Origin of the sequence: Alcanivorax sp. S6407 (assembly GCF_023016115.1) — a bacterium.
GTDB lineage: Bacteria > Pseudomonadota > Gammaproteobacteria > Pseudomonadales > Alcanivoracaceae > Alcanivorax.
This window is the reverse complement of sequence record NZ_JALKBH010000001.1, coordinates 575,461-740,470: the sequence shown is the minus strand read 5'-3', so window position 1 is coordinate 740,470 and position 165,010 is coordinate 575,461. Positions and strand designations below refer to the sequence as shown.

At 57.5% G+C, this 165,010-nt stretch carries 143 protein-coding genes, 5 tRNA genes and 2 rRNA genes (1 of these 150 cut by a window edge); 93 read left to right on the top strand and 57 right to left on the bottom strand.

Features of this window, described 5'->3' with window-relative positions; translation table 11 throughout:
* Nucleotides 1-118: ribosomal RNA gene (locus MWU49_RS03285) — 23S ribosomal RNA — on the top strand; the annotation flags it as partial.
* Nucleotides 119-310: 192 nt separating this feature from the next.
* Nucleotides 311-426 (top strand): 5S ribosomal RNA (gene rrf, locus MWU49_RS03280).
* 693 nt (nt 427-1,119) lie between these two features.
* Here the strand turns inward: rrf and MWU49_RS03275 are convergent.
* Nucleotides 1,120-3,165 (bottom strand): LTA synthase family protein, encoded by a 2,046-nt coding sequence (locus MWU49_RS03275; protein WP_246968040.1) that lies wholly within the window; start codon nt 3,163-3,165, stop codon nt 1,120-1,122.
* 184 nt (nt 3,166-3,349) lie between these two features.
* On the opposite strand from MWU49_RS03275, the gene MWU49_RS03270 reads away from it, so the two are divergent.
* The 3 genes from MWU49_RS03270 (at nt 3,350) to MWU49_RS03260 (ending at nt 5,162) form a co-directional block, all read left to right on the top strand.
* Nucleotides 3,350-4,135 carry a thioesterase family protein gene (locus MWU49_RS03270; protein WP_246968037.1) on the top strand — a complete coding sequence of 262 codons (786 nt, stop codon included), beginning with the start codon at nt 3,350-3,352 and terminating at the stop codon, nt 4,133-4,135.
* Nucleotides 4,132-4,761, top strand: a complete 630-nt coding sequence (locus MWU49_RS03265) for a 1-acyl-sn-glycerol-3-phosphate acyltransferase (protein WP_246968034.1) — start codon at nt 4,132-4,134, stop codon at nt 4,759-4,761. Before MWU49_RS03270 ends, MWU49_RS03265 begins: the two co-directional genes overlap by 4 nt.
* 134 nt (nt 4,762-4,895) lie before the next feature.
* Nucleotides 4,896-5,162: an acyl-CoA-binding protein gene (locus tag MWU49_RS03260; protein WP_246968031.1), complete on the top strand. Its 267-nt coding sequence runs from the start codon at nt 4,896-4,898 to the stop codon at nt 5,160-5,162.
* Here MWU49_RS03260 and MWU49_RS03255 read toward each other — a convergent pair.
* Both MWU49_RS03255 and MWU49_RS03250 read right to left on the bottom strand, forming a co-directional pair.
* Nucleotides 5,139-6,347: a tetratricopeptide repeat protein gene (locus tag MWU49_RS03255; RefSeq protein ID WP_246968028.1), complete on the bottom strand. Its 1,209-nt coding sequence runs from the start codon at nt 6,345-6,347 to the stop codon at nt 5,139-5,141. The two genes, MWU49_RS03260 and MWU49_RS03255, sit on opposite strands and share 24 nt — an antisense overlap.
* A 210-nt stretch (nt 6,348-6,557) precedes the next feature.
* Nucleotides 6,558-7,493: a DMT family transporter gene (locus MWU49_RS03250; RefSeq protein ID WP_246968025.1), complete on the bottom strand. Its 936-nt coding sequence runs from the start codon at nt 7,491-7,493 to the stop codon at nt 6,558-6,560.
* A gap of 169 nt (nt 7,494-7,662) precedes the next feature.
* On the opposite strand from MWU49_RS03250, the gene MWU49_RS03245 reads away from it, so the two are divergent.
* Both MWU49_RS03245 and MWU49_RS03240 read left to right on the top strand, forming a co-directional pair.
* Nucleotides 7,663-8,415 carry a M90 family metallopeptidase gene (locus MWU49_RS03245; protein ID WP_246968022.1) on the top strand — a complete coding sequence of 251 codons (753 nt, stop codon included), beginning with the start codon at nt 7,663-7,665 and terminating at the stop codon, nt 8,413-8,415.
* Entirely contained in the window at nt 8,412-8,732 is a 321-nt protein-coding gene (locus MWU49_RS03240) for an antibiotic biosynthesis monooxygenase (protein WP_246968019.1), read from the top strand. The genes MWU49_RS03245 and MWU49_RS03240 overlap by 4 nt, the downstream gene beginning before the upstream one ends.
* On the opposite strand, the gene MWU49_RS03235 is transcribed toward MWU49_RS03240, so the two are convergent.
* The 5 genes from MWU49_RS03235 to MWU49_RS03215 all read right to left on the bottom strand — a co-directional run bounded on the left by MWU49_RS03235 (nt 8,721) and on the right by MWU49_RS03215 (nt 16,134).
* Nucleotides 8,721-11,075 carry a hybrid sensor histidine kinase/response regulator gene (locus MWU49_RS03235; protein ID WP_246968016.1) on the bottom strand — a complete coding sequence of 785 codons (2,355 nt, stop codon included), beginning with the start codon at nt 11,073-11,075 and terminating at the stop codon, nt 8,721-8,723. The genes MWU49_RS03240 and MWU49_RS03235 overlap by 12 nt on opposite strands.
* 321 nt (nt 11,076-11,396) lie before the next feature.
* A complete protein-coding gene (gene minE, locus MWU49_RS03230) occupies nt 11,397-11,654 on the bottom strand; it encodes a cell division topological specificity factor MinE (protein ID WP_246968013.1) in 258 nt (85 codons plus the stop codon).
* Nucleotides 11,655-11,656: 2 nt separating this feature from the next.
* Nucleotides 11,657-12,472 carry a septum site-determining protein MinD gene (gene minD / locus MWU49_RS03225; RefSeq protein ID WP_246968010.1) on the bottom strand — a complete coding sequence of 272 codons (816 nt, stop codon included), beginning with the start codon at nt 12,470-12,472 and terminating at the stop codon, nt 11,657-11,659.
* Between the two features lie 32 nt (nt 12,473-12,504).
* Nucleotides 12,505-13,233, bottom strand: a complete 729-nt coding sequence (gene minC / locus MWU49_RS03220) for a septum site-determining protein MinC (RefSeq protein WP_246968007.1) — start codon at nt 13,231-13,233, stop codon at nt 12,505-12,507.
* A 444-nt stretch (nt 13,234-13,677) separates the two neighbouring features.
* On the bottom strand, nt 13,678-16,134 hold the full coding sequence (locus MWU49_RS03215) for an acyl-CoA dehydrogenase (RefSeq protein ID WP_246968004.1): 2,457 nt from the start codon (nt 16,132-16,134) through the stop codon (nt 13,678-13,680).
* A 244-nt stretch (nt 16,135-16,378) separates the two neighbouring features.
* On the opposite strand from MWU49_RS03215, the gene MWU49_RS17830 reads away from it, so the two are divergent.
* The 4 genes from MWU49_RS17830 (at nt 16,379) to MWU49_RS03195 (ending at nt 19,982) form a co-directional block, all read left to right on the top strand.
* Nucleotides 16,379-17,248 carry a tetratricopeptide repeat protein gene (locus MWU49_RS17830; RefSeq protein ID WP_246968001.1) on the top strand — a complete coding sequence of 290 codons (870 nt, stop codon included), beginning with the start codon at nt 16,379-16,381 and terminating at the stop codon, nt 17,246-17,248.
* Nucleotides 17,249-17,610: 362 nt separating this feature from the next.
* Nucleotides 17,611-17,949, top strand: coding sequence for a P-II family nitrogen regulator (locus tag MWU49_RS03205; protein ID WP_246967998.1), 339 nt, complete (start codon nt 17,611-17,613; stop codon nt 17,947-17,949).
* A gap of 10 nt (nt 17,950-17,959) precedes the next feature.
* Nucleotides 17,960-19,246 (top strand): ammonium transporter, encoded by a 1,287-nt coding sequence (locus MWU49_RS03200; RefSeq protein WP_246967995.1) that lies wholly within the window; start codon nt 17,960-17,962, stop codon nt 19,244-19,246.
* A gap of 349 nt (nt 19,247-19,595) precedes the next feature.
* On the top strand, nt 19,596-19,982 hold the full coding sequence (locus MWU49_RS03195; protein WP_246967993.1) for an SCP2 sterol-binding domain-containing protein: 387 nt from the start codon (nt 19,596-19,598) through the stop codon (nt 19,980-19,982).
* Between the two features lie 413 nt (nt 19,983-20,395).
* On the opposite strand, the gene MWU49_RS03190 is transcribed toward MWU49_RS03195, so the two are convergent.
* A complete protein-coding gene (locus MWU49_RS03190) occupies nt 20,396-20,953 on the bottom strand; it encodes a molybdenum cofactor guanylyltransferase (RefSeq protein WP_246967991.1) in 558 nt (185 codons plus the stop codon).
* Between the two features lie 89 nt (nt 20,954-21,042).
* Between MWU49_RS03190 and MWU49_RS03185 the strand changes: the two genes are divergently transcribed.
* From MWU49_RS03185 to MWU49_RS03155, 7 genes are all read left to right on the top strand, one after another.
* Entirely contained in the window at nt 21,043-23,004 is a 1,962-nt protein-coding gene (locus MWU49_RS03185; protein WP_246967989.1) for an ATP-dependent DNA helicase, read from the top strand.
* The gene (tsaB, locus tag MWU49_RS03180) at nt 23,001-23,687 is read left to right on the top strand and encodes a tRNA (adenosine(37)-N6)-threonylcarbamoyltransferase complex dimerization subunit type 1 TsaB (protein WP_246967987.1); all 687 of its coding nucleotides are present in this window, start codon (nt 23,001-23,003) and stop codon (nt 23,685-23,687) included. The genes MWU49_RS03185 and tsaB overlap by 4 nt, the downstream gene beginning before the upstream one ends.
* On the top strand, nt 23,684-24,121 hold the full coding sequence (locus tag MWU49_RS03175) for a thioesterase family protein (protein WP_246967985.1): 438 nt from the start codon (nt 23,684-23,686) through the stop codon (nt 24,119-24,121). The genes tsaB and MWU49_RS03175 overlap by 4 nt, the downstream gene beginning before the upstream one ends.
* A 32-nt stretch (nt 24,122-24,153) precedes the next feature.
* Nucleotides 24,154-24,951 carry an undecaprenyl-diphosphate phosphatase gene (locus tag MWU49_RS03170; protein ID WP_246967982.1) on the top strand — a complete coding sequence of 266 codons (798 nt, stop codon included), beginning with the start codon at nt 24,154-24,156 and terminating at the stop codon, nt 24,949-24,951.
* Between the two features lie 4 nt (nt 24,952-24,955).
* The gene (locus MWU49_RS03165; RefSeq protein ID WP_246967979.1) at nt 24,956-25,681 is read left to right on the top strand and encodes a class I SAM-dependent methyltransferase; all 726 of its coding nucleotides are present in this window, start codon (nt 24,956-24,958) and stop codon (nt 25,679-25,681) included.
* Nucleotides 25,682-25,798: 117 nt separating this feature from the next.
* Nucleotides 25,799-26,494 (top strand): outer membrane beta-barrel protein, encoded by a 696-nt coding sequence (locus tag MWU49_RS03160; protein ID WP_246967976.1) that lies wholly within the window; start codon nt 25,799-25,801, stop codon nt 26,492-26,494.
* A 148-nt stretch (nt 26,495-26,642) separates the two neighbouring features.
* On the top strand, nt 26,643-27,368 hold the full coding sequence (locus tag MWU49_RS03155) for an outer membrane beta-barrel protein (protein WP_246967973.1): 726 nt from the start codon (nt 26,643-26,645) through the stop codon (nt 27,366-27,368).
* Nucleotides 27,369-27,446: 78 nt separating this feature from the next.
* On the opposite strand, the gene plsB is transcribed toward MWU49_RS03155, so the two are convergent.
* Complete coding sequence (gene plsB, locus MWU49_RS03150; protein WP_246967971.1) at nt 27,447-29,927, bottom strand: glycerol-3-phosphate 1-O-acyltransferase PlsB; 2,481 nt, start codon at nt 29,925-29,927, stop codon at nt 27,447-27,449.
* A gap of 212 nt (nt 29,928-30,139) precedes the next feature.
* Between plsB and MWU49_RS03145 the strand changes: the two genes are divergently transcribed.
* Both MWU49_RS03145 and ccoM read left to right on the top strand, forming a co-directional pair.
* Complete coding sequence (locus tag MWU49_RS03145) at nt 30,140-31,009, top strand: Dyp-type peroxidase (RefSeq protein ID WP_246967968.1); 870 nt, start codon at nt 30,140-30,142, stop codon at nt 31,007-31,009.
* A gap of 206 nt (nt 31,010-31,215) precedes the next feature.
* Nucleotides 31,216-31,344: a cytochrome c oxidase subunit CcoM gene (gene ccoM, locus MWU49_RS17725; RefSeq protein ID WP_281502017.1), complete on the top strand. Its 129-nt coding sequence runs from the start codon at nt 31,216-31,218 to the stop codon at nt 31,342-31,344.
* 129 nt (nt 31,345-31,473) lie between these two features.
* Here the strand turns inward: ccoM and MWU49_RS03140 are convergent, their stop codons facing one another.
* The 10 genes from MWU49_RS03140 to map form a co-directional block, all read right to left on the bottom strand.
* Entirely contained in the window at nt 31,474-33,069 is a 1,596-nt protein-coding gene (locus tag MWU49_RS03140) for an aldehyde dehydrogenase family protein (RefSeq protein ID WP_246967965.1), read from the bottom strand.
* 216 nt (nt 33,070-33,285) lie between these two features.
* Nucleotides 33,286-35,382 (bottom strand): FUSC family protein, encoded by a 2,097-nt coding sequence (locus tag MWU49_RS03135; RefSeq protein ID WP_246967962.1) that lies wholly within the window; start codon nt 35,380-35,382, stop codon nt 33,286-33,288.
* Nucleotides 35,372-36,205 carry an HlyD family secretion protein gene (locus MWU49_RS03130; RefSeq protein ID WP_246967959.1) on the bottom strand — a complete coding sequence of 278 codons (834 nt, stop codon included), beginning with the start codon at nt 36,203-36,205 and terminating at the stop codon, nt 35,372-35,374. Before MWU49_RS03130 ends, MWU49_RS03135 begins: the two co-directional genes overlap by 11 nt.
* Nucleotides 36,206-36,212: 7 nt before the next feature.
* A complete protein-coding gene (locus tag MWU49_RS03125; protein ID WP_246967956.1) occupies nt 36,213-36,413 on the bottom strand; it encodes a DUF1656 domain-containing protein in 201 nt (66 codons plus the stop codon).
* Between the two features lie 512 nt (nt 36,414-36,925).
* Nucleotides 36,926-38,065: a succinyl-diaminopimelate desuccinylase gene (dapE, locus tag MWU49_RS03120; RefSeq protein ID WP_246967954.1), complete on the bottom strand. Its 1,140-nt coding sequence runs from the start codon at nt 38,063-38,065 to the stop codon at nt 36,926-36,928.
* 198 nt (nt 38,066-38,263) lie between these two features.
* Nucleotides 38,264-39,298, bottom strand: a complete 1,035-nt coding sequence (gene dapD, locus MWU49_RS03115; protein WP_246967952.1) for a 2,3,4,5-tetrahydropyridine-2,6-dicarboxylate N-succinyltransferase — start codon at nt 39,296-39,298, stop codon at nt 38,264-38,266.
* Nucleotides 39,299-39,333: 35 nt separating this feature from the next.
* Nucleotides 39,334-39,681, bottom strand: a complete 348-nt coding sequence (locus MWU49_RS03110; RefSeq protein WP_246967950.1) for an ArsC family reductase — start codon at nt 39,679-39,681, stop codon at nt 39,334-39,336.
* Nucleotides 39,682-39,884: 203 nt separating this feature from the next.
* On the bottom strand, nt 39,885-41,063 hold the full coding sequence (dapC, locus tag MWU49_RS03105) for a succinyldiaminopimelate transaminase (RefSeq protein WP_246967948.1): 1,179 nt from the start codon (nt 41,061-41,063) through the stop codon (nt 39,885-39,887).
* A 3-nt stretch (nt 41,064-41,066) separates the two neighbouring features.
* On the bottom strand, nt 41,067-43,739 hold the full coding sequence (locus MWU49_RS03100) for a [protein-PII] uridylyltransferase (protein WP_246967946.1): 2,673 nt from the start codon (nt 43,737-43,739) through the stop codon (nt 41,067-41,069).
* 81 nt (nt 43,740-43,820) lie between these two features.
* The gene (gene map, locus MWU49_RS03095; RefSeq protein WP_246967944.1) at nt 43,821-44,597 is read right to left on the bottom strand and encodes a type I methionyl aminopeptidase; all 777 of its coding nucleotides are present in this window, start codon (nt 44,595-44,597) and stop codon (nt 43,821-43,823) included.
* Nucleotides 44,598-44,893: 296 nt separating this feature from the next.
* Here map and rpsB point away from each other — a divergent pair, with 296 nt between their 5' ends.
* The 36 genes from rpsB (at nt 44,894) to MWU49_RS02915 (ending at nt 84,455) form a co-directional block, all read left to right on the top strand.
* Nucleotides 44,894-45,652 (top strand): 30S ribosomal protein S2, encoded by a 759-nt coding sequence (gene rpsB, locus MWU49_RS03090; RefSeq protein ID WP_246967942.1) that lies wholly within the window; start codon nt 44,894-44,896, stop codon nt 45,650-45,652.
* Nucleotides 45,653-45,714: 62 nt separating this feature from the next.
* Entirely contained in the window at nt 45,715-46,593 is an 879-nt protein-coding gene (gene tsf, locus MWU49_RS03085) for a translation elongation factor Ts (RefSeq protein ID WP_246967940.1), read from the top strand.
* A gap of 232 nt (nt 46,594-46,825) precedes the next feature.
* Nucleotides 46,826-47,563, top strand: coding sequence for a UMP kinase (pyrH, locus tag MWU49_RS03080; protein ID WP_202560329.1), 738 nt, complete (start codon nt 46,826-46,828; stop codon nt 47,561-47,563).
* A gap of 31 nt (nt 47,564-47,594) precedes the next feature.
* Nucleotides 47,595-48,152, top strand: a complete 558-nt coding sequence (frr, locus tag MWU49_RS03075; protein WP_246967937.1) for a ribosome recycling factor — start codon at nt 47,595-47,597, stop codon at nt 48,150-48,152.
* 73 nt (nt 48,153-48,225) lie between these two features.
* The gene (gene uppS, locus MWU49_RS03070) at nt 48,226-49,005 is read left to right on the top strand and encodes a polyprenyl diphosphate synthase (protein ID WP_246967934.1); all 780 of its coding nucleotides are present in this window, start codon (nt 48,226-48,228) and stop codon (nt 49,003-49,005) included.
* Between the two features lie 2 nt (nt 49,006-49,007).
* Entirely contained in the window at nt 49,008-49,832 is an 825-nt protein-coding gene (locus tag MWU49_RS03065; protein WP_246967931.1) for a phosphatidate cytidylyltransferase, read from the top strand.
* Nucleotides 49,829-51,001 carry a 1-deoxy-D-xylulose-5-phosphate reductoisomerase gene (gene ispC, locus MWU49_RS03060; protein WP_246967928.1) on the top strand — a complete coding sequence of 391 codons (1,173 nt, stop codon included), beginning with the start codon at nt 49,829-49,831 and terminating at the stop codon, nt 50,999-51,001. Before MWU49_RS03065 ends, ispC begins: the two co-directional genes overlap by 4 nt.
* Complete coding sequence (gene rseP / locus MWU49_RS03055) at nt 50,995-52,302, top strand: RIP metalloprotease RseP (RefSeq protein ID WP_246967924.1); 1,308 nt, start codon at nt 50,995-50,997, stop codon at nt 52,300-52,302. Before ispC ends, rseP begins: the two co-directional genes overlap by 7 nt.
* Entirely contained in the window at nt 52,299-54,662 is a 2,364-nt protein-coding gene (bamA, locus tag MWU49_RS03050) for an outer membrane protein assembly factor BamA (RefSeq protein WP_246967922.1), read from the top strand. The genes rseP and bamA overlap by 4 nt, the downstream gene beginning before the upstream one ends.
* Nucleotides 54,663-54,672: 10 nt before the next feature.
* Nucleotides 54,673-55,173 carry an OmpH family outer membrane protein gene (locus MWU49_RS03045; protein ID WP_246967919.1) on the top strand — a complete coding sequence of 167 codons (501 nt, stop codon included), beginning with the start codon at nt 54,673-54,675 and terminating at the stop codon, nt 55,171-55,173.
* On the top strand, nt 55,173-56,186 hold the full coding sequence (gene lpxD, locus MWU49_RS03040) for a UDP-3-O-(3-hydroxymyristoyl)glucosamine N-acyltransferase (RefSeq protein ID WP_246967916.1): 1,014 nt from the start codon (nt 55,173-55,175) through the stop codon (nt 56,184-56,186). The genes MWU49_RS03045 and lpxD overlap by 1 nt, the downstream gene beginning before the upstream one ends.
* Nucleotides 56,187-56,225: 39 nt before the next feature.
* Nucleotides 56,226-56,666, top strand: a complete 441-nt coding sequence (gene fabZ / locus MWU49_RS03035) for a 3-hydroxyacyl-ACP dehydratase FabZ (RefSeq protein WP_246967913.1) — start codon at nt 56,226-56,228, stop codon at nt 56,664-56,666.
* A gap of 91 nt (nt 56,667-56,757) precedes the next feature.
* Entirely contained in the window at nt 56,758-57,525 is a 768-nt protein-coding gene (gene lpxA / locus MWU49_RS03030) for an acyl-ACP--UDP-N-acetylglucosamine O-acyltransferase (protein WP_246967910.1), read from the top strand.
* A 1-nt stretch (nt 57,526) separates the two neighbouring features.
* The gene (lpxB, locus tag MWU49_RS03025) at nt 57,527-58,678 is read left to right on the top strand and encodes a lipid-A-disaccharide synthase (RefSeq protein ID WP_246967906.1); all 1,152 of its coding nucleotides are present in this window, start codon (nt 57,527-57,529) and stop codon (nt 58,676-58,678) included.
* Between the two features lies 1 nt (nt 58,679).
* The gene (gene rnhB / locus MWU49_RS03020; RefSeq protein WP_246967903.1) at nt 58,680-59,324 is read left to right on the top strand and encodes a ribonuclease HII; all 645 of its coding nucleotides are present in this window, start codon (nt 58,680-58,682) and stop codon (nt 59,322-59,324) included.
* Nucleotides 59,321-62,839, top strand: a complete 3,519-nt coding sequence (dnaE, locus tag MWU49_RS03015) for a DNA polymerase III subunit alpha (RefSeq protein WP_246967900.1) — start codon at nt 59,321-59,323, stop codon at nt 62,837-62,839. The genes rnhB and dnaE overlap by 4 nt, the downstream gene beginning before the upstream one ends.
* 399 nt (nt 62,840-63,238) lie before the next feature.
* Nucleotides 63,239-64,210, top strand: coding sequence for an acetyl-CoA carboxylase carboxyltransferase subunit alpha (locus tag MWU49_RS03010; RefSeq protein WP_246967897.1), 972 nt, complete (start codon nt 63,239-63,241; stop codon nt 64,208-64,210).
* 2 nt (nt 64,211-64,212) lie between these two features.
* A complete protein-coding gene (gene tilS, locus MWU49_RS03005) occupies nt 64,213-65,502 on the top strand; it encodes a tRNA lysidine(34) synthetase TilS (protein WP_246967894.1) in 1,290 nt (429 codons plus the stop codon).
* Nucleotides 65,503-65,633: 131 nt separating this feature from the next.
* Nucleotides 65,634-67,544: an ATP-dependent DNA helicase RecQ gene (locus MWU49_RS03000; protein ID WP_246967892.1), complete on the top strand. Its 1,911-nt coding sequence runs from the start codon at nt 65,634-65,636 to the stop codon at nt 67,542-67,544.
* Between the two features lie 432 nt (nt 67,545-67,976).
* Nucleotides 67,977-69,605: a CTP synthase gene (locus MWU49_RS02995; RefSeq protein WP_246967890.1), complete on the top strand. Its 1,629-nt coding sequence runs from the start codon at nt 67,977-67,979 to the stop codon at nt 69,603-69,605.
* Between the two features lie 20 nt (nt 69,606-69,625).
* Complete coding sequence (gene kdsA / locus MWU49_RS02990) at nt 69,626-70,474, top strand: 3-deoxy-8-phosphooctulonate synthase (RefSeq protein WP_246967888.1); 849 nt, start codon at nt 69,626-69,628, stop codon at nt 70,472-70,474.
* Between the two features lie 19 nt (nt 70,475-70,493).
* Nucleotides 70,494-71,786, top strand: a complete 1,293-nt coding sequence (gene eno, locus MWU49_RS02985; RefSeq protein WP_246967886.1) for a phosphopyruvate hydratase — start codon at nt 70,494-70,496, stop codon at nt 71,784-71,786.
* A gap of 60 nt (nt 71,787-71,846) precedes the next feature.
* Nucleotides 71,847-72,152 carry a septum formation initiator family protein gene (locus tag MWU49_RS02980; protein WP_246967884.1) on the top strand — a complete coding sequence of 102 codons (306 nt, stop codon included), beginning with the start codon at nt 71,847-71,849 and terminating at the stop codon, nt 72,150-72,152.
* On the top strand, nt 72,149-72,859 hold the full coding sequence (gene ispD / locus MWU49_RS02975; RefSeq protein WP_246967882.1) for a 2-C-methyl-D-erythritol 4-phosphate cytidylyltransferase: 711 nt from the start codon (nt 72,149-72,151) through the stop codon (nt 72,857-72,859). The genes MWU49_RS02980 and ispD overlap by 4 nt, the downstream gene beginning before the upstream one ends.
* Nucleotides 72,859-73,335: a 2-C-methyl-D-erythritol 2,4-cyclodiphosphate synthase gene (gene ispF, locus MWU49_RS02970; protein ID WP_246967880.1), complete on the top strand. Its 477-nt coding sequence runs from the start codon at nt 72,859-72,861 to the stop codon at nt 73,333-73,335. Before ispD ends, ispF begins: the two co-directional genes overlap by 1 nt.
* Entirely contained in the window at nt 73,335-74,363 is a 1,029-nt protein-coding gene (locus MWU49_RS02965; RefSeq protein WP_246967877.1) for a tRNA pseudouridine(13) synthase TruD, read from the top strand. The genes ispF and MWU49_RS02965 overlap by 1 nt, the downstream gene beginning before the upstream one ends.
* Before the next feature lie 15 nt (nt 74,364-74,378).
* The gene (locus tag MWU49_RS02960) at nt 74,379-75,041 is read left to right on the top strand and encodes a protein-L-isoaspartate(D-aspartate) O-methyltransferase (RefSeq protein ID WP_246967874.1); all 663 of its coding nucleotides are present in this window, start codon (nt 74,379-74,381) and stop codon (nt 75,039-75,041) included.
* Nucleotides 75,042-75,249: 208 nt separating this feature from the next.
* Nucleotides 75,250-76,164: a DUF368 domain-containing protein gene (locus MWU49_RS02955; protein ID WP_246967870.1), complete on the top strand. Its 915-nt coding sequence runs from the start codon at nt 75,250-75,252 to the stop codon at nt 76,162-76,164.
* Between the two features lie 51 nt (nt 76,165-76,215).
* Nucleotides 76,216-77,016: a peptidoglycan DD-metalloendopeptidase family protein gene (locus tag MWU49_RS02950; protein ID WP_246967867.1), complete on the top strand. Its 801-nt coding sequence runs from the start codon at nt 76,216-76,218 to the stop codon at nt 77,014-77,016.
* Nucleotides 77,017-77,037: 21 nt separating this feature from the next.
* Nucleotides 77,038-77,952, top strand: a complete 915-nt coding sequence (locus tag MWU49_RS02945; RefSeq protein WP_246967864.1) for a cation diffusion facilitator family transporter — start codon at nt 77,038-77,040, stop codon at nt 77,950-77,952.
* 129 nt (nt 77,953-78,081) lie between these two features.
* Nucleotides 78,082-78,717 carry a hypothetical protein gene (locus MWU49_RS02940; RefSeq protein WP_246967862.1) on the top strand — a complete coding sequence of 212 codons (636 nt, stop codon included), beginning with the start codon at nt 78,082-78,084 and terminating at the stop codon, nt 78,715-78,717.
* A complete protein-coding gene (locus MWU49_RS02935) occupies nt 78,714-80,252 on the top strand; it encodes a GMC family oxidoreductase (RefSeq protein ID WP_246967860.1) in 1,539 nt (512 codons plus the stop codon). Before MWU49_RS02940 ends, MWU49_RS02935 begins: the two co-directional genes overlap by 4 nt.
* Nucleotides 80,253-80,456: 204 nt before the next feature.
* Nucleotides 80,457-81,053, top strand: a complete 597-nt coding sequence (locus tag MWU49_RS02930; RefSeq protein WP_246967858.1) for a transcriptional initiation protein Tat — start codon at nt 80,457-80,459, stop codon at nt 81,051-81,053.
* An 11-nt stretch (nt 81,054-81,064) separates the two neighbouring features.
* Nucleotides 81,065-82,663, top strand: coding sequence for a GMC family oxidoreductase (locus MWU49_RS02925; RefSeq protein WP_246967856.1), 1,599 nt, complete (start codon nt 81,065-81,067; stop codon nt 82,661-82,663).
* 184 nt (nt 82,664-82,847) lie between these two features.
* Nucleotides 82,848-84,005: an iron-containing alcohol dehydrogenase gene (locus MWU49_RS02920; RefSeq protein ID WP_246967854.1), complete on the top strand. Its 1,158-nt coding sequence runs from the start codon at nt 82,848-82,850 to the stop codon at nt 84,003-84,005.
* 12 nt (nt 84,006-84,017) lie between these two features.
* Nucleotides 84,018-84,455, top strand: coding sequence for a thioesterase family protein (locus tag MWU49_RS02915; RefSeq protein WP_246967851.1), 438 nt, complete (start codon nt 84,018-84,020; stop codon nt 84,453-84,455).
* Between the two features lie 82 nt (nt 84,456-84,537).
* Here MWU49_RS02915 and MWU49_RS02910 read toward each other — a convergent pair whose 3' ends face one another.
* From MWU49_RS02910 to MWU49_RS02900, 3 genes are all read right to left on the bottom strand, one after another.
* Complete coding sequence (locus MWU49_RS02910) at nt 84,538-87,975, bottom strand: hypothetical protein (protein ID WP_246967849.1); 3,438 nt, start codon at nt 87,973-87,975, stop codon at nt 84,538-84,540.
* Nucleotides 87,976-88,144: 169 nt separating this feature from the next.
* Nucleotides 88,145-90,745, bottom strand: a complete 2,601-nt coding sequence (acnB, locus tag MWU49_RS02905; protein WP_246967847.1) for a bifunctional aconitate hydratase 2/2-methylisocitrate dehydratase — start codon at nt 90,743-90,745, stop codon at nt 88,145-88,147.
* A 195-nt stretch (nt 90,746-90,940) separates the two neighbouring features.
* Nucleotides 90,941-91,804, bottom strand: a complete 864-nt coding sequence (locus MWU49_RS02900) for a lysophospholipid acyltransferase family protein (protein ID WP_246967845.1) — start codon at nt 91,802-91,804, stop codon at nt 90,941-90,943.
* A gap of 164 nt (nt 91,805-91,968) precedes the next feature.
* Here MWU49_RS02900 and MWU49_RS02895 point away from each other — a divergent pair, with 164 nt between their 5' ends.
* Nucleotides 91,969-92,574: a tRNA-(ms[2]io[6]A)-hydroxylase gene (locus MWU49_RS02895; protein ID WP_246968080.1), complete on the top strand. Its 606-nt coding sequence runs from the start codon at nt 91,969-91,971 to the stop codon at nt 92,572-92,574.
* Nucleotides 92,575-92,729: 155 nt separating this feature from the next.
* Here the strand turns inward: MWU49_RS02895 and MWU49_RS02890 are convergent, their stop codons facing one another.
* From MWU49_RS02890 to MWU49_RS02880, 3 genes are read right to left on the bottom strand one after another with little or no spacing between them, the layout of a single operon-like run.
* The gene (locus MWU49_RS02890; RefSeq protein WP_246967843.1) at nt 92,730-93,461 is read right to left on the bottom strand and encodes a UDP-2,3-diacylglucosamine diphosphatase; all 732 of its coding nucleotides are present in this window, start codon (nt 93,459-93,461) and stop codon (nt 92,730-92,732) included.
* Nucleotides 93,462-93,466: 5 nt separating this feature from the next.
* Nucleotides 93,467-94,057, bottom strand: coding sequence for a peptidylprolyl isomerase (locus tag MWU49_RS02885; RefSeq protein WP_246967841.1), 591 nt, complete (start codon nt 94,055-94,057; stop codon nt 93,467-93,469).
* Nucleotides 94,058-94,061: 4 nt separating this feature from the next.
* The gene (locus MWU49_RS02880) at nt 94,062-94,559 is read right to left on the bottom strand and encodes a peptidylprolyl isomerase (RefSeq protein WP_246967838.1); all 498 of its coding nucleotides are present in this window, start codon (nt 94,557-94,559) and stop codon (nt 94,062-94,064) included.
* Nucleotides 94,560-94,691: 132 nt separating this feature from the next.
* On the opposite strand from MWU49_RS02880, the gene MWU49_RS02875 reads away from it, so the two are divergent.
* Entirely contained in the window at nt 94,692-96,374 is a 1,683-nt protein-coding gene (locus MWU49_RS02875; protein WP_246967835.1) for a glutamine--tRNA ligase/YqeY domain fusion protein, read from the top strand.
* A gap of 311 nt (nt 96,375-96,685) precedes the next feature.
* Here MWU49_RS02875 and folD read toward each other — a convergent pair whose 3' ends face one another.
* Entirely contained in the window at nt 96,686-97,531 is an 846-nt protein-coding gene (gene folD, locus MWU49_RS02870; protein ID WP_246967832.1) for a bifunctional methylenetetrahydrofolate dehydrogenase/methenyltetrahydrofolate cyclohydrolase FolD, read from the bottom strand.
* Nucleotides 97,532-97,884: 353 nt separating this feature from the next.
* Between folD and MWU49_RS02865 the strand changes: the two genes are divergently transcribed.
* The 10 genes from MWU49_RS02865 (at nt 97,885) to MWU49_RS02820 (ending at nt 107,463) form a co-directional block, all read left to right on the top strand.
* Nucleotides 97,885-97,961: transfer RNA gene (locus MWU49_RS02865), tRNA-Pro, on the top strand.
* Nucleotides 97,962-97,985: 24 nt separating this feature from the next.
* Nucleotides 97,986-98,062: transfer RNA gene (locus MWU49_RS02860), tRNA-Arg, on the top strand.
* A 23-nt stretch (nt 98,063-98,085) separates the two neighbouring features.
* Nucleotides 98,086-98,161 (top strand) — tRNA-His (locus MWU49_RS02855).
* A 191-nt stretch (nt 98,162-98,352) separates the two neighbouring features.
* Nucleotides 98,353-99,666, top strand: coding sequence for a trigger factor (gene tig, locus MWU49_RS02850; protein WP_246967830.1), 1,314 nt, complete (start codon nt 98,353-98,355; stop codon nt 99,664-99,666).
* Between the two features lie 696 nt (nt 99,667-100,362).
* Nucleotides 100,363-101,019, top strand: a complete 657-nt coding sequence (gene clpP / locus MWU49_RS02845) for an ATP-dependent Clp endopeptidase proteolytic subunit ClpP (protein WP_281502016.1) — start codon at nt 100,363-100,365, stop codon at nt 101,017-101,019.
* Nucleotides 101,020-101,159: 140 nt separating this feature from the next.
* Nucleotides 101,160-102,440 (top strand): ATP-dependent Clp protease ATP-binding subunit ClpX, encoded by a 1,281-nt coding sequence (gene clpX, locus MWU49_RS02840; RefSeq protein ID WP_246967826.1) that lies wholly within the window; start codon nt 101,160-101,162, stop codon nt 102,438-102,440.
* Between the two features lie 30 nt (nt 102,441-102,470).
* On the top strand, nt 102,471-104,867 hold the full coding sequence (gene lon, locus MWU49_RS02835; protein WP_348646686.1) for an endopeptidase La: 2,397 nt from the start codon (nt 102,471-102,473) through the stop codon (nt 104,865-104,867).
* Nucleotides 104,868-105,050: 183 nt separating this feature from the next.
* Nucleotides 105,051-105,323: an HU family DNA-binding protein gene (locus tag MWU49_RS02830; RefSeq protein WP_022986573.1), complete on the top strand. Its 273-nt coding sequence runs from the start codon at nt 105,051-105,053 to the stop codon at nt 105,321-105,323.
* Nucleotides 105,324-105,333: 10 nt separating this feature from the next.
* Nucleotides 105,334-105,410 (top strand) — tRNA-Asp (locus MWU49_RS02825).
* Nucleotides 105,411-105,528: 118 nt separating this feature from the next.
* Nucleotides 105,529-107,463, top strand: a complete 1,935-nt coding sequence (locus MWU49_RS02820; protein WP_246967823.1) for a SurA N-terminal domain-containing protein — start codon at nt 105,529-105,531, stop codon at nt 107,461-107,463.
* Between the two features lie 568 nt (nt 107,464-108,031).
* Here MWU49_RS02820 and MWU49_RS02815 read toward each other — a convergent pair.
* The 8 genes from MWU49_RS02815 to gloB form a co-directional block, all read right to left on the bottom strand.
* Entirely contained in the window at nt 108,032-108,832 is an 801-nt protein-coding gene (locus tag MWU49_RS02815) for an enoyl-ACP reductase (protein WP_246967820.1), read from the bottom strand.
* 145 nt (nt 108,833-108,977) lie between these two features.
* Nucleotides 108,978-110,552 carry an ABC transporter ATP-binding protein gene (locus MWU49_RS02810; RefSeq protein ID WP_246967816.1) on the bottom strand — a complete coding sequence of 525 codons (1,575 nt, stop codon included), beginning with the start codon at nt 110,550-110,552 and terminating at the stop codon, nt 108,978-108,980.
* On the bottom strand, nt 110,549-111,598 hold the full coding sequence (locus tag MWU49_RS02805) for an ABC transporter permease (protein WP_246967813.1): 1,050 nt from the start codon (nt 111,596-111,598) through the stop codon (nt 110,549-110,551). Before MWU49_RS02805 ends, MWU49_RS02810 begins: the two co-directional genes overlap by 4 nt.
* Complete coding sequence (locus MWU49_RS02800; protein ID WP_246967810.1) at nt 111,598-112,674, bottom strand: microcin C ABC transporter permease YejB; 1,077 nt, start codon at nt 112,672-112,674, stop codon at nt 111,598-111,600. Before MWU49_RS02800 ends, MWU49_RS02805 begins: the two co-directional genes overlap by 1 nt.
* Nucleotides 112,671-114,503, bottom strand: a complete 1,833-nt coding sequence (locus MWU49_RS02795; protein WP_246967806.1) for an extracellular solute-binding protein — start codon at nt 114,501-114,503, stop codon at nt 112,671-112,673. The genes MWU49_RS02800 and MWU49_RS02795 overlap by 4 nt, the downstream gene beginning before the upstream one ends.
* Before the next feature lie 12 nt (nt 114,504-114,515).
* Nucleotides 114,516-116,360: an extracellular solute-binding protein gene (locus tag MWU49_RS02790; RefSeq protein ID WP_246967804.1), complete on the bottom strand. Its 1,845-nt coding sequence runs from the start codon at nt 116,358-116,360 to the stop codon at nt 114,516-114,518.
* Nucleotides 116,338-117,939, bottom strand: coding sequence for a LysM peptidoglycan-binding domain-containing protein (locus tag MWU49_RS02785; RefSeq protein WP_246967801.1), 1,602 nt, complete (start codon nt 117,937-117,939; stop codon nt 116,338-116,340). The genes MWU49_RS02790 and MWU49_RS02785 overlap by 23 nt, the downstream gene beginning before the upstream one ends.
* A 69-nt stretch (nt 117,940-118,008) precedes the next feature.
* A complete protein-coding gene (gene gloB / locus MWU49_RS02780; RefSeq protein WP_246967798.1) occupies nt 118,009-118,782 on the bottom strand; it encodes a hydroxyacylglutathione hydrolase in 774 nt (257 codons plus the stop codon).
* A gap of 46 nt (nt 118,783-118,828) precedes the next feature.
* On the opposite strand from gloB, the gene MWU49_RS02775 reads away from it, so the two are divergent.
* The 3 genes from MWU49_RS02775 to dnaQ are packed head-to-tail and all read left to right on the top strand — an operon-like array spanning nt 118,829 to nt 120,805.
* Entirely contained in the window at nt 118,829-119,605 is a 777-nt protein-coding gene (locus tag MWU49_RS02775) for a methyltransferase domain-containing protein (RefSeq protein ID WP_246967795.1), read from the top strand.
* A 4-nt stretch (nt 119,606-119,609) separates the two neighbouring features.
* Entirely contained in the window at nt 119,610-120,071 is a 462-nt protein-coding gene (gene rnhA, locus MWU49_RS02770; protein WP_281502015.1) for a ribonuclease HI, read from the top strand.
* Nucleotides 120,071-120,805 (top strand): DNA polymerase III subunit epsilon, encoded by a 735-nt coding sequence (dnaQ, locus tag MWU49_RS02765; RefSeq protein WP_246967789.1) that lies wholly within the window; start codon nt 120,071-120,073, stop codon nt 120,803-120,805. The genes rnhA and dnaQ overlap by 1 nt, the downstream gene beginning before the upstream one ends.
* Before the next feature lie 236 nt (nt 120,806-121,041).
* Here dnaQ and nhaB read toward each other — a convergent pair whose 3' ends face one another.
* Entirely contained in the window at nt 121,042-122,631 is a 1,590-nt protein-coding gene (nhaB, locus tag MWU49_RS02760; RefSeq protein WP_246968074.1) for a sodium/proton antiporter NhaB, read from the bottom strand.
* Nucleotides 122,632-123,024: 393 nt separating this feature from the next.
* Here nhaB and MWU49_RS02755 point away from each other — a divergent pair, with 393 nt between their 5' ends.
* From MWU49_RS02755 to MWU49_RS02730, 6 genes are all read left to right on the top strand, one after another.
* The gene (locus MWU49_RS02755) at nt 123,025-124,704 is read left to right on the top strand and encodes a hypothetical protein (protein WP_246967786.1); all 1,680 of its coding nucleotides are present in this window, start codon (nt 123,025-123,027) and stop codon (nt 124,702-124,704) included.
* Entirely contained in the window at nt 124,704-125,516 is an 813-nt protein-coding gene (gene nudC / locus MWU49_RS02750; RefSeq protein WP_246967783.1) for an NAD(+) diphosphatase, read from the top strand. Before MWU49_RS02755 ends, nudC begins: the two co-directional genes overlap by 1 nt.
* Entirely contained in the window at nt 125,513-126,160 is a 648-nt protein-coding gene (locus tag MWU49_RS02745) for a hypothetical protein (protein WP_246967780.1), read from the top strand. Before nudC ends, MWU49_RS02745 begins: the two co-directional genes overlap by 4 nt.
* A 122-nt stretch (nt 126,161-126,282) precedes the next feature.
* Nucleotides 126,283-127,335 carry a protease SohB gene (gene sohB / locus MWU49_RS02740; RefSeq protein ID WP_246967777.1) on the top strand — a complete coding sequence of 351 codons (1,053 nt, stop codon included), beginning with the start codon at nt 126,283-126,285 and terminating at the stop codon, nt 127,333-127,335.
* Between the two features lie 29 nt (nt 127,336-127,364).
* A complete protein-coding gene (locus MWU49_RS02735; RefSeq protein ID WP_246967774.1) occupies nt 127,365-128,354 on the top strand; it encodes a YhdH/YhfP family quinone oxidoreductase in 990 nt (329 codons plus the stop codon).
* A gap of 175 nt (nt 128,355-128,529) precedes the next feature.
* The gene (locus MWU49_RS02730) at nt 128,530-129,486 is read left to right on the top strand and encodes a zinc transporter ZntB (RefSeq protein ID WP_246967772.1); all 957 of its coding nucleotides are present in this window, start codon (nt 128,530-128,532) and stop codon (nt 129,484-129,486) included.
* 42 nt (nt 129,487-129,528) lie between these two features.
* On the opposite strand, the gene MWU49_RS02725 is transcribed toward MWU49_RS02730, so the two are convergent.
* The 3 genes from MWU49_RS02725 to MWU49_RS02715 form a co-directional block, all read right to left on the bottom strand.
* Nucleotides 129,529-130,017 carry a DUF934 domain-containing protein gene (locus MWU49_RS02725; RefSeq protein ID WP_246967770.1) on the bottom strand — a complete coding sequence of 163 codons (489 nt, stop codon included), beginning with the start codon at nt 130,015-130,017 and terminating at the stop codon, nt 129,529-129,531.
* Nucleotides 130,010-131,659: a nitrite/sulfite reductase gene (locus tag MWU49_RS02720; protein ID WP_246967768.1), complete on the bottom strand. Its 1,650-nt coding sequence runs from the start codon at nt 131,657-131,659 to the stop codon at nt 130,010-130,012. The genes MWU49_RS02725 and MWU49_RS02720 overlap by 8 nt, the downstream gene beginning before the upstream one ends.
* Nucleotides 131,660-132,015: 356 nt before the next feature.
* Nucleotides 132,016-132,243, bottom strand: a complete 228-nt coding sequence (locus MWU49_RS02715; RefSeq protein ID WP_246967766.1) for a DUF2970 domain-containing protein — start codon at nt 132,241-132,243, stop codon at nt 132,016-132,018.
* Between the two features lie 221 nt (nt 132,244-132,464).
* On the opposite strand from MWU49_RS02715, the gene nfuA reads away from it, so the two are divergent.
* Complete coding sequence (gene nfuA, locus MWU49_RS02710; RefSeq protein ID WP_246967764.1) at nt 132,465-133,058, top strand: Fe-S biogenesis protein NfuA; 594 nt, start codon at nt 132,465-132,467, stop codon at nt 133,056-133,058.
* 174 nt (nt 133,059-133,232) lie between these two features.
* On the opposite strand, the gene MWU49_RS02705 is transcribed toward nfuA, so the two are convergent.
* On the bottom strand, nt 133,233-134,021 hold the full coding sequence (locus tag MWU49_RS02705; protein WP_246967762.1) for a M48 family metallopeptidase: 789 nt from the start codon (nt 134,019-134,021) through the stop codon (nt 133,233-133,235).
* A 3-nt stretch (nt 134,022-134,024) separates the two neighbouring features.
* Nucleotides 134,025-135,677, bottom strand: coding sequence for an AarF/UbiB family protein (locus MWU49_RS02700; RefSeq protein ID WP_246968072.1), 1,653 nt, complete (start codon nt 135,675-135,677; stop codon nt 134,025-134,027).
* 104 nt (nt 135,678-135,781) lie between these two features.
* Between MWU49_RS02700 and MWU49_RS02695 the strand changes: the two genes are divergently transcribed.
* Nucleotides 135,782-136,105 (top strand): SET domain-containing protein, encoded by a 324-nt coding sequence (locus tag MWU49_RS02695; protein ID WP_246967760.1) that lies wholly within the window; start codon nt 135,782-135,784, stop codon nt 136,103-136,105.
* A gap of 233 nt (nt 136,106-136,338) precedes the next feature.
* On the opposite strand, the gene MWU49_RS02690 is transcribed toward MWU49_RS02695, so the two are convergent.
* From MWU49_RS02690 to MWU49_RS02680, 3 genes are read right to left on the bottom strand one after another with little or no spacing between them, the layout of a single operon-like run.
* Nucleotides 136,339-137,043 (bottom strand): pseudouridine synthase, encoded by a 705-nt coding sequence (locus MWU49_RS02690; protein WP_246967757.1) that lies wholly within the window; start codon nt 137,041-137,043, stop codon nt 136,339-136,341.
* Complete coding sequence (gene lon / locus MWU49_RS02685) at nt 137,018-139,387, bottom strand: endopeptidase La (RefSeq protein ID WP_246967755.1); 2,370 nt, start codon at nt 139,385-139,387, stop codon at nt 137,018-137,020. The genes MWU49_RS02690 and lon (MWU49_RS02685) overlap by 26 nt, the downstream gene beginning before the upstream one ends.
* A gap of 51 nt (nt 139,388-139,438) precedes the next feature.
* A complete protein-coding gene (locus MWU49_RS02680; protein ID WP_246967753.1) occupies nt 139,439-140,080 on the bottom strand; it encodes a class I SAM-dependent methyltransferase in 642 nt (213 codons plus the stop codon).
* Nucleotides 140,081-140,205: 125 nt separating this feature from the next.
* On the opposite strand from MWU49_RS02680, the gene MWU49_RS02675 reads away from it, so the two are divergent.
* A complete protein-coding gene (locus tag MWU49_RS02675; RefSeq protein WP_246967751.1) occupies nt 140,206-141,462 on the top strand; it encodes an AarF/ABC1/UbiB kinase family protein in 1,257 nt (418 codons plus the stop codon).
* Between the two features lie 222 nt (nt 141,463-141,684).
* Here the strand turns inward: MWU49_RS02675 and MWU49_RS02670 are convergent, their stop codons facing one another.
* The 3 genes from MWU49_RS02670 to rimO all read right to left on the bottom strand — a co-directional run bounded on the left by MWU49_RS02670 (nt 141,685) and on the right by rimO (nt 144,943).
* Nucleotides 141,685-142,644: an alpha/beta fold hydrolase gene (locus MWU49_RS02670; protein WP_246967749.1), complete on the bottom strand. Its 960-nt coding sequence runs from the start codon at nt 142,642-142,644 to the stop codon at nt 141,685-141,687.
* Between the two features lie 106 nt (nt 142,645-142,750).
* Nucleotides 142,751-143,602 carry an EamA family transporter gene (locus MWU49_RS02665; RefSeq protein ID WP_246967747.1) on the bottom strand — a complete coding sequence of 284 codons (852 nt, stop codon included), beginning with the start codon at nt 143,600-143,602 and terminating at the stop codon, nt 142,751-142,753.
* A gap of 3 nt (nt 143,603-143,605) precedes the next feature.
* Nucleotides 143,606-144,943, bottom strand: a complete 1,338-nt coding sequence (gene rimO / locus MWU49_RS02660) for a 30S ribosomal protein S12 methylthiotransferase RimO (protein WP_246967744.1) — start codon at nt 144,941-144,943, stop codon at nt 143,606-143,608.
* Between the two features lie 165 nt (nt 144,944-145,108).
* Here rimO and thpR point away from each other — a divergent pair, with 165 nt between their 5' ends.
* Nucleotides 145,109-145,618, top strand: coding sequence for an RNA 2',3'-cyclic phosphodiesterase (thpR, locus tag MWU49_RS02655; protein WP_246967740.1), 510 nt, complete (start codon nt 145,109-145,111; stop codon nt 145,616-145,618).
* A 58-nt stretch (nt 145,619-145,676) separates the two neighbouring features.
* Entirely contained in the window at nt 145,677-146,303 is a 627-nt protein-coding gene (locus MWU49_RS02650; protein WP_246967735.1) for a YbhB/YbcL family Raf kinase inhibitor-like protein, read from the top strand.
* Nucleotides 146,304-146,403: 100 nt separating this feature from the next.
* Here the strand turns inward: MWU49_RS02650 and MWU49_RS02645 are convergent.
* Nucleotides 146,404-146,480: transfer RNA gene (locus MWU49_RS02645), tRNA-Pro, on the bottom strand.
* A 148-nt stretch (nt 146,481-146,628) separates the two neighbouring features.
* Here MWU49_RS02645 and MWU49_RS02640 point away from each other — a divergent pair.
* On the top strand, nt 146,629-147,750 hold the full coding sequence (locus MWU49_RS02640) for a methyltransferase (RefSeq protein ID WP_246967732.1): 1,122 nt from the start codon (nt 146,629-146,631) through the stop codon (nt 147,748-147,750).
* A gap of 297 nt (nt 147,751-148,047) precedes the next feature.
* Here the strand turns inward: MWU49_RS02640 and mtnC are convergent, their stop codons facing one another.
* The 5 genes from mtnC to MWU49_RS02615 form a co-directional block, all read right to left on the bottom strand.
* Nucleotides 148,048-148,731: an acireductone synthase gene (gene mtnC / locus MWU49_RS02635; protein WP_246967727.1), complete on the bottom strand. Its 684-nt coding sequence runs from the start codon at nt 148,729-148,731 to the stop codon at nt 148,048-148,050.
* Nucleotides 148,732-148,921: 190 nt separating this feature from the next.
* Nucleotides 148,922-149,464 carry a cupin domain-containing protein gene (locus tag MWU49_RS02630; RefSeq protein ID WP_246967724.1) on the bottom strand — a complete coding sequence of 181 codons (543 nt, stop codon included), beginning with the start codon at nt 149,462-149,464 and terminating at the stop codon, nt 148,922-148,924.
* A gap of 2 nt (nt 149,465-149,466) precedes the next feature.
* A complete protein-coding gene (locus tag MWU49_RS02625) occupies nt 149,467-150,102 on the bottom strand; it encodes a methylthioribulose 1-phosphate dehydratase (RefSeq protein ID WP_246967721.1) in 636 nt (211 codons plus the stop codon).
* A gap of 13 nt (nt 150,103-150,115) precedes the next feature.
* Nucleotides 150,116-151,147 (bottom strand): S-methyl-5-thioribose-1-phosphate isomerase, encoded by a 1,032-nt coding sequence (gene mtnA / locus MWU49_RS02620; protein ID WP_246967718.1) that lies wholly within the window; start codon nt 151,145-151,147, stop codon nt 150,116-150,118.
* Entirely contained in the window at nt 151,137-151,598 is a 462-nt protein-coding gene (locus tag MWU49_RS02615) for a PGPGW domain-containing protein (RefSeq protein ID WP_246967716.1), read from the bottom strand. Before MWU49_RS02615 ends, mtnA begins: the two co-directional genes overlap by 11 nt.
* A 107-nt stretch (nt 151,599-151,705) precedes the next feature.
* Here MWU49_RS02615 and MWU49_RS02610 point away from each other — a divergent pair, with 107 nt between their 5' ends.
* Complete coding sequence (locus tag MWU49_RS02610; RefSeq protein ID WP_246967713.1) at nt 151,706-152,179, top strand: DUF2489 domain-containing protein; 474 nt, start codon at nt 151,706-151,708, stop codon at nt 152,177-152,179.
* Here the strand turns inward: MWU49_RS02610 and MWU49_RS02605 are convergent.
* Nucleotides 152,113-152,907: a DUF3108 domain-containing protein gene (locus MWU49_RS02605; protein ID WP_246967710.1), complete on the bottom strand. Its 795-nt coding sequence runs from the start codon at nt 152,905-152,907 to the stop codon at nt 152,113-152,115. The genes MWU49_RS02610 and MWU49_RS02605 overlap by 67 nt on opposite strands.
* Nucleotides 152,908-153,128: 221 nt before the next feature.
* Here MWU49_RS02605 and MWU49_RS02600 point away from each other — a divergent pair, with 221 nt between their 5' ends.
* The gene (locus MWU49_RS02600) at nt 153,129-153,515 is read left to right on the top strand and encodes a PilZ domain-containing protein (protein ID WP_246967707.1); all 387 of its coding nucleotides are present in this window, start codon (nt 153,129-153,131) and stop codon (nt 153,513-153,515) included.
* 184 nt (nt 153,516-153,699) lie between these two features.
* Here MWU49_RS02600 and MWU49_RS02595 read toward each other — a convergent pair whose 3' ends face one another.
* Nucleotides 153,700-154,308 (bottom strand): hypothetical protein, encoded by a 609-nt coding sequence (locus MWU49_RS02595; RefSeq protein ID WP_246967704.1) that lies wholly within the window; start codon nt 154,306-154,308, stop codon nt 153,700-153,702.
* Here MWU49_RS02595 and MWU49_RS02590 point away from each other — a divergent pair.
* From MWU49_RS02590 to thrH, 4 genes are all read left to right on the top strand, one after another.
* Nucleotides 154,307-154,564, top strand: coding sequence for a hypothetical protein (locus tag MWU49_RS02590; protein ID WP_246967701.1), 258 nt, complete (start codon nt 154,307-154,309; stop codon nt 154,562-154,564). The genes MWU49_RS02595 and MWU49_RS02590 overlap by 2 nt on opposite strands.
* Before the next feature lie 276 nt (nt 154,565-154,840).
* The gene (locus MWU49_RS02585; RefSeq protein ID WP_246967698.1) at nt 154,841-155,758 is read left to right on the top strand and encodes a 5'-nucleotidase; all 918 of its coding nucleotides are present in this window, start codon (nt 154,841-154,843) and stop codon (nt 155,756-155,758) included.
* Nucleotides 155,759-155,848: 90 nt separating this feature from the next.
* Nucleotides 155,849-156,823 carry an HTH-type transcriptional regulator CysB gene (cysB, locus tag MWU49_RS02580; RefSeq protein ID WP_246967695.1) on the top strand — a complete coding sequence of 325 codons (975 nt, stop codon included), beginning with the start codon at nt 155,849-155,851 and terminating at the stop codon, nt 156,821-156,823.
* Nucleotides 156,824-157,291: 468 nt separating this feature from the next.
* Nucleotides 157,292-157,909 carry a bifunctional phosphoserine phosphatase/homoserine phosphotransferase ThrH gene (gene thrH, locus MWU49_RS02575; RefSeq protein ID WP_246967691.1) on the top strand — a complete coding sequence of 206 codons (618 nt, stop codon included), beginning with the start codon at nt 157,292-157,294 and terminating at the stop codon, nt 157,907-157,909.
* 402 nt (nt 157,910-158,311) lie between these two features.
* Here the strand turns inward: thrH and MWU49_RS02570 are convergent, their stop codons facing one another.
* Nucleotides 158,312-158,791 (bottom strand): transposase, encoded by a 480-nt coding sequence (locus MWU49_RS02570; RefSeq protein WP_246967689.1) that lies wholly within the window; start codon nt 158,789-158,791, stop codon nt 158,312-158,314.
* Nucleotides 158,792-159,189: 398 nt separating this feature from the next.
* On the bottom strand, nt 159,190-160,101 hold the full coding sequence (locus MWU49_RS02565; protein WP_246967687.1) for an anthranilate synthase component I family protein: 912 nt from the start codon (nt 160,099-160,101) through the stop codon (nt 159,190-159,192).
* A 513-nt stretch (nt 160,102-160,614) separates the two neighbouring features.
* Between MWU49_RS02565 and MWU49_RS02560 the strand changes: the two genes are divergently transcribed.
* From MWU49_RS02560 to MWU49_RS02545, 4 genes are all read left to right on the top strand, one after another.
* Nucleotides 160,615-161,604 carry a DUF6160 family protein gene (locus tag MWU49_RS02560; protein ID WP_246967685.1) on the top strand — a complete coding sequence of 330 codons (990 nt, stop codon included), beginning with the start codon at nt 160,615-160,617 and terminating at the stop codon, nt 161,602-161,604.
* A 73-nt stretch (nt 161,605-161,677) separates the two neighbouring features.
* Nucleotides 161,678-163,588: a sulfotransferase gene (locus tag MWU49_RS02555; RefSeq protein ID WP_348646685.1), complete on the top strand. Its 1,911-nt coding sequence runs from the start codon at nt 161,678-161,680 to the stop codon at nt 163,586-163,588.
* 174 nt (nt 163,589-163,762) lie between these two features.
* Nucleotides 163,763-164,575 carry a C39 family peptidase gene (locus MWU49_RS02550; RefSeq protein WP_246967681.1) on the top strand — a complete coding sequence of 271 codons (813 nt, stop codon included), beginning with the start codon at nt 163,763-163,765 and terminating at the stop codon, nt 164,573-164,575.
* A 48-nt stretch (nt 164,576-164,623) separates the two neighbouring features.
* Nucleotides 164,624-165,010, top strand: the beginning of a protein-coding gene (locus tag MWU49_RS02545) for a transporter (RefSeq protein ID WP_246967679.1). Its footprint extends 627 nt past the window's final position; 387 of the gene's 1,014 nt are visible here — the first part of the coding sequence; the start codon lies at nt 164,624-164,626; its stop codon lies off the right edge, out of view.

Sequence of the window (165,010 nt, the reverse complement as noted above, 5' to 3'; positions counted from 1 at the left end):
CCCTGGGAACTTGATTCCCCTGAAGGGCCGTTGAAGACCACAACGTTGATAGGCTGGGTGTGGAAGCGTTGTAAGGCGTGAAGCTAACCAGTACTAATTGCCCGTGAGGCTTGACTATATAACACCAAAGCAGTCCCGTGACTCCATCGAGTCAGGACAGCGTAAAGACAGTGTGTCAGAAGTCAGCTTGCTAACAATGAATAGCAAACTTCTTATTCCCAATTTGGCTTTGCCGGTCAGTCAAGTAGTCGACCGGTAAGGCAACTTATTTGGTCCTCCTGAGAGAGTTCAGGAAAACCAAACCAGTTTGCCTGACGACAATAGAGTGTTGGAACCACCTGATCCCATGCCGAACTCAGAAGTGAAACGACACATCGCCGATGGTAGTGTGGGGCTTCCCCATGTGAGAGTAGGTCATCGTCAGGCTCTTAAACCAAACAAAAGACCCCCGCCACGAAAGTGACGGGGGTTTTTTGTTTGGTTTAGGAACACGAGGAACTCCTCTCCCTACCTCGCGACGAAGTCGCCATGTGACACCCGATGTACCGAAGGTGCCAGGGTGAGGCGCCGCAGGCGTCCCGAAGGGATAGCGAGCTCGCTCGCTACCTAAGTAGGTCATGACACGCCAGACGCATCACGCATCACGCAACACGCCCAAAACCCAAAACCCAAAAACCTTCGCGTGCAGGCACGCTCCCACAGCGGCAAGGTGGCAAGGGCGTTTCAGCTATCCCAGGCCATCACCATCCAAGCATAAGCACCTGCGAAAACACGGCATGCGCCTTCCTGATGCGCCAGTGCTCACCGATCCTGCGAAAGACCAAGGATCGCCAGCAGGCTGGCTCCTACGGCGGGGATAAGCTGGCGCAGGTGTACTGATCACAGCCTCCCTTATTCTCAAGCTCATGCCTGTACCAGTAGGAGTTCATGCTCGCATGACGATGCCGCCGTTATGGTAACTCCGGATTACGGATCTCCTCTCCCAGCGATCGAATCAGCTTAAGCGGTGTCTTGAGCCAGGCAAAAAAAACGGAAATACCCAAGGGTATTTCCGTTTATGGTTGCTGCATCCGCCCCATGCCACAAGGCAGGGTATGTTTTGTCCGGAATGGTTAATGGTTACGGATTGTCGTCCACGTTGTCATACATCATGTAGCGTGCCGTTTCATACTCGCCACGAGCCAGATCGAAAAGTTTCTTGAAAACTTCTGGATGCTCCGCTGACACGTCCTGCTTGGGCGTATCACTATGCATGTCGTGCAGGGTAGCGTTGCTGCCGTCATCGTTCATGCGCACGAAGAAGTCCCTGGTGACCATGCCATAGACCGGGTGGGGGCCTTCCAGCAGGACGACAAAATTGGCTCTGTCGCCTTCAGGGGCTGGAATCTGGAAATCCCGGCCCAGTGTGGTGTTGCGGTAGTTGAGACCAACCAGGCCAGCCACCGTAGGCATCACATCCACAAGACCTACCGCTTCTTCAATGACCCGTGGTTTCAGGTAGCGAGGGGCATAGATGATGTGGGGGACGTGATTACTCTCCAGGCCGAGTTGCTCCATGGCGGGGGGCATATGGGGCAGGGTGGTAATACGGTTATTGTGGTCACCGAAGAACACGAAAATTGTGTTGTCGTAATAAGCACTTTGCTCTGCCATTTTCATGAATTCGCCCACGTTGTAATCCAGCAGGCGGACGGCATTGAACTGGGCGGCACTGCGGAAGCCGTGGCCGGCCAGTTCTTCGTCGCTCAAATCGGTACGGGCCTGGAAGTCACCATTGTTTTCGGGAATGGTGAACGGCCGATGGTTGCCTGCGGTCTGGATAAAGGCAAAGAAGGGCTGATCATCTGGCAGGGCATTCAGCTTGTCATTGCTCTCTCGGAACAGGTCGAGATCGGAAATACCCCAGACGTCCACATTTCGGGACTGCCAGTCGCCTTCCTCATGCAATTCGAGACCATCAATACTTTGCTGTACCAGTCCGTCCAGGTTAGCCCAGCCTGCGTTGCCGCCAATGAAATAGAACTTCCGGTAACCCTTGAATTCATTCACCAGCATGCGCTGATGACTGGTCAGTGGATTACGGCTGGCACTTTCCGTGGGGGCCACATCAGGGATCCCGGTGAAGGTGGCCCAGATGGTTTTGGCGGTACCGGTAACTGGTACATAGAAATTCTTGAATAACCAGCCTTCTCGACCCAATCGGTCCAGATGCGGGGTGCTTTCGAAGGGAAGGCCATAGCTGCTTACCCGGCTGGCGCCGAGGGATTCCAGCATCACGAAGATCACATTGGGTGGCCGTTCATAGTCGAGCTTATGCCTCTGCACATGCACCATGCGCTCGAAGTTCAGGTCCTGTTGCAAGTCTTCTGGTATGGCAAGATGGTTTGCCATGAGAGGGTAGTATTCGGCGACCTGCTCCTTGTCATAGGGCGACACAGGGATCAGCAGGGAGTCACGGAAATAAAGCACTGGATTGAGCCCCAGTGCGCCGATGGCGCGGTCGCCGGAAACGAAAGCTTCACTCCAGCGTAGGGGAATGGGATTGAGGATGTTGATGTTGGCGACGCGGCCCATGATGGCGAAGAAGAACAGGGCAAAGCAGACCAGAAACCCTGCGCTTGCCTGAAGCCCGGAAATACCGGCAGGTGCGCGTTGCAGCAGCTTGCGCTCAGCGACACGGGCAAGCCAGTAGCTGCTGGCTACACTGACCGTCAGGCCAATTACGATCCAGATTACCGGGTAGCTTTGCCATACCATCAAGGTAGAGTCGCGGGTGTCCTGCAAAAAGCGCAGGGCGGTTACATTCAGGCGCTCACCGAGATAGGCGTAGTGTCCGAAATCGAAAATATAGGTAAGCCCCATGAGTGTCAGGGAAACAATCAGGTAGGCATGCGCAAGAAAACGCATCAGTGCGCTATTGATCAGATTGAAAAAAGGCAGGTAGGCCAGCGCTGCCAGTGGCAGCATCATCAAGAGTGCAAGGCGCAGATCAAAGCGCAGGCCGACGCCGAGCGCATCGATAACTGCGCTCTGGTCGATGCCGGGAGTCGTCGGGACTTCAGAAAAGCCGAAATAAAACAGCGCGCGCAGTATGACCATTAACCCGAAAAACAGGGCGGTAACAGCCAAAAGGTACTGCAAGCGACGGGATTTCAACCAGGACATTGAGTTCTCCAACTGGTGAAACGGAAAAATAGGCGCCTATGCTACCGTTAAGCGGCCTGTTTCGCATGGCAAAATCGCCACCGCCGCAAGGCGGCACAGATTGCCACGGATTTGTCCTGATTGTGCCTTCAAGCCGCTGGCGGGGGATGGTTTACTGCGTTCACGCAGATTGTGGGACCGAGTTATGACGTTTGATGAAGTATTGGCCTCCATTGATGGCAAGGGGCATGGCATTTTGCCGGAGGGCTGGGGGCAGGGACGGGCTCTGTTTGGTGGCCTTGTCGGTGCCGTCTTGTTTGATCACCTGGAAAAGAGTGTGGCTTGTGGACGTCCGTTACGCAGCTTTTCACTGTCGTTCGTGGCCCCTGCGGTCGCCGGGCCGGTGGTGTTGTCCTCTGAAGTGTTCCGTGAAGGGAAATCGGTGATGCAGGCTATGGTCACTGCCCGTCAGGAAGATCAGGTCGTGGCTGCCATGCTGGTCAGTCTTGGTGCCGCCAGGGACTCGTCTGTATGTGTGGCGGCGCCCACATTGCCTAAGATGAAGACGCCTGAAGAGAGTCTGAGGTTCCCCAATATCAAGGGCGTAACCCCCGACTTTCTCAATCACTTTGATATGCGCTACGGCCAGGGACAGCCGCCATACAGTGGTAGTGATGACGCCAGTTTTTGTGGCTATATGGGGTTTTGCGAACCTCCACAGACTATGACCACAGCTGCGTTGATCGCTCTGGTGGATACCTGGCCACCATCCGTGTTGTCGATGTTGCGTACACCGGCACCGGCCAGTTCGTTGACCTGGACCATGGATCTACTGGATGACCCGGCAACCCGTCCTGCAGATACCCTGTGGCGCTATCAGGTTGAGACTGACCAGTGCAGTGAAGGTTATGGCCAGAGCCGTGCCTGCATCTGGGATGCGCAAGGCAAGCCGATGGCGCTGAGCCGGCAAACCTTTACGGTGTTTGCATGAAGCCGGCCTTACCTGCGATCACTCCATCTACCCCGGGGCCATTGGTGCCGCGACGCGGCCACTGGCTGTTAGCCGCGCTTGGGCGGTTGATACTGAAACTGATGGGCTGGCGCATCGTGGGTGAATTGCCCGATGTTCCCCGTGCCGTTCTGGCTGTGGCGCCACATACCTCCAACCTGGACGGCCTGGTGGGGGTCAGTGCGATTCAGGCGTTGCGTGTGAATGTGCGCTTTATGGCCAAGCACACCCTTTTTGAGGGACGCATGGGCAAACTGATGTACTGGCTTGGTGGTATCCCTGTGAACCGTGATGATGCCAGTGACCTGGTAGAGCAGACCGCCCACGCCATGCAGAAAGCGCCTTGCTGGCTGGGAATCGCGCCGGAAGGTACCAGAAAGGCTGCGCAGCGATGGAAGACAGGCTTCTACCGTATTGCCGAAGCCCAGAGCATTCCCATTGTGGTGCTGGGATTCTGCTATCAGCGTCGCCAGGTACGGGTAGTGGGAAGTCTGATACCCACAGGGGATATGGAAGCGGACCTGAACAGGATGGTCGTGATGCTGGCTGATATTGTTCCGCGTCATCCGGCACTGTTGTCCGGGCCGTTCAAGAATCTGTCACGCTGATACTTTCCGTCATGTGTGCCAAATGTACAGAGACCGTTTCTGTGAGTTGATTATGGGCCTTACTCCGAGCACTATTTCCTGCAGCAGGGCAGGGAGCTGCCTGGTCGATTTTTGAACCCATAACAGGAATAAACATGACTGATATCGCTCGCTTTGAACAAGCCCAGAAGGACGTTCAGACCCTGGACCGCAAGCCTTCTAACGATGATCTGCTGTTTCTCTATGCCCACTTCAAGCAGGGTAGTGAAGGGGATGTCAGCGGCAAGCGCCCGGGCATGCTGGATGTGGTCAAGCGCGCCAAGTACGACGCCTGGGCCAAGCTGAAGGGGCTGGATGCGGATGCTGCCAAGCAGAAATACATCGAGAAAGTGGATGCCCTACTTGTATCCCACAAGGGATGATGGCGAACGATTTCCACTGTTTTGCAGCAACTGGGCAATGCCCAGTTGCGCCTCCCCGGCCAGGTTGCGGTAGTACCTTTTAAGTTCTGGCACTTCCTCTTTCAGCGCTGCTCGGACCTGCTCTCTGGCTGCCGCTATGGCCTGCCCCAGTTTTGCCTTGTCGGCTTCCATTTGCTGTTTCTGTTGCACCAGTTCCGGCGGCAGTGCAGTAGAACCCAGAGAATCGAGGCGCTGCTCAAGTCGGGCAAGGCGATCGCGAGCGTCATCCAGCCGCTGCTGCAACTCGATCATCTTCGGCGCGTTGGCGAGAACCCTTTCCAGATCGGTGATTTCCTGCTCGGTGGCCTTTCTCTCCAGCTCCGCCGCCTTGCGGAAGGCTCCATTGGAGAGATCCCGAGCCGATGCATGCTCAATGGCACTATCGAGGGTGCTTTCACGGCTTTCAAGGCACCGCTGCTGGTGTCTGGCGGAGATCAGCTGGCGGGTTGCATTCAGTACCTGGCTTTCACTGTCGCGAACCAACGCGAGCACAACCTGGTCCATCACCGTGGTGCTGTTGCCTGCCACGCTGTTGGTCAGGGCACGGTACAAACGGTCTGGCTGATTTTCCAGTTCCTCCAGCGCTTTCATGTTCTCTGCGGCCTTGTTCAGGGCCAGCTTGTAGACCGGAAGCGCCTGCTCCACTGCACCCTGTCTGCGCCAGTCGTCTCCTGCCAGTACCAGCCCGGAGACTGCGCGGGGATTCCCGGGAAAGCGCGCGGCGATGCGCAGGAACCAGGCTCTGGCCCGTTCCCGGTCGCCATCCTGGCGATAACTTTCGGCCAGTAGCAGGGCGGCATCTACGGCTGCGGGGCTGTTCTGCTCGATGCGGGAGAGCTGTTCACGGGCAAAGGTGGTATCGCCATCGCGTAGTGCCAGAGCTGCCAGGCGAAGCCGCGCATAGTTGCCAAGGATGGGCTTGTTGATGCTCCCGGTAGCCGTGTTGTACTCCACCAGGGTGGGCGCCTGCTGTTCGGCGGCGGGTTCATCAAGCAGGCTGACCAGGGTACGGTCGGCATTTTCCAGAGAGGCGAGTGTGAGTGCCGGCTGGCTGCCTTCCTGGCATGTAGACCCGTGGCTGAATGCGGCTGTAGCGAGTAGCACAGCCGTGAGCAGGGCCTTGATGGGCTGTCTGTTTGCGTCCATGACTCACATTTATTGTTGTTGGTTTTGATGCATGGATGGTGCACTTGCCAATTCAGCATAACAGGAATTGGATCACACAAATTGCCCCAATTTGTACACTTGATGGAATATTGGTACCTGGGTGGGGGAGCGATTGTGATCAGACTGGCACCAATATCGGTAGCTGGCCTGAAGAGCTGGTGATATCGGCTTATCCGTCGCCTACTGCCGTTATCCGAGACGGACCAGTTTGCGGACCGCACGCCAGCGATTGACCAGCAGGGAAAGGAAGATCAGAGAGCAACCCAGGCCCTGTAGCAGAGACATACTCTCAGCAAACCAGAAGGCGGCCATCAGCGCGGTCCACATGGGTTCCAGCACCATAATCACTACTCCGTGACTTTGTAACGACAGGCTCTGGGCGTAGGTCTGCACCAGAAAGCGCATGGCCGTGCCCACGGTGGCACTGAGTACAATCCACATGGCCAGGGTGCCAGTCATGCCAGCAAGGGCGTCTTTCCAGGGCTCGAAGATCAGCGACAGGGAACCCGTTACCAGCCCGACCACTGCCAGTACTACGGTGGTCAGGGCCAGTGCGGGAATGCGTTGCTGCTCTACCGTCTCTCCGTTGGCCCGGCGAATGGCCACCGTGTTGGCGGCACGGGTATTGAGATTGAAATAAAGTGCGAAAATGGCGGCGGCGGTAATGAACAGTAACTGGCCTGCTTCCAGATGCAGACCGCGTTCCAGTGAGAGCAGGGCCAGGCCAATGACCGCCACCGGCAGCGCCAGCCAGGTACTGGCGGGAACCGACTCTTTGAAAAACACCCTTCCCATCACCGGCACCAGTACCACGCCAAGGCTCGTCAGAAAGGCCCCTTCCCCTACGTGGGTGGCAAATGCCAGACCCAATACCCAGAAACACATGGCTATACCGAACACCAGCCCGACGCGGGCGCAACGCCACAGTTGCGCTCTATCCAGGCGAGCCAGCTGAGGGAACGCCACCAGACTCAACAGCAGCGATGCCAGCAGAAAACGCAGGGACATGAAAAGGAGTGGTGGCATGGCCAGCACGGCTTCCCGGGAGAACATCCAGCTGATGGCAGCCAGCAGGGTGACCAGCAGCAGCAGGGCATCGGCTTTGTTGGCTTGGCTGAGGGGCACGTTGCGGGCTTCCATGAATGCGGGTGGCGGATGGTAGCATGGCCGACAGTAAAACCAGGATTCTGTCAGCGCCATAACCATGGCCAATCAGGCCAGATTGTTATGAGGATGCTGGCAGGCAAGCGTGCCTGTAATCCTGTAATGAGCGTCAACCATCAGGGAGAGCCCCATGCTGACTGCATGGCGAAACTGGCGTGATGCCAGACGGGTCAAGAAAATGGGCTATACCCGCGCCCAGTGGGAAGCCGCCGTAGCGGACTGGCCGGTGATGACGCGCTACCAGGGTCAGGAGCGTGAGGCCCTGATGGCACTGACTTTTCGATTTCTGGCCCGCAAGAGTATGGCGCCTGGGGGTAATTTTGCCATTACGGATGCCATGTGTCTGAAGGTAGCCACCATGGCCTGTGTGCCCATCCTCAAGCTGGGCCTGGACTGGTACAACGGTTGGTATACGGTAATTCTCTATGAGAGTGCCTTCATTCCCAATCGTCCGCATCGAACTGCGGATGGTGTGGTCCATGCGCGTGGCCCGGTGCTTTCCGGTGAAGCCTGGCAGCAAGGGCCTGTCATTCTTTCCTGGGAGGACGTGTGCAAGTCAGGCGATGCCAGTAATGTGGTGATTCACGAGATGTCCCACAAGCTGGATATGCGTCATCAGGGGGCCAATGGTGCGCCGCCACTGCATGAGGGAATGAGTCCGCAGCAATGGCATGACATTTTCAGCAAAGCCTTCAAGGAATTGGAGCAGGACTATCACCAGCACCGTCATATGCCGGTAGATGCCTATGCGCTAACCGGCCCGGGGGAATTCTTTGCCGTTTGCAGTGAAGCCTTCTTCGAAGCGCCGCAACAATTGAAGCATGACTGGCCAGCGTTGTATCAGCTGCTTGCACGTTTTTACCGGCAGGGAGAGATGGGATGAAATATATTTTTGAGGTTACCGTGACACCCGGTTTTTCGGTGCAGGAATATGCTGCAGGCTGGGTGGAAGCCAGCCAGATTATCCAGCAGTCAGAAGGCGCACAGGGTACCTTTCTGCATCGAAAAATTGGTGCCCCGGATACGGTGCTGGCGATTGCCCACTGGGAAAGCAAGGCGCATCGTGATGCCAAGGATGACTGCCGTAGTGAGAGGGTCAAAGCGATCCTGGCGAAGCACGCCAGGGTGGTTTCTGTGAAGGTTATCGGGGAGTACGAGGATCCCGAGTGGCAGGTGCTTCCGGATCAGTTAAACCGATGACCACTGCTGCAGCTTCTGACGCAGCTGGTCGAGGGTAACCGGTTTGGCGATATGGTCGTCCATGCCACTGGCAAAGCAGCGTTCCCGGTGTTCGGTGGAGGCATGGGCCGTGAGTGCCAGGATGGGAATCCGCGGATGGTTTTCCCTGTTTTCCAGTTGGCGTATCAAGGCTGTGGTCTGATAACCGTCCATGTCAGGCATTTCACAATCCATCAGGATAATGTCCGGGCTGACTGACTGGGCTTGAAGCTTTTCCAGGGCTTCTGCCCCGCTACTGGTGAGGGTGGCGCTGACTGATAGTTGCTTCAGCAGGGCACCAATAACCATCTGGTTGACGGCGTTGTCCTCGACGACCAGGACTTGCAGGTTTGCCAGTTTCTGCCCTGTCACTGGCGGGTGTTGGGTCGCATCCATGACGCTGCGTTTGAGGGGGAGGCTCAGGGTAAAGGTAGACCCTTTGCCTGGTTCGCTGTGAGCTTCCAGCCGTCCTTCCATGAGCTCTGCCAACTGGCGGGAGATCGCCAGTCCGAGTCCTGTCCCGCCGTATTTACGTGAAGTGGAACTGTCTGCTTGCTGAAAGGAGGTGAACAACATGCTGACTTCCCGGTCGTTCATGCCAATGCCCTGATCTGTGACCTGACAATGCAGCAGGATGACTTCGGGGTTACGGGTTCGACCGGCTTCTGCACGCAGTGTTACCGTGCCTTGCTCGGTAAACTTCACCGCATTGGAAAGCAGGTTCAGCAGTATCTGGCGTAATCGTGTTGGATCGCCTTTAACCCATGCAGGCAAGCTTGCGTTCCAGTCACTGACCAGGCGAATGCCTTTCTGTTCAGCATTGGCGTGGAAGATCATCAGGCAGTCTTCCAGCAGTTTATGCAGGTTGAACGTGCTGACTTCCAGCTCCAGCTTTCCAGAACTGATCTTGGAGAAATCAAGGATGTCATTGATGACGTTGAGCAAGCTGTTGCCAGCACTGTAGATGGTATCCATGTAATTACGCTGGGTGGCATCCAGTCGCGTACTTCTCATCAACTCAGCCAGTCCGAGGACGGCGTTCATGGGGGTACGAATTTCATGGCTCATCTTGGCCAGGAAGTCGCTTTTGGCATCGTTCTCTGCCTGCGCGCGGATGATTTCTTTCTGTCGCTGCAGGGTTTCCTTTTTCAGGCTTCGCAACCGATAGGCGAGGCCGAACGACAGCAACACCTGTTGCAGTACCAGTCCAAGCTGAACCCCAATGATATTGAGGATGCCGGGGAGGGTAATCACGCCGTAGGCGCCCAGGGACAGAAGGGCGACGGTGAGCAGGAACATGCTCCAGGCAAAAACAAAGATGCGTGCTTCAGGGTGCCCGCGATAAAGACTGTAGAGCCCGATAAATAGCAGCAGGGCAAGGGTGAGCAAAGCAACGACCCCTTGCAGTGGTGCAACGGTACCGGTTGGCGCTATCAGCAGGATTGCGATGATCATTGCCTGGATTGCCACAGCGGTAAGCAACAAGCGATCCAGCCAACGCCATTGAGCTGTGTTGAGAAAGTCGCGGGCAAACAGCAGCCCTGATAACAGTGTCAGGTAACCAAAAAGGTGATTGGCAGCTTGCGGAAGGATCGTGTCAGCGAACCATAATCGGTGAGCCACACCCTGAAGGCAGGCGATATAGAGGGTGGAGCAGGCAACATGAACTGTGTAGAAGCGGCTGCTTTTCTCTCTACCTCCCAGCCATAACACGAGGTGGTAGAAGAACAATCCGATCGCGATCCCATAGAAACCGCCCATCAACCATTCGTGAGCACTTTGTTGTTCAATGAAGTTGTCTCGACCACTGAGGCTCAATGGAACGGTCATGGCGCTGCTGATGCTGTAGACCCTCAGGTACAAAGTACGAGGCTCGTTGGCGGGCAGGGTAAAGGGTACGGTGAAGGTGCGCAGGCGTACCGGTCGGCTGGTGAAGGGGCGAGTGTCACCCATACGCCATGACTGGGTGGTAGTGCCGTCGGTGAGGAAAAAGTCCACATTGTCGAGAACGGCGTAGTCGACCTGCACCCAAAGTGGCAGTTCATCCATGCCGGTATTCTCGAGACTCACGCGAAACCAGCAGGCATCCTTGCGGTAGCCAAAGTTGATGCGACTCCGTTCCAGTGGTTGGTATTTCTGATGGCGTGCATCATTAAGCGTGGAGCGGCCCGTGCCATCGCACCAGCTCTGCATGTAGCGTCCCAGTTCGACAGTCTTAACAGGGTCATGGACTTCAAGGTGGCCAGCTCTGAGGGCGTGTATTGACAAGGCGTGTACAGGCAATGCCATCCCGATAAACAGGACTGCCAGCCAGAACCGTGTCATCGCCTTTCCCTTTGCCAAGACATCTCCTCGGGTTTTCTGGTTGCGCTGGATATTCGCAAAGGGTGCCAGAAAACCTGTTGTTATTATGTGACGGTTCGCGGTTAGGCAATTCGTCTGAGGGTTACAGGGACTGCATCATTGTGTCTTGGATTGAGGATAATCCTGTCCTGAGAACCGCGCAAAAGAATGGGAAGGATTTGCTGGTATCAGTTTGTAAGCTTCTCCCGCATGGTCGAACCAGCAGTATGAACGGGGTTCTTTATGCATAAAAAAAGCGAACCATGAGGTTCGCTTTTCATCTCTCGGCGTTAGCCATCCCATTCAGGGTGTGCCTTCCGGAAGGGTGATGTTCAGCTCGAGGATTTCACAACCGGAGTCGCGATCCAGCTGAATGTTGACCGCATCCTGATCGACAGGCACATATTTGCGTACAACCTGCAACAGCTCTTCCTGAAGCTGAGGAAGATAGTCCGGTCCGCCACGGGTGGAGCGTTCACGCGCTACAATAATTTGCAGTCGTTCCTTGGCCACCGACGCACTTGTCTGCTTCTTGGGAAGCAGATAACTGAAGATGCTCATCCTTAGCCCCCAAACAGTCGGCCCAGCAGACCTTTCTTGTTAACAGTGGTAAAGCGGTGTGGCAACTGGTCGCCCAGGAAGCGGGCCACTGCATCGCTATAGGCCTGACCGGCATCGGAATCAGTATCCAGAATCACCGGGCTGCCAGCATTACTGGCGTTCAATACGGCCTGGGATTCGGGGACCACGCCCAGCAGTTCGATGGCGAGAATTTCCTGCACATCTTCCACCGACAGCATCTCGCCTTTTTCTACCCGCTCCGGAGAGTAACGGGTCAGCAGCAGGCGGGCGGGGATATCACCGTTGCCTTGTTCGGCGTGGCGGGTCTTGCTGGCCAGGATACCGATCATACGATCGGAGTCGCGGACACTGGACACTTCCGGGTTGGTCACCACCACGGCCTCGTCGGCGAAATAGGCGGCCATCAGGGCACCTTTTTCAATACCCGCCGGGCTGTCGCAAATAATGTAGTCCATCTGCATGTCATCACGCAGGGCGTTGAATACGCCTTCCACGCCTTCCTGGGTGAGGGCGTCCTTGTCGCGGGTCTGCGAGGCCGGGAGGATGAACAGGTTGTCCACCTTCTTGTCCTTGATCAGCGCCTGCTTGATGTTGGCATCGCCATTGATCACGTTGACCAGGTCGTAGACCACACGGCGTTCGCAGCCCATGATCAGGTCCAGGTTACGCAGGCCCACATCGAAATCGATAACGGCAGTCTTAAAACCGCGCAGGGCAAGCCCGGTAGCCAGTGCTGCACTGGTGGTGGTTTTGCCGACGCCACCCTTGCCGGATGTCACGACCACGATCTTTGTCACGCTCTTCTCCTTACCTTCACAGTCCCTGAGCGCTATTTCAGCGCGGTAAAATGCATCGCCTCGCCCTGCAGGGACAGGTGCACAGGCTGGTTTCGGTGTGCATCGGGCAGGTCTTCGGCCACCCGATAGTGCCCGGCGATCGACACCAGCTCGGCATTGAGCTGCTGACAGAAAATACGGGCCGTAGTATCGCCCCTTACGCCGGCCATGGCCCGGCCGCGCAGGTTGCTGTAAACATGGATATTGCCTTCCGCCATGATTTCCGCGCCGGTGCTCACCGGCGCCAGTACGATCATGTCTCCCCGGCTGTAGACTTGCTGGCCAGATCGTACCGGCTGCTCCACCACCAGAGTCTCCACCCGCTCAGCAGCGCTGGCGTCGGGTTCGCTAGTGCCTTCCTGGCGCGGCGCTTCGGCACGGCGGGGGATATCGCGGCCGCCACTCAGGCTCAGCGTCCCAAGCCCCACCAGTGAGGCGGTGGCTTCATCAATACGTTCGTTACGTGCCAGCGCGACAAGGTTTACACCCAGATTGCGCAGGGTGTCCACGGCGGGCAGCAGGTTGGCGGTGTCGAGCTCCACATTGTCGGGGATGTCGATCACCACGGGAGCCTGTTGCAGCCATTCAGCCGCGTCGTCCAGTCGTTGGCTGATTTCCTGGTGCAGTTGATGGGCATCCAGGGTATTGAGCTGCAGGACCGTCATCATCAACATGCGGCCCTTGAATTCGAGTACCGATTTTTCTTCTACGACTGCTGTCATTCCTGACCTGTGTAGCTGGGCGAGGCGCTGGATGCGCGGGTAAAACCCGGAGGGGGCGAATTTCGCAAAGACTAGACCAAAGGGCCGGCGCGCGAAAGCGCCAAATGGGTGATAAGAATGTTAAATCTGCGTGTCGGGTGGATGACGATGATTCAACTGCCGGAAAAAGCAGCGTTTGTATAAAAAACGAACAGATCAAAAGTCGTCGAAGTGTGACCTGGTTGTATTTTGAACAAACCTTGGCGTAGGAGCGTCGCTTGCGGCGCGATAACCAGAACCTTTAAAGGCAATGTTCACCATAGAGTGCACACAGCACACAGAGATTCAACCCTATTTCATCAGTGATCTCTGTGCCCTCTGTGGTGAAAATGCTTTTGATCCCGGCTTGGGTTATCGCGCCGCGAGCGACGCTCCTACTGCTAGGTTGCGTTGATAATAGAGGCACTACATCACCGGTCTCTCCGCATGTACCTTCACCTTCTTCAGGTTCTTGTCGAAGGCATCGGTAAGCAGGCAGTCGTAACGCATGGCGTCGTACTCGTTGACGGCATCCACCTGGGATTCACTGATGATGCCCTTGGCGGCGGCGTCCTTGAGTTTGTCGATCACAGTCTTGCCCTCCAGCTGGCCTTTGCCTTCGGCCTTGAGGAAGGCGATCCAGGCCGGTTCCACTTCCAGCAGCTTGTTGTAAGTGGCTTCCACACGGCCGATGGCATCTTCCGGGTCCCGGGAAATGTAGGCGGGTTCCGCCAACGCATCACGAACAGAACTGGGAGCCATGATCATTTCCCCCAGCTGGCGGATCTGATCATCGCTGGGAGCCTGCGCCTTGCACGGACGACCCAATGGGAAGAACAGGCCTTTCAGCAGGTGGCCCAGACCGTAAAAGCCAAAGTTGCGATAAAAGTCTTCCAGCGAATCATGAGCCCGGCTGAAGGCCCGACGCAGTGCATAGCGGGCATGGGCGTCGTTGGCTTCATCGCGGGGCAGGGTGCCGTGATATTTCAGAATGGCACAGGCAATCAGCAGCTGACTGTGAACATCCCCCAGTCGGGCTGACAGCAGCTCTCTGCGTTTCAGATCACCGCCCAGCAGAGCCAGTGCCATATCCGCGGTGCTGGCCAGCACCGCGCTGTAGCGATTAACCAGTCGATACCACGGCGCGCTGAAGGCGTCGGCATTGGCTGGCGCATCGGAGAGGTAAGGACCGGTCAGGGCCTGAAGAACGGCGCTGCTGATATTGCCGAGTGTATGTCCGGCGTGCTTGAAGAACAGGGCATCAAAGTCCTGCAATCCCTTTTCCTTGTCATCGGCCTGGATGGCCTGCAATTCGTCATACAGGTAGGGATGACAGCGCATGGCGCCCTGACCAAAGATCATCAGCGAGCGGGTGAGGATGTTGGCCCCTTCCACGGTGATGGCAATGGGGGTGGACTGGTAGGGCAGCGCCAGGAAGTTGCGCGGACCCAACTGGATGCCGCGGCCACCGGCGATGTCCATGCCGTGGTTGATCAGCTCGCGCATCATTTCTGTGGAATGATACTTGGCCATGGCGGTCACCACGGACGGTGCGCCATCTTCCAGTGAGCGGGTCACCAGATGCCGGTAAGCTTCCAGCGTGTAGGCAATGGACGCCACTTCCGCGGAGGCTTCCTGCACGCCTTCAAATTCACCCACAGCCGTATTGAACTGGCGACGGATGCGTCCGAAGGCGCCGGTCATGCGATAACCCATTTCTCCGCTGGCCGTGGCCAGGGCGGGGAGGGAGACACCACGCCCGGCACCAAGACATTCAATCAGCATGCGCCAGCCCTTACCGGCCATGTCCGGGCCACCAATGATGGCGTCCAGCGGCACGAACACATCCTTGCCGTTGATGGGACCATTCATGAATGGGGAGCCCGGGTAGTGACGACGGCCAATCTCCACCCCCTTGGTGCTGGCGGGAATCAGGGCACAGGTAATGCCCAGTTCTTCTTCTTCACCGAGCAGGTGTTCGGGGTCATAAAGCTTGAAGGCCAGACCCACTACGGTAGCCACGGGGGCGAGAGTAATCCAGCGTTTGGCGAAGTTCAGGCGCATGCCCAGCACTTCCTTGCCATCGATCTTGCCCTTGCAGATGACACCTGTGTCCGGAATGGCGCCTGCATCGGAGCCGGCCTCCGGCCCGGTGAGACCAAAGCAGGGGATTTCGTCCCCCTTGGCCAAGCCGGGTAGCCATTGCTGCTTTTGTTCTTCGGTACCGTATTCGGCCAGCAGTTCACCGGGGCCGAGTGAGTTCGGCACCATGGCAGTGACCGCCGCGGTCAGCGAGCGGGTGGCAATCTTGCTCATGATGCGGCTCTGGGCATAGGGGCTGAACGCCTTGCCGCCGAATTCCTTCGGGATGATCAGACTGAAGAACCCCTTGTGCTTGAGGAAGTCCCAGACTTCCGGTGGCAGATCCTTGAGTTCGTGGAAGATCTTCCACTCGTCCAGCATGTCACACAGTTCCTGCACCTCATTGTCCAGGAAGGCCTGTTCTTCATTGGTAAGGGTGGTGAACTGGATATGAGAAAACTTTTCCCAGTCCGGACGTCCGGAAAACAGGTCGGCTTCAAACCAGGTGGTACCGGCTTCGATGGCTTCACGTTCGGTATCACCGATGGCCGGCATCACCTTGGCCAGGGCACCATAGACTGGTTTGGTCACAAAGCGCTGACGCAGATCCACATGATTGAGAAGGGTCACGCCTGCGGCCAGCACCAGTAACGCCAGTGGATTCACCAGCCAGGGGGCGAGAAAGGCGCTCAATAACCAGATAACGACGAAAACAACACTACCGATGCCACGACTGACCTGTTGATAGAACAGGGTCATGAGGGTGGCAATCAACACAACAATAGCCAGAAGGCTAAGCATGGTGGTCTCCTTTGCCTGAGTGAATACAATCCAGCGTACTCAGTGCCCATGCAGGCAGCGTGAAACCGTATCGTACCGATCCCGCGCTGAGGCAATGACACGGTGTCAGTCTACTCTCACTTGCTTTGCGGATGCACATCCACTTGCCTGCAAGGGCAGACATCGAATGCGACAGGCAACGTCGGATTTTGTTCACGTCATGCCTTACAATGTCGCGCATAGATAACGTGGCAGGAGTGCGTCCGTGCAGCAGAACAGTTTCATCGTGGAAGTGACCGAACAGAATATTCAGCAGGTGCTTGAGCAGTCCCGGCAGATTCCGGTACTGGTGAGCTTCTGGTCCAGCCGCAGCCAGCCTTCCTTGCAGATGGCGCCGGTACTGGAGAAGTTGGTCACTGAGTACCAGGGCAAAGTGATTCTGGCTACGGTCAATGCCGATGAGCAACAGATGCTGGCCAGCCAATTTGGTCTGCAGGCATTGCCCAGTCTCAAGCTGGTGTTCCAGGGGCAGTTGGTCAACGAGCTGGATGGCCCGCAGACGGAAGAGAGCCTGCGCCAGTGGCTCGCGCCGGTCGTGGATCCGGAAGCCGCCCAGGCCCAGCAGGAAGAGGGCTTTATCGAGCAGGTGCGCATGGCCATTGACGCCGGCCATGGCGAACAGGCGGAAGCGGCGCTGCGCCAGACTCTGCAACAGACACCGGACAAACATGCCATTCGCGCCCTGCTGGTGGAGTACCTGCTGGGGCAGGGGCAGCTGGATGAAGCCCAGTCGGTGCTGGCGGAAGTCACTGAAGATGCGGAGCCGCTGCGTCCGTTCCGTGCCCGCTTTGCGTTGCTGGAAAAACTGGAAGGGGCAGGGCAGAGCCTTAAGGATCTGGAGGCCAGGATTGCCGCCAGTCCCACTGCAGAAGACCTCTATGCCCATGGCCTGCAGGCTGCCGCCGCTGGCCAGTTCAAGGAGGGGCTGGAGTCATTGCTGGTATTGTTGCGTGACCACCGTGACTACAAGGATGGGGTAGCCCGATCCGCGTTGCTGGAAGTGTTCGAATGCCTGCCCAAGGGCGACCCGCTGGCCAGTGAATATCGCCGCAAGATGTTCAACTATCTTTACTAGTTAAAGACAAACCGGATCAGTTACCAGAGGCGCCTCCACGGCGCCTTTTTCTGTTTCTTTTGGGCTATTTTCCCATTTTTCGTATTTATTTGGTGCGCAAGAGAGCTGTTGACGTTTTTTTAGACAGCCAATGGCACTGTTTGGTGACGCTCTTCAGTTGTTTTGTGCGTCAAATGCGTGCAAAAAGATGGTGCGCAGGCCTGAATGTGCATTGATCTGGTGCGCTTTCTCGCTTTTTATGAGGTAACTGATTGATTTATATGTGTGAAATGTGTGGCCCGATTCTTGTATGCCCCTGACCGGTGCAAATTTACCGACACCGCTTTGTGTTGGTGCAAATTGTTGAGGACCAGGAGATAACCATGAAAATGCTGACTGCGGTGATCAAGCCGTTCAAGGCAGACGATGTGCGGGATGCGCTGGCCCAGATCGGGGTTCAGGGGCTCACCCTCACCGAAGTAAAGGGCTTCGGCCGTCAGAAGGGGCATACCGAGCTGTATCGGGGCGCGGAATATGTGGTGGACTTCGTGCCCAAGGTAAAGCTGGAGCTGGCGGTACGTGATGACCAGCTGGATCAGGCCATCGAGGCGATCATGTTGTCCGCCGGCAACGGCAAGATCGGTGACGGCAAGATCTTCGTTCAGGACCTGGAGCAGGTCATCCGTATCCGTACCGGCGAAACCGGTCAGGAAGCCATCTAAGGGGGAAGACATGAAAAAAATACTGGTTGCCTTGCTGATGCTGCCTTCACTGGCGCTGGCCGATGGCCTGGATGGCGGTGATACCGCCTGGATTCTGACTGCCACCGCACTGGTGCTGTTCATGACGCTGCCGGGCCTGAGTCTGTTCTACGGTGGGTTGGTGCGCAGCAAGAACGTGCTATCTGTACTGATGCAGTGTTTTGCGATTACCTGTGCCGTGTCGCTGGTGTGGCTGATTGGTGGCTATTCGCTGGCGTTTTCCGATGGCGGCAGCATGAATGCCTGGATTGGCGGGCTGCAGCATATGTTCTTTGATGGAATTACTCGTGAGACTCTGGAGGGGACGCTGCCCAAGAGCCTGCATGGGCTGTTCCAGATGACCTTTGCCATCATTACCCCCGCGCTGATTATCGGTGCCTTCGCCGAGCGCATGCGCTTCGGGCCGATGCTGGCGTTCTCGGTACTGTGGTTGCTGGCGGTCTACATTCCGGTGTGTCACTGGGTGTGGGGCGGTGGCTGGCTGGCCGAGCTGGGTGTGTATGACTTTGCTGGCGGTATCGTGGTGCATATCACTGCCGGTGTGGCCGCGCTGGTGGCGGCCAAGGTGCTGGGTAACCGCAAGGGTTTCCCGACCCAGGGGATGATGCCTCACAACATGACCATGACCGTGACCGGTGCCGGCATGCTGTGGGTGGGCTGGTTCGGTTTCAATGGCGGTTCTGCGCTGGCCGCCAATGGTGATGCCGCCATGGCCATGCTGGTGACACATATCTCGGCTGCTGCTGGTTCTCTGGCCTGGATAACCATGGAATGGAAGAAATTCGGCAAGCCTTCGGCGCTGGGTATCGCCACCGGTATGGTGGCGGGTCTGGGCACCATTACCCCCGCGTCCGGTTTCGTCGGCCCTGCGGCGGCACTGGTGATTGGTCTGTCGGCCGGTGTGATCTGCTTCTACGCGGTGATTTTCATCAAGCACAAGCTGCATATTGATGATTCTCTGGATGTGTTCCCGGTGCACGGTGTGGGTGGCATTCTCGGTACCTTGTTTGCCGGTGTGTTCGCTTCAACTGAACTTGGCCTGTTCTCAGGTTATGGTTTCGCCAAGCCTGAATACACCATGCTGGACCAGCTGGGGGTACAGGCGCTGGGTGTGGTCTCTACCTTTATCTACACCGCGGTCATTACCTGGGCGCTGCTCAAGCTGATTGGTCTGTTCGCCACCCTGCGTGTTGATGGGGATGAAGAGACCCAGGGGCTGGATATTGCCCTGCACGAGGAGCGCGGTTACGACCTGTAATCGACTCTCTCTGGCGTACAGACAGGAACCCGGCCTTGCGCCGGGTTTTTTTGGGCTGCTCTGCGGCTGTATCACGCTTCACGCAACACGACGCAGGCAAACCCGGGAAACCCCCTCTGTGAGAACACTTCTGCCTGCCCCTGAAGGGCGCAGGGGCTGGCGGCGGTCGGCTGCCCGGCAGGCGCCGGTCGGTCGTCCCGTTTTTTGTCCCCGCAGGACCCGCTTCACACTATTGCCACCCCCTGGGGGTTTCTATAAGGTACAGGTAAGTTTCGAACGCTCGTTTGAATTGGTCCTGTGGCCTCCTGCGAGGGGGCGTCGAAGCCATAACGATATTAAGGAGATAACAATGAGCCTGGAATTTTTGTCTGACGAGTGGTTTGCGAAGGTTAAGGAACTGCGTGATGCAGCGGGAGAGATTGCGGCTCCGGGTGCACTGGCTGAGCTGGTGATCAACATCACCGTTTCCCACGACCAGGGTGAGAAGCTGATGGCCCTGGTGGCCGGCATGATCGAAGAAGGTCATCACGACGCGGCAGAAACCACCCTGATCCTGCCTGCTGACCTGGCCAAGCGCATCTTTATCGAAGGTGACCAGTCTGCCGGTATGCAGGGCTTCATGAGCGGCCAGATCCGCATCGAAGGTGACATGAGCAAGCTGATGGTGCTGCAGACTGCACAGCCGTCTTCTGATCAGGTTGAGCTGATGAAGAAGATCCAGGAAGTGACTGTTTAATCAGGACACGCCTGATGCTGGACGCCTGAGGCCTGACGCCTCGAATTGTCCGGCGATCAAGGAAGCCCGCCCGGTTCTCCGGCGGGCTTCTTTGTGTCTGGGCATTGGGAGGATGCGCTGTAGGAGCCTGCCTGCAGGCGATCCGAGCCTTGGCGAGGTAAAAAGATTCAAGTTTCGAGTAACGAGTTTCGAAAGGCAAAAACCAGAATCTAGAGCCTGCCCGCCGGTTTTAGATTTTCGCAACTCGTTACTCGAAACTCGCTTCTGAAATCCTTACCTCGCTGAGGCTCGGATCGCTTGCAGGCAAGTTATTGGCTCCGCTCACCCCTTCGGGGCCGCACTCCGTGCGTTACTCCGCTGCGCTACGTTCCCACAGCAGGCTCTAGCCAGGGTTTTATCGATGCCAAAAGCCATCATGCATCTGGCGTCAGGCGTTCCGCATGATTCCGGTTCTGTATCGGAGTAGCCACCGCCACTTCCTGTAGCGGCAGCTGTTCCAGCCAGCCGTAGGCGCTGCGGCCACCTGCATCCAGATACTGGCTTAGGCTGTCTCGCCAGGGCTCGGCATGGAGTGCCATGCACAGGGGCTGGCGGCGAATGGGATCGCGGGCGACGCAGACATGATCCGGTGCGGCCTTGTTGAGCAGGTCACTGACCAGGGTAGAGGGGGGCTGCAGCAGGTCGCAGGGCAGACACACACATGGGCCTGTGGCCACGGACAGAGCGGATTCCAGACCGGCCATGGGCCCGGGAAAATCTGCACGCAGGTCTTCAACCACCTGATCCGCCCAGTGATTGTAGGTGGCCAGGTTGCGGTTGGCGCTGATAACGATGCGGGCAGGGCGGGGGCTAATATGATCCAGCAGATGGGCAATCAGGGGTTTGCCTTCCACTTCCACCAGTCCCTTGTCGGCGCCGCCCATACGCGTGCCTTTGCCTCCGGCCAGAATGATCAGGGTATAGTCGTTCATTGGACGCCTGCTTGCGTTGGGTTCCTGCAGTGAATGGGCTATCCTCTCCGGCGCCGCCAATGACGGCATCTATTGATTCAGGATATGTTGTGACCAGTGCCCGTTCCCATCTTACCGATTTAACGCGTTTTGCGCCGCTGCTGCCGGGCTATCAGCCCCGCGAACCCCAGTTGCAGATGGCGGATGCGGTGGAAAAGTCCATCCGCAGTGGTGGCACCCTGATGGTGGAAGCAGAAACCGGCACTGGCAAGACGCTGGCCTACCTGGTTCCAGCCCTGCTCTCGGAAGGGCCGACCCTGGTTTCCACTGGCACCAAAAGCCTCCAGGACCAACTTTTCTTCAAAGACCTGCCCATGGTGCGCAAGGCACTGGGGTTGCCGCGCAAGGTTGCGCTCCTCAAGGGGCGGGCCAATTACCTTTGTCCTTATCGCCTCGAACTGCATCAGGAAGAAGCCCGCTTCCTGACCCGGGAAACCGTGGAGCAGATGCAGATCGTGGCGCACTGGGCCGGTCGAACCCGCACCGGGGATATTGCTGAGCTGCAGCAGCTGCCGGAAGATGCCCCCATCTGGCCGTGGGTGACCAGTACCGCAGATAACTGTCTGGGCACCGATTGCCCCAGTTACCAGGAATGCCCCCTGATGAATGCGCGCAAGGAAGCCCAGGAGGCGGATCTGGTGGTGGTAAACCATCACCTGTTCTTTGCTGATGCGGCCCTGCGTGGCAGTGGTGCAGGTATGGAGCTGTTACCCAGTGCCAATACGGTGATCTTCGATGAGGCCCACCAGCTTCCGGAAATTGCCGCCGCGTTTTTCGGTGACACACTCAGTACCCGTCAGGTTCAGGAACTGGGCCGCGACAGCCTCTCCGAAGCAGGCCAGACCAGCGCCGACCTGGCTATGCTTAATCAGCTGATTGCCAGCGTGGAGAAGGGCTGTCTGGACTTTCGTCTGAGTCTGGGAGAAATGGAGCGCCGTGCGCCCTGGTCGGAAGTCTGTGACAACGACGCGGTGATGCAGGCGGGTGAGGATCTGCTGGAAGCGTTGCGCCAACTGGATATCTTTCTCGGGCCGTTGGCCAAGGCCAGTCGGGGAATGGAGGCCTGTTCGCGCCGCGCCAGTGAACATGTGGACTGTCTGGCGGCCTATCTCAAGGGTGATCAGCCAAATCGGGTGTACTGGTTTGAAACGTTCAAACGCACGGTGGTACTGCACAGCACGCCGTTGTCCGTGTCCGCGCAGTTGCGAGCCCAGCGGGAGCGTAACCCATGCAGCTGGGTGCTCACTTCAGCCACCCTGTCTGTAGGTGGGCGCTTCGAACATATTCAAAAGCGATTGGGCCTGGATACAGCAGATACCCTGCGGCTTGAGAGCCCGTTCGACTTCAAGAAACAGGCGGTGTTTTATGCCCCTGAAGGGCTGCCCCCGCCGAATGATCCGGATTACACCCGTCAGCTCACCGAGCAGATGGTGCCAGTGATCGAAGCGGCCGGCGGCAGAACCTTTTTCCTGTTTACAAGCCACCGGGCACTGCGAGAAGCGGCCGGGATATTGCGCACGCGGATCTCCTATCCCTTATTGGTTCAGGGGGAATCAGGCCGCCGTGAACTGCTGGACAGTTTCCGAGACAAAGGTAATGCCGTGCTCCTGGGCACCAGCAGCTTCTGGGAAGGGATTGATGTTCGTGGTGATGCGCTCAGTTGCGTGATCATCGACAAGTTGCCATTCGGTTCCCCGGGGGACCCGGTAGCCGCGGCGCGTATCGAACATATCAACCGCAATGGCGGCAATGCCTTCCGCGACTATCAATTACCCCAAGCAGTATTGGCGTTGCGCCAGGGGGCAGGGCGTCTGATCCGGGATCCGCAGGACACCGGACTACTGGTAGTGGCGGACCCACGCTTGCTGACCAAGAGTTATGGCAAGCTGTTTGTGAACAGCCTGCCCAACATGACCCGGACCCGGAAACTGGACGTGGTACAACGGTTCTTTGCCTACCTTGCCCGTCAGGCAGGCACGGCAGAAACCACTGAACAGGAAGGCCAAGCATGACACGAATTCTGGCGCTGGAAACCGCAGGGGAATCCTGTTCGGTGGCCTTGCTCGATGACAGCCTGCCTGCGGGTGAGCAGATCCGTGAAACCTTCGAGATCGCTCCGCGCAAGCAGACGGAACTGGCCTTGCCCATGGTGGAAGCCATGCTCTCTGATGCCGGGTTTGTGCTCCGGGATTTGGACTGCATTGCCTTTGGGCATGGACCGGGAGCCTTTACCGGTGTGCGTGTCGCCGCCGCCGTGGCCCAGGGCCTGGCCTTTTCCGCTGACCTGCCAGTAGTGGGGGTGTCCACCCTGGCAGCCTGTGCCCTGAGTGTGCCGCTGGCGGAAGATTGCAGGCAGGTAATCGCCTGCTTTGATGCCCGTATGGGTGAGGTATATCTAGGCGCCTACCGCATCAACGAGGATGGACTGGAAACGGTGCTGGCGGATGGCCTGTTCAAGCCCGATGCCTTGCCAGAACTATCGGGGCAATGGCGGGTTGCCGGTTCCGGGCTGGTCTATCAGGAGCAGCTGACCACCCGCTATGACGTCTGTGCCTGCATTACCGACGCGCACCCCCATGCCAGTGCAGTGGCAACGCTGGCATTATCCGCTTTCCTGCGTGGCGACGCGGTCAGTGCCGATCAGGCTCAGCCGGTGTACCTGCGCGATCAAGTGATACAGGGGGCGGTACGATGATCAACTGGGATCTTGCCAATGTGCATGTGCTGGAATTTACCGTGCCAGCAGAATCCATCGATGTGATGGGGCATGTGAACAACACCGAATACCTGCGCTTCATGGAGCAGATTGCCTGGGACCATACCACGGTACTGGGATTGGGCTGGGATATTTACCAGAGCCTTAACCGGGCCATGGTGGCACGGCGTACCGAGGTGGATTATCTGGCCCCGGCCTTCGAGGGTGAGAAGCTGGTGATCGGTACCTGGATTGTTGAAAATGATCAGCGCCTGAGTATCACCCGGCGTTATCAGATCATTCGTGAGTCGGACGGCGTAACTTTGTTACGAGGGCGCACCCAGTGGGTATGTGTGGCGTTGGACAGCGGCCGCCCCAAGCGCATGCCGCCTGAGTTTGTTCAAGGCTATAAGGTCACCGCCCGCGAGGCGTGACAACTCAATTTATCAATCAGTAAGGACAATCCATGGACTGGTTTCAGGCGCTGATTCTGGCACTGATACAGGGGCTCACCGAATTTTTGCCGATCTCCAGTTCGGCACACCTGATCCTGCCTTCGGAAGTGCTGGGCTGGCCCGATCAGGGGTTGGCGTTTGATGTGGCCGTCCACCTTGGAACGCTCACGGCGGTGATGGCCTATTATCGTCGTGATATCGGCGCCATGCTCGGTGGTGCGGGTCAGGCCGTGGTGCACCGGCGCATGAATGAAGATCTGCGTCTGGGCCTGTTGGTGGTACTGGCGACGATCCCGGCGGTGGTAGCGGGTTTTCTGGGCGATGATTACATCGAACGTGAACTTCGATCCGCGCTGGTGATTGCCATTACTACGCTGGTTTTTGGTGTCTTGTTGTGGCTTGCGGATGCCTTCGGTTCACGTTCCCGGTCGCTTACTCAACTGGGGGTGGCGGGAGCTCTGATGGTGGGCCTTGCCCAGGCGCTTGCGTTGATCCCGGGTACCTCTCGCAGCGGCATCACTATTACGGCGGCGCTGGCATTGGGCCTTCGCCGTGAGGAAGCCGCACGTTTTTCTTTCCTGATGTCGATTCCGGTGATTCTGGGCGCCGGTTTGCTGAAGACCAAAGATTTGCTCGAGCTTCAAGCCCCGGTGGACTGGGGGTTGATGGCATTAGGCGCCATTGTCAGTGCGGTGACAGCCTACCTGACCATTGTGTTTTTCATCCGTCTGCTGGAGCGCCTCGGTATGCTGCCCTTTGTCGTGTACAGGCTCGTGCTTGGTGTGGCTCTGCTGGCGTGGATGGCATGACGACATGAGCACCGTGGTAGGGTTGCTACCAGGCTGCCCAGCGGGACTGCCAGGCTCGCCGGTTGCAGATGAAGCCGCGGCGCTGGAAATCGGCTGTGGGCTGGTGATGGGGCTTCATGAATGCCGTCTCAGCCTGTGGGTACCCGGCGGAAAAGAGACCCCCCTGTCGGTGGATTTCAGTCATGGCAAGCAGGGCTATCGCCTGGACCCGGACCGGGTTCGTCATGAACGTCTGATCAAGGCGCTGGGCAAGCCCCGGGATGACCGCTATCGGGTAGTCGATGCCACAGCCGGCCTTGGACGGGACGCGGCTCTGATTGCCCAGGCCGGTTTCGAGGTGGTGCTGATTGAACGCTCTCCCCTGATACATGCTCTGCTCGCTGATGGGCTCGCTCGTGCACCCGCTGTCCTGGCAGAACGGATGTGGCTGTTACCCTGTCAGGACAGTCGTGATTTACACGAGCATGATTTGCATGCGGTTTACCTGGATCCGATGTTCCCTTCGCGGGAAAAAAGCGCTGCGGTAAAAAAAGATCTGCTCTGGCTGCAATGGATTAACGACTATCCTCCGGCAGAGGAAGAGCAAGCCATGCTGGATTGGGCCCGAGCCCAGTCTCCCCACCGAATCGTGGTGAAACGACCGGCCAAGGCCCCGAATCTGGCAGGTCAGATGCCAGGGTTTAGTCAGAAGGGTAAGGCGGTTCGTTTTGATGTCTATCCTCTGGGCTGATCAATACAAATTCCAAAATCCTCCTTCCGGGCAATGTTCTTCTTTCCCTCCGATTCTCCATAGTTAATACGGGATCGTTTCTTTCTTAACCGTGTCACTTTTCTCAAGGAGTGGGAAATGAAGACGTTTGGACTCTTTTGCGTCCTGTTGACGCTGAGTGGCCAGCTTTTGGCTGGTCCTTTTGTTCGCTTGGGCTATGGATATTCTGACTATCGCAGCCAGAGCATGTCGATCAAACATGAAGGCTACCCGGAGATCTCGCTGGACAATTATGATCCGGGTGCTGCCGATCAGGTGCTGCTCAGCGCTGGCTATTTCGTCAATCCGCATTTCCGGGTGGAACTTGCACTGGATATGGGGCTGGCCAGCAGGGATACCGATCGCGTGACCTATACCCGGGGAGATTCGGTGACTGGCAATATCAGTGCCGAAGCCTATAGCCGAATCTTTCTGGTCAATGGCTATTTTCACTTCAAGGGCGAACGCAGCGCAGGCAAGTTTGATCCTTATATGGGCGGAGGTATCGGGCTGGCGGTAAATCGCTTTGAGGGGGTCAGTACGGCTATCCCCACTACCAGCGCCTCTGTCAGCAATAGTGATGACACCGATTGGGCTTTCAAGCTTGGAGGGGGGCTGATGTATTGGTTGAGCGATGATTTGAGCGCCGACCTTTCCATTTCCTATACCAACGCGGGTTCCGTCACTACCGGCGACAAGGCGTATCTGGAGGGCGTGTCTGTTCCCTTTGCGGAGGGGCTGGATATTGATCTGGAAACCTTTAACTACGGCCTGGCCATGGTGTACCAGTTTTAATTAACTTGCCGTCTTTCTGGCTTCGTTTGTTTTTTGTTGATTTGTGTGTGTTGCTGTTTTGTGACGTCGACATCAGGAGCGTCCCGTTGATAATCGGTCGGGAACTTCGGTTCATACACAAGGACATAACGACCGAAACAGGACGACAATGATGAAGAACGTTTCCCGCTTGCTTGCGTTGACTTCTGTGGCTGCCATGGCTCTCCCGGCTGTGGCTGTTGCAGACAATTATCTCCGTCTCAGCTACAGCATGGCGGATTATGATGAACAGGATCTGGAATTTACTCTGGCTCCTGATCCTGCCGCGCTTTTTACCATCGACGGCTATGATCCCGACAAGTCGGATTACTATGGACTTGCGGTCGGAACATGGCTGACGGATCACCTTCGAGCCGAGCTTGCCCTGGACCTTTCCCAGGCGAGTAAAGAGAAGGATAGTGTGACCTTCGGGAATTTTGGTGGTGTGATACCGGCGGATTTTGACGCCAAAACCTCAAGCCATCTTTTGATGGTGAATGCGTTCTATCACTTTGTTGCGAACCGTTCCAAGGGCTCGTTTGATCCCTACGTCGGCCTTGGGCTTGGTGCTGCCGACAACGAAATCAAAGGCATGACTATTTCGGTGGGGCCAGATTTCGCCACGCTGGACGATGGTGAAAATACCGAATTTGCCTTCAGGGCTGGCGCGGGCATTGGTTTCTGGATCACGGACGAGGCTTCTGTTGACTTGTCGGTATTCTACGTCGATGCCGGCATGGTGGAAGGCGGTGACTTCGCCATTGATGGCGGGAATCAGTTTATCCCCATCGCAGAAACTGTAGAAGTGGAACTACAGAGCATCAACTATAGTCTGGGAGTGAATTTCTCTTTCTAGGCATAGACAAAGTGGATAAAGAATACCCGCTTTTCAGCGGGTATTTTTTTGTCCTCGAAGCTGGGTTTCGAGCCTCAATCAGAAAGTTTGATTGGCGCTGGCCACCCTGGTCACGCGCTGAATTGCATCGCTGATGTCCGGGCTGAGAATACGGTTGGCTTCATCATCCAGGGATTCCAGCTTGGGATCGAAAATCAGTGCTCCGGCGCCGTCGGTGGTGACCAGGCCTGTACTGAACAACTGGCTGATAAAGTTTTTCAGCACCACCTTGTCGAAGAATTCCGGTGAATTGAACTCGTACAACAAGGAAAGACGCTGAGCTGTCTGGTGGGCGAGTTCACCCAGTTGCTCTGCATTGAGCATCCCTGAGCCATATTGCACCAGCAGGCGGATGGTCAGGTAATAGCGTTCCAGAGAGGGCATCACTGTCTGGCCCAGATGTTCCAGCAGGTCGGCCTCGTGAGTGTGCATTGGTGCGCCTGACAGATTCTGTCCATCGCGCCTGATTAACTGACGCTGTTCCAGTACAGCAACCATTTCATCAACGGCGTTGGCCAGTTCCTCTCCTTCTTCCCAATGCAGGAAATATTCATTGCGCAGGAAGGGGTAGAGTAATTGCACCATTCTCTGCAGGGTGTCACGGGGGATGGAACGGGCATTCATCACCAGTGAGCAAATCAGACCTGGCAGGATGAACAGATGCACGCTGTTATTGCGCACATAGGCCATCTGCAAAGCGGTCTTCTCGTCGGTGGTAACCACATCACCGAGCTTGTGCTGAATACGGTCAAGGAAGTCGTTTTCCAGTCCATAGTCAATCAGTGATTGGGCATCTTCGTTGGCAATGGCAGCATAGCGGCTATACGGCGCCTGCTTTAGCAGAGCGATATACAGGCCCAGCTGTTCACGCAGCTGGGCAATATCCATAGTGTGCTTGGGGGAAGCCAGCAGGGCCAGGCTGAGCAGATTGACCGGGTTAGCCACGGCGGCTGCGTTGATGGACTCCACGACCTGCTGTCCCAGTTCATCGACCACATGTTTGAACCAGGGCGGGGTGTCATTGGTCACTGGTGCTTCCTGGCGCCAGTTGCCATGGTGCTGGTCGAGAAAATCCACCAGTTTGATGGGCTCACCAAAGTTCACGTGGACCTGGCCGAAATAGCTGCGCAGCACAGACAGCGATTTCATCAGACCGCCGACGGATTCTTTCTGTTTCTTCTCGCCGTGCAGTTCGCCGATATAGGAGCCGGATTCGATCACCTTCTCATAGCCAATGTATACCGGGACAAAGGCAATCGGTTTGCGGGAATCGCGCAGGAAGCTTCGCAGGGTCATGGCCAGCATGCCGGTACGGGGCTTGAGCATGCGGCCGCTTCGGCTGCGTCCACCTTCCACGAAATACTCGATGGAGAAACCGCGGGCAGTGATGGTATGCAGATATTCGCTAAAGACACTGGCGTAGAGCGGGTTATCGCGAAAGCTGCGACGCATGAAGAAGGCGCCGCCCCGGCGCAGGATGGTGCCTACCACGGGCAGATTCAGGTTGATGCCGGCAGCAATGTGCGGAGGAACCAGCCCATTGCGATAAACCAGGAAAGATAGCAGCAGATAATCGATGTGACTGCGATGGCAGGGAACATAGATCACCTCATGGTCCTCGGCCACGCTGGTCAGGTTGTCCATGTTATAGACGCGTAGCCCGCCATAAAGCCGGTTCCATACCCAGTTGAGGAACAGCTCAAGGAAGCGGATTACCGTGTGAGAATAATCCGCGGCAATTTCCATCACATAACTGCGAGCCTTGGCTTCCAGTTTTTCCGGGCTGGTTTCCTGGCGTTTGGCTTCCGCACGAATGGTTTCCTGTACGGAAGGGGCTTCTACCACGGTATTGGCCAGGGTGCGGCGGTGCGACAGGTCGGGACCGATGGCCGCTTCGCGCTGGCGGCGGAAGTGGACACGCAGGATACGGGATGCCTTGCGTACCGCCTGTTCATCGCTCTGGCATTGATCCACCAGAGTGCGAAGGGACATGGGCTGATTGAATTTCACATACAGCTGACGGCCCTGGGTGATAATAATGAAGAACTTCTTGATGAAGCCCGCCGGTGACCAGTTGTCAGAGAACAGCAGCCGCCAGAATGAACTCTCTTTTTCCGGTCTGCGCCCCCAGAACACAGAAACGGGCACCAGTTGTACATCCGCTTCCGGGTTCTCGCGCAGAGCGGCAACCATTTTTTCCAGCCGGGGAGGGGATATGGGCGAACTTTGGCGACGATTGCTGAATTGGCGGCGGTAAAGCTGGAAGTAGCTGTGGCGTAGCCGGGTCTTGCCCAGGGTAAGGCCACCAAGGGCAGAAGACAGCCCCAGTTGACGGGCCGACTGGTCTGCGGCAGCCGCATCTGAAGCGGAGCGGTCACGCAGCACATAGACCACCGGCATATTGGGTTTCAGCTGCAGATCGGCCGGCTCGGCAGGCAGAGCGTTAGCACGTGTACACAACCGTAGAAAAATGCGGATCAGGAAGAAAGCCAGACGATCCAGACCAAACCAGGGATTCATAGCGAATATCAGTTAACTAATGTGTGCCAATCTTAGCGGATGGACCGCTGACGGAACACCAGCGGATATTTCATTTTGTTTCAATTGTGCATGAAATGACATCCCCCCGGGGCCGTATCATTTGGCCTGGCGGCAATAGGGGATAATCGCGAGGCATTCACTGCCCGGGCTGCTACACTCTGGGTAGCGATAACATGGATAAGGAGTTGCCGGTGTCGACACCGCAAGCGGGTATTTTTGACCGCAGTTTTCAGTATCATCTCTTTTTTGAATTCTGCCTGACCAGTGGCCTGACGGACGCTGCGGTGCGAGAACTGGTGCAACGTATCAATGCGCTCAAGCAGGAAGGCACCCCGGTCATGCTGGCCTTTGGCCCCAATTTGTGGGCGCGTCTGGATAACCGTTTCACCTTCCCGCCGTTCTCCCTGGAAGGGCATGTGCCCGCCACTCAGGGAGATCTGTGGATCTGGGTCCAGGGCACGACCCGCAGCGATGTGTTCGACACGGCCATGCTGGTGCGCGATGCGGTTGGCGATGACCTGGCGGTGCAGCTGGAGCTCACTGGCTTTGTCTATCACGACATGCGTGATCTGACCGGCTTTGTGGATGGCATCGGCAACCCCACCGGGGAAAAGGCCGAGCTGGCCACCTTCATCCCGGATTCCCATCCCGGCGCCGGTGGCAGCTGGTTACTGACCCAGAAATGGGTTCATGACCTCAAGGCGTTCAACCAGCTTTCGGTGGAGGAGCAGGAGCGGGTATTCGGCCGAACCAAGGCCGATGCGGTGGAATTCGACGAGGACAAGATGCCGGCCAATTCCCATGTGGGTCGAACCGACGTGGATCGCGATGGCGTACCTCAGAAGATGTGGCGCCGATCCGTTCCCTTCGGTGATACCACCGAACACGGGCTGTATTTCGTGTCCTTCGCCTGCGAGCTGGATCGTCACGATTACCTGCTGCGGCGCATGTACGGCATCGCCGACGACACCATCAAGGACCGCCTGCTGGACTTCTCCCGCCCGGTGATGAGTTCCTGGTGGTATGTGCCGACGCAGGATTGGCTCGATGGGGTCAGTTAACAGTTAATAGTGCGCGGATCTGGATCCGTGCCGCAGATACGAAAGAGGCCGCGCCCAGGCATTGGGCGCGGCCTCTTGTGTTTGGGGGGATCGGTATTTCGCTGTGGGGCCTCCCTGAGGCCGATAAGGCTTGACCTTGATCCAGATCATGACGCTCTTTGCGGGGCGGTCTATCTTGGAGATATCAGGATAGAGGAGAGACAGTCATGTACACCGATCATATGGTTCTTGCCAGCCTTGCCGTCATCGGTGGGGTCTTTCTGTTTGCCGGGTGTTTCGCCCTGTTCATCTGGCTGGACGCCGGTAACGACGAAGAAATCAGCGACCAGAAGTAGTTCTTTTCAATCCATTCTTCAAACGCAAAAGGCCGCGCCCAATGCCTGGACGCGGCCTCCTGCCTATCTAGTACACGCGAGCGGTGCCCGCGCGCTGTTCACTATTCACTGTTAACTGTTCACTGCCTGTCAGGTTTTCCAGCGCGTAAACATCTTCCGCACCAGGAACGGTGTCAGTTTCAGTGATGCCCCCAGCAACTGGCCGATGCCTTTCGGGAATACAAAGTGCAGGGCATTCTTCAGGCCGTTGTAGGTGGCTTCATCGAACGGGTACCAGAAGATATTGCGTTTGGAGGGCAGGATATCCCAGTTGATGGCTTTGGCCTGGGTCATCTCTTCCAGTCCTTCCGGGCCGTGGGTGCGGCCAATACCTGATTCCTTCCAGCCACCCCAGGGCGTTTCTGACAGACCGTGGCTGTAGAGGTGATCATTGACTGTAGTGACGCCTGACTCCAGGCGGGCACCGATGGCGCGGCCGCGTTTGTTATCGCGGGTCCACACGGAGGAGGTGAGGGCCAGATGGGAGGCGTTGGCCTTTTGAATGGCTTCTTCCTCGTTGGCGACCCGCTGTACCGCAACCACAGGTCCGAAGGTTTCATCGCATACGGTGAGCATGTCGTCGGTGACCTGGGTTAGTACCGTGGCCGGGAAGAAAAAGCCGTTTTCCACGTCACCTACTGGCCGGGACTGGGCCTCGATACGGGCGCCCTTGGCCAGGGCATCTTCCACGTGCTGCTGCACTGTGCGCAGCTGCCCGGCAGTGGTCAGGCTGCCGATGTCCACGTCGAACCCCTTGCAGCCGATCCCATGGCGCAGCTGACGGGTCTTGCGGGACAGCAGATCGACGAATTCATCGTACACCGCATCCACCACGTAGATGCGCTCCACACCGCCACAGCTTTGCCCTGCGTTCTGGAAACCGGCCCAGGCGGCACCGTTGGTGGCGCGCTCCAGATCCGCATCTTCCAATACGATCATGGGGTCGTTACCGCCCAGTTCCAGGGACACCGGGGTCAATGTCTGGGCTGCCTGCGCCATCAGCGTCTTGCCGGCAGGCACACTACCAGTGAAGAACAGCTTGTTGACGCCATTATCGAACATGCCGGTGGCGACTTTGGAGCCGGAGCCGACCACGTGGTGGAACAGTCCTTCCGGTAGCTCACCGGCAGCAATGATGTTCTCAATGGCGCGCCCCACTGCCGGGGTAGCTGCGGCCACCTTGAGGATGATGGCGTTGCCGGCCATCAGGCCCATGACGATTTCGCCGAACGGAATCGACAGCGGATAGTTCCAGGGGCTGATAATGCCCACCACGCCCAGCGGCACTCGCATCATATGGGTACGCTTGTTGAAGAACAGGATGCTGCCGCCAGGACGGTTTTTCTCTTTCAGGTGTTTCTCGGCATTTTTTGCATACCACTTGCACGCCAGTGCGCAGGGCAGCACTTCTGTCGCAAGAGCATCTGTGAGTGTCTTGCCATTGCTCTCGCTGACGGTGCGGGCCAGATCGTCGGCACGGTCGACAATGTACTCGCGCATCAGCTGGATATGACGGGCCCGTTCCTTGAAAGACTTGGCCGCCCAAATGGCCTGGGCCTGGCGAGCTTTGGCAAAGATGTCCGGGAGTTGTGAGAGATCGGTTTCCTTGAGCTCTGCCACAGCGGTGCCGGTGGCCGGGTTGGTGTCGACGACGACACCGGTCTGAATCTGTTCCTGGGCGGTCATGGGGTTGGCTCCATAACGGCAGGCCGCCGCGCGGCCTGGTGGGGGGATCGGGTTGGGCTACAGCCCTCAAGACCACTAGAAAACCATAGAGTAGACACTCTGGCTAGGGCTGTATGGGCCGTTTTGAGTGTCCCTGCGGCAAGAGTTTCTGAAGCAGGGGAGGCTTCTGCATAGCCGCTGATGAATTCCTGTGGGAGCTGCTTATGATCGTACCGCTCAAGAGGGCAGGCCTGAGGGCGCAGGAACATCTTCGGGCTGCCAGTCCGGTCCCAGTCTATCCGCCAGGCGAGGGAAGGTCAGGTTGATCCGCTCCAGCGCGCCGGCGATCTGTTGCCGCTGGCGGTGGGTAATGGAAGGCGTGTCAGCCATGGCGGCCAACAGGGTATTCGACGCCTCACTGAAGCGCTGGTCGGTGGCGCCGAAGGCCGACAGCTGATAGGCGGATGCCAGGGCATGCTGCCAGTCTGCCGCGGCTGTGCGCAGCGCATCGCTGGGATGGGCAGGGATCCGGCTGTGGATCCACAGGGAGACCTGGCCCAGGTTCAAACCGGTGAGCCCAAGGTCGGTGTAATGACGCCTGCTTTCTGGCAATGCCTTGTCGCAAACCGTTAGCCAGCGAAGCCGATCCGCCATGCGTGAATTCAGCCATTCTTCGCGCAGATTGGCAGGCTGACCCAGCAGGGTATGCAGGTCGATGGCGGTGTCTCTGACCAGCCGGCGGCGCAAGCCTGCACCATTGGGAGGAGTGATCAGCCGGAACATCATAAAGGCCAGAAACAGCCCCAGCGTAATGGCGAGGGCATTGCTGGCGACCCGGGCGATATCGAAATCCATCTGGGTGCCAGGCTGTACCAGAATGATAAAGGGGGTACAGAAACCCAGCCCGTAGGGCAGGGTTTCCCTGCGGCTGATGGCAAGCAGAGCCACAAAGATCGGGCCTCCCAGCCCGAGAATCAGCAGCAGGAAGGTGTTATTGGCCATTGAGATCAGCGGCAGGCTGAGGAACAGGGCTGCCGGCCCGGCCAGAGCCGAGGTGATGGTGGCGCGTTTGAGTACTTTGTCCGGCTCGGCCAGGCGGGCAAACATGATGGTAAAGATTACCGGCATGATCATTAGCATGATGGCCATGGGGCTGGCTGTACCGATCCACAGAATACTGGCTATCAGGAATACCAGGGCGCTACGCAGGCCCACGGCGGCGGCTACCTGCCAATCGCGATAGGGTTTCAGGGTCGGTGCTCTTAGCTGCATCTCCTCAGCGGAGTAGAGCGCCCGGTTGGCTTCCAGGGCCAGGATGAGATCACTAGTCAGGTTGCGGGCCACCAGAAACAGGCGTCTTTGCAAGGCAGGTGCATCTTCCGGTTGCTGCTGCCTGGCCTGTTTCAGGTAACGGCGTAGCGCCTTGGCCTCGGTCATGGCCTGCTCGGCAGAGGGGGTTTCCCGCATGGCGGTGAATGCGGTGCGCAGCACCACCAGAAGCTTGCGCATTTCATCCGTCATCAGGTCGTCGTGATAACGCATCAGGCGCCCGATCACCCGGCTGCGGGCCACCAGAGAGAGGGTCTTGTGGCAGATTACCGTGGCAGCCCTGGCCCGACCTGGGCCCTGGCTGCCTTCATAGGTGACGGCAGAGCTGTCGTCACTGAGGGCAAAAATGTCCTGCAGTAACTGATCCACCTGGCGGTGACGGCGGTCATGGGTGCCAGCAGGATCCAGTTCCAACTCAAGATAGGCGAGGGTCTGGTTGAGGGCATTGCGGGCATGGCTGCGTAGCAGGCCTTCCACTCGTGCCGGCCAGAACAGATTACTCACCAGGGTCGCACAGACGGCCCCCAGGATGATCTCGCTGACCCTCGCCGTGGCCACGTGGAAAATGCCGATGCTGGAGGTGGCATGGGGGTTGGCAATGGGGATCACCACAATCAGGCTGGCGGTGATGCCGGCCATGGCAAAGCCATAGATGAAGTTGGCCTGGCGTACCCACGCAGAGGCTGCGGCATTGATGCCGATCCAAAGGGTCAGGGCGGCAATGGCGAAGACCGGGTAGGGCAGCAGCCAGGCCAGGATCAGCAAGCCCATGGCGCCGCCCACCAGGGTCCCGCCGATCTGGCACAGCCCTTTTTCGATCACCAGACCGGTTTCCGGACGGATCTGCAGGAAAACGGCGGAAATCAGCGCCCAGTAAGGGCGCTCAAGTTGTAGCTGCATGGCCAGGTACAAGGCCAGAGCCATGCTGAGAATGCCCTTGCAGGCAAAGATCACCGAACGCCGGTCCGGCGTTAGCACCGTTGCCAGTGAAGGGTTAATCGTCATGCAGGCGTACCGTGGCGGTCATGCCAGCGGCGAGCAGGATGTCGTCGGGAATGCTGTCCAGTTCGATATGCACCGGGATGCGCTGTGCCAGCCTGACCCAGTTGAAGGTCTGTTGCACTTCCGGGAGCAGCTGCTGGTCAGTACGGGTATTGGCGTTGGCAATGGCCTGGCCCACGCTGGTGACCTTGCCCTGTAGAGTGTGCGCGCCGTTCATCAATACCACCGAGGCCTGTTGGCCAATGTGCACCAGTGGCAGCTTGGTTTCCTCGAAATAGCCAGTGACGTAGAAGCTGTCGGCCTTGACCATGGACAGTACCGGCTTGCCGCGCTCGGCAAAGTTCCCTTGCTGGAGAGTCAGGTTGACCACGGTGCCGTCGGCGGGGGCGCGCACTTCGGTGCGTTGCAGATCCAGCTCCGCACTGGTCAGTGCGGCGCGGGCCATGTCCAGATCGGCACTGGCCAGCTTCACGTCCAGGGCGGCTTGCTGCTTTACTTCACCGCTGCTCTTTTCGCGTTTCAGTTCGGCCAGGGCGAGACGGGTCTGGGCAACCTCCAGCTGGGCCCTGGCCCGGGAAACGGCGGCCTGATAGCGCTGGGGCTCTAGCCGCAGCAGCAGGCTGTCACGACTTACCGTCTGGTTGTCGGTGATCGGCAACTCGGAGACCCAGCCTGACACATCCGGAGACAGGGTGATGATCTGGGCGCGTACCTTGCCGTCACGGGTCCAGGGGGCATAGAGGTAATAATTCCAGATCCAGTTGCCTGCGATGATGGCGAGTATGACGACTGCCACGGTGATCATTATACGAACAGGTTGCGACATGGAATCCTCAGCTCAGCAGGCCCAGGATCAGGGCCAGATAGCAGACAAACAGCGATAGATAGAACCAGGGGCCTTTCCAGATAGCCCGGTGCCAGCCCAGCTGGCGCAACAGCAGCCAACTGGCTGCGGTACAGGCCAGGGCCACCAGCACAAACAGCACCATGGGGCTGACCAGCAAGCCGCCAACCGGAATTTCATGCAGCCACATTGTTGTCCCCGGTGATGATACTTTCGGACATGGTAGCGGATATTGGCAGGGGGCTGTAGGCGATCCGGGCCTGGGCGAAGAATCTGTGGGAGCTTGCCTGCAAGCGATCCGAGTTTAAGCGAGGTAAAAAGATTCGAGTTGCGAGTACCGAGTTACGAAAGGCAAAAAGAGAAGCCGGGATAGATGTTTGGGTTTGATCTTCGAGATACGCTTCGTGGATCCTTGCCGGGCCACCCAGGCGAATCTACGAAGTCGCTGTAGGAGCTTGCCCGCAAGCGATCCGAGCCCTGGCGAGGAAATGAGTTTCGAGTTACGAGAAGCGAGTTTCGAAAGGCTGCACCCCTGCTACCCATTCCGCTTTTGATTTTCGAAACTCGTTACTCGAAGCTCGCTTCTGGAATCCTTACCTCGCTTAGGCTCGGATCGCTTGCAGGCAAGCTCCTACAGCGGGGTATAGCGAGGGATTTACAGACGCAAAAAGGCCCGCCCGTAACCGGGCGGGCCTTTTTGCGTCAGGCGTCAGGCGTGCCCATCAGGTTCTCCAGCAGGCGCGCGTAGATCGCTGTCAGCGTTTCCAGTTCGCTGATGCTGGTGTGTTCGTCCACCTTGTGGATGGTGGCATTGATGGGGCCCAGTTCCACCACCTGGCTCCCGGTCGGGGCGATGAAGCGGCCGTCGCTGGTGCCGCCGGCGGTGGACAGTTCGGTATCGCGGCCGGTCACATCACGGATGGCATCCACGGTGGCGTTGACCAGGGCGCCTCGGTCGGTGAGGAACGGCTGGCCGGACAGGGTCCAGGTCAGGTCGTAGTCCAGGCCATGCTTGTCCAGAATCGCCTCGGTACGTTCGCGCAGGATGGCGTCGGTGAGCTCGGTAGAAAAACGGAAGTTGAAGATCACTTCGCAGGTCCCGGGAATCACATTGGTAGCGCCGGTGCCGGCGTTGATATTGGAGATCTGGAAGCTGGTGGCGGGGAAGAATTCGTTGCCGTTATCCCATTCTGATGCTGCCAGTTCTGCCAGAGCAGGTGCGGCATCATGGACCGGGTTGCGGGCCAGGTGCGGGTAGGCCACGTGTCCCTGGATGCCTTTCACTACCAGTTTGGCGCCAAGGGAGCCGCGGCGACCATTCTTGATCACGTCGCCGACTGTGTCGGTGGAAGAGGGCTCGCCCACCAGACAGTAGTCGATATGTTCGTTGCGCGCCTGCAGGGTTTCTACCACCTTGACGGTGCCGTTAACGGACGGGCCTTCTTCATCGGCAGTGATCAGCAGGGCGATGCTGCCGGGGTGATCCGGGTTGGCAGCCACAAAATCTTCGATGGCCACCATCATGGCAGCAATGGAGCCTTTCATGTCCGCGGTGCCGCGACCATAGAGTAGATCCCCTTCCTCGGTGGGCGTGAACGGATCGTACTTCCAGGCAGACACATCACCGGTGGGCACCACATCGGTGTGCCCGGCAAAGGCAAATACCGGGCCTTCGCTGCCGCGCCGCGCCCACAGGTTGCGCACTTCCTCGAACCACAGGGTTTCACACTCAAAGCCAAGGGCTTCCAGTTTTTCGATCATCCACTCCTGACAGCCTTCGTCCTCAGGGGTTACGGAGGCGCGGCGGATGAGTTCCTTGGTGTAATCGAGGGTGCGGGACATAGGGTTTCCAGTATTGGAGCTGACGTCTTTCGGACCGGGGCGAGAAGCGAGTTACGAGTTTCGAGTTACGAAAGTCAAAATCGGTTTTGATCTTCGCAACTCGTTACTCGAAACTCGCCACTCAACGCCCGTTCGATGCTTCTGCGTATCAATTCGCGGGAACGCCGGCGTGTTGCGTGAAGCGTGCCGCGTGTTGCGTCAATTGTGCTTATGCAGTTCTTCGTTCAGGGCGATGGCGCTCTTGTTGGTGAGGCACTGCACGGCACCGTTGGTGGTGTTGCGACGGAACAGCAGGTCGGACTGACCAGCCAGGTCGCGAGCCTTGACGGTTTCCACGATCTCGCCCTTGTCATCCATCAGCTGCACCTTGGAACCCGCGGTGATGTACAGGCCGGCTTCGATGGTGCAACGATCGCCCAGCGGGATGCCGGTACCGGCGTTGGCGCCGAGCAGACAGCCTTCACCCAGGGAGATGACCATGTTGCCGCCACCGGACAGGGTGCCCATGGTGGAGGCGCCGCCACCGATGTCGGAGCCTTTGCCTACGAATACGCCGGCAGAGATACGGCCTTCGATCATGCCCGGGCCTTCGGTGCCGGCATTAAAGTTGATAAAGCCTTCGTGCATGATGGTGGTGCCTTCGCCCACGTAGGCGCCCAGACGTACGCGGGAGGTGTCGGCAATTCGCACGCCAGCCGGAACCACGTAGTCGGTCATCTTCGGGAACTTGTCCACGCTGTTCACGGACAGTACCTTGCCGTTCAGACGTGCCATCAGCTGACGTTCCTGCAGTTCTTCCAGATCCACGGCGCCTTCGTTAGTCCAGGCCACGTTGGGCAGCAGCGGGAAGATGCCTGACAGGTTTACGCCATGGGGCTTCACCAGACGGTGGGAGATGAGGTGCAGCTTCAGGTAAGCCTCTGGGGTGGAGGCCGGCTCGGCATCGGTTTCCAGTACGGTCAGTACCACCGGGCTGCCAGATTCCTGGAAGGCAACGGCATAGCTGGCTTCATGTTCGAAACCGGCTTCGCGCCATTCGCGGGCAATGTGCTGAACCTGACGGTGAGTCAGTTCGATGGCCGCATTGCCACCTTCATAACCCAGTTCCTCACGGATGACTTCCACCAGCTTGTTGTCCGGATTGATAGCCGGATCCGGGTAGTAGACTTCCAGCCAGTTGTCGTTGCGGTTCTTGGTGCCGCAGCCCAGTGCGATGGCGAAATAGTTGCTCATGAGGTCCTCTCTGTGAAATCGGTTGCGCAGGGCGCTTATTGCAAAAGTGCTTGCCACTCGTCGGCCTTGAAGCCGGCGGTGAGAATCTTGTCGTTCTGCAGAATCGGTCGCTTGATGATAGACGGATTCTCCAGCGCCACGGTTACCGCCTTGTCGGCATCCATGGTGTCCTTGGTCGCATCATCCAGCTTGCGCCAGGTGGTGCCACGCTTGTTGATCACGGTTTCCCAGCCCAGGGCATCCAGCCATTGCTTTAGGGAAGCTTCCGGCACGCCTTCCTTCTTGTAATCATGGAAGTGATAGGCCACACCATTGTCATCCAGCCATTTCATGGCTTTCTTCATGGTATCGCAGTTCTTGATACCGAAGATTGTCAGTTCCATGTTTCTTCCTTTCCAAACCTTTCCGTAGGAGCGTCGCTGGCGGCGCGATTCCACACCTGGATCAAAAGCAATTTCACCACAGAGCACACCGAGGCACAGAGAAAGCCCATTATTTTATCTCAGTGAACTCTGTAACCTCTGTGGTAAACCGCCTTTAAAATGACGGCAGTAATCGCGCCGCGAGCGACGCTCCTACGGGTATGTCAGAGTGTATCCAGCAACGCCTTGATGCGTTTCGCGCCTTCGACACATTCTTCCAGCGGTGCCACCAGCGCCATGCGTACCCGGTTCTCGCCAGGGTTCTTGCCGTTGACGGTGCGCGAGAGGTAGCGGCCGGGGAGGACGGTGACGTTCTGCTCGGCCTGCAGCCGTTTGGCAAATTCTTCATCGCTGATCGGCGTCTTCGGCCACAGATAAAACCCGGCCGCCGGGGCGGATACCTTAAGGGGGCCGCCGAGAATGTCCAGCACGGCATCGAATTTTTCCCGGTAGAGAGCCCGGTTGGCCTCCACATGGGTTTCATCATTCCACGCGGCGATGCTGGCCAGCTGGTGGTGAATGGGCATGGCACAGCCGTGATAGGTGCGGTAACGCAGGAAGCGCTTGAGGATTTCGCTGTCGCCGGCGGCGAAGCCGGAGCGCAGCCCTGGCAGGTTGGAGCGCTTGGACAGCGAGTGAAAGACCACGCAGCGGCGATAGTCATGACGCCCCATTTCCGCACAGGCTTCCAGCAGGCCGGCTGGAGGCTTGTCCCGATAAATCTCCGAATAGCACTCATCCGACGCGATCACGAAGTCGTACTTGTCAGCCAGCTCGATGAGGGCCTTGAGCTGGGATTTGCTGAGTGTAGCGCCGGTGGGGTTGCCCGGGGTGCAGATGAACAGCAACTGGGTGCGAATCCAGGTGTCCTCGCTGACTGCGTCGAAATCCGGCTGCAGGCCGGTGCTGTCAGTGCAGGGCAGGTACATGGGTTCGCCACCGGCGAGCAGGGTGGCCCCCTCATAAATCTGGTAGAAGGGATTGGGCATCAGTACCAGCGGCTGGCGCTGTCGATCAACCACCGCCTGGGTGAAGGCAAACAGGGCCTCGCGAGTACCGTTGACTGGCAGGACCTGGCTGGTATCGATGGTCTGCAAGTGAAAGCGCCGCTTGAGCCACTGGGCGATGGCCTCGTTCAGTTCCGGCAGACCCGCCGTGGTCGGGTAGTTGGACAGGCGCGCAGTATTGTCCTTGATCACCTGTTGCACAAAGTCCGGCGAGGGGTGCTTGGGTTCCCCGATGGACAGGGCAATGGGTGACTTGTCCGAAGCGGGCAAGCCACTGAACAGGGCCTTGAGTTTCTCAAACGGGTAGGGGTGCAGCCGTTCCAGATCTGGATTCATGGGTTACTGGTTTCCGTTGTTCTTGTCGTCGAGCTCTTGTCTGAGGGTTTCCTGCAGTTCCTGGCACAGGGCAGGATCGGAAACCGGCTCACCATCGAGATCGGTAATGAAGAAGACGTCCTCGGCGCGCTCGCCAAGGGTGGCAATACGGGCATTCTGCACCAGCAGCTCGAAACGCATGAAGATACGGCCGATGTGCGCCAGCAGGCCCGGGCGGTCGAGGGTCTGGATATCCACTGCGGTGCGGTCGTTGACGATATCGTTGCTGATGATGACCTGGGTCGGTACGTCAAAATGCTTGTTGCGACGCGGCATGCGTCGGCTCACGGTGCTGGCGAAACGCTCCGGATGCTTGAGGGTTTCGGTGAGTGTCTTGCGGATCTGTTCGATACGCGCCCAGTCTTCACCGATGGGTGTGCCCTGCTCATCCAGCACGATGTAGGTATCCAGGCTGAAGCCATCCACGCTGGTGATAATGCGCGCGTCCATAATGGTCAGCCCGAGGGTATCCAGGGCGTTCACGGTGGCGCTGAACAGGTTGCGGGTGTCCGGAGTGTAAATGAATATCTGCGAGCCGCCGGCGATGGAAGTCTGGCTGGTTTCGCCAATCAGAACCAGTGGATCATTGGGGTCTTCCCGGTCGAGCATGGCTTCGGTATGCCAGGCGATATCACGGGGCATTTCCCGCAGGAAGTACTCGTCACCGATGTTGGCCCACAGCGCCTCGATTTCGGCAGCGTCATGGTCCTGGCCGGTGAGCAGCTTCATGGCCTCGTCACGGGTTTCATCGATCCAGTCCTGCTTGTCCACTGGATTGTTCAGCCCGCGGCGCAGGGCGCGCTTGGTTTCGGTGTACAGCTGACGCAGCAGAGAAGCGCGCCAGGAATTCCACAGGGTCGGGTTGGTGGCGTTGATGTCCGCTACGGTAAGCACGTAGAGGTAATCCAGGTGCACCAGATCGCCCACCTTGCGGGCGAATTCGTAGACCACGTCCGGATCCGAAATGTCCTTGCGCTGGGCAGTGACGCTCATCACCAGATGGTTCTTCACCAACCACGCAACCAGTTTGCCGTCCCATGCGCTGAGCCCGTGTCGGCGACAGAAATCCAGCGCATCCACTTCGCCCAGTGCCGAGTGATCACCTCCACGCCCCTTGGCGATGTCATGATACAAGCCGGCGGTGTACAACAATTCCGGTTTGGGCAGGCGATAGAACACTTCCGTGGCCAGCGGGAATTCGTCGCGCATGTCTTCATAGCGCAGCCGGCGCATATTCTTGAGCACCAGCAGGGTATGGGCATCTACGGTATAAATGTGGAACAGGTCGTACTGCATCATGCCGATGATGCCACCGAATTCCGGCAGGTATTTGCCAAGAATGCCGTAGCGTTTCATGCGTCGCATCTGGGTGAACAGGGCGTGGGGGCTGCGCAGCAGCTGCATGAACAGGGCGGTATTTTCCGGGTTGGCCCGGAAAGCATCGTCGATCAGCCGACGGTTGTAGATCAGGGCCCGCACCGTGGCCGCCCGGATTCCCTTGAGGTCCGGGTTCTGAGCCATCAGCACAAAGGTTTCCAGCAGGGCAGAGGGGTGCTGGCTGAACACTTCCGGATGGGTCATTTCCAGGTATTCGTTGCGTACCTGAAAGCGCCGGTTCAGTGGCCGTACCTGTTCGGGCTCATCACTGCGCAGGATGGCTTCATCAAACAGCTGCAGCAGCATTTCATTCAGCACAGACAGGGCCAGTGCTACCCGGTAGAAGCCCTTCATGAAAACTTCTACGCCCAGGTTGGTGCTGGAATCTTCATGGCCCAGGCGTGCGGCAAGCTGGCGCTGATGGTCGAACAGCAGGCGGTTTTCGTTGCGGCCGGTGAGCACATGCAACTGCCAGCGGACTTCCCAAAGGTAATCCAGGCACTTGCGTAGCACCGAATACTCTTCCTTGGTAAGAAACTCGGCGTCCACCAGCGCTTCCAGGTTGTCCGCATTGAAGTGACGCTTGGCCACCCAGGCAATCATTTGCACATCCCGGAGTCCGCCGGGGGCATTCTTGATATCCGGTTCGAGATTGTACTCGGTGTCATTGAAGCGCTTGTGGCGGCCGACCTGTTCTTCCCACTTGGCAGCAAAGAAAGCGGCGGAATCCCACATCTTGTCCGGACCGGTGCGGGCTTCCAGTTTGATGCGCATGTTGTCATCACCGGCCAGGGTGCGCGCTTCCATGATGTTGGTGGCCACGGTGATATCGTCCTGGGCCAGTTCCACACACTGGTCCAGGGTGCGCACCGCGTGGCCGATCTCCAGACCGATGTCCCACAGGAAGGCGACAAAACGTTCAAGGCCTTCGAACAGGGAGTCATCACTGTTGTCGGCGATCAGCATCAGCAGATCCACATCCGAGCAGGGGTGCAGCTCGCCACGGCCATAGCCTCCTACTGCCACCAGCGCCGCATCCTCATGTGCGGCAAGCCCGAACAGGGACCAGGCGGCAATCATTACCTGGTCTACCAGTTCGGCACGGGCATGAACCAGATCGGTAATGTCCGCGGTTTCGAACTGCTGGTTCAGGCGCTCCTGACCCTGTTCAAGATATTGGCGGGCGTACTGGCCGGGTTGGGGGCTCTCCTGCATGGCAGTGAGCAGGGCTTGCTGAGTAAGCACGGGGGTGAGCTGCATTGGGATCCTGTGATGGTAAGGCTGACGAACAGCGGGCGGACTGCAGCATGCAGGACGCGCGCCAGTCGTCAGCAGAGAGTATCAGTACAGGTCGTTTTCTTCGCTGCGAGCGGTAAGCACTTCGTAGCCATCGGCGGTGACGGCAATGGTGTGCTCCCACTGGGCTGACAGCTTGCGGTCCTTGGTGACCACAGTCCAGCCGTCCGGCAGCAGCTTGTTGGCTGCCTTACCAGCATTGATCATGGGTTCGATGGTGAAGACCATGCCTTCCTGCAGCTCCATGCCAGTATCCGGCTTGCCGTAATGCAGGACCTGCGGCTCCTCGTGGAAGCCTTCTCCAATGCCGTGGCCGCAGTATTCGCGCACCACAGAGAAACGCTCACCCTCGGCCATCTTCTGGATACGGTGACCAATGTCTCCCAGTTTTACTCCGGGCTTGACCATCTTGATGCCAGCCATCATGCATTCACGGGTGGTTTCCACCAGGCGCTTGGCGAGAACGGAGGGCTCGCCCACGAAGAACATCTTGGAGGTGTCGCCATGCCAGCCGTCCTTGATCACGGTAACGTCGATATTGACGATGTCGCCTTTCTTCAAGGTCTTGCTGTCGTTGGGGATGCCATGGCAGACCACATGGTTGACCGAAGTACAGATGGACTTGGGGAAGCCGCGGTAGCCCAGACAGGCAGGGATGGCATGCTGCTTGTTGACGATGTGGTCGTGGCAGATGCGGTCCAGTTCCTCGGTGGTGACCCCGGGTTTGACGTACTCGCCGATCATTTCGAGGACTTCTGCGGCCAGTTTGCCTGCCTCGCGCATTTGGGCGATCTGTTCGGGGGTTTTGATAACAACATTCATGGGACTCGAGGAAACTCCAGCGATTTCAGTAGGTTGGCTATTTTTCAGGCCGAAACAAAACAGCAAAAAAGGCGACTTTTCGTTGCCTGGGGCGGGGTGCTGTGGTATAAAGCGCGCGCTTTCCCGCTCTCGGTCTGCTCTGTGGCAATGGTGCTGCATTGTAACCGTCGAAGCAGGGGAAGGAAATCACACATGCCCCGTCACATTGCCCTGGGTGCCTGTCTTCCTTATATAAGGTGAGCCGGGTTGGGTGTATGCGGGGGCGTGGAGGCCTAACCCAAAGTGGAGAAATACCAATGTCCAGCGTAACTATGCGCGATATGCTGAAGGCCGGCGTGCACTTCGGCCACCAGACCCGTTACTGGAACCCGAAGATGAACACCTACATCTTTGGCGCCCGTAACAAGATTCACATCATCAATCTGGAAAAGACCCTGCCTCTGTTCAACGACGCCATGTCGTTCCTGAACAAGCTGGCTGCCAGCAACAACAAGATTCTGTTCGTAGGCACCAAGCGTGCTGCACAGAAGGCTGTCCGTGATGAAGCCATGCGTGCCGGTATGCCCTACGTGGATCACCGTTGGTTGGGCGGCATGCTCACCAACTGGAAAACCATCCGTCAGTCCATCAAGCGATTCCGTGACCTGGAAGCTCAGGCCCAGGACGGCACCTTCGACAAGCTGACCAAAAAAGAAGCGCTGATGCGCAAGCGTGAGATGGAGAAGCTCGAGCGCTCCATCGGCGGTATCAAGGACATGGGCGGCCTGCCTGATGCCCTGTTCGTGATCGACGTGGATCATGAAGACATCGCGCTGCAGGAAGCCCGCAAGCTGGGTATCCCGGTTGTAGCCGTTGTTGATACCAACTCCAACCCGGATGGCGTTGATTACGTGATCCCGGGTAACGACGATGCTATCCGCGCGATCCAGCTGTACGTGAAAGCGGCAGCCGACACCATTCTGGAAGGCAAGCAGTACGCCCAGAACCAGACCGGTGGCGAGAGTGAATTTGTCGAGGTAGAAGGCGAAGCTGAAGGCGAGAGCGCCGAAGGCTGATCTGTTCGGGCAGGCTATCGCCTGCCCGTCTTACCGAAACCAACCGTTTTGAGAGGATAATCATGGCTGCTGTAACTGCTGCAATGGTTAAAGAACTTCGCGAGCGTACCGGTCTTGGCATGATGGAGTGCAAGAAGGCGCTGGTGGAAGCTGATGGTGATATCGAACTGGCCATCGACGAAATGCGTAAGTCCGGTCAGGCCAAAGCGGCCAAGAAAGCCGGTCGTACCGCTGCTGAAGGTGCTGCGGTTGTTGCAACCAATGGCGATAACACTGTTGCCGTCATGGTTGAAATCAACTCCGAAACCGATTTCGTGGCTCGTGACGACAACTTCCTCGGCTTTGCCGACAAGGTTGCTGCTGCTGCTCTGGCTGCCGGCGAAACCGACGCTGCCAAGATCGCCGAGCTGAAGCTGGAAGACGGTTCCACCGTTGAAGAAGCGCGTCAGGCGCTGGTTCAGAAAATCGGTGAAAACATCCAGATCCGTCGTGCTGCCAAGCTGGAAGCCGAAGGTGCCATCGGTGCCTACGTCCACGGTGGCAAAATCGGTGTTCTGGTCGCCCTGAAAGGCGGTAGCGCTGATCTGGGTAAAGACGTTGCCATGCACGTGGCTGCGGTTAACCCGATGGTGGTTAGCGGTGACCAGGTTCCGGCTGACGTGCTGGAAAAAGAGAAAGAAATCATCCGTGCCCAGCCTGATATGGAAGGCAAGCCGGCTGAGATCGTCGAGAAGATGCTCGGTGGTCGTATCAACAAGTTCCTGAAGGAAGTGAGCCTGCTGGATCAGCCCTTCGTTAAGGATCCCAATACCACTGTTGGCGCCCTGGTGAAGGCCGCTGGCGCCGAGATCGCCGCTTTCGAGCGTCTGGTTGTTGGTGAAGGTATTGAGAAAGAAGAAGTCGACTTCGCTGCTGAGGTTCAAGCTGCGGCGAAAGGCTAAGGCTGCCTGTCGATGAGAAAATGACGCCTTGCCGGCTTGCCGGCAGGGCGTTTTTTTCGCCTGTTGATGGGGGGATGTGACTAACTTCCCAGCGGTCAGCCGGCGAAATGAGGAAAGTGCTTGCAACCATCGTGCTTGGCGGTACTGTGAACAGGCCCCGGCAGGATGTGAGAACCGGAAACGGCAACCAACTGAATAATGGCGGGTATTCATGAGTGGCGGAGACTTGGACATGCCGACTAACAAGGAGCGCTCGCCGCGCTATAACCGTATTCTGCTCAAGCTGAGCGGTGAGGCGCTGGCGGGTGACGAAGGATTTGGTATCGATCCCAAGGTGCTGGACGCAATTTCCCTGGAAATTGGCCAGCTGGTCGGTATCGGCGTGCAGGTAGGCCTGGTCGTGGGTGGCGGCAACCTGTTCCGTGGTGCGGCTCTACAGAGTGCCGGCCTGGACCGGGTCGCAGGTGACCATATGGGCATGCTGGCGACGGTAATGAATGGTCTGGCCCTGCGTGATGCGCTGGAGCGCTCCAATATCCGCACCCGTTTGATGTCCGCTATCCCCATGAGTGGGGTGGTGGAGCATTACGATCACCGTAACGCCAACCGTCACCTCAAGAATGGTGAGGTGGTGATTTTCTGTGCCGGTACCGGTAATCCGTTCTTTACCACGGATTCTGCAGCCTGTCTGCGTGGCATTGAAATCAGTGCCGACGTGGTGCTGAAAGCCACCAAGGTAGACGGCGTGTATAATGACGATCCGGAAAAGAACCCGGATGCGGTCAAGTACGACACCTTGACCTACGACGAGGTGCTGGATAAAAAACTGGGCGTGATGGATCTGACCGCAATCTGTCTGGTGCGGGATCACAACATGCCGCTGCGTGTATTTGACATGAACAAGAAGGGTGCGCTGCTCAACCTGATGCTGGGCGGTAATGAAGGCACCCTGGTAGAGGCTGCGCAGTAAGCGTGCCTGAAGAGATGGTGAGGAAATACCAGTGATTGACGATATTCGTGAAGATGCGGAATCCCGCATGAAGAAGAGCCTGGCTGCACTGGATACCGCAATGAAGCGTATCCGTACTGGCCGTGCCCATCCGAGCCTGCTGGACAATGTCACGGTGGACTACTACGGCTCTGAGACGCCGCTCAAACAGCTGGGCAACATTTCCGTGGAAGAAGGTCGTACGCTGACTATTTCCCCGTTCGACAAGAGCCTGATCCCGCAGATCGAAAAGGCCATCATGACGTCGGATCTGGGCCTGAATCCGTCCACGTCCGGCAACCTGATCCGACTGCCGCTGCCGCCGCTCACTGAAGAAACCCGTAAGGACCTCGTCAAGGTGGTTCGTGGTGAAGCCGAGCAGGCGCGCGTCTCCATCCGTAACATCCGTCGTGATGCCAACGGTGATCTGAAAGAACTTCTCAAGGAAAAGGAAATCTCCGAGGACGAATCCCGTCGCGGTGAGGAACTGATCCAGCAGCTCACCGACAAGATGGTGGCGGAAGTCGAGAAGGTTCTGAAAGAGAAGGAAGAGGAGCTGATGACCGTCTGATACGGTTGTCGGTTTCGAATTTCGATGCAGGCGGGCTGTGCAGCAGCCCGCTTTTGTTATCGGCGGAAGTATTATGCCCAGTGACCAGCCCCGCTCCAGTGCCCCGGATATCGACTCTCATCAGGGTGCCTTGCCTCGCCATGTGGCCATCATCATGGATGGTAACAACCGTTGGGCGCGCAAACGCGGCCTGCCGGGAGAAGAGGGGCATCGAGCCGGAGAGCAGGCGGTGCAAACCATTATCCGCCAGGCAGCGACCCGCGGCATTGAAGTTCTTACCCTGTTTGCCTTCAGCTCCGAAAACTGGCGCCGTCCCCCGGAAGAGGTAGCTCACCTGATGGCGCTGTTTCTCAAGGCGTTGGGGGGCAGGGTGGAAGAACTGCATGGCAAAGGCGTGAGGATCCGTTTTATTGGTGATCGTTCTGCTTTTGATGACGCATTGCAGGCCGGCATGGTGGAAGCGGAAGCCCTCACCGCCAACAACCGCCGCATGACGGTGGTGATCGCGGTGAATTACGGTGGTCAGTGGGATATCGCCAATGCCGCTCGAGAACTGGCCGAGCGGGTCGCCAGCGGGGACATGCGCGCTGACCAGGTTAACGCCGAAACCCTGGCGCCCTATATTTCCATGGCTGATCTTCCCATGCCGGATCTGTTGATCCGTACTGGCGGGGATCAGCGGATCAGCAATTTTCTGCTTTGGCAGCTGGCCTATAGCGAGTTGTGTTTCTCGCCGTTGCTGTGGCCGGATTTTGATGCCCAAGCCTTTGATGAAGCGCTGCAGGATTATGCCGGTCGACAGCGCCGATTTGGTCGTTCCGGAGAGGAAGTGGCCAGTCTGAAAGGAGAATAACAATGCTCAAATTGCGGGTGATTACCGCACTGGTACTGCTGCCGATCGTGCTGGGAGCCATGTTCGGCCTTGAGCGCACACTGTTTGCGGTGGTGGCCGGGATCTTCTTCGTGCTGGCAGGCTGGGAATGGGCCGCCATGATGGGCAAGGTGTCCCAGGCGATCCGTATTGGTTGGACCGCTGTGCTGGCCGCGGCCATGGTGCTGGCCGAACTGTATCAGCCTGCCTGGCTGCTCAATGCGATTCCTGCCTGGTGGCTGCTGGCACTGGTGCTGGTTGTTGGTTACCCGGGCAATGCGGCGATTTGGTACCGCACCAGTCTGATGGCTGTGGTGGGGCTGCTGTTGCTGGTTCCGTCCTGGGCGGCCGTGGTGCAACTCCAGGATCAGGGCGCACTGGGGCTTGCCGGCCCGTTTGCCTTGTTGTTCATTCTGCTCTGGGTGTGGGCTGCGGATACCGGTGCCTATTTTGCTGGTCGGGCTTTCGGTAAGCACAAACTGGCCCCGCTGGTCAGCCCCGGCAAGACCATCGAAGGGCTGGTGGGCGGCGTACTGTTGTCCCTGATCGTGGTCGGTGGCGTTTACGCCAGCGGTGTGCTGAGCGCCTCTTTGTTGCCATTGCTGTTGGTTGCCCTGATGACGGTGCTCGCATCGGCGTTGGGCGACTTGTTCGAAAGCATGGTAAAGCGCCAGCGCGGCTTCAAGGATAGTGGCACCATCCTGCCGGGTCACGGCGGTATGCTGGACCGTATCGACAGTGTTACCGCGGCCATGCCCATTGCACTGGCGGGCTTCAACTGGTTTGGCCTGCCGGGAGGCAGCCTGTGAAACAGCGCATTACGGTGCTGGGTGCAACGGGAAGTATCGGCCAGCAAACGCTGGACGTAGTTGCACGTCACCCGGAGCGTTATGAAATTTTTGCTTTGACTGCCAGCTCGAGCTGGGAGTCGCTGGCGGGCCAATGTCTGGCCACCGGGGCTCGCTTTGCCGTACTGGTTGATGAAGCGGCGGCGGACCAGCTCCGGAACCATCTGCGGGCGGCCGGGTCAGACACTGAAGTGCTGGGCGGTGTCGAGGCGCTGTCCTTTGTGGCTGCACATGATCAGGCGGATACAGTGGTAGCAGCCATTGTTGGCGCAGCAGGGGTGCGTCCCACGCTGGCGGCGGTCAAGGCAGCCAAGCGCGTGTTGTTGGCCAACAAGGAAGCTTTGGTGGTGACCGGCGCCCTGTTCATGGATGCGGTTCGTGACAGTGGTGCAACGTTGTTGCCGCTGGACTCCGAGCACAACGCGATTTTCCAGTGTCTGCCTGTGGAAGGGGTAAACGCCGGGGTAGAGCGATTATTGCTGACAGCCTCGGGCGGTCCGTTTCGCGAGTTTGGCCCGGAGCAATTGCAGGCGGTAACACCAGCCCAGGCAGTGAAACATCCTAACTGGGACATGGGGCCGAAGATTTCAGTGGATTCCGCCACCCTGATGAACAAGGGGCTGGAGTTCATCGAGGCATGCTGGCTGTTCGATGTGCCACCGGAGCGGATTGAGGTGGTGGTGCATCCGGAAAGTGTAGTCCATTCCATGGTGGCTTACCGGGATGGCTCGGTGCTGGCTCAAATGGGTACCCCGGATATGCGCACGCCCATTGCCTGCGGTCTTTCCTGGCCGGAGCGCGTAGAATCCGGGGCGCAGCGGCTGGATTTTTCCCGGTTGGCGGGCTTGCATTTCGAGCTTCCCGATACGGACCGTTTTCCCTGTCTGGGGTTGGCCCGGGCAGCCATGGAAACCGGTGGTACGGCCACGGCAGTGCTGAATGCCGCCAATGAAGAAGCGGTGGCCGCCTTCCTGGCCGGAGAGCTCGATTTCATGGGGATTCCGGCAGTGGTTGAGCAGACACTCACAAGGCAGTCCGCGCCGGCATGTTCGGATGTGGACGATGTCATGAATATTGATCGGCAAGCCAGGGAACTGGCCTGTCGACTGATAAAGGAGCGCGGATGCTGACGGTACTGGCTTTTGTCGTCACCATCGTCATTATTGTGGCCTTCCATGAATGGGGTCACTTCCTTGCCATGCGAGCCTTCGGCGTTCGCGTGCTTACCTTCTCTGTGGGGTTTGGCCCCAAGCTGCTCAATTTTACTGACCGTAAAGGTACGCTGTGGACCATCAGTGCGGTCCCGCTGGGCGGTTACGTGAAACCCCTGGATGCCCGTGAAGATGAAACCGCGGAAGGGCATCCGGGTGAGTTTTCGTCCAAACCGGCCTGGCAACGGGTCATCACCTATGCGGCCGGTCCGGTATTCAACTTCATTCTGGCATTGCTGATCTATTGGACCTTGCTGGCCGGTTACGGTCAGTCCGGCATGCGTGCAGTGATTGGTCCGGTTGCCCCCGGTACTGCCGCGGAGCAGGCTGGTTTCCAGCCCGGCGACCGGGTTGCGGCGGTTGGAGATGTGATGCTGGAAGGCTGGCGTCCCTTCTACAATGAAATGATTCTACACCTTGGTGAAGAGCAGCCACTGGCGGTGACCGTCAAGGATGCCAGCGGTGCGGAGCATATTCGTCAGCTGGATATTGGGCTCTGGTCAGAGGATCCTGAGCAATCTCCGCTGAAAGTACTGGGTCTCAATCAGGCGGTCATCATTGGTGAGGTCCGTGATGGCAGCGCCGCCGAGCGTGCAGGGCTGCGCGATGGTGATTTGGTGCTCAGCCTGGATGGGGAGCCGGTGAATGACTGGCAGATGTGGCATCAGGCGATCATGGACAGTGCAGGTCAGTCGCTGGCTCTGACGGTGCTGCGTAATGGCATGCCGCGTTCCCTCTCTGTGGTTCCGGATGAGGTGACAGAACAGGGGCTGACTTTTGGCCGCATCGGTGTGGCTGCGGGCGGCATCTATCGGCAGGAGTTTTCCCTGTTTTCCGCTATCCCGGAAGCGGGCGGGCGTTTTGTTGAACAGGTGGAAGTGATTCTTTCCAGCCTGGCCAAACTGGTGACCGGCAAGCTGTCGCTTGATAACCTCGGCGGGCCCATTACCATCGCGCAGGTGGCCGGCGAGAGTGCCTCGATCGGAATTGCCAGTTTCCTGGCGTTGCTGGCTTATCTCAGCATCACGCTAGGGGTGATTAATCTCCTTCCGGTTCCCATGCTGGATGGTGGCTGGATTTTCTTTGGAATCATTGAAATGATCCGCGGTCGCAGTTTACCTGAACGTTTTCTTCTAGCCGCTCAGGGTGTCGGGCTGACTCTGGTTGTCAGCTTTATGCTATTGGCGATCTACAACGACTTGGTGAAGCAGTTTTCATGATATTTGGGGACATTACCCGCCGCCTTATCAAAGGTTGGCTGGCCACGGTTTGCCTGTTTGCAGTATCTCTGGCCAATGCCAATGGCATGCTGCCGTTCAAAGTGCACGATATTCGCGTAGAAGGTTTGCAGCGTTTGCCAGTTGAGCGGGTGTATGCCGAGTTGCCGATCCAGGCCGGTGATACGGTGACTCGCGAGAGCGTGGTGCGAGCGGTCCAGACCCTTTTCGCCTCTGGTAATTTCGAAGATGTGCAGCTCGGTCGTGACGGAGATGACCTGGTGGTGGTGGTTGCAGAGCGGCCAAGCATCGCCCGCATCGAGTTGTCCGGCAACAAGTCCATTGACGAGGAAAATTTGCGCAAGGGCCTGACCGAAGCTGGCCTGGCCGAGGGTGAGGTATTTCAGCGTTCCACCCTGGAATCCATTGCCGGTGAGCTGGAGCGGCAATATGTCAGTCAGGGGCGCTATGGTGCCAGCATCAAGACCGAATCAATCGCTCTGCCGCGTAACCGGGTGGCGTTGAAGATCGAGATCTACGAGGGCAAGGCTGCTCGCATTCGTGATATCAATATCGTGGGCAACCAGCTATTTGATGATGAAGAGCTGCTCGAGGATTTCGAGCTGCACTCCACCGGCTTCTGGTCTTTCATCAAAGGCGATGACAAGTATTCCCGTGAAAAGCTCAGTGGCGATCTTGAACGTCTGCGATCCTTTTACCTGGATCGTGGTTACATCAACTTCTCCATTGAATCTACCCAGGTGTCTGTCACACCGGATCGTCGCAGCGTATTCGTCACCTTAAATGTGGTCGAGGGTGAGCAGTACACGGTCAACGAAGTCAAGTTGGCAGGGGATCTGGTGGTCGAGGAAGAGCAACTCAAGCCGCTATTGATCGTCAAGAAAGGGCAGGTGTTCAGTCAGCAGCTGGTGACCTACACCAATGATCTGATCAAGCGCCGTCTTGGTAATGAAGGTTATACCTTTGCCGAGGTGCGCGGTCAGGATCACAACGCCGATGACGAAAATAATACCGTTGATGTGACATTCTATGTTGAGCCTGGCCGCAAGGTGTATGTGCGCCGCATCAATTTCTCCGGTAATGCCAAGACCACCGATGAAGTGGTGCGTCGTGAACTTCGCCAGTTCGAGAATGCCCCGGCCAATACTTCGCTGGTGGATCTGTCGCGCCAGCGTTTGCAGCGTCTCGGCTATTTCAGTGTGGTTCAGGCTGACACCCCTCGTGTACCTAACACCGAGGATCTGGTGGATGTGGAATACACCGTAGAAGAACAGCCTTCCGGTTCCATTGGTGCCAACGTGGGCTATTCCGACGCGTCCGGTTTCATTTTTGGTGCCAACGTGACCCAGAACAACTGGCGCGGTAGCGGCAATCGGGTGTCCTTCGCCCTTAGCCGTTCCGATGTGCGTGATTCCTACAGCTTCTCTCACTACAACCCGTACTACACCCTCGATGGTGTGAGCCGGGGCTTCAGCCTGTTCTTCTCCGAGATCGATTATGACCAGACCTCGGTGGCGTCCTACGCGGCTGACCGTCTCGGTGGCTCCGTGACCTTCGGTTACCCGATTTCAGAATATTCGCGCCTCAGCTTTGGTGGTACTTACGAGCGTACCGATATCACCACCGGTGACTTTGTAGCGGTAGATATCGCCAACTTCCTGATCACCGAAGGCTATTTGTTTGACGAGTACAAGCTGAACGCCTCATTGTCCACCAGCACCCTGAACCGGGGCATCTTCCCGGATCGCGGCTGGTCCAGCACCCTGGGGCTGGAAGTGGCCGTGCCTGGATCGGATTATGGTTTCTACCGCGCTAACTGGACCGGACAGAAGTACTTCCCGATTACCCAGCGCTGGACCCTGCGCATGCGCAGTGATGTTGCCTACGGTGACGGCTATGGCAGTGATCCTGTGCTGCCATTCTTTGAAAATTACTATTCCGGCGGTATTGGTTCGGTGCGGGGTTATGAATCTCGTTCCCTGGGCCCACGTTCGGAAGGTCTCAGCTACTTCCTCAACGGCACAGTGGATCCGGATCCGGATCCGATCGGCGGTAACCTGCTGACGGAAGCCAGTATCGAGCTGATCTTCCCGACGCCGTTTGCTCCGGAATCAAGAAGTGTGCGTACGTTCCTGTTTGTCGATGCAGGCAACGTTTTCGAGACCGAGCGAGATGATATCTTTGCGGACTTCGAGCCCCAGGATATTCGTACCGCTGCCGGTATCGGTCTGAGCTGGCTGACCGCCATTGGTCCGCTCAGCTTCAACCTGGCCAAGGCACTTAATGACCAGCCGGGTGATGACACTGAAGTATTTCAGTTTTCTTTGGGACAGACTTTCTAGGAGTTTAATAATGATGAAAAAATGCCTGCTCGCCGTTGCTCTTCTTTTTCCTGCTCTGGCGCTTGCTGAAACCAGCATTGGTATTGTGTATCCCCTCAAGGCACTCCAGGCCACCAGCGCGGTACAGACCAAGATGTCTGCGCTGGAAAAGGAACTGGCCCCGGACGAGGAAAAGCTGAACAAGCTCGGCATGGAAGTTCAGGAACTGCAGACCAAGCTGCAGAAGGAAGCCATGACCCTGTCTGCGGATCAGCAGGAAGAAATGAAGACTCGCGGTCAGCAGAAAATGATCGAGATCCAGAGCCTGCAACGTAAACTGCAAGGCCGTGCCGAAGCGACTCAGCGTGAAGTGATGGAAGACATGGGGCCCAAGTTCCAGCAGGCCATCGAGGCTGTCGCCAAGGACAAGAAGCTTGACCTGGTCATCAATGCCCAGGCAGCCGTCTACGTTGGCGAAAATGCCATGGATGTGACTGAAGCCGTCAGTCAGCAACTGAACAAGATGAAGTAATGCATACTCTCGGAGAACTTGCCCGAATCCTGGATGCCGAGCTGGTTGGTGGTGATGCCAACCAGCCAGTGGATGGCATGGGCACGATTCAGTCTGCCACTGCTACGCAAATGACGTTTCTGGCCAATCCGCGCTATCGCAGTTACCTGGAGCAGACCCGCGCAGCGGTGGTGCTGTTGCAGGAAGATCAGCGCGAGTTTTGCCCGGTGCCGGCGCTAATCGTGAAGGACCCTTACTTGTCCTTTGCCAAAGCCAGCGCGTTGTTCGAAGTGGCCCCCCAGGCGCAGCCGGGCATTCATCCCGCTGCGGTGGTGGCTGACTCCGCGGTGGTTGCGGCCACCGCCAGCATTGGTCCGAACGCGGTGATTGATGCCGATGCGCAGATTGGCGAAGGTGCGGTGGTGATGGCCAACGCCGTAATCGGTGCGGGTTCGATCATCGGCGAAAATTGTCGTATCTGGCCAAATGTTACAATTTACCATGGTGTCACGGTGGGTCCGCGCACTATCATACACGCCAACAGTGTGCTCGGTGCTGACGGTTTCGGCTTTGCCTTTAACGGGGCAGGGTGGACCAAGGTGCATCAGGTGGGCGGTGTCAGGATCGGCGCTGATGTGGAAATCGGCGCAGGAACCACCATTGATCGTGGAGCTATCGACGATACCGTAATCGGTAATGGTGCCATTCTGGATAATCAGATCCAGGTGGCCCATAACGTGATTATCGGTGACCATACCGCGCTGGCGGGAAAGGTCGGCATCGCCGGTTCTTCCAAGATCGGTTCCTACTGTTTGCTGGGGGGAGCCGTTGGAGTGTCCGGTCACATCGAAATCTGTGACAAGGTACAGGTACTGGGCATGACCCTGGTATCCAGCTCCATCACCAAGCCTGGCACTTACGGTTCGGCCTTGCCTGCGGACGAACAGCGTCGCTACCAGAAAAATGTAGCCCGTTTCCGCAATCTTGATGACCTTGCCCGTCGCGTACGCAAACTGGAACGTTTGAGTGATTAACGGCCGCGGATTGCGGCCCCTGCCTGTGTGGAACACAAGATGATGGATATCCTTGAGGTCAGGGAATACCTGCCCCACCGTTACCCTTTTTTGCTGGTGGACCGAGTGCTGGACCTGGAGCCAGGCAAGCGCATTGAAGCGATCAAGAATGTCACTATCAATGAGCCGTTCTTCAACGGTCATTTCCCCCACGAACCGATCATGCCGGGTGTGCTGATTATTGAATCCATGGCCCAGGCTGCGGGTATTCTCGGTTTTGTTTCCGTGAACAAGAAGCCAGCGGATGGTTACAACTACCTTCTGGTGGGCACCGACAAGACCCGCTTCAAGCGTCAGGTGTTGCCGGGGGATACTCTGCATCTGTTTGCCGAGCATGTGACGACCAAGCGCAACATTCTCAAGTTTGTCTGTGAAGCCCAGGTCAACGGCAAGACCGTTGCCAGCACCGAAATGCTGGTGGCTGAGCACAAGAGCGCCTGATCCGGACCTGCGGAATAGAAACTAACGGTCGGATCAGACTTCGCTCTGACGTATACTTGCCTTACTCAAACCAAGAACAAGTGATTAAACCATGATCCATCCGACCGCCATTATTGATCCGGCCGCGGAGCTTGCAGAGGACGTGCAGGTCGGCCCGTACTCCGTGATCGGCCCTGATGTAAAAATCGGTGCTGGTACGGTGATTTCTTCCCATGTTGTCATCAATGGTCCAACCACCATTGGCAAGAACAACCGTATTTTCCAGTTCGCGTCTGTTGGCGAGGAATGCCAGGACAAGAAATACAATGGTGAACCCACCCGACTGGAAATCGGTGACGACAACGTGATTCGCGAATCTGTCACTATCCATCGTGGCACCATCCAGGACAATTCCCTGACCAGGATTGGAAGCCGTAACCTGCTCATGGCCTATGTGCACGTGGCCCATGACTGCATGGTGGGGGACGACTGTATCTTCGCCAACAATGCGTCTATCGCTGGCCACGCACATGTGGGCAACGGCGTGATACTCGGTGGTATGACCGGGGTACATCAGTTCTGTAAAATCGGCTCCTACGCCATGACCTCCGGTTGCTCCTTTGTGACGAAGGATATTCCGGCATATATCATGGTCTCTGGTAACCCTGCCGAAGCTCGCAGCATGAACTTTGAAGGCATGAAGCGACGTGGTTGGTCCAAGGAGGTTATCAGTACCCTGCGATCTGCCTACAAGACAGTTTATCGTCAGGGTCTGACCCTGGAACAGGCATTGGCAGAGCTTGAATCTCTTCCTGCCATGGATGAGTTGCAGATTCTGATCGATTCCCTCAAGGCATCCGAGCGCGGCATCACTCGCTGACATGGAGCTGCGCAATGACGCTCCGCTAATTGCCCTGATCGCCGGCGAAGCGTCCGGCGATATCCTTGGGGCGGGCCTCATGCAGTCTCTGCAGGCCCGCTATCCCGCTGCCCGTTTTATCGGCGTTGGTGGCAGCGAAATGGCTGCTGCCGGCCTGGATAGTCTGTTCCCCATGGAAAAGCTGTCGGTGATGGGGATCACCGAAGTGCTTGCCCACCTTCCCGAATTACTGCGTTTGCGTAAACAGCTGATCCGCTTCCTGCTTGAGCAGCAGCCGGATGTGGTGATCGGCATCGACTCGCCGGATTTCACTTTGCCCATTGAGCGCCGGCTGCATGAGCAGGGGCTCAAGACGGTTCACTATGTGAGCCCGTCGGTGTGGGCCTGGCGTCAGGGGCGCATCAAGGGCATCAAGAAAAGCATCGACCTGATGCTGTGTCTGCTACCCTTCGAGGCGCGCTTCTATGAAGAGCATCAGGTGCCGGTAGCCTTTGTCGGCCACCCGTTGGCGGATCGGGTGCCACTGGAAACAGATACCGCTGCCGCCCGCCACGCGCTGGGCCTGGACAGCAGTCAGACGCTGATCGGCGTGTTGCCGGGCAGTCGGGGTGGTGAAGTCGGTCAGCTGATGCCGGTGTTCCTGAATGCCATACAGGAACTGCACAAGACCCGCCCCGAACTGCATTTCGTGATTCCTGCGGCCAACGCGGCTCGCCGGGAACAGATCGAGGCCTTGCTGGGCGAGGCTCCTGCATTGCCTGTCACCCTGGTGGATGGCGAGAGCCGAACGGTGATGTCGGCAGTGGACGTGATCCTGATGGCATCGGGTACGGCCACCCTGGAGGGCCTGCTCGTGGGCAAACCCATGGTGGTGGGCTACCGGGTGGGGAAGGTGACCTATGCCATTGCCCGCCGATTGGTCAAAAGCGAATTCTTCTCCCTGCCCAACCTGCTCTGTCGCGAGGAAATGGTGCCGGAACTGATTCAGGATGGCCTGACCGTGGATGCGGTAGTGGCCGCGGTGGCTCGCTGGCTGGATCAGCCGCAGGATGCGGCGGCGCTGATGTCCAGGTTCCGGGCAGTGCATGAACAATTGCGCGGTGGTGCCAGTGAGAAGGCCGCGGACGCTGTCAGTCAGTTGCTGGAGCGATGAGATGGATCCATTTGCCGAGTATGCCCTGGCCGAGCCTTTCATCCCGTCACGTTTCAGCTGGTCGGCGGGAATGCGGGTTGCCGGTGTGGACGAGGTGGGCCGTGGTCCGCTGGTAGGAGCGGTAGTGACTGCCGCCGTGATCCTCGATCCCGAGCAACCCATTGCAGGGCTTGCCGACTCGAAAAAACTAACTGAAAAGAAGCGCTTGCAGCTGGAAGATGAGATCAAGTCGAAGGCACTGTGCTGGTCACTGGGGCGCGCCGAACCTGCCGAAATCGACCAGCTGAATATCCTCCATGCCACCATGTTGGCCATGCAGCGTGCGGTGCAGGGTTTGTCCCTTGACGCCCATGCCGTACTGGTAGACGGTAACCGGGTGCCGGCACTGGCGTGTCCGGTGGAGGCGGTAGTGAAAGGTGACGGGCGGGTTCCGGCCATTTCAGCCGCTTCGATTCTGGCCAAGGTAGCGCGGGATCGTGAAATGCAGCAACTGCATGAACAGTATCCCCAGTACGGGTTTGATCGCCACAAGGGCTACCCCACCAAGGTCCACCTGGCGGCACTGAATGAATACGGTGCACTGGCCGAACATCGTCGTTCCTTCGGGCCGGTTTCTGCCGCAATAGCACAAGGTAAGTTGTTTTGAGCCAACCCCGTTTTGTCCATCTGCGCCTGCACACTGATTATTCCCTGTCTGATGGGGTGGTGCGGGTCAAGCAGCTGACCAAGGACTGTGCCGAGAAAGGCATTCCTGCCGTGGCCGTCACGGATGATTCCAACCTGTTTGCCTTGATCAAGTTTTACAAGGCGGCCATGGGGGCCGGGGTCAAGCCGATCATGGGCGCCGATCTGTGGGTACAGCCCACCCATCTTGAAGAGCCGGTACGGCTGTGTTTTCTGGTTCAGAACGAAGCGGGTTACCAGAACCTGACCCTGCTGATCAGCCGAGCCTGGCAAACCAACCAGGATCGCGGGCTGGCTCTGGTCAAACCGGAATGGCTGGCGGAGCTCAATGAAGGCTTGATCGTGCTTTCTGCTGCCACCCATGGTGAGATTGGCCAGCTACTTCTGGCCGAGAAAAACGACCTGGCGCAGCAGCAAGCCTCATGGTTGGCGTCACTGTACGGCGATCGTTTTTATCTGGAGGTGCAGCGCACCTCCCGCCCCGGTGATGAAGACTGCCTGCATGCCACTGTTGCGCTGGCCGGGCAGCTGGGTCTGCCGGTGGTGGCGACCAACGATGTGCGCTTTATCAGGAAAGAAGATTTCGAAGCTCATGAAGCGCGGGTCTGTATTCACGACGGCAACACCCTTGATGACCCCAGGCGACCCAAAAAATATTCTGAAGAGCAGTACCTGAAATCCGAAGAAGAGATGCTGTCGCTGTTTTCGGATCTGCCGGAAGCGCTGGAGAACACCGTCGAGATTGCACGTCGTTGTACTCTGGATATTCGTCTGGGTGAGAACTTCCTGCCGGACTTCCCGATCCCGGAAGGGATGACGATCAATGAATATTTCGAGCAGGTTTCCCGTGAAGGTCTGGAAGACCGCCTCAAGGTGTTGCTCGACGAGAATGATCCTGAGTACGCTGAAAAACGAAAACCCTACGATGAGCGCCTCAAGTTCGAGCTGGATATCATCAACCAGATGGGGTTCCCCGGTTACTTCTTGATCGTTGCCGACTTTATCCAGTGGGGCAAGGATAACCAGGTACCCGTAGGGCCGGGGCGGGGTTCCGGTGCCGGCTCTCTGGTGGCCTATGCATTGAAGATTACCGATCTCGATCCGATTGGTTATGACCTGCTCTTCGAACGTTTCCTTAACCCGGAACGGGTATCCATGCCTGACTTCGATGTGGATTTCTGCATGGAGAAGCGGGATCGGGTGATCAATTATACCGCCGACAAGTACGGTAGGGATGCGGTTAGCCAGATCATTACCTTCGGTACCATGGCCGCCAAGGCGGTGGTTCGCGATGTGGCCCGGGTACAGGGCAAGCCCTACGGTCTCGCGGATCGGCTTTCAAAGATGATTCCCGGTGTGCCCGGCATGACCCTTGCCAAGGCGCTGGAGCAGGAAGAAACCCTGCGCGAGTTCCTTGAGAGTGACGAGAATTCCGATAAGGAATCCGCCAACGAAATCTGGGAAATGGCCAAGAAGCTGGAAGGCCTGACCCGTAACGTAGGCAAGCACGCCGGGGGCGTAGTCATCGCCCCGGGCAAGCTCACCGACTTTGCACCACTTTACTGTGAAGAAGACGGCACCAACCTGGTGACCCAGTACGACAAGGATGATGTGGAGGCGGCGGGCCTGGTGAAGTTTGACTTCCTTGGTCTGAAAACCCTGACCATCATCGACTGGGCGGTGAAGGCCGCTAACGTAAAGCGCCACCGGGAAGGGCTGGACGATCTGGTAATCGACCACATTCCGCTGGACGACAGCGGCAGCTTTGAGCTGCTCAAGCGTGGTGATACCACTGCGGTATTCCAGCTGGAAAGTCAGGGCATGAAGGAGCTGATCAAGAAGCTCAAACCTGACGTCTTCGAAGACATCATCGCCCTGGTGGCCCTGTATCGACCGGGGCCGCTGGAATCCGGCATGGTGGACAACTTCGTGAACCGTAAGCATGGTCGTGAGCCGCTGGCGTATCCGGATCCCCAGTACCAGCACGAGTGGCTGGAGCCCATTCTCAAGCCTTCCTATGGGGTTATTCTCTATCAGGAACAGGTGATGCAGATTGCCCAGGTACTGGCGGGCTATACGTTGGGTGGCGCGGACATGCTGCGTCGGGCCATGGGTAAGAAGAAACCCGAAGAGATGGCCAAGCAACGGGAGATCTTTGAGGAAGGGGCCAAGGGGCAGGGTGTCGACCCGGATCTGGCCATGAAGATCTTCGACCTGGTGGAAAAATTCGCGGGCTACGGTTTCAACAAATCCCACTCCGCCGCCTATGCGCTGGTGGCCTACCAGACCGCCTGGCTGAAAGTGCATTACCCGGCCGAATTCATGGCCGCCACCATTTCTGCGGATATGCAGAACACCGACAAGGTGGTGACCTTCATTGACGAGTGCAAGACCATGGGCCTGAAGGTGTTGCCACCGGATGTGAATTCCTGTGGTTACCGCTTCACGGTCAATCCGGAAGGCGACATCGTCTATGGTCTTGGTGCCATCAAGGGCCTGGGTGAAGGCCCCATCGATGCTATCGTTGCGGCCCGTGATGATGGCAAGGGTGACTTCAAGGACCTGTTTGATTTCTGCCGTCGTATCGACTTGAAGAAGATCAATCGCCGCTCCCTGGAAGCCATGGTACGGGCAGGGGTGCTGGACAAGCTGGGGCCGACGCCGGAATCGGAAAGCGAGAGCTTCCATGACCGTGCCACCATTCTGGCCACCTTGCCCGATGCCATTGCCGCCGCCGATCAGGACGCCCGCAACGAAGCGGCCGGTATCATGGACATGTTCGGTGCCGTAGATGAGTCTCCGGCCACCGCCGTGGAGTGGAAGCGCGCACGTAACTGGAATGATGACACTCGCCTCAATGGCGAGCGCGACACCCTGGGCCTGTTCCTCACGGGACACCCCATTGATCAGTATGAAAGTGAGGTGCGGCAGTTTGTCTCCTCACGGCTCAATGCCTTGCAGCCCACTGCCAAGGGTGAGGCTGCCATGGTGGCGGGGCTGGTCGTGGCCTTGCGTATTACCCGAAGCAAGCGCAGTGGCGAGCGGATGGCGTTTGTCACTCTGGATGACAAGACCGGCCGGTTGGAAGTGTCGGTATTCGGCAAGACCTTTGCCCAGTTCGGTGAGCTGGTACAGAAGGACGAACTGCTGATCTTCAAGGGCGGGGTGCGCAACGATGAGTACACCGGCGGTTTCAATCTGGTCGCCGACGAAATCATGGACATGCGCCAGGCCCGGGAGACCTTTGCCCGCCGCCTTCGCCTGGCCGCCCCGGTGCAGGATTCGCTGCCGGAGCGCCTGCAGCAGACCCTGGCTCCCTATCAGGGCGGCAACACCCCGGTGTTGCTGGATCTGGACCACCAGATAGCCGCCGCCAGCTTCTGGCTGGGGGATGAGTGGAAGGTCAGTCCCCATGATTCGCTGGTGGAAGAGCTGCGCATGCAGTTCGGCGATGATTCAGTGCGGGTGGAGTACTGATTGCCTCCTGCGTCGGCCGCTTCATGCATCACGCTACACGCAGCACGCGAAAGATGAAAATCTTGCCGCCAGCATCGCTGGCGGCGCGAATGAATGGCTCTGGCCCCGTTTCAGCCGCGCATTTCGTAGGGCGGAAATGGGCGAAAGCCCATCTCCGCCATGGCTGATTTGATGGCAAGCCCGGGCTCGGTGTTGAGGCTGCAGAGCGTGGGCCTTTTGCATGATGCGTGAAGCATGTTGCATGCCGCGTCTCCTGTTGAAACAGTTTGCAACCTTCGTTCTGGCGCCATTGCTCGACCTTTTCGTCCGGTTGCCGCTACACTTGGTCGGCATATAAATCAGGGTGGTTGGCCAGAGGATTGGCCCCAGTCACGACATTTTGATCAAACAGGCTCAGATATGAACCCGAACTTCCTCGAATTTGAACAACCTATCGCAGACCTGGAAGCGAAGATCGAGGAATTGCGGCTGGTGGGCAGCGGCAGCGAAGTGAACATCTCCGAAGAGGTGGGCAAGCTGCAGGAAAAGAGCATCAGCCTCACCGAGTCGATTTTCAAGAACCTGTCCTCCTGGCAGATCTCCCAGTTGTCCCGTCATCCCCAGCGTCCCTACATGCTGGACTACATCAAGCGCATCTTTGCCGATTTTGATGAGCTGCACGGCGACCGCGCCTTTGCGGATGATCCTGCCATCGTCGGTGGGGTGACTCGTCTGGACGACCAGCCGGTGATGGTGATCGGTCACCAGAAGGGGCGCGAAGTGAAGGAAAAGGTGCGCCGCAATTTCGGCATGCCGAAGCCGGAAGGGTACCGTAAGGCCCTGCGTCTGATGGAAATGGCCGAACGCTTCAAGATGCCGATCCTGACCTTCATCGACACCCCCGGGGCTTTCCCGGGGATCGATGCGGAAGAGCGCGGTCAGTCCGAAGCCATTGCCCGCAATCTGCGTGTCATGTCCCAGCTGAAAACCCCGATCATCGCCACCGTTATCGGTGAAGGGGGTTCTGGTGGTGCGCTGGCCATCGGTGTCTGCGACCACCTGCAGATGCTGGAATTTTCCACCTATTCGGTGATCTCTCCGGAAGGCTGTGCCTCCATTCTCTGGCGTAGCGCCGAGAAGGCCCCGGATGCTGCCGAGGCCATGGGCCTGACGGCAGGGCGTCTGCACGAGCTGGGCATTGTTGACCAGGTCATCAAGGAGCCCCTGGGCGGCGCCCATCGCGATTACGACATGGCGGCGGAATCTATCCGCAAGTCCTTTATCAAGCAGCTGGACATCCTCAAGGGAATGGATACCGAGCAGCTGGTGGAGCGTCGCTACGATCGCCTGATGAGCTACGGCAACTTTACCACCGAGTCTGCTGACAGCTGATCATGCTGGACTCTGCCGGGTTCTGTCGCCAGCTGGCAGAACAGGCACCTGACGGGCCCTTGCTGCTGGCGCTCAGCGGCGGGCTCGACTCCTCCCTGCTTCTGCACCTCCTGATTCGGGCCGGCCTTGGCCCGCGTTTGTCTGTGGTCCATGTGGACCATCAACTGCAAGCGGACAGCCCACAATGGTCCCGCTTCTGTCTGTCACTCTGTCAGCATCATCACGTTCCTTGCAGTGTCGAACAGGTCGAAATTGATCGCGGTGAAGGTATCGAAGCGGGCGCCCGCGATGCCCGCTATGGGGTCTTGCTGCCCATGGCGACCGCGCAGGGAGCTACCCTGATTACCGCCCACCACCGATCCGACCAAGCGGAAACCCTGATGCTCAGGCTGCTTAGGGGCGCTGGTGTGCAGGGCCTTTCGGCCATGCGACCCATGGCGCGTCGCGATGGCGTCTCAATTTGGCGGCCGCTACTGGCTCTGGAGCGGCAGCTGCTGGTCCGCTGGGCAGAGGAGGCCGGTATCGAATGGCTGGATGATCCCAGTAACGAAGATGAAGGCCTGCGACGCAATTTCCTGCGCCAGCGCATCATGCCGCTGCTGCGCCAGCAATGGCCCGGTGCGGAGACCACCCTGGCCCGGGCGGCGGATCACATGTCCGAAGCTGCAGGCTTGCTGGAAGAAATTGCTGCTGAGGATGCCAGGGAGCTGGGAGTCAGTGGGCGGACCTTGCCGTTGGGGCAGATGCACAAATTGTCTGAGCCGCGGCAACGTAATCTGTTTCGCTGGTGGCTGCAGAACAACGCGGCTACGGCTCCGAGTCAAGCGGTGTTGGCCGAGTTGCTCTTATTGCAGCAAGCGGCGGATGACAGCCAGGCGCGGGTAGAGTGGGGCGGTTGGGCGGTGCGTCTTTATCGCGACGCACTTTATCTGTGTGAGCGGGACGGCTTCGATGCCTGGACCGGGAGTGCCCAATGGCCAGCCGGTGCCCTGCCTCCGCCACTGCCTAACTGGCACTGGAGCCGTGAGGGCGGGGAGGGTGCAGTATCGGTATTGCGTCCCCCCGGAGACCTGACATTGTCTGCAATGCAAGGCAACCTCCGGATTCAGCGCAATGGCATGCGGCAACAGGTCAAGGAGCTGTGGCGTGCGGCTGGTGTGCCGCCGTGGCAACGCCGACAGTGGCCACTGCTGTACCGGGATCAGGTGCTGGTGTCAGTACCTCTGGTGGGCTTGGCAGATGGAGAGTCTGACCGACAATGCGAACAGTGGTTTTTGCATCCCTCCCTGTAAGCCAGGGCTGACAGCAAATGACGTCGCCAGCCCCTCGCGTGATTCCCTCAGGTCTGACACACTCAGTGTCAAATCCGTACTGGACATAATGTCAGTGCTGGCGCCATGGCGTCGCACGATGGGAATTGATCATGAACCAAGCCGCCCGGCAGCTGTTACAAAAAACCTTTCGCCTGCAGGACTTCCGCCCCGGCCAGCAGCAGGTCATCGAGTCCCTGCTGGCGGGCCGCTCCGCCCTGGCCGTATTCCCCACCGGGGGTGGCAAGAGTCTTTGCTACCAGTTACCCGCGCTGATGCTGGATGGCCTGACCCTGGTGGTTTCGCCCCTGATTGCTCTCATGAAGGATCAGGTGGACCAGCTCAATGCCCTGAACATTCCTGCTGCGCGGTTGGATTCCAGTGTGGAAGCGGATGAGCTGAAAGCCATTTACCAGGGGCTCGAGCAGGGCAGCATCAAACTGTTGTACGTGGCACCGGAAAGGCTGGCCAATGAACGGTTTCTGGCCCGACTGAAGCGCCTGTCCATCAGCATGATGGCCGTGGATGAGGCTCACTGTGTCTCCGAATGGGGGCACAATTTCCGGCCGGATTACCTCAAGCTGGCACAGTTGGCCAGGGAGCTTGGGGTGGGCCGGGTGCTGGCCCTGACCGCGACGGCAACCCCACAGGTGGCGGAACAGATTCGCGACAGCTTTGACATTGCGCAGGATGACCATGTGCAAACCGGTTTCTTCCGGCCCAACCTGGCCATTCATATACATCCCACCGTGCCTGCAGACAGGGACGAGGCGCTGTTCCGTCAGTTATCCAGCCAGCCAGCTGGGCCGGCCATTGTCTATGTGACCCTGCAGAAGACCGCTGAAGCGGTGGCTGCCTTCCTGAAGCGCAAGGGTATGAAGGCGCTCGCCTACCATGCGGGGCTGAAGGATGAAACGAGGCATCAGGCCCAGGAGGCCTTCATGAGCGGTGCGGTGGATATCGTGGTGGCCACTATTGCCTTCGGCATGGGGATCGACAAGTCGGATATCCGTGCTATTTATCATTACAACCTGCCCAAGTCGCTGGAAAATTACATGCAGGAGATCGGTCGGGCCGGGCGTGACGGCCAGCCATCCCGCTGCACGCTTCTGGCCAGTCTGGATGACCTGACCGTGCTGGAAAATTTCAGCTTTGGGGATACCCCGGATGAAGAGGCTCTGGCGGGTCTGATTCACTGGTTGCTGGGGCAGACGGAGCAGTTCGACCTGTCCGTGTATGAACTATCCGGCCAGTTCGATGTGCGACCGCTGGTGATCAATACCCTGCTGACCTATCTTGAGCTGGAGGGAATCATCAAGGCCACGGCGCCATTCTATACCGAGTACAAGGTCGGATTTCTGACCGCGCAGGACCAGCTGCTGGCTCAGTTCGACCACGATCGTGCGGAGTTTCTGCGTGCCCTGTTTGCCTGTGGCAAGCAGGGCAGAACCTGGCTGACCCTCAAACCCATCGAAGCGGCCCGGGAGCTTCAGGCTGACCGGCTGAGGATTCTCAATGCACTGGGGTATCTGGAGCAGCAGGGGATGGTGGAGCTGAGAGTGGCCGGGGTGCGCCAGGGCTTCCGCATGGTCAACCTGCCGGGAGATAGCCAGGGGTTGATTGCGCGTCTTCAGTCCCAGTTTCAGCTCCGCGAGCAGCGGGACATTGACCGGCTTCAGCAGGTGGCGGACTGGGCACAGCAAGACGGCTGTCTGCAACAGGCATTGGTGGGCTATTTCGGGGAGACCCTGACGCAACCCTGTGGACAGTGCAGTGTCTGTCTTGGAGAGCGTGTTCCGATGCCGCCTCGACAAATGGGCCAGCCGGATCTATCAATCATCGATCGGCTAAAGAAAGAGGAGCATGCCGCCTTGTCCTCCCCGCGTCAGCTGGCCCGGTTTCTGTGCGGTATCACCAGTCCGCGCGCCAGTCGTGCCCGGCTTGGCCGCCACCCGGCGTTTGCCTCCCTGATCGAGATGCCTTTTGCAGACGTACTTGCCCGCTGCCAACAGGCTGGCAGCTGAGTGGAGTGAGCCCGCAGGGGTGAGAGTACCGGAAACGGTGTGGCTGGCTGTGCGGGGATGGCACTGCGCTCCACAGAAGGTATGCCTGAATGACCCCCATGGGCTGATCAGTGAATCGGCCAATCTGGCGGATCGCAAAATATTCGCACAACAGGTGGATTCCCGATTGAGGCGGGGGGCCGCTTCTGTTAACATTTTCTCCCGTCCTGATGTAGCGCAAGCCCCTGAAATTTCAGGTGTTCATCCATCACTTGCGTAGCTGGCCAACCCGATCCAAGAGCAACCCTTGCCCGCGATGCCGCGAGCGGGGTGTTTTTTTTATTGGGGCCGGTTCACACTTGATGGCGCGCTACTAATCCATCAGGGAATCAGCGTTATTGTCACCTCTCACCGGTGCCGGTAGTCGCTGATCCCAAGCAATCTGGTGAGTGCATGTCACGTTTCATCTTTGTCACTGGCGGTGTGGTTTCTTCCCTGGGTAAGGGGATTACCTCTGCCTCTCTGGCCACCTTGCTGGAAGCCCGTGGCCTCAAGGTCACCCTGATCAAAATGGATCCCTACATCAATGTGGATCCCGGCACCATGAGTCCCTACCAGCACGGTGAGGTGTTCGTGACCGAAGATGGCGCCGAGACCGATCTGGATCTTGGCCACTACGAGCGCTTCATCCGCACTCGTCTCAACCGTCGTAACAGCTTTACCACCGGGCGTGTCTATCAGGACGTGCTGGACAAGGAACGTCGTGGTGAGTACCTGGGCGCAACGGTTCAGGTGATTCCGCATATCACCGATGAAATCAAACTTAAGATTCGTGAAGGGGCAGGGGATGCCGACGTGGCCATCGTCGAGATCGGTGGTACTGCCGGTGACATCGAGTCCCTGCCTTTCCTGGAAGCGGCCCGGCAGATGCGTGTAGAGCTGGGTTCCAGCCAGTCCCTGCTGGTGCACCTGACCCTGGTGCCCTATATCGCCACTGCTGGCGAGATCAAGACCAAGCCCACCCAGCATTCTGTGAAGGAGCTGCGTTCCATCGGCTTGCAGCCTGACGTACTGGTGTGTCGTGCGGATGACCCGATTCCCCAGGGGGCGCGTGAAAAGATTGCCTTGTTCACCAACGTGGAAGCCCGTGCGGTGATTTCTGCGCCGGACTGCAAGACCATCTACCAGGTGCCGCGTGTGATGCACGAGCAGGGCCTGGATGACATCGTAGTCAACAAATTCGGTCTGGACCTGCCGGCTCCGGATCTGAGCGAGTGGGATCGCGTGGTCGAAGCCCAGCTGAATCCGGAAGGCGAAGTCACTATCGGTATGGTGGGCAAGTACATCGAACTGGTCGATGCCTACAAGTCACTCAACGAAGCATTGATTCACGCGGGTATCAGTAACCGCGCGAAAGTGAACATCCTTTATCTTGATGCGGAAGATATCGAACGCGACGGTACCGGTGTACTGGAAAACCTGGATGCCATCCTGGTACCGGGTGGGTTCGGCGACCGCGGCACCGAAGGCAAGATTGCGGCCATTCGTTATGCCCGCGAAAACAAGGTGCCATATCTGGGCATCTGTCTGGGTATGCAGTTGGCAGTGATTGAATACGCACGTCATGTGGCCGGTATCGAACAAGCCCATTCCTCCGAGTTGAAGCCTGGCACGCCGGATCCGGTGGTGGGCCTGATTACCGAGTGGACTACCGAAGATGGCCGCAAGGAACAGCGTTCTGCGGAATCTGATCTGGGTGGCACCATGCGCCTGGGTGGGCAGGAATGTGTGCTGGAAGCCGGTAGCCGCGCTGCGGAATGTTATGGCTCCACCCATATTGTCGAGCGTCATCGTCACCGTTATGAGGTGAACAACAATTATCTGCCTGCGCTGGAAGCGGCGGGGCTGAAAATCGTTGGCCGTTCCGTAGATGGCGAATTGGTGGAAGTGATCGAGGTGGCCGACCATCCGTGGTTTGTCGCTTGTCAGTTCCACCCGGAATTTACCTCTACTCCCCGTGACGGCCACGGCCTGTTCCGCGGGTATGTGGAAGCCGCCCTGTTACAGAAGGCAGCTCAATAAGAACACAAGGAGTGGTGTCCGTGAGCGAGCAGAAAATCATTCGTCTCGGCGATCTGGAGTTTGGCAACGACAAACCCATGGCGCTGTTCGGCGGTATGAATGTGCTGGAATCCCGGGATATGGCCATGCAGGTGGCGGAGGCTTACGCCGAAGTCACCAGCAAGCTGAATATCCCATGGGTGTTCAAGGCCAGCTTCGACAAGGCCAATCGGTCTTCCCTGAATTCCTACCGGGGACCGGGGATGGAAGAGGGGCTGAAGATCTTCGAGGAAGTGAAGAAGACCTTCAATTGTCCGCTGATCACCGATGTGCATGAACCCTATCAGGCCGCACCAGTGGCGGAAGTCTGTGACATCATCCAGTTGCCGGCCTTCCTGGCCCGGCAAACGGATCTGGTGGTGGCGATGGCAAAGACCAGCGCCATCATCAACATCAAGAAGCCGCAGTTTCTGGCCCCCCATGAAATGGGGCATATCCTGCACAAATGTGAGGACGCCGGAAATGACCAGCTGATTCTCTGTGAGCGTGGCTCCAGCTTCGGGTACAACAACCTGGTGGTGGACATGCTCGGTTTCGGCATCATGAAGCAATTCAATTACCCGGTGTTTTTCGATGTGACCCATGCGCTGCAGAAGCCGGGTGGTCGTGCCGACAGCGCCGATGGCCGCCGTGCCCAGGTGGCCGAATTGGGCCGAGCGGGGATCAGTCAGGGCATTGCCGGACTGTTCCTGGAAGCCCATCCTGACCCGGACAATGCCAAATGCGATGGCCCCTGCGCCTTGCGTCTGGACCGTCTGGAGCCATTCCTTGCCCAGATGCAAACCCTGGATAATACCGTCAAGGCACTGCCTGCCTTTGAAAACAACTGATTAAGAGAGATTGACTGTCATGTCCAAGATCGTTGACATCAAAGCCCGCGAAATTCTGGATTCCCGCGGCAACCCCACCATCGAAGCCGATGTGATTCTCGAGTCTGGCGCAACTGGCAGTGCCTGCGCTCCCAGCGGTGCTTCTACCGGTTCCCGTGAAGCACTGGAGCTGCGTGACGGTGACAAGAGCCGTTACCTGGGTAAGGGCGTGACCAAGGCCGTGGGTAACGTGAATTCCGAGATCCGCGAGCTGCTGATCGGCAAGGAAGCGTCTGACCAGCGCGGCATCGACCAGGCCATGATTGACGCTGATGGTACCGAGAACAAGGGCAAGCTGGGCGCCAATGCCATTCTTGCGGTGTCTCTGGCAGTGGCCAAAGCTGCCGCTGCTGATCAAGGCAAGCCCCTGTACGAGTACATCTCCGACCTGCAGGACGATGACAACGAATACTCCCTGCCGGTACCGATGATGAACATCATCAACGGTGGTGAGCACGCTGATAACAATGTGGACATCCAGGAATTCATGGTGCAGCCGGTGGGTGCCTCTACTGTTGCAGAAGCGATCCGTTATGGCGCTGAAATCTTCCATGCCCTGAAAGGTGTTCTGAAAAAGCGCGGCCTGAACACCGCAGTGGGTGATGAAGGTGGTTTCGCTCCGGATCTGCCCAGCAACGAAGCGGCTCTGGAAGCCATCATGGAAGCCATCGAGATCGCCGGCTACAAGGCGGGTGAAGACGTGACCCTGGCACTGGATTGCGCTTCCAGCGAATTCTACAAGGACGGCAAATACGTGCTGGCCGGTGAAGGCCGCAGCATGACTTCCGCCGAGTTTGCCGATTACCTGGCCGAGCTGTGCGACCGTTACCCGATCATCTCCATTGAAGATGGCATGGACGAGTCTGACTGGGAAGGCTGGAAGATCCTCACCGACAAGCTGGGTGACAAGGTACAGCTGGTGGGCGACGACCTGTTCGTGACCAACACCAAGATCCTCAAGAAGGGTATAGACGAAGGGGTGGCTAACTCCATCCTGATCAAGTTCAACCAGATCGGTTCCCTGACCGAAACCCTGGAAGCCATCAAGATGGCCAAGGATGCCGGCTACACCGCGGTGATTTCTCACCGTAGTGGTGAAACCGCAGACAGCACCATCGCTGACCTGGCTGTGGCTACCGCCGCTGGCCAGATCAAGACTGGCTCTCTGTGCCGCTCTGACCGTGTGGCCAAGTACAACCGTCTGATCCGCATCGAGCAGGAACTGGGTCGTGTTGCTTATCATGGCCGCAAAGAGTTCAAGTTCCTCGGTTAATTCCTGATGACAGAAACAAGGGCCAGCAAGGCAAAACCTCTGGAGGGCAAGCGCGCAGCAATGAAGCTGTCGCCCGCCCGGCAGGTGGTTTTTGCCGTGCTGGCCCTTGTGTTTCTGGGGCTTCAGGCCCGTCTCTGGTTTGGCGAGGGTAGCCTTCGCCATGTGGCCAGCCTGAAAAAGGAAGTGGCCACCCTCAAGCAGTCCAACGCCAGGCTCAACGAGCGTAACCGTCTGATGGCTGCGGATGTGAAAGACCTGAAGCAGGGTACCGAAGCGGTGGAAGAAATCGCTCGCAAGGACCTGGGTATGATTCGCAAGGGTGAAACCTTCTTTCTGATTCTGGAACAACCAGGGAGTACCGAGTGAATCCGGTAATCCGTGGCCCTCTTTATGCTGTTGTGCCTGCAGCCGGTGTCGGCGAACGCATGCAGGCAGGCATTCCCAAACAATATCTGACCCTGGCAGGCAAAACGCTCACCGAGCACACACTGCAGCGGCTATTGTCCTTCGCGCCTATCGAAAGTGTGGTGGTGGCGGTGTCAGGCGACGACCCCTGGTGGCCTACCTTGCCAGTGGCGACCCATCGCCGTATCCATGCTGTCACCGGTGGCGAAAGCCGGGCGGAATCGGTACGCAATGCCGTCGCCCAGGTGCTCATGGACGGCGGTGAAGATGCCTGGGTGCTGGTGCATGACATGGCTCGTCCGCTGCTGCGTCTGTCGGATATCCAGACACTGTTGGCCAGCACAGGAGAGCAGGGAGCGATTCTGGCGTTGCCAGTGGTCGATACCATCAAGCAGGCTGCTGGAGATAACCTGATAGACGCCACGCTGGATCGCGAGGTTATCTGGAGGGCGCTGACCCCTCAGCTGTTTCCGGCCGCGGCACTGTATGAGGCGCTCAGTGGAGACCTCGCTGCAGTGACGGACGAAGCCTCGGCAATGGAACGTCAGGGCTGGCGTCCCAGGCTGGTGGCCGGTCATAGTGACAATATCAAGATCACCGTGCCGGAAGACCTGCCGTTGGCACGTTTCTACCTGGCCCGCCAGTTTGAAGAACAGGGAGGCGTGTGATGCCCATCCGTATTGGTCAGGGCTTTGATGTCCACGCCTTCGATCATGGCGATCATGTCATGTTATGCGGCGTGGCCATCCCGCATTCCCATGGCCTCAAGGCTCACTCCGATGGCGATGTGGCCCTGCATGCGCTTTCCGATGCCCTGCTGGGGGCGCTGGCGCTCGGTGATATCGGCCATTACTTCCCGGACACGGACCCGCAATGGAAAGGGGCCGATTCCGGCAAGTTGCTACAGGCCATCTACCAGGATATTACTGCAGCGGGCTGGCAGCTCGGCAACGCCGATCTCACCATCATCTGCCAGGCACCGAAACTCGCACCCCATATCCTTGCCATGCGTGAGCGCATCGCTGATCTGCTCGGCTGTCAGGTTGCCCAGGTGTCGGTGAAGGCGACCACTACCGAAAAGCTCGGTTTCACTGGTCGCAAGGAAGGCATTGCCGTGCAGGCTGCAGTGCTGCTGGTATCCTGATGAATTTGCCCTTCGCCCATGGTGGACCGGTGGCGCAGGCGCAACTGAAAGCCTGTCCGCAGGATTTTCAGGTTGTCGAATGCATGCACGTCACCCCTGAAGGGGAGGGCGAGCATCTCTGGCTGGAAATCGAAAAAACCAGCTGGAATACCGAGGACGTAGCCATGTGGCTGGCAAAGTCGGCCCGGGTGCATCGTCTGTCTGTGGGATACAGCGGTCTCAAGGACAAGCATGCGGTTACCCGCCAGTGGTTCAGTCTGCATTTACCGGGCAAGGCGGATCCAAACTTTGACTGGCCGGAGGGTGTTCGACTGGTTCAGGCTGTTCGCCACCGTCGCAAGCTCAACCGCGGTACCCATCGGGCCAACCGTTTTGTCATTCGTGCCACGGAATTTCAGGGTGACACCGTTGCTCTGGAATCACGGCTGGCCGCGGTCGCTGCGCAAGGCATTCCCAATTATTTCGGTGAGCAGCGCTTCGGGCGCGGGGCAGGCAATCTGGTGCGCGGCCGGGAATGGCTGACCGGAGGGGAAGCTCCACGCAAGAAAGCCCTGCGCAGCATATGGTTGTCGGCAGTGCGCAGCGACCTGTTCAATCAGGTGCTGGCTGAACGGGTCCGCCGCGGCGTATGGAACCGGGTGCTGGAAGGCGACATTTTGCAGCCTGAGGGCAGTCGCGGCTTGTTCAGTGCCGATGACGACGCGGAATCTGCCGCACGGGTGATCCGCGCCGAGGTGCATCCTACCGCCCCTATGCCGGGGGTGGCTGGCATGGCATCATCTGGCCCTTGCTGGCAACTGGAACAACAGATTCTGGCACCCAGTCAGGCTGTGATCGACGGTCTTTGCCGGGAAGGTGTGGACGAGATTCGCCGCGCCACCCGGTTACCGGTACAGGACTTGCAATGGTCCTGGCTGCAGGAAAGGGAAGGGGAACACTGCCTGGAGCTGGCATTCAAGCTGCCTGCAGGTGCGTTTGCGACAACATTGATGGCAGAGCTGGTGACCACGCCGGAATCCTCTGCGTAGAGAACGAAGTACAACATGGATATCCAACTCAGCGGCATCGGTATGACCTCTGCACGGACTCGGGATCGTTTGGTGCAGCGGCTGCGGGACGCCGGCATTCAGGATGATCGGGTGCTGGATACGATTCGCAATACGCCTCGCCATTTCTTCATTGAAGAAGCCCTGGCCCACCAGGCCTACGACGATACCGCACTCCCTATTGGCCACGGCCAGACCATTTCCCAGCCCTGGGTGGTAGCACGCATGACCGAGCTACTGATGAACGGCGGCCGGCGTGGCAAGGTGCTGGAGATTGGTACTGGCTGCGGTTATCAGACCGCGGTACTGGCTCCCTTCTGTGATGAACTTTATTCCGTGGAACGCATCCGACCTTTACAGGAGCAGGCACGTAAACGATTGCTGCGTCTTGGCCTGGCCAAGGTGCAGCTCAAGCATGCCGATGGCGGCTTCGGCTGGAAAAGCGAAGCCCCGTTCGATGGCATCCTCGCCGCCTGCGCCCGACCGGACATCCCGGATGATCTGCTCGAGCAACTGGCCGACGGCGGCCGCCTGGTAATGCCGGTGGGGGATGATCGCAAACAGATTCTCACGGTGGTGGATCGTGAAGGGGATGAATTCCATACCCAGTCGCTGGATGCGGTGCGGTTTGTGCCGTTTCAGCGTGGGGTGATGCGGTAAGAAGCTACAAGCTACAAGCTGCAAGGCGCGGTCAGGGTGATTGAATATTTCACTGCCATGCCCGCGCTCAATAGTTTGGGCGCGGCTGCAACGTTCAAGACATGACCATGCGTGATTCGCGTTGTAGCTTGCAGCTTGCAGCTCCGGCGCTCGAGAATAACAAACCCGAAATCGCGCCCGCTTTATAGCGTGATGTAAGAGGACCGTAATGATTCGACCCGGTATTTTCTTTCGTGGCATGGCCATGGGCGCAGCGGATGTGGTGCCGGGGGTGTCCGGTGGCACGCTGGCGCTGATTACCGGCATCTATGAAGAGCTGATTGATACGCTGGGAGGTATCACTCCGCGGTTGCTGGGGGTCTGGCGCCGTGAAGGGTTTGCGGCATTCTGGCAGCAGGCCAACCTGACCTTCCTGTTCACCCTGCTGGCTGGCATCTTTACCAGCATTGCGGTGCTGGCGCGGTTGATTACCTGGCTCCTCGAAACTCACCCGATTCCGGTGTGGGCATTTTTCAGTGGTTTGATCCTGGCCAGCATTTTCATGGTGTCGGCGCCGCTGAAGAAGCGAGGCCTGGCGCAGGGTGTCGCGTTCATGGCTGGCACCCTGACCGCCATCATGATTGCGCTGGCGCCAGTGATGCAGGGCGGTGGCGGAGCGCTGGTGTTCTTTCTCAGTGGCATGCTGGCAATCTGCGCCATGATCCTGCCCGGGATTTCCGGCAGTTTTATCCTTCTTTTACTGGGCATGTATCAGCCGGTGCTGGAAGCTGTGAAAGGTGTGCAGCTGCCGTTGTTGCTGGCGTTCCTGTCCGGATGTGCGCTTGGCCTGTTGAGTTTCGTGCATATCCTCAAGTGGACCCTGCATCATTATCACGACACGGTAATGGCCCTGCTGGCAGGGTTCATGGCGGGTTCACTGGTGAAACTGTGGCCCTGGCGGCTGGTCGATTCCAGCGGTGTGCAGGACCAGTGGTTTACACCTGCAGGTTATGCAGCGGCCACCGGCGAGAGTGCACAGACACTGTTTGCGGTGGCCAGTGCTATCATGGCGATTGCCCTGATATGGCTACTGCACCGGCTGGCACCCGTGCATAATACCTCGGGTACAGCGGGTAATGACTGATCCATACACCGGTGCTTGAGGACGTTTGGTATCCGTAATCACAGCAGAAAAGTGACAGAACTGCTTCGCGCCATGGCGATGGCGGTGTTTCTGGTGTTGATGAGTGGCTGCAGTGCCAGTCTGGCTCCCGTAGTGGATATTTATGGACAGGATACCCGCCAGCGCAAAGTGACCTCCGGAACCCATCATGTCCGGGAGGGTGAGACCCTCTATTCCATCGCCTGGCGCTATGGGTGGGATTACCGGGAACTGGGTGCGGCCAATAACATTCCTGCTCCCTACACTATCTATCCCGGCCAGCGTATCTCGCTGGCATTGAAAAAGCCGTCTTCGAGCAGCTCGGGCAGCACCAGCAAGCCAAAGCCGGTAACAAGCACCTCATCGAGCAAGCCCGCCCCACGGCCCAGCAAGCCGGTGCCGGCCAAGCCGGCTCCAAGCAAACCTTCGGTGTCATCCGACAGCGGTGCCCGGACGGTTGGCCCGGTAACCTGGCGCTGGCCAGCCAGTGGCACGGTGGTGGAACGGTTCTCCACTGCTTCATCCGGTCGCAAGGGGATTGCTATCAGCGGCCGCTCAAAGAGCCCGGTGATTGCCGCAGCAGAAGGGCGTGTGGTGTATCGCGGCAGTGGACTTACCGGTTATGGCAATCTGTTGATCCTCAAGCACAATGAGCGCTGGCTGAGTGCCTATGCGCATAATGATGCCATGCTGGTGAAGGAAGGTGATGTGGTCAAAGCCGGCCAGAAGATTGCCACCATGGGTGCAACCGGGACCTACCGTACCCAGCTCCATTTCGAGATCCGCCGGGACGGCAAGCCGGTGGACCCGATGCAGTACCTGCCAAAACAGTAATACCTGACAACGGATCACCTGATGAGTGAAGGAACCAACCGGGAACATCGTCTGCTGATGCTGGCTGCCATCGCGTCGGTGGCCACCGCACTGGTGCTGATTGCGGCCAAGACGGTGGCCTGGCTGATGACTGGCTCAGTGAGCATGCTGGCTTCGCTGGTGGATTCGGTGATGGATTCCATGGCATCGCTGATCAATTTCTTTGCCATTCGTTATTCACTGGTGCCAGCCGATGAGGAGCACCGCTTTGGTCACGGTAAGGCGGAAGCCCTGGCGGGTCTGGGGCAGGCCATTTTCATCGCCGGCTCCTCGGTGTTTCTGATCCATCAATCGGTACTTAAGCTGATGGATCCGACTCCCATTGAAGCCAGCATGGTGGGTATTGGCGTGATGATCCTGTCCATCGCGCTGACCTTTGGGTTGCTGCTGGTGCAGCGCTATGTGATCCGTCACACCGGTTCCACTGCCATTGAGGCAGACTCCCTGCATTACGTATCCGATCTTGCCGTCAATGTGGGGATCATTGCAGTGCTGGCCGTGAGCAGCTTCGGCTGGTTGTGGCTGGATGGAGCGGTGGGGCTGGCAATCGCCTTGTTTATCCTGCGCAGCGCTTGGCATATCGCCTCGGAGTCGAGTCAGCTGCTGCTGGACCGGGAAATGTCGGGCGATGTGCGTAACCGCATCGGTGCCATTGTCGCGTCCCACCCGGATGCGCTGGGTTTTCACGATCTGCGTACCCGGCAGAGTGGGCGTACCTGCTTTATCCAGCTGCATCTGGATATGGATCAGAATCTCACCTTACGGGTTGCCCACGATCTGGCTGACAGTATTGAATCCGGCATCAAAAAGGCGTTTCCCGGGGCGGATGTGATTATCCATCTGGATCCCGTCGCCGTGGGGCCGCGGGTGGCTGTCGAGCATCCGGAAAACCCGTAATCAGGATTTGAGTCTACGGCAGCCCTTGCGCTGTACTGTCCGGTCAATCCCCGCTGTTCGGTAAACATATTGTATTCATCTGGGCTTTTCTTTAGCTTGAATTTCACGATTTCAGGTTAAGGAATGGCGATGAACAGCCAGTTGCAGGCAACACAGATCAGCAAGATCTGGCAGCGGGGCATGGCCCGGCGACAATTTCTCAAATGGGGGCTGGGTGGCGTGGCCGCGGTGACGGCGGTTGCCGCGGGGAGCTTCGCCCTGTTACGCCGTTCCCCCCGCGACGAGATTGCCCCCCCTGACTGGGCGACCGGTCTGTCTGCTTCTGAATACCACCTGTTTGAACACGCGCGTGCCGTGCTGTTACCGGTGGAAGGTACCAACCTCATCGACAGCAGCACCGTGCCGGTGGTGCAGAACGTTCAACAGATTCTGGATTATCTGGATGCGCCCACCCGCAAGGAGCTGGGCGCTGGTCTATCCCTGTTCGATAACGTGGTGGTGTTCAGCCATGGTTGCCGGTTTGTGGATCTGGAGCCGGGCAAGGCCCGTGAGTTATTTGACCGCTGGGGCGAGGGCAGTGTACTGCAGCGTACCTTGACTACTGTGATCAAACAGCTGGTCTATAGCGGTTACTGGCAGGAGCCGGCCACCTGGCCGCCCACCGAGTTCGATGGTCCGGTCAGCGAAAAGTGGGGCCTGGCTTATCTGGGGAACGCCCCATTACCGCAGCAACCCTCCCTCGAATCCGGTCAGGAGCAGGCATGAATCAGGTTAAATTACAGCCCAGTGGTCTGCAGGTGCATCAGGCGTCTGACGTGACGGAAAGTCACCTTGCCCTTGAGGCGGATGTGGTCGTTGTCGGCTCCGGGGCCGGCGGTGCGGTCAGTGCCTATGAACTGGCCCGCCAGGGGAAGCGGGTCATCGTGCTGGAAGCGGGTCCTTATGTGCCCTCCCAGGCATTCACGGAAGATTTCACTGAAAGTCTGCATACCCTGTATCAGGACCAGGGCGGCCAGGCGAACAGCAGCGGCGATTTGCTGGTGCTGCAGGGCGCCTGTGTCGGCGGTTCAACGGTGGTCAATGGCTGTGTCTGCTTCCGTACCCCGGATTTCATCCTTGAGGACTGGCAGCGCGATTTCGGCCTCAGTGAACTGACTGCCGAGGAGCTGGCTCCCTATTTTGATGAAGTGGAACAGAATCTGTCTGTTCACGACAACGGCGAACACGAGATTGCCCGCCATGGGCAGGTGATCCGCCAGGGGGCCAACAAGCTGGGCTGGTCGGTCAAACCGTTGCGTAGAAATATCCGCCAGTGTGGATTGACCGGCCACTGTCTGTCCGGCTGCAAGACCGAGCGCAAGCAATCCATGCTGGTTACCTATCTGCCCTGGGCCCAAGCCTACGGTGCCAAAATCTATGCAGATACCCGTGTAGAAAAAATCCTCACTGTGGATGGTGAAGCCAGCGGGGTGGAAGCCGTTGTCACCCGGCAGGATGGCAGTGTGGTGGCCACCATGACAGTCAAGGCACCGCGTGTGGTGCTTGCCGCTGGTGCGGTGCAGACACCAGTGCTGCTGCAGAAAAGCGGGCTGGCCAATCGCTCGGGCCAGGTCGGCAAAAACTTTGCCTGCCATCCGTCGCTATTGGTGGCAGGGCGCTACCCGCAACCGATTCATCCCTGGCGTGGTGCCATGCTGGGCGTGCATGTGGACGAATTCATGCACCCGGACAAGGGCGGCTTTGTGCTCGAGGATGGCGGCTTTGGCCTGGTGGAAATGACCATGCTGGCCGAACCGGGTACCGGCAAGCCGTTCATGGACTATATGGCGGATGCGCGCTATCTGGCCGGTCTGGTGACCCTGATCCATGACCACAACGTGGGCGCCATCGAATGGGATGGTGAGCGCAAGGCCATCAATTACCAGCTTAGCGATGCGGATTTTCCCTCCATGAAGCGGGCAATCAAGGCTGCCGCCCGGCTTCATCTGGCATCCGGAGCCAGCGAGGTGTATGTGCCTGCCAGTGACAAGCGGGTGATTCGCTCGGAGGCGGATATTGACGAGCAGGTCGATTCACTGGAGAACCAGCCACAGCATCTGCGCATGGTCAGCTATCACCCCCAGGGGACCTGTCACATGGGCGCAGATCCGGATACCAGTGTGGTCAAGGCCAATGGTGAAACCCATGATGTGCCCGGGCTCTATGTGGCAGATGCCAGCCTGTTGCCGACCTCGATCATCGTTAATCCGCAAATCACGGTGTATGCCCTGGCGACCCGTATCGCCCGTCATATGAGTTAGCCCGGCAGCAAGATAATGGACGGGAGAGCAGGGCGGCCGCTGGGCCGCCCTTTTCTGTTTACAAGGAGTTACCCAACTGACGACAGCCCCTGTCTTGCGCGCCACTGAGGGCTTTGGTGTTTGTTACGGTTTGTTATAGACTCGGTGTCATATCTCCACCAATAACAACAAGGGCCGCATTGGCCTGCCCAGGAGAGGGTGTTGATGAAGAATAACCACCGTGCGCCCCTGCCCGGCTATATGGCCGGTCTAGAGCCCCTTAGCCGTCGTGGCTTTCTGCGCACAACCGTACTTGCCAGCGCTGCGCTCACCAGCGGCTGTGCCAGCATGTTCGGACGCAAGGATGCGCCTGAAACGCTGGAATACTACAGCCTCAAGCAAGATGAGATCGATGTAATCACGCGTCTCACCGAAGTCATGCTGCCCACCGAGCAGTTCGGGCTTCCTTCCAGTACCACCGTCGTTCCCACTGTCAGAAATATCGACAACATGGCACAGCGGATGCCGAAACAGACCCGCGATCTGCTCGGGCTGGGGATCTGGGTTTTCAACAACCGTCCCATGATGAGCTTCAAATTCAGGCAGTTCACCTCCCTCAACGATGAAAAGGCGCTGGCGTACGTCAATGCCATGCAGGAAGGGGCTTTCTTCGAACGCGGCCTGATGACCACACTCAAGGCCTTGATCGCGTTGAATTACTGGCGTGATGAACGCACCTGGCCGGGTCTTGAGTACCATGGCCCGGTCACCGAAACCTGGGGTGTTCGTCGACTCGGCAACGCACCACTGCCGCGAGCCTGACAGGGGGATATATGGCATTTGTTCGTGTACAGCGGGATGGTGTGCCGGTGACCCAGGCCAAAGATGTGGCGCTGGACCCTAGTCTCGGCAAGAAATTCACTCTGAAAACCGATGTGGTGGTGGTGGGCTCCGGTGCCGCCGGTTCCATGGTGGCCTACGAAATGGCCAAGGCCGGTCGCGATGTGCTGGTGCTGGAAGCCGGACGCTATCATCCCAGCGCCAGGTTCTCAGAGCACCTTGGCGACACCATGACCAAGATCTATCAGGATCAGGTGGGCCAGGTGAATACCACCGCCGATATCATCTTCATTCAGGGCGCCTGTGTTGGAGGTTCCACCGTGGTGGGTGCTTGTGTCATGGAAGAACCCGGCGACAAGGTGCTGGATGGCTGGGCCGAGAAATACGGTCTGGACGGATTGTCAGCAGAGAATTTCCGTCCCTATCTGGACAAGGTGGCGGATGAATTGCAGATCCACACCAATGAAGCCCATGAGATCAACGCCTGTGCCCACAAGGTGATCCAGGGCTGCGAGAAGATGAAATTCTCCTGGAAGCCAGCGCAGCGAAATGTCAAACAATGCGCGCTCACCGGCCACTGTCTTGCCGGCTGTCCTTCGGACCGGAAGATGAGTTCGCTGGTGACGCATCTGCCTTGGGCTGCGGCCTATGGGGCGCGAATTTTCTCTGATACCGAGGTGATCCGGGTGAAGACCCGGGATGGTCGTGCCCGTGGTCTTGAGGCCCGGGTCGTAGACCCGGACAGCGGTGCCCATGTGGCAGATATGCAGGTGGATGCAGATATGGTGGTCATGGCTGCCGGCGCCATTCATACCCCCCTTATCCTGCAGCGCAGTCAGGTCCCGGATCGCAGTGGCCAGCTGGGCCGCAATCTGGCCATTCAGCCTTTTACCCAGGTGCTGGGCAAGTTCAAGGAGCCCCTGTATGGCTTCCGCGGTGCCCTGGTTGGCGTGCAGGTGGACGAATTCATCCACAGCAATGGCTACACCATCTATTCCGGGTTGGCCGAGCCTGAATCCCTGTTGGCACAGGGTGACATGAAAGCCGGCAAGGCCCATATCGACTTCATGAAAGACTACAAGTATTACGCCGGGGTGAACGCTTTCAGTAAGGATCTCGGCAATGGATATGTTCAGTGGGAGGGGGATCCCTGGACCGGTGACAAGACTATTCACTTCAATCCCAGCCGGGAAGAGTTTGAAAACATGAAGGCCTCCGCAGCGCTGGCAGCCAGGATCTTCTTTTCCGGCGGGGCAGAGAAGGTGTATTTGCCTACCTTCCAGAGTCTCGAAGCCAACTCCGTATTTGAGCTGGATGAGAAGATGGACAAGGTGGATTACGGTATCAAGGGTCTATATACCTTCCGCTCCAACAGCTTTTCGCCCCACGGCACCTGCCGTATGGGGGCGGACCCCTATCAGTCGGTGGTAGCGCCCAATGGGGAACTGCATGATACGCCTGGACTGTTTGTGGCGGATTCCAGCCTGATTCCGGAATCCATCAGCGCGCCGATTCAATGGACCGTCCATGCGCTGGCCAAATACGTCAGTGACCAGATCAACGAGAACGCCAGCAACTACTTCATCAGTTGATCTCCAGCCGGTCGAAAAGAAAACGCGTCTTATGGCGCGTTTTTTATCCCTTTTCGTCACTCGATACTCGTCACCCGCTTCTGATTTCACCTCTGCATTTGTCTCAAAAGGCATCCCGCATGGCGTCATTTGTCTCCTGACGCTGTGGTAGCATCGAAGGGTTAAAGACCTTGGAGATTGCTGCATGTCAGGTTTTGAATTTGCCACCACTCACCGTGTGCTGGTAGAAGCCGGAGCCGCGGGTCGACTCCCGCAACTGTGTCAGGATCTGGGTGCCAGCCATGTGATGTTGGTGACGGATCCCGGTATTCGCAGTACCCCTCTGCTTGGCCCGGTGGAAGAGAGCTTCCGGAGCGCCGCAATGCCGCTGACGATTTACGATCAGGTCAGCGCTGACCCGGCCGACCGGATTGTGCTTGAGGCTGCCGAACAGGCCGCCAACGCCGGTGCGGATCTGGTGATTGGCTTTGGTGGTGGTTCTTCCATGGACGTAGCCAAATTGGTGGCGTTGCTGTCCCATCCCCAAGCCAGCCAGAGCCTTGCAGATATTTACGGCGTCGGACTGGCGACCGGGCCGCGGTTGCCTCTGGTGCAGGTTCCCACCACTGCTGGTACAGGCTCTGAAGTGACCCCGGTGGCGATCGTCACCACCGGTGAAACGACCAAGGCCGGTGTCGTCGCGCCTTCTTTGCTGCCGGATCTGGCGGTGCTGGATGCGGAACTGACCTTGGGGCTGCCGCCTCATGTGACGGCGGCCACGGGGGTGGACGCCATGGTCCATGCCATCGAGGCCTACACCAGTGCCCACAAGAAAAACCCGTATTCCGACATGCTCGCCCGTGAGGCCCTGCGCTTGCTGGGCGGCAATCTGGTCACTGCTGTGAAGGACGGCAGTAATCTGGCTGCCCGTGAAGCCTGTCTGCTCGGTGCCATGATGGCCGGCCAGGCGTTTGCCAACGCCCCGGTAGCTGCCGTTCATGCACTGGCGTATCCGCTGGGCGGGCATTTCCATATCCCCCACGGGTTGAGCAACTCACTGGTGCTGCCGGAGGTGATGCGTTTCAACGTCCGCGAGGCGGCTCCGCTTTACGCGCAGCTGGCACCGATCCTCAGTAATCGTCTGTTTGCTGATCATGAAGATGGGGCAGGGATATTGATTGCCGCACTGGAAAAGCTGATCGAGGAGGTGGGGTTGCCCACTCGCCTTCGTGACGCAGGTGTCACGGAGGAGAGCCTGGAGACGCTGGCTTCCGATGCCATGTTGCAGCAGCGACTGCTGGTGAATAATCCCCGCGAAGTGACCGAGGCTGATGCCCTCGCTATCTACAAGGCTGTGTTTTAAAGAGTATAAAACATGAGTGAGAAGGCCCCGCGTCCCGAGCGCGAAGAGTATGGCTACCTGTGTCCGGTGGACACCCGTTGGCGCGATAACGATATCTACGGCCACATCAATAATGTGGTCTATTACAGCTATTTCGATTCCACCATTAACCGTTATCTGATTGATGAGGGCGGCCTGGATATCCACGATGGCGAACACATCGCCTATGTAGTCAGCTCCGGGTGTGACTACCTGGAAGCGGCTGCCTACCCGGACAAGCTGACCATCGGCATGAAGGTGGACAAGTTGGGCTCAAGCTCGGTGCGTTACGGTCTGGCCCTGTTCGGCGAAACCGGCCCGGCCAAGGCGACCGGCTTTGTGGTGCACGTGTTTGTAAACCGTGAAACGGGGAGGCCAGTGCCGATTCCTGAGCGGTTGAGGAGTGCCCTCGTTAAACTGGAACGGGTCTGACTTGTGTGAGGCTTGCGTGCAATAGAATCTGGGCCCAGATACCTGTATTTGTATCCGATTGCACGCAGCCCCCCCCCTTTGCTCAGGGCTCAGTTCGTGGGCGTTGCCGCCCGTGTAATTGAAGCACAGCCAGAGAGACGAGCAGCATCAATGTGATGCTACCGCCACTTCCTCCACCACTAGAAGAAGAGCTGCTGCCGCCGGATTGAGAAGGCTTTTTATAGCTAATGACGGTTTCATCCTCGCCTTGTTTAGGCGGTGAGCCAGTATCAAGGACGGTGACGCGAAGCGTATGCTCACCTTCGCTAATTTCGCCCAATTCATAGATGACCTGCAATAAATCTGTACCACTAGCGATAAGTTCGCCATCCAGATACCAGGAAATGAAGTAGCTGGGATGGTTGTTAGGGTCATCAATCAGGGCTGTGGCGATGGCAGACGATTCCGACAGTGAAATTTGTTCCTCACTGATGATCTCAACCGTAGGTGGAACGTTCTCTTCCGTGATGGTCACGATATGGGTTAGATCGATCTGAGGACCAAGGGCTGCGCCACTGAGTTTGTCTTCGAGCGAGCCACCGTCTAACTCTGCTACAAGTTCCAGTACGACTTTTTCATCAATTTCACCTGTTACTCCGTCGTCCACGGTGTTGAACTGCAAGTTCGCCGTATTCGCATCCAGTGCATCAAGTGGGTCGTCTTCAAAAATAATGACCACCTGACTGTTGGCATCATGGTCACCTGGATTGTCAGCACTGCTCAGGGTTTCGTTGAAGCGCAATGGAATCTTGACAGGATATTGTGTTGGGTTGCCGCTCAAGCGAACCTCAACATTAACCACCTCACCCTCAGCGGCTATTTGGCTTACGTTGGTAAAACTTACCAAAGGCGTTATTTCGACAATTTGGGTATCGCAGCCTTCGTTTCCGGCAGCGTCGATAGCGCACCATTCAATCTGATGTTGCCCTGATTCGAATTCAACGGAGGTGTTGTTTTCTTCCGTTTTAGGCAGAACCGTAAGAACGGTATTGGGGAAATCTGAGGCGTAGGGAGTGCTTTCCTGCAACAGGTCGACCAAAGTTATCTCACCACTGGCGACCAGGCTGATGTCTCCAGCAGCGATGACAGAAGGGGGGGCTGTATCCAGGTTGTCGTTGCTGTCTTCTGCCGTCGGGATCCCGTCATTATCAAAGTCATCCAATGACGGATCTGGTGTCAGGCCATCTTCGAGGCACTCTTGATTACTTGTACAGTCATCCGGGAATCCGTCGCCGTCGGCATCGGTGCTCGCTGAGGAAAGAGCCGGGTAATCGTCTTGCTCATCCGGTACTTCATCACCGTCTGAGTCAGCCAAAACATTTACCAGAGTGGATGCTGTATTTCGCCGTCCTAGGCTGTCTTCTACTCTCAATGACAGTACATAGTCGCCCGGAAGACTATAAGTCACCGTTGCAGATTTCCCCGTTGCATCTGGTGAGGAAAAATTAATGCCGTCTGAATCGTCCTTGTCCCAGAGCCAGCTCTCGACCAGGACACCTTGTGTATCAGTTGAAGATAAAGAGCTATCAATAGTCAGGAGTGCTCCCTGAGAGATGGAATATGGACCACCTGTATTTGCATTAAGGGTCCCTCCTGCTGTGGGGTCATAGGGTGATGAGTCGTATTCATCCGGAATTCGATCTCCGTCCGCGTCCTGGAAAGAAGGTGCCAATTCAGCAAAAGCCTGAATTTGTGCAAATCGCCCCCAGCATCGTAAACCTTCGTCTGTGACAACACAGGCGGTGCCTTCTTTTACTGAAAGTTTTCGAGGGTTTCTGAGTTCGGGAATGATATCTAGTTTGTCATCACTGATCCTTCCCCAGCACTTGGCTCCATCATCATCAAGTGCGCATGTATAATTACCAAAGGCCTGAACTTCATAGGGCGTTGACAGTTCGGGGACAGTGATTTGTCCGTAGGTATTGCTCCCCCAGCATTTGACGCCCCCATCATCAATGGAGCAGTGATGTCCTGATCCAGCGGTAACCATTGTTGGGTTAATTAAATCAGGAGAGAATGAACTGCTGCTGTTCCAGCAAGTCACCCCTTCATCGCTTAATGCACAAACTCGATTGTTTCCAGCTGCAACTGACCTCGTGTTGGAAAGGCTCTGCACGCTAAAGCCTTCCGCATTGCGCCCCCAGCAGTGAACTTCTGTGGCGTCCCATGTACAGGCGATAAGCGACCCCAGGGTAATGCCCTGCATGTTATTGAGGGTGGGGGTTGAAGTCAGACCGAATGAATCGCTTCCCCAGCAAACAGGCGTACCTGCATCGAGAACACAGGCACTTTGGGCAGAGGTCACCAACTTGCTGGGGTTTGATACTGAAGGAGGGGTGCTTCTTCCATCGGAGTTACTTCCCCAGCATTCAAGTCCTTCATTATCTACCGCACAGGCAAAGTTTTCCCCTGTCGCCAACTCTGTAGGGTTGGCAAGCGTAGGGACTTCCGTTTGTCCAGCATCTGAAAGCCCTCTACAGCTGACCCCGTTTGATGTAAGGGAACAAAACAGATCCAACCTGCCAATATCGAAGGTATGAGGTAATTCCTGGGAGTGAAGTACATGACCACCCAGCACAGAGTTCCGTCCCGAGCCCCAGCACTCGATATTCCCACTGTCGAGGGCGCAAGCATGATAAATACCGGCACTGAGACTGTTTGGCCATTCAAGATTGGGAGCAGGGGCAAGTGTTTCCGTCCACCCGGTTCTGCCCCAACATTTTGTTCCGTTGTCATCAGTCGCGCAGGTTTGATAAGCCCCGGTTGCAAGTAGTCGAGGGTTTGTTTCTGAATATGGTCTCATCTCAGAGGGGATCGATGACTGTCCGTTACTGTTACTGCCCCAACAATTGATGCCCACATCATGCAGAGCGCAGGTGTGATTTCTACCTGTGGCGATACTTGAAATACCGGTCAAATAGTCGATCAGTGCGGGGGACTGAGCTCCGCCGCTGTCCCCCCAGCATTTCATACCTTCATCATCAAGGGCACAGGTGTTATAGGCTCCAGCACTTACCATGATTGGGTTGATCAAGGGAGGAGGTGTAAGCTGGCCGTCTCCTGAATAGCCCCAACAAGACACTCCTGAATCGTGAAGTGCACAGGCATGTCTGGATCCCGCTGAAACTTGGCGTATCCCTTCCATTCCCGGAGAGGGGGTGAGTTGACCATTATCATTTCGGCCCCAACACTTCACTCCCGAGTCATCAATTGCGCAAGTGAAGCTGCCGCCTGCAGAGACCTGGATTGGGTTGCTCAGTTCCGGAACCTCTGCTTGCCCGTAATTGTTCCCTCCCCAGCAGTGAACACCATTATCATCAAGGGCACAGGAGTGAGAGCCACCTACAGACACATGATACCGGCTTACTCGATCATTGATGTCCACCAGGCTATCAATGCCATCTCCATCAATATCCTCAGCATATGCGTTCAAGCTGGTGGCCAATAAGATGAGAGTGAATAAGCGATAAAGAATGGGCATGGAGCTATGACTTCCTGTCGTCTTTTTTATTAGTCAAATGATTGTATATGAGAATTGAACGGGTTTCATTTCATGTGGGTTGATTTTGGTTTTCTGAATAATTGAAGGGCCAGACACAAAAAAGCCCGGCATAAGCCGGGCTTTTTTGTGGTGAAGCGATTGCCGCGTCTTAGACAGACTGGGCAACCGGGATCTTCACGGAGTCTGCCACTTCCTGGTACTCCGGCAGCTTGTCGAAGTTCAGGTAGCGGTAGATGTCTGCAGACATGGAATCGATGGTGTTCGCGTATTCCATGTACTCTTCCTTGGTCGGCAGTTTACCGATGATGGAAGCCACAGACGCCAGCTCGGCAGACGCCAGGTACACATCCGCACCCTGACCCAGACGGTTCGGGAAGTTACGGGTGGAGGTGGATACCGCAGTGGACTTCGGCGCGATGCGAGCCTGGTTACCCATGCACAAGGAGCAGCCCGGCATCTCGGTGCGCGCACCGGCGCTGCCGAAGATGTTGTAGTAGCCTTCTTCGGTCAGCTGATGCTGATCCATCTTGGTCGGCGGAGCCAGCCACAGACGGGTCGGCATGGTGCCGCTTTCCACTTTCTGCAGGAGTTTACCGGCAGCGCGGAAGTGACCGATGTTGGTCATACAGGAACCGATGAACACTTCGTCGATCTTGGCGCCAGCCACGTCGGACAGGGTCTTGGCATCGTCCGGATCGTTCGGGCAGCACAGTACCGGCTCATGGATCTCGTCCATGTTGATTTCGATGACGGTGTGGTACTCGGCATCGGCGTCAGCACGCATCAGGCTCGGGTTGGCCAGCCACTCTTCCATGCCGTTGATACGACGCTCAATGGTACGGGCATCGCCGTAACCGTTGGCGATCATCCACTTCAGCATGGTGATGTTGGACTTCAGGTACTCGGCCACGCTCTCTTCGGAGAGGGTGATGGTACAGCCAGCAGCAGAACGCTCGGCGGACGCATCAGACAGCTCAAATGCCTGCTCAACGGTCAGCTCTTCCAGACCTTCGATTTCCAGGATGCGGCCGTTGAAGACGTTAACCTTGCCCGCCTTGGCGACGGTCAGGTGGCCTTCCTTGATGGCTTGCATCGGGATGGCGTGTACCAGGTCACGCAGGGTGATGCCCGGCTGGCGCTTGCCAGTGAAGCGAACCAGTACGGATTCCGGCATGTCCAGCGGCATAACGCCGGTGGCAGCAGCAAACGCCACCAGACCGGAACCAGCCGGGAAGGAGATGCCCATGGGGAAACGGGTGTGGGAGTCACCACCGGTGCCCACGGTATCAGGCAGCAGCATACGGTTCAGCCAGGAGTGGATGATGCCGTCGCCCGGACGCAGGGAAACACCGCCACGGTTCATGATGAAGTCGGGCAGGGTGTGCTGGGTTTCAACGTCAACCGGCTTCGGGTAAGCGGCGGTGTGACAGAAAGACTGCATTACCAGGTCAGCCTGGAAGCCCAGACAGGCCAGATCTTTCAGCTCGTCACGGGTCATCGGGCCAGTGGTGTCCTGGGAACCCACGGTGGTCATCTTCGGCTCGCAGTAGGTGCCCGGACGGACGCCTTCCATGCCACAGGCCTTGCCGACCATCTTCTGGGCCAGGGAGTAGCCCTTGCCGGTGTCGTTGGGCTGCTCGGGCTTGCGGAACAGGGTGCTCGGCTCCAGACCCAGCGCTTCGCGAGCCTTGGTGGTCAGGCCACGGCCAATGATCAGGTTGATACGGCCGCCAGCACGAACTTCGTCCAGCAGTACCTGGGAACGCAGGTCGAACTCAGCGATCACTTCGCCGTTCTTTTCGACCTTGCCCGCGAACGGGAATACGTCGATCTGGTCGCCGGTTTCCATTTTGGAAACATCGCACTCGAAAGGCAGGGCGCCGGAATCTTCCATGGTGTTGAAGAAGATCGGAGCAATCTTGCCACCGATACAAACACCGCCAGCACGCTTGTTCGGTACGAACGGGATGTCGTCACCGAAGTGCCACAGCACGGAGTTGGTAGCAGATTTACGGGAAGAACCGGTACCGACAACATCGCCCACGTAGGCAACCGGCAGGCCCTTGGCCTTCAGTTCTTCCATCTGCTTCAGCGGACCGATTTCACCATCTTTCTCAGGGAAGATGCCGTCACGGCTGTTCTTCAGCATAGCGTTGGCGTGCACCGGGATGTCCGGGCGGCTCCAGGCGTCCTGTGCAGGAGACAGGTCGTCGGTGTTGGTTTCGCCGGTGACCTTGAATACGGTCAGGGACATTTTCTCGGCCAGGTCGGCACGCTGGGTGAACCACTCGGCTTCAGCCCAGGACTCGATCACTTCCTTGGCCTTGGCGTTGCCGGCTTTCATCTTGTCTTCCACATCGTGGAACGCATCGAATACCAGCAGGGTGTGCTTGAGCTGCTCGGCAGCTTCGTCAACCAGCTCGGCGTCGTCCAGTGCATCGACCAGAGGAGCAACGTTGTAGCCGCCCTGCATGGTGCCCAGCAGCTGCACAGCACGCTTCTTGTCGATCAGGGGAGAGGTGGCTTCGCCTTTTACAATCGCGGTCAGGAATGCTGCCTTTACATAAGCAGCCTGGTCCACGCCCGGCGGAACGCGGTTTACGAACAGGTCCTGAATGAATTCTTCTTCACCAGCCGGCGGGTTCTTGAGCAGCTCAACCAGGTCAGCGACCTGCTGCTCGTTCAGCGGCTTGGGCGGCACACCTTCAGCGGCGCGCTCTTCAACATGTTTGCGATAGGCTTCTAGCACAGCGTTTCCCTCTTGCTCGTCTCTCTGTTACGAATCCTGCTGAATTCTTTTGGAAATCAGCGATTTAGGGTGTAACTGGGGGTTGGAATTGCGCGCGGAGTATAGCCGATTCGGCATCAACTGTTAAGCGAAACGACGGTCGCGGCCATTCATGGGGTGAATACTCATAATCACTTGCGGTAAGTTTCTGCCAACTCAATATGGGGCACGTACACCGGCAGGTGGTCGGCGGAAGCGTTTGTAGCTCCACAGGTACTGTTCCGGGCCTTCGTTGATCAGGTCCTCGATGGATCGGTTCAGGGCCTGCAGGGAAATGTCCAGGTCGGCATCGGCAATGGCTTCACTGGCCGGGCGGAAGCGTAGCTCGAAGCCCTGGGTGCCTGGCAGGCGCCGCGCCCAAGCCATAAAAGGCCGGGCATTGGTCTGCTGGATCAATTTGCAGGCAAGCGTACCTGTATAGGCGGGGTGGCCATAAAAATCTGCATGGCGACCACTGCGGCGGTCCGGGACCTGATCCGGCAGAATGGCCGTCATGGCGCCCTTGCGCATGGCGCGTACCAGCCCGGCAACACCGCGAGCGGTGGTCGGATACATGGTGGAACCGAAATGCTCGCGGCCCTGCTTGACCAGCTCGTCCACTTCCGGCAACCCGGAAGGGGCGAACATCACGTGCAAGTCATAGCGGTCTGCCAGCCAGAAATTAAGCACTTCCCAACAGCCCAGATGTGGCGCCAGGATCATCACCGGGTTGCCAGCATCCACTGTGGCCTTGAGCGCGTCGCCGCCATCAATGCTGACAATGCGTTGCATGCCGGACTGAGGTCGTGACCAGAACAGGGCAATCTCAAAGGTGTTCTTGATGCCTTCTACTATTGAGGTGCGTGCCAGTCTGCGCCGCTCTCCTTCAGGCATATCCGGATAGCACAGCGCCAGGTTGACCTCGGATACCCGGCGGGCCTGTGACGGGAGCGCGGCGACAAGATGACCAAGCAGGGTGGCCAGCCAGCGATTGACGACAAAGGGCAGGCAGCCAAGCAGCCGTAACATGAATACGGCCAAGTGACCCTTGAAAGTCTGAATACGTGGATTGGTTTTTCTTCCCATGGCGGGGAGTATAAAGCGCCAGAGTCTGGACGCCAGATGCCGAATGCAGAAAAGCCAAAAGTTCCGGGATGCTGGCAGGGCCGGTGACCGCTATAATGCGCGCCGACCATGAGGATGCCATGCACGACATTACCCACATTCAGCAGTTTCTTCCTTGCCCCACGCCGCAAGCCTGGATCGACTGGGCGCTGCAGCATCCGGAAATTCTGCTGATTGACCACGCCCACTGTGAAAAGAAGGCGGCCAGTACCGCGCTGAACCTGATGTTCCGCTATGTGGATCGTCCCGATCTGCTGGATGCGCTGAGCCAGCTGGCTCGTGAGGAGTTGCTGCACTTCGAGCAAGTGATCCAGATCATGCGTGAGCGGGGGGTGACCTATGATCACCTGTCACCGGCGCGCTATGCCCAGGGGCTGAGAAAGCATGTGCGCACCACCGAGCCGGGCCGTCTGGTGGACACTCTGATCGTCGGCGCCCTGATCGAAGCAAGAAGCTGCGAACGCTTCGCCGCCCTGGCACCCCACGTGGACGAAGAACTGGGCCGCTACTACCGCTACCTGCTGAAAAGCGAATCCCGCCACTACGAAGACTACCTGCGCCTGGCCGAGCAATACGCCGGCGAGCCCATCGAGGAGCGGGTGGCGTTCTTCAAGGACGCAGAGCAGGAACTGATCGAATCGCCGGATGAGGAGTTTCGGTTTCATTCCGGCGTTCCGAGGCAGTGAACAGTTAACAGTTAACAGTTAACAGTGAACAGCGCGCGTTCAGCGCGGGATGTTCATAAACGCATGAGGCCGCGTCCAGGGTATGGGCGCGGCCTCATGCGTTAAAGATCAAAACAACCTGTCTCGCGACGCTGTTAACTGTTCACTATTCACTGTTAACTAATCGCAAAGCTCTCCAACCTCAACCCCCGCTCACTATCCGCCACAATCTGCCACCCAAGCTTCCCCCAATCCCCCAACACCCAGCGTTTTCCGGTACCGTCAGACAGGGCGATGTCGTGGACGTCGGGGCGGTGGGTGTGGCCGTGGATGAGGTGCTGAACGCCGGCGGTTTCCATGGACTTGGCCACTTCTTCCGGGGTCACATCCATGATGTTCTCGGCCTTGTTGGCATTATTGCCCTGGCTTTGCATGCGCATGCCCTGGGCGATCATGCGACGTTGCTCCAGTGGCTGGGACAGCATGCCCTGTTGCCACTGGGGGCTACGGGCCATGGCGCGGAACTGCTGGTATTCGGTGTCCAGGGTACACAGGCTGTCGCCATGCATCAGCTGGGCCGTTGTGCCATACAGGTCTACGACAGTACCCTCATCCAGCAGGGAGCCTCCGCAGGCAGTCGCAAAGTCTTCGCCAAGGAGAAAGTCTCGGTTGCCATGCATGAAGTACAGCTTGCTACCGCTGTCGGCGAACTGGCGGAAGGCACTGATGGCCTCCCGGTTGAACGGGGTATCATCGTCGTCGCCGATCCAGGCTTCAAACAGATCCCCCAAGACATACAGGGCATCTGCCTTGCCGGCGTGTTGTGCCAGCAAGGCTTTCAGGGCCTCGAGATGCTCGGGGCGTTCCGGATCCAGGTGCAGATCAGAAATGAACAGGGAGTACGCCATGGTGATTATTGCGCTTCCTGTTCTTCGTTTTCCTCACCGAGGCGGTAGGCCTTGGTAATCAGGATTGGTACGGCCGGCACGTCGCGGGCCATCATGCCGCTAAGGCGCTGGCTGGTGGTGCGCTCGCGAGCGATGTTATCGACTACAGCCATGCCGTCGGTGACCTTGCCAAACACCGCGTAACCCCAGCCGCGCTGGTTCTTGCCGCTGAAGTCCAGATTGCGGTTGTCCACCAGATTGATGAAGAATTGGGCGGTGGCTGAGTGAGGGTTACCCGTGCGGGCCATGGCGAGGGTGCCACGGCGATTACTCAGGCCGTTGTCCGCTTCGTTCTGGATCGGTGCCTGGGTGGCCTTGCGCTGGCCGTCCTTGTCGAAGCCGCCGCCCTGGATCATGAAGCCCTGGATCACGCGGTGAAACAGGGTGCCATCATAGAAGCCGCTGTCCACATACTGGAGGAAGTTGGCAACGGTCTTCGGGGCCTGGTCTTCGAACAGTTCCACGGTGACCGGGCCGGCAGTGGTTTCCAGACGGACCATGGGATTGGCCAGCAGCAGGCCGGGCAGCAGGGCGATCAGGGCAACGACAAGACGCATGGGATTACTCCTCGATCAGCTCGGCGGATTCGATCAGTACCGGCTCAACCGGGACATCTTGGTGGAAACCGGAGTTGCCGGTGGCCACGCCACGGATCTTCTCGACCACGTCCATGCCGTCGGAAACTTCCCCAAACACGGCGTAACCCCAGCCGTCCTGGCTGCGTTCCTTGTCCAGGAAGTGGTTATCGGCCACGTTGATGAAGAACTGGGCGGAGGCGGAGTGCGGATCCGGGGTGCGTGCCATGGCGATGGTGCCAACTTTGTTGGACAGGCCGTTGCCCGCTTCGTTCTGGATCGGCGCCCGGGTGGGCTTCTGCTGCATGTCTTCGGTGAAACCGCCGCCCTGGATCATGAAGTTGCTGATCACGCGGTGGAAGATGGTGCCGTCAAAATGACCTTCCTTGACGTATTGCACGAAGTTTTCGGTGGTAACAGGCGCTTTTTCTGCGTCCAGTTGCAGGGTGATTTTGCCGTAGGTTGTATTCAGCACCACTTTCATTGGGTTTTTCTCCACTGGTCGAGCTTGTAAGCCATGGCGGAAATTGCCGATGTGCAGGCCCGTAGTCTTTGACTGAAGGGGGCTGCACTGTACACTAGCGCACCTTTATTTTCACTGTATCCGGCGAAGGCAATGAGCGAAACCAAAGCGCCCAGCAATTTTATCAGACAGATCATCGATCGCGACCTCTCAGAGGGCAAAAATGACGGTCAGGTGGTGACCCGTTTCCCGCCGGAGCCCAATGGCTACCTGCATATTGGCCATGCCAAATCCATTTGTCTGAATTTCGGCATTGCCGAGAGCTACAAGGGCGCCTGCAACCTGCGCTTTGATGACACCAACCCGGAGAAGGAAGAGGACGAGTACATTCAGTCCATCCAGCGGGATGTGGAATGGCTCGGTTTCGAGTGGGCCGGTGAGGTGCGCTTTGCCAGCAACTACTTTGACCGTCTCTATGAGCTGGCTGTGGAGCTGATCAACAAGGGCCTGGCCTATGTGGACAGCCTGAGCCCGGAGCAGATTGCCGAATACCGGGGTAACTTCACTACCCCTGGCAAGGAAAGCCCGTATCGCGAGCGCAGCGTTGAGGAAAACCTGGCGCTGTTCGAGAAGATGCGCGCCAACCAGATGGAAGAGGGTGAGGCGGTGCTGCGGGCCAAGATCGACATGCAGAGCCCGAACATCAATCTGCGCGACCCGATTCTCTACCGGATTCGCAAGAAGGTGCATCATCAGACTGGTGACAAGTGGGTAATCTACCCCATGTACGATTTTACCCACCCGCTGTCGGATGCCATTGAAGGCATTACCCACAGCCTGTGCACCCTGGAATTCGAGGATCACCGTCCGTTCTATGACTGGGTGGTAGAGAACACCTCCGTGGCTGCGACGCCGCGACAGTACGAGTTTGCCCGCCTCAACCTGAACTACACCGTAACCAGCAAGCGCAAGCTCAAGCAGCTGGTGGACGAAGGTCACGTGGATGGCTGGGACGACCCGCGCATGCCGACCATCTCCGGTCTGCGCCGCCGCGGCTACACTCCTGCCTCCATCCGTCACTTCTGTGAGTCTGTCGGGGTTAGCCGCGCCGATTCGGTGGTGGATATGGCTATGCTGGAAGCCGCTATCCGTGACGACCTGAATCAGCATGCTCCCCGGGCCATGTGTGTGATGAACCCTCTCAAGCTGGTGATCGAAAACTGGGAGGAGGGCAAGGAAGAGTCCCTGACCGCGCCGGTACATCCCCAGAACGAGACCATGGGTACCCGTCAGGTCCCAATGACCCGGGAGGTCTACATCGATAAGGAAGACTTCCGCGAAGAGGCCAACAAGAAGTTCAAGCGTCTGGTGCTGGGGGATCGCGTACGTCTGCGTTATGGCTACGTGGTTCGCGCCACTGATGTGGTGAGGGATGACAGTGGCGAGATCATTGAAATCCGTTGCAGCTATGACTCGGATACTCTTGGCAAGAACCCGGAAAATGATGAAGGCCAGGGCAAGCTGCGCGGCGTGATTCACTGGGTCAGCGCCAGCAAGGGGCTGCCCTGTGAGGTGCGCCTGTACGACCGTCTGTTTACCGTGCCGAACCCGGGCAAGGTGGAAGAAGGGCAGACGTTCCAGGACAACATCAACCCGGATTCCCTGAAAGTGCTGAGCGGCTGCTGGGTCGAACCAGGCCTGCGTGGTGTACTGGCGGAAACCCGTTATCAGTTTGAGCGTGAAGGGTATTTCTGTGTGGATCAGGACAGCAGCGATAATCTGCTGGTATTTAACCAGACTGTGGGTTTGCGTGAGTCGTGGCCCAAAGACAATTAAGAGCAGTTAATAGTTAACAGTGAATAGTTAATAGCTGCGCGGTTTCGCGTGGTTGTTGGCTGCAAACGAAGAGGCCGCGCCTGAATTTGGGTGCGGCCTTTTTTGTCGATATGGTTTTTAGCTCCTGTGGGAGCTTGCTTGCAGGCGAAGAGGGGTTGGTCGAGGTAAAGAATAGCTTCGTTTGCAAGCAAACTCCCACATTGTGGTGCCCCGTGTTTGCATGTGGCGTGCAGCGTGTTGCGGCCGCGGAGCGGCATACAAAAAAGCCGCGAGCAGCATTTGCTGGTCGCGGCTTTTTGCTGGGCGGGTTTTTAGCCCAGTGCTTTCTCGCCGGACTGCAGGGTCTGGAAGATCAGGGTGTTGATGGTCATGGGGCCGACACCGCCGGGGACCGGGGTGTAGGCGGCGACGCGGTCGACCAGTGGGCCCAGTTCGATATCGCCACACTTTTCCGGGTGATAGCCGGCATCCACTACCACGGCGCCATCCTTGATCCAGTCGGCCTTGATGAACTCCGGTTTACCAACGGCGCCCACCACGATGTCAGCCTGTTTCACCAGGTCTGCGAGATTCTGGGTGCGGCTATGGCAGATGGTGACAGTGGCGTTGGCTTCCAGCAGCATCATCGCCATGGGCTTGCCGAGAATGGCGCTTCGGCCTACTACCACAGCGTGTTTGCCTTCCATTTCCACCTTGTAGTGCTCCAGCAGGCGCATGATGCCCTTGGGGGTGGCGCAACCGTAGGCGGCTTCGCCCATGCTCATGCGACCAAAGCCCAGGCAGGTGACGCCGTCCACGTCCTTTTCCAGGCTGATGGCATCGAAGCAGGCGCGCTCGTCGATCTGGGCAGGTACCGGGTGCTGCAGCAGAATGCCGTGAACATCCGGGTTGTTATTCAGTTCGTCGATCTTGGCCAGCAGTTCTTCCGTGGTGGTGCTCTCAGCCATCTCGATGGCTTCGGACTCCATGCCCACACGGCGACAGGCATTACCCTTCATCTTTACATAGGTGGCAGAGGCCGGATCGGCGCCCACCAGGATGGTGGCCAGAATAGGGGTGCGGCCGTCAGCCTTGGCTTTCAGCGCCTCGACACGTTGGCGCATCTCTTCTTCGAACTGCTGGGCCAGGGCCTTGCCATCGAGAATCTGGGCAGTCATGGAGTCTCTCTCTGCGTGTATGGAGTAGTTGATCAGGGCGCGCGATTTTCGCACGGGTGGCCCATGGGCGCAAAACAAGCTTCATTTTATGCCTTGATGGTGGCTTTTGGATTTCCCGTCAGGCGTCCAGCATCCGGCGTCGGGCGGCCGCCATTGCAGATCAGGGCCTGGCGGAGTGCTCCCCTGGAATTGAAAAACTGTCCGAATATGGGCTGCCAAAATGGCGGCAATCCCCACAAGTTGTTTAAAATCTGTGCGTTAGGGATTTTTTGTTCCCCGGTGCGTTGACGCTACCCGGGGTGCCGAGTATTATGCGCGCCTCGCTTTCAAGCACTGTTGGCGTGACTGATACACGGGGTGTAGCGCAGCCTGGTAGCGCGCCTGCTTTGGGAGCAGGATGTCGGGGGTTCGAATCCCTCCACCCCGACCATCAGTATAGAGCGGAACCTGCAATGCGCCTGTAGCTCAACCGGATAGAGCAACGGCCTTCTAAGCCGTCGGTTGCAGGTTCGAGTCCTGCCAGGCGTGCCAGGCAGGAAAGCGACAAGTTTATGGTGACTGTAGCTCAGTTGGTAGAGCCCCGGATTGTGACTCCGGTGGTCGGGGGTTCAAATCCCCTCAGTCACCCCATATGCAGTATCGAAAAGCCTCCGGGACCTCCCGGAGGCTTTTTCGTATGTGGCCTGCGTAATACCGGCCTTAAGCCGCCGGGTTATGTAGGCATTCGGGGCGCGTTTGATTATAATCTGCGCCCTTATTCGAGCCGTCTGCATCTTTGTTACTGGCGGCGAGCAGCAAAAAGTCTTTTTAAAGAGGATGTTATGCAGGTTTCTGTTGAAACGACTTCAGGTCTTGAGCGCCGTCTGACGGTGGGTGTTCCGGCGGAGAAGGTGGACTCTGCAGTAGAAAGCAAACTGCTGGAAGCCAAAAAGAATATCCGTCTGGACGGTTTCCGCCCGGGCAAAGTGCCCATGGGTGAAGTGAAGCGTCGCTTTGGCAGCGCCGTGCGTAACGAAGTGCTGGCTGACGTCATGCGTGAAGCCTTCATCGAAGCCGTGGAGCAGGAAAAACTGCAGCCGGCCGGTATGCCGGGCTTCGAAGCCACCACCAACGAAGCAGGCAAGGACCTGGAATTCGTTGCCACTTTCGAAATCTATCCGGAAGTCGAGCTGGCCGCTTTCGACGGCGTTGCTGTTGAGAAGCCGGTAGCTGAAGTGTCCGACGAAGACGTGGACACCATGATCGAAACCCTGCGTCAGCAGCGTGCCCAGTTCGAAGAAGTAGAGCGTGCCGCTGAAGAAGGCGATCGCGTCAACATCGACTACAAGGGCATCAAGGGTGACGAAGCCTTTGAAGGCGGCACCGCTGAAGGTCAGAACCTGGAACTGGGTTCCGGTCAGATGATTCCGGGCTTTGAAGACGGCATCGTTGGCATGAAGGCCGGCGAAGAGAAAGACATCAATGTGACCTTCCCGGAGGAGTACCACTCTGAAGAGCTGAAAGGTCAGGCTGTGGTCTTCCAGATCAAGGTCAACAAGGTGGAAGGCAAGCAGCTGCCAGAAGTGGACGCCGAGTTCATGAAAGGCTTTGGTGTTGAAGATGGCGACGAAGCCAAATTCAAGGCCGAAGTGCGCAAGAACATGGAGCGCGAGCTGAAGAATGCTGTCACCGGCAAGGTGAAAGAGCAGGTTATGGAAGGTCTGGCCGATCTACACCAGTTCGATCTGCCGGCAGCTCTGGTGAGCCAGGAAGTGCAGCGCATGCGTCAGCAGATGGTGCAGCAGTTCGGTGGTGGTCAGCAGTTCGACGCCTCCATCCTGCCTGACGACCTGTTCACTGAGCAGGCACAACGTTCCGTGCGCCTGGGCCTGATCATCCGTGCCATCCTGGATCAGAATGAGCTGAAAGCCGACGCTGACAAGGTGAAGGCCCGTGTTGAAGAGATCGCCGAGCAGTACGAGAAGCCGGAAGAAGTGGTTAACTGGGTGTACGGTAACCCCCAGCAGCTGCAGCAGATCGAAGGTGCGGTACTGGAAGAGCAGGTGGTTGACCTGGTTCTGTCCAGCGCCAAGGTCGAAGAAAAGACCATGTCCTACCAGGACGCCGTGAAGCCCCGTGAGCAGGCTGAAGCCTGATCCCGGCGCTCTGCGCTAAAAAAGGGGCCTTCGGGCCCCTTTTTTTGGCCGCTCTGCGGCTGCAACACGCTTCACGCATCACGCGCCACGCGCCACGCAAAACAACAAAGGCATCGTTTCCCTCTACCTTATGAGCCTGCCTGCAGGCGAGCCTTTCCCTGCCGAGGGTGAATCGTTTGCAGGCAAACTCCCACACCAGGATCAGGTTGCCTGCGGTCAAACCGGACCGGTCTATTTTTTATCGTTAACCCGGGCTGCGCGTTTTGCCCGGGCATGCGGAAATTGGCTTCGAGCTACGAGCGCGAAGCGAAGCCCGAGGCTGCCGTTTTTTTGCCTTTCGAAACTCGAAACTCGTAACTCGCCACTCATATCAGCCCGGTTTAGCCCCCCATTGAGCCACTTTTTCACTCTTCAGACGCCGTTTTTGCATGGTTTTCTGCCTGAATTGACCTATAAATGCACAATTTGGCCAAGAATTGCGCACTTGAACCCCTCCTGTGGCCACTTTTATAGACGCCCCTGTGGTGCCGTCATAAGATGCTGGAAGAGTTAATTTTCCTGAACGCCTTGTTTTGCGCCTGCCAGGGCCCCATAGCAGCATCAGGAGAGGGCCGAAGCGGCGGTGTGAAACCACGCACTTACGCACCTATACATAGAAGAGCGTCCGCGGACGATCGACGAGAAGGAAAGCGCTGCATGATCGACTTGAGCCGTATTCAATCCATGACCCCGGAAATGAACCAGCTGATCAAGGATCCGACCAATCTGGGCCTGGTGCCGGTGGTGATTGAACAGACCGCCCGTGGTGAGCGTTCATTTGATATCTATTCCCGCCTGCTCAAAGAGCGGGTGATCTTCATGATCGGCCAGGTGGAAGACCACATGGCCAACCTGATCGTGGCCCAGCTGCTGTTCCTGGAATCCGAAAACCCGGACAAGGACATTCACCTGTATATCAACAGCCCGGGTGGCTCGGTGACTGCCGGCATGTCCATCTATGACACCATGCAGTTCATCAAGCCGGATGTGTCAACCATGTGTGTGGGCCAGGCTGCCAGCATGGGCGCCTTCCTGCTGGCCGCCGGTGCCGCTGGCAAGCGTCATGCACTGCCTAATGCCCGGGTGATGATTCACCAGCCGCTGGGCGGCTTCCAGGGCCAGGCTTCGGATATCGAAATCCACGCCAAGGAAATTCTCAAGATCAAGGGGCAGCTCAACAGCTTGCTGGCGCATCACACCGGCCAGCCGCTGGAGCGCCTGGAAAAAGACACCGATCGCGACAACTTCATGGGCGCCGATGAAGCCCAGGAATACGGCATCATTGACGCTGTCCTGAAGCAGCGCCCGGTGTAATACAGATTCTTTCGTATCATTTCGTATAAAAAGTGTCCTAACGGAGGGGCGGAGAGGCCCGGCGGACTTGAAAAACCCCCGGTCTCCCTGCATCTTCAAAGAGAACCCGATATCCCATACACAGGTTTAGAGGCAATTCGATGACCGATTCCACTGGCAAGAGCGACGACGGCAAGCTGCTGTACTGCTCATTTTGCGGTAAAAGCCAGCATGAGGTTCGCAAGCTGATTGCGGGGCCCTCGGTCTTTATCTGCGATGAGTGCGTGGATCTGTGTAACGACATCATCCGCGAAGAAGTGCAGGAAGATACTGCCGATACCGGCGGTGAGCGTTTGCCCAAGCCTGACGAAATCAAGGAAACCCTTGATGAGTACGTGATTGGCCAGGAACGCGCCAAGAAAGTACTGGCGGTTGCGGTGTACAACCACTACAAGCGTTTGCGCAGCAGCGGCAAGGGCCGTGATGAGGTAGAACTCGGAAAGAGCAACATTTTGCTTATTGGGCCCACCGGTAGCGGCAAGACCCTGCTGGCAGAGACCCTGGCCCGCCTGCTCAATGTACCGTTCACCATTGCTGACGCTACCACCCTGACTGAAGCTGGTTATGTGGGTGAGGACGTCGAGAACATTATCCAGAAGCTGCTGCAGAAATGTGACTACGATGTGGACAAGGCCCAGCGCGGTATCGTCTACATTGACGAGATTGACAAGATCTCCCGCAAGTCCGACAACCCGTCCATCACCCGTGATGTGAGTGGGGAAGGCGTGCAGCAGGCATTGCTGAAACTGATCGAAGGTACCGTGGCTTCCGTGCCTCCCCAGGGTGGCCGCAAGCATCCCCAGCAGGAGTTCCTGCAGGTGGATACTTCCAACATGCTGTTTATCTGTGGCGGTGCTTTCGCCGGCCTGGACAAAGTGATTCGCGAGCGTTCTGAGAAAGGCGGCATCGGCTTCTCTGCAGAAGTGAAGAGCAAGGACGATACCCGCAACCTGGGTGAGCTGCTGGTGGATGTGGAACCGGAAGACTTGGTCAAGTACGGCCTGATTCCCGAGTTCATTGGTCGTCTGCCGGTGATCGCGACCCTGGAAGAGTTGAGCGAAGACGCGCTGGTTCAGATTCTCACCGAGCCCCGCAATGCCCTGACCAAGCAATACGGTCGTCTTTTCGAGATGGAAGGGGTTGAGCTGGACTTCCGCGAGGATGCCCTCCGCGCCGTGGCCAATAAGGCCATGGAGCGCAAGACCGGTGCCCGTGGCCTGCGTTCCATTCTGGAAAGTGTGCTGCTGGACACCATGTACCAGGTGCCTTCCATGGACGGTGTTGCCAAAGTCGTTATCGACAGCCCGACCATCAAGGGCGAATCCGATCCGCTGTTGATTTATGAAAACAGCGAGCAGTCTTCCAAAGTGGCGCCGGACTGAGGCGCCACCCCTGGTTAATAGAGGCAATCCGTGCTGAAAGATATTCCGCTGTTACCGCTACGTGATGTAGTGGTCTATCCGCATATGGTCATTCCCCTGTTTGTTGGCCGGGAGAAGTCCATAGCGGCCCTCGAAGCTGCCATGGCAGCTGACAAGCAAATCATGCTGGTCGCCCAGCGTAATGCCTCCGATGATGATCCGGGTGCCGAAGAGGTTTACAAGGTCGGCACCGTTTCCACCATCCTGCAACTGCTGAAACTGCCTGACGGTACTGTGAAGGTGCTTGTCGAGGGCGGCACCCGTGCCCACCTGGTCAAGGCCGACTTTGCCGACGACGGTGCCGTTGCCGACGTGCGTGAGCTGGAAGAGGGGCTGCCTGAGGCGGCCGAACAGGATGCCCTGGCCAAGTCTCTGCTGACCCAGTTCGAAGACTACGTCAAGCTCTCCAAGAAGGTGGCACCGGAAGTTACCGGCTCTGTGTCCTCCATTGATGAAGTCAGCCGGCTGGCCGACACCATTGCCGCTCACTTGCAGCTGAAGCTGGAAGAGAAGCAGGACGTGCTGGAAATGGTGGATGTGCGCGAGCGTGTTGAGCACCTGATCGCGCTGATGGAATCCGACATCGATGTGTTGAAGGTGGAAAAACGCATCCGTGGTCGCGTCAAGAAGCAGATGGAAAAGAGCCAGCGCGAGTACTATCTGAACGAACAGATGAAGGCTATCCAGAAAGAGCTGGGCGATCTCGATGAGACCGGCAACGATCTGGATGAGCTGGAGAAAAAGCTCGACAGCGTGGGCATGCCCAAGGAAGCCCGCGACAAGGCCCAGAGTGAATTCAACAAGCTCAAGATGATGTCGCCCATGTCGGCGGAAGCCACCGTGGTGCGCGGTTATCTTGACTGGATGACCTCGGTGCCATGGAAAAAGCGCAGCCGTGTGAAGCATGACCTGGTCAATGCCAAGGAAGTGCTGGACAGTGATCACTACGGGCTGGAAGAAGTGAAAGACCGGATTCTTGAATTCCTCGCGGTACAAAGCCGGGTAGGGAAGGTCAAGGGGCCGGTATTGTGTCTGGTGGGGCCGCCGGGGGTGGGTAAAACCTCTCTGGGCCAGTCCATTGCCAAGGCCACCAACCGCAAGTTTGTCCGCATGGCCCTGGGTGGCGTACGCGATGAGGCGGAAATTCGTGGCCACCGTCGTACCTACATTGGTTCCATGCCCGGCAAGGTTATCCAGAAGCTTTCCAAGGTGGGAGTGCGTAACCCGCTGTTCCTGCTCGATGAAGTCGACAAGATGGGCATGGATAACCGCGGCGATCCGGCTTCGGCCTTGCTGGAGGTGCTGGATCCGGAGCAGAACGACACCTTTAGCGATCACTATCTGGAAGTGGATTACAACCTCTCGGAGACGTTGTTCATCTGCACCTCCAATTCCATGAACATCCCGGGGCCGTTGCTTGACCGGATGGAAGTGATCCGCATCCCGGGCTACACCGAGGATGAAAAGGTCAACATCGCCCAGCAGTATCTGATTCCGAAACAGATCAAGAACAATGGTCTGAAGAAGGACGAGCTGGAAATTGGTGTTGAGGTGATGCGTTATATCGTTCGTCACTACACCCGGGAAGCCGGTGTGCGTGGTCTGGAACGTGAGATCAGCAAGATCTGCCGCAAGGTGGTGAAAGAAAACCTGCTGGCGGGCACAACGGAAACCATCAAGTTGAGCGAAGAGCAGGTAGAGCACTACCTGGGCGTTCGCAAATTCAGCTTTGGCCGTGCTGAGGACAAGGATCAGGTCGGTCAGGTGACCGGGCTTGCCTGGACTTCCGTAGGTGGTGAATTGCTCACCATTGAAAGTGTTTCCACTCCTGGCAAGGGGCGGGTAATCTCTACCGGGTCCCTCGGTGATGTGATGCAGGAATCCATCCAGGCCGCATGGACTGTGGTGAAGAGCCGCGCCAGCACTCTGGGAATTCGTCGCCGCTCACTGGAGCGTAACGACCTGCACATGCATGTGCCGGAAGGAGCGACCCCGAAAGATGGTCCCAGTGCCGGTATCGGCATGTGTACGGCCATGGTATCCGTGCTGACCGGTATCCCGGTCCGCGCAGACGTAGCAATGACTGGTGAAATTACCCTTCGCGGTCAGGTGCTGCCCATTGGTGGGCTGAAGGAAAAACTCCTTGCGGCACACCGTGGCGGAATCAAGACCGTATTGATTCCGGAAGAAAACGAACGGGATCTGAAAGAGATTCCGGAGAATATCAAGGCATCCCTGGAGATCAAGCCGGTAAAATGGATTGACCAGGTGCTTGATGTAGCGTTGACTCATCAGCCCAGCCCGCTGTCTCAGGCGGAGCAGGACGAGGATTTGGCGCTTTCAGAAGAGAAAAACCAGGAAGGTAACAAACGACCCAGTACACACTGATAGATCAATTTAAAGTAATTTAACGTATTGATCTGTTTGGTTTTTCAACTTTTTAAAACTTGGGTGAGATTGCATTTTTCCTTCCTTGACGCCCCCTATACCCATTGGTATAAAGTCGGCTTCGCTTAGGAGAGTGCATCCGCCTCGACCATAAAACCGGGAAAAAAGAGAAAGGGGAATTTTGTGAATAAGTCAGAGCTGATTGATGCGATTGCCGCTAGCGCGGACATTTCCAAAGCAGACGCAGGTCGCGCTTTGGACGCTACTTTGGAAGCGGTAACTGGCGCCCTGAAGAATGGCGACAGCGTGTCTCTGGTAGGCTTCGGTACTTTCGCAGTGAAAGAGCGTGCTGCTCGCGAAGGCCGTAACCCGCAGACTGGTCAGACCATCCAGATCAAGGCTGCCAAGGTACCGGGCTTCAAGGCCGGCAAGGCACTGAAAGACGCGGTAAACTAAACTGTTTGCAGGAGCGGTAGTTCAGCTGGTTAGAATACCGGCCTGTCACGCCGGGGGTCGCGGGTTCGAGTCCCGTCCGCTCCGCCAGTTTGAGAAAGCGCAGCCGTTCGCGGATGCGCTTTTTTCCGTTTAAAGGGAACTATCCCTAACCGGGTGTTCTCAATAAAAATACAGATTCAACAGAGTATCCCTACGGAGTAATTTCATGCAGGAGTTCAGACGGTTTGTCCGCGGTCCCGTGGGCAAGGTCCTGCTTGCCGCGATTATCCTTCCCTTTGTGATTTCCGGCTTCTACGGCTATTTCGTCGGCGGCGGTAGCGGTGATGTGGTTGCCGAGGTGGAAGGTAATTCCATTACTCGCAGAGCAGTCAATCAGCGCGTAGAGCGTGTCCGCGACATGCTGCGTCAACAAAGCCCGAACATGAACCCGGCCATGCTGGATTCTTTCGTGCGCCCGGAAATGGTGCTCGATGGCCTGGTCAACGAACAGCTCATTCTGAGTGCTGCTGAAAATGCCGGCATGGTTTTCAGCGAAGTGCAGGTTGCCCAGGATGTACGAAACATCGAGCTGTTCCAGCAGGATGGCAAGTTTTCCAATGAGCGTTTTGAGCGGGAGCTGCGTGCTCGCGGCATGACTCCGCAGGGCTATATTCGTGGCCTGCGTCAGGACATGGTCAAGGAACAGTTTCGCTCCGGTTTCATGGCAACGGACTTTGCCTTGCCCGTGGAGCTGAATGAACAGCGTCGGCTGGGTGAGCAGGTACGTGATATCCGCTACGCACAACTGGATCTGAATGCCCTGCGTCAGACCTTTACGGTAAGCGATGAAGAAATACAGAGCTACTACACCGACAATCAGGACGAATTCATGCGTCCTGAAGAATTCCGTATTGCCTACGTAGAACTGTCCACCGAGGACTATGCCGACAAGGTGACGGTGAGCGATGAAGACGTTGCTGCCGAGTACGAGGTGCGTAAGGCGATCATGGAAGACTCAGCGGCGAATACTGCCCGCCATGTCTCTCATATTCTGATTGAAGTGGGCGGCGAACGTGATCTGGACGCGGCCAAGGCCCGCGCTGGTGAAGCTGCCGACGCCATCGCCGGCGGCATGAGCTTTGCTGACGCGGCTGCCAAGTATTCCGATGACCCCGGCTCTGCCAATGACGGCGGTGATCTGGGCGTGGTTTCCAAGGGCGCCCTGCCGGAGGAAATGGAAGCGGCTATCGCAGAGCTGCAACCGGATGTGGTTTCTGCACCGGTGGTCAGTGATGCCGGTGTGCACCTGATAAAGGTGACCGATGTGGCTGAGCAGCGTGAGATGCCGGCACTGGAAGATCTGGCAGGCCAGATCCGCAATGATCTGCTGCAGGCCCGTGCTGAAGCCTTGTTGGCGGATGACGTGGCGACCCTGGAAGAACTGCTGTACGAGCATGGTGATCTGCAAAGCCCGGCCGAGCAGGTGAACAGCCAGGTGCAAACCACCGACTGGGTGCCGCTGTCCGCGCTGCCGGCTGCACTGGCGTCCCCCCAGGTGCAACAGGCCTTGAGCACTCAGGAAGTGCGTCGTGAGGGTCACAACAGTGAGCTGATCGAAGTGAATCAGGGGCGCTATCTTGCCGTTCGCATTGCCGATGAGAAGCCTGCGGAAGCCTTGCCGCTGGAAGAAGTCAGCTTTGCCATTCGTGAGCGCATCAAGGGTGATATGGCTGCTGACAAGGTGCAGACCCTGTTCGCTGAAGCTGAAGCGAAGGTCGCCGAAGGTGCCGATCTGGAAACCATTGCCGGTCTGTTTGACACACAGGTGGAAGAACAGGAAGGCCTCCAGCGCGGTGGTGCCGAGCCCTCCATGGAAGTGGTCAACGGCGCCTTCGCGCTGCCGCGTCCAGCAGAGGATGCCACTTCGTCAGTGGCCCTGATCCGTACCGGTAACGGTTCTCTGGTGGCTTACCAGCTGACCCGCGTGGAAGACGGCAATGCCCAGCCGCTCAATCCCCAGCAGCAAGCGGCTGCCCTGGGTGAGCTGAGCAATGTGGAAGGTCAGCGTAACTTCCGTCAGGTAGTTGCCTTGCTCCGGGAAGAGGGCAGTGTTGAACTGTTCCCGGGGCGACTCAGCCCGAACGCGGATGACAGCCAGTAAGCCTGCCCTCAGTCGGGAAGGTTGATAAAAAGCCCACCGGAAGGTGGGCTTTTTTTGGTCCGCTCTGCGGCCGCAACACGCTTCATGCATCACGCAACACGCAAAGATCAAAAGCGGATTTACCACATAGGTCACAGAGTTTACTGAGCGCCAATTGCTGAGTGCTGCTGTTCTTGCTGTTCTTGTTTTAGCAGCCACACTGGAGGGGCGAACAAAACCCAGGATCAAAACCCCTTCGTTCCTCAAGCCGCCATCATGGCATCAATCTGACCCAGGGCAGAGTAAAGGCTGGAGCAGCAGATTCCTGGAAACCCGCGATGAATCTTTTTTGCCGCTCTGCGCGGCTGCTGCACGCATCACGCACCTAGAGAGGCACCAGTTTGGCAATGTTGTGGGAGCATGCTTGCACGCGAATTTACGCGGTTTGGCTTTTCCGCGTGTTGCGTGCTCCGTGCTGCGTGTTGCGTGTTGCGGCCGCAGAGCGGCCAACAAAAAGCCCGCCCGGTTTCCCGGGCGGGCTTTTTTGTTCGAGAGGGAGAGCGGCTTGTCCGCTGTCCCGGCCGTTGTGTTACTCGGCTTCCAGCTCGAACGGCATGGATACGGTGCTGGCACCGCAATCCACGTAGGTAATCTCGCCAGTGATGCCGGAGGCCAGATCTGAGCACAGGAAGGCAGCGGTGTTGCCCACTTCCTCGATGGTCACGTTGCGGCGCAGCGGGGCCTTGGCGGCATTGTAGTCGAGCATGGAGCGGAATTTCTTGATACCTGAAGCCGCCAGTGTGCGGATCGGACCGGCGGAGATGCCGTTAACACGAATGCCCTCAGGGCCCATGCTGGCAGCCAGGTAACGTACGGAGGCTTCCAGGCTGGCCTTGGCCAGGCCCATCACATTGTAGTTGGGGACGGACTGACGGGCAGCGTGGTAGCTCAGGGTCAGCAGGGCTGCATCGCGGCCCTTCATCATTTCGTAGCCAGCCTGGGCCAGGGCCACGAAGCTGTAGCTGGAGATGTCGTGGGCGATCTTGAAGCCTTCGCGGGTAGCGACGTCAACAAAGTTGCCGTCCAGCTCATTGCCGGGCGCGAAGCCTACGGCGTGGATGATGCCGTCCAGGCCATCCCACTTCTGGCTCAGGCCCGCAAATACCGCCTTGATTTCGTCATCGCTGGCTACATCACAGGGAAAGCAGAATTCGGCGCTGCTGCCGTAACGCTCGGCTGCCTTTTCCACGCGGCTTTTCAGCTTGTCGTTCTGATAGGTAAAGGCCAGCTCGGCACCTTCGCGGTGCATGGCTTCGGCAATACCGGTGGCGATGGAGCGGTCGCTGGCGATACCAACGATCAGATAGCGTTTACCTGCAAGAAATCCCATGAGTGTCCCTCAAATCGTATGTTGGTTTCCTGGTGGAGCGGGTCAGGGCCTTTTGCGGCCAAGTATAGGCAATTTCGCCGTCCATGACGTGATCCGGGCCCCATTGAAATGCAACGGTGTGTTTCCTGCGTACCGGCCTGACAGGTCAGGCCAGCGCTGCGGAAATCAGTTTTCGGGTATAGGCCTCGGCCGGGTGGTCAAAGATGGTCTGAACATCACCCTGTTCGACCACCTTGCCGTCCTTCATGACCATGACCCGGTGGCAAATGGCCCGAATCACCTTGAGATCATGGCTGATAAACAGGTAACTCAGGCCATGACGCTGCTGCAGGCTCTTCAGTAGCTCAAGAATCTGATACTGGACACTGCGATCCAGTGCCGAAGTAGGCTCGTCAAGAATCAGGAGATCCGGTTTGAGAATCAGCGCCCGGGCAATGGCAATCCTCTGGCGTTGGCCGCCAGAGAACTCGTGCGGATAGCGGTTGCGGGTCTCGGTTGGCAGATCCACTTCCTGCAGCAGTTCTGCCACACGCTGCTCCCGTTGAGCCTTGGCCAGGGTGGGCTCATGGACGGCTAGCCCTTCGGCGATGATCTGGCCAATGGTCATGCGTGGGTTGAGACTGCCGAAGGGGTCCTGGAATACCACCTGCATGCGCCGCCTCCACGGCCTTAACTGCCCCTGGCTGAGGCCGTGCAGGGGGTGGCCATCCAGGGTGATGCTGCCGGTGCTGCCAATCAGTCTCAGGATCGCCAGCGCCAGGGTGGATTTGCCGGAGCCGGACTCGCCAACAATACCGAGAGTCTCTCCCTTTCTCAGGGCGAGACTAATCCGGTCTACCGCCCGGAATACTGGCGCGGGTTTGAACAAATGCGTGCGCTTTGTCTTGAAACCCACCTCGATATCACTGGCTTCCAGCAGCATGGGGCTGTCTGTGGCCAGCGCTGGCATCTGCCCGGCCGGCTCTGAATCAAGCAGGTGGCGGGTATAAGGATCCCGTGGATTGGCCAGAACATCTTTGGTGGGACCGCTCTCCACCTGTCTTCCCCGGTGCATCACCAGAATATCGTCGGCAAAGCGGCCCACCACACCCAGATCATGACTGATCAACAGGATCGACAGGCCCAGTTCGTCCTGCAGTCGCTTGATCAGGTTGAGGATGGTCTCCTGCACGGTCACGTCCAGGGCGGTGGTGGGCTCATCAGCGATCAGGATCTGCGGGTTGTTGGCAAGGGCCATGGCGATCATGACACGCTGACGCTGGCCGCCACTGAGTTGGTGGGGATAGCGCTGCAGCATATCCATACTGTCAGGCAGCTCGACCTGGCGGAGCAGCTCTTTGCAGCGTTCCCGGGCCTGTGTCTGACTCATGCCCTGATGGAGAAACAGCCCTTCGGAAATCTGCTTTTCCACATTGTGCAGTGGGTTAAGAGCCGTGAGCGGCTCCTGAAAAATCATCCCGATGCGACCGCCGCGCAGGCTGCGTTTCTGCTTGTCGTTGAGATTGAGAAGATTCTCGCCCCCCAGGTTCATGCTTTCGGCAGACCACTTTGCGGCATCAGGTAGCAGATCCAGAAAGGAGAGGGCGGTCAGGGACTTGCCCGAGCCGGATTCTCCCACCAGTGCCAGCATGCGGCCGGGCTCCAGATCCAGATCCATATTGTCGACGGCGGTCTGATCACCAAAACGAATGGTCAGCCCGCGAACACTGAGCAGACTCATTGCAGGAATTTCCTTGTGTCGAAGGCGTCACGGATGGCTTCGCCGATATACACCAGCAGTGTCAGCATGATCGTCAGGGTGGCAAACACACTGATGCCAATCCACGGGGCGTGAAGGTTGGCCTTGCCCTGGCCCACCAGGCGACCCAGAGAGGGGGCATCCGGTGGCAGACCGAAGCCGATGAAATCCAGCGAGGTGAGGGTGACCACGGCGCTGTTAAGAATGAACGGCAGAAAGGTAAGGGTCGCGACCATGGCATTGGGCAGCATGTGACGGAACATGATCATGGGTGAGCGAACGCCCATGGCCTTGGCTGAGCGCACATAGTCCATATTACGGCAGCGCAGGAATTCCGCGCGGACAAGATCTACCAGGGTCATCCAGGAGAACAGCAGCATGATCACCAGCAAGGTCCAGAAACTGGGGATCACGAAACTGGAAATGATAATGATCAGGAACAGGGTCGGCATGCTCGACCAGATCTCGATGAAACGCTGCCCGAACAGATCGAGCTTGCCGCCATAGTAACCTTGCACCGCACCGACGATGATTCCGACAATGCTGGACAGCACGGTGAGCATGAGCCCGAACAGAACAGAAATGCGGAAGCCGTAGATCAGCCCCGCAAGAATGTCACGGCCCTGGTCATCGGTACCCAGCCAGTTTTCCGAAGACGGCGGGGCTGGGGCAGGGACCTGCAGATCGTAGTTGATGGTGTTGTAGCTGAACCGGACCGGGGGCCAGATCATCCAGCCCTTTTCATTGATCAGATCGGCTACCACCGGGTCCCGGTAGTTGGCTTCGGATTCAAAGAATCCGCCGAAGGTGGTTTCCGGATAAGTATTGAATACCGGCACATAGAGATCACCGTCATAACTCAGCAGCAACGGTTTTTCATTGGCCACCAGTTCAGCGCCGAGACTGAGCACAAACAGGGTCAGAAAGATCCACAGCGACCAGTAACCCCGGCGATTACTGCGAAATGCCTGCCATTGACGGGCCCATACCGGATTGTTTTTGAACGGGTTGTTGAGCGGGAAACCCATCAGTGGTCCCTCCGCTCGAAATCGATACGCGGGTCCACCCACATGTAGGTGAGATCACTGACCAGCTTCATGACCAGGCTCAGCAGGGTAAAGATGAACAGGGTGCCAAAGACGACCGGATAATCCCGGCTGATCACCGCTTCAAAACCCAGCAGGCCGAGGCCATCCAGTGAGAAGATGAACTCGATCAGCAGCACCCCGGTGAAGAACATGCTGATGAACGCTGCCGGGAAACCGGCGATGATGATCAGCATGGCATTGCGAAATACGTGTCCGTAGAGCACCTGCTTTTCGGCCAGCCCCTTGGCGCGGGCGGTCTGCACGTACTGCTTGCGGATTTCATCCATGAAGGAATTCTTGGTGAGCATGGTCAGGGCGGCAAAGTTGCCAGCCACAATGGCAATGGTGGGCAGCGTGATGTGCCACAGATAATCGCCGATCTTGCCGAGCATACTCAGCTCGTCAAAGTTGTCCGAAGTGAGACCTCGGAGGGGGAACCATTCAAACCAGGATCCACCGGCAAACACCACGATCAGCAACAGACCGAGCAGAAAGCTGGGAATGGCGAAACCAATGATGATCGCCGTGCTGCTCCATACATCGAAGCGGCTGCCGTCCTTGACGGCTTTGCGAATGCCGAGGGGGATCGATACCAGATAGGCGATAAGGGTGCTCCACAGGCCCAAGGAAATGGACACGGGCAGACGCTCGACGATCAGTTCGGTCACTGAACGGTCGCGGTAATAGGATTCACCGAAGTTGCCGGTGAAGTAGTTCTTCACCATTAGCCAGAAGCGTTCGGGGGCGGGCTTGTCGAAGCCGTACATTTTCTCAATGCGTTCGACCAGCTCCGGGGGGAGCCCCTTGGCGTTCTGGTAATTGCTGCTGCTCATGGTGTCGGCACTGCTGCCGGCAAAGCCGGCACCAGTACCACCGGTGCCGATACCCTGTAATTCAGCCAGGGTTTTTTCCACGGGCCCGCCGGGGGCGGCCTGGATGACCACAAAATTCAGCAACAGAATGCCAAACAGGGTGGGGATGACCAGCAGCAGGCGTTTGCCTATGTAGAGTTTCATTTCGCGGTGCTGTCCCACCAGGTATCAAGAGAGGTACCGGGCCCGACATACTTGCCGAATTCCGGGTGGCGGAGGCGAGACTGGTAAGCAATCCGGTAGGTGTCGGTGTACCAGTTGAATACCCCGTAGTAATTCCACTGCAGCACCCGGTCCAGTGCCCGGCAGGCAGTGATCAGGGCATCCCGGTCCGGGGCCGCGATAATCTTGTCTACCAGCGCATCCACCACGGGATTCTTGATACCGATACGGTTGCGGCTGTTGGGGCTGTCTGCGGCTTCCGAGCTCCAGTATTCCTTTTGCTCATTACCCGGTGAGCTGGACTGGCCCATGCTGCTCACCACCATGTCGAACTCGAAGTTGCGCAAACGTTCCACGTACTGGGCGGAGTCAACCTTGACGACCTTGGCGGTAATGCCGAGGGCCTTGAGGTTGCGGGCAAAGGGCAATACCACACGCTCAAAAGCGGGGGACATCAGGGTGATTTCAAACGTCACCGCCTTGCCATCCGGGGTAAACAGGTTGCCGTCACGGAATTGGTAGCCGGCTTCCTTGAGCATCCGCTGGGCTTCACGCAGGTTTTCTCGCGGGCGACCGGAACCGTCGCTCTTGGGCGGCTGGTATTCGCGCGTGAAGACCAACTCGGGAAGCTGGTCGCGGTAAGGGTTCAACAGGGCCAGTTCCGCTTTGTCAGGCAGACCGGTTGCTGCCATATCGGAATTTTCAAAATAGCTGCGGGTGCGCTTGTACTGTCCGTAGAACAGGTTGGCATTGGACCACTCGAAATCAAAGGCATAGCCGATGGCCTTGCGCAGTGTCCGGTTCTGGAACAGCGGCTCACGGATATTGAAGATAAAGGCCTGGGCGCCGGCAGGATTGTGATGTGAAACTACCTCGGTCTTGATGTCGCCGCGATCAAACGCGGGGCCCTTATAGGCAGTAGCCCATTCCTTGGAATTGGACTCGCTGCGCCAGTCATAATTGCCACCGGTGAAAGCGATCATGGCCGCTTTCTCATCCAGGAAGTAGTCGTAGGTGATGGTGTCGAAATTGTTCCTGCCTTTCATCACCGGCAGGTCTTTCGCCCAGTACTCATCCCGGCGCTGATAGACAATTTTCTTGCCGGGATCGGCCTTGATGATACGGTACGGGCCAGAGCCTACCGGCGTAGTCATGCCCGCCTTGGCAAAGTCCTTTTTTGCCCAGACGTGGCTGGGGAGGATGGGCAGCTGGCCGATGATCAGCGGCAGCTCCTTGTTAACGGAGTTGCTGGCGAAATGGAAGGTGATGGTGAGCGGGTCATTGATCTCCACTTTGTCCACTTCAGCGTAATAAAAGCTGTAGAACGGATGTCCGTCTTTCATCAACGTCTTGAAGGTCCAGGCCACGTCGTCGGCGCGAACCGGTTCACCGTCCGAGAAGCGAGCCGCTTCATTGAGGTGGTAACGCACCCAGCTGCGATCTTCTGGCCATTCGATGGTCTCAGCCAGCAGCCCATATTGGGTAAAGGGTTCGTCTTCACCACGAACCGTGAGCGAGTCATAGAGGTGGGAGTTATCTGTGGCACCCATGCCGGCAGCCGGACGACCTTTCGGGACAAAGGGGTTAAGCGTGTCGAAACTGCCGACCACCTGCAGTTTGAGATCACCGCCTTTCGGAGCGGCCGGATTGGTGTAATCGAAATGGGTAAAGTCAGCGGGGTAGAGTGGTTGCCCATGCATGGCAATGGCATGACTCTTGTTGATGCCAGCATTTGCAAGGCCCGTGCAAAAACACAGACCAAGGATCAGCCCACGCAGCATTCGTGTCTGAATGGCGCCGTGATTGGCCATATCAACTCCTTGTTATTTTTTCATCCACCAAGTGTCCAGACCCAAACCGTAGGGGATTGGTTCCGCAGGGCGGCCGAACTTGTCCCACCAGGCGACCCGGTGATGGCGGATATGATAATTCAGTACCCCGTAATGCTGGTAGCGCAAGCGGCGGTCCAGTGCCTGAAGGGCCAGGGTATAGTCCGATTCACTGTCGGCTGACAACGCCTTGCCGACCAGGAAATCCACCACCGGATCATCAATGCCCGCGATATTGCGGCTACCCGGAATCCCTGCGCTGCTGGAGAGGAAATAATCTTTCAGTTCCGGCCCGGGGTAGTCACGCATGGGCAGCACAAACAGCACCACGTCGTACTCAAAATTATCCAGTTTTTGCTTGTACGCTGCCGGATCCACTTCGCGATAATCCGCTTCGATACCCAGGCGCTTCAGGTTCTTGAACCAGGGCGCGAGGATTCGGTAAATGCCGGGGTTATGGTAGTTGAGTACGGTGAACTTGAGAGGTTGGCCCTGTGCATTCACCAGCACATTGTTTTTCAGCTGCCAGCCGCTTTCCTTGAGCAGCATCAGGGCTTCTCGCATGCGGTTGCGGATCTGCCCCGAGCCATCGTTAACCGGTGGCGTGATGCTGCCGGTAAAATACGTGTCGGGTAGCTTGAACGCATTCAGTAGTGCCTTTTCTTCCGCGCTGGCCGGTACAGAGGCGCTATAGGGGCTGTTGGGGAACCAGCTCACGGTGCGGGTATAGGCATCCGCAAACAGATTGCGGTTAGACCACTCAAAATCAAATAGCCGGCTGGCGGCTTCACGTACCCGGGGGTCATCAAAGGGCGCGTGGCGAGTATTGAAGAAGAATGCCTGTACCGGTCTTGGCACCTTGTGGGGGATTTCATCCCGAATCACCCGGCCGTCGTTCATGGCAGCGAAATCAAACTGGGTGGCCCAGCGCTTGGAGCTGTAAGTGTAGTGCAGGTCGTAGCCACCGGACTTGAAGGCTTCAAACCCCACGTCGGCATCACGGTAAAACTCGAAGATGACCTTGTCGAAGTTGTAACGGCCGCGGTTGACGGGCAAGTCTTTCGCCCAGTAATCCTTGACCCGCTCAAAGGTGACTTGTTTGCCGCCCTTAATGCTGGCGATACGGTAAGGACCACTGGAGACAGGAGTGTCCAGTGTGGTGCGTTCGAAATCATGGCTCTGCCAGTAGTGGCTTGGCAGGATCGGGATGGCACCGACCACCAACGGCAGATCGCGACGTCCTTCGGTAAAGGTAAACCGCACAGTTTGTGGGTCCAGGGCTTCAACGTTTTTGATGTCGGACAGGCGCAGGCTGTATTCCGGGTGCCCTTTTTCCTTGAGGATATTGAAGGAAAACACCACGTCGTCGGCGCGGATGGGTTTACCATCATGGAAGCGGGCTTCACTGCGGATATGGAAGCTGGCCCAACTACGATCTTCCGGATATTCCACCCAGTCTGCAATCAGGCCATAGGCCGCACCGGCTTCATCACCAAGGGGGTTATGGGACTGGCTACCCATCAGCAGGCTGTCGGCAATTTCCGTTACGCCGTACATCTGGATGCCGGGTGTGTCAGCAGGGCTGATGCCTTTCAGAATGTAGGGGTTCAGGCTATCAAAGGTGCCGTTGCCAAACAGGGTGATGGTGCCGCCCTTGGGGGCATCCGGGTTGACGTAGTCGAAGTGCAGGAAATCAGCCGGATATTTCAGGTCACCAAAGGGGTGGTAGCCATGGCTGCGAGTGATGTTGGACTCTTCCGCCTGTGCCAGCGAGGAAAGGCTGAAGCACAGGCAGAACAGTATCTGGAAAAGTGTCTTAGTAGGATTGGCGAATATCAACGTAGAGTGTCAGCCGTTGCCCGGGTTGAATGTATCGTTTGCTGGCAACCTTGCTGTTCCAGCTACGGATGTCGTTCACCGATACATTAAAGCGGTCTGCAATGGCATACAAGGAATCTCCGTTACGTACGGAGTAACGCACCTGACGCACCATGTTGTTGTCGCCTCGGCTGGCCACGGTGGTGGCTGAAGCGCCCTTGGTCCATACCGCCAGGGTCTGGCCGATGCTGAGCTTGTCGCCGGGAGCCATATTGTTCCAGCGGGCCAGTTCTTTCACGCCCACCTTGTACTGGCGAGAGATCTCCCAGAGGGTGTCCCCGGAGCGAACGGTGTGGCTGAGTTTCTGGCGGCCATCTCGCTGACGGTTCTGGTTGTCGGCCAGGCGGGAGTCGGCACTGAGGGTGTAGGTGTCCTTGCCGGCGGCCGGGCCGGGGATCAGCAGGGTGCGGCCGGCAATGATGGTGTTGTTTCTGAGTTTGTTGATGCTGCGCAGGACTTCCGGGGTGGTCCGGTAGCGGCGGGCGATGGCGCCGAGATTGTCACCCGGGCGAATTTCATAGCGAGCCCACTGCATGCGCTGGTCTGCAGGCATTTCCGCCAGCGCCAGGGAGAAGCTTTCTGCACGATCTGCGGGTACCAGCAGACGGTGTGGACCATCAGGGGAGGTAGCCCAACGATTGTAGGATGGATTCAACAGATACAGTTCTTCGATGGAGATGTCCGCCAGTTTGGCGGCCTGTGCCAGATCGATCTGGCCACCGGTATCCACTTCGGCGAAATAGGGTTCGTTACGGACCGGCTGCAGCGGGATCTCGTACTTGTCCGGGTCCTGAACGATCTGGGCAATGGCGATCAGTTTGGGTACATAGGCCTTGGTTTCCCGGGGCAGCTTCAGGCTCCAGAAGTCAGTCGGCTTACCTGCTTCTGTATTGCGTCGAATGGCCCGTGAGACGGTGCCGCCCCCGGCATTGTAGGAGGCCAGAGCAAGGAGCCAGTCACCATCGAATCGGTTGGCAAGCTTTTGCAGGTAATCCAGTGCGGCATTCGTTGATTTGATCACGTCGCGACGCTGATCTTCCCACCAGGTGCGGTGGAGACCGAAGTAATCGCCAGTGGAAGGGATGAACTGCCAGGGGCCCGCGGCGCGGCCATGGGAATAGGCAAATGGATCGAAGGCGCTTTCCACAATGGGCAGAAGCGCGAGTTCAAGCGGCATGTCGCGTTCTTCTGCCTGTTCCACGATGTAGTGGAGGTAGCGCTCGCCGCGAGTAGTGACACGCTGGAAATACTTGGGATGACGGGCGTACCAGTCTCGCTGTACCCGGATGCGGTCATTTTCGACCGAGAGATCCAGGCCATAGCCGGCACGCAAACGCACCCAGAGATCCTCATCTTCTGCGGGGGGAACAGTGGTAACTTCGACCGGGGCCGGTTCTTCCATGCCATTGGCCAGATCCATGTCATCCACAGACGGCTCCGCAGCCGGCATGGGAGGGAGTTCATCCACTGAACGGTTGGTAGCGCAGCCGGACATGACGCCCAGACTGACCAGCACGGCCACAGTCAAAATTCTTTTCATATCAATGAGTACAGCAATTATTTTCGTTTAGTTTAGAGAATAGAATAAGAGGCCAGCAAGCCGAAATGGTTAGAAGTTATCTTTCCAGCGACGCAAGGATGCAAAGCATTGCACATCATCGGTTGAGGCCCCTGGGTCACGTGCTTCACAGGCGGCCTTGACTGACTCATCTCCGCTCCGCAGGAACGGATTGGTTCGACACTCCTCTGCGATGGTGGTGGGCAGGGTGATCTGACCTTCTTCACGGGCCGCAACAACGGCTGCCAGTCTGGCCTCGACCCGTTGATTCTCAGGGGTTACCGCCAGCGCAAACTCCAGGTTGGCGCGTGTATATTCATGGGTGCAGTAGACCAGGGTCTGGGCGGGAAGTTCGGCCAGGCGATGCAGCGAGGTATACATTTGTGACGGAGTTCCCTCGAAGAGCCGGCCGCAGCCGCCAGCAAACAGGGTGTCACCACAGAAAAGCCAGCCATGTGCCTCGCTGTAGTAGGCAATATGGCCAAGGGTATGGCCGGGAACTTCCATGACGGTCAGGCTCAGGTCTATTGCGTCCAGCGTTATCTGCTGGCCCTCACCAAGAGGATCGGTCATGCACGGGATGGATTCCCGGGCTGGGCCGTAAACCGGAATGTTCCGGTCTCGGGTGAGGGTGGCGATACCGGCCACGTGATCGGGGTGATGATGGGTAACCAGGATGGCGGCAAGATTGAGGCCATTTTCGTTCAGAAAGCGCTCCACCGGGGCAGCATCACCGGGATCGACCACCACACACTGTCCCTGATGGCTGATTGCCCAGATGTAATTATCGCTAAATGCGGGGATGGCAATGGGGCTGGGTAACATGTCGTGTTACGCTCCTGAATAGGCCTATGTATGAGGTATTGTGCTGATGCAGCTGCCACCACTCAACCGGATCTCGTTCAGTTCCGGTAACCATGATCTGGAACGACACTTCGACCGCTGGCTGGACAGTGAGCCTGGCCAGGCACTGCTGGACGCTGAGCGTACCATGCTCGAGGAGTGGATGCGCAGACAGGTGGGGCAGCGGGCGGTGGCCATCTACACCACCCGGGAACAGGATCTGCTGCGCGATTGTCCGCTGCGTTGGAAGATGTCGCTGGGCCCGGAAGGGTTTCCTGGCGTGACCGTGCAAAGTCGACTGGATACCCTGCCGCTGGCGAAAAGCAGTGTGGATGTGGTGTTGATGCATCACGTACTGGATTTTACCCGTGATCCGCACCAGGTCTTGCGCGAAGCCTGCCGTTCCATTGCGCCCGGTGGCAAGGTCGCCATTGTCGGTTTTCATCCGCTGAGCATGATGGGGTTGGCGCGCTTGTTCTATCTGCGACAGCGGCCGGGCTGGGCAGGGCGCTTCTATCGGCCCAACCGGGTGACCGACTGGCTGCATGTTCTTGGATTTGAGGTCGATGGCATGGCCAGTGGCTTCTATACTATGCCGTTTGGTGAACGTGGCCGACAGCGCATGCGCTTGCTGGAATGGCTGGGCAGTGTGCTTTGGCCTCGCCATGGCAGTAGCTACCTGCTGGTTGCCCGCAAACGGGCGGGGGTAGTGCGGCCGTTGCCTTCTCGCCAGCGTCAGACACCGCGCAGTACCGTGGTACCGGTACCCGTGGCACGCTGGGGACAACAGAATCGGGAGTCCTGAGTTTTTGAATCAAGCAAAGAAAGTCGCAATGTTCACCGATGGCGCCTGCCGCGGAAACCCGGGCCCGGGGGGCTGGGGTGTGGTATTGCGCTACGGTGACAAGGAAAAGGAAATGCATGGCGGTGAGCCGGAGACCACTAATAACCGCATGGAATTGATGGCAGCCATTGCCGGCCTGGAGGCCCTGCGGCAACCCTGCCAGGTGGTGCTCACCACCGATTCCCGTTATGTGATGGATGGCGTCACCCAGTGGATGCCGAACTGGAAGAAGCGCGGCTGGAAAACGGCTTCGAAGCAACCGGTCAAAAACGTGGACCTGTGGCAACGCCTTGATGCGGCTACAGCCCCCCATGACATCGACTGGCAGTGGGTAAAGGGCCACAGTGGTCACCCGGAAAATGAGCGAGCTGACGCCTTGGCCAACAAGGGCATTGATGAAATGAATCGACAGAAAGGGATCGCCTAATGCGTCAGGTGGTACTGGATACGGAAACAACCGGTCTTGAGCCCAACGATGGCCACCGGGTCATCGAAATTGGTTGTGTGGAGGTGATCAACCGCAAGATCACTGGTAATAACCTGCACATCTACCTCAACCCCATGCGTGAAATCGACGAAGGGGCGCTGGCAGTTCACGGCATCACCGAGGAGTTTCTGGCGGACAAGCCCACCTTCGACAAGGTGGTAGATGAATTTCTCGCCTTCGTCGATGGGGCCGAGCTGGTCATTCACAATGCGCCCTTTGATGTGGGCTTCCTGAATCATGAGCTGAGAATGTTGGGTTCAGCCTACGGTTCCATCGAGCAGCGTTGTGGCGTTCTCGATACCCTCGTAATGGCACGGCAGAAGCACCCGGGTCAGAAGAATAATCTGGATGCCCTGTGCCGCCGCTATGATGTGGAAAACGGTCACAGGGAGTTGCACGGTGCCTTGCTGGATGCGGAGATCCTGGCGGATGTCTATCTGGCCATGACCGGTGGGCAGACCCGCCTGTCCCTGGGCGGCAGCGATTCCGCCGAGCAGGGCGGGGCGGCAGTGGCAGAAGCCATCCGCCGGTTGGATGCCGGCCGTTCCGGACTGAAAGTGGTGCGCGCGTCAGAATCGGAAATCAGCCGCCACAACGACAAACTTAGCGCCATCGGTGGCAGTAACGGCGAGCCGACCCTGTGGGAGAAAATGGAGCGTGGCGAGCTGCACTGAGCTACAAGCTACAAGCTACACTAGATTGGAACAGGAGAGGCCGAAAAGTTCCCGGGTTTCTGCATTTCACGAAGCCGATGTAGGAGCTTGCCTGCAAGCGATCCGAGCCTGAGCGAGGTAAGGATTCCAGTGTCGGCACTGGGCGCCTCTCCCCATAACCAAAAAAGCCGCACCCTGAGGTGCGGCTTTTTTTATGGAGCGTGCAGCATGTTGCGTGAAGCGTGCCGCGTTTCAGCCTAGTGCCCTTGATCCGGGGTTTCAGAGTACTCACTGGGGGAGTGATGGCTGATCCAGCCATGCTCGTACATATAATCTGTGGCCGGCTCCAGTGCGGTGGCGGTCATGATCAGGCCGGTAATGGACATGACAATGGTGTAGGGCAGGGCCATGACCACCATGCGACCGTATGACAGCCTTACCAGCGGGGCCAGAGCGGATGTCAGCAGGAACAGGAAGGCAGCCTGACCGTTGGGGGTCGCCACGGAGGGGATGTTGGTACCGGTGTTGATGGCTACGGCCAGCAAGTCAAAGGTATCGCGATTGATTTCACCTTTGAGCAGCGCCAGGCCCACCTCATCCACGTACACGGTGGCCACGAAGACGTTGTCAGAAACTGCTGACAGGACGCCGTTGGCCAAATAGAAGGCTGGACCCTGTACGGACTTTTCCAGACTCAGTACGTATTCGATCACAGGCGCAAAAAGCTGCTGGTCCGCGATGACCGCTACCACCGCGAAGAACACGGTGAGCAGGGCGGTAAACGGCAGGGCTTCTTCAAAGGCCGCACCCAGACGGTGCTCCTCGATGATGCCAGTGAATGAAGTGGCAAGAATGATTACGGTCAGGCCCACCAGACCCACGGAGGCGGCATGGGTGGCCAGACCGACCACCAGCCATACGGCGGTGAGTGCCTGAATGACCAGTGCTGCGCGATTTTGTGGTGTGCGCTTGCGGTCCTGTTCCAGAGCGTACTGGCGCATGATACCGCGGACCTTTTCCGGGATGTCTTCGCCGTAGCCGAAGCTGCCACTGATTTCCAGGAACACACACGTCAACAGGCCAATCACTAGTACTGGCAGGGTGATCGGCGCCATACGCAGGAAGAATTCGCCAAATTCCCAACCGGCCTTGTTGGCGATCAGCAGGTTCTGGGGTTCACCTACCAGGGTGCACACGCCCCCCAGGGCGGTGCCGACTGCGGCATGCATCAACAGGCTGCGCAGGAAGGAGCGGAAACGGCGCAGGTCTTCGCGGTGGAGTTCTTCCACGCTGGTATCGTCGCCATGATCGTGCTTCTGCTGGAAGGTCTTGCCGGAAGCCACCTTGTGGTAGATGCCATAAAAGCCGGTACAGACCGCAATCACCACCGCCGTTACTGTCAGCGCATCCAGGAAGGCTGAGAGAATGGCCGCGGCAATACAGAACAGCAGGCTGAGTCGAACCTTTGATTTCACGCCCAGCAAGATGCGGGTAAACATGAACAGCAGCAGGTCTTTCAGGAAGAAAATGCCTGCGACCATGAAGATCAACAGCAGCATGACTTCCAGATTGCTTTCTACCTTGTGCAGAACCGTGTCCGCAGAGGTCAGGCCTATCAGCACGGCTTCAATGGCAAGCAGGCCGCCGGGCTGCAGCGGGTAGCATTTCAGGGCCATGGCCAGGGTGAAGATGAATTCGCCCAGCAGCAGCCAGCCTGCGGCAACCGGGCCCAGCGTGAAGGCGATCAGTGGGTTGATCACCAGGAAGCCCATGATGGTGTATTTGTACCAGGCGGGGGCCTGACCCAGGAAATTTTGCAAGAAAGCACGGCCAAAGGACGCGGGCATCATCATTACCTGCTGACGTCGAGTGTATATAGAAGGAGGCGGCGCAATGATAAGGAGTTGATGTGAACCAGTACAGTGCAAAGGTAGGACATATTGTCCTAGATCAAGGTCGTATTGAGCGGGCGCGTTGGGGTGTGTATGAAACGGCTCTCAGCCCCTTCCGGGATAGTGTGGCGAGGTTAACAAAAATCCAATAAATCAGTTGCTTACAAAAGAAAGTTGACGCATTGTTTAATCACATGCCAAAGTTGATGCGCCTGTTTTCCGGTTCGGGGGACGTGGAATTCGGTTCCTGACAGGCTTTTGGGTGTGCGTTGTGGGGCTGTTTTTTTACAGTTTGCCCTCACACTTGGGGATAGGTTCATAATAACAGTTGGTGCTTGCGGAGAGTCCATGGTTGCCATAACAAATACCACCTCCCTGACGTTTCTCAAGGAAGCGATCGATAGCACTCTGACCGAGGCGGAGAACCGCCTGGAAGTGTTTTCCGAGAATCACAGCCTCCAGGAAGAATTGACCCATATCGCTGACTCTTTCCAGCAGTTACGCGGTATATGCCAGGTCGTAGAGCTGCCTGCAGCGGCCTTGATGAGCGAAGAAATGGGGCTGGCTGCCCGGGATCTGCGCGAGAAAGTGTCTGATGCCAAGGTCCAGGCGCTGGGTAATGCCATCGTGCTGCTGACTCGCTATTTCGATTACGTCCAGCTCAAGAACCGTACCCTGCCGGCGCTGCTGATCGGTGGGCTCAATGACCTGCGCCGTGCCAACGGCAAACCGCTGATCCAGGAAAGTCATTTCTTCAGTGCGGATCTTTCAGTGGCGCGATCCCCTGAGGCCAAGGTCAGCGAACTGAAACGTTCCGAGCTGCCGGCTCTGGCCCGGCGCCTGCGCCACATGTATCAGGTCGGCCTGATCGGTATCTTGCGGAACCAGAATCCCCAGCCCAATCTCAAGTTGATGGCCCGTGCGCTTGCGCGACTGGACAAGGCCGCGGGCCCTTGCGGCATGAGCCGATTCCTGTGGGTGGCCCAGGGCGTACTCACGGCCATGTTTGCTGACAATATGGCGATTACTTCGGCGCGTAAGGCGCTACTGTCCCAGTATGATCGCCAGCTCAAGAATCTGGTTTATGGTGGTGAGCAGGCCTTTGATGCGGAAGCGCCTTTGCTGATGATCAAGGAAAGCCTGTATCTGGTGTCCCTGAGCCAGCAGCAAAGCGGAGTGGTGGAAGAGATCCGCTCCGCCTTCTCCCTGAAGAGCAGTATTAACGACGAAGAATTGCAGCGTGAGCTGGCATTGATGACTGGCGCCAGTGGTTCGGTGATCCGTTCTGTGGCCAGTGCCATGCGTGATGAAATCAGCGAACTCAAGAACAGCCTGGACATGGCCTCCCAGGGCGTAGCCGATACCGATTATCGCCAGGTGGGTGAAAGTCTGCAGCGCCTGGGCAGCACCTTGTCCATGATCGGCAAGGATGACGAGGCTGCGGCGATCAAGCACCGCGGTGTTGAGGTATCAAAATGGGGTGCCGAGCAAAGCGTGGAAAGCGAAGCCTTCCATGCGCTGGTGGATGATCTGTTGACGGTGGAAAATGTGGCCGCCAATCTGGAGCGCAGCCTGGCACCGGAGGATGATGTTCACCGTGCTGCTACCAACTCATCCATTTCTCTCTATCAGCTGGATGAGGCTCGCATGACGGTGGTGGGAGAGTGTCGTGCTGGTCTGGCGCTGGCCAAGCGCTCTGTCAGTTCCTTCATGGATAACAACTGGGATCGCATGCATTTGTCCAATCTGCCCGGGACCTTTGCTTCCATCGCCGGCGGCCTGATGTTCCTGGATCTGGAGCGGGCCAAGGCAGTGACCGAATCCTGCCACAAGTACATCGTCAAGCAGCTTATTGAGGGCGCCAGCAATCCCACCCGGGAGCACATGGAAACCCTTGCGGATGCGCTAACCGGGGTGGACTACTACCTGGAAAGCATGGAAGAACAAAAGCCCATTGGTGATGGTGTTCTGGAAGTGGCAGAAGAGAGTATGAAGGCCCTGGGTTACCCCGTTAACAAGGTTGCATAATGATTGACCTGTCCCGCCCGGAAAGCGGTGATGCAGACAATGCGCGCTGCTATGTGATTCATGACCAGAGCATCCTGCTGGACAGTTATATGCAGGTGCCTGCGTTGCCGGCGTTTCTGCTGCGGCAACACCCTGATTACCATTTTATTGGCTGGCTCAACAATGAGCCCTGCTACGTCTGTGATCTGGCCCGCCATGAACTGGATGATGGTAGCCTGCAACCGGTTCCACAGCGCCATCTACTGGCAGGTGATCTGGATGAGCCTGGCTTCTCCATGTTTAGCCGGGCACTGCAGTTCCTCAGCTGGCAAAAAAACCATCGCTTCTGTAGCCGCTGTGGCAGTCCCACTGAGCCCCATGGCAAGGAACTGTGCATGCAGTGCCACCAGTGTGGCTACACCCAGTACCCTCGTATCACCCCGTGTGTGATTACCCTGGTGACCCGGGGAGACCATGCCCTGTTGGGGCAGTCAGCCAATTTCCCCAACGGCATGTTTTCCTGTCTTGCCGGGTTTATGGAGGCTGGAGAGAGTGCGGAACAGGCACTGGTGCGGGAAGTGCGCGAAGAAACCGGTGTCGAGGTGGGTAGACTGTCTTATCTGGGCAGTCAGTCCTGGCCATTTCCGCATTCATTGATGCTGGCTTTTCATGCCGAATACGCTGGTGGTGATATCGTCATCGATGATGATGAAATCGTTGCCGCTGACTGGTTTCATTACCAGTCGCTGCCCAAAATTCCCCCTGCCGGCAGTATTGCCCGTACCCTGATCGACAGCTGGGTGGCCGGCCTGGCGTCCAAGGACCAACCATGAATTACACTTTTGCCCCGTTGATGCTGTTTGGCTTCAGCCTCATTTTCGTTCTTGCTGGTGCCTGGATCCTGTTGCGCCAGAAATGGCTGCTGCAGTGGCTGAAGGGAACAGGAGGGCTGTTGCTGGTAGCGGTGGCGGTGTACCTGAGTATCTTTGCCCTCAACATCTACGGGTACCGGGAGTATGCCCAAGAGGTGCCGGTGGCCACCGTCAGCTTCCGTCAGTCTGGTCCGCAGTCGTTTATCGCCACAGTGACTCGCACCGATGGCATAACGGAAGATTACCGGTTAAAGGGTGATCAGTGGCAGCTGGATGCCCGCATCATCAAGTGGAAGACCCCTTTCGCCGTGTTGGGGCTGAAGCCGGGTTACCAGCTGGACCGGATCTCTGGCCGCTACTACGCCCTTGAAGATGAGCGCTCTCAGGACCGCACCGTCTACAATCTGCATCGTGACCCGGTAGGGCTGGATGTCTGGAAAATGGCCAAGGATGGCTGGAGCCTGCTGATTGATGCCCGCTATGGCAGTGCCGCCTATCTTCCCATGGCGGATGGTGCCTTGTTTGAGGTCACTGCGGCCCAGTCCGGGCTGGTGGCGCGTCCCATGAATGGCAGTGCCCAGCAAGCGATTTCCGGCTGGAACTGAGCGCACTCCGGGCCAATCCTCCCGGTTGGCCCGCTCTTACGTATCCCCGACCGCCCGCCTTAGGTAGAATCACCCGGATTCCGCCTGTTGGCAGGCACCCCATTCAATCAAGCAGGTAACTCGTGATCGCGTTTCTCTCCGAATACGGCATGTTTCTCGCCAAAGTGGCCACTCTGGTCGTGGCTTTGTTGTTCATTATCGGCGGTATTGCCGCATCGGCGTCCCGTGGCCGTCACAAGGGCGGTGAAGATGGTGAATTGAAAGTTCGCCACCTGAATGATGAATTTGACGACCTGAAAGACGCGCTGGAAGCGGAAATCCTGCCGGAAGATCAGCGCAAGAAAGCCCTGAAGGAAAAGCACAAGCAGGAAAAGCGCGAGGCCAAACAGAAAAAGAAGGCTGGCACCGAAGACAAATTGCCTCCGCGTCTGTTTGTACTGGATTTTGATGGCGATGTGCAGGCCAGTGACGTAGAAACCCTGCGCCGCGAAATCAGTGCCATCCTGCAGGTGGCAAACCAGAATGACGAAGTGCTGGTGCGTCTGGAGAGCCCTGGCGGCCTGGTACACAGCTATGGTCTGGCGGCATCCCAGCTGCGCCGTATTCGTAACAGCGGTATCAAGCTGACCGTAGCGGTGGATCGTGTTGCCGCCAGCGGTGGTTACATGATGGCCTGTATTGCTGACCGTATTGTGGCGGCACCATTCTCTATCATTGGTTCCATCGGTGTAGTGGCGCAGATCCCCAACTTCCATCGCCTGTTGAAGAAGAACGACATTGATGTGGAGCTCATGACGGCGGGGGAATACAAGCGTACCCTGACCATGTTGGGAGAAAATACCGACAAGGGCAGGGCCAAGTTCCAGGAAGAGCTGGAAGACACCCATCGCCTGTTCAAGGATTTTGTTCGCGATAATCGCCGCGGTCTTGATCTGGACAAAGTGGCCACCGGTGAGCACTGGTTTGGTATCCAGGCAAAAGAGATGGGGCTGGTGGACGAGATCATGACCAGCGATGAGCTCCTGCAGCAGCGCAAGGATTCTGTCACCCTCTATCAGGTGAACTGGGAAGTGAAGCGCAAGCTGGGCGAGCGTCTTGGCTTTTCCATGGAATCTACCCTGCAGCGCGTCATTGAAAAACTCTGGCACCGTGGCAGTCAGCGCCAGATACACTGATATCCGACACCTTCAATCAGGAGCAGACCATGACATTCCAGGCCTTACAGACCCGTGAAGTGGACGGCGGTTACCAGACCGACCTGATCGATCGTGAACTGTCAGAACTCGGCAATGAGGGCGTCCTGGTCCGCGTGCAGTGGTCTTCACTCAACTTCAAGGATGCCCTGTCAGCGACGGGAAACAAGGGTGTCACCCGAAACTTTCCGCATACCCCGGGTATCGATGCCGTAGGGGTGGTGGAAGAGGCTGGTGATGGTCCGTTCTCGAAAGGCGATGCCGTAATCTGCACCGGCTATGACCTGGGCATGAACACTGATGGCGGTTACGCCCAGTACATTCGTGTCCCTGCCGAGTGGCTGGTACCCTTGCCGGAAGGCTTGTCTGCGCGCGATGCCATGGTTCTGGGAACCGCAGGCCTGACCGCTGCCCTGTGCGTGGAATCGCTGCTGGATACCGGGGTCAACCCGGATCAGGGGCCGGTATTGGTGACCGGTGCCACCGGCGGGGTAGGTAGCGTCAGTGTGGCGATTCTGGCCAAGCTGGGATTCGAGGTGGTCGCGGTGTCCGGCAAGGCTGATGCGGTGGACTGGCTCAAGCAACTGGGTGCGGCCGAGGTGATCAGCCGTGACAGCTACCTGGAAAATGCCGGCAAGCCCATGCTCAAGGAGCAGTGGGCAGGGGCCATCGATTGTGTTGGTGGTGATGCCCTGACCACAGCGCTGAAAAGTGTGAAATATGGTGGCAGTGTGGCCGCCTGTGGCCTGGCCGGCTCTCCGGAACTGAACATGACCGTATTCCCGTTCATTCTGCGTGGGGTCAACCTGCTAGGGGTGGACAGCGTGGAGCTGCCGGTGGAGATAAAGCAGCAGATGTGGCAGCTGCTGGCAGATGAATGGATCCCGGGTGGAATGAGCCAGCTGGAAGCAGCGGAGATCGGTCTGGACGAAGTGAATGACTGGGTAGCAAAAATCCTCAAGGGCGGTGTCCGTGGCCGGGTAGTGGTACGTTTGCCCTGATAACTGCGATGGCATCAGGGCACGCTTGTCGTGTCTGGGTGGCACAAAAGGGCGGTAATATCTTCTCGATATTACCGCCTTTTTTTGTGGCCGCGAGATACATCTTTTGTATGGATTCCGGGGAGTGGTTTGAGCGACTATTCGGGAACTACTCTCTGCCTGACAAGGACTGTGAATGGACAAGGACCACTGGCTCAAGATTGGCTGCTACCTGGATGGCAAGGGCGGCTGCGACCGTTTCGGCGCAGACCATGTGCTGCAGGCCGATCGCACTTATTGGGTCCATCTTGATTACACGCAGCCACAGAGCGCTCAATGGATGCGCGACAATGTTGTCCCTGAACGAGTGATAGAAGCTCTGACCGCCACAGAAACGCGGCCGCGTGCCTCTGAAGTGTCGGGTGGTCTGCTGGTGTATTTGCGCGGGGTGAACCTGCAGCCCGGAGCCCGGCCTGAAGACATGATTGCCCTGCGTCTGTGGCTGGGCCCTAACGGCGTTATCAGCACCCAGAAGCGTACCCTGGTGTCAGTGGAAACCGAGGAAGCCCAGCTGGAAGCCGGGGAGGGCCCAACGACGGCAACCGCGCTGGTGGCCGGGCTGGTGGATGAGTTGACCTGGCGCATGGAAGACGTGATAGAGAATCTGGAAACCGAGGTGGAGCACTGTGCTGAGCAACTGGATGCCTCGCCTACCGCCTCACTAACCTCTCAGCTTGGCCTGTTGCGGCGTCGCGCCATCACCCTTCGCCGGTATCTCACCCCGCAACGGGAAGCGCTGATGAAACTGCAAAGCGACCGACTGTTCGGTGAGCTGGATGTCATCCAGATCCGCGAGGCCACTGACCGTCTGCTGAGGCTGGTAGAGGATCTGGATGCGGCCCGTGAACACGCGACCCTGTTGCAGGAAGAGGTGTTTGCGGTACAGAACGAAGCGATCAACGATCGTATGTATCTACTGGCGATTATTTCCGCCCTGTTCCTGCCGCTGGGCTTCCTGACCGGCCTTTTCGGCATCAATGTGGGCGGCCTGCCGGGCGTTGAGAATGAGCAGGCTTTCTGGTGGTTCTGTGGCGTGATGACCCTGATTGCTATCGGAGTGATGATCTGGATGCGAAAACGCCGCTGGTTCTAGAACAAAACCAGCGGCGTTTCGTGGAGCAGGGGGCGTGGCGGATCAGGCGCGACGATAGATCGGTCGTGGATCGGCCGCATCGCCCTGATAGGTCACGCTGAAGTCGCGCAGCCCGGCCAGTGCATCTTCGATGCAGCGGTCTGTGCGTACTTCAAAGGCATTGAAGCCGCAGCGCTGCAGATAGAACAGCTGGTCACGCAGCACATCACCGGTGGCGCGAATCTCACCCTTGAAGTTGTAGCGGGTGCGCAGCTCGCGGGCATAGGAATAGCCGCGGCCATCCTTGAACGCCGGGAAGTGGATAGCGATCAGGGTAAACTGCTCGAGATCATCTTCCAGGTCACGGGGCTCTTCACCCGGTGCCAGCCACACGGCCACATCGCCACGGGCCAGCAGGTTGTCACGGTTTTCCTGCCAGTAGGCGAGGGGCACCAACACCTTGCCTTCCGGCAGGCCGCTTTCCAGAGTGTCGTTATCCAGACGCTGCCACTGGTTGTCCACGATGGCACCATCAACAATTACCTTAGCCATAGATGCGCTCCTTGAACGTGTCCATTCCAATGCGTTCGTAGGTATCGATAAAGGGTTCGTTCTCGTGGCGCTTTTCCACGTAGAGATCAATGATCTTTGCTACTACGTCGGTAATTTCATCTGCCTCGAAGGACGGACCGAGCTTTTCGCCCACGCGGGTGAACTTGTCGCCACGGCCGCCGAGAGTGACCTGGTAGAATTCCTTGCCTTTTTTGTCCACGCCAAGAATGCCGATGTGACCAATGTGGTGGTGGCCACAGGCGTTCATGCAGCCGGAAATGTTCAGGTCAAGGGTGCCCAGATCGTGCAGGTAATCCAGATCAGAGAAGCGATGTTGGATGGCTTCCGCGATGGGGATCGACTTGGCGTTGGCCAGGGCGCAAAGGTCGCCACCGGGGCAGCAGACCATGTCGGTGAGCAGACCCAGATTCGGAGTAGCGAAGCCCAGAGCATCCAGCTTCTGCCACAGGGTGAACAGATCGCTGTCGGCCACATCCGCCAGCACCATGTTCTGCTGGTGGCTGTTTCGAACCTCGCCAAAGCTGTATGTGTCGGCCAGGTCAGCTACCGCATCCAGCTGCTCGTGGGTAATGTCGCCTGGTACCCGGGAAGTTTTCTTCAGGGTCAGGGTGACGGCACGATAGCCCGCCTGTTTATGGGCGTGGGTATTGGTGTGATACCAGCGGCTAAAGGCCTTGTTGTCGGCCAGACGGGCTTGCAGCTCGCTGCTGTCCACATCGGTGCGATAGGGCTGGCCGGTAAAGCACTGCTGGATGCGTTGAACCTCAGCTTCAGTGAGGGTCATCGGGCCATCTTTCAGCTCGGCAAACTCCTGCTCGACCAGTTCGCGATACTTGTCTGCACCCAGGGCTTTCACCAGGATCTTGATGCGGGCCTTGTACTTGTTGTCGCGATTACCGTACTTGTTGTAAACACGCAGGATTGCTTCCAGATAGGAAAGCAGGTGCTGCCAGGGTACGAATTCACCGATCACCGCACCGGTCATGGGGGTGCGGCCCAGACCGCCACCCGCCCAGACTTCGAAGCCGGTTTCGCCGGCATCGTTGTGAACCACTTGCACACCGATATCATGCACGCCAATGATGGCCGGATCAGCGCCGGGTACGGCGTTCACGGCAATCTTGAATTTGCGCGGCAGATAGGCGAATTCCGGGTTGAAGGTGGACCACTGGCGAATAATCTCACACCAGGGGCGCGGATCTTCAATCTCTTCGGGATTGACCCCTGCCAGTTCGTCAGTGGTGGTGTTGCGGATACAGTTACCACTGGTCTGGATGCCATGCATCTGCACTTCGGCCAGTTCAGCCAGGATGTCCGGCACATCTTCCAGTGCAGGCCAGTTCAACTGGATATTCTGACGGGTGCTGACATGGCAGAAGCCCTTGTCATAGGTGCGGGTGATACGAGCCAGGCGGCGCAGCTGGGTGCTGGACAGCAGGCCGTAGGGCACGGCGATGCGCATCATGGGCGCATAGCGTTGAACATAGAGACCATTCTGCAGGCGCAGAGCGAGAAACTCGTCTTCGCTCAGTTCACCGGCAAGGTAACGGCGGGTCTGGTCGCGATACTGCGCCACCCGTTCTTCCAGCAATTGCTGATCGTGCTCCTGATATACGTACATGGGACCGTATCACCGTCCTTAATGCTTGAGAATTCAAAAGGAAAGGAGTGCCTTATACAGGCAGAGCGGCACTCTAGCAAAGCGCCCTTATAGTTAAAAGAAATATCTTGGCATATCTCTATAACTTTTAGGGTCTTAAAAAAGGCAGCCTTTGTCTGACTTATGAACCCGGATATACCGCTCCAGGTCAGAGCGTTAATTTTTAGTGAAGCCAAATAAAAACAATTGGTTGCGTGCCAATTGTAAAGTGGATTCCTGGAGAGGGCATGCGGATCTGGAGAACTGACAGGAGTGGGGCTGGCTCTTCTCAATCAGGCGCGCGGTGGGCGTCCATCAACTGGATTGTGCAGGTCTGATTATTTGGCCGCGGCATCCAGAACCATGTTGACGGTAATGATCATTCCAACCACCAGACCAATCACCAGGACCACGTAAACACCGATGTAATTGCCCGCATCACCTTTGGTGAAGTCCCGCTCGCGGTTCTTGCCGCTTTGAACGCCGAACAGGGCCGCCAGAATGCTCTGGATGGTTTGCAGCAGCGAAGGCTTGCCCTGCTTGTTGCTGTCGCTATGTTCCGTCATTGCTGTCCCGTGGGTTACTGCCAACACCTGGATGGGTGAATGGAAAATATGATGGGGTCATTGTACGCCTTCATGTTTCAGTCTGACAGTGCCAGGGACCTCCGGGGCATAATTTGCACGGGTGGAAGGTTTGCAACTGCTGAGTACCTGACTAAAATAGTCAGGATAGTCCCGCAGGCACTCCGCTGCCTGACGGTCACAAACCCGGATCAGGAACCGTAATGGCAGAGCAGTTGATCGATATTACCGAACCCGCCCAGGAATACCTGCGTGATTTGCTCGGCAAGCAGGATCAGGACGGTATCGGCGTGCGTATTTTTGTCGAGCGTCCCGGCACACCCCATGCCGAATGCTGCATGGCCTACTGCCCGGATGGTGAACAGGAAGACGCTGACGTTCGCATTGACTACGAAGGCTTCCATGCCTGGATCGAGGGAAAGAGCGTTCGATACCTTGAAGACGCGGTGATTGACTACAAGAAGGACAGCATGGGTGGGCAACTGACCTTCCGCGCGCCCAAATCCCGGGTGCCGGATATCAGCGAAGATGCTTCCATCGAGGAAAAGATCAATTACGTGCTGTACGCCGAAATCAACCCGAACCTGGCCAGCCATGGTGGCAGTGTGCAACTGTTGGAACTGACCGATGACATGGTTGCGGTGCTGGAGTTTGGCGGCGGCTGTCAGGGCTGCTCCGTGGTGGATGTGACCCTGCGCGACGGGGTGGAAAAGACCCTGAAAGAGCGCATTCCCGAGCTCACCGGTGTTCGTGACAAGACCGACCACACCGTGACGGACAACGCCTATTACAGCTGACAGCTACAAGCTACAAGCTACAAGCTACAAGCTACAAGCTACAAGCTACAAGCTACAAGCTACAAGCTACAAAAAAACCGCACCCTCACGGGCGCGGTTTTTTTGTTTTGGACCATGCGCGGGTAATACGTTTCAGTCTTGCTTGGCCTTTCCCGCGTTGCAGCTTGAGATTTCTCAGCCGCAATTCGGGTTGCGCCCGGCTGCCTTTGCCTTGTTATACAGCGGCATCACTTCCGGCAGTTTGGACTGAAGACCGTTGATGCGGGTTTCGTTGGAAGGGTGGGTGGACATGAATTCCGGCGGTTCGCCGCCGTTGGAGGCTGCCATGTTGATCCACAGGTTGATGCTTTCGCGCGGATCGAATCCGGCGTTAGCCATCAATTGAAGGCCGATGATATCCGCTTCGGCCTCATGCTTGCGGCTGAAGGGCAGGGCGACACCATATTCGGCACCCAGGCCCATGGCAGCGAAGATACCCTGTTTTACGGCGGTATCCTGGCCAGCGATGGCGCCCAACAGGCCGAGGCCATTCTGGGTGGCATATTCCAGAGACATCCGCTCATTGGAGTGGTGAGCCTGAACATGACCAATTTCGTGGCCGATGACTGTGGCCAGTTGCGACTGGTTCCTGGCGACCTTCAGCAGGCCGGTATTCACCCCGATCTTGCCGCCGGGCAGGGCAAAGGCGTTGGCAGCGTCATCCTGGAACAGATTCACTTCCCAGGGCTGTTTTTCCGGCAGACTGGAGGTAATGGCGTTGGCGACGCAAAGCACATAGTTGATCTGGCCCTGATCCTTGCTGACCGGGGTTTCCTGCTTGATCTGTGCATAGGCGGTGGCGCCCATCTCGCTCATCTGATCTTCCGGCATCAGTAGAAACTGGTTGCGGCCCAGTGGTGAAGTGGCACAGGCCGCCAGGCTGCCTGCCAGTACGGTGATCAGGATCTTGCTCTGTAGTTTCATCAATTACTCCCACTCCCTCAGGAAACGCCGGGAAATAAACATCAGCCAGCTGGCCCAGCCAGCACTGCCCAGAAATACCAGTAGCCCCAGTACCGAGACGCCCCAGGGGGCGGGGGCTACCTTGCCGGCCAACAGGATACTGCCGCCGATAAAGCCTGCAAGTACTATCAGTGCCTGAACCTGCCGATACTGTCCTCGCTCCAGTCTGGTGACCAGCCTCTCCAGGTGGCGGGGGTCGATACCGCTGTCCTGGTTAGGGCCCTGGCCGGGCACCGGCGGCGGGGCATAGACCTTGTCCACCACATCCAGCGCACGCAGGCTGAGGCTCTTGGCCAATCGCACCGGTGAGTAGCGAGTGCGGATCATGCGCTTGAGCAACGGTTCCGCCTCGGTCATCAGATCGAAATCCGGGTTGAGCAGGCGACCAAATCCCTCAAGGGTAATGATGGCCTTGATCAGCAAGGCAATATCGCTGGGCAGCACCAGATTGTGATTGCGCACCATGGCGGTTACATCCGCCAGCAGAGCGGTGATATCCAGCTGGGCCAGTGACACGCCATGGTACTGGCTGATCACGTCTTCTACATCAGACACCAATTGTTCGAATTTGATCGGTTGTCCGTCGGACCAGTTGGCCAGCACCCCGGCGCATTGCTCCGCTTCCCGCATGACCACGGATCGGGTCAGCTGCAGAATTTGTTCCCGGCGACTGTGGCTGAGCTTGCCGACCATACCGAAATCCAGCATGGCAATACGATTGCCGCTCAGGATGATGAAATTGCCCGGGTGTGGGTCGGCGTGGAAGAAGCCGTCTTCCAGCACCATCTTCCAGGCGGCGAGAGCGCCGCGGCGGGCCACCAGCTCACGATCGAGTCCGGCTTGCTCAAGCTGTTGAACAGCGCGGGCAGGAATTCCCTGCACCAGATCCTGCACCTGCACAGTGGAAGAAGACAGATCCCAGTGGACCCGGGGGATGGTCAGCCATTTCAGGGCGCGCATGTTCTTGCGAATGCGGTCGGCATTACGTGCTTCGATGGTGAAATCCAGTTCCCGCAACAGGGAACGACGGAATTCCCGTACCAGTTCCACCGGGCGGTATCGGCGCAGTTCCACCGAATTGTCCGAGGCAATCTTGGCCAATTGATCGAGCAGGCGCAGATCCGATTCGATCTTGTCGCGGATACCGGGCTTCTGGATCTTCAGTACCACTTTCTGGCCGCGGCGGGTCAGGGCGCTATGCACCTGGCCAATGGATGCGACGCCAATGGGCTCGGGATCAATGCGGGCAAACAGGCTGTCGATAGGTTTGCCAAGAGAGGCTTCAATCAAGGGGCTGAGTTCCTCGAAGGGCAGCGGCGAGGCCTGATCCTGCAGCTTCTCGAATTCATGGATCCAGTCCATCGGGAAAAGATCGACACGGGTGGCCAGCACCTGTCCGAGCTTCACATAGGTGGGCCCCATCTCTTCCATGGCGTGGCGGAGACGTTCCGCCGTTCCCATCCGCAGCATGTCCCCCTTGACCGGGCTGCGAACCAGTTTGCCGGCTTGCTCAATGGGGGTCGCCAGTCCCAGGCGGCGAATCACATCGGCAAAGCCATAGCGAAACAGGATGGCGGCCAGTTCGTTCATGCGCAGCAGGTCTTTGCCGGTATGCATTATGTTCAAGGCACTGTCCCTGTCGTGTTGTCATCAATAGCTGAAAGACTGTGACATTCTCTGGCAAAATGCCAGAGCGACAACAATCAGGAACACGGATAGCCATGCCAAAACCGTACTTGCGTGATGATCTGGTGGAGGTGCGAGAAAGCACGCTCCATGGTCGCGGTCTGTTTGCCGCTCAACCCATTGCCAAGGGCACGGAGCTGGGCCTGTGCAAGGCACGCCGCACCAAGGGCGATGGCCCACATGTGCTGTGGATTGATGATGAGGGAAAGGAAAAATACCAGGTCCAGTGTGACCTGAAGTTCATCAACCACGGCAAGAAACCCAACGTGGCTTACTACGAAGATCTCACCGTGGTGGCTCTGAAAAAGATCAAGGCCGGCGAGGAGTTGTTGCATGATTATGGGGAAGAGTGGGAATAAGAACAGTTAATAGTTAACAGTGAATAGTTAATAGCTAAAACCAAAAACCAAAAATCAAAAACAGCTACATCGTTGCTGTAGGAACGTAGCGCAGTGGAGTAACGCACGTAGTGCGGCCCCGAAGGGGTGAGCGTAGCGAATAACTTGCCTGCAAGCGATCCGAGCCTTGGCGAGGTATGGATTCCAGAGACGCCAGTAACGAGTTTTGAGCCTCGAAAACTTCAAGAATGTTTCTAAAACGGGCAGGGGGAGGTGAATTCGTTCCACAGGCCAGTGACGGGGTGGTTGAAGGCGAGCCATTCGGCGTGCAGCAGGAGGCGGGGGCTGAGGGCTTCCACTTCCGTTGGGGCGTACATGTCGCAGCCGATGATGGGGTGGCCCAGTTCGCGGCAGTGGATACGGAGTTGATGGCTGCGGCCGGTGACCGGACTCAAGGCGACGCGGGTGCGGTTGTGTTCCTCGTCCCGTTCCAGCACTTCATAGTGGGTCAGTGCATGCTTGCCCGTTTCGTAACATACCTTCTGCAGTGGCCGGTTCGGCCAGTCAGCAATCAACGGCAATTCGATGCTGCCGCTGTCCTGTTCCACCAGACCCTGCACCACTGCCTGATAACGCTTCTTCACTGTGCGTAGCTGAAACAGCCGGCTGAGCTTGCTTTGCCCCTGCTGACTGAGGGCAAATACCATGATCCCCGAGGTATCCAGATCCAGACGATGCACCAGGCGGATATCCGCGAATTGTTGCTGCAGCCTGGTGATGGCGCAGTCCTTGTTCTCGGGAGCCCGGCCGGGCACGCTCAACAGGTATGCAGGCTTGTTGATCAGCAGAATATCGGCGTCCTGATACAGAATGCCCACCCGCTCATGGCAGGTGGGCACGATGTAGTAGGAGGCGTTTTCTGCCTTGTCGGCATCAGCCCCAGAGGAGGGAGAAGACATCGCTGTACTGGCTGGCAAAGTGGATGGTCAGGCCTTCCTTCAGATAGGCCGGCAGTTCATCGAAGTCACGCTGACAGGCATCCGGCAGAATCACTTCCCGGATACCCACGCGGCGGGCGGCAATCACCTTTTCGCGAATTCCTCCCACCGCCAGCACCTGGCCGGTGAGGGTCAATTCGCCAGTCATGGCCACCTTGCGCGGCAGGCGCTTTTTCAGCAGCAGTGACAGCAGGGCTGTGGCCATGGTCACGCCGGCACTGGGACCATCTTTGGGGGTGGCGCCTTCTGGTACATGCAAATGGATAAAGGCATTATCCAGTACATCTTCAGCTAATCCGTAATCCTTGAGGTGGCTGGCCACGTAGCTATAGGCAATTTCCGCTGATTCCTTCATTACATCACCGAGTTGGCCGGTGAGTTTGAAGCCCCGTTGGCGACTGTGTACCAGGCTGGCTTCCACGGACAGAGTGGCACCTCCCATGCTGGTCCAGGCAAGGCCGGTGACCACGCCGATGCCACGTTGGGTCTTCTCTGTCTGGAAATAGGGCTGGCCGAGAAAGTCGCTCAGATTCTTGCCGCTGATGCTCAGCTTCTTCTCCCCGCCCAGCAGACGTACCGCGGCCTTGCGGATAATCTTGTTGAGCTGTTTTTCCAGATTGCGCACTCCCGCTTCACGGGCATAGCCCTCGACCAACTGACGCAAGGCGCTGTCACTGATCTTGAGCTGGGACGCTTTCACCCCGGCAAGTTGTAGTGCCCGTGGCCACAAATGCTGGCGGGCGATCTGCACTTTTTCTTCTGTGATATACCCGGACAGCCGAATCACTTCCATCCGGTCCAGCAAGGGGCCGGGGATGCTGTCCAGGGTATTGGCGGTACAGACAAACAGGGCATGGCTGAGATCCATGCGCTCGTCCAGATAGTGATCGAGAAAATCCTGGTTCTGTTCCGGGTCCAGCACTTCCAGCAATGCTGATGCCGGGTCGCCCTGAAAGGACTGCCCCAACTTGTCGATCTCGTCGAGCATGATCACCGGGTTGGCGGTGCCGGCTTCCTTGAGCGATTGCACCAGCTTGCCGGGCATGGCTCCGATATAAGTGCGTCGGTGCCCCTTGATCTCGGCTTCATCACGCATCCCGCCCAGACTGAAACGGTAGAACTTGCGCCCCAATGCTTCAGCGATGGACTTGCCGATACTGGTTTTGCCCACCCCGGGCGGGCCCACCAGCAGAATGATGGATCCTTTCACCTCGCCACGCAGTGCGCCCACTGCAAGAAACTCGATGATGCGATCCTTGACGTCATCCAGACCGCTGTGATGTTGTTCCAGCACCGTCTTGGCGTGTTTCAGGTCGAGATTGTCGTCGCTGTATTGCCCCCACGGAACGCTGGTGAGCCAGTCGAGGTAATTGCGTGTCACACCGTATTCAGGAGAGCCGGTCTCCAGTACTGACAGCTTGTGCAGTTCGTCCTCGAAGCGTTTCACCACCGCATCCGGGGGAGACAAGCTCGCCATGCGCTCACGGAATTCATCCGCCTCCGCTGTCTTGTCGTCTTTGCTGAGGCCCAGCTCTCGCTGAATGATGCGCAGCTGCTCACGCAGGAAAAACTCCCGCTGATGTTTGCTGACCTTCTCGTTCACCTCTTCGGTGATCTCGCTTTGCAGCCGGGCCACTTCCAGCTCTTTCTTGACCAGCGTCAGGACCTTCTCCATTCGCGGCCGTAGTGGCACGGTTTCCAGAATGGCCTGCAGTTCATCGCCGCTGGCACTGGTCAGAGCCGCGGCAAAGTCGGTCAGCGGTGACGGTTCGGTGGGCGAGAAGTTCTGCAGGTAGTGACGCAGCCCCTCGTTGTACAGGGGGTTGAGCGGCAGCAATTCCTTGATGGTGTTGATGATGGCCATGCCATAGGCACGGATGGTTTCGTCAGATTCACGCTCGGGTTCCGGGTAACTCACTTCCGCCATGAAAGGGCGTTTTCGATTCAACCAGCCTTCCACGTGGAAGCGGGCGGCCCCTTGAGCCACCAGCTGAAAGTGATCGTTTTCTTCGTTGAGTGCGTGCACCTTCACCAGGCAGCCGTATTCGGGAAAGTCCTCCGCGTCCACGGTATCCGGATCCTTGTCGCCAATGTAGACAAGCCCCAGCGACTGATGCGGGGTCTGGCTGACCCGCTCCAGTGTCTGTGTCCAGGTGTCCTTGTCGAGCATGACGGGCTGTACCAGTCCGGGCATAAAGGGGCGGTAACGCACCGGGATCAGGTAAATGCGCTGGGGTTTTAGCTGATCGGGCAGGGCGAGGTTGCCCTGCGGAATCTGGTCTGTGTTCTGTGTATCGTCTGTCATGATGTCGCATCCGAACTCGATGAAAACAACATGGTGGCGTTGGCGCCGATTTCAATTGTTGATGATGAGTAGATCGGCGCAGAGATTTTTGGGGGTCTTGGTGCGTCGTTCCACGACGCGCGAGTCCAGTCCGGCCTGTTCACATTTCTCCGCCAGGGCATAAAAGGGACTGCGGCCCGGATCAGCGATAATGATTTCCTGGACGCCGGCACGCAGGGCGCGGCGAATCAGGTTATAGAGTACCGGGGTGAGCTCATCCCAGAAGCAGATATCTGCACCGGCCATGATGTCCACCTTGCCCAGCATCTTCTGGGTGAGCTTCTCGAAGCGCAGGACTTTCTGTTCGATGTCGACCTTGTTGATCTGTGCATGCAGGTCCAGGTAGGGGAATACATCTTCATCGGCATCAACGGCGGTGACCTGGCAACCGAAGCGTTTGGCGGCAAAGACCGATAGCGGCCCCCAGCCACAGCCGATGTCCAGCAGGTGCTGGTCGGCAGTCATCTTCTGGCGGGTGAGATGATCCATGATCAGGAAACTGGAATTCCACACCTTGTTACCATGGATAGACGGGGTGTGGTTGGCCCGTTTGAGGCGCCGGATTTCCTTGTGGCCGGAGCGCAACAGGGTAATGCCACGGGTGCGAATGGTATGTGGCTCTCCAGCCCTTATAACTACCCCTGATGCTGACATAATTGCTCACTGCCTTGTAAAGCATGAAACAGTACGGTCAAGGCCGGTGCGATTCAAGTCCGGAAAGCGAATTGACGGTTATGCATAATGGGTTTTGCTGCGCCATGCGGGTGGATTGAACAAGAATGCTAAAAGAAAGTGTTATCGGCCTCACCGGGCTTGCGGCTGGAAGGAGTCGCTATCTGCGAGCCATGGCGGCTATGAGCCAGCTGGCAGCACTTTATGCGGCCGGCTCTCTGGGTGACCTGCAGGCAACCCATCAGCGTGGTGCCCGTATTCTTACCCGGCTGTGCCGCCGCAACGGGGGCTTCTGGGTCAAGGCGGCGCAGTTTTTCAGCTGCCGACCGGATGTGTTGCCGCGGGAGTATATCGAGGCCTTTCAGGAGCTGCAGAACGATGCCCAGCCTGTGCCATTTTCTGCTGTGGCAAAGGTGCTTTCCCGTGCCTGGGGAAAGGATTGGCGCGAGCAGTTTGTTTGGGTGCAGGAGCAGCCGGTCGCGGTGGCGTCCATTGCCCAGGTGCATCGTGCCAGAATGAAAGATGGCAGAGAAGTGGCTATCAAGGTGCGACTTCCCAAAGTGAAAAGACTGTTCGAGCAGGATGCCCGTGTGTTTCGTGCCCTCTCGGCGTTGGCTGCACCACGATTCCGGGAATTCGATCTGCGCCAGGCCTTCGAACAGCTGCTGACCATGACCGCCATCGAACTTGATTTCCGTAATGAAGCGGCCAACATGCGTCGCTTTTCCCGGCTCCAGCATCATCCGCGCATCCGTATCCCTGAACTGGTCGAGCCCTTGTGTAACGAGCGTATCCTGGTTACCAGCTGGGAAGGAGAAACCCGCTTGCGTGACTATCTCGATGAGCACCGTGACCAGGCCGCGGATCTTCTCGGTGTATTGCTGACCAGCTACCTGCAGCAAGTTACTCGCTTCGGGGTATATCAGGCTGACCCGCATCCCGGTAATTTCCTGGTCAATAGCGAGGGTCAGGTGGTGATTCTCGATTTTGGCGCCATCGGCATTCTCACCCCTGATGAGGTACGTCGTTATTCCCGGCTGCTGTATGGCTTGATGGGTTTTGAAGGCGCGGTGGATATCGGCGAGCTCTTTGTCCAGGCCGGGTTCCGCGGCGGCTCACCTGAAACGCTAAAGGCGCTGGCCTTGTTTGTGCTGACCGATCGTATGCGGCAGCAGGGGCCGGTGGCGGCCATGGGCGAATTGATGGAGCGATTCCGTGAAGAGCGTATTTCCATTCCGGATTCCTATATCGGCATTTCCCGGGTGCTGATTACGCTGGGGGGATTCCTGATGAGCTACGATGTTCCCTTTGACTGGACCCCTCCGGAGCAGCGGCCGCTGGTAGCGTCAGCTCCTGCAGACTAATTAAGGATAATAGGGGGGTAGACGGGGAGCCTGGATTGGCGAGCGAAACGGAATGTCGATCTTGATGTAGGAACGTAGCGGAGCGAAGTAACGGCCGAAGGGTTAGCGAAGCGAATAACTTGCCTGCAAACGACCGCTTCTTCCTCAATGAAGACGCACTTCGCGCGCAGGCATACCCCCAAGGATATAAGCACCTACACAATCGGTTACTGTCCTGCCAGATTACTGGTAACCGGTTTCGAGCCAGAAGGTGCGGAACAGGTCGGCGGTCTTGTCCGGTGCCTCGGCCATGGGAACATGGCCGATGTCGTCGAGAATTGCAGAACGGGCATTCGGTAGCTCTTCCAGAAACACTTTCACATTATCCAGTCCCAGCAAGCGATCTTTTTGTCCCCAGACCACCAGTGCCGGCGTGCTGATACCTGCGAGTTTCCCGGTGCCTTCCAGGTTCATCCCGGGGTCGCTGCCCAGTTGTTCGAATATGGTGTGTGCCACGGCGGAATTATCTGCCTTCTTCTGCCCCATGATGTCGATAAAGAACTCGGGCATGTAGGGCGGCTTTTCCATGGCCCATTCCAGCGTGGTAGTGAAGTCGTCTGCAGTGCGCGGGATCAACGGATTGGTTTCAGTATCGTCCATCAAGGCACGAAACTCCGGGGTCTGGCGAGTCAGTCCGGCGGAATCGATCAGTCCCATGGACATGACACGTTGAGGAGCCCGTCGGGCCAGGTCAAGGGTAATGGCTCCTCCCATGGAGTTACCGGCGGCATGAAATGTGCTGATGTCCAGTGCATCCATCAGCTTGAGCAAGCGCAGGGACTGAGCCGCCATGCGATAATTGAGCGTAATGTCCCGGGTGGTTTGACCATGGCCGGGCAGGTCAGGAACCACAAAATAAAAATCATCCTTGAGCTCGCTGACAAAACGCAACCAGTTGCCCGCATCACCACCAAAACCATGAATCAGCAGCACCACCGGCTTGTCGATCTCTCCTTCGGACCGGAGTACGTGCCACTCGATACCATCTTCGGTCTGTAATTGCTGAGCCGTTAAACCGGCGCGGGATTTTTCCAGATCCAGGCCCATGTCGTAGACCCGCATGGCGGCGTCATCACAACCGGAAAGTAACGCAAGCAAAATGAAAACAAAGGGCGCCAGGGACGTGCGCGGCAAGAACTTCATGTGCAGTACTCGATCCATAAGTGTGTGCAACATTCTTGTGTACGGGGGGTGTATCGTCAGCAGTACAGCCACAAGGCAATGTTGTCTGACTAATCAGCCAACAACATTACCCTGATTTCGCCCTTAGATTCCACACCCCGGCGGCAACAATCAACAGAGTGCCCAGTACCGTGGTGATCACCAGGGTTTCTCCCCAGAATAACCAGCCCAGCAGGGCCGCCCAGACCACCGCAGAATAGTTATAGACGCCCACCTGACCGGGGCTGGCCATCTGATAGGCATTGGTAAGGGCAAACTGGCCACCGGTTGCTACCAGCCCAATGCCCATGAGCCACAGGTAGTCACTGCCTGCGGGAACGGTGGTTACCCATAAGAGGGGAAGGGCGGAGAACAGTGTGGCAAAAAGGGCAAAATAGAACACCACACGGGGGGCCGGCTCGCTGACCGCCATGCGACGGATGCTTACCTTGGCCACACTCATGATGGCGGCACCGGCCAGCGCCACCCACATGACCGGATCGATGTTGCCGCTGTCGGCGCGCATGATGATGGCCACACCGACAAAGCCCACCAGAATCGCAATCCAGGTACGGGTGCGGATGGTTTCCTTGAGCCATAACCAGCCAACCACCGGCAGGAAGAAGGGAACCGTCATTTTCACCAGTACGGCTTCAGCAAGGGCAATATGGCCAATGGTGTAGAAGAAGCAGAACATGGCGGAGACGCCGGTAAAGGCGCGGATCAGATGCAAATGCAGGTTGCGGGTCTTTAGCTGACCAAAGCCGCCGCGATGCATGATGATGGGTAACAGGAACATAAGCCCGAACAGATTACGGGCAAACACGATCACCTCGGTGTCGAGGTGATCGGAAAGCGTCTTGATCATGGCGGCCATGACCGCCAGCAGGCCTTCACCCAGTACCAGCAGCAAGGCCCCTTTGAGAGGCTGGTCGTTCACGCCTTAGACGTTACCCGGTACCGGGGTGCCCCACAGGTCATGCTCGTCAGCATGTTCGATGGTGACTTGCAGACGCTGTCCCGGTTTCAGGTCGGTTTCGCCATTCAGGTACACCAGACCATCGATTTCCGGGGCGTCGGCCTTGGAGCGGGCAATGGCGCCTTCCTCGTCCACTTCGTCCACCAGCACTTCCAGGGTCTTGCCAATCTTCTTCTGCAGCTTGTCGGCGCTGATACGGGCCTGCACATTCATGAATCGTTCGCGGCGCTCTTCAGCAATATCCGGATCCACCGGGTCGGGCAGGGCGTTGGCCGGTGCACCGTCCACCGGTGAGTAGGTGAAACAGCCAACCCGGTCCAGCTGCGCTTCTTCCAGCCAGTCCAGCAGCATTTCGAAATCATCATCGGTCTCCCCCGGGAAGCCGGTGATAAAGGTGCTGCGCAGGGTGATGTCCGGGCAGATCTCACGCCAGCGTTTGATCCGCTCCAGGGTGTTTTCAGAATGGGCAGGGCGCTTCATGTTTTTCAGTACCGACGGGCTGGCATGCTGAAAGGGAATATCCAGGTAGGGCAGGATGTGGCCTTCGGCCATCATCGGGATGATGTCGTCCACGTGGGGGTAAGGGTACACGTAGTGCAGGCGAACCCAGGCCCCCATCTGACCCAGAGCCTGACACATTTCCAGCATGCGGGTTTTCACCGGCATACCCTGCCAGAAACCGGTCTGGTACTTTCGATCAACTCCATAGGCGCTGGTGTCCTGACTGATTACCAGCAATTCCTGCACTCCGGCCTTGACCAGACGATCAGCCTCATCGAGCACGTCGCCAATAGGGCGTGAGTCCAGCTTGCCGCGCATGGACGGGATGATGCAGAAACTGCACTTGTGGTTACAGCCTTCTGAGATCTTCAAATAAGCATAGTGGCGCGGGGTCAGCTTGATCCCCTGGGGCGGTACCAGATCCAGGAAGGGGTCATGGTTCTGGCTGGGCGGGATCACTTCGTGAACCGCACTGACCACCTGCTCGTACTGCTGGGGACCGCTTACCGAGAGGACCGAGGGGTGTACCTTGCGAATGGTATCCTCTTCCACGCCCATGCAGCCGGTGACAATTACCTTGCCGTTCTCATTCAGGGCCTCACCAATGGCGTCCAGCGATTCTGCCTTGGCATCATCAATGAAGCCGCAGGTATTCACTACCACCACGTCAGCATCGTCATAGCTGGGGCTGACCTCGTAGCCTTCGGTGCGCAGCTGGGTGAGAATGCGTTCAGAGTCCACCAGTGCCTTGGGGCATCCCAGGCTGATGAAACCGACTTTACCGGACTTGTTGTCGGACATAATGCACCTCGAGTTTGGCTGGCGTTGTCGCTGGCGGGCAGGGTGTAGGTAGTGGGGGCGCAATTCTACCGATCTCGCTGCCGTGAAGCCATGCTTGCGTGCGGTCCCGGTTGGCCGCAGGGCATGGACAGGCCTGTATGACTATGGAATCGCAAGGAGAGCGCCATGCGCTGCTTTATCGGGGTGCCGGTCACTGGTGATCTGGCCAATGACTGTGTCACTCTGGCATCGGGGTACCCAGGGGCCGCACCGGTTGCCAATTTGCATATGACGTTGTCGTTTCTTGGTGAGTGCAGTGCCGAACTGATCCGGGCGTTACATGAGCCGCTAGACACCCTGGCGTCATCCTTTTCACCCTTCACCGTGACGCTGCCCCGATGTGAGCCTTTCCCCGGGCAAAACGGACCTTTCCTGGCGTTAACCGGGCAGAGCCCGGCGCCACTTCAGGTATTGCAGCAAAACATGACGGAACAACTCCTCCGCTTGGGTATCAAGCTTGAGGACAGGCCGTTTCGTCCGCACATCACGCTGGCAAAACCCCGGGCATCGGTTCCCGCGCTAACAGGTAGCTGGGCACTGCCTGTTCGGGGTTTCTGGCTTTACCAAAGCCAGCCAGGGGACGATGGCAGGCCAATTTATACTTCTTTGGCGCGATTCCCGTTTTTCTGTCCTTGAAAATGGCAACGTTAGCCTGTGTCATGTGTGCATTCATCCCGATAACAGGAGCCTTGTCATGCAGCTAGTCAGCAACAGCCTGACCGATCAGCAGCCCGTCGGCGCGAAATATGTGTTTGCGGTCATCGATCCGGAAAATCATGTTGCCCTGTCCGATAACCTCAATCCGCACCTGGCCTGGTCCGGCGCGCCGGAGGGGACGCGCTCTTTTGCCGTGGTCGTCCATGACCCTGATGTGCCCAGTGCCGGTGATGATGTGAACCAGGAGGGCAGGGAGGTGCCTGACACACTGCTGCGTGTCGATTTCTACCATTGGACCCTGTTTGATATTCCTGCCACCCAGAACAGTGTGGAGGAGGGCGCCTATTGCAGCGGTATCACCCCCCGCGGCAAGGAAGGTCCCGATGCGGGTAACGGCCTGCGCCATGGCAAGAATGACTACACCGGCTGGTTTGCTGGTGATGCGGATATGGAAGGGGATTACTTCGGCTACGATGGCCCGTGCCCGCCCTGGAACGACAGCATCATCCACCGCTATGTCTTTACCGTGTATGCGCTTGATGTAGAGACGTTGCCGACAGGGGATGATTTCAGCGGCGCGGCCCTGGCCGAGATCATCAAGGCCCACGCTCTGGACTCCGCCAGCCTGACCGGTACCTATACCCTGAACCCCAGACTGGTATAGATCCATGGTCTCATGTTTGGCGTGCTGCATGTTGCGTGAAGCGTGATGCAGCCGCGAAGCGCCATAAAAAAAGGCCGCTCATTTGAGCGGCCTTTTTAATTGGTCGGAATAGCAGGATTCGAACCTGCGACCCCTACGTCCCGAACGTAGTGCTCTACCAGGCTGAGCTATATTCCGGATCTTGTGCTGGCGCATTCTAGCAGCGAATTTTCAAATTGCCATACCTAAATACCACCATGACGCCTGTTTGCGCATAATATGGCCAACTGCCTCGACAAAAGGCAGAATGCGCCTCCCTTCAAGCTGGATTGCCCGAGCCACCGCAATGCATGAACTGACCCACCCCTGGGGAACTCTGACCCTGTATCGTTGGCCGCGACGGCGTAATGAGACCCTTCAGGCCTGGGATAATGCTGATCGCTACCTGCTCAATACCCTGGCAGAGCGTGCTCAACAGCCTGGTCAGACCCTGGTGATCAATGACTCCCATGGCGCCTTGTCTCTGGCAGTAGCGCAATGTGGTGAGGGCGGTGTGGTGGCCAGCGGTGATTCCTGGCTGGCTATGGACAATATCCAGCGTAATGCCGGGATCAACGAATTAACCCCGGTGAACTATTGCTGGCCGGATGAAGATCTGCCCAGCGCAGCGGATCGCGTCTTGATGCGGGTGCCCAAGTCCCTGGCATTGTTGGAGGCCCAGCTGAGCTGGCTGAGTGCTCAGCTCGCTGAAGGGGTGCCAGTCTGGCTCAGTGGCATGGACAAGCATCTGCCGCGGCAATTGGTGTCGCTGCTGGAAAAATATCTGGGCAATGGTCAGGCGGAGTATGGCTGGAAAAAGGCCCGTCTGTTCAGCGCAACCGCACCAGGCAAGGTGCTGGCGGTGGCGCCATACCCCAGCAAGGTGGAAAGCCCGACAGGGTCGCTGGTGGTTCATGCCGGCGTGTTTTCCCAGCAGCAGCTGGATATTGGCGCGCGTTTCTTTCTGGATCACCTCCCGGATCACTTGCCCCGGGAGCCGCGCATCGCGGATCTGGGCTGCGGGAACGGGGTTATTGGTCTGGCCGTTCTACAGCAGCACCCTGATGCCCATGTCACTTTCTGTGATGAGTCCTGGTTGGCCCTGAAAAGCGCCCGGGAGAATGTGGCGGCGTGTTTCCCTGAGGCCAAAGTGGTCTTCCATCATGGCGATGGCCTGTTGGGCCTGGAAGGTGGCTTTGACTGTATTCTGCTCAATCCGCCGTTCCACGAGGGCCATACCGTGGGAGATCACGTGGCCCGCCGTCTGTTCCGCCAGGCCAGCAAGCAGCTCAACGAGGGTGGGGAGCTGAGGGTGATTGGCAATCAGCATCTGGGCTATCACAAGCAACTTGGCAGACTGTTTGGGCAGGTCGAGGTGGTGGGGAGTAACCGGAAGTTTGTGGTGCTTTCCTGCCGCGAGCCGAAATAATGTCAGCTATCAGCTATCAGCTATCAGCTATCAGCTACGAGAGAAAGATGACCCACATTCAAAACTGCCGTAGGAGCCTGCCTGCAGGCGATCCGAGCCCCGCGAGGTAAGGATTCCAGAAGCAAATTTCGAAAGGCAAAACGCGCAGCATGGTACCCGGTTTGGTTTTGATCTTCGAAACTCGCTTCTCGCAACTCGAACCTTTTATCTCGCTTTGGCTCGGATCGCCTGCAGGCTGGCTCCTACAGGTGCACGGTTCGCACCTACTGAGGAGCTACCAAAGTCGGTATTCCTTTATTACAGGCTGGCAGGATCAATCTCGTCGAAACGGGTGACCACGTTGTGTTTGCTCTCTCCCTGGCTGCCTTCACGGTCCAGGCGGATGGTGTGGTAACCAGCCTCGGCAGCTGCGTCCAGCTCAGCTTCTATATCGGACAGGAACAGCAACTGATCAGCAGGCAGGCCGATGGCGGCCTGAATGTTTCGATAGCTCTGCGTTTCCTGCTTGTGGCCAGATGTGGTGTCGAAATAGTCACTGAACAGGCCTGTCAGATCACCGCCATCGCTGAAGCCGAAGAACAACTTCTGCGCCGCGATGGATCCAGAAGAGTAGACGTAAAGATCCAGACCTTGCTGTTGCCACTGCTTCAGGGCGTTGGCGGTGTCCGGGTACAGGTGGGCAGTGTAATCACCACTCTGATAACCCTGTTTCCAGATCATCCCCTGCAGGGCTTTCAGCGGAGTGGCCTTGCGGTCCTCAGCGATCCACTGCTGGAACACTGCATTGGCGGCTTCCGGTGTGGGCAGTGGCTGTCCGCATTCTTGTTCCGCGGCCGCAATCTGGGCGCGCACACTGTCATCGCCCCAATTCGTGCGCAGAAAGGTGGGGAACGCCTTGGCGGCATAGGGGAACAGCACTTCCTTCACAAAGGAAATGCTGCTGGTGGTGCCCTCGATGTCGGTGACGATTGCCTTGATCATGGTGCTATCCGTAATTGCGCTTCAGTGGGTGGTAAGGCACGGGAATGCCAGAAGCGAGGTACGAGTTTCGAGTTGCGAAAACCTGAAACCCTATTCCTTCAAGCTGTTGCAGGATTTGCTCTTCGTAACTCGTAACTCGTAACTCGCTTCGGTTTCTCCATCGCCTGCAGGCAGGCTCCTGCGGAGGGCGTTAGTCCAGACGCGAGAAGTGGGTGGCAATGTCGCTGCCGGTAAAGTTTGCTACCCAACCTTCGGTATTGTTGAACAGACGAATGGCAACGAAACGCGGCTGGGAACCCATGTCGAACCAGTGCGGCGTGTTGGCCGGGACGCTGATCAGGTCCCCCTTTGAGCACAGCACTTCATAGACCTTGTCATCGATGTGCAGGGTGAACAGGCCTTTGCCTTCCACAAAGAAACGGACTTCGTCTTCGCTGTGGCGATGCTCATCCAGGAACTTCTGGCGGAAGGCATCTTTTTCCGGGTGGTCCGGGACCATGCTGACCACGTCCACGGTCTGGTACCCTTCGTTTTCCATCAGCCGATCAATGTCCGCCCGATAGGCAGAAATGACTTCTTCCTGGCTGGGCTGCTCGGAAAGGGGGGCCGAGGCTTGCCATTGTTCATAGCGAACGCCGGCGTCTGCCAGTACCTTCGCTATGGCCGTCTTGTCCGTCAGGTGCTGGTCCGGGGTGTCAGGGGTGTCGGCCCGGAAAACTTTCATTTCGCTCATGATCACACTCCACTCAGGCGTCGACGATCCAGCTCGATGGCGAGCAGGACTTCCAGCGCTTCAAGTTGTCGGTAACAGGTTGGCAGATCCGCCGCCCAGGTATACAGGCCATGGCCGCGGATCAGATAGGCATGGCTGACATTGCCCTGTGCCATGGCTTGGTCAACCTGATCGGCGAGGGCGGCGATATCCTGGGTGTTGTTGAACACCGGAATCACCAGACGGCTTTCATGGGTGCTGATGCCGTCCAGGGCTTTCAGCAATTCATAACCTTCCAGGGTGATGGTATTGGCCGGCCAGTGCATGGTCAGCACAGTGCTGGCGTGGCTATGGGTGTGCAGTACCGCTCCCACATCGGAGTAGCGACGGTATAGCTGGGTATGCAGCAGTGTTTCGGCTGAGGGCTTGCCGGTGCTGGCGGCTTGCCCTTGCATGTCCACGGCCATGATGTCCGTTTCCCGCAGCATTCCCTTGTCCTTGCCGGACTGGGTAACGGCGGCGTATTGCTCGTTGAGGCGCACGGAGTAGTTACTACTGGTGGCCGGAGACCAACCGTTACCATAAATACGCTGCCCAATGGCAGCCAGCGCACGGCTGGCTTCACGGAAATCGGCGGTGGAGTAGGGACGTTCGATCATGGGGTTCTCCACATCACTGCTCACGCAGATGGGCCAGTACCTTGTCAGTATCCGGTGAATCAATGACGCCACGTTCGGTGACGATGGCGGTGATCAGTTCGGCCGGGGTCACATCGAAAGCCGGGTTGTAAACCGACACCTGGCTGGGTGCAACCGGTTTGCCATGCACGTGGCGTACCTCGTCAGCATGGCGCTCCTCGATGACAATGTGTGAGCCGTCCGGCAGTGCCGGGTCCAAGGTGGAAACCGGAGCGGCGACGATGAAGGGGATGCCATGATGTTTTGCCAGTACCGCCAGATTGTAGGTGCCAATCTTGTTGGCTGCATCCCCGTTGGCGGTGATCCGGTCAGCCCCGACGATGACCGCCTGAATCTTGCTCTGGGCCATCAATTGGCCGGCAGTGCTGTCGGCGACAAGGGTCACAGGGATGCCGTCATTGCTCAGTTCCCAGCTGGTGAGGCGGCTGCCCTGCAGCCAGGGACGGGTTTCCCCCGCATAAACACCCTGCAGGCGCTTCTGCTCCCAGGCGGTACGAATGATGCCCAGTGCAGTGCCGTGGCCTCCTGTGGCCAGGGCGCCGGTGTTGCAATGGGTATAGACGGTGGCGTTGTCCGGCAGCAGGGCGGCACCGAATTCCCCCATGGCATGGTTGGCAGCAATATCTTCCTGATGAATGGCTTCCGCATCACGGAACAGGGCATTCACCAGAGCCGTGCCTTGTAGCTGGTCGCCAGTGCGTTGCAGTCGCTCCAGCGCCCAGAACAGGTTGACCGCAGTGGGACGACTGGCGGCCAGCGTGGCGATGGCGTCGGCCAGCTTTGACATGCTGGCACTGTCTCCCTGAGTAGCCGCTTCCAGTGCAAGGCCATAGGCGGCAGTGATGCCGATGGCAGGGGCGCCTCTGACCACCATGTCACGGATAGCCTGGGCCGCCTCCTTGCTGTTGTGCACCGGCATCCAGATCGTCTCGGCGGGGAGCAGGCGCTGATCCAGTAATTCCAGAAAGTCTTCATGCCAGCGTATGGCTGCGCTGTTAATCACCATGGTCGGGATCCTCGGCCGGGAATACATCATCAGGGTGTTGCAATGGCGGGCGGTGATATTTGCGGCGAATCCAGTTGGCGCCGCGATACACGCCAGGGCGGCGCATAATAGCGCGTTCAAGACGGTATTTCCCCGGAAATGTGCTGGTCATGATGGCAATCAGAATGGTCAGTAAACCCTGGCCGGGGAGCACCAGCATGATGATGCCGGCCACCAGCAGGATCAGCGCAACCAGGTTGCGCAGACACCACAACAGCCAGCCGAGCGGATGACGATGGGAAAGCGGGTGGTACTCGGCGGTGAAGTAGTCACTGGGCATGCGCGCGATAAAAAGGGGGATGGCCACCACTGAAGCAACAGCCATGACTACACCGGTAAGGGTCAGGGCTGGCAGCCAGGGCTCAAGCTGGTCAGCAACGGGAACAAGCCAGTCCGGTAGTGATGGCGTCAATTTGGCTCTCCGGGATGAACAGAACAGGTCTGACGGCTACAATGGTGTCCGCGCCTCGTTTTTTCAAACCTTATCTTGCCCATCATGGGTTCCCTCTCGGAGATGACATGAGTTTTGCCTGGCAGATCATTCTGGCGGCCCTGATCGGGCTGATTATCGGTACACTGCTGGGGTTGCTGGTGTGGCGCTTGTGGCTGCGTCGGCAACAGCGTCGGGCGCTGCAGGCACAACAGGGGGCTGTGCTCGATAGTCTGGAAGTGTTGTGCATGGCCATGGCGCAGCAGCAGATAGAACTCAGTGAGGCTTCCATTCGTATTAGTGCGTTGCTGGACACCTTGCCGGACACGATTTCACCCAAGGTGGATCTGTCAGATTTTCATCAGTTTGCGCAGACCTGCCAGCAGTTTGATCGTGGGGATTCCCGCAAAGTGCTTTCGCCGCGCCAGCGTCATCAGCAGGATAGCTACCGTTGGCAGCTGGAAGCAGATCATAAGGAGCGGCTGGAAGCTTGCGCTCAGCGGCTGGTCACCGTTTTACCCACCTGGCGTTCCGGGCTGGGTGTCTCTTCCTCGGTCAAATAGCGAAAATCTGTCAGTTCAATTCGGCCACGAATGAAGGGGTTTTCCTGATGATCCATGCGGATCATGAAGTAATCCAGCTCTCTGGCTGCCCAGAACCGGGAGCGCCGCCCGCGTTCTTCATAATCACGCTCCAGACCTGAAGCCTGCCATTCACCGGCGGGGGTTTTGATGAGTTCGCTTTCCAGGGCCCGGTAGTGATATTCATCCATGCCATCGGGTTCGGCCACGTGGAAGGCGAAGGCTGTGTCTGCTTTGGCCATGTTGCACCGTGACACCATGGCGACGCTCAGCGCATCCAGCGCATCGGCGACCAACGGATATTCCGCCTTGCTGCCTCTTGCCAGGCCGTTATCCCAGTCGAAAGCAATCTCGCCGCCACGATTGATTCCGAATCCGGCGCTTTCATGCCGATAGTGGTGGGGTTTGGCGACACAGTTATCCCAGTCGAACAGGGCGATTTCCTCGTGGCGAAACAGCCGGTTTTCCACTTTGAAATGCAGCCGGTAAGTGTCGGGCTCTCTGGTAAGCCGGATGGTGGCGTTGAGACCAAGGGGAATGCCATTCACTACAACCCGGTAGGACGCTTCCACTTCAGGAAGGGCGGCGGGGAAGGCCTTCACGGGTGCCTGATCGATCTTTGTTACGGTGTCAGCTGGTGCAGAGCTGCTGTGTGCCAGCAGCACGCTGAACAGCAGTGACAACAGTGCCTGACGGGTAATGGCAGTCACGTCCCTGTGATCCTGGTTCGAAAAAGTGGCCCGATCATACCATGAAGACAGGGACAGACCAGCGACACCGCCTGCACGCCAAACCGGTCATAATCCGCTGTCGGAGAAAGTCATGTGTGTTAATGTTTGTAACCCGGCATGAGGCAATGATCAGCCGAAATGAATGCCAAACAACGCCAGGAAGGCGTTGACTGAAAAGAAACAATCCGGACTGGAATATTATGGATAGCAGAGAATCCCGTGGGGCCAACCGGCGCAAGCTGGCCCGTATCAATACCCACATGCGCGTGGATGTGTTTCGCCACCGTTTGTTCGGCGGCTGGCGCTTTGTTACCCGGGCCAAAGCCCTTGATTACAACCGTTATGGTATTGGCGTGACCTCTCCCATGCGGCTCTCACCGGGAACGCACATTAAGGTCGATCTATATTCCACGGCCATGATCTTGCGCCAGGTAGATGCGGAGGTGGTGAGCTGCCAGCGGGCAGGGCAGGCCTATCGACTGGGGCTGAGAACCTACCAGACATTGAAGGAACTGGCGGGGGAATCGGAACAACACCAGATTCGCTATCTGGCAGGCATGGAAGAGCTGCTGCCCAATCAGGCATGAATACGCAGAATGCTGGACGCTTGATTCCAGACGCTGCCAGAGCACCAGAGTTGACTGAGGGTGATCCCCGACCTTGATGATGTGGGAGCGTAGCGAAGCGGAGTAACGCACGCAGAGCGGCCCACAAAAAAGCCCCGACCGGATGGTTGGGGCTTTTTTGTGGGCGCAGACTCAGTAGAGAGTCTTAGCTGTCGGCCTTGGGGGCCGGTGCTGCCGCGGGTGCCTTCTTGGCAGCAGCTTTCTTCTTTGCTGCGGCCTTTTTCTTGGCCGGGGCCTTCTTGGCAGCGGCTTTCTTCTTGGCCGGAGCCTTCTTCGCAGCTGCCTTCTTCTTGGCAGGCGCTTTCTTGGTAGCGGCCTTCTTCGGGGAAACCTTCTTCTCGATTTCCTTGGCACGCTTCTCCAGATCCTTCTCGTACTGACCGATTACGCGAGCCAGGCTGTGAGCCTGCTTGGCGGTGGCTTTCAGTACCTTGACCTCGGTTTCGAGAATGCGCTTGCGGGCCTGGGAGTCATCAACCTGGGAGCGGGCATCGTCGGCTGCCTTGCGGGCACGATCCAGCTGACGCTTCACGGTGGCCGTCGCTTTCTCGCGATATTCAGCCTGCAGGTTTTCCAGTTTGGTCAGGTATTCGCGACGACGTTCCATTTCCTTGTTGAGACGGTCACGAACTTTATCCAGCTGTTTTTCCAGCTGGCCGATTTGCTTCTCACGTTCCTTATCAAAGCGCTCAGCCAACTTGCGGATCTGCGCCTGAAGTTCCTCAACGGTATCTTTTACCTTGTTAGCAGCCATGGACGACTCCCTTTCCCCTTCGGATGGTATGAAACAGCTTGGCGTGACGCTGCGAACAGCGCTTGAACAACTCTATGCCACATATATGAACTGGACAACCATTGATCAGATTGTGTCGGACAGAATTGGCCAAAAGGCTTTGTTTTGGCTAAGACATCACTCGATCAAGAGGGCGATCAGCATTGAGCCGATTTCATCATCGATGCAATCAAGTGGGATGGACGCATTCTTGAATCGCAGCGTGAGTGAGCCATGAGTCACGGATAAAGGCGTTTGAAGTGCTGTGCAACGGCACCGAACCTGTGAGGTTGGCGGCTGCAACCGGGTCGACATGTTGGGACTCGGGAGAGGATTGTTTATCCCCTTATGCATTCATCGGCTTGAGTGTGTTGCTGTCGATGTGTCATGCACAACAGCAGACCCGGGCCAGCAAGCCTGTCTTGTCATGGCGGGTGAACCATGCGATGGATCGCATTGCGATTTGCCGCTGACGGCAGGATACTGGCCCAAACTGAAAGGGAAGAGATGACCCATGCCTGTGTCGTTTGACGGAAAACTGGTGGTAGCAATCAGCTCCCGCGCACTTTTCGATCTCTCCGACAGCCACAAGGTGTATCTGGAACAAGGCCTGGATGCGTTTCAGGATTACCAGATTGAACACGAAGAGGATGTGCTGAAACCGGGAGATGCCTTCCCGCTGGCAAAGAAGCTGCTGGCCATCAATGATCTGGCCGAAGGTGAGGGCAGGGTGGAAGTGATCCTGCTCTCGCGCAACAGTTCTGACACCGGACTACGAGTGTTCAATTCCATCGAGCATTATGGCCTGCCGATTACCCGGGCGGCGTTTGCCGGTGGTGAAAGTCCCCATCGTTATGTCTCTGCCTTTGGTGCCCACCTGTTTCTGTCCACGGATCCGGATGACGTTCGTCAGGTGTTGGAAGCCGGTTATGCGGCAGCGACCATCCTGTCCGGCGGTCAGTGTCAGCGGGAGGATGGTATCCTTCGGGTGGCCTTTGACGGGGACGCGGTACTGTTCTCCGATGAATCCGAGCAGATTTTCCAGAGCGACGGCCTGGCGGCATTCACTGAAAACGAGAAGCGCGCCGCGCGGACACCGCTGGATGGCGGCCCCTTCAAGCCTTTCCTGGCCGCGCTGCACCAGCTTCAGAAAAGCTTCCCCCATGACCAGTGCCCCATACGCACTGCGCTGGTCACGGCCAGAAGTGCGCCAGCCCATGAGCGGGTTGTGCGTACCTTGCGCGAGTGGGACATCCGGCTTGATGAAAGTCTCTTTCTCGGAGGGCTGCCGAAAGGGGACTTTCTGCGCGCCTTCGGGGCAGACATGTTCTTTGATGATCAGCAGGGGCACTGCGAGTCTGCGGCCGAACATGTGGCGGCCGGGCACGTCCCCCATGGCATATCCAATGTGGCTTCGGGTGGTGGGCAGTAATTCAGCAGGCATGGGGCGTTACGTTTCTATGCTTTTGCTGCATAATTACTTATATTCTTATAACCACCCCCACAGCGTGCGGAGGCAAGGATGAAGTTGCAGCAATTACGCTACATATGGGAAGTGGCGAGACATGATCTCAATGTGTCGGCTACAGCTGCCGCGCTCTATACCTCTCAGCCGGGCATCAGCAAGCAGATTCGCATGCTGGAAGATGAGCTTGGAGTGGAAGTCTTTGCCCGTAGCGGCAAGCACCTGACCCACATCACACCAGCCGGTCAGGCGATCCTGCGCATCGCCGGGGAAATCCTCCAGCAGACCGAGTCCATTCGTCGGGTGGCCCAGGAATTCCGCGATGAGTCCAGAGGTGAGCTGAGCATCGCCACCACCCATACCCAGGCTCGCTATGCCTTGCCACCGGTAATCAATCAATTCACCCAGCGTTTTCCGGATGTGTCCCTGCACATGCATCAGGGAACGCCCATGCAGATCTCCGAGATGGCCGCCAACGGCAGTGTGGATTTCGCCATCGCCACCGAGGCCCTGGATCTGTTCTCTGACCTGATCATGATGCCTTGCTACCGCTGGAACCGGACCGTGGTGGTGCCGGAAGGGCATCCGCTTACCGAGGTGAAGCCACTCACCCTGGAGGCACTGGCTGAGTTTCCGCTGGTGACCTACGTGTTCGGTTTCACCGGGCGCAGCAAGCTGGATGATGCCTTCACAGACAAGGGGCTGGATCCGAAAGTGGTGTTCACCGCTGCCGACGCTGATGTGATCAAAACCTACGTAAAACTGGGCATGGGGGTAGGGATCATCGCCCACATGGCGGTGGATCCGGTTGAAGACAAGGGCCTGGTGGCACTGGATGCGGGGCACCTGTTCGAACCCAGCACCACCCGTATCGGTTTCCGCAAGGGCACCTTCCTGCGCGGTTTCATGTTTGACTTCCTGCAGGCCTTTGCGCCGCATCTCACCCACGACCGGGTGGAAGCGGCCATCAAGGCCAGCAACCGCGAAGAGCGCGAAGCCCTGTTTGCGGATATTGAACTGCCGATTCGTTGAAACTGGTTCTACCGCTGGGGCCATAGCGTTCACTGGATAAAACCGGATTCTCGGGGTTTTGGCGGGTTGGTGGGAGGAGAACAGTGTCCCCGTATTAATTCGGCTCAGGGGTCGCAGGATGCCTGACGAAAAGATAACAACAGTAGGTGCGCCATGCGCTTGTGCTTCCTCTACGCGTTATAGCGATCAGGTCCGGCTGCTCTGATTTGGTTACCATTGCGCTTTTCAGCGGCGCACGTCCTTTCTGGCCAGGATTTGCCCTGCTGAAGGCGTTCTTCTTCAGCATCAGGCATCAGGCGTCGAGCGTCTGGCGTAGAGTCGGGAAAGTTCTCCCTCCAGCCAGTTGAGGGTTTTCCTCAGATCACGCTGTGATCTCTGTGGTAACCCCTGTCTTGAGCCCTTGCCAATTGATTTCTACAGGCCCCGCGGCTACATTGTGCGCGCCTGATCAACCCATAGGGGAATACCGTGGAATTGCTGTGTCTCGACCTGGAAGGGGTCCTGATCCCGGAAATCTGGATCAATTTTGCCGAAAAAACCGGAATCGAAGAACTCCGTGCCACCACCCGGGACATCCCGGACTACGATGAACTGATGCAGATGCGTCTGCGTATCCTGGACGAGAAAGGCTACGGTCTGCCCGACATCCAGGAAGTCATCGATACTCTGGATCCGCTGGACGGCGCCAGGGAATTTGTGGACTGGGCCCGTGAGCACTTTCAGTTGATCATCCTCTCCGACACCTTCTACGAGTTCGCCAAGCCGCTGATGAAGAAGCTGGGCTGGCCGACCCTGTTCTGCCACCGTCTGGAAGTGGACGAGAAGGGCAAGATCACCGACTACAAGCTGCGCCAGAAAGACCCAAAGCGTATGTCCATCAAGGGCTTCCACAGCCTGAACTACCATTGCATCGCGGCGGGTGATTCCTATAACGACACCACCATGCTGTCCGAAGCAGAGCAGGGCATCCTGTTTCACGCTCCCGACAATGTGATTGCCGAATTCCCGCAGTTCCCGGCGGTACACAGCTACGAAGACCTGAAAAAGGAAATCGTCAAGGCCAGCCCGCGGGATATTCCGTTGTAAGAGACGCTGCACGCATCACGCATCACGCAACACCGCGGGGAAGTGTCGATGCCCGCGGAAAATGAAAAAGCCGCGCCCATATTGGGATGCGGCTTTTTTGTGAGCCGCACTGCGGCCGTTGCTGTGTCCTGGGGAGATCTGTGCTCGCCATGGGTATGCTAGCCAGAGAAGGGTTTTTCCCACCACATCAAAAGCTTCCCTTGCAAGCAAGGTCCCACAACTGCACCTCAACCTAAGGGATCCCCCCTGTGGGAGCTTGCTTGCAAGCGAAAGGGGATTCTGCCACCACATGAAAAATTTCCCTTGCAAGAAAGGTCTCACAATTGCACCTCAACCTAAGGGAGCTCCCACTGTGGGAGTTTGCTTGCAAACGAAGGTTTCCCCTTCCAGTCACTCCATGCCCTACAGAACATCACCATCGCCCACCCAGGTACAGTCCCAGTGGGGATAATCCCTGACATTCAGAACAAGCCCGGCCCGCAATGGATTCGCCACTATATATCGAGCGATGTTGGTAAGACTTTCCTCATCCCTGACGGCATGGTCATGAAAGCCAAACTGCCAGACCTGCTGCTTCGACGAATCTGACTGCCTTATTTCACGGGTAACCTGAGATTTCACTCTTTGTACAACACGGGAGAGGCTGTCCTTTTCCCTCAAGTGGAAAAGCCAATGGAGGTGGTCGGGCATGATGACAAAGGCATAGGTCGAGGAAAAACCCTGCGTGTCGCTATGGCGGATGGCGTTTACTGCGATACGGGCATAGTTGAAGGATAGAAATATAGGTGCGCGATCATGGCATGCGGTGGTGACAAGGTAGCTGTTATTGGCAGCACTGAAGCAGCCATGTCGAAGGGCTTTGCTCTGGTAACGTGATTTCATTGCCCAAGCATGGCGCAGAAAATGGGATCGATCTTGAGGTCAGCTCTTTAAAAGCTGTAAGCCATATGTGCATATCCTGTAGGCGTTTGTCTCAAGGTCGGTCTATACCAACCTTGAGGCCCAAAACTTCGTTTGCAAGCAAACTCCCACAGGGGGTGATCCCTTTGGTTGAGGTGCAGTTGTGGGACCTTGCTTACAAGGGAAGCCTTTAGCCCGTGGTGATGCAGAAGCCCTTCATTTGTAAGCATACCCTGACGAGCACAGAGAGCTCCCACAAAGGAGGGGTAGATGGGTTGGAGAGCTTTGTGGGAGTTTGCTTGCAAACGAAGGTTTTCCGGACCGGCCAGATGGCCCCGACGGAAGATAGTCCGGTGAAGGTAGCCCGAAGAATGTGTTTGTTAGTCTTTGGCCAGAAACCGGCTTTCCAACGCCCCCATCAGCTTCTCTACCTTGAAGCGGCTCTCTTCATATTCCGATTCCGGATCCGAATCGAACACGATCCCGCCGCCACCGTGGCAATAGAGTTTGTCACCATCCGTTTGCAGGGTACGGATCAGGATGTTGCTGTCCAGGTTGCCCTGGTTGTCCACCCAGAAGAAGCTCCCGCAGTAGGCGCCACGGGGTGCCGGCTCCAGTTCTGCGATGATTTCCATGGCACGTTTCTTGGGGGCGCCGGTAATCGAGCCACCCGGAAAGGCCTGGAGCAGGGCTTCCAGTGGGGAGATATCATCACGCAGTTCACCCTCAACCGTACTCACCAAGTGCTGCACATTACTGAAGCGGCGTAGTTCGAACAGTGGATCTGCCTTGACGGAACCAGGTTTGCACACGGCCCCCAGATCATTACGCAGCAGATCCACGATCATCAGGTTCTCGGCACGATCCTTGGGGTTGTTCTGCAGTTCTTCCCCTATTTGGTTGTCCTCTTCACGGGACTTTCCTCGCGGGCGTGAGCCCTTGATTGGCTCCGTAATAACCTGCCGCCCTTTAATAGACAGAAACCGCTCAGGAGATACGCCGAAAACCTGGCTGTCACCGGCATCAAAGTAACAGCTATGCGGGGCGGGATGATCGGCCTGTAATCCCAGCCAGGCCGTCAGCGGGTCCCCGCTGTAAGAAGCAGAAAAACGTTGTGCCAGATTTACCTGGTAACAATCACCATCAGCCAGGTACTGCTTGATACGGCCAAGGCTGGAAAGGTAGTCCGCCTTGCGGATATCCGGGGCAAAGGGCGAATCAAGCTGGAACGGCGCCAGATTCTGGCCACCCTGATAAGGAATGGGGGCATGGTCATAGAGGTGAACGACCATGGTGGACGCTTTATGCGGCAGGAGCCTGTTCATCTCATAAGGCACAAGCCCTGTGACAAAGCTGCAATCGCTGGCGAGACGGTGTTTGATATCTTCAAGCAGGGCAGGGATATCCTCAGGACGCTTGATGCAAAGCGTCTCCATCGGCTTTTGCAGCGAAACAATATGCCCGTGTAGGGAAAAAAGGCAGCTTGGAGTCATGTTTTGGCGTCTATGTTTGGGGCGCCAGTGTAACCGTTACAGTAAATCTTCCCAACCGTGTTACGGCAGGTAACATTCAGAACATGATTCAGGGTTGATTGCAATGATACTAATGGGTGTATTTGTTTCGCTGCACTCTCAGGATCAACAAAATCAATGGGTTGGAAACTGTTTCTCTATGCATTCTTTTTGTAACTGCAGCATTGGCTTTTGTAACTGTTGTGTTAACGTACAAGTGTGCTCTGCGAAGACTAGGGCGCACCCAATAAGGATTAGAAAAAATTACACGTTGTGCACACGAGGAGAATAACAATGGGTTTCAAGAAACTCGCACTCGCCGCCGCAGTCGCTGCTGCTCCCATGAGCGCTCTGGCTCTCGAGCCGATGCAGGATGAAGCTCTGTCCGGCGTAACCGGTCAGGACGGTATCACCATCGCACTGGATGCAAACATCGTGGCTAATCTGATTATCCATGATACTGATGGTATTGCTGGATTTGCGGACACTACCACTACCACTACCACTACAAATACCTACAACTATACAACTACAGGTGGCGGTACAGTTATTGGGGGTACTACTCTACCGGGTACTGCAACCAGTGTTACTACCAACGTTAACACCAATACCAATGTGAACCCTATTACCAACACCAACTATAACAACGCTGGTGCTTTGGTGATGAGCGGTTTTGGTATTACTACTCCGGGTGAAATCGTCCTGAAAATTGATGCGGGTGATAGCGCTACTTCTGGCACTGAACCAACGCTGAATGTGAACGTTGCCATCCCGACTGGTACTGTGGTGAACTTGGGTTCACTGGATGTGGCCAACAGTAACCGTGAGGGTGCTGCCACCGATAGCTGGGGCACGGATGATACCGCCCGTGTAAATGGCGTTCTCAATCTCGGCTCCATGACCTTGGGCGCAACTACCATGAACATCCAGTTGGCCAACGAGCCACAGGGTGACATGATTGCCTTGAACACTACTATTTCTAACGGTATCAGCCTGAGCAATTTCTCCATTAACGATGCGGGTGGTTCCGTCAATGGCGGTAGCATTAGTGTGGGAGAACTCAGTGTCATCAATACTGGCGATGCCACTGGTCTGTTGGTGGATGCGGGGATTAACGTCGCAGATAATGGTCTTGTGATTCGTGTTGATGAGCTGGGTAATGGTGGTGCTGATATTCGCATGAGTGATGTTGTTCTGGGTGACGCCACTCAGTCTGCTTTGGGTGATATTGAGCTGACTAATCTGCAGCTTGGTGGCACCACAGTGCGCATTGTTGGTCACTGATTTTTTTGCTATTTTCAAAAAACCCGGCTTCGGCCGGGTTTTTTGTTTTTGTTGAAATTTTAGAGGGAAACCGGTGGGTGCGCTAACGACCAAGTGGCTGGCAAGGGCCAGACAGGAAGAAAAAAAGAAAAACTGGCAGGCTGCTGCGGACAGTTACCAGAAGGTGCTGCGGAAGGAGGCCGGCAATTCCTGCGCGGTTCATGGGTTGGGACAGCTGCTGTTGCGAGCGAATCAGGCTGACAAGGCTGAATCCCTGTACGCACCGTTGTCGCAGTCTGGACAGCTGGATCACAAGCAGCGTTGCGGCTATGCCAGGGTTCTGATGGCTGTTGGTAAATTGCAGCAGGCGGCGGATCAGTTTCAGCGTGTTCTGGGGAGTGATGCAGAGAACCAGGAGGCTTGGCTGGGGCTTGGCGAGATTCTTGCCCAAACAGGGGATCATGAGACGGCGGCAAGTACATTCAGAAAGCTGTTAATGCTCGATAAAGAGAATGATTATTACGCTGCACTGCTTTCCAGGGAGTTGATTGCCTCATTGCATTATGGAAAGGCCAGAGCAGTAGTGAAGCGGCTTACAGCAAGGATGCCCGATAACCTTGCCATGAAGTTGGCCTACTCTGAGGTGCTTGCCAAGCTGGGGCAGGATCGCCTGGCAATCAATGTGCTGAAAAGCATAGAGATCAACAAGGAAAACTTTACCACAATTCATTTTCGGCTTGTTCATTCCTGTGCGAGTGTGGGCGATTCAGAAGGGCTCGCCGAGAGTCTGGAGAGATTGAGGGAGGCGGGTTCAATCCAGGCATTGCCCGTGATGGAGCAAAAGCAGCTGGAGCTTTTACGGTGTAAAAACCTCCTGCAGCAGGGCAAGAAAGATGAGGCAAGGGCGGCGCTTATGTCTCTTGTGGAGGGTGAGCCGTCACTTCCGGGGCCCTGGTATCAGCTGGCGGATTCCATGCCCGATCAGTTTGACGATGAGACACTTGCTGCAATGCAGGCATTGGCAGAAAAGGCATCGGATGCAGCCGTCAAAAGCCTTTTCTTGTTTGCGGTTGGCATGGTTCTGGAAAAACGAGGCGACAAGGCGGCTGAGGTGGCAGCCTACGAGCAGGCCAACGCGCTGGGGGAAGCGTTTAATCCCTATAACCCGGAAGCGGTGAAGGTGGGTACCGAGCGCTGCATCTCTGTCTATACTCGTGACTGGATTGAATCACGGCAAGGCATTGGTGATTCGTCTTTCCGGCCAGTGTTCATTCTTGGCATGCCGCGCTCTGGGACCACCCTTCTGGAGCAAGTGCTGGGGGCACACCCCCAGGTTGAGACCGCGGGGGAGTCCACCGTCATGGAGTGCGCCATCACTGAGCGGATGGAGGCGCTGGAGATCGAGAATCGCAATCAGTACATGAACGAGACACTGCATAATGACGAGATTGCCCGTCTGGCAGGCAGCTTTCGTGAGCTCATCGCCGAGGTGGCTGAAAGTGACACCCCGTTCATTGTCGAGAAAGGCATGAATAATCCCCGTGACGCGGGCCTGCTTAGTGTCATGTTCCCCAATGCTCGTTTTGTCTATATCCGGCGTCACCCCCTGGACGTGGCCTGGGGGTGTTTCAAGCAGAACTTTGCGACCCAGAACTTCAGTTTCAGCTATTTAGGGATTGCCAATCAGTTCTCTACCTTTCAGAGCCTGGTCAGGCATTGGCAAGAGGTGCTGCCACAGGGCTTGTTTGAGCTGAGTTATGAGGCGCTGGTGGGAGATATGCGCGGCACGGTTGAGGGTTTGCTCAAATATGTTGGGTTGCCCTGGGATGATGCCTGTCTTTCCTTTGACAAGCGCAATAAGGAGGTTGTAACTGCCAGCATGAATCAGATTCGGCAAGGGTTGTTTACCTCTGCGGTGGGGCGCTGGGAAAAATATGGCGATTTGCTGCTTCCCTTGAAGCATGAACTGGAGCGGGCGGGAGTGGATCTGAATTACCGGCCCTGAGTGGCCCGGTTCTCAGGTTCGCGAATGTATAATAGGGTGACGAGTAAAGAGCGGGGCTTGGCTGAAATGCCGGGCCTGGCCGTCAGAATAGGTTGTTGCCTCCCCCTTGTGACCTAGTTAACATGTGTCCTCATAGAAGAAACACACAATAACAATAACGCTGGATGCCATTACATGCTGACTTCCATGCTGGGCGTGGCGCTTATCTACTTTGCTGCCAATGAGTCTGTGGTGATCGAGCCTCCCGAGAAAGGGGAGATCTACTATGAGCACCCGACCAGCCCTGCACCCCTGAGAGACCGCGGTATCGTGGTCGAAAAGCCGGTTTCTGAGTTTCGCTACAAGAATGTGGTGCGGCAGGCGTATGACTATTCCTGTGGGTCGGCGGCGCTGACCACGGTGCTCAACCAGTATCTGGGGCGTCAGTTTCAGGAGCGGCAGATCATGGAAGGGCTGCTGCGTTTCGGGGAAACAGAGAAGATTGTGGAGCGGCGGGGCTTTTCCCTGTTGGACATGAAGCGCCTGGCCACGGCACTGGGGCACCCCAGTGGGGGGTTCCGGGCGGAGATGAAAGACATCCGTGAGCTGGATCACCCGGCAATCGTGCCGATTGCCTATGGGGGCTTCAAGCACTTTGTGGTGTTGAAAAAATACCAGGATGGCCACCTTTATGTGGCGGATCCGGCATTGGGGAATATCAGCTTTACCGAATCCAAGTTCCTGGAAATCTGGGACCAGAATGTCCTGTTTATCGTGTTTCCGAATGGTTTTGAGCCGCAAGACGGGCTTGAGCTGACCGATTACGACCTGCGTTTGCTGGATGAGCGAACCATCAATCGCTGGGCGTTTGAGGTGTTTCCGGTGTTTACCGCACCAATTGAAAACTGGGCGGACAAGGCCAGTACGCTGAGTCGTGTTCTGGTGACGGACGAAGATGGCACCGAGCGTGTCATCAATGTGCCGACCCGGACTTACTACCGTAAATAATAAATAGCCTGCAGTGGCAAATAACAAACAGAATAAAGGAAGGCTTGCATGAAGATGATGTCTGGGAAGGTGGCCGTTGCGGCTGCACTCTTGCTGGCGCAGCATGTTGCCTGGGCGGCAGACAATGTGGATGAAGCCCGTGAGGCGCTGCAGACCCAAGAGGATGACGTCACTCAGGAAAAGAACCTGGAAGAGGTTTTCCAGGCGGCGGAGAAGCAGTACTCCTTGCTTCCCAGCGGCCAGATGTCACTGAATTTCTCAGGCAACTACAGCTACTATCGTGATGATCGTATCGACATCGCCATCGATGAAGACACTGGTAATATCAGCCGTTTCCGCATCGAGCAGGATGCCCAGCATTCCTTTTCCTCTTCGCTCTCTCTGGACTACGGTATCTGGAACAACCTGACCTTCAACACCCGTTTGCCGGTCTCC

Excerpts from the sequence above, each read along its gene's own strand:
- MWU49_RS03275 (WP_246968040.1), bottom strand. The coding sequence starts at position 3,165 with ATGTCCTGGTTGAAATCCCGTCGCTTGCAGTACCTTTTGGCTGTTACC.
- MWU49_RS03270 (WP_246968037.1), top strand. The coding sequence starts at position 3,350 with ATGACGTTTGATGAAGTATTGGCCTCCATTGATGGCAAGGGGCATGGC.
- MWU49_RS03265 (WP_246968034.1), top strand. The coding sequence starts at position 4,132 with ATGAAGCCGGCCTTACCTGCGATCACTCCATCTACCCCGGGGCCATTG.
- MWU49_RS03260 (WP_246968031.1), top strand. The coding sequence starts at position 4,896 with ATGACTGATATCGCTCGCTTTGAACAAGCCCAGAAGGACGTTCAGACC.
- MWU49_RS03255 (WP_246968028.1), bottom strand. The coding sequence starts at position 6,347 with ATGGACGCAAACAGACAGCCCATCAAGGCCCTGCTCACGGCTGTGCTA.
- MWU49_RS03245 (WP_246968022.1), top strand. The coding sequence starts at position 7,663 with ATGCTGACTGCATGGCGAAACTGGCGTGATGCCAGACGGGTCAAGAAA.
- MWU49_RS03240 (WP_246968019.1), top strand. The coding sequence starts at position 8,412 with ATGAAATATATTTTTGAGGTTACCGTGACACCCGGTTTTTCGGTGCAG.
- MWU49_RS03235 (WP_246968016.1), bottom strand. The coding sequence starts at position 11,075 with ATGACACGGTTCTGGCTGGCAGTCCTGTTTATCGGGATGGCATTGCCT.
- minE (WP_246968013.1), bottom strand. The coding sequence starts at position 11,654 with ATGAGCATCTTCAGTTATCTGCTTCCCAAGAAGCAGACAAGTGCGTCG.
- minC (WP_246968007.1), bottom strand. The coding sequence starts at position 13,233 with ATGACAGCAGTCGTAGAAGAAAAATCGGTACTCGAATTCAAGGGCCGC.
- MWU49_RS03215 (WP_246968004.1), bottom strand. The coding sequence starts at position 16,134 with ATGCTTAGCCTTCTGGCTATTGTTGTGTTGATTGCCACCCTCATGACC.
- MWU49_RS03205 (WP_246967998.1), top strand. The coding sequence starts at position 17,611 with ATGAAAATGCTGACTGCGGTGATCAAGCCGTTCAAGGCAGACGATGTG.
- MWU49_RS03200 (WP_246967995.1), top strand. The coding sequence starts at position 17,960 with ATGAAAAAAATACTGGTTGCCTTGCTGATGCTGCCTTCACTGGCGCTG.
- MWU49_RS03195 (WP_246967993.1), top strand. The coding sequence starts at position 19,596 with ATGAGCCTGGAATTTTTGTCTGACGAGTGGTTTGCGAAGGTTAAGGAA.
- MWU49_RS03190 (WP_246967991.1), bottom strand. The coding sequence starts at position 20,953 with ATGAACGACTATACCCTGATCATTCTGGCCGGAGGCAAAGGCACGCGT.
- tsaB (WP_246967987.1), top strand. The coding sequence starts at position 23,001 with ATGACACGAATTCTGGCGCTGGAAACCGCAGGGGAATCCTGTTCGGTG.
- MWU49_RS03175 (WP_246967985.1), top strand. The coding sequence starts at position 23,684 with ATGATCAACTGGGATCTTGCCAATGTGCATGTGCTGGAATTTACCGTG.
- MWU49_RS03170 (WP_246967982.1), top strand. The coding sequence starts at position 24,154 with ATGGACTGGTTTCAGGCGCTGATTCTGGCACTGATACAGGGGCTCACC.
- MWU49_RS03165 (WP_246967979.1), top strand. The coding sequence starts at position 24,956 with ATGAGCACCGTGGTAGGGTTGCTACCAGGCTGCCCAGCGGGACTGCCA.
- MWU49_RS03160 (WP_246967976.1), top strand. The coding sequence starts at position 25,799 with ATGAAGACGTTTGGACTCTTTTGCGTCCTGTTGACGCTGAGTGGCCAG.
- MWU49_RS03155 (WP_246967973.1), top strand. The coding sequence starts at position 26,643 with ATGATGAAGAACGTTTCCCGCTTGCTTGCGTTGACTTCTGTGGCTGCC.
- plsB (WP_246967971.1), bottom strand. The coding sequence starts at position 29,927 with ATGAATCCCTGGTTTGGTCTGGATCGTCTGGCTTTCTTCCTGATCCGC.
- ccoM (WP_281502017.1), top strand. The coding sequence starts at position 31,216 with ATGTACACCGATCATATGGTTCTTGCCAGCCTTGCCGTCATCGGTGGG.
- MWU49_RS03140 (WP_246967965.1), bottom strand. The coding sequence starts at position 33,069 with ATGACCGCCCAGGAACAGATTCAGACCGGTGTCGTCGTCGACACCAAC.
- MWU49_RS03135 (WP_246967962.1), bottom strand. The coding sequence starts at position 35,382 with ATGACGATTAACCCTTCACTGGCAACGGTGCTAACGCCGGACCGGCGT.
- MWU49_RS03130 (WP_246967959.1), bottom strand. The coding sequence starts at position 36,205 with ATGTCGCAACCTGTTCGTATAATGATCACCGTGGCAGTCGTCATACTC.
- MWU49_RS03125 (WP_246967956.1), bottom strand. The coding sequence starts at position 36,413 with ATGTGGCTGCATGAAATTCCGGTTGGCGGCTTGCTGGTCAGCCCCATG.
- dapE (WP_246967954.1), bottom strand. The coding sequence starts at position 38,065 with ATGTCCCGCACCCTCGATTACACCAAGGAACTCATCCGCCGCGCCTCC.
- dapD (WP_246967952.1), bottom strand. The coding sequence starts at position 39,298 with ATGAGCAACTATTTCGCCATCGCACTGGGCTGCGGCACCAAGAACCGC.
- MWU49_RS03110 (WP_246967950.1), bottom strand. The coding sequence starts at position 39,681 with ATGGAACTGACAATCTTCGGTATCAAGAACTGCGATACCATGAAGAAA.
- dapC (WP_246967948.1), bottom strand. The coding sequence starts at position 41,063 with ATGAATCCAGATCTGGAACGGCTGCACCCCTACCCGTTTGAGAAACTC.
- MWU49_RS03100 (WP_246967946.1), bottom strand. The coding sequence starts at position 43,739 with ATGCAGCTCACCCCCGTGCTTACTCAGCAAGCCCTGCTCACTGCCATG.
- map (WP_246967944.1), bottom strand. The coding sequence starts at position 44,597 with ATGAATGTTGTTATCAAAACCCCCGAACAGATCGCCCAAATGCGCGAG.
- rpsB (WP_246967942.1), top strand. The coding sequence starts at position 44,894 with ATGTCCAGCGTAACTATGCGCGATATGCTGAAGGCCGGCGTGCACTTC.
- tsf (WP_246967940.1), top strand. The coding sequence starts at position 45,715 with ATGGCTGCTGTAACTGCTGCAATGGTTAAAGAACTTCGCGAGCGTACC.
- pyrH (WP_202560329.1), top strand. The coding sequence starts at position 46,826 with ATGCCGACTAACAAGGAGCGCTCGCCGCGCTATAACCGTATTCTGCTC.
- uppS (WP_246967934.1), top strand. The coding sequence starts at position 48,226 with ATGCCCAGTGACCAGCCCCGCTCCAGTGCCCCGGATATCGACTCTCAT.
- MWU49_RS03065 (WP_246967931.1), top strand. The coding sequence starts at position 49,008 with ATGCTCAAATTGCGGGTGATTACCGCACTGGTACTGCTGCCGATCGTG.
- rseP (WP_246967924.1), top strand. The coding sequence starts at position 50,995 with ATGCTGACGGTACTGGCTTTTGTCGTCACCATCGTCATTATTGTGGCC.
- bamA (WP_246967922.1), top strand. The coding sequence starts at position 52,299 with ATGATATTTGGGGACATTACCCGCCGCCTTATCAAAGGTTGGCTGGCC.
- MWU49_RS03045 (WP_246967919.1), top strand. The coding sequence starts at position 54,673 with ATGATGAAAAAATGCCTGCTCGCCGTTGCTCTTCTTTTTCCTGCTCTG.
- lpxD (WP_246967916.1), top strand. The coding sequence starts at position 55,173 with ATGCATACTCTCGGAGAACTTGCCCGAATCCTGGATGCCGAGCTGGTT.
- fabZ (WP_246967913.1), top strand. The coding sequence starts at position 56,226 with ATGATGGATATCCTTGAGGTCAGGGAATACCTGCCCCACCGTTACCCT.
- lpxA (WP_246967910.1), top strand. The coding sequence starts at position 56,758 with ATGATCCATCCGACCGCCATTATTGATCCGGCCGCGGAGCTTGCAGAG.
- lpxB (WP_246967906.1), top strand. The coding sequence starts at position 57,527 with ATGGAGCTGCGCAATGACGCTCCGCTAATTGCCCTGATCGCCGGCGAA.
- rnhB (WP_246967903.1), top strand. The coding sequence starts at position 58,680 with ATGGATCCATTTGCCGAGTATGCCCTGGCCGAGCCTTTCATCCCGTCA.
- MWU49_RS03010 (WP_246967897.1), top strand. The coding sequence starts at position 63,239 with ATGAACCCGAACTTCCTCGAATTTGAACAACCTATCGCAGACCTGGAA.
- tilS (WP_246967894.1), top strand. The coding sequence starts at position 64,213 with ATGCTGGACTCTGCCGGGTTCTGTCGCCAGCTGGCAGAACAGGCACCT.
- MWU49_RS03000 (WP_246967892.1), top strand. The coding sequence starts at position 65,634 with ATGAACCAAGCCGCCCGGCAGCTGTTACAAAAAACCTTTCGCCTGCAG.
- MWU49_RS02995 (WP_246967890.1), top strand. The coding sequence starts at position 67,977 with ATGTCACGTTTCATCTTTGTCACTGGCGGTGTGGTTTCTTCCCTGGGT.
- eno (WP_246967886.1), top strand. The coding sequence starts at position 70,494 with ATGTCCAAGATCGTTGACATCAAAGCCCGCGAAATTCTGGATTCCCGC.
- MWU49_RS02980 (WP_246967884.1), top strand. The coding sequence starts at position 71,847 with ATGAAGCTGTCGCCCGCCCGGCAGGTGGTTTTTGCCGTGCTGGCCCTT.
- ispF (WP_246967880.1), top strand. The coding sequence starts at position 72,859 with ATGCCCATCCGTATTGGTCAGGGCTTTGATGTCCACGCCTTCGATCAT.
- MWU49_RS02965 (WP_246967877.1), top strand. The coding sequence starts at position 73,335 with ATGAATTTGCCCTTCGCCCATGGTGGACCGGTGGCGCAGGCGCAACTG.
- MWU49_RS02960 (WP_246967874.1), top strand. The coding sequence starts at position 74,379 with ATGGATATCCAACTCAGCGGCATCGGTATGACCTCTGCACGGACTCGG.
- MWU49_RS02955 (WP_246967870.1), top strand. The coding sequence starts at position 75,250 with ATGATTCGACCCGGTATTTTCTTTCGTGGCATGGCCATGGGCGCAGCG.
- MWU49_RS02945 (WP_246967864.1), top strand. The coding sequence starts at position 77,038 with ATGAGTGAAGGAACCAACCGGGAACATCGTCTGCTGATGCTGGCTGCC.
- MWU49_RS02940 (WP_246967862.1), top strand. The coding sequence starts at position 78,082 with ATGAACAGCCAGTTGCAGGCAACACAGATCAGCAAGATCTGGCAGCGG.
- MWU49_RS02935 (WP_246967860.1), top strand. The coding sequence starts at position 78,714 with ATGAATCAGGTTAAATTACAGCCCAGTGGTCTGCAGGTGCATCAGGCG.
- MWU49_RS02930 (WP_246967858.1), top strand. The coding sequence starts at position 80,457 with ATGAAGAATAACCACCGTGCGCCCCTGCCCGGCTATATGGCCGGTCTA.
- MWU49_RS02925 (WP_246967856.1), top strand. The coding sequence starts at position 81,065 with ATGGCATTTGTTCGTGTACAGCGGGATGGTGTGCCGGTGACCCAGGCC.
- MWU49_RS02920 (WP_246967854.1), top strand. The coding sequence starts at position 82,848 with ATGTCAGGTTTTGAATTTGCCACCACTCACCGTGTGCTGGTAGAAGCC.
- MWU49_RS02915 (WP_246967851.1), top strand. The coding sequence starts at position 84,018 with ATGAGTGAGAAGGCCCCGCGTCCCGAGCGCGAAGAGTATGGCTACCTG.
- MWU49_RS02910 (WP_246967849.1), bottom strand. The coding sequence starts at position 87,975 with ATGCCCATTCTTTATCGCTTATTCACTCTCATCTTATTGGCCACCAGC.
- MWU49_RS02895 (WP_246968080.1), top strand. The coding sequence starts at position 91,969 with ATGCACGACATTACCCACATTCAGCAGTTTCTTCCTTGCCCCACGCCG.
- MWU49_RS02890 (WP_246967843.1), bottom strand. The coding sequence starts at position 93,461 with ATGGCGTACTCCCTGTTCATTTCTGATCTGCACCTGGATCCGGAACGC.
- MWU49_RS02885 (WP_246967841.1), bottom strand. The coding sequence starts at position 94,057 with ATGCGTCTTGTCGTTGCCCTGATCGCCCTGCTGCCCGGCCTGCTGCTG.
- MWU49_RS02880 (WP_246967838.1), bottom strand. The coding sequence starts at position 94,559 with ATGAAAGTGGTGCTGAATACAACCTACGGCAAAATCACCCTGCAACTG.
- MWU49_RS02875 (WP_246967835.1), top strand. The coding sequence starts at position 94,692 with ATGAGCGAAACCAAAGCGCCCAGCAATTTTATCAGACAGATCATCGAT.
- folD (WP_246967832.1), bottom strand. The coding sequence starts at position 97,531 with ATGACTGCCCAGATTCTCGATGGCAAGGCCCTGGCCCAGCAGTTCGAA.
- tig (WP_246967830.1), top strand. The coding sequence starts at position 98,353 with ATGCAGGTTTCTGTTGAAACGACTTCAGGTCTTGAGCGCCGTCTGACG.
- clpP (WP_281502016.1), top strand. The coding sequence starts at position 100,363 with ATGATCGACTTGAGCCGTATTCAATCCATGACCCCGGAAATGAACCAG.
- clpX (WP_246967826.1), top strand. The coding sequence starts at position 101,160 with ATGACCGATTCCACTGGCAAGAGCGACGACGGCAAGCTGCTGTACTGC.
- MWU49_RS02820 (WP_246967823.1), top strand. The coding sequence starts at position 105,529 with ATGCAGGAGTTCAGACGGTTTGTCCGCGGTCCCGTGGGCAAGGTCCTG.
- MWU49_RS02815 (WP_246967820.1), bottom strand. The coding sequence starts at position 108,832 with ATGGGATTTCTTGCAGGTAAACGCTATCTGATCGTTGGTATCGCCAGC.
- MWU49_RS02810 (WP_246967816.1), bottom strand. The coding sequence starts at position 110,552 with ATGAGTCTGCTCAGTGTTCGCGGGCTGACCATTCGTTTTGGTGATCAG.
- MWU49_RS02805 (WP_246967813.1), bottom strand. The coding sequence starts at position 111,598 with ATGGGTTTCCCGCTCAACAACCCGTTCAAAAACAATCCGGTATGGGCC.
- MWU49_RS02800 (WP_246967810.1), bottom strand. The coding sequence starts at position 112,674 with ATGAAACTCTACATAGGCAAACGCCTGCTGCTGGTCATCCCCACCCTG.
- MWU49_RS02795 (WP_246967806.1), bottom strand. The coding sequence starts at position 114,503 with ATGGCCAATCACGGCGCCATTCAGACACGAATGCTGCGTGGGCTGATC.
- MWU49_RS02785 (WP_246967801.1), bottom strand. The coding sequence starts at position 117,939 with ATGAAAAGAATTTTGACTGTGGCCGTGCTGGTCAGTCTGGGCGTCATG.
- gloB (WP_246967798.1), bottom strand. The coding sequence starts at position 118,782 with ATGTTACCCAGCCCCATTGCCATCCCCGCATTTAGCGATAATTACATC.
- MWU49_RS02775 (WP_246967795.1), top strand. The coding sequence starts at position 118,829 with ATGCAGCTGCCACCACTCAACCGGATCTCGTTCAGTTCCGGTAACCAT.
- dnaQ (WP_246967789.1), top strand. The coding sequence starts at position 120,071 with ATGCGTCAGGTGGTACTGGATACGGAAACAACCGGTCTTGAGCCCAAC.
- nhaB (WP_246968074.1), bottom strand. The coding sequence starts at position 122,631 with ATGCCCGCGTCCTTTGGCCGTGCTTTCTTGCAAAATTTCCTGGGTCAG.
- MWU49_RS02755 (WP_246967786.1), top strand. The coding sequence starts at position 123,025 with ATGGTTGCCATAACAAATACCACCTCCCTGACGTTTCTCAAGGAAGCG.
- nudC (WP_246967783.1), top strand. The coding sequence starts at position 124,704 with ATGATTGACCTGTCCCGCCCGGAAAGCGGTGATGCAGACAATGCGCGC.
- MWU49_RS02745 (WP_246967780.1), top strand. The coding sequence starts at position 125,513 with ATGAATTACACTTTTGCCCCGTTGATGCTGTTTGGCTTCAGCCTCATT.
- MWU49_RS02735 (WP_246967774.1), top strand. The coding sequence starts at position 127,365 with ATGACATTCCAGGCCTTACAGACCCGTGAAGTGGACGGCGGTTACCAG.
- MWU49_RS02730 (WP_246967772.1), top strand. The coding sequence starts at position 128,530 with ATGGACAAGGACCACTGGCTCAAGATTGGCTGCTACCTGGATGGCAAG.
- MWU49_RS02725 (WP_246967770.1), bottom strand. The coding sequence starts at position 130,017 with ATGGCTAAGGTAATTGTTGATGGTGCCATCGTGGACAACCAGTGGCAG.
- MWU49_RS02720 (WP_246967768.1), bottom strand. The coding sequence starts at position 131,659 with ATGTACGTATATCAGGAGCACGATCAGCAATTGCTGGAAGAACGGGTG.
- MWU49_RS02715 (WP_246967766.1), bottom strand. The coding sequence starts at position 132,243 with ATGACGGAACATAGCGACAGCAACAAGCAGGGCAAGCCTTCGCTGCTG.
- nfuA (WP_246967764.1), top strand. The coding sequence starts at position 132,465 with ATGGCAGAGCAGTTGATCGATATTACCGAACCCGCCCAGGAATACCTG.
- MWU49_RS02705 (WP_246967762.1), bottom strand. The coding sequence starts at position 134,021 with ATGAAACTACAGAGCAAGATCCTGATCACCGTACTGGCAGGCAGCCTG.
- MWU49_RS02700 (WP_246968072.1), bottom strand. The coding sequence starts at position 135,677 with ATGCATACCGGCAAAGACCTGCTGCGCATGAACGAACTGGCCGCCATC.
- MWU49_RS02695 (WP_246967760.1), top strand. The coding sequence starts at position 135,782 with ATGCCAAAACCGTACTTGCGTGATGATCTGGTGGAGGTGCGAGAAAGC.
- MWU49_RS02690 (WP_246967757.1), bottom strand. The coding sequence starts at position 137,043 with ATGTCTTCTCCCTCCTCTGGGGCTGATGCCGACAAGGCAGAAAACGCC.
- lon (WP_246967755.1), bottom strand. The coding sequence starts at position 139,387 with ATGACAGACGATACACAGAACACAGACCAGATTCCGCAGGGCAACCTC.
- MWU49_RS02680 (WP_246967753.1), bottom strand. The coding sequence starts at position 140,080 with ATGTCAGCATCAGGGGTAGTTATAAGGGCTGGAGAGCCACATACCATT.
- MWU49_RS02675 (WP_246967751.1), top strand. The coding sequence starts at position 140,206 with ATGCTAAAAGAAAGTGTTATCGGCCTCACCGGGCTTGCGGCTGGAAGG.
- MWU49_RS02670 (WP_246967749.1), bottom strand. The coding sequence starts at position 142,644 with ATGAAGTTCTTGCCGCGCACGTCCCTGGCGCCCTTTGTTTTCATTTTG.
- rimO (WP_246967744.1), bottom strand. The coding sequence starts at position 144,943 with ATGTCCGACAACAAGTCCGGTAAAGTCGGTTTCATCAGCCTGGGATGC.
- thpR (WP_246967740.1), top strand. The coding sequence starts at position 145,109 with ATGCGCTGCTTTATCGGGGTGCCGGTCACTGGTGATCTGGCCAATGAC.
- MWU49_RS02650 (WP_246967735.1), top strand. The coding sequence starts at position 145,677 with ATGCAGCTAGTCAGCAACAGCCTGACCGATCAGCAGCCCGTCGGCGCG.
- MWU49_RS02640 (WP_246967732.1), top strand. The coding sequence starts at position 146,629 with ATGCATGAACTGACCCACCCCTGGGGAACTCTGACCCTGTATCGTTGG.
- mtnC (WP_246967727.1), bottom strand. The coding sequence starts at position 148,731 with ATGATCAAGGCAATCGTCACCGACATCGAGGGCACCACCAGCAGCATT.
- MWU49_RS02630 (WP_246967724.1), bottom strand. The coding sequence starts at position 149,464 with ATGAGCGAAATGAAAGTTTTCCGGGCCGACACCCCTGACACCCCGGAC.
- MWU49_RS02625 (WP_246967721.1), bottom strand. The coding sequence starts at position 150,102 with ATGATCGAACGTCCCTACTCCACCGCCGATTTCCGTGAAGCCAGCCGT.
- mtnA (WP_246967718.1), bottom strand. The coding sequence starts at position 151,147 with ATGGTGATTAACAGCGCAGCCATACGCTGGCATGAAGACTTTCTGGAA.
- MWU49_RS02610 (WP_246967713.1), top strand. The coding sequence starts at position 151,706 with ATGAGTTTTGCCTGGCAGATCATTCTGGCGGCCCTGATCGGGCTGATT.
- MWU49_RS02600 (WP_246967707.1), top strand. The coding sequence starts at position 153,129 with ATGGATAGCAGAGAATCCCGTGGGGCCAACCGGCGCAAGCTGGCCCGT.
- MWU49_RS02590 (WP_246967701.1), top strand. The coding sequence starts at position 154,307 with ATGGACGACTCCCTTTCCCCTTCGGATGGTATGAAACAGCTTGGCGTG.
- MWU49_RS02595 (WP_246967704.1), bottom strand. The coding sequence starts at position 154,308 with ATGGCTGCTAACAAGGTAAAAGATACCGTTGAGGAACTTCAGGCGCAG.
- MWU49_RS02585 (WP_246967698.1), top strand. The coding sequence starts at position 154,841 with ATGCCTGTGTCGTTTGACGGAAAACTGGTGGTAGCAATCAGCTCCCGC.
- cysB (WP_246967695.1), top strand. The coding sequence starts at position 155,849 with ATGAAGTTGCAGCAATTACGCTACATATGGGAAGTGGCGAGACATGAT.
- MWU49_RS02570 (WP_246967689.1), bottom strand. The coding sequence starts at position 158,791 with ATGAAATCACGTTACCAGAGCAAAGCCCTTCGACATGGCTGCTTCAGT.
- MWU49_RS02565 (WP_246967687.1), bottom strand. The coding sequence starts at position 160,101 with ATGGTCGTTCACCTCTATGACCATGCCCCCATTCCTTATCAGGGTGGC.
- MWU49_RS02560 (WP_246967685.1), top strand. The coding sequence starts at position 160,615 with ATGGGTTTCAAGAAACTCGCACTCGCCGCCGCAGTCGCTGCTGCTCCC.
- MWU49_RS02550 (WP_246967681.1), top strand. The coding sequence starts at position 163,763 with ATGCTGACTTCCATGCTGGGCGTGGCGCTTATCTACTTTGCTGCCAAT.